Below are 224,357 nucleotides of genomic sequence, written 5' to 3'. Positions count from 1 at the left end.
CACGTCGAGGACGACGACCTGCACGGCACCGACGCGCTGGGCACCTCGCTCGTGCTCGCCAAGGCCATCGAGCACACCGGCTACGACCTGGTCGTCTGCGGTATGGCCTCCACCGACGGCACGATGGGTGTGCTGCCCGCGCTGCTCGCCGAGCGGCTGAACGTCCCGCAGGTGACCCAGCTCTCCGAGGTCGCCGTGGCCGACGGCAAGGTGACCGGCCGCCGTGACGGCGACACGGCCAGCGAGCAGCTGGAGGCTTCGCTGCCGGCCGTCATCTCCGTCACCGACCAGTCGGGCGAGGCGCGTTACCCCTCCTTCAAGGGCATCATGGCGGCCAAGAAGAAGCCGGTGGAGTCCCTGGACCTGGAGGACCTGGAGATCGAGGCGGACGAGGTCGGCCTCGAGGGCGCCTGGACCAAGGTCGACGATGCCACCGAGCGTCCGGCCCGTACGGCGGGCACGGTCGTCAAGGACGAGGGCGAGGGCGGCAAGCAGCTCGCCGAATTCCTCGCGGGCCAGAAGTTCATCTGAGCCGCGCCGGAATCTCCGTCCCCACCCCCGCCCTCATTCTTCCCGCAGGAGATCAATCCCATGGCTGAAGTTCTTGTCTACGTCGACCACGTGGACGGCGCCGTCCGCAAGCCCACCCTCGAACTGCTCACCCTCGCCCGCCGCATCGGCGAGCCGGTAGCCGTCCACCTCGGTGCGAACGCCGAACAGGCCGCGAAGGTCCTCGGCGAGCACGGTGCGGTCAAGGTGCTGGCCGCCGACGCCCCCGAGTTCGCCGAGTACCTCGTCGCCCCCAAGGTCGACGCGCTGCAGGCCGCCTACGACGCCGTCTCCCCGGCCGCCGTGCTGCTGCCGTCCTCCGCGGAGGGCAAGGAGATCGCGGCCCGCCTCGCGGTCCGTATCGGCTCGGGCATCATCACCGACGCGGTCGACCTGGAGGCCGGCGACGAGGGCCCGGTGGCGACGCAGTCCGTCTTCGCGGCGTCCTTCACCACCAAGTCCCGGATCACCAAGGGCACCCCGGTCATCACCGTCAAGCCCAACTCCGCCGCCCCGGAGGCCGCCCCGGCCGCCGGCTCGGTCGAGCAGCTCGCGGTGACCATCGCCGACTCCTCCAAGGGCACCAAGATCGTCTCGCGTACCCCGCGCGAGTCGACGGGCCGCCCGGAGCTGACCGAGGCCGCGATCGTGGTCTCCGGCGGCCGCGGCGTCAACGGCGCCGAGAACTTCCCGGTCATCGAGGCGCTCGCCGACTCGCTCGGCGCGGCCGTCGGCGCCTCCCGCGCCGCGGTGGACGCCGGCTGGTACCCGCACACCAACCAGGTCGGCCAGACCGGTAAGTCGGTCTCGCCGCAGCTGTACATCGCCGCGGGCATCTCCGGCGCGATCCAGCACCGTGCCGGTATGCAGACCTCGAAGACCATCGTCGCGATCAACAAGGACGCCGAGGCGCCCATCTTCGACCTGGTCGACTACGGCGTGGTCGGCGACCTGTTCGACGTCGTCCCGGCGCTCACCGAAGAGGTCAAGACCCGCAAGGGCTGAGGCCCTCGGCCCTGCCGCGCCCGTCCCGCGGCAGGACCACGAGGCCCCGTACGCGCGCTGCGTACGGGGCCTCGGGCGTTTGTGGCGGGGGCGCGGGCCTAGTCGCCCGTCGCGCCGTCGATCCGCTCGCGCAGCAGATCCGCGTGGCCGTTGTGGCGCGCGTACTCCTCGATCATGTGGACGTAGATCCAGCGCAGGTTCAGTTCGTAGCCGGTGCGTTCGTGGCGGAAGGTCTCCTCCAGTCCGCGGCCGGCCACCGCCTTGTCGCAGGCCGCGATCTCGGCGCGGAAGGCCGCGAAGTCCGACTCGGCGCCGGCCGGGTCGGTGTCGTCGAAATCGGCGTCCGGATTTTCCTCGGTGATGTGGTGGTCGGGAAGCTGTTCACCGACGAAGCGCTTGCGGAACCAGGTGCGTTCGACATCGGTCAGATGGCGCACCAGGCCGAGCAGCGTGAGGGTGGAGGGCGGGTTGCTCGCCTCGGCGAGCTGTTCGGGGGTGAGCCCGGCGCATTTGGCGAGCAGGGTGTCGCGGTGGAAGCCGAGCCAGCTCTGGAGCATCTCCCGTTCGCCGACGGCTTTCGGGAGGGCGCTGCGCTCGATGTGGGGTGCGGTCCAGGTCATGACGGCGATTGTGACGGCAGCCGGGGTGGCGCGCCATGAGGTTTCGGGTGCCCGGTCGTGGGCTGTGACCTGCGTTGTCCCGGGCGGGGGGTGTTGACCTCGCTACCCGACACCGTTAACTTCACTATACGGATTGTTGATTCCGTTAAGCGGAAAGCGCTCGAGCATCTGCATCGGGCGTAAGCATCGGGAGGGTGACGAATGGGGCAGCAGGAGACCGTGGCGACGAGCCTTGCGCACACCGTACGCGAGGGAATCGGTGCCTCTCTCGCCGCGGTGGACGCCGAACTGGCACGGCGTTACCCGGGCGATCCCGGCACCCGCCAGCCCGTCCACACGGTCTACGTCCCCGGCGATGTCTTCGCGGCCGACACCCTGCGCTCCTGGGGTGACCAGGCGCTCGCCGCCCTCGACGAGCACGCGCCCGACGCCGGCGCGCTCGCCGCCGTCCTCGGTATCTCCGACGAGCTCGCCGGGCCGGTCTACGAGCGGGTGCGCGCCAAACTGGAGCGCGAGCCCATCGAGGACCTGCGGGTCGACTTCGAGGACGGATACGGCCCCCGCCCGGACGCCGAGGAGGACGCGGACGCCGCCCGCGCGGCCGCGCTCATCGCCGCCGCGTACCGGGACGGCACCGCCGCCCCGTACATGGGCATCCGCATGAAGTGCATGGAAGCGGCCGTCCGCGACCGCGGCATCCGCACCCTCGACATCTTCCTCACCGGCCTCATGGAGGCCGGCGGCCTGCCCGACGGCCTCGTCCTCACGCTCCCCAAGGTGACCTACCCCGAGCAGGTCACCGCCATGGTCCGGCTGCTGGAGGCCTTCGAGAAGGCGCGCGGCCTGGAGAGCGGCCGGATCGGCTTCGAGATCCAGATCGAGACCACCCAGTCGATCCTGGGCGCCGACGGCCGGGCCACCGTCGCCCGGATGATCGAGGCCGCCAAGGGCCGCGCCACCTCCTTGCACTACGGCACCTTCGACTACAGCGCCTCCTGTGGCGTCAGCGCTGCCCACCAGTCGCTCGACCACCCGGTGGCCGACCACGCCAAGGCCGTGATGCAGGTGGCCGCCGCCGGCACCGGCGTCCGCCTCTCGGACGGCTCGACCAATGTGCTCCCGGTCGGCCCGACGGCGCAGGTCCACGATGCCTGGCGGCTCCACCACGGGCTCGTACGGCGCTCGTTGGCGCGTGCGTACTACCAGGGCTGGGACATGCACCCGGGCCACCTTCCGACCCGTTACGCCGCGGTCTACGCCTTCTACCGTGAGGGCCTGGAGCAGGCCGCGGCCCGGCTCGCCGCGTATGTCGCCAAGGCCGGCGGTGACGTGATGGACGAGCCCGCCACCGCCAAGGCGCTCAGCGGCTACCTGCTGCGCGGCCTGGACTGCGGCGCCGTCGACACCGCCGAGGTCGCCCGGCTGACCGGCCTGACCCGCGCCGACCTCGACGCGCTCGCGGGCCGCCCGGCGAAGACGGCCTGAGACGGCGGCCCGGCCGCTACCGACGGTCCGTCGGTAGCGGCCAGGTGCGTAATTCCGTCGATAGCTGCCCCGTGCGTAACGGGCCGTCTGTGATGGCCTGTCCGGGCGCGCACGGCTGAGGCGGCGGGCTCGGGGAGCGAGCGCGGTCGCCGAGCGTTCGGCCGGTCAGCTCTCGTCCGGCCGGATCTCTCCCGAACCGCGGGCGATCAGCCGGGTGGGGATCTCCACCCGGTGCGGCGGCTCGTCGACGCCCTCCAGGCGGCGGAAGAGCAGCCCGGCGGCGGTCCGGCCCAGCCGCGCCGCGTCCTGGGCGACGACCGTGATCGCGGGCCGTATGAGATCGGCCAGTTCGAAGTCGTCGAAGCCCACCAGGGCGACCGGGCGCGGCCGTTCGCCCAGGACGCGTACGGCGGTGACGGTGACCCGGTTGTTGCCCGCGAACAGCGCGGTGACCGGCTCGGGGCCGTCGAGCATGGTGGTCGCCGCGGCCCGAACCCGCTCGGGGGCGGTGGAGCCCAGTGCCACCCAGGACGCGTCGACCGGCAGCCCGGCGGCGGCCATCGCGGTGCGGTAGCCGCGCAGCCGCTCCTTGGCGGTGTGGATCCGCGGCTGGTCGCCGATGAAGCCGATCCGGCGGTGGCCGTGCGCGATGAGATGGGCGACCGCGTCCCGGGAACCGCCGAAGCTGTCGGAGAGCACCGTATCGGCGTCGATCCGGCCGGCCGGGCGGTCCACGAAAACGGTCGCGATGCCCGCCGCGATCTCCGGTTCCAGATAGCGATGGTCGTCACCGGCCGGAATCACGACCAGTCCGTCCACCCGCCGCGCGCACAGCGCGAGCACCAGCTCCTGTTCCCGGGCCGGGTCCTCGGCGCTGGAGCCGTTGATCAGCAGCGCGCCGTGACCGCGCGCCACCTCCTCGACGGCGCGGTTGAGGGGGCCGTAGAAGGGGTCGGCGAGATCCTCCAGGACCAGGCCGATGCTGGCGGTCCGTCCCTTGCGCAGGATCCGGGCCGAGTCGTTACGGCGGAAACCCAGGCCGGTGATGGCTTCCTGGACGCGTCGTTCGGTGTCCGGTGTGACGCCCGGTTCGCCGTTGACCACGCGCGAGACCGTCTTGAGGCCGACCCCGGCGCGCGCCGCGACATCCTTCATCGTGGGCCGGGTGCCGTAGCGACGGGAGGTGCCCCGGGCGGTGTCGGTCACGGTGTGCGGTCCTGATTCTGTAGAGGGCTGCCACAGGCGTCGGCGGGTGCCGCCGAGCATAGCCCCTGGACAACGTTGTCAGCTGCGGTAAGACTGACGTTCTCACGTCGGGCCGACCTACCCCGGCCCCGGGCCCACCAGGAGATTCGACACCGATGCAGACGGACCTCAGCGCAGCGCTCGACATTGGCGGCACCAAGATCGCCGGTGCCCTGGTGGACGCGCGCGGCAGGCTGATCGTACGGGCCGTCCGGCCGACCCCCGCCGACGAGGACGGGGCGAGCGTGATGCGTGCGGTGGCCGAGGTGGTCCAGGAGCTGGCCGCGGGGCCCGACTGGGCGCGGGTGGCGGCCGTGGGGATCGGCAGCGCGGGCCCGGTGGACGCCTCGGCCGGCACCGTCAGCCCCGTCAACATCCCCGGCTGGCGCGACTTCCCGCTGGTCGCCGGGGTACGGGCGCTGGTCGGGGAGCGGCCGGTGGTGCTGGTCGGCGACGGGGTCGCGATGACCGCGGCCGAGCACTGGCAGGGCGCGGCCCGCGGCCATGCCAACGCACTGTGCATGGTGGTCTCCACCGGGGTCGGCGGCGGTCTCGTCCTGGGCGGCCGCCTGCACCCCGGCCCCACCGGCAACGCCGGGCACATCGGCCACATCAGCGTCGACCTCGACGGCGACCGCTGCCCGTGCGGCGCCCGGGGCTGCGTCGAACGGATCGCCAGCGGCCCCAACATCGCCCGCCGGGCGCTGGCGGACGGCTGGCTGCCGGGGCCCGACGGGGACGCCGGAGCGGCCGCCGTCGCCGCCTCGGCGCACGCCGGTGACCCCGTCGCCGTACGTTCCTTCGCGCGCGCCGCCCAGGCGCTGGCCGCCGGCATCGCGGCCACCGCGACGCTGGTCGAGATCGACATCGTGGTCATCGGCGGGGGAGTGGCGGGCGCGGGGGACGTCCTCTTCGTTCCCCTCCGCAAGGCGCTGCGTGACTACGCGACGCTGTCGTTCGTAGCGGACCTGAAGGTCGTACCCGCCCAAATGGGGACGGATGCCGGGCTGGTGGGCGCCGCCGCGGCCGCCGCGCAACAGTCCCGTCTCGATGCCTTCGCCCCCACGCCCTGAGGCCACCACCCGACCCCGCGCGCCCCTTAGTCTGTTGCCGACCGCAACGTACTCCGTGATGTCCGCGGCGTACGACCGCAGACACGGGTGATCGAGGGGATCGGCGACGATGACATCGGGGGAACGTGAGGCACGCGGAGCGGATGAGCCGGGTGAGCCGGGCGGGGGCAGCGGCGACGCGGCCGCCCCGGAGGCAGGCGGCGCTCCCGGAGCCGCCGCCGCGAGCGGACCCGAGCGCGGTACGGACGCCGATCTGACCGGACGGGTGCTCGGCGGCCGCTATCGCGTCACCGGACGGCTCGGCCGCGGCGGCATGGGCGTGGTCTGCCGCGCCGTCGACGAGGTGCTGGGCCGCGAGGTCGCCGTCAAGGTGCTGCGCGCCTACACCGATGCCTCCGCCCCGGAGCTCGCCGATCTGCGCACCCGTATGCAGCGCGAGGCGCGGGCCGCCGCCCGTATCCGGCACTCCGGTGTGGTCACCGTCCATGACGTCATCGACGAGGACGGCCGCCCGGTCATCGTCATGGAGCTGGTGGACGGGCCGTCGCTGGACGACGCCATCCAGCAGCAAGGCGCCCTCGAACCCCGGGAGATCGCCCGTATCGGCGCCCAGGTGATGGACGCGCTGGACGCCGCGCACCAGGTGGGCGTGCTGCACCGCGACGTCAAGCCCGGCAATGTGCTGCTCGACCGCACCGGCCGTGTGGTGCTCACCGACTTCGGCATCGCCAGCATCGAGGCCCCGGGCGACGGCGCCACCACCAACATCACCCGCAGCGGCGAGCTGGTGGGTTCGCTCGACTACCTGCCGCCCGAGCGTGCCCAGGGCCAGGACCCGACGCCGGCCTCGGACATCTGGTCGCTGGGGATGACGCTGTACGCGGCCGTGGAGGGCAGCGGCGCGCCGTTCCGCCGTACGTCGGTGTGGTCCACGCTGACCGCGATCGTCACCGAGCCGCTGCCGGAGCCGCAGCGGGCCGGGCCGCTCGCCCCCGTACTGCACGCCCTGATGGCCAAGAGTCCGGCCGACCGGCCGTCCGCCGCCCAGGCGCGGACCCTGCTGACGGCGGTGGCCGAGGGGCGCGAGCCGGCGGCCGCGCCCGCGCCCGGTTCGCCGTATCTGCCGACCGCGACGGACATCCGGCCGCTCGCGCCGCCGCCTCCGCCGCAGGAGTTTCCGCAGGGGACGCCGCCGCCCGGTCACGCCGGAGCCGCAGCCGCCGGCGCCGCGCCCGGCGGCCCGGCCAACTCCCCTGCCCCGCCCGCCAGTTGGCTGTCCGGCGGGCCGGGGGCGCAGGGCGCTCCGGCGAACCAGGCCGCGGCCGCGACGCCGCCCGAGGCCGCCACGCCCGCCTCGGCCATCAGCCCCGGCTTCGACCCGCCCGGCGTGGTGAGCGGCCCGGCCGTCGGGGCCACGGACACACACCCGCACCTGAGGAACTCTTCCGGGGGCGACACCGAGCGGCTGCCCGCCCGCCGGCGGCGCCGGACGCTGCTCGCGGCGGCGGCGGTGCTCGCCGTTCTCGCCACCGGTGGCGGGGTGACGTATGCGCTGGTCGGCGGGGGGCCGAGCGATACCGCCGCGGATGGTGGACGGCAGTCGGCGGCGCCGGCCGGGAAGCCGACGCCGGTCGCCGACCCGAGCCCTTCCGACGGCAAGGAAGCGGGCAAGGGAGACGGCAAGGGGGGCGGCAAGGGTAAGGAGAACGGCGCCGGTTCGTCGCCGTCCACCTCCCAGGAGCCGTCGGGCGGCGCGACGTCCAAGGCCCCCGAGCCCGGTGGCGCGGGCGGCGCCATGGGCGGGCTGCTCGGCGGCGGGACCGCCGGCGGCGACGGCGGTACGGACGGCGGCTCCTCGGGCGGTTCGCACGGCGGCACGTCCGGTACGTCCGGCGGCGGCAGCGGCAGTGGTGGCAGTGGTGGCAGCGGTGGTGGTGAGCCCACGCCGAAGACCTCGTGTGTGGCCGGCGGCGGAGGCAAGACCAACTGCGACGTGTGGCGTACGGCCACGTCGTATACCGCGTCCTTCCAGCAGGCCGGCATCCTCAACATGGGCACCAACTACTTCTACTGCCAGGCGAAGCTGGGCCGCCGCGAGACGTACGGGAAGTGGACGAACGTCTGGTGGGCGAAGACCGATGACGACAGTGGGAACACCGGTGTCTACATCAGCGTCGTCTACCTCACCGGCGGCGCGAACGATCAGCCCATCCCCGGCCTGCCCACCTGCTGACGCTCGGCGGAGACGCGGTAGACGGTGGTGCCGTGGGCCGGGACGTCTGCGCTGATGGCGCCCGTGGTGTGCGCGTCACGGTGCCGCCACAGGTCGCGCAGGCGGTAGCGGTCCGCCTGCGGGAGGCCGGCGTCCTTGGCGGTGGTGGTGATCTTCTGCGTCCGGCCGGTCTCGTTGAAGAGGGCGACGGCGCGGTCACCGTTCGCCAGCTGCTTGACCAACGTCCACCGTCCGGCCTCCGACGTCAGCACCGTGGCCTGCTTGCCCAGTGCGTCCTGGTCGAGGGCGATGACGTCCTTGTTGTCCAGGATGGCCAGGGTCTGCGGGGTCGCCTTGCGCAGGTCGGAACCGATCAGCAGCGGGGCGGACATCATCGACCAGAGGGAGAAGTGGCTGCGGTATTCGGTGTCCGTCATCCCGCCGTTGCCGACCTCCAGCATGTCCGGATCGTTCCAGTGCCCCGGGCCCGCGTACGGGGCCAGCGGCAGATTCTGCTTCAGGATCCCGAGCATGCTCGGCCAGCTGTCGCTGATGTCACCGGTGGTCCGCCATAGATGTCCCACGTCCGACGCCCACTCCCAGGGCCTGTTCTCGCCCCACTCGCAGATGCTGTAGACGATGGGCCGCCCGGTGGCCTCGATCGCGTCGCGCATCGTGCGGTAGCGCTGCTTGGCGTCCACACCCTGGTTGTTGCAGTTGTCGTACTTGAGGTAGTCCACGCCCCAGCCGGCGAACTGCCGGACGTCGGACGTCTCATGTCCGAGGCCGCCGGGGAATCCGTTCTCGTTGCAGGTCTTGGTGCCCGCGCTCGTATAGATGCCGAATTTGAGGCCCTTGGCGTGGACGTAGTCGGCGACGGCCTTGATGCCGTGCGGGAAGCGCTTCGGGTCGGGCACGAGCCGGCCGTTCGCGTCCCGCTCGGGCAGTGCCCAGCAGTCGTCGAGATTGACGTACCGGTACCCCGCGTCCCTGAGGCCTTTGGTGACGAAGAGGTCGGCGATGCCCTTGACCATCTCCTCGTTGAACTCCGCCCGGCAGTTGGTGGAGTTCCAGTTGTTGAATCCCATCGGGGGCGTTGCGGCGAGCCCGCCGGGGAGCCGGGGAGCCGGTGTGTGGGCGGCGGCGGGCGGGGCGACCGGTCCCGCCGTACAGAGCAGCGCGGCGGACAGCGCTCCGACGATTCTCGCGTGACCTTGCCGGGCGGTGGTGCGGAAATGAACGCGCATGCTTCGCGTCCTCCGTCTTCGGGAGAGGTGTGGGGAGTTGTGGTGAGTCGCGGTGAGCTGCAGTGAGCTGCGGTGGGGCATGTACTCGTCACTGGCGAGTGATTACGGTAGACCTTGTTGGAGTCTGTTGGAAGGGGAGCGGTAACGGTTGGTCTTCAGTCCGCCAACTCCCTTGACCGGGACCGCCATTCGGAGTGAGATCCCCTCACTCGCGTTCGGTTCTGTTGGGTTCCCTCCCGTTCCACCCTTAGGGGGGGCATGGTCCAGCCCACACGCGGATCGCCTTCCGGCTCGGCAGTGAGAGGCGGCGCAAGGAGCGGGAGCAAGGGCCGCAGAACGGGCCGTTGACCGCTCGATGGGCCGCCGTCATATGCGACAGAGGCCGGTATGCAGGTGAGGGTTTCGGTACTGGAGGGGCTGGGGAGCGCTTGTTTGCCGGGGGCTTCGCGGCGGGGGATGCGGTGACCGGCATCCGTTTTCCCGAGCGTTTCCGTGGCAGGGTGTTGCGGGCAGCTCACCTGGGTCTAGGGAAGAGGGGAAACCGTGATCGTCTGGCTGAACGGCACGTTCGGTGCGGGCAAGACCACTGCGGCGCATGAATTGCTCGACCTGCTTCCCGGAAGCACGCTCTACGACCCCGAACTCCTCGGCAGCGGACTGCGGTTGATGCTGCCGGCCAAGCGGTTCGAGGAGATCGACGACTATCAGGACCTGCCGTCCTGGCGGCGTATGGTCGTGGACACCGCCGCGGCGCTGCTCACCGAGGTGCCGGGGCCCCTGGTGACACCGATGACGCTGCTGCGCCAGGAGTACCGCGACGAGATCTTCGGCTCCCTCGCGGCCCGCCGGATTCCCGTACGGCATGTTCTGCTGCACGCGGAGGAAACGATCCTGCGAGAGCGAATAGCCCGGCGTACGGACCCCCAGCAGGACCCCGAGGCCGCTGCGTCCCTACGCCGGTGGTGTCGGGAACACCTGGGCCCGTACGCCGATGCGCTGGACTGGATCCGCGGCGACGCGCATATCGTCGACACCACCCGTCTCACACCCCGGCAGACCGCCGAACAGGTCGCCGAGGCGGTCCGTACCGGCGCCGGCGCCTGCGACATCGTCCAGACGCCCGAGCCGACCGCCGAAACCCTCGCGTCCGGCGTACTGCTCTTCGACGACCAGGACCGGGTGCTGCTCGTCGACCCGACCTACAAGCCCGGCTGGGAATTCCCCGGCGGCATCGTCGAATCCGGCGAGGCACCCGCGCACGCCGGAGTGCGCGAGGTCGCCGAGGAACTGGGCCTCCAGCTCTCCCGCGCGCCCCGGCTGCTGGTGGTGGACTGGGAAGCGCCCAAACCGCCGGGGTTCGGCGGCCTGCGGCTGCTCTTCGACGGCGGCACGCTCACCGACGAACGGATACGGGAGCTGCTGCTGCCCGGCGCCGAGTTGCGCGACTGGCGCTTCGTGACCGAGACCGAGGCGGAGACGATGCTGCCGCCGGTCCGCTGGAACCGCCTGCGGTGGGCGCTGCGCGCCCGGGAGAGGGGCTGTCCGCTCCACCTGGAGGCGGGCGTTCCGGTGGGCTGACGGCGGACAGCGGGGCGCCGCCGGCCTGCGGCGCCCCGTCGCCTCAGACCCGGCTCGCCGCGTACTGCCGCAGGAACAGCGCCTCCGCGAGCGACAGCCGCTCCAGCTCCTGCGGCGAGACGCTCTCGTTCACCGCGTGGATCTGCGCCTCCGGCTCGCTCAGCCCGATCAGCAGGATCTCGGCGTCCGGGTAGAGCCCCGCCAGGGTGTTGCACAGCGGGATCGAGCCGCCCATGCCGGACGTCTGCATCTCCTGGCCGTCGTACGCCTCCCGCATCGCGGCCGCCATCGACGCATACGCCGGACTGCCGGTGTCCGCCCGGAACGGCTGCCCCTGCCCGATCTGCTCGACCGAAACCCGCGCGCCCCACGGAGCGGCGCCCTCCAAATGGGCGGCCAGCAGCTTCGTCGCGTCGGCGGCGTCCGTGCCCGGCGGCACCCGCAGGCTCACCAGCGCCCGTGCACCCGCGTGCACGGACGGGGTGGCGCCGATCACCGGCGGGCAGTCGATGCCGAGGACGGTGACGGCGGGGCGCGCCCAGATCCGGTCCGCGACACTGCCGTTGCCGATCAGCCCGACGCCGTCCAGGACCCTGGCGTCCTTACGGAAGTCCTCCTCCGGGTACTGCAGGCCCTCCCAGCTCCCGTCCGCGGCCAGCCCCCGCACGGTCGTCGAACCGTCCTCGGCCCGCAGCGAGTCCAGAATCCGGATCAGCGCGGCCAGCGCATCCGGGGCCGCGCCGCCGAACTGCCCGGAGTGCAGATTGCCCTCCAGCGCATCGACCTGCACGCGTACCAGCGTCATCCCACGCAGCGTCGCGGTCACCGTCGGCAGCCCGACCCGGAAGTTCCCGGTGTCGCCGATGACGATGGCGTCGGCGGTCAGCAGATCCGGGTGCGCCTCGGCGTACCGCTCCAGCCCGCCGGTGCCCTGCTCCTCCGAACCCTCCACGATCACCTTGACGTTGACCGGTATGCCGCCGTGCTCCTTCAGCGCGCGCAGCGCCGTCAGATGCATGATCAGGCCGCCCTTGCAGTCGGCGGCGCCGCGCCCGTACCAGCGGCCGTCGCGCTCGGTCAGCTCGAACGGCGGCGAGAGCCAGGCGGCCTCGTCCAGCGGCGGCTGCACGTCGTAGTGCGCGTACAGCAGCACCGTCGGGGCACCGGCCGGGCCGGGCAGGAAGCCGTACACGGACCGGGTGCCGTCCGGAGTGTCCAGCAGCGTCACATCCTGGAACCCGTCCGCCCGCAGCGCATCGACGATCCAGTTGGCGGCCGCCTCGCACTCGCTCCTGGGGAACTGCGCCGGATCGGCCACCGACTTGAACGCCACCAGCTCGGCCAGCTCGGTGAGCGCACGGGGCTGCAGCGCTGCGACGGTGTGCGCAAGCGGGCTGCCGGACCTGTCAGACATGGAACGCTCCTTGTGGGCGCGACGTTGCGTACGTAGGACGTCCGACCTCGTGAGCCGGACGGGCCGGACGGGCCGGACGGGCCGGACGTACGGGGATGAGTGCTCCCGATCTTCCCACAGGCGGTTCGCGAAACACCGGCCCGTAGGATGCGGGCGGGACCGCAACCATGCATCGAACGGGAGCGAACGCACAGGTGAGCAGCGAGCACGCAGCCGAGGACAACCAGCAGGTGTGGGACGTCGTGGTGGTGGGCGCGGGGCCCGCGGGAGCCGCGGCCGCGCATGCCGCGGCCTGTACAGGACGCCAAGTGCTGCTCCTGGAGAAGGCGGAACTGCCGCGGTACAAAACCTGTGGCGGCGGCATCATCGGCCCCTCGCGGGACTCCCTGCCGCCCGGCTTCGAGCTGCCGCTGCGCGACCGCGTGCATGCGGTGACGTTCTCGATGAACGGCAAGATGACCCGCACCCGCCGCTCCAAGCACATGCTCTTCGGGCTCATCAACCGCCCGGAGTTCGACGCCGGGCTGGTCGAGTCGGCCAAGGACGCGGGCGCCCGGGTCCGTACGGGCGTCACGGTCGCCCGGGTGGAACAGCACGGCGCCGACGTCCCCGACCGCCGGACCGTCGCGGTGGTGCTGGGCGACGGCGAGGTGGTGCTGGCGCGGGCGGTGGTCGGCGCCGACGGCAGCGCGGGCCGGATAGGAGCGCATGTCGGAGTGAAGATGGAGCAGGTCGACCTGGGGCTGGAGTCGGAGATTCCGGTGCCGGAGACGGTCGCCGAGGACTGGGCGGGCCGGGTGCTCATCGACTGGGGCCCGATGCCCGGCAGCTACGGCTGGGTCTTTCCCAAGGGCGACACCCTCACCGTCGGCGTGATCTCCGCGCGCGGCGAGGGCGCGGCGACCAAGCGCTATCTGGAGGACTTCATCGGCCGCCTGGGGCTGGCGGGCTTCGAGCCGAGCATCTCGTCGGGGCATCTGACGCGCTGCCGTGCCGATGACTCGCCGCTCTCCCGCGGCCGGGTGCTGGTGTGCGGTGACGCGGCGGGCCTGCTCGAGCCGTGGACCCGCGAAGGCATCTCCTTCGCGCTGCGCTCGGGCCGGCTCGCCGGGGAGTGGGCGGTGCGGGTGTCGGAGGCCCACGACGCGGTGGACGCCCGCCGGCAGGCCCTCAATTACGCCTTCGCCATCAAGGCGGGGCTGGGTGTGGAGATGGCCGTGGGGCGGCGGATGCTCGGCCTCTTCGCGCGCCGTCCGGGCGTGCTCCATGCGGTGATCACGGGCTTCCGGCCGGCCTGGAATGCGTTCGCGAAGATCACTCGCGGGACGACGACGCTGGGGGAGCTGGTCCGTACGCATCCGATGGCGCGGCGGGCGCTGGACGCGTTCGATCGCGGGTGAGGGGTGCCGCGGCGGGGCCGGCCCGGGGCCGGGTCTGCCTGGTGGGGTCCGCCGTGGGCGGCCTGCTGTGGGCGGGCCGCTGCGGACGCCCCCGCCGCGTTCGGGCCGTGCTCAGGATTCGGTGATGCGGAAGACGGGGTGGCGCCCGGCCGCCGCCAGCAGCTCGTCGTCGCTGGAGTCCGCGGTGATCTCCCCGAAGTAGGACTTCACCTCCCAGCCCCAGCGCCGGAGATAGGCGCGCAGCAGCGCCGGGGTCTCGGCGGGCGGCAGCTCGACGGCGGTGAACGAGCGGGTACGGCGGCCGACGCGCAGTTCGCCGCCGCCCGCCGCGCGCATATTGCGCACCCACTCGGCATTGCCGCGCGCCGAGACGAGGTAGCGCCCGTCCTCGTACGTCATCGGGTTCACCGGGACGCGCCGCCATTCGCCGCTCTTGCGGCCGCGGACGGCGAGGTCGGCCGAGCCGGCGAGGCTGATGCCGCGACGGGCGAGCCAGCCGATGAGGCCGTTGAGGCGGACGCCGAAGCGGCCGGGCTTGAGGTAGTGGGACATGGGGACGGCCTCCGGTGGTCGCGTGGCGGCGCCGGCTGAGGAGTCTGCCGTGAGCGCCTCTCTGATTCGAGAGCAGTGCTCTCGCTTGTGAGTAGTGTGCACGCGCGCCCAGTGACGCGCAAGAGCACTGCTCTCTTTTGTGAGCGGCGGCCCCTTTTAAGTGCACTGCTCGCATCCCCAACTACTGCTCTTGCTTTGGTGCACTGCTCCAGAAGGTGGCAGACTGCCCTCATGACAGCGATCCGAGGAGCCAGGGAACGGGCCCGCAGTGAAATCACCGCGGCCATCAAGGACGAGGCCCGCAGACAGCTCGCCGCCGAGGGCGCCGCCAAGCTCTCGCTGCGCGCCGTGGCCCGCGAACTCGGCATGGTCTCCTCGGCGCTCTACCGCTACTTCCCCAGCCGCGACGACCTGCTGACCGCGCTGATCGTCGACGCCTACAACGCCGTCGGCGAGGCGGCGGAAAGCGCCCGCGACGCCCTGACCGGCGCCGACGCCAAGCGCCCCGTCGCCCGCTGGAGCGCCGTCTGCGCCGCCGTACGCAGCTGGGCGCTGGCCCACCCGCACGAGTACGCGCTGATCTACGGTTCGCCCGTGCCCGGCTACACCGCCCCCCGCACCACCGCGCAGCCCGCCGCCCGGGTCGGGCTGGCGCTGATCGGCGTGGTCCGCGAGGCGCACGCCGCCGGTGCGCTCAAGGAGCCCGCCGAACCGCTGCCCGACGCGGTGGTGGGCGATGCGCTCACCCTCGGCGCGGAGCTCGGCGTGGAGCTGCCGGGCGCGGTGCTGGCACGACTCGTCGGTGCCTGGGCGCAGCTCTTCGGCCTGGTGAGTTTTGAGGTCTTCGGCCAGTTCAACCGGGTGATCGAGGCTCGTACCGAATTCTTCGAGCAGTCGGTCCTCCAGCTGGCCCGCAGCGTCGGCCTCACCACCCCCCGCTAGGGCCTGTCCTCGTCGCCCGCTACTCCCGCGGGAGTAGTGCCGGTCACTGCCCCTGGCGGACGCCGCCGGGCCGGGCAGCGGTCTAGCGTTACGGGCATGGAGAACGCACGGCCGCCGTGGGCGCGGCGCTGCCTGGGGCCGGTGTGGAAGCGGTGGCTGTCGCCCGTGCGCGCGGAGCCGAGGAGCTGGGCGGGCATGCGGCTGCCCTGGGTCTCGACGGTCGCGGTGACGGTCTTCGTCACGGTCGGCTCCGGCTTCGCGGCGCACAATCAGGCCGGACGCGTGCCGCTGGACACCTTCGCACGGGCGCTGCTGGTCTTCGGCGGCGCTCTGCTGCTCTTCCGGCACCGCTATCCGCGTACGGTCGCCGTCGGCACATCCGCCTCCGCGGCGGTCTACTTCGCGGCCGGATACCCGTACGGGCCGATCTATCTCACCCTCGCGCTGGGCGCCTTCGCGGCGATCCTCGCCGGGCACCGCGCTTTCGCCTGGTGCGCGCTCGGCGGTCTGTGGGTGAGTCAAGTCCTCGTCGGCCACTGGCTCTACCGGTGGCTGCCGCCGCACACGGGGCCCACCGGTTGGGGGGACACGCTGTTCATCGCCGTCTGGGTGGTGGCCGTCGTCGCCGTATCGGAGCTGGTGCGGGTGCGGCGGGAACAGCTCGCCAGGGTCCGCGCCGAGCGGGCCGCCGCCGAGCGGCGCAGGGTGGACGAGGAGCGGCTGCGGATCGCCCGTGAGCTGCACGACGTCCTCGCGCACAGCATCTCCGTCATCAACGTCCAGGCGGGCGTGGGCCTGGCGCTGCTGGACAGCGACCCCGAGCAGGCCCGGACAGCGCTGACCACCATCAAGGCCGCGAGCAAGGAAGCGCTCGGCGAGGTGCGTCAGGTCCTGGACACCCTGCGCACGCGTGGGGACGCCCCGCGCTCCCCGGCCCCGGGACTGGACCGGCTGCCCGAACTCACCGAACAGGCCAGGGGCGCGGGGCTCGCCGTGGACGTCACCGCCGAGGGCGCCCGCGCCGCGCTGCCGCCCGGCACCGACCTCGCCGCCTTCCGCATCGTCCAGGAGGCGCTCACCAACATCGTCCGCCACTCCGGCTCGCGCACCGCCCGCGTCCTGCTCCGGCACACCCCCGGCGCGCTCGACATCCAGGTCGACGACGACGGGCCGGCGACCGCCGCCGCGGGGGAGCCGGCCGGCGGCGGCAACGGCCTGGTCGGGATGCGGGAGCGGGCCGCGGCCCTCGGCGGCACCGTAGCGGCGGGCCCGCACGCGGACGGCGGCTTCCGGGTCCGGGCGCACATCCCGCTGGCCGGGCCGGCGGACCGCGTCCCGGGTACGGATACGGTGACCCCGGCTGCCGCCGAGGAGGAGTCGTGATCCGGGTACTGCTCGCCGACGATCAGCTGCTGGTACGGGCGGGGTTCAAGGCGCTGCTGGATGCCCAGCCCGACATCCGGGTGGCCGCCGAGGCGTCCGATGGGCGCGAAGCGCTGGCCGCGGTGCGCGAACACCGCCCGGACGTGGTGCTGATGGACATCCGGATGCCCGTCCTGGACGGTCTGGTGGCGACCCGCAGGATCACCGAGGACCCGCAGCTGTCCGGCGTCAAGGTGGTCATGCTGACCACCTTCGAGCTGGACGAGTACGTCTTCGAGGCGATCCGCTCCGGCGCCTCCGGCTTCCTCGTCAAGGACACCGAACCGGAGGAGCTGCTCCGGGCCGTGCGCGCGGTCGTCGACGGCGACGCGCTCCTCTCGCCCGGCGTCACCCGCCGCCTCATCGCCGAATTCGCGGCCCGCTCCAAGGAACCGGCCGTGGCCGGCGCGCTGTCCGAACTGACCGAGCGGGAACGCGAGGTGATGGCGCTGGTCGGCATCGGCCTCTCCAACGAGGAGATCGCCCGCCGCCTGGTCGTCAGCCCGCTGACCGCCAAGACCCATGTCAGCCGCACCATGGTCAAACTGGGCGCCCGGGACCGTGCCCAACTGGTCGTGCTGGCCTACGAGTCGGGGCTGGTCCGCCCCGGCTGGCTGGGTTGAGCGCGCCGCAGCACCCGTACCACCCAGACGGCGAAGAGCACCGCCCCGACGGCGCCGCTCACCGTCAGCCACGGGCCCGCCCAGGACCGGGGCAGCGGGGCCCACAGGACCGCGCTGCCCATCGCCAGAAAGCCGATGACGGCGACGAACACGCCGCTGACCAGCGCGAAGGTGATCTCGACGGTGATGGCGTCGCGTTCGGCCCGGGTGCGCGTGGGGGACATGCCGCAAGTCTGCCAGGGGCGGGGGCGCTTCGGGCCGCTCGTGCACGACGGTGCCGCGGATAGCCTGGCCGGATGGGAGTGCGCGGGTGGGGACGATGGGGCGGGCAGCCGGGGTGGGCGCGGTGGGCCGGCGCGGTGTACGTGGTCGGGTTTCTCGAAGGGACCGGCGCGCACCTGCTCGATCTCGTGCGGGGCGGGATCCACACCTATGCGGCGTTCGGGCCGCCGGCACTCCAGGCGTTCTTCGTCGCTTTGGTGGTCCTCGATCCGCTTGCCGCGGTGCTGGTGGTGGCCGCCCGGCCGCTGGGTGTGCGGCTGGCGGCCGGGGTGATGACGCTGGACGTCCTGGCGAACTGGACCGCCAACTGGCCGCAACTGCAACGGGATCCGTCGATGCTGCTGCGGCCGGTCGGCCTGCTGCCCATCACACTCTTCGGGCTCTTCGTCGTCGGCTGCGCCATCCCCCTGCGCACCTCACTCAGGTCCCCACGCGGCGCCCCGGAGCTCAGATGCCGCCCCGCTCCCGCCACAGCTGTATCAGCGCATCGTCGCCGCTGACCTTCAAGCCGTCCCACGGCAGGCGGTTCCACAGCGCGAGATAGAGCGCCTCGGCGGGCCCCTCGAGCGTGCAGTCCGCCGGGGCCTCGGGCTCGCGCCGCGCGGCCTCGGGGGCCGGTCCGGACGTACGGACGGTGCGCGGCGGCGCGTCGGAGAGATGCACGGTCCAGTCCGCGTCGGCCGTGTCCGTCGCGCGCACCCGCAAGGTCCTCGGCACGTCCGTACGCAGCCGGCTGCGGTCCATGGAGTGGATAACGAGGAGTTCGTCGATGCCGTCGGCGGCGAAGGCGGACGGGAGGGGCGTGAGCGCGCTGCGCGCGGCCTGCTGGGCGTCCACGCGGTGCACAGACGTCTCATGGGCCTGCCGCCGCGCCCAGAACGCCAGCGGGGACGGCGCGGGCAGGAACGACCAGGTCTGCACGTCCTTCGGGGCGGTGTGCAGGGCCACCACCAGGCGGTGATGGCCTTCGCGCAGCCAGGGCACCAGCTCGTCGTCGGCAAGCTCCGGAGCCGGGGCGGGACCGCCGCCGCGCTGCTCGACGGGGTGTGTCACATACTCCGCGGCCCAGCGGTGCACCCGCCCGACATGGGTGACCAGATCCCGTATCTGCCACTCGCCACAGGACGGAACCGGGGCGTTCGGCCCGGCCACCTCCGCCGCGTCGGCCAGCAGTCCTCCGTCCAGCCGCAGCGTTTCGACGAACTCAGTGATCTCCATGCCCACGAGTGTGCCAGCCGCCTCTGACAACGGCTCGCCGCGGTCCCCGCCGGCCGCCGCCCAGCGCACGGTGGAAGATCCCCAGGAGCAGCGCGTTGACGAGGGCGGCGACGGCGGTCGCGGCCATCAAGTACCCGTCCGGCGCGCCGAATTCACCCCAGAGCGCGTCCCCCGCGAGCCACAGCGGGAAGACCGTCGGGGCGGTGAGCAGCAGCGCCCAGACGCCGGAGAACGAGGCGTCGGGGTGCGGCACGGCCAGTCCGTCGATCACCGCGAACAGGACGGCGGCGACCACCAGGGTCAGATAGCCGAGCGATACGGGGTTGCCGAAGGCCAGGCGCGCGAGCGTGCGCAGCCGTTGCGGCCGCGGTGACCGGGCCGGTTGATCCGGCCCGCCGTTGCCGTTGCCCGTGCCGTCGGTGCCGTCGGTGCCACCCGTGCGGCCCGTGCCATTCATGTCGTCCGCGTCGTCCATGCCGATCCTGATCCCCCATCCGTCGGCCGGCGGTGCTGCCCGAGCAACGCGTACCCGAGGCCCCGCCCGTGAACCGCGCTCCGTGCCTCACACCCGCCCGGCGTGGTGCGCCCCGCGCGTACCGTACGCGATGACCACCGCGACGGCCGCGAGCAGGGCGACCGTGGTCAGCGCGAGGGGCAGGGTGAACGCCTCGGCCAGGAAGCCGATCGCGGGCGGGCCGAGCAGCATGCCGCCGTAGCCGATGGTGGAGGCCGCGGCGACACCGCCCGGACCGCCGGCCTCGCCGGCACGGGCGATGGCGATCGGGAAGATGTTGGCGAGCCCGAGGCCCGCGACCGCGAAGCCGAGGCAGGCCGCCCACGCGGTGGGTGCCAGCGCGCCGAGCAGCATGCCTGCGGTCGCCGTCGTCCCGCCGGTGACCAGGGCGCGGGCCGGTCCGAAGCGCTGCACCACGGTGGTGCCCGACAGCCGCCCGGCGGTCATTGCCAGCGCGAAGACCGCGTATCCGGCGGCGGCGAGGCCGGGGCCCGCGGCCAGGTCCTGGGAGAGGTGCAGCGCGCCCCAGTCGGCCATCGCGCCCTCGCCGTACGCGGTGCACAGCGCGATGAGGCCGAAGACAAAGACCGAGCGGCCCGAGCGGCCCGAGCGGCCGCGGCGGCGCTGCCCGTCCTGCGGTTCGCGGCGCCCGGAGGCGGGCAGCCGCTCCGGTACGACGGGCTGTGGGTGCGCGAGCAGCGAGCGTCCCGCGGCGGCCGCCACCAGCAGGCCGGTCACGGCGAGCAGCACCAGGTGAACGGTGGGGGACAGGCCGCCGGCGATCAGCCCGCCGAGCCCCGCCCCGACCATCCCGCCGAGGCTGAAGGCGGCGTGGAAGCTCGGCATCACCGGGCGCCGCAGCGCGCCGATCAGGTCGACGGCGGCACTGTTCATGGCGACATTGAGCGAGCCGTACGCCGCGCCGAAGACCAGCAGGACCAGGCCCAGCGCGGTCGCCGAGTGGGTGAGCGGCGGCAGCACGATGCTCAGCGCCATCGCGACTGCGGAGGCGACCGTCACGGGATGACTGCCGAACCGGCGGCACAGCCGTCCGGTGATCATCATGAAGGCCACGGCGCCCGCCGACACGCCGAGCAGGGCCAGCCCGAGGGCGCCCGCACCGGCGCCGGTCTGCGCCTTGATCGCGGGGATGCGGACGACCCAGCCGGCGAAGAGAAAGCCGTCCATGGCGAAGAACGCGGTGATCGCGATGCGGAGCCGGACCAGCCGCGGGTCGGTGGGAGAGTGGGGGGTGGGGCGCGTCTTACGGGTCACGGTCCCCGAGAGGGCCGTCCGTATTTTGTTTAGCGTCGGCACAAAGCCAGAATAGGGGTGTGACCCAGACTCGGACAACCAGGCTGGAGCGGGGCCGTGGCGCCCTCGGACCCGCACTGGAGCTCGTACACACCGGACGCGCACCCACCCGCGCCGTCCTGACCTCGGAACTCGGCGTGACCCGCGCAACCGCGGGCGCGGTGGCCGCCGAGCTCGAAGCGCTCGGCCTGATCACCGTCGACTCCCGGCCGACCGCCTCCGCCGGATCCCAGGGGCGCCCCTCCCACCGGCTGTTCGTCGACGAGCGCGGCCCGGTCGTGCTCGCCGCGCAGATCCACGCCGACGGCTACCGCGTCGCCCTGGTCGGCCTCGGCGGCCGCATCGTGGCGACCACCAGCGGCTGCGGCACCATCCCCGCCGACCCGGCGCATGTCCTCGCGGACGCCGTAGCGGCCGGCTCCGCCCTGCTGCGCGAAACCGGCCGCCGCTGCCTGGGCGCGGGCCTCGCGGTGCCCTCCGCCGTGGCGGAGCCGGACGGCGAGGCCCTCAACCCCCTGCACCTCGCCTGGCCCTCGGGCGCCCCCGTACGCGAACTCTTCCTGCGCGCACTCGCCGACGCCGGCATCCCCGGAGTCACCGAAGCGATCGGCTTCACCGGCAACGACGTCAACCTGGGGGCACTCGCCGAACACCGCCACGGCGCCGGCCGCGGCGCCCGCGACCTGCTCTGTGTGGCCTCCGGCCACCGGGGCGTCGGCGGGGCCCTGGTGCTCGACGGCCGCCTGCACAGCGGAAGTTCGGGCCTGGCACTGGAGGTGGGCCATCTGACCGTCAACCCCGAGGGCGCGCCCTGCCACTGCGGCAGCCGCGGCTGTCTGGACGTCGAGGCGGACCCGCTCGCCTTCCTCGGCGCCGCCGGCCGCGAACCGGGCCCCGAGGTCTCCCTGCTCCAGCAGGCCGCCGACCTGCTACGGAACGACTACGCCGACCCGGGTGTGCGCGCCGCGGCCGACCTTCTCATCGACCGCCTCGGCCTGGGCATCGCCGGACTGGTCAACATCCTCAACCCCGACCGCATCATCCTCGGCGGCCTGCACCGCGCCCTGTTGGAGGCCGACCCGGAGCGGCTGCGCGCGGTGGTCGCCGACCGCAGCCTGTGGGGCCGCAGCGGGGGCGTGCCGATCCTCCCGTGCAGCCTCGACCACAACAGCCTCGTCGGCGCGGCGGAACTGGCCTGGCAGCCGGTGCTGGACGACCCCCTGGTGGTCATCGAGCGCTAGGCGGTATTCCCGTCGCTCACGTGGTGAGCGACGGGAATACCCCCCGGCCCCGCCGCGTTGTGGCCCCGCAGGGGGCGCTCACGACCCCTACGGGATCTGTTCGCCCACCCCCTAGGGCCGACCGGCCGCCGCTCCGGGAACAGCTCTAGGCTGCGGCCATGATTCCCGAACCGCTCGCCCGCAGCCCGTACGTCAGCCTCGTCACGCACCGCAAGAACGGCACCCCGGTGGCCACCCCCGTATGGGCGGTGGCCGAGGGGGACGAACTCCTGGTGTGGACCCGGGACGACAGCTGGAAGGTGAAGCGGCTGCGCAACGACTCGCGGGTGACGCTCACCCCGTGCGATGTGCGCGGCCGCCTCACCGAGGGCGCGGCGACCGTCGAGGGCACCGCCCGGCTCCTGGAGGGTGCCGGGGGACTCCTGCGGGTGCGCAAGGCGATGGCGGGCAAATACGGTCTGCGGTTCCGGTTGATGGACACCGGTGGCGCGCTCCTGCGCCGGGGGAAGCGGCCGCATGTGGGGATCTCCGTCACCCTGTAGGCGGCCGGCCTGCCGTGCCTGCCCAGTCGGCGGCGAAGGCGCGGGCAGGGTTGGCCGTCAGGAACTGCGTCACCAGGGCGCTACCCAGGGCGAGTTCGAGCCGTTCCCGGTGGCGGCGCAGCAGATACGGCATGCCGGGGCCGCCGTTGACCGACCGGGCGCCGGCCGTCGTGGTGTCGCCGCCGAGCAGAATCCGGTCGCCGAAGCCCGCGTCGGCGAGTGCGGCCAGCGCATCGGGCAGCCGCCAGTCCGTCGCGTGATGCGCTCGTGACGGCCCGTCAAAGGCCAGATAGGCTCCCGCGTCGGCGGCCATCCGGTGCGCGGCGAGGTCGGGCGCGCGGTTGAGATGGCCGAGGATCACCCGGTCCGGCGCGACCCCCAACTCGCCGCAGAGCAGATCGAGTACGTCCAGCGCACCGGTGCCCAGCTCCAGGTGGATGCCGATGGCCGCTCCGGTGGCGCGCTGGGCCTCGGCGGCCGCGGCCATGGTGTACCGGGCGTGCCGGTCCAGGCCGTGGAAGCCCCCGGCCACCTTGATCATCCCGGCTCGGACACCGGTGTCGCCGATCCCCTCGGTCAGCTCGGCGACAAACACTCCGGCAAGATCGGCCCGGACCCGCTCCAGCACCTCGGGCGCATAGTTCGCCGCCTGGTGCAGGCCGGTGGCGGCGACGATCCGGACCCCCGACTCCCTTGCCAGCCGCGGCAGTTCGGCGGCGCCCCGGCCCATGCCGTACGGCGTCCACTGGATCACCGCCGCGCCGCCCGCCGCGCGAAAGGCCTGCAGCTCGGCGGCCGCGGCCCCGGCGTCGTCCAGCTCCTGGCCCGGCAGCAGCGGGCTGCGCAGGAAGAGGTGGTCATGGGCGTCGCAGACGCCGAGGTCGGCGGGGGCGATATCGCCGAGGACCGTACGGATGGCGGGACCGGCGGGCCGGCCCACCGCGGAAGTGCTCACCACTGCCGACCCGCCCCCAGCTCGCCGATGCCCGGCGCGGACAGATGCAGCACCTGATAGCGGTCGCCCGCGCCCTTGGGCACGGCGTCCGCCCAGAGGGTGAAGTGGACCAGCTCCCAGTGGCGGGGGTCGAGCGCCAGAGACGTGGCGTACACGCCCTCCGTACCTGCCAACTCCTCGTGGTCGGCCAGCGCGTTCGCGATGACGGTCGCTGGATCGGCACCCTCGGGCACCGCCTCGGTCCGCCGCGAGAAGGCGCCCGGGAGGCGGCCGGCAGCCGGGCCCGCCCGATGGAACAGCCCCTGCCAGTGCTGGATCACCGGCCGCCCGAAGTCGCGGATCACCCCGCGGAATCCGTCGCCGAGAAGGAAGCGGTTCATGGCCTCCGGGTCGGCCCAGAGATAGAACGGCGCGTACTGGTTGACCGGCGATCCGCCGACCCCGCGCTCGCGGATGCCGTACGCCTTGAGGCCGAGCCCCGGGAGGCCGTCCAGGAGATGGCCCTTGGTCTTCACGCGGTTTCGGATGATCTGCATGTCGTAGTCGGCGGGGAGAGTGATCGCGTACTGCATGGCCTGCAGGGCGGGCATGGTGGCTCCAAACGGGGGAGGGGCGGGCCTGGCGTGGGCGGTTACGCGCTCGGGTACTCCTGCGCGCCGACGTGTTCCGCCCATTCGGCGGTGGTGCCGTCGGCGGCGGCCTCGACGGCTGCCAGATGAGTCATGAAGGTGCCCGGCGCCGCGCCGTGCCAGTGCCGTTCGCCCGGCGCGATCCAGACGGTGTCCCCGGCGCGGATCGGCTCGACGGGGCCGCCCGCGCGCTGCACCAGGCCGGCGCCCTCGGTGACATGCAGAACCTGGCCGTGCGGATGGGTGTGCCAGGCGGTGTGGGCGCCGGGCGCGAAGTGGACGCTGAACATCCGCAGGCGAGAGGGCGCCGGCGGGGCGGCGATCTCGTCCAGCCAGACGCTGCCGGTGAAGTGCTCGGCGGGGCCTTGCCGACTGGCGGGGCGCTGTCGGGTGATCTCCATGGGGCGCGAACTCCTAGTGGTCGGTGGTGGCGGCCGTGGCGGACGTGACCTGTGCCGCGAGCAGCGACAGCACGCCGCGTACGGCCGCGTCGAACGGTGCGCTGTCATCGGCGGCCCGCGCGAGGACGTATCCGCCCTGGACAACGGCCGCGACGGTCGACGCCGTTGCCGCCGGATCCAGACCGGCGGCCAGCTCGCCGCGCCGCTGTCCGTCGGCGAGCACCTCGGCGATGCGGTCCTGCAGCCAGCCGAACATCTCGTCCAGCGGCCGCCGCAGCTCCGGGTCCTGCACCACATCGCGGTCCTGCGTCATCCGGCCGATCGGGCAGCCGCGCAGCACCTGCCGCTCGCGCTGCAGATAGGCCGCGACCCGGTCGTAGGCCGTACCCGGCCCGGCCAGGCACTCCTGGGCGGTCTCCCGCATGCCCTCCGCGGTGCGCCGGATCGCCGCCAGCGCCAGCTCGGACTTGCCCGCGAAGTGGTGGTACATGCTGCCCTGGCCGACCTCCGCGCGCTCCAGGATCGCCTTGGGGCTGGTGCCGACGTAGCCGCGCTCCCACAGGAGCTCCTGGGTGCTGCGGACCAGTCGTTCCCGGGTGCCGGGGTGTCGTTCCTGAGTGCTGCTCATGATCGTACTGTACATACTAGTAGTTACAGAAGCAAGAGTGATCGAGGGTGGCCGCCATGGATGGACCGTCGCGGAAGGGTCGTTGCGCACGGGTTGTCACGGATGACCGGAGGAGTGCCGCGCGCCCCGCGTACTTCCCCCGTCGTACACGCAAAGCCGCTGGCCGTACGACGATTCGCGGCGCTCGAGAGGCGAGCCTCGAGGGAGACATCGACAACCCGTCCCACCAAGGAGCTGAGTACCGTGTTCGAGTTGGCGAACCCCTGGTCCGGAGGTGGCCCCGGCCCCTGGATCCTCTTTGTTCCGGTCATCTGGGCGCTGGTCGTCCTCGGCGTGGTGACCCTGCTGCGCCGCACCGTGTGGCGGCACGGCGGACCGGGCCGGCCCTTCCGTGGCCCGCAGTCCACCGCCCGTACCGACGCGCCCTCGCCCCTCGCCGTACTGGGCCGCCGCTTCGCGGCCGGTGAGATCGACGAGGAGGAGTACTGGCGCCGGCAGTCCGTCCTGGAGGAGCACTTCGGTACCGGCCCCAAGGGAGGCGCGGCATGAGCGCCACTCGGCGATGACCGCGGCCGGCCTCGCGCCGCTCAGCCGACCTTCGTGCCCCCAGTCCGGGGGCCGGTGTCGGCCGGGGCTCCGGCCGTGGCGGCGGGAGCCGGCGGTACGGGCTCCCAGCGCGCGGACGGCGTGGCGGCCTCCTCGTGAGCGGCGGCCGGGGCGGGGAGGGTGAACCAGACGACCTTCCCCTTGCCGTCCGTGTCCGGCTGCATCCCCCAGCTCCCGCTGAGCGCCGCGATCAGCGCCAGGCCGCGGCCGCAGGTCTCCCAGGAATCGGCGGCCCGGATCCGCGGCAGCCGCGGATCGAGGTCATGCACCGAGACCGTCAACTGATCGAGCAGTGCGTACAGTTCGACCGTGCACTGCTTGCTCGGTCCGGCGTGCCGGTGGACATTGGCGAGCAGTTCCGTCACCCCCAGCGCCGCCGGATCTATCAAGGCGTCCAGATGCCAGTAGCGCAATTGCGCCGAGACGATCCTGCGCACGTGTCCGATACGGGCCGGAAGGGCTTGGAGCTCCACCGTGCAGTGCCTGCTGGGCTGCCTGATCACGACCACGACTCCCTGATGAGGCCGGGCGCCCCTGAAGACGGCAGGGGCGAAGATCGGATCCAGCGATGCCGGCTGCACCACAGCGTCACCGCTGGTGAACCCTCAGTGATACGAGTCCCAGGGTCGGGCAGCCGGTGCGGTCCCGCAACCGCACCCCCTTGGCCGTCTCGGCCGGTCAGGTGCGTGGTGAACGTGCGGCCTGTACGGCCTTCAGGAAGCGCTCCGGTGCCCCGAGGGTGAGTGAATAGCGGTGTCCGTTGAGGGTGGCGAGCGCCCGGTCCCGCGCCGCGAACAGCGGTTTATGGGCCTGTACGGCCTGCAGCGGGGCGCTGTCGATCTCCGTGCCGTAGCTGGTCAGCAGCGCCAGCCGGCCGTCTCTGATCACGATCTGTCCGGCGCGGGTCAGGGACCGCAGCCACCGCTCGATCCGTACGCCGGTCGCGTTGAATTCCGGCTCCGCCATGGCCACCACCTCCTCGGTACCTCGGGCAGGTGCCCTTCACCGCCCCTTGAGGGAAGTTTGCCCGGACCGTGCCCCGTACACCAGTGCCCCTGGTCGCGGGCGGTCCGCAACGGCCGTCTCCCAGGCCCTCCTTGGGGTCTCTCAAAGGGATGTTTATGCAGGTGAGAAGCGTGCGGCGGGTGGCTATAGTCGGAAGTGGCCCGGCGTTGTGCGCGGGCGTCACAACCCCTGAGGAGTGCGCCGGTGACCACCGCACAGCAACCGCAGAACCAGCCGGACCGCGGCATGGCGGCCGCGGCCCCGATAGCGACCATTGACGTCGACCGCACGGATCCGGACTACCGCGACTGGCTGAAAGAGGCCGTCCGCAAGGTCCAGGCGGACGCCAACCGCACCGCCGACACCCATCTCCTGCGCTTCCCGCTGCCCGAGAAATGGGGCATCGACCTCTATCTCAAGGACGAGTCGACGCACCCCACCGGCAGCCTCAAGCACCGGCTGGCCCGCTCGCTGTTCCTCTACGGGCTGTGCAACGGCTGGATCCGTCCCGGCAAGCCCGTCATCGAGTCCTCCAGCGGCTCCACGGCCGTCTCCGAGGCGTACTTCGCCTCCCTCATCGGCGTGCCGTTCATCGCGGTGATGCCGGCCACCACCAGCCCGGAGAAGACCCGGCTGATCGAGTTCCACGGCGGCAGCTGCCATCTGGTCCAGGACCCGCGGACCGTCTACGAGGTCTCCGCCCGGCTCGCCGAGGAGTCCGGCGGCCACTACATGGACCAGTTCACCTACGCCGAACGGGCCACGGACTGGCGCGGCAACAACAACATCGCCGAGTCGATCTACCAGCAGCTGCGGCTGGAGCGCTACCCCGAGCCCGCCTGGATCGTGGCCACGGCGGGCACCGGCGGCACCTCCGCGACCATCGCCCGCTACGTCCACTACATGCAGTACGACACCCGTATCTGCGTCCCCGACCCGGAGAACTCCTGTTTCTTCGACGGCTGGCGCACCGGCGACGCGAAGACCGACTGCGCCACCGCCTCCCGCATCGAGGGCATCGGCCGCCCGCGCATGGAGCCGAGCTTCGTCCCCGGCGCCATAGACCGGATGATGAAGGTCCCGGATGCGGCCAGCGTCGCCGCCGTACGCGCCCTGGAGACGGCGATCGGCCGCAAGGCGGGCGGTTCGACCGGCACCGGGCTGTGGAGCTCCCTGAAGATCGTCTCGGAGATGGTCGCCGAGGGCCGTACGGGATCCGTCGTCACCCTGCTCTGCGACCCCGGCGACCGCTACCTCGACAAGTACTACTCCGACGACTGGCTGGCCGCTCAGGGCCTGGACATCGCGCCCTACGCGCGCACCATCGAGACCTTCCTGGCCGACGGCTCCTGGCCGGCCTGAGCGGGGGGCGTGGGATCGGCGGGCGGGCCGGGCGCCGGCCTGGCTGCTCGTCTCACGCCGTGGCGAGCCGGCGGTCCAGGGCCCGTACGGACTCCCGGAAGGCGCGCCCGAGGCCCGGCCGGGCCAGCGTCATCGCCAGGCGGAACGGCGCCGGGCCGTCGGCCGCGAACGTCCACCGCAGCCGCGTCCCGCCGCCCGCCGGCGTCAGCCGCCAGTCTTCCAACAGGGCCCGCAAGGCAGGGGTGTTGGTGGTGTCGACCCGGTAGGCGTAATGCTCGTCCGGCTCGGCTGCCAGCACCGTCTCGGTGAACCGCGTGCCGCCCGTCAGCCGCACCTCCCGGCCCCTGCCGCCGTCCGTGGACACCGCCCGTGAAACGCCGGTGAACCAGCACGACCACCCCGCCACATCGTCCGCCAGCGCGGCATAGACCGCCTTCGGTGGCGCGGCCACCTCCGCGGCGAACACCAGCCGCAGCGGAGCGGACTCGACGAAGTCGAGCTCGACGGGGCGGAGTCGGCGTGCCATGGGCGAGCACCCCCTACGGGACGGGCCGGCGGTCGGCGGGCCGGGGGCGTCCGGTCCCCGGCGTCGCACACCATAGCTGGCGCCCCGTCAGATGTCTGCGCCCTTCTGCCGCCTGCGTACTTCTGCGTCCTTCTGCGCCTGGGCCCCTCTGCGCCCTGGGCCCTTCTGGGGCTGTGTCCTTCCGTGCGTGCGTCCTGCTGTCAGAACTTTGCGTCGGCGCTGTCAGAACTCCGCGTCGGCCGGCTGCTCGCCCGCCACCAGCAGTTCCGGCGGCAGCTCCGCGAACTCCGCACGCGCCCCGGCGGACAGCCCGGCATCCGTCACCAGCACATCCACCTGCTCCAGCGACGCGAACGAACTCAGCCCGACCGTGCCCCACTTGGTGTGGTCGGCGACCACCACCACCCGCCGCGCGGACCGTACGAAATGCCGGTTGGTCTCCGCCTCCGCCAGATTCGGCGTGGACAGCCCCGCCTCCACCGATATGCCGTGCACCCCGAGGAACAGCACATCGAAGTGCAGCGACCGGATCGCGGCATCCGCCACCGGCCCCACCAGGGTGTCCGACGGCGTCCGCACCCCGCCCGTCAGCACCACCGTCGCGGTTCCCGCACGCGGTGCCGCGCCGCCGCTCGCCGCCGCCCGCTGGGCGTTGTAGAACACATCGGCCACCCGCACCGAATTCGTCACCACCGTCAGATCCGGCACCTCGAGCAGCTGCTGCGCCAGCGCGAACGCGGTCGTCCCGCCCGCCAGCGCGATCGCACTGCCCGGTGCCGCCATCTCCGCCGCGGCCTTGGCGATGTCCTCCTTGGCGCTCAGCTCCAGCCCGGACTTCGCCTCGAAACCGGGCTCATGCGCACTCGGCTCACTGACCGGCACCGCGCCGCCGTGCACCTTCTCCACCATGCCCTGGCGGGCGAGCGCGTCCAGATCGCGGCGGACCGTCATGTCCGACACGCTCAGCTTGCGGGTGAGCTCATTGACCCGCACCCCGCCCCGCCGTCTGACCTCATCGAGAATCAGGGCACGCCGCTGCTCCGCGAGGAGATTCTGGTTGTCACTCACCCCGGCCCGTCCCTTCCGCCCGACCAGCTCACTCGGGTCGTTCTGCGCCTGCTGCCGCCTGCGATCACTCTTCCCACATCCTCGCACGGGGCACTGACAATGCGGGCCGGGACGGCGGCAGCTGTGACCGCGGTTGCCGGTGGTGACGGCGGTGCTCCCCGTCGCCCTCTCGCCGCCTCGTCCCCACAGCCCCCGACGTGGATGGATGCGCTCCCGCGGAAAAGAGAGAATCCTGAGAGCACGGCACCGCACCGCACGAGACCGCGCGGTGCCAACTGACAACGGGGGAAACAGTGGAGATCGCGGAAACACCACCGCAGGACCACCCGAATGGCAAGAAAATCAAGGAAGTTGGGCCGCCGCTCGGCGCGCCGCCCGCCGCACCGCAACTCGCCCTGGAGCTGTTGGTGCACGGCGTCGGCGGCACCACACCCGAGGAGATGCTCGGCGACCCGCGCGTCCAGCGCATCACCGGCGACGACACCGCCGCCTGCTATCGCCGTACCGAGGACGCGGACGCCGAAGCGCGCCCCGACGCCTATCGCGGCGAGCCGGTCCGTGAGGCGTACTGCTGGTCCAACCTCACCTCGGGCAACAGCGCCCGCGCCCTGTGGCTGATCCTGCTGCCCTTCATGGTGGCCAACCTCGCCCACTGGATGCGCCCCGCCGCGCCACCTGAGCACAGGGCACAGCGGATCTACGACGTCCTCGTCCGCATCCTGGCGCTCACCCTCACCGTCCTCCTGGCCGCCGCCGCCTGCGAGGTCGCCCTCGATCTCACCGCCTGGCAGTGCGCGGGCACCACCGTCTGCGTCGACGGCAAATCCTGGCTGGGCTTCCTCAGCCCGGCCACCTCCGGCTGGTGGAGCGCCCCCGGCCGCCGTCTCGCACTCGCCTCCGTGGTGCCGCTGCTCGTCATCGGCTTCCTGTGGTGGCTCTCGCACCGCACCTGGAGCGCCTACGAATCCGCCTCCCCGCCGCCGCGCGACCCCGGCACCTCCCGCGGCACCCCGCCCCACCAGCGCACCGTGCTCAGCCTGCACGGCTTCTGGTACGGCCGCCGGCTGGTCGCCCGGCTGCGCGCGGCGCACACCACGGCGGGCGTGCTCACCATCGCCGCCGCCCTGCGCATCGCCGCCGCCAAGCTCGACCGGCACGGCGCGGACGGCAGCGCCCTCGCTGTCAGCGGCCAGGTGCTGACGGCGCTGGTCGCACTGCTCGGCGCCACCACCCTGGTGATCGTCTGGCGCACCGCCCGCAGCGAGGCCGCCCCCGACGACCAGTCCGACCGCCTCGTCGTACGGGCGCTGCCGTACGTCGCCCTCGGCGTCCTGGCGCTCATCGCCGTCCACACCGCCTGGTCGCGCCCCGGATCCCGCAGTTTCGGCCCGCTGCCCGGCGCATCCGCCTTCGGGGCGATCGCCGTCTTCCAGAGCCTGGTGGTCCTCGCGCTGGCGGTGACCGCCTGGTTCCTCCAGCGCGCCACCAGGGAGGAGGCGCGCAGCGCCCTGAACGGGATGGGCGGGCCCGCCGTCGCCCTGCTGTCCTGCGCGGTCGGCGGCGTGCTGACCGGGGGAGTGGCCCAGCGGTTCGCCGACTGGATGGACGGCGATGCGACCCCCGGCCAGGCGGGCGCCCCGATAGCGGGCCCGCCGGTCCTGCTGTCCTGGCAGGCCTCCGTCATCCCGGTCCTGCTGGTCGTGGTCGCCGCCGTGGTCGTGCTGGCCGCCGTCCGCGTGGTGATCGTCCGGGGCCAGGTCGCCAAGAACGTCCCGGGCCTGTACGACCCCCGGGAGCGCCCCGACGAGCGCCGCACGAAGCGGATCGCGGGGACCATCGCCCGCGCCGGACTGACCGACGCGGCACCCGTCCTGGTGGCGGCCATCGCCGCCGTCACCCTCGTCCTGGGCGCCGGCGCGGTGGCCGGCGCCTGGCTCACCGGCCTCGCGCCCGGCCGCGCCACCGAAGGCGCGCCGCCCGTCGTGCACGCCGCCGCCGAGACCGCCGAGTCCCTCGGCTCCTGGCTGATGAGCGCCGGCGTCATACTGCTGGTCACCATGGGCCGCCGCGCCTACCGCGACCACTCCGCCCGCCGCACCATCGGCATCCTCTGGGACGTCGGCACCTTCTGGCCGCGCGCCGCGCACCCCTTCGCGCCGCCCTGCTACGCCGAGCGCGCGGTGCCCGACCTCACCTGGCGGATGGCCACCTGGACCGAGCGGTTCGACGGCCGCCTGGTGATCTCCGGCCACTCCCAGGGCAGTGTGCTGGCCGCGGCCGCCGTTTGGCAGCTGGATCTGGTCACCCGCAGCCGGGTCGCCCTGCTGACATACGGCAGTCCGCTGGAGCGGCTCTACGGGCGCTGGTTCCCGGCGTACTTCGGCCCGGCCGTCCTCACCGGACTGCACCGCGAGATGGACGACTGGCGCAACCTGTGGCGCTTCACCGATCCCATCGGCGGCCCGATCCGGCTCACCACCGACGACGGCCGCAATGTCGACCAGGGACCGCTGCGCGACCCGCTCGCCTTCGGCCGTACGCTCCAGAACCCGCTGCCCGCCCAGATCCTGGGCCATGGCGACTATCAGGCCGACCCGGTCTTCGACGCCGTACGCGCCGAGCTGATCGCCCGGCTGGGCCCGGAAGTACCGTCCCCGCGGCCGCGGCCGCGGTCGGCTCAGGGCAGCTCCGGCAGATCCTCCGCGTAGAGCAGGGTGAGGTCGTCGGTACTCGGGTCGGCCAGCTGCGCGACCCGGCCCGCGTGCCGCTCGACCATCGACTCGAACGTCTGCCGCGCGGTCCGGCCGTTGCCGAACGCCGGCCCCTTGGGCAGCGCCGTGAAGTACTTCAGCAGCGCCTCGCCGGCCCCGTCGGCGAGGCGGTACTCATGCTCCTCGCCCTGCTGCTCGACGATCCGCAGCAGTTCCTCCGGCGCGTAGTCGCCAAAGGTGATGGTGCGTGAGAAGCGGGACGCCACACCGGGGTTGACCGCCAAAAAGCGCTGCATCTCGGCGGTGTAGCCCGCCACGATCACCACCACCGCGTCCCGGTGGTCCTCCATCAGCTTCACCAGGGTGTCGATCGCCTCCTTGCCGAAGTCCCGGCCGGAGTCCTCGGGCGAGAGGGCGTACGCCTCGTCGATGAACAGCACCCCGCCGCGCGCCCGGTCGAACGCCTCCTGGGTACGGATCGCCGTCGACCCGATGTGCTCGCCCACCAGGTCCACCCGGGAGACCTCGATCAGATGGCCGCGCTGCAACACCCCCAGGGAGTGCAGGATTTCGCCGTAGAGCCGGGCCACCGTCGTCTTGCCGGTGCCGGGGGAGCCGGTGAACACCAGATGGCGGCGCACGGACGCGGCCTTGAGCCCGGCCTCCTGGCGCCGACGGCCCACCTCGATCATGTTGATCAGGCTGCGCACCTCGCGCTTGACGCTGTCCAGCCCTACGAGGGTGTCCAGCTCGCCCAGCACCTCGTCGGAGGGGCGGCCGGCGACGACCGGCGGCTCGGCGGCCGGCGACGTGCGCTGCGCGGGGAGGACGGGGGCGGCGGGAACATTGCCCAGCAGCCCGGCGGTCTGCGTCGCCGGCTGCACCGCGGGCGCCGGCACCGCTCCGCCGCCCGGAGCCTGGGCGGCCCGGCTCTCGTCGCTGGTGCAGTCCTCGACCCTCGGGCCGCCGCCGCTGCCGTCCCCGGGCGCGTCGGCGAACTCGTAGCCGCCGCGCGCACACCGCTCCGTACGGCAGCGTGTCAGCGTCGTACGGCAGCCGTCGATCACATGGAAGCCGAAGCCCGAACTCCCCGTAACCCGGCAGCTGTTGAAGGTGCCGCGGCCCTCCGCCGAGACATAGAACCCGGCCTCGGCCGGTGAACTGACCGTGCAGCCCTCGATGGTGGGGTCCGCGCCCTTGGTGACGATCACGCCGGTCTGCGCGCCGTCGATGGTGCAGTTGGCGAGCGTGCCGCCGCTGCCGTGGTCGCGGAACCAGGCGCCGGTCGCGGCCTCCCGGATCCGGCAGTCGTCCAGCTGAACGGTGGCCCCGTCGCTCACCGACACCGCGGTGTTGCGGACCTGGGAGATATCGCTGTCCACGACGTCGGCGCGGGAGCCCCGGTCCAGGACGAACAGCGCGTCGGGGACGTCATGCACCCGCGTCGCGTCCAGTACGGCGGTCGCACCGTCGCTCACCCACACCGCGGGGTAGTCGCCGGTACTGTCGTGGATCTCGCACTGGTTGGCGTCCACCCGGGTGCCCGGGTCCCATACGGACAGGCCGTTACGGCCGAAGTGCCGCACCGTGCTGCGGGTCAGCGTCAGCACCGAACGCGAGCGCAGATCGATCGCGTTCTCCGGGATGTCGTGGATGTCGCAGTCGGCGAGCGTGAGGACCGCGTCGGTGTCCAGCGTGACGCCGTCGGCCGAGGTGCGGTGCACCGTGCAGTCGGTGAGGTGGCCGGTGGCCCGCGCGGCGACCTGGATGCCGGCGCCCTTGATCTCGTAGATCTCGCAGCCGACCGCCTCGACCGCGCTGCCCTCGCCGTTCACCGCCAGACCGGCGCCGGAGGCATGGTGGATCCGGCAGTTCTCCAGCCGCGGATGGGCCCCGCCGCGCACCGTGACACCGGCCTGCCCGGCGGCCACCACCTCGCACTCCTCGAAGATGCCGCCGGCGCCGTCCAGCACGCTGATGCCCACGCCGCCCGCGTTGTCGACCGTGCACCGGCGGACCGTCGGGCGGGCGCTGCCGCGTACCTCGATGCCCGCCGCGGACCGGGTCACCACCCGCAGACCGGACAGCTCCGGGGCGCCGTCCTCCACCAGAAGCGCGGGGGAGGCGGAATCGGTCGCCTCCAGATGCAGATCGTGGACCGTGGCCGAGGCACGTATGGTGAGCGCCACGCCGTCGGACGGGGCGATCCGCACCGAACCGCGCGCACCGTCCGGGCCGCGCAGCGTGATCGCGCGGGCCAGCACCAGATTCTCCCGGTACGTACCGGCCGGGACGGTGAGCACATCACCGTCCCCAGCAGCCTCCAGGGCGGCGGCGAGCGTGCTGTACTCCCCTGTGCGGCGCCGCCAACGCGACGTTCCGGAGTGCGTCACCTGGACCGAGCCCTGTGCCATGGCGCTGTCGTGCCCCCACTTCGTGTGGCCGTTGTCGGCAAGGCAGCATCCGTCCGCGGATGTCCGCATTCGGGTCTGCGAGGCCCCAGCCGAGAGGCTGGCTGCACCACCGTAGCGCGCCCGGCGAGCGGCAGTTGACATGGTCAGCCACCTCACCGGAGGCCGGTGTCAGCCGCCCGCGCCGGCCCGTCCCCAGTCCTGCCCCGCGCGTTCCCACGCCTGGTCCCAGCGCCGGAACCGATGGACCATCAGCCGCCATACGATCAGCCGGCGGCCGCCCTCGATCAGCCCGCCGACGGCGGCCGCGGTGCCCAGACCGGCCAGTACCGCATGTGTACGTGCCGTGCTCGTGTCCATCGGCCGCGGTACCACCCGGCCGCGGTCGTCGGTCCAGATCCGGAAGCGGTCGCCGGGGTCCACGGGGCGCGGCGTGGAGATCTGCCCGAGGTGCTCGCTGCGGTCCCAGGCCGTCCACCAGGCGATGACCCGGCGGTGGGCGTCGCGCTGCGAGGAGGTCTCCGGATCGGGGTCGAGCGGGGCCCGGGAGACCAGCCGGTCGACCGTGGCCCACACCAGATGCCGCTGCTCGTGCTGTATTCGTACGGTCCCCAGGAGCGCGCCGCCGGCGGCCTGACCGGCGGTCCAGCCCACTGTCGTCGCGCCGAGGGCGATCAGGAGAGCGGCGGTCAGTGCCACCCAGGCCTCGAGCCGGTCGGTCCGGCGCCGCAGCGGATTGTGCCGCCAGCGCCATACGCCTCTGATCGCCCGCATCGTCGCTCCCCCTCTCCGTCTCCGTGAATACCTCATAGGGCGCCGCTCACGCCAGAGTTCCGCGAAGAGAGAGCAACATCACGCCAGGTGCGAGGGCGGTGCCCCGACGGGTCAGCGAAGCCGTACGGCGACTGTCACGACGGCGCCCGCACGGTCCGCATCAGGCGCCCCGGCCACGGCAGTTCCGGAGGCGACCGCGAACCGGTCCGTCACCAGCCGCGCCAGCCACAGCCCGCGCCCTCTCGGGGCCCCGTCGAGCCCCGGCAGCAGCTCGGGAATCACCGTCTCGCTGAACCCGGGCCCGGCGTCGCTGATCCGGCACTCCAGCTCGTCGCCGACCCGCAGCAGCACCAGCCGCCCGCCGCCGCCCGCATGTTCCACGGCGTTTCCGGCTATTTCGTCCACGGCCAGCACGAACTCGCCGCGTCGCGGCTCGCACAGCCCCTCGCGGGCCGCGCACTCCTCCACCAGGAGCCGAAGTTGGGGCAGCAGCCGGGCGGTGAAGCGGCGCTGCAGCAGCCGGCGGCCGGTCTCCGGCGCCGGTGCCGGAACCTCTGGTTTTGGCCTCACCACGGCCGTATCACGTCACTCGCCGGCGGCTGCGGCATCTCGTCGGCGCCGAGCCGGTGGTGCGGGCGGGCCGGGTCGACACCGCGCACCGCGCGCAAGCGGCCCCGCCGCCCCTCCGCGTCCGGCCGGAGCGCCGCCCTCGCAGGCATGGACACGCAGTTCTCGGTCTCCCCCCATGGCCTCGGCCGCCCCTCGCGCCACCCCGGGCGGGGCGGCGTCCGCCCGTCAGTCGAGTATCTCGAACGGGTCGCCTATCCGGATCGTGCCGGCCCCGCGCGGTATCAGATTCTGGCCGAACACCAGACGGTCACCGAAGCGGCGATGCCGGGCGAACGTGCGCAGCGGCTCCTTTCCCCGCTCGGCGGTGTGCTGGTCGGTGGTGGTGACCACGCAGCGTGCGCTGGGTTTGGCCACCTGGAAGACCACCTCGCCGATGCGCACCGTGCGCCAGTCGTCCTCCGCCCAGGGCGCGGTGCCGTCCACGACCACATTGGGCCGGAAACGGTTCATGGGCAGCGGGCCCTCATCGGCGTGGTCGCCCTGTGCGATGAGGGAGTTGAGGGCATCCAGCGATGAGGTGGTCGTCAGCAGCAGGGGGTAGCCGTCGGCGAAGGTCACCGTGTCACCGGGCTCGGAGTACTCCGGCTCGATGGGCCGGCGTATCTCCGGGGCGTCGAGATGCACCAATTCGGCCTCGACGCCAAGAAATTCGCGGAACCAGGCAGCCGCCGCGGGACCCGCGGGTACCGCTTCGATCTTGTCCTGGAAATGCTCGACCGCAATCGTCTCACCGGGCTCGGGCACCTCCACCGTCAGCGGCGGCATCCCGGGAGCGGTCAGCCTGATGACGCCCGCCGCGAGCTCCTCGGCACGGGCCGTCGCCAACTTCGGCTGGGGCCGTTGGGTCAGCAGCTTGCGCCCGGCGTCCACCAGCATCCAGCGACGGTCCCCGGCGAGCCCCCACGGCTCCACAACCGCCTCGCCGGGACCGGACCCCGCAATGGACTTGACCGGATAGAGATGAATCGCTTGGAGTGCTGGCTTGGGCATGGATCCATCTTGCCAGCTGCCTCTGACAGCGGGCCGAATGGCCAGGTCAGCTCCCGTTCAGCGGCCGTTCGGCGGCCGCTTCGGAGCCCGGTCAGTACCCCCGCGGGTACTGACGGCCGCCGTACGGGTCGTCGTACGGCGAGGGCTGGCGCGGCGGCACCGGGCGAGGTGCGACCGGGGCCGCCGGACGCATCGCCTCGTACCCCGTGCCGGTGCCCTGGGCCGGGCGCTGGGGCTGCTGAGGCTGCTGGGAGGGATAGCCACGGGCGCCCGCCTGCTGCGGGATGTACGGAGCCGGAGCCTGCTGGAGAGGGGCGACCGGCTGCGCTGCGGGACCGGGGTATCCGTAGCCCGGTGAGGGGGCTGAGGGTCCTGCCGGAAGTGCCGGCAGCCGGGAGGAGAGCGCCGGCAAATAGGACGAACCCGTGTCGTAAGGGGAGGGGTTCACCTGAATCGGGGCGATCTGCGGCGTGCCGCGCTCGGCCACGAGGCTGTCGTAGATCGGGGTGTCCGGAAAGGAAGGCGAAGCGTAGTAGCCGCCGCCGTAGGTAGAGCGGGGGGAGGTCATGCCTCATAAGTTAAGCCCACGATGTGCCGATTGGGGAGCCTGAAAAGAGGGTTGTTTTACGTGTTGTGAGAGGTCCGCGATCCTCAATGCGAGCGAACTTGCGGAAATCGGTCGCGATCGACCGTAGGAATCGTGTAAAGACCTCGCTTCTCGCAGGTGAACGAGGGGCGTTCGGGACGGCTCGGGCGAAGTAGGTTGGGTCGTGCCACCACTGATGGGGCGCGCAGGACGAGAGGAAGGCGCGGCGATGCCGATGCTCAAGGGCAGCAATGTTGCGGTCCCGGCCCCGGCGGTCCGGGTGGAACTGGGCTGGCAGGCCCCTCCGGGCACTCCGGACGTGGATGCCTCCGCCCTGTTGCTGGCGTCCGGAAAGGTCCGCAGCGACGCGGACTTCGTCTTCTACAACCAGGCCGCGCACGCCTCGGGCGCCGTACGCCACGAGGGCAAACGGCCGGCCGGCGGTGGAATGTCCGACGTCCTGTGTGTCGACCTCGCCGCCGTCGAAGGCGTCGTCGACAAGGTGGTGCTCGCCGCCTCCGCGGACGGCGGGACCTTCGGGAGCGTCCCCGGCCTGCACATCCGGGTGCTGGACGCGGCGACCGGCGCCGAGCTGGCCCGCTTCGACAGCCAGGACGCCACCACCGAGAGCGCCTTCGTGCTCGGCGAGCTCTACCGCCGCCAGGGCGCGTGGAAGTTCCGTGCGGTGGGGCAGGGTTACGACACCGGGCTGGCGGGTCTGGCCACGGACTTCGGCATCAGCGTGGACGAGGAGCCGCAGCCGGCACCGGCCCCGCCGGCCCCCCAGGCTCCGCCGCCCGCGCCTCCCACGGCCCCGCCCGCCCCGGCGATGGCCCCGCCGCCCGCCCCCGTGCCCCCCGCGCCGCCGTTGCCGACCGGTCAACCCAACGCGTCAATCCCGCCGCCGCCGGGTCAGCCCGTACCGCCCCCCGCACCCACTGCCGTTCGTCTGACAAAAGTCACCCTCACGAAGGACACGCCGGCCGTCTCCTTGACGAAACAGGGAGGTACCTCGGGCGCGATGCGGGTGAACCTCAACTGGACCGGCGGCGGCGCCGGCAAGCGGCTGACGAAGAAATTCGGCCGCAAAGCCATGGAGGCCATGGGCGCCCGCGGCGCGCTGCTGCCCCAGTCCGGCGAGCTCGACCTCGATCTGTGCGCGCTGTACGAACTCACCGACGGCGCGGCCGGCGTGGTGCACCCCCTCGGCGGCAATTTCGGTGCCCTGCACGCCCCGCCGTACATCCAGCTCGACGGTGACGACCGCACCGGCGCCGTCGCGGCCGGCGAGAACATGACCATCAACCTCGACCATCAGGCCCGCATCAGGCGCATCCTGATCTTCGTCACCGTCTACGCCGGCGCCCGCAGCTTCGAGGGACTGAACGCCACGGTCACCCTCCAGCCGCAGCACGGCGCCCCCGTCGACTTCTCGCTCGACGAGTGCCGGGTGCCCTCCAACGTCTGCGCGCTGGCCCTGATCACCAACACCGGCAGCGAACTCGTCGTCCAGCGCGAGTCCCGCTACCTCGTCCCCGAGCCCGGCGTCAGCCCCCAGCGCACCATCGACTACGCCTACGGGTGGGGCCTGGACTGGTCCCCGGCCAGGAAATAGCCGGCTGGGGCACAGCCGTACGGGGCGTAGCCGTAAGGGACACAGGCGTACGGGGCGGGTGGCTCACGGCGCCCCGTACGTCCGGCCCTTCCACGCCGCCCCCCGCCCCCGGTGGTGCTGCACCGCCGAGTCGACGGTCATCAGCAGATACAGCAGCGCGGTGAACGGCAGCAGCGGCGCGGTCCACAGCGGCTGCCGGTAGTAGCGCAGCATCGGCAGATACGTCCCGCACATCACCGCCCAGGCCGCGCCGCCCAGCGCCGCCACCGCCGCGCCGCCGCCGGCCAGCCCCGCGGCCAGCGCGACGGGCGGCGCGAGATAGACCAGGGCGAGACCGGCCACCGTGCCCAGTACCAGCAGCGGCTGGTGCCGCAGCTGGGCGTAGGCGCTGCGCGAGACCATCCGCCACAGCTCCGCCAGCCGCGGATACGGCCGCACGCTGTCCACCCGGTCCGCCAGCCCCAGCCAGATCGTGCCCCCGGACCGCTGCACCGCCCGCGCCAGCGCCACGTCGTCGATCACCGCATGCCGGATCGCCTCCGGGACGCCCGCCCGCTCCGCCGCCTCGGCCCGCAGCAGCACACAGCCGCCGGCCGCCGCCGCGGTCCGCGCCCCGGGCCGGTTGATCCGGCGGAACGGATACAGCTGCCCGAAGAAGTACACGAACGCCGGCACGATCAGCCGCTCCCAGAACGTCACCACCCGCAGCCGCGCCATCTGCGACACCAGATCCAGCCCCGCCGACCGGGCCGCCGCCACCAACTCCCGCAGACTGTCCGCATCGTGCGCGATATCGGCATCGGTCAGCAGCAGATACTCCGGCGCCACCCGCTCCCGCGCCAGCGCGATCCCGTGCCGTACGGCCCACAGCTTGCCCGTCCACCCCGGGTCGGGCTCACCGGGCGAGGACACGGTCAGCGGCAGCCCGCCCCGTTCGGCCGCCAGCTGCCGGGCCAGCGTGCCGGTCCCGTCCGTACTGCCGTCGTCGACCAGAAACACCTCGGCGCGCCCCGGATACTTCTGCGCGAGCAGCGAGGGCAGGCTGTCGGGCAGCACCCCGGCCTCGTCCCGCGCCGGGACCACCACCGCCACCGACGGCCAGCGTTCCGGGTCACGGCGGGCCGGCAGCCGTACGTCCGTCCGCCAGAAGAAGCCCTGCCCCAGCAACAGCCACACCCAGGCCAGCAGCGACCCGGCGCCGATCCACTCCATCGCTTCCACGGCCGCAGTCTGCCGCACCGGCCGTGCCGTGAGCGCTCACACCGGCCGGTATGACAAGTCGGGCGCGCGGACCGATAAAGTGTCCGGGTGAAGATCGCGCTCATGGACTCCGGGACCGGGCTGCTTCCCGCGGCCGCCGCCGTGCGTCGACTGCGGCCGGACGCCGACCTCATCCTCTCCTCCGACCCCGACGGCATGCCCTGGGGCCCGCGCACCCCCGACGACGTCACCGCGCACGCGCTCGAGGTCGCCCGCGCCGCCGCCGCGCACGCCCCCGAGGCCCTGATCGTCGCCTGCAACACGGCATCGGTGCACGCCCTGCCGGCCCTGCGAGCCGAGCTCGAACCCGCCGTCCCGGTCATCGGCACCGTCCCCGCCATCAAGCCGGCCGCGGCCGGCGGCGGCCCGGTCGCCATCTGGGCCACGCCCGCCACCACCGGCAGCCCCTACCAGCGCGAGCTGATCGAACGCTTCGCCCGCGGCGTGGACGTCACCGGGGTGCCCTGTCCCGGCCTCGCCGACGCGGTCCAGGAGGCGGACGACGCCGCCATCGACGCCGCCATCGCCACCGCCGCCCGCCTGACCCCCCGCGACATCCGTACCGTCGTCCTGGGCTGCACCCACTACGAGCTGGTCGCCGAACGCATCCGCGCCGCCCTGCAGCGGCCCGGCGCCCCCGCCCTCGCCCTGCACGGCTCCGCCGAGGCCGTCGCCGCCCAGGCGCTGCGCCGCATCGGCGCCGAGCCCGCACCCGCGGCCGCCCCGACCGGCAGCCTGCGGGTGATCCTCAGCGGCCGTCCGGCGGGCCTGCCGGCCGCGGCACTGGCGTACGCGGAGGGCCGGCTGCTCGCGGAGAGCGGTACGGCCACGGCTGCGGACGCCTCTCTGGTGGGCGACGGGGCCCTGCGCCGCTGACGTGGGCCTGGCGCCGGCCGGGCCGCAACCCCGGCCGGGAAAGACGCGCCCGACGCACTGCCGTAGCGTGCGAAGGCGCGTACGCTGCGTCCCATGAGGGACCACCCCCACGAGGGGGCAGCAGCCCCCGAGGACCACGCCCGTACCGACGGCTCCGGCAGCGGCGCGCGCCCCACAGGCGGTGCCCATGCGGACATTCCCGAGGTCTGGCACGGCAGCGCCACCAACCGCATCCAGTGGCTCCTGGCCGCCGTCGGCGCCGGGTGTCTGGCACTGGGTATCGAGCTGGCCGTCGACAGCTCCTGGACCTCGAGCCTCACGCCCCTGGTGATGTCGGTGGTCGGCTGCGTCGCGGCCGGCCTGCTGGTGCTGTTCGGCACGCTCGCCTTCGTCCATGTCGCGGTGCGCGTCGAGAAGGACTACCTGGAGGTCCGGTGCGGCCATATAGGAGTGCCGCGCCGCCGGATCCCCCTCGACCTGGTGGTCGGCGCCGATTTCGCGCCGCGGGTCACGCCCCGCCACTGGGGCGGCTGGGGCTACCGCTGGCGCCCCGAACAGGGCACCGCCGTCGTCGTACGCCGCGGTGAGGCGCTGGTCCTCCGGCTCGGCGACGGCCGTACCTTCACCGTCACGGTCGACGACGCCGAGGCCGCCGTCCGCTGTATCCGCGGCCGCCTGGGCCTGCGCAAGGGCACCCCGGCCGGCGCCTGAGCCGCCGGACGCGGGCGTACTGCCGGCGCACCGCCCACGTCCCGTAGGGTCGAGGCATGCCAATCCCCGACTTCATCCGTGACCTGCGCACCGCCATCGGCCGGCAGCTCCTGTGGCTGCCGGGCGTGAGCGCGGTGGTCTTCGACGACGAGGGCCGCGTCCTGCTGGGCAAGCGGGCGGACACCGGCGGCTGGTCGGTGATCGGCGGCATCCCCGAGCCCGGCGAGCAGCCGGCCGAGACCGCGGTCCGCGAGGTCTACGAGGAGACGGCGGTCCGGGTGGTGGCCGAGAGCGTCGTCCTGGTGGAGACCATGCCGCCGACGCGGTATCCCAACGGCGATGTATGCCAGTTCATGGACGTCACGCTGCGGTGCCGCGCGGTCGGCGGCGAGGCGAAGGTCAATGACGAGGAGTCGCTGGAGGTGGGCTGGTTCGCCCTGGATGCCCTGCCGGCGATCGACGACTACTCCCTGACCCGTATCAAGCGTGCGGTGGAGTCCGGGCCGACGTGGTTCCAGGGGATGGGGGAGGAGCTCTAGAGCTCCTCGTTCGACGGCTCGCCCATCGGGTCGCCCGGCTCGTCGGGAGGGCTCGGGAGCTGGGACTCGTCCGGCGCACCCGGCTCATCCGTACCGTCGGACCCGGCGGACGAACCGGGCCCGGTGTCCGCACCGGACGGCTCCTCCGTGTGCATCTCCAGCTGCTCCTTGCCGCAGGTGCTGATCCAGGTCCCGGTCGGTCCGCTCTCGTACTGGCACAACCAGCCGCGCACGGCCACAGACCCCGGTGTCCGGCCGTCCTGCTGCGGCGCCTGCAGGAAGAACTCAGCCATCACGTCGTGGGCCTCCTCGCAGCCGACCGTGCCGTCGGCGCCCGGGTCCGCGAACAGCGCGACGCTCCTGGCCTTGCCCAGCGCATCGGGAATCTCACCGCAGCTCACCGGCTGGCCCGGGACACCGGCGGACGGTCCGGACGAAGGAGGACTGGCCTGGGGGCTGCTGCCGTCACCGTGGCTGCCGGTGGGCCCGGCCTCGCCGGCCGGCCTCTCCCGGCCTTCGTCACCGCTTCCACATCCCGCGGCGGCGAGAGCGAGCAGCACGGTCGGCACGGCGATGAGCCTGCGCATGATCGGCCTCCCTTGATCGGACTCCCTGGCCGGACTCCCTTGGTGGCGGCGGCCGCAGGCGATGCGCTGCGTCGTTTGACGCTAGGAGCCCGAGGGGGGAGCGGCGATCCGGGGCGACTGTTCGGGTGACGGGTTCCTGCGGGGTACGGCCCCGCCTAGGGTGCGGCCATGACCATGCCCGGCACCCCCTCAGACCCGGTGTCCCTTGACCTCGCCGGCCGCACCGCCCTCGTCACCGGCGCCGCCGGAGGCATCGGCCGTGCCTGCGCCCTGCGCCTGGCGGCGGCGGGCGCCACCGTACGAGCCGTCGACCGGGACGAGCCCGGCCTGGCGGCCCTGACCGCCGCCCTCCCCGACGACAGCCCCGGCACCCTCGAGCCCCGCCTCCTGGACCTCACCGACCTGCCCGCCGCGGAGCGCGCCGCGGCGGGCACCGACGTACTGGTCAACAACGCCGGTATCCAACTCGTCCGCCCCATCGAGGAGTTTCCGCCCGAGGTGTTCCACCGGGTGCTGACCGTCATGCTGGAGGCACCCTTCCGGCTGCTGCGCGGCGCGCTGCCGCATATGTACGAAAGCGGCTGGGGCCGGATCGTCAACATCTCCTCCGTGCACGGCCTGCGCGCATCGCCCTTCAAGTCCGCGTATGTCGCCGCCAAGCACGGTCTGGAGGGTCTGTCGAAGACCGCCGCCCTGGAGGGCGCACCCCACGGCGTGACCTCCAACTGCATCAACCCCGGCTACGTCCGCACGCCCCTGGTCGAACGCCAGCTGGCCGACCAGGCCGCCGCACACCACATCCCCGAGGAACGCGTCCTGAGCGACATCCTCCTGGCCGACTCCGCCGTCAAGCGCCTCCTGGAACCGGAGGAGGTGGCGGAGGCCGTCGCGTACCTGTGCACGCCGCAGGCGTCGTTCGTCACGGGGGCGTCGTTGGTGCTCGATGGGGGGTGGACGGCGCACTGAGGGGGCCGCGGGGCTTACGGTCCGGCCGAAGTGATGGGCCGTCAGGGAATGCGTGCCGGGTATCGGTCCGCGGGCCGAGGGCCAGGGATGACCGGGGCTCACCTGTCCGGTCGGCGGCCGGGCGGGTGAAAACGAGCCTCAGGCTGTGATCCGCGGGGGCCGGGCGCCTTTAACACACCGACGGCATCTGCGACCCGCCTCGCCGTCAGAGCGGCAGGGGCGGGGCAGCCGATGTCCGCTCATGCGCCGCACTTCAACAGGAGTCTCCCGTATGCCCCACGCCCCGCACGGCGTTCCCCGCACCCTTCGGCGCCCGCGCCCGCGCAGGACGCTCCGGCGCCGGGCCGCCGGCGCCGCGGCCGCACCCCGGCCGGCGGCCGCGGCGCGGTGAGCTGACCGGCCGGGCCGCAGCCCCGCTTCCCCCCAGACCCGCACCGCGCCCTCCCCTCCAGAACAGAGCAGTATGACCTCCTCCTCCACCCCCTCGGCCCCTACCCCCGCGCAGCTCTGCGCGGACCTCCCCGACCCCACGGCGCTCGGCCTGATCACGTCGGGAGACGATGCCTGCGTCCAAGTGGCCGGCGCCTTCACCGGGCGGTATCTCGCCACCATCCCGGCGTCCGTCCCCGCCGACGTACACCGTGCCGCAGCACGGGCCCGAGCCGCCCAACAGCAGTGGGACACCGTCCCGTTGTCGAGGAGGATCGGCGTTCTGCGGGAGCTGCGTTCCCGGTTCCGGGCGGAGCGGGCCCTCCTGTTCCCCGCTCTGGTGCACGGTTGCGGACTCGGCGTCGTGGACACGGTGGCCGAACTGCACGCGGCCGACCGCTACTTCCCGGCCTGCGAGGCGGCCGCCCGCGCGCATGTGCGCCGCTACCGCTTGCCCCGGCCGCAGCCGAGCGGCCGCGACACCGCACCGCGGGCGGCGACGGGACACCCGGTGGTGATGTCCTGCACCGATGACGCCCGCCCCCTGACGTCCCTGCTGGAGGGGGCCCTGCCCGCCCTGCTGTGCAAGAGCGCCGTCATCACCCGGCTGAGCGCCCGCACCGCCGTCGCCGCGCTACGGCTGGCACAGCACGCCCGCGCCGCCGGTCTCCCGGACGGGCTCTGGCAATTCGCCCTGCCGCGGAGTCCGGCCGCCACCTGGGCCCTGCACGCCGTTCTCGCCGAGCACACCGATGCCCGCGCCCCGCAGTGCTGCCCGGCGCCGCCCCGCCCACAGGACGAAGTCCTCGCCCCTCCGGGTCTGTTGGTGGTACGGCATGACGCCTCCGTCCCCGCGGCCGTCCGGGCGGCCGTACCGTCCTGCTTCGGGCGTGCCGGCCGGCCGTGCGCGTCCACCTCGCTCATCGCCGTACACCAGAGCATCTGGGCGCACTTCGAGAGCACCTTCACCCGGGCCGCACTCCACTACGCGGCCCACCCCGCCAGCCGCACCGCCCTCCCCGCCGTCAACGCCGAACGCGGCGCCGCATGGGCGCGGGCCGCTCACGCCTGCGGGGCGCGCCCGGTGCTCGGCACGCCCCAGCGGTTCGCGCCGCGCCCGGACGCGCTCTGGCACCCCGTGGTCCTGGCCGCCTCCTCGTGGGACGGCGCCCCGATCCCCGCCGTACCGCGTGCCCCGCTCGCGCTGCTGGTGCGCTACTCGGACTGGTCCGAGGTTCTGGACCTGACCCGCCACACCAGCCATCACCTGGGGATCTTCACCCGTACCCGGTTCTCCCCTCTCCCGCCGCAGTTCGGTGGGCTCCCCGCCGAGCACATCGCCCTCAATGCCGCCCCCCGCGCGGGACTGCCACCCCGGCGTGCGCTGCACGCCCTGCACCGGCCGCCCGGTATGGACGACTGAGGCCCCAGCGCCTCGGGCGTACCCGCGACCGCGCCTCCCTCTTCCGCGTCCGGTCGGCGCAACGTCGGCAGCGGGTACCGGGCGTCATCGTCTACAGTTCCGTAGACGGTCTACATTGCTGTAGACGGTCCGGTTGTGAGCGGAGGACGACACACCAGTGACGACCGCAGCATCACCCGCCCGCGGGGGACCGCGCCTCCTTGCCCGGGCCCAGCGGCATCTCACCTGGGCCATGCCCGCCGCCTACGGCGCCGCGGCGTTCCTGCCGCAAGCCGGGCTGTGGGCGCGTCAGATGCCGTGCGCGGTGGTGTGGCTGCCGGGCGGCCGGGCGGTGGTGACGGCGCAGATGCTGCTGCTGGCCTATGTGCTGTTCACCGCGGCGGTCCAGGTACGCGTCCGGGAACTGGCGGTGCTGCTGCGCCGGCCGGCGTTATTGGCGGCCGGAACCGCGGCCAACACCGCCCTTCCCCTGCTGATCCTGCTGCTTCTCGCCGGGACCTTCCTGCTCCTGCCGGACGCCGACGGCGGGAGCGGGCTGCTCACCGGGCTCGCGCTGATCGCGGCCATGCCGGTCGCCGGCGGCGCCACCGTCTGGGGGAGCCGGGCCGGCGGCAATCAGACGCTGGTCGTGGGACTGGTGATGTCCTCCACCCTGCTCAGCCCGCTCACCATCCCGCTCACCCTGGCCGGCGCCTCCGTCGTGACCAGCGGCGACTACTCGCTGTCCCTCGCCCGCATGGCGCATCCAGCCGGCGGGGCGTGCGCGGCGGCCGGTGTGGTGGCGCCGTGCGTGGCGGGACTGGCCGTACGCGGCGTCCTCCCCGAACGCCTCATCGCGCCCGCCCTGCCCTGGCTCAAGCTGCTCGCCCTCGCGGCCGCCCTCACCCTCACCTACCTCAACGCCTCCGGCGCCTTCACCGACCTCATCGCCCGCCCCCGCCCGGCGCTGCTCGCCCTGGCCACCCTGGCAGCGGCCGCGATGTGCGCGGCATCCTTCGTGCTCGGCTGGTGCCTGGCCCGTGCGCTCAAGGCCGCCCCCGCGGACACCGTCGCCCTCACCTTCACCTCGGGCATGAACAACAGCAGCGCCGGCGCGGTCCTGGCCACCACCGGATTCCCCGGCCACCCCCATGTCCTGCTGCCGATCCTCGCCTACAGCGTGCTGCAGAAACTGCTCGCCGGGCTGGCCGACAGCACCCTGGCCGCGCGCCGCCGCACCCCCTCGGAACCTGGTCAGGATGCGTTCAGGTAGTCCCTGACAACGTCCTGCGCCATGACCACCGAAACCGAATCCCACGTCCCCGGGGCGTCCACCCGGCACCGGCAGCAGATGCTGAACAAGGTCCCCGAGGTCACCGTCTTCTTCTGGGTGATCAAGGTCTTGTGCACCACCGTGGGGGAGACCGCAGCCGATCTGCTCAACGACAACCTCGGCATGGGTCTGACCAACGTCTCGTACCTGATGAGCGGCCTGCTGGCCGTCACGCTGGTCTTCCAGTTCCGGGCCCGGCGCTATGTGCCGGGGCTGTACTGGCTGTCCGTGGTCCTGATCAGCGTGGTCGGCACGCTGGTCAGCGACAACCTCACCGACAACCTCGGCGTTCCGCTGGAGACGACGACGGCGGTCTTCGCCGTGCTCCTCGCCCTGACCTTCGGCACCTGGTACGCGAGCGAGCGGACCCTGTCGATCCACACCATCCGCACCCCGCGCAGGGAAGCCTTCTACTGGCTCGCGATCCTGTTCACCTTCGCCCTGGGCACCTCGGCGGGCGATCTGACCGCCGAACGCCTCGACCTGGGGTACTGGTTCTCCGCCGTCGCCTTCGCCGTACTCATCGGCGCCGTGGCCCTCGCGCGCTTCACCCTGGACTTCAACGCCATCTGGTCGTTCTGGATCGCCTACGTCCTGACCCGGCCGCTCGGCGCCTCGATGGGCGACTACCTCTCCCAGCCGGTTCCGGACGGCGGGCTGGGGCTGGGCACCGTCGGCACCAGTGTCCTGTTCCTGACGGTCATCCTCGCGCTGGTCGTTTACCTCACCCGTACCAAGCGGGACGTGGCGCAGGCCGGGGCGGCGGGACCGCAGGAAGCCGAGGTCAGCCCGCGGGAAGCGTGACGGCGAAGCGTGCCCCGGGGCCGGCGCCGGCCAGTGTGATGTCGCCGCCGGCCGCGCGGGCCAGCCGCCGGGCCAGCGCCAGACCCAGGCCCGCACCGTCGTGCCCGTCCTCGGGACGGGCACGACGGCCGGGCTCGAAGAGCGAGGCGACGAACTCCTCGGGCACCCCGGGCCCGTCGTCGCTGACGTACACCGTGACCGCCCCGGCCTCCGCCGTCCAGGCGAGGCCGATCGTGTGCACGGCATACCGGCGGGCGTTGTCCAGCAGCGGCATCAAGATCCGCTCCGCGACCGCCGGTGCGACACCCACACTCACCTCCCCGCCCTCGACCGTCACCGCGGGGACGCCGGGGTGCTCGGCCGCGCTGCGCCGCGCCAGGATGTCCGCGAGGTCGGGCAGCCGGCAGCTCCCAGGGGCCTGTGAGCTGCGGGTACGAGCCTCGGAGAGCAGCGAGTCACAGATCTGCTGCATCGTCGCGGCGGCGCCGGCGATGGCCTCGTGGGAGGCGGCCTGCTCCGCCGCGGCACGCGGGCGGCGCGTCAGCCAGTCCGTCTCCGCGGTGATCCGGGCCAGCGGGGTGCGCAGTTCATGGGACAGTTCCGCGGCCTGCTGCTGTTCGTGGCGCAGCACCGCGGCCAGCCGGTCCAGCAGCGCATCGAGACTGGCGGCGAACGTGGCGAGCTCGGCGGGCCGGCCGGCCGCGCCGAACCGCTCCGGGGCGCCGGCCGCGCTCCACCGGGCGGCCTGCTCGCTCATTGCCGCGACCGGCCGCAGGGCCCGGCGTACCACCAGGCGGGTCAGGAGGTAGACGGTGCCCAGCAGGAGCACGGCCAGCGTGAGGGAGCCGGCCAGCGCGATGTCGGCCGTGCTGCGGTAGGGATCGAGGCTTACGGACGTGACCACGGTGCCCGCCTGACCGTGCCCGGAGGCGGCGGCGACGGGCGAGGCGTAGAGCCGGGTCGCGCCGGGCCCCGCGACATCGGCGAACTCGTGGCGGTGCCCGGCGAGCTGCTGGGCCTGCCGCTGCAGGGCCGGCGGCGCGCTGGGCGGCTTGTCGACCACATGACGGCCCTGGAAGATCCATACGCCGGTGTCCAGAGCCTGGTCCTCCGGGGGTTCGTGGACGGTCAGCCGCCCGTCCGGCCGGGCCTCCACGGTGGCCGCCACGGCCTCCGCCCGGGTCCGCAGCACATCGTTCGCCTCCTCATGGAGCCGCTTGTCCAGCGCCAGATTGAAGCCCGTGGTGAGGACGGCGACCCACAGTGCACCGGTGGCGAGCGCCAACAGGGCGAGCCGGCCGCGCAGCGTGCGCGGGACGAGGAAGCGTTTCCCACGAAGCCCCGTGCGCCGTCCCGTGCGCCGTGCCATGTCCCGTGCCAGGTGCCGTGTCATGCGAAGCGGTAGCCGATCCCGCGGACCGTACCGATGACGTGCGGGCTGTCCGCCTCCCGCAGCTTGCGGCGCAGGCGCGCCAGGTACTGGTCCAGGGTGTTGTCACTGACCTGCGCACCCTCCGGCCAGCCGGCCCGCAGCAAGGCCCGGCGGCGGATCACCGCCCCCGGCTCCGCCATCAGGCACGCCAGGAGCCGGAACTCGGTGGGCGTCAGCGGAACCGCCTGATCGCGCACGGTCAGCTCATGGCGCACCGGATCCAGCCGCAACGCACCCGCGCTGTCGACGATCGCGCCGTCATTGCCCCCGCGCCGCAGTACGGCCCGGATACGCGCCGCCAGCTCGCTCAGATGGAAGGGCTTGGCCAGGTAGTCATCACCTCCGGAAGCGAAACCTGCGAGCCGGTCGGTGAGATTGCCGCGGGCGGTCAGAAAGATCACCGGGACATCGATCCCCGCACCGCGCATCGCCTGGCACACATCCCGCCCGTCGGAATCCGGCAGCCCGACATCGAGCACCACCGCGTCCACGGCCTTGTCGACGGTCCGCAGCGCCGCGGCCCCGTCGGCGGCCGTGACGACGTCGAATTCCTCCTCGCGCAGCCCCCGTGCGAGAACGTCGCGCAGGCCGTGGTCGTCCTCGACAACAAGAATCCGGGCGGTACTCACCTCGCCAGTATTACCTGGCCTGCGGTGATCTCTTCGGGAATGTGATGAGGGGGAAGGCCGGTGTTCAGGTTCCGTTCAGGCTGCGCCCGCCGGGCGGGCCAGGATGGGCACTCGGTACCCGGTCCCGCGGCACTGTCGTCTACAGTGATGTAGACCGTCGAGGCGCTGGACGTGCTGGGGGCCGCCGTCACTTCACAGCGATACGATCCTGCGGCCATCGCCGCACCCACGGCCACCGCCCACACCCTCCCCAGAAGTGGACCCCATGAGCGCGATCACCATCGGCCAAGCCCTCGTTCTCGGAGCCGTCGAGGGGGTGACGGAATTCCTGCCCGTGTCCTCCACCGGGCATCTCAAGATCGCCGAGGGCCTGATGGGTATCCCCGTCGATGACAAGACCGTCGTGGGTTTCTCCGCCGTCATCCAGGTCGGCGCGATCGCCGCGGCGCTCGTCTACTTCTTCAAGGACATCGTGCGCATCGTGGGCGCGTGGTTCCGCGGCCTGCGCAATCGCGAGGAGCGCTACCACCACGACTACAAGTTCGCCTGGTGGGTCATCTATGCCACCATCCCGATCGTCGTCGTCGGCCTGGCCGCCAAGCCCCTGATCGAAGGGCCGCTCGCCTCCCTGTGGGTGGTGGCCGGCTCACTGATCGTCGGCAGCGGCGTGATGTGGGCGGCGGACCAGATGGGCCGTCACAAGCGCGGTGAGGACGACACCTCCCTCAAGGACGCCATGTGGGTGGGCTGTTCACAGATCCTCGCCCTCCTCTTCCCCGGCTTCTCCCGCTCCGGCGCGACCATGTCCACCGCCCTCATCCTCGACCTGGAACGCGTCGCGGCCACCCGCCTGTCCTTCTTCCTCGGCATCCCCGCCCTCACCGGGGCGGGCATCTACGAGCTGAAGGATGCCGTCGGGTCCGGCGCCGCCATCGCACCGCTGGCCATCGGCACCGTCGTCTCCTTCGGCGTCGCCTATGCCTCGATCTCCTGGCTGCTGAAGTTCGTGGCCAAGCACTCCTTCAACTCGTTCGTCATCTACCGGATCGTCATCGGCGTGTTCCTGTTCGGGCTGCTGAGCATGGGGATCGTGGGCTGACGCCGCCCCCGCTCCTCGCGGCGGCGGGTGCTGCCCTCCGGGCCGGACGGGCACGGGTGGCAGCACCGTCGTTCCCGTGCGTTACGCAGGAACCGCCGCCGTCGCCGCCCACGCGGCCGGCAGCCCGCTGAGGCTCTGGGTGCGCAGCCGGGCGTAGCCGGGGCGGATGCTCTGGTGGATCAGGGCGAGGCGTTCGTCGAAGGGGATGAAGGCGGACTTCATCGCGTTCACGGTGAACCACTCCATCTCGTCCAGGCCGTAACCGAAGGTGTCGGCGAGGTGCTGGAACTCCTGCGTCATCGTGGTGCCGCTGACCAGGCGGTTGTCGGTGTTGACGCAGACGCGGAACTTCAGCCGGCGCAGCAGGTCGACGGGGTGCTCGGCATACGAAGCGGCCGCGCCGGTCTGGAGGTTGGACGTCGGACATACCTCCAGCGCGATGCGGTTGTCGCGTACGTAGGAGGCGAGCCGGCCGAGCGTGACCGAGCCGTCGGCGGCGACGGTGATGTCATCGGTGATCCGGACGCCATGGCCCAGCCGGTGGGCCCCGCAGCGGTGCACCGCCTCCTGGATGGAGGGCAGGCCGACGACCTCGCCGGCGTGGATGGTGACGTGGCCGCCGGCGTCCCGGAGGTGGTCGAAGGCGTCGACGTGGCGCTCGGGCGGGTTGCCCGCCTCGGCTCCGGCGATGTCGAAGCCGACGACACCGCGGTCGCGGTAGGCGAGGGCCAGTTCGGCGATCTCGCGGGACCGGCCGGCGTGCCGCATGGCGGTCAGCAGGGTGCCGACGCGGATCGTCCGCCCGTCGGCCGCCGCCCGCCGCTCGCCGTCGCGGAAGCCGTCGTTGACTGCCTCGATGACCGCTTCCAGGCCGAGGCCACGCTCCAGGTGCTGCTCGGGGGCGTAGCGGATCTCGGCATAGACGACCCCGTCCGCGGCCAGGTCCTCGGTGGCCTCGGCGGCGACCCGGTGCAGTGCCTCACGGGTCTGCATCACGGCGCAGGTGTGCGCGAAGGTCTCCAGGTAGCGCTCCAGGGACCCGGAGTCCGCGGCATCGCGGAACCAGCCGCCGAGCTGTGCGGGGTCGGTGGTGGGCAGGCCGTCGTATCCCGCGTCGTGGGCGAGTTCGACGATGGTGGCGGGGCGCAGGCCGCCGTCGAGATGGTCGTGCAGCAGGACCTTCGGCGCCCGCCGGATCTGCTCCTGGTCGAGGGTGCCGGCGCTGACGGTGCTGGGGGAGACCTTGTCTGACAAGTGCATGGGGTGGGAGTGTAGCGGCGGGTTTCCGAAACGGGAACGGGGCCCTCCTGGCCCCCGCGCCGCCCCGTTTCCCGCCCGGCGCGGTCAGCGTGACTGCCAGACCGGGAGGGCCGGCGCCCCGGTGGGCAGCATGTACTTGGCCGCCAGTACGGGGGTCCGCCCGGCGTGGACGACCTGGGTCACCAGGACGGCCGGGGTGTCCGCGGGCCGGTCGAACTGTGCGCCGCGGCGGCGGCCGAGCATGGTGGCGACCATGGTGGAAGACCCCTTCAGCGGCATCCCGCGGCCCGCTTCCAGCAGCAGCCCGAGCATGGTCGAGGGCGCGCCCCGCGGGGCGTCGAGCGCCTGCGCGGGCGCGAGACCGAGCCCGGCGAGCGTCTCGTCGGTGGCCGACCACTCGTGCGCCAGACAGGACGGCAGGGCGTTGACCTCGATCATGCTCTCCCAGAACCGGACCTCGCCGTGGGCGGGAAGCAGCAGGTGCTGCGCGGAGAAGTCGGTCGGCTCCTCCGTGGTCCGCGCCAGCCGGACCGTACGGACCGCCTGTCCCGCGCCGAGCAGTTCCTCCATCGGCTTCAGGGTCTCGAAGCCGCGCTGCGGCGGGTGGTGGTTCACGGTGCGGCCCACCCCGCGCCGTACCGTGATGACCCCGTCCTCCTGGAGCAGGATCAGCGCCTCGCGCAGCGCGGGCCGGCTGACGCCCAGGTCGGCGGCGAGGCGGGGTTCGGTCGGAAGCTGAGACCCGGGCGGGTAGACGCCTTGATGGATCGCTTCCGCGATCCGCTCGTACAGCACGACGACCGGGCGCCGCTGCTGCTGTCTGTCAGCCATTGCCATCTCCTGCGAGTCCCGTCGGACCGCCTCCGACCGGCCGCCCAGCCTACGCATTCGGGGTCGCGTGCGGGGTCCGGGCCGGGGCATCGCCGCCGGTATGAGGGAGCCGGTGCGGCACGCCGGGTGGGGTACGCCGGGTGGGGTACGGGACCTCTTGGCGGCCCTTTCGACTCAGGGGTGGACCAGTTCCCTCTCAAGCCTTGTCAGACAAGTAGTCGTCTCGGGGCTGTCCCGCCGCCCATGGGCGGCGGGACGGTCGGTGGGGACACGACGGCCGCGGGGAACGCGACGGCCGGCCAGGAGCCGGTGCGGACGGCTGCCGAGCGCGCAGCCGTCCGCACCGCTCCTCGGGCATTACAGCCGCAGCGGAAGGGAGTTCAGCCGCCAGCTGCCCGGCAGGGCCGCGCGCTCGAGGCGGTCGGGCTGGACGGCCAGCGATACGTGCGGATAGTGCGCGAGCAGCTTGCCGAAGGCGACCTCGCCCTCCTGGCGGGCCAGGCCGGCACCGAGGCAGTAGTGCATGCCATGGCCGAACCCGACGTGGTTCTCGGCACGCCCGGCCGGCCGGCGGGTCAGGTCCAGGCGGTCGGGGTCGTCGTAGTGGCGAGGGTCGTAGTTGGCCGACACCAGGATGAGCTGGACGGCGTCGCCCTTGCCGATGGTGGTGCCGGCGAAGTCGATGTCCTCGGAGGCGAAGCGCAGCTGGGTCATCTGGACCGGGCCGCACCAGCGCATCAGCTCGTGGACGGCGCGCGGGAGCAGGGCCGGGTCCGATTGCAGCAGCTGCCGTTGGTCGGGGTGGGTGAGCAGGGCGGCCGTGCCGTTGCCGATGAGGTGGGCGGTGGTTTCGTGCCCGGCGACGACCAGGGTGAGGACCATGGTGACCATCTCGACGTCGCTGAGCCGGCTGCCGTCGTCATCGTGCGTACGGATCAGCTCGCTGAGCAGGTCGTCGGTCAGCGCGCCGCGGCGTATCCGGATCAGCTCATGGATGTGGGCGATCAGTGCCGGGAGTGCCCTGCTCAGGCGCTCCGGATCGAACGAGACGAGGTCGGCGCCCCACGCCCGCCACTGCGGGCGGTCCTCCTCCGGGATGCCGACCAGTTCGCAGATGACGGTGATCGGGAGGGGATAGGCGAAGTGCTTGATGAGGTCGACGACGCCGTCCTCGGCGTGCTCGGGGAGCCGGGCCAGCAAATCGTCGGCTATCTGTTCCACGCGCGGGCGCAGATCGGTGATCTTGCGTGCGGTGAAGGCGCGCGACACCAGGCGGCGGAGGCGGGTGTGGTCGGGGGCGTCGTGGTTGAGGATCGATCCGAGCAGGTAGGGACGGAATTCCTCGGGGAGCCCCATGGTGTCCATCAGGCGGGACAGCGGGTTGTCGTCCGTATCGCCGGCGGAGGCGGACAGGTTGTTCACGAAGCGCTGATCGCGTAACACCTCGCGGACGTCGTCGAAGCGGGTGATGAACCACACCGGTGAGTCGTCCAGAAAGCGGCCGCGGACCACTCGGCCCTGCTCGCGGAGGGCGCCGTAGCCCTTGACCGGGTCGGTGAGCAGGGCCGGGTCCATCACATTGGGCTCGCCCGGGTGCTTGCCGACGTGTTCGGTGAAGGCGAGTGGGGCGGTGGGTGAGGGTGATGCGGACATCGGGTGTTCTCCTCCGGGTTGGGGGTCGGTCTCAGTCACGCAGCTGCCGACGCATCTCCTGTGCGCTGAGCTCTTCGACATGCTCGTAGAGGGCGATGACCTCGGGGGCGGCTGCGGTTGCCGCCGTGAGCGTGTGGCGGGCGGCGGGGCCGGGCTCCGGGGCGGCCGGGGTCTCCAGTGCGCCGCGGAGCGTGTGGGCCAGGATGCCAAGGCGTACCTCCGGGGCGACGGGGGCGCCGGCGCCGAGTGCTTCGGTCATGAAGAAGCCGGCGGTCACCGCCAGCACGGCGTAGTGCTGGTGGGCGACCTCGGCGTCGTCTCTTACCAGGCCGTGCTCACGCAGCACTTCGAGATGGCGGCACAGGGCGCGGTTGCTGTGTGCCATCAGGTCGGCGAGCTCCTGCTTGGCGGTGTCATTGAGGCGGCCGAGGACATCGGAGTCGTCGGTCTGGACGGCGCGCAGTACCGGGTCGCTCAGGTAGTCCTGGTAGAGCCCGCACATCATCCGGCTCGGCAGGACCTCCAGCGGATCGGCACGCATGCGTGCCAACTGGCGGCGCAGGCTCTGCGACTTGGCGTGCAGCACGACGGCCAGGAAGAGCGCGTCCTTGGTCTTCCAGTGGAGGTAGACCGTGCCCTTGCCGACCTTGGCCCGGCGGGCGATCTCGTCGATCGTCACGCGCCGGTAGCCCCAGGCGAGCAGCAGCTCACCGGCCACTTCGAGGATGCGTTCACCGCGCTGTGTCTGTTCCACGACCTGCGTCTTTCTGGTATCGGCCTCGATTTCGTGACCAGATTTCATATCTGGTCACGGAGTCAAAGCTAGGCAGCTCCGGCCCGGCCGGTAAGGCGGATTCCGGCCAGGTACGGGCGCGGGGGAGGCGGGAGCTCCCTGCGCCCGGCAGCCGCTTCGGGCGCTACCCGGCCCAGCCGGTGGTCCGGTGGGCCGATGTGTCGCAGAGGGCGTCAACTGGTGCCTGTAGCAAGGGAATTCGGGTGAGTTCAGGCGCCAGGGCCCTCTGGACCGCCGCGGCGGGCTGCCCTAGCGTCGAACGGCACCGCAACGCACGTAAGGTGCCGCAAGGCAGGTATGGCACCGCAAGGCAGGTATGGCACCGCAACGCACGTAAGGCACCGAAAGGTAGGCAAGGCCAAGGCGCCGCAAGGCACCGTCGCCCGAGTCCGATCTCGCCAGTGAAGCCGAGGACGCGCCGTGACCACCATCCCGCAGCCGCCCGACATCCTCTCCCCGGAATTCGAAGCGGACCCCTACGCCGCATACCGCGTCCTGCGGGAGCACTACCCGCTGTTTCACGACCCAGGCACCGGCAGTTATCTGATCTCGCGGTACGAGGACGTCCAACGGGCCTTCCGTGAACCGGTGTTCACCAGCGACAACTACGACTGGCAGCTGGAACCGGTGCACGGCGGCCGGACCCTGCCCCAGATGAGCGGCCGTGAACACGCCGTGCGCCGTGCCCTGGTGGCGCCCGCCTTCCGGGGCCGCGAGCTGCGCGAGAGGTTCCTGCCGGTGATCGAACGCAACGCCCGGGAGCTGATCGACGCATTCCGTGCGGCCGACACAGCCGATCTCGTGTCGCAGTTCGCCACCCGCTTCCCGATCAATGTCATCGTCGACATGCTCGGTCTGGACCGGGCCGACCACGACCGCTTCCACGCCTGGTACGGGGCGGTCGTCGCGTTCCTGGCCAACCTCGCCCAGGACCCGGACGTCACGGCCACCGGCCTGCGGACCAGCGAGGAGCTGGCCGCGTACCTGCGCCCCATCATTCGGGAACGGCGCGCCGCCCCCGGTGACGACCTGCTCTCCGGCCTGTGCACCGCCGAGATCGACGGCACGCGGATGACCGACCAGGACATCACCGCGTTCGTCAGCCTGCTGCTCGCGGCAGGCGGCGAGACCACCGACAAGGCCATCGCGGGCGTGTTCCGCAACCTGTTGGCGCACCCCGACCAGCTCGCCGCCGTACGGGCCGACCGCAGCCTCGTCCCGATGGCCTTCGCCGAGACCCTGCGCTACAGCCCACCGGTCCAGATGATCATGCGGCAGCCCGCCGCGGACGTCACCCTCAGCGGCGGCACCGTGCCAGCGGGCTCCACCGTCACCTGTCTGATCGGCGCCGCCAACCGCGACGACCGGCGCTACGCCCACCCCGAGACGTTCGACCTCTTCCGTACGGAGATCGCGGCGGCCGGCGCCTTCACCGCCGCCGCCGACCATGTGGCCTTCGGGCTCGGGCGGCACTTCTGTGTCGGCGCACTGCTGGCCAGGGCCGAGCTGGAGGTCGGCGTGAACCAGCTGCTGGACGCCTTCCCCGCCATGGCCTTCGCGGGCGGCGCCGCGCCCGCCGAGGCGGGGGTGTTCACCCGCGGGCCGAGGGAACTGGCCGTACGGCTGACGCCCGGTGACGGCCGCGGATAACGGTGCGTAGCCGTGAGTGCGGCGCGCCGCAGCGGACCGCTCCGTTCCGGGCCACCCGGCCGATGCGCTGCGCCGATGCCCGTCCGATGTCAGACTTGAAGGATCGCACCGGCTGCCGGCGGCCGGTGCCCCCTGCCACCAAGGGGGAGAGTCATGACCTGGGCATCTTGGACCACGATCGGGATCTACGCGCGGCCCGGTGCGGTGCGCACCGTGGAGGCCGGAGTGATCGACGGCGACCTGAGCGTCCATACGACGTGGTCGGAGGGGGAGGCTCATGTGGCGGTGCAATACACCGGCGCCACGGATTGGTTCACCATGGCCGGCAGTCCCGTCCCCTGTGGCTCGGAAGAGGAGAGCCGCAGCTTCCATCAGGCCGTGGTCGAAGCGATGCGCGACGGCGAGGAGGCCCAGCCCTCGCTGAAGGAGCTCTTCCAGCAGCAGGAGCGTTAGCGCTGCAGCCGTGGCCTGCAGGGCAACGGCCGTGACATCGCCCCTACTTCACCTCGGCTGCTTCACCCCGCCTTCGCCCTGACACCGGGGTCCGTACACCCGGGGTCGGTACACCGGGGTCGGTCGCTCCGCTACTCCGCCTGCGGAATCAGGTGTCTGGCGAACCAGTCCCGGGCCAGATCGGCGACCGTGTCCAGCGCCCCCGGTTCCTCGAAGAGATGGGTCGCGTTCGGGACGACTTCGAGCTGGTTCTCGCAGCGCAGCTCCTCCAGGGCCTGCCGGTTGAGATCGAGGACGAGGGTGTCGCTGCCGCCCACGATCAGCAGCGTGGGCGCCCGTACGTCGGCGAGATGCGGCCCGGCGAGGTCGGGGCGGCCGCCGCGGGAGACGACGGCCCCGATGTCGATTTCGGAGGCCGCGGCGGCTCGTAGCGCGGCCGCGGCTCCGGTGCTCGCACCGAAATAGCCGATCGGGAACGGGGCCCGGCCGTGCAGCCACCGGGTGGCGTCGGCCAGTCTTCCGGCCAGGGTCTCGATGTCGAAGACATTCGCCCGGTCGGCCTCCTCGGCGGGTGTGAGCAGGTCGAAGAGGAGGGTGCCCAGGCCGGCCCGGTTCAGCTCCGCGGCCACTTTCCGGTTACGGGGACTGTGGCGGCTGCTCCCCGAGCCGTGGGCGAACATCACCACCGCTTCGGCGCCCTCCGGGAGGGTGAGGTCCCCGGCCAGCCGTACCCCGCCCGCGTCCACCTCCACCGGCTCCTCGACCCTCGCCCCCGGGGTGGGCCGGCCGGCCGCCGGGCGGGCCGCCGCCTCGGCCAGCAGGGCGATGACCTCCTCATCGGGGGTCTGGGAGAAGTCCTCGTACCACTCGCCGACGGCGGAGAACGACGCCGGCGTGGACAGACACACCACGTCGTCCGCCTTGGTACGCAGCCAGGCGGCCGCATCCGGCGGCGCCACCGGGACGGCCAGCACCACCCGGGCCGCGCCCTGCGCCCGTACGACTTCGCAGGCGGCCGCGGCCGTGGCCCCGGTCGCGATCCCGTCGTCCACCAGGATCGCCGTCCGGCCCTCGAGGGACAGCCGTGGCCGGTCGGCGCGGAAGCGGCGCGCCTGCCGCAGGAGCTCCGCCTCTTCGGTGCGCTCGACGGCCTGCAGGTCCGCCTGCCGGATCCGGCCGCGGCGGACGATGTCCTCGCTGATCACCCGTACCCCGCCCTCGCCGATCGCGCCGAAGCCCAGCTCACGGTGGTACGGGACGCCCAGCTTGCGGACGACGATCACATCGAGGGGGGCGCCGAGGGCCTGTGCCACCTGGAAGCCCACCGGGACTCCGCCGCGGGGCAGCCCCAGGACGATGGGATCCTCCCCGGCAAACCGGCCCAGCGCCTCCGCAAGACGGTGCCCGGCATCCGTGCGATCGGTGAACAGCACAGTTGTGCACCCCCTACCCAGGGGAGACAGAAGCCACGTCCACACCTAATTCGAAACAACCCCATGCGGGGGTGTTTCGCAAGTCGGGGGGCGGGCCCGTTCCCCGACCTCGATGAGTGTGGTTACGGTCGGTGTATGGCAGGCAGCGGTACGGAACGCAACGGTGCGGAACGCAGCGGCAGGGAACCGAGCGGGCGCATCAGGGCGGCGCTGATCGATATCGACGGTGTGCTCACGGTGTCCTGGGAACCGCTGCCCGGTGCCGTCGAGGCCATGGCGCGGCTGCGTGCCGCCGGGCTCCCGCTGGCGCTGGTCACCAACAACACCTCGCGGACCCGCGCCGTGATCGCCGGAAGGCTGGCCGAGGCGGGGTTCCCGGTCGACGCCGGCGACATCCTCACCGCGCCCGCCGTCACCGCCGGGTATCTGCGCGAGCATCACCCGGGCGCCCGCTGTCTGCTGATCAACTCCGGTGAGGTGCGCGACGACCTCGAGGGCGTGACGCTTCTCGACGAGGAGGCGGAGGCCACCCCGGACGTGGTCGTCTTCGGCGGGGCGGGAAGCGAGTTCGACTACGCGGCCCTCAACGCCGCCTTCCACCATCTGCAGGACGGGGCCCGGCTGGTGGCCATGCACCGCAATCTGTACTGGCGTACCGCGGACGGGCTCGACCTCGACACCGGGGCCTTCCTGCTGGGGCTGGAGCGGGCCGCCCGGATCGAGGCGGTGGTCACCGGCAAGCCGGCCGAAGCGTTCTTCGCCACGGCCCTGGCGCACCTCGGTGCCGCGCCGGGCGAGACGCTGATGGTCGGCGATGACATCGACTCCGATGTGCTGGCCGCCCAGCGCAGCGGGATCACCGGGGTCCTCGTCAAGACCGGGAAGTACCTGCCCGAGACGCACCGGGCGGCCGACGGCACCCCCGATCACGTCATCGATTCCTTCGCCGATCTGCCGGATCTTCTGGAGCTTCCCGACCTGCCGACGGCACCGGACGGCCACTCCCGGTGACCAATGCCTCGATTTCCGCGACCGGCCACCGCCCCGCCGCCCCCGGACACCCCGCCAGATACTCGGCCGCCTGCCACGCGCTCCAGCCGTGGGCGGCGACGATGCCCGCCGCGATGTGGCGGAGATAGGCGGCGGAGGGGGCGCGGAGCGGAACATCGGCGCTGCGCCACGGGGCCGTGAACGTCAGTACGGGCAATCCGTCCAGCCCACCTGTGTGCACCAGCGTCTCGTAGCGGCCGGGGCCCAACTGCGCCCGCCCCAGGCGCAGAACCTCCGTCAGGTCGAGGTCTTCGCCCGGCTCGCGGTACATCTCCTGGGCCGCGATGTCGGAGAACTGGCCGATCGTCAGAAGGTGGGCACTGGCCGGTAGTTGGCCGTCGCCGTCCGGGTCGTAGAAGGCCCGGCCGCCGGTCCATACCTGGGATTCGGTGGCGAAGTAGAGCAGGCCCGGCAGCATGACCGGCTCGGAACGCGCGGGTGCGCGCGGGTCCCGGCAGCCGGGGTAGCCGCGCCGCCCACCGGGTGGCCGGCCGCCCTCCAGATAGGCGGTCAGCCGGTCGAGGTGCATGTTGGAGCCGTAGGCGGCGTACCAGACGCGGTCGGCGGGCTCGTGGTGCCCGCCGGGGGGTTCGAGGTGACGGGGGTTGGTCAACGGACTCACCGCTTCACACTCAGGCCGCTTCGGTGGCGGAAATACGGTACTTCGACACTTCGGCGGCGAGGATTTTCGCCGTCTGTTCCGCATCCGGCCCCGCGCCGCGGAATGTCATCAAGTGGTCGTCCGACTCCCATCGCTCATACACATTGATACGGCCCGGCTCGATCAGATCCGCCGAGAGGGCGAAATCCAGACAGCCGTCCGCGGCCCGCGCCTCCTCGACGACCCCGCGGCATCCGGCCAGATACTGTTCGCGCCCATTCGGTTCGACCTGCAGCCATCCGGAAACGATGATCACGTAGCCAATCCCCGCATTCTCTGCATTCTCAGTGCCTTCTTGGTTGTTCGGGCCATTGTGAGCGAACTTGACGGGCGGACGCATGAATTGACGGGCATTCGGTGATGTTGCGGGGAGGTTTTGCGGGGTGCGGTCTGGAGAGGCGCGTTGTGCGGGGGTGGTGCGACAGCGGACGGAGGCGGCGTGGCGACGACACCGGGCGGGGCGGACGGGCCGGACAGGGCGGGCAGCGCGAGCGGGGCGAGCGGGGCGAGCGGGGCGAGCGGGGCGAGCGAGATGAACGGGGCGAACAGCGCGAGCGGGGCGAGCGGGGCGAGCCGCCGTGGGGTGCTCGCCGCTGCCGCGGCGGCGGGCCTCGGTCTCCTCACGGCATGCGGCAAACCCGCTGCTCAGGACGATTCCGCGAACGGTGCGCCGCCGCCCGAGCGGCAGCCGGAGCGGCCGCCTCGCTCCCCGTCCCGCCGTCCGGCCCGGCATCACCCTCGGCCTCGGCCCGAACTCCCGCGTGGCGGGCGGCAGCTGTTTCCCCGGCACCGGCTGGTGGGGTTCTGCGGGCTGCCCGGTGCCGCGGCGCTCGGGCGGCTCGGCACGGGTGATCCCCGCACCCGGGCCGTCGAGATCGAGAAAGTGGCGCATGCGTACGCCGACGGGCGCGAGCCCTTGCCCGTTCTGGAACTGCTGGCGGTGGTCGCCAATGCCACGGCGGGGCCCGACGGAAAATACCGTTCGCGCACGCCGGACGCCACGATCCGCCGTTTTCACGAACTGGCGCGGGCGCGCCAGGCACTGCTGCTGCTGAATATCCAGCCGGGCCGCGCGGCCGTGCTCGACGAGGTGAAGGCGCTGCGCGAGTGGCTGGTCCGTCCCGATGTCGGCATCGCGCTCGATCCGGAATGGGAGATGGGGCCGGGGGAGGTGCCGGGCCACACCTTCGGTCACACGAGCGGGCGGGAATTGACCGGTGTCGCCCGTTATCTTTCCGGCCTGGTGGAGCACCACGACCTGCCGGAGAAGCCGCTTGTCTTCCATCAGGTCGCCCCGTCCGTACTGCACGAGGAAGCGGCGCTGCGGCCGCAGCCCGGCGTGGCGCTGGTCAAGAGCGCCGACGGGATCGGCTCGCCGGACCTGAAGCGGGGCACCTGGAAGAAGCTCGTTTCCCGGATACCGGAGGGGGTGCACACCGGCTTCAAGCTGTTCTACGAGGAGGACGCGGAGGGCGGCCGGCTGATGACCCCGAAGGAGGTCCTGGCGCTCACTCCGCGGCCGGAGTACGTGATGTACGAGTGAGCCGTTACGAGCCTGCCCTGGCGATCAGCCGTTCCGTCGCCGAACGGGCGACGGCCAGCGCCTGCCCGCGATCGGTGCCGCGCTGGCCGAGGACCACCCGGGTACTCAACCCGTCCAGCAGCGCCAGGAGTTCGCAGGCGCGGGCCGCTACGTCCATCGGTGCGAACCGGCCGCGTTCCACGCCCCTGTTGAGCAGCGTTATCAGGTCGTCCTGCCAGACCTGATCCATCTCCTCCTGGGCCTCGTGCAGTGACGCGTTCGAGGGCGTACGGGCCCAGAGCTCGATCCACAGCATCCAGCGCGCGTCCCGGGGGCCGCGCGGCAGATACAGCTCCAGGAACAGGTCGAGTTTGCGCTCCGCGCTCAGCCGGCGGCCCAGCAGCGCGCGCCGGTCCTCGGCGAGGGCGGCCTCGCTCCAGCGCAGGGCCTCCAGGAGCAGCAGGTCCTTGCTGCCGAAGTAGTACAGGATGTGGCCGCCGCTGGTGCCCAGCCGCTCGGCGAGGGCGGACATGGTGAGCGCGGCCAGGCCTTCCTCGGCGATCGCCGTCATGGCCTCCTCGAGCATCCGTTCCTGGGCGAGGTGCCCATCGCGCCGTCGTGCCGCCCGTACCACCCGTATCGCCTCTGCTCTTCGCTCGTGTCGCTCGTGCGCTGCGTCGTCACCGTCCTCGCCGACCCTATCCGCGAATGTGCGCCGGGGGCTTGACGGGCGGGGGAGCGGTCGCACATCTTGAATGCCGTTCTAAGAGTTAGAACGACATTCAAGGTATGGGCGTGGAAGGGCGGTGCGCGGATGGCGCGGCAACAGCCGGACACCCGGATCCCGGAGGCACGGATCCCGGAGGCACGGATCCGGGATGCGGAGACCGCCGGCCGGGGCAATCCGGACAGTGACGAGGTGTTCCGGGTCGAGACCCATGGCATCGACCCGATCCCCGATGACGAGCGGCACGGCGGCGCCAGGGACCTGTTCTGGCTCTGGTTCGGCTCCAACCTCACCTTCACCTATGTGATCAACGGCGCCCTCGCGGTCGGCTTCGGGCTGTCCTTCTGGCAGGCGACCGCGGTCGTCGTCCTCGGCGGGCTGTCGTTCTTCGCGATCAGTGCGGCCGGCCTGAGCGGTATCCGTACCGGAACCGCCACCCTCGTGATCTCCCGCGCCGCCTTCGGCGTCCGCGGCAACTGGCCCGCCGGACTGCTCAACTGGGTGGTCAGCATCGGCTACACCATCGTGAACACGGTGGTCGGCACTCTCGCCCTCGAGGCGTTCTTCACCGACCTCGGCTGGCACGGCGGCAACCTCGCCCGCGCCCTCGCGCTGCTGGTCACCCTCGCGCTCACCTTCGCGGTGGCGATGTGGGGCCATGCCACGGTGCAGTTCGCCGAGCGCTGGATGGCGTACATCCTGGCCGTCGGCTTCGCCGCGCTGCTGGTCTTCGTCCTGCCCGGTGCGCACACCACCGGGCACGCCGCCGCCCCCGGCGCCGCGGGCTGGAGCCTGGCGTTCGTCGTGATGCTGGCCGGACCGTTCTCGTACGTGCCGATGCCCGCCGATTACACCCGCTATCTGCCGAAGTCGACCTCCCTGCGTGCCATCACCTGGAGCGGCGCGCTCGGCGGGTTCCTCTCGTCCGTCGCGCTCGGCGTCATCGGTGTGGCCGCCGCGAGCCGTACGGACATGACCGACGCGGTGGCCGGGACGGAGAAGCTGCTGCCGGGCTGGTTCCAGCCGGTCTTCCTGGCACTGGTCCTCGGCGGTTCGGTCACCAACTCGATCATCACGCTCTACTCGTCCTCGCTGAATCTCCAGGTTCTCGGCATCCCCTGGAGCCGCTCCAAGGCCATCATCATCAGCGCCGCGGTCACCGCCCTCGGCTCGCTCGGCGCGCTCTTCTTCACCGACTTCACCGAGTCGCTGCTGTCCTTCCTGTCCCTGCTGATCATCGTTTTCGCCCCCTGGGGCGGCGTCTTCCTCGCCGACATGCTGCTGCGGCGCTGCCGGTACGACACCGAGGCCCTGCATTCCGGGCGCTCGGGCGCGTACTGGTACCGCTCCGGCTACCACCCGGCGGGCATGACCGCACTGGTGGCCGGCATGCTCTTCGCCGCCCTGACCTGCGAATCCGAGCTATGGACCGGCCCCCTGGTCGCGCCGCTCGGCGGCGCCGATCTCACGCTGCTCGGCTCGGTCGTCTCCGGCCTCGTCTACTGGGCGCTCGCGCGGCGCGGGGTGGCTGCCGCGACGCCGCGGGCCTGACGTCCGCCCCTCCCCGTACGGGACATCCGACGTCCCACGTCCTACCTCCACCCCCGTACCGCCGGCATCCCCTTCCCCATCCCACGTCCTGCCTCCGTACACCCAGGAGCTGCCCCTCATGACCCGCACCACCTCGCCCGCCCCCGCTGACCTGGTCCTCACCGGCGCCCGTATCCACACCGTCGACCCCGGCCTGCCCGAGGCGCAGGCGCTCGCCGTCCGTGACGGCCGGATCGCCTGGCTCGGCGCGGACGCCGACGCCGGGCGGTGGACCGGGCCGGAAACCAAGGTGCTCGACGCCGGCGGCCGGCTGGTGCTGCCCGGATTCATCGACGCCCACAACCACGTCCGGCTCGGCTCCGACGACGCCTGCGTCCAGCTCGCGGGCGTCCGCAGCCTCGAGGCGATTCACGAGCGCATCCGTACCTGGCACGACGCCCACCCGGACGCCGAATGGATCGAGGCCGAGGCCTTCGACTACTCCGCGATCCCCGGCGGCCGGATGCCCCGGGCGAGCGACCTCGACCCGGTCACCGGCGACACCCCGGCCTTCGTCCTCAGCTACGACGTCCACACCGCCTGGCTGAACACCGCAGCCCTGCGCCGCCTGGGCATCGACCGGGACCGTACGAGCCTGCCCTTCGGTGAGGCGGAGACCGACCCGGAGACCGGCGAACCCACCGGATTCATCAAGGACTTCGCGGTCAAGGGCCTCTCCCGCGACGGGCACCGCGCCCTGCAGCGGCTGGGCGTGCCCTGGGCCTCGGCCGACCGCCAGTACGGGCGGCTCGCCAAGAGCCTGGACGATGCGATCCGCTTCGGCATCACCACGGTCGTCGAACCGCAGAACTCCCTCGACGACCTGGCTCTCTTCGAGCGCGCGCGCTCCGAGGGCCGGCTGCGCTCGCGTATCGTCGCGGCGCTCTTCCACCCGCGCGGCACCACCGACGCCGACCTCGACGACTTCGCGGCGGCCGCGCGGCGCTACGCCGACGACCGGCTGCGGGTGGGCCCGCTCAAGCTGTACATCGACGATGTCGTCGAGCCGCGGACGGCCGCGCTGCTGGAGCCGTACGCGGGCTGTGGCCACCACCGGGGCGAGACCTTCTACCCCGCGGCGGACTTCGGTGATCTGCTCGCCAAGCTGGACGCCCGCGGCTTCCAGTGCTTTGTGCACGCCACCGGTGACCGCGGCATCCGTACCGTCCTCGACGCGGTGGAGCAGGCCCGTACGGTCAACGGCCCGCGCGACGCCCGCCACCAGGTCGTCCATGTCGAATGCCTCGACCCGCGCGACACTTCGCGCTTCGCCGAACTCGGGGTGGTGGCCTGCATGCAGCCGCGGCACTGCGCCCCGGAGATCGCCGGACCCGGCCAGGACTGGGCGGAGAACGTCGGCCCCGACCGCTGGCACAAGGCCTGGCCGATGCGCAGCCTGCACGCCGCGGGCGCCGTACTGGCCTTCTCCAGCGACTGGAACGTCGCCGAGATGGACCCGATGATCGGCATCTACACCGCCCTCACCCGCCGCCCGCTCGGCGGCGGCGAGGCCTGGCAGCCGGCGGAGACGGTGAGCGTGCAGACCGCCGTGCACGCGTACACGATGGGCTCCGCGTACGCCAACTTCCTTGAGGAGGAACGCGGTTCACTGACCGTCGGCAAGCTCGCCGACTTCGTGGTGCTCTCCCGGGACATCCTGCGGGCCGCGCCCGAGGACATCCCCGGCACCGTCGCCGAGACGGTCGTCGTGGGCGGCCGGATCGTGCACGAGAGCTGACAGCCCGTTCGCGGCCCCGTCGGGACGGCGGCTGCTCGGCGGAACCGGACGCCGAGCGGCTGTCAGTACGGATGCTGGTCCGCCCGGTTCGTCCATGCGTCGTATGCATGGACGCCCAGTTCGGGGTGGATCTGCTCGACCGTGATCCGGCGCTGCTCGAGCGGCCGCTTGAAGTCCTCGTACTGGAACGAGTCGTCGAACCCGATCCGCGCGGTGTCGTCCAGGTCGCAGCTGTAGTACACCGCGTCGATGCGCGCCCAGTAGATGGCGCTCATGCACATCGGGCAGGGGGCACCGCTGATGTAGATCGAACAGCCCTGGAGCATACGGGCGCGTTCGGGGAGCGGGTCCGGTGACCCGTCGGCTCGGGGCACGTATTCCAGAGTGCTGTCGTTCTGGTGCTCCACGGAGATTGTCGGAGCCTCAGGGTTGAGGATCTGCACGGCTTTGCGGATCGTCTCCACCTCGGCGTGGGCGGTGGGGTCGCCGGTCAGCAGAACGCGGTTCTGCCCGCGGGCGATGATGTCGCCGTTGCGGGTGAGCACTGCGCCGAAGGGGCCGCCCCAGCCGTTCTCCACGGACTCCGTGGCGAGCCGTACGGCCTCTGCGAGAAGTTCTTTCTGTTCCATGGCGAGGTCTCCTGCTGAGTCTCCGATCGGGATGGATCGGTGGGGAACGGTCGCGCGAGCACCATTTGCCCTATAAATCCCTTATGTATTACGCTACTCCAGGTGAGTGCCCGTGCAAGCCGCGGCTCCGCGGCTGACAACGCCACCGTGGTGACGTCGCAGAAGGTGCGCGAAGGCCGGACCGACGAGTACCAGCGCTGGCAGGACAGGACGAACCAGGCAGCTCGCGAATTCGAAGGATTCGTGGGCGCCGAGGTATACCCGCCCAGTGCCGGTGAGGCGAATGAATGGGTGGCCGTCTTCCGCTTTTCCGGGATGGACCACCTGACCGCTTGGCTGGACTCGGGCCGGCGGCAGGAACTGCTCGACGAGGGGCGGGCACTCTTCGACGGGGCTCCCACGCAGGAGGTGCTCCAGGGTGGCAGCCCCGCTCAGATGGCCCCGGATGTGGTCACGGCCGTCATCTCCCATGCGGTGAAGCCGGGTTGCGAAGGGGCATTTGTGAACTGGCAGCAGAAGACGCTCAAAGCGCAGGAGAAGGCGCCGGGCTCCATGGGGTCCGAGCTGTTCAAGCCGGTCAAGGACGTCCAGGAGCGCTGGGTCGTCGTCTTCCGGTTCGACTCCCGCGAACATCTCGAGGACTGGCTCGCATCCGACGTGCGCAGGGCGCTGTTGGAGGAGGGGCGCAACTACTTCAGCACCTATGACGTACGCAAGGTCGACTCGGCGTTCAGCGGCTGGTTCCAGTTCGACCACGGCAAGGGTGGTGGCGCTCCGCCCAACTGGAAACAGGCGATGTCCGTGCTCCTGGCGCTCTATCCGACCGTCATGGTGCTCAACCTGACCGTGGGGTACGAGCTGGACAAGCTCAAGGTTCACGAGTACCTCGGCCTGTTCCTTTCCAATGTGCTGAGCGTCAGCGCGCTGACCTGGCTGCTGATGCCGCTGGTGAACAGGGCGCTCGCCTTCTGGCTGGTGCCCGCTCGGCCCGTCGGCCGCCGGGTGCAGGTGGCGGGTGCCGCGGTGGTGGCGCTCTGCTACCTCGTGAGCATCGGTGTCTTCGGCCTGATCACCCACCAGATCTGGTGAGGAGGCCACGATGCGCCAACGGACACCGGCACCCGCGGCGGACATCGAGGGAACGCTGATCCGGCGGGGCGACCTTGGCTACGAGAACACCTGGTCGGACGCGGTGTGGAACGCGCGCATGCCCCAGCGGTTCCCGGATGCCGTCGTGCGGGCCGCCTCGGAAGCGGACGTCGCACAGGCCGTCGGGTACGCCCGCGCCCAGGGGCTGCGCGTCGCGCTGCGTTCCGGCGGCCACAACTGGTCCGGCTCACCCCTCCGCGACGGCGGTCTGCTGCTCGATCTCTCCGGGCTCCGGCAGTGCGTCATCACGCCCGCCACCGGCATGGCCCCGGCGACGGCCACGGTGGGCCCCGCCGTCACCGGCGAGGACCTGGTCGCCGCCCTCACCCCGCACCAACTGGCCTTCCCCGTCGGCCACTGCCCCTCCGTCGCGGTGGGCGGCTTTCTGCTCAGCGGCGGCCTCGGCTGGAACTCCCGCGCGTGGGGGGCCTCCTGCGCGGATGTCGCGGAGATCCGGGCCGTCACCGCCGAGGGGAAAACGGTCATCTGCAGCGACACACAGCACCCCGACCTCTTCTGGGCCGCGCGGGGCGCCGGGCCGGGGTTCTGCGCCGTCGCCACCGGCTTCCGCCTCACCCTGCACCCCCACCCCGCGTCGATCATGACAGCCGGCCTCACCTTCCCGCTGGCGGAGGTGGCCCGGGTGACGGGCTGGGCGGAGCCGATCGCCCGCCGGCTCCCGCCGTACGTCGAAACGGCCTTCGTCCTCACCCCCGCCGGCCCACCCGCGGACACCGCTCCGCCGGGCCCCCGGATCACCCTCGCCGCCACCGCATTCGCCGCGACACCGGCCGACGCCCGGAAGGCCCTCCAGCCGTATGCCGACTGCCCCTTCGCCGACCTCGCCGTCGCCCGGAAGCCGCCCGGGCCGACGTCCTACGCCGCCCTGCACGAGGGCGCGGCGTCGCTCTGGCCACCGGCACACCGGTACGCGGCGGACACCCTGTGGTCGCCGGAGAGCTACGCAACCCAGCTGACCCGTATGGCCGATGCGGTGGCCCGTGCCCCCTCCGGCAGGTCCCTGGTGCTCGCCCCCGTACAGCCGGTCTCCGAAAACCCCGCCCTGCTGCGGAACATGGCCTTCGCCCCGCTCGGAGCGTCCTATCTCGTCTGCTACGCGATCTGGGACGACCCGGCCGCGGACGCCACCCACGCACACTGGCTGCGGGAGGCGATGGCCGCCGGGAACCCGCAGGGCGACGGCTGCCACTACATCGGCGAGGTGGACCTGGAGGCCGGCCCCGCACGGGCCCGGCGCTCGTATCCGCCCGCCACCTGGGACCGCCTGCAGGAGATCAAGGCACAGTGGGACCCGGAGAACCTCTTCCACTCCTACCTCGCCCCCTGAGGGATACCTCGCCCCGCGACCGACCCTCCGCGGCTGCCCGAGCGGCGACGCCGCCGCGGGGGCACGATGAGCGTATGTTGCTGGCCGATCTGGCCCAGGTCTCCGCGGACGTCTCGGCGGCCTCGGCCCGTACGCGGAAGGTCGCGCTGCTGGCCGGGCTGTTCCGGGCCGCCGAGCCGCCGGACGTACCGGTCGTCATCCCGTACCTGGCCGGGCGGCTGCCGCAGGGGCGGATCGGGGTCGGCTGGAGCGTGCTGCGCGAGCCGGTGCCGCCCGCGGAGCGCGCCACGCTCACCGTGCGCGAGGTGGACGCGGCGCTTACCGGCCTGTCCCGGGTCGGCGGCCCCGGGGCGCAGGGCGAGCGCCGGCGGCTGGTGCGGGAGCTGATGGCCGCGGCGACCGGGCAGGAGCAGCGGTTCCTGTTCGGCCTGCTGACCGGGGAGGTACGCCAGGGCGCGCTGGACGCCGTCGCCGTCGAGGGGCTCGCCGCGGCGACGCAGGTGCCCGCGGCGGACGTACGGCGGGCCGTGATGCTGGCCGGATCGCTGCCGGACGTCGCGCGGGCGCTGCTCGCCGAGGGGCCGCCGGCGCTCGCGGACTTCCACCTCACGGTCGGCCGGCCCGTCGGCCCGATGCTCGCGCAGAGCGCCCGGACGGTGTCCGAGGCCATCGACAGGCTCGGCCCCTGCGCCGTGGAGCAGAAGCTGGACGGCATCCGGGTCCAGGTGCACCGGGACGGCGACGACGTACGGATCTACACCCGCACCCTGGACGAGGTCACCGACCGTCTGCCGGAGGTCGGCGCCCTCGCGCGGGACCTGCCCTCCGCGCGGTTCATCCTGGACGGTGAAGTGATCGCGCTGGGCCGGGACGGGCGGCCGGTGCCGTTCCAGCGGGTCGCGGGACGGTTCGGCTCGCGGGTCGACGTCGCCGCCGCGCAGGCCGCGCTGCCGCTGTCACCGGTGTTCTTCGACGTGCTCTCGCGCGACGGTCGTGACCTGCTGGAACTGTCCGCCGCCGACCGGCACGCGGAGCTGGCCGGGCTGGTTCCGCAGGAGCTGCGGGTACGGCGGCGGGCAGTGCCCGACCCGGGCGATGCGCAGGCCCGGACCGCAGCCGAGGACTTCTGGTCCCAGACCCTGCGCGACGGCCACGAGGGCGTCGTCGTCAAGGCCCTGAACGCCCCGTACAGCGCCGGCCGCCGGGGCGCCTCGTGGCTGAAGGTGAAGCCGGTGCACACCCTCGACCTGGTGGTGCTGGCGGCGGAATGGGGGCACGGCCGGCGCACCGGAAAGCTCTCCAACCTCCACCTCGGGGCGCGCGGTCCGGACGGCGGGTTCGTCATGCTCGGCAAGACGTTCAAGGGCCTCACCGATGCCACCTTGACCTGGCAGACCGAACGGCTGCGGGAGCTGGCCGTGGAGGAACGCGGCCAGGTCGTCACCGTACGGCCCGAGCTGGTGGTCGAGGTCGCCTACGACGGCCTGCAGACGTCCACGCGCTACCCGGCGGGCGTGACGCTGCGCTTCGCCCGCGTGGTGCGCTACCGGGACGACAAGACGGCGGCGGAGGCGGACACGGTGGAGACCGTCCTGGCCGCGCACGACGGCGGGGAGACCCGGGCCCCATGACGGGAAAGCGAAGCGCCGGACTGCTCCTGTACCGGCGGCGCGCGAACGGCATCGAGGTGCTGCTGGCGCATATGGGCGGCCCGCTGTGGGCGCGGCGGGATGCGGGCGCCTGGTCGGTGCCCAAGGGGGAGTACGTACCGCCGGAGGAAGCCCGGGACGCGGCCCGGCGGGAATTCGAGGAGGAGCTGGGAATGCCGCCGCCGGACGGGCCGTACCTGCCGCTCGGGGAGGCCCGCCAGTCGAGCGGCAAGGTCGTGACCGTCTGGGCCGTCGCGAGCGACCTCGACCCGGAGCGCATCGTGCCCGGCACCTTCGAGATGGAGTGGCCGAGAGGGTCGGGCGTGATGCGCGGCTTTCCGGAGATCGACCGGGTGGCGTGGTGCACCCCGCAGGCGGCGGCGGAGCGGATGGTGAAGGGGCAGCAGGTGTTCCTGGAGCGGCTGGCCGAGCGGCTTGCGGAAGCCGGCTGAGGGTCCACCGCCGCTGGTCGCCGGCCGCCGGCCGCTCGCCGACGAGGTGCCGCGTACGAGGACACCCGCCGTACAACGGATTCCCTCCCCGCGTGCGTACAACCTGTTCCGCCCCTCGACGGTCCAGAAGATCACTGACCTCAGTTGTGTGAATAAGCGGGGAAAATGTCAATGTTGTGCACGGACTGCCGGATGGCCGGGCCGGCCGTCGGAGCCCTCGTACTGCTCGGCGTCACCCTGGCGGTGGACATCTTCGCCTGATGCAGGGCGCCAAGGCCCGGCAGGGACGGCCGCCGGTGCTGGTCCACGGCCCGGTGTGATCTCCGTGGGGCGCGCCCGGTGAGGCCGCTCCGGTGAGTGGGCGGGGCGAGGGGAAGGCGGGCAGCACCGCCGGCCGGGGAGCGCACCCACCCCGACCTCTGGGCACAGCTCGCCCTGGACACCCCCGCCCCCACCGGGCAATCTGTGGGCGGGGAACGACGGGGGGCTCTGGGGACGGGGTCATGAGCATGCCGCGGGGGCCGCATGTTGCGTATCCATTTCGATGAGCGGGACATCGCGCGCGTACAGATCGCGGCCGAACCGGATCCGCTGTGGGAAACGGTGCTGGCGATGCATCAGCTGACGGCGCCGGGGAACGGCGTGCCCCTCTACGCCGCCTGGCGGGCCCGCGCCCGGACCGAACTGGCCGAGCGCGGGCTGACCCGGGCCGCCCGGCTGATCACCGCGCTGGCGCCGGGCAACGCCCGCTACTTCCCGGACTTCCTGACGCCCGATGCGGGACGCGACGGCCTGGCGGCGGGGCTGGCGGCGCTGCGGGAGACGCCCGGGGACCGGCTGACCGCGGAGGTGCGCAGGGCCGCGCTCCCGGCCCGGCTGCCGCACTGGGCGGGCGCGGTGGCCAAGGGCAGCCGGCAGCCGCTGGACGAACTGGCCGACGCAATCCGGGAGGTGCACCGCGCGGTGGTCGCCCCCGACTGGACGGAGGCGGCCGCCACGGCCGGCCGGGACCGGGCCGCCCGCGCCCGCACGCTGTGCCACGACGGGGTCGACGGCATGCTCAACTCCTTCCGCCCGCTGCTGCGCTGGGCCCCTCCGGTGCTGTACGTCGACTACCCGCGCGAGGGCGATCTGCGCCTGCGGGGGCGGGGACTGCGGCTGATCCCCTCCCACTTCTGCCGGCGCCGGCCCATCGCGCTCGCCGACCCGGACCTCCCGCCGGTCCTGGTCTACCCCGTCGAGCACACCACCGCCTGGGCTCCCGCCGCGACCCGCGCCTGCCACCCGCAGGCGCTGTCCGCGCTGCTCGGCCGCACCCGCGCCCGGATCCTCACCGCCCTCGACGCGCCCGCCACCACCGGCGAACTGGCCCGCAGGCTACGGGTCTCCGCGCCCTCGGCCAGCGAGCATGTGAGCGCGCTGCGCGAGGCCAACCTGGCCCACAGCCGCCGCGACGGCGGGTGCGTCGTCCATGCCCTCACCCCGCTCGGCGCGGCCCTGCTGCACGGTGAGCTGGCGCCCGTACGGCTGCCGAACTGACCGTGACCGCTCACGGCCGGACCTGGATCTTCCTGCCCTGCCCCGCCTTGAAGCGCTCCAGCGCCGCCGCGTACCCCTCCAGCGGCAGCCGGTCGCTGATGAACACCTCCGGGTCCAGGGCGCCCGCCGCGAACAGCTCGGCGGCGCGTTCATAGCTGTGCAGTACGGCCATCGAGCCGGTGATGGTGATCTCCTGGTTGTAGATGCGGTACGGCTCGATGGTGGCGCGGGCGGCGTAGTCGGCGACCCCGAACTGGAGGAAGGTGCCGCCCTTGCCGACCCGGCCCAGCGCGTCCTGGATCGCGCGTTCGTTGCCGGTGGCGTCGATGACCACGTCCCAGCCGCGCGGGCGGTCCAGCTCGTCGGCGGACCCGGCCGCGTTGCTGCAGCCCAGGGTGCGGGCGGTGGCCAGCCGGTCCGGGTTGATGTCGATGACGTCCACGCCCGCCGCGCCGGTCCGCTTGGCGAGTTCGAGCATCATCAGGCCCATGGTGCCGGAGCCGTAGATCAGCACCTGGGTGCCCAGCTGCTGCGAGCGCAGGATGTCGTAGCCACGTACGGCGCAGGAGAGCGGTTCGATCAGGGCCGCGTCCTCGGTACGGACGTGATCGGGCAGCCGGACGCAGTTGCCGACGGGCGCGACGGCGAACTCGGCGGCGCCGCCGGCCGTGGTCACCCCGATCGCCGCCCAGCGCTCACAGAGGTTGTTGCGGCCGATGCGGCAGTAGTGGCACTCGTGGCAGTAGAGGGACGGGTCGACGGCGACCCGGTCGCCCTCGGCGAGTTCGGTGACCGCGCTGCCGGTGGCGACGACCGTACCGGCGAATTCATGCCCGGGAACGACGGGCAAAGTGGGCGCGAACTCGCCCTGGAGGATGTGCAGATCGGTGCCGCACAGCCCGCAGGCGGCGACGGAGACCACGACGTCGCGGGGGCCGGGCGTGGGGTCCTCGACGGTGGTGACCTCGACCTTGCCGGGGGCGCTGATCACTGCGGCTTTCATTTCACTGCTCCTAGGGAGAGGCCCTGGACGAGCTTGTCCTGGGCGGCGAATCCGGCGATGAGGACCGGGAGGGAGATGACGGTGGCGGCGGCGCACACCTTGGCCAGGAACAGGCCCTGGCTGGTGACCAGCCCGGTCAGGAACACCGGCGCGGTACCGGCCACGATCCCGGTCAGGACCCGGGCGAACAGCAGCTCGTTCCAGCTGAAGATGAAGGAGATGAGGGCGGTTGCGGCGATGCCGGGCATGGCGACCGGCGCGACGATCCGCGTCAGGGTGGTGGTCAGACCCGCGCCGTCGATGGACGCCGCCTCCAGCATCTCCACCGGGACCTCGTTGAGAAAGGAGCGCATCATCCACACCGCGATCGGCAGGTTCATCGAGGTGTAGAGGATGACCAGCAGCCAGATGCTGTCGAGCAGATGCGTGTTCTGGGCGACGAGATAGATCGGCAGCAGCCCGGCCACCAGCGGCAGCATCTTCGTGGAGAGGAAGAAGAACATCACATCGCTCCACTTGCGCACCGGCTTGATCGACAGCGCGTACGCCGCCGGCACGGCCAGCAGCAGGACGAGGAGAGTGGAGACGAGGGATGCGGTGAGGGAGTTGATCAGGGGCGGCCAGGGGGAGACACCGCTGTCCGCGCCGAAGAACTCGCGGTAGCCGTGCAGGCTGAGCGGGGCGGCGACGCTCGGCGGGTTGGCCGCCGCGTCCGTCTCGCTGTGGAAGGACGTCAGCACCATCCACGCGACGGGCAGGAAGAAGGCGGTCCCGCACAGCCAGGCCACCAGGGCCAGCAGGCCGTTGGTGCGCCGCCGGCGCCGCAGGATCAGGGGTGCGCTGCTCATCGGACGCTCTCCTCGCGCAGCAGGGACGAGACGGCGCGCAGCGCGAAGGTCGCCACCAGCAGCGAGCACAGCACGACGACGACGCCCTGCGCGGACGCCCGTCCGTAGTCATGGGCCTGGTAGAAGGTCTGGTAGATGGTGTACGGGAGGTTGGCGGTGCCCAGCCCTCCGGAGGTGATGGTGAACACCGCGTCGAAGTTCTGGACGACGTAGACGGTGCCCAGCAGCGCGGCCAGTTCGAGGTAGCGGCGCAGGTGGGGGAGGGTGAGATAGCGGAAGATGTCGAAGGCCGACGCGCCGTCCATCCGGGCGGCCTCGATGGCGTCGGTCGCCCGGCTCTGCAGCCCGGCCAGCAGGATCAGCATCATGAACGGCGTCCACTGCCAGATCAGCGACACCTCCACGGCGGCCAGCGGTGAGGTGGTCATCCAGTCCGGCTGCGGGGGGTCGTCGCTGCCGAACAGCCGCCAGATCCAGGTCAGCGAGCCGTTGATCAGCCCGTACGAGGCGTTGTACAGCGCGTGCTTCCACAGCAGCGCGGAGGCGACGGGCACGACGAGGAACGGCGTGATCAGCAGGGTCCGGACGATTCCGCGGCCGCGGAAGCTGCGGTCCAGCAACAGCGCGAGGCCCAGCCCCAGCAGCAGGCTGACCAGCACCACGGTCACGGTCAGCAGCACCGTCGTGCCCACCGACGCCCGCATCGCCGGGTCGGTGAAGACGGCCCGGTAGTTGTCGAACGCGGCGAAGCCGCGGTTGTCGGGGGCCAGCGCGTTCCAGCGGGTGAAGGAAATCAACACCGTTGCAAGGAACGGGAGTTGAGTGACGATGATCAGGAAGACAAGGGCGGGAAGGAGGGGGGCGCGGCGGGCCCAGTCCGTCGCGCGCCGGGCGCGGCGGACGGGGGCGGGGGCCGCCGGGCCGCTTCCGGGTGCGGCGGCTTCGGCCGGCCCGGCCGGGTCAGTGGTCTGCGTACGCATCGGACACCTCCTGCGCGAGCCGCTGGCTCTTCCTGAGTGCCTCGGTCACGCTCTGCTTGCCGGCGATCGCCGAGCTGACCTCGTTGGAGACCTTGGTGCCCAGATCGGAGAACTCGGGGATGTCCACGAACTGGATGCCCGGTGCCGGGCGCGGCTGTACGCCGGGGGCGTCGGGCCGGGCCGAGGCGATCGCCTGCTCGGTCGCCCTGGCGAAGGCCCCCGACTCCTTGAGGTACGCCGGGTCCCGGTAGATCGACGCCCGCTTGCCCGCGGGCACCTTCGACCAGCCCAGTTCGCGGCCCACCAGCCGCTCGTACCCCTTGCCCGAGGCCCAGCGGATGAACTGCCAGGCCGCGTCCTGATGGGTACTGGCCTTCTGTACGCCCCACGCCCAGGTGTACAGCCAGCCCGCGCTGCGGGTCCGCTCCACCGGCGCGGGCACATAGCCGATCCTGCCCTTGACCTTGGAGTCGGCGCTCTCCAGCGATCCGGCGCCGGCCGTGGCGTCGTACCACATGGCGACCTTGCCCTGCTGCATGTCGTTGAGGCACTCGGTGTACCCGGCTTGCGGGGCGCCCGCCTGGCCGTGCTTGCGCAGCAGATCGACGTAGAACTGCGTGGCCCGGGTGAATTCCGGGCTGTCGAGCCTCGCCTGCCAGTCCTTGGTGAACCAGGTGCCGCCGAAGGTGTTGACGACGGTGGTCAGCGGGGCGGCCAGCTGACCCCAGCCGGGCTGGCCGCGGAGGCAGATGCCCTTCGTGCCGTGCCGGGACCCGTTGCCGGAACCGTCCAACTTGGCTGCCATCGCTGCGACTTGGTGCCAGGTCGGATGGGCGGGCATGGTCAGGCCGGCGGCCTTGAGGAGGTCCTTGCGGTACATCAGGAAGGACGATTCGCCGTAGAAGGGCTCCGCGTAGATCTTGCCGTCGGCGGCGGTGAGGGAGGAGCGGACCGGCGCGAGGATGTCGCCCTGGTCGAACTCCCGGTCCTTGGCGGCGCGTTCGCCCAGCGGCGAGAGCCAGCCGTTGCGGGCGTAGATCGGCGTCTCGTAATTGCTGAGGCTGGCCACGTCGTACTGCCCGGCCTGGCTGGAGAAGTCCTGGCTCATCTTGTCGCGCAGATCGTCCTCCGGCAGCACGGTGAAATTGACCTTGATGCCGGTCTCCTTGGTGAAGTGCTCGGCGGTGAGCCGCTGCAGATCCACCATCTGCGGGTTGTTCACCATCAGGACGTTGATGGTGTGCGTGGCGCCGTTGCCCGCGTCACCGGCGCCGCGATAGCAGCCGGTGGTGGACAGCGACAGGGCCAGGGCGACCGAGGTCAGCCATACGGCGCGCCCTGCGCGGCGCTGTTGGGGGGATCCTGCTCTCACGGCTCGTACCTTTCCGGGGACGTGTGGCGGGTGCCGCACCGGGCGTGGGGAGCCGCGCTGCGGGCATGCTGGGCGGACCGTCCGGCGGCCAGGGGGAAGCGGGCCTTCGGCGGTGTGCTGTGGGGGATGTCCGTATGGGGCCGGTCGTCCGGGCGGCCCCCGCCCGGGTCAGACCCGGAGCACCTGTGGCCCCAGGAGGGAATAGCGATGGGCCTCCGGCGCGGAGAGCCCGGTGTCGGTGACGATCGTGTCGAAGTCGCGCACCTCGGCGAACCGGCAGAAGCTGCCGGCCCCGAACTTGCTGTGCACCCCGACCAGCACCCGGCGCCGCGACGACCGGACGGCCTGCGCCTTCACCTCGGCGACCGCCGGATCGGGGGTGGTCAGGCCGTACTCCCGGGAGATCCCGTTCGCGCCCATGAACGCCAGGTCGATCACGAACCGGGCGAGCATGTCCCGGGCCCAGGAACCCACCGTCGCCTGCGTCCCGGCGCGGACCCGGCCGCCGGCCAGCAGGACGGTGGTGGAGTCGGACGCGGAGACCAGGGACGCGGTGCGCAGCGAGGCGGTCAGCACGGTCAGCGGGCGGTCGGTGGGCAGCAGCGTGGCGACCAGCTCGGGCGTGTACCCCTCGTCCACGAACACCGTCTCCGCCTCGCCCACCAGCTGTGCCGCGGCCGCCGCGATCCGGCGTTTCTCCGCCACCTGCAGGGTCTCCCGCCGTGCCAGCGTGGTCTCGAAACCGGCGCTCTCGACGGGATACGCCGCGCCGTGGGTGCGCCGGATCAGGCCACGCCGCTCCAGTTCGCTCAAATCGCGCCGTACGGTCTCCCGCGCGACCCCGAACTCCGTCGCGGCATCGGCGACCTCGACCCGGCCCGACTGCCGGGCGAGTACGAGGAGGCGGTGCTGACGTTCCTCGGCCCTCATGGCGGTCTCCTGCCGGTAGCGGCGGTGCGGTTCGATGACGGGCCCGGATGGTGATCCGTTCGGTCACGGACCTGCCCGTTTCTGCCCGCCTGAGGTTTATAGCAACGGTAGGGCGGGGGACATCGGCCCGTCACGAGGGGAAACCTGCCCGTTTCTGCCCGCACCGCAGCGCCCCCGGCCTGGCCGAATGCCTGGTCGAGGTGCCCGCGGGCGCCCGCGGAACGCTCCGTGCGGCTGCCCGCCGTCCGGCAGGCGAACCGCGCACGGCCCGACCACTCGGGCGGGCCGTGCCGGTGATGCGGTCGAAAAGGGCGCTTAGTCTGGACGGCATGAGTGCGGAGATGCGGTCCTTGGCGGTCACGGCGATCGTCGAGGCGGAGGAGTGCGCGGTGCTGCGGGTCAGCGGGGAACTGGATCTCCGTACCGAGCAGGCCTTTCTCGCGGAGGCACGGTCGATCGTCTCGGCCGGCCACCGCTTCCTCGTGCTCGATCTGACCGCCCTGCGTTTCTGTGACTCCCGGGGGCTGAGCTGTCTGCTCGCCCTGGAGTGGCTGTGCCGGCGGCTGGAGGGACGGCTGTTCCTGGCCTCGCTGGGCGTACGGATGCTGCGGCTGCTGGTCGGCACCCAGTCGCTGAGCGTCTTCTCCTGTTTCCCGACCGTCGGACATGCGCTGGCGGCCGTCCCCGACGCCAGCCGTCCGGCGTGGCCGCCCGCGGTGGAAGAGCCGCCGCTGCCGACCGATGACCCGTTCGTGTGAGGTGACGCGGCATCGGGGTGACGGCCGTGGCGAGGGTCAGGCGGCCGGACAGGCCGCCCCCAGCCAGGCGCCGTCGAACCGCGCGAAAGTGATCTTCTGGTACGGGCCCGACTCGTAGAGCAGTCCGAACGTGCCGTCCTCGAGCCGGGTCAGGGTGGAATACGCCGCCGGGCCGGGCGTGACGACCCGGGAGAACGGCCAGCTCCGGCCGTCGTCGCAGGACACCCGCACGGTGAGGTTCTGCCGGGCGGTGGCACTGGCCGTATTGCTGAACAGCAGCCAGTGCGCGCGGGCCTGGTCCGGCCGCGCGGCGGGGTCGTAGCGCAGGATCGAGGCGTTGTTGACCGGGTCGACCAGCGTGTCGTCCGCGACCGGGGAGCTGTAGGTCAGCCCGCCGTCGCGGGAGTAGGCGACCAGCCGACGCGTGGTGCTGCCGGTGCGGCTGTTGAGCATGATCCGGCCATCGGCCAGTTCGACGGTCTTGTTCTCGTCCATCAGCGGCCCGACCGGCGTCCCCAGACGCCAGGTCGCCCCGTCGTCGTCGCTGTACGCGCTCGCCGCCCACATGCTGCCATCGGCCTTACGGAACGCGTACTGCTGCAGCAGCCGCCCGGTGGAGAGCTGGATGCCGGTGCCGGACGAGGCGAAGATGCCGAGCCAGGACGAGTCCTTGAGGTCATGGGTCAGACGCCGGGCCCGCCAGCTGCGGCCGCCGTCGTCGGAGTAGTGGTAGTCGGTGTGCAGGGTCGTGGTGCTGTCGTGGTCGTTGCCCGCGCCCGCGTTGCGGAAGCCGATGCCCTTGGGGCCGTAGGCGTGGAAGAGGAAGAGCCGGCCGGTCCGCCGGTCGGCGAGCAGGCTGGGGTCGCCGGCGCCCGCCCCGCCGTCGTAGTCGGCGACCGGCTGCGGGGGGCTCCAGGTCCGCCCGTTGTCGGTGCTGCGCCGCACCACCACGTCGACGTTGCCGGGCAGGTCGGCGGCGCTGTCGTTGCGCCGGTCGTAGGCGGCGACGAGGGTGCCGTCGGACAGCGTCTCCAGGGCCGGGATGCGGTAGGTGTGCGCCCCCTGGCCGGAGACCGCCAGATCGGTGGACTCGTACAGCGGGGTGGGCCCGTGCCGGGGCGGCGGTTCGGCGGCGGGCGCAGTGGGGGCGGCCTGCAGACCGGCGGCGGCGAGCAGGGCGGCCAGCGAGAAGGAGCGGGCGGACTTGACCGGACGTGCGGCCTTCACCGGTACCTCCAGGGCGGGACATGACGCGACGGGGCCAGGCGGCGAACGGGAGGTACCGGACATGGGACGTCCGACGTCCCCTGTCCAAGGGGCCTCGACGTCAAGGTAATCCGAGCCGGTCCGGTCCACGCGCCGGCTGCGGCGCCGCTGTCTCGAGCTACGGCGCGGTCTCCCGGGCCACGGCGGCGGCGCCCTCGCGCAGCGCGGCGATCAGCGCCTCGACCGACGGCCGCCGCCGCGCGGCAGCCGCGACCGCGACCACGATGTGCCGCTCGACCACATCCTCCAGCGGCACCGGCACAATGCCCTCGGACCGCAGCCGCAGCATCAGCTCGGTCAGCGGCGCGACCCCCAGCCCCGCCCCCACCATCGCCAGCGACGTGGCGGTATCGGTCACCTCATGCACCACCCGCGGCTCGAACCCGGCCCGGCGGCAGGCCGCCCGCATCGCCCGTCCGTAGTACGAGCCCGGCGGGGGCAGGATCCAGTCGAAGGCGGCGGCGTCCGCCAGCCGCAGCGGCCGCCGCACCGGTGCCCGCCCCTCGGCCACGGCCAGCCCGAACCGCTCGGACCGCAGCCGCACCAACTCCACCGCACCGTCCAGCGCGAGCGGCGCATCCGGATGGTCCAGCCCGAGCGCCAGATCCACCCGACCGGCGCAGACCTCCGTATACGCCTGGTCCACGTCCACCTCGCGGCTCGCCACGCACACCCCCGGATGCCGCGCCCGCAGCCGTTCCAGGGCCGGCGGCAGCAGCACGGCCGCCGCGGTGCCGAAGACGCCCAGCCGCAGCCGCGCCGAGACCTCGCCGCGGCCGCGCTCCAGGGCCGCCACGGCCTCGGCCTCCGCGGCCAGGATCCGTTCGGCGTGCGCGGCGAGGAGGTGACCGGCGTCGGTCAGCTCCACCCGCCGCCCCAGCCGCCGGACCAGCTCCGTCCCGGTGGCCCGCTCCAGCGCCGCGATCTGCTGGGACACCGCGCCCGGCGTATAGCCCAGGGCGGCGGCCGCCGCGGTCATCGTGCCGCTACGGGTCAGTTCCAGCAGCGCCCTGAGCTGGACCCCCGGCAATTCCATGCCAAAACCCTACCCAGAGCTTCTGATAGATCGCGTCCAGCAACGGTGCATGGACGTGGGACGTCCCGCCCGTCACCATCAAAAGTGACCCGCCCGACGACGCGCGGGCCCCGCTCGAAGCAGACGGGAAGGCGGCCTCGATGGCTCCTGCTGCAGCTTCTGTCCCCCTCCCCGAACAGGCCGACGGCCCCGGACCTGCGGACGGCCCCGGACCCGCGGACGGTCCCGAACCCGCGGACGTCGCCGACCGGGCCGGCCTCCCCGAACAGGCCGATGTCGTGATCATCGGCGGCGGCGTCATCGGTGCGAGCATCGCCTTCCACCTGGCCGAGGCGGGCGTCCGCCGCGTGCTGCTGCTGGAGCGCGACCGGCCCGCCTCCGGATCGTCCGGCAAGCCCATCGGCGGCGTCCGCGCCCAGTTCTCCGACCCGCTCAACATCCAGCTCGGCCGGCGCAGCCTGGACGCCTGGCGCGCCTTCGCCCGCCGCCCCGGTGCCGACATCGGGCTGGCATCCGTCGGCTACCTCTTCCTCCTCGGCGACGACCGCGAACTGGCCGCCTTCACAAGGGGAGTGGAGACCCAGAACGCCCTCGGCCTGCCCAGCCGGATCCTCACCCCGCAGGCGGCCGCCGAACTCTGCCCGTACCTCGACCCACGCGGCATCGTCGCGGCCGCCTACTCACCCACCGACGGCCACGCCCTCCCCAAGGCCGCCGTCACCGGCTATCTCCGCGCCGCCCGCCGGCTCGGCGTCACCCTCCGCACCCGCTGCCCGGTCACCGCGATCGACACCGCGGACGGCACCCTCCAGGCCGTCCGAACCCCGTACGGCACCGTGCGCACGCCGGCCGTGATCTGCTGCGCGGGGGCCTGGTCCGGCGCCGTCGGCGCGCTGGCCGGTGTCGACCTCCCCGTCACTCCGCTGCGCCGCCAGATCGCCTTCACCGGCCCGCTGTGCCCCGCCCCGCCGCGCATCCCCTTCACCATCGATTTCGACTCCACCCTCTACTTCCACAACGACTCCGCGGACGGCCTCCTCCTGGGACTGTCCGACCCGGACCAACAGCCGGGATTCGGGCGGCGGTTCACCCGTGAGTGGCTGCGCCCGTTCCGTACCGCGGCGGCCCGCCGGGCACCGGAACTCGCCCGGCTGCCGGTCACCGGCGGCTGGGCCGGCCTGTACGAAATGACCCCGGACCGCAACGCACTGATCGGCGAGGCCGCTCACCTCGGCCGCTTCCTCTACGCCACCGGCTTCTCCGGCCACGGCTTCCTCCAGGCCCCGGCCGTCGGCGAGATCATCCGCGACCTCTACCTCGGCCGCGAACCGTTCCTCGACATCTCCCCGCTCACCGCCGCCCGCTTCGACGGCCGCGCCGACCACACCGTCCGCCCCGAGGCCCACATCATCTGAGATCCCATGTCCCACGTCCTACGTCCCGGAGCCCCGCATGGTCCCCACCTGGCGGCTACGCGCCGCATTCGCCCGCCGGCTATCCGATATGTACGGCGCCGAAGTGCCCGCCTACACCACGCTCCTGGAGGTCGCCGGGCAGGTCAACGACGAGGTCGCGGGCCGGGATCCGGACGCGGAACGGCTGGGCAGCATCTCCCGGGTCACCGCAGAACGCCACGGCGCCATCCGCGTCGGCACCGAGGAGGAACTGCGCCAGGCCGCCCAGATCTTCGCCGCCCTCGGGATGAGCCCGGTGGGCTTCTACGACCTGCGCGACGGCGAGGCCGGCGCCGTACCGGTCGTCTCCACCGCCTTCCGGCCCACCGACACCGAAGAACTCGACCGCAACCCGTTCCGCGTCTTCACCTCGCTCCTGACCACCTCCGACCGCCGTTTCTTCGACGCCGACCTGGAATCCCGCCTCGACGCCTTCCTCGCCCGCCGCACCCTCTTCCCGCCGGAGCTCCTCCAACTGGCCGAACAGGCCGAGGAGTTGGCCGGGCTCGCGGAGCCCGACGCGGAGCGCTTCCTCACCCTCGCCGTAGCCGCCTTCGCACTCTCCCCCGAGCCCGTCGACCGCGCCTGGTACGCCGAACTCGAGCGGGTCTCCGCCGTCGCCGCCGACATCGGCGGGGTGGCCGCCACCCATATCAACCACCTCACGCCCCGCGTCCTGGACATCGACGCCCTCTACCGCCGCATGGAGGAGCGCGGCATCACCATGATCGACCGGATCCAGGGGCCACCGCGCTGGGGCGGCCCGGACGTCCTCCTGCGTCAGACGTCCTTCCGGGCCCTGGCCGAACCGCGGCGGTTCCGCGAGCCCGACGGCAGCGTCACCGGCGGTTCGCTGCGGGTCCGGTTCGGCGAGGTCGAGGCCCGCGGCATCGCCCTGACCCGCGCGGGCCGGGCCCGCTACGACGAGCTGATGGCTGAAACCGACCGCCGGATGACCCTCCGGCCGGACGCCGACCGACAGGAGACCGCCCGCGCGCTCTGGCAGCGCACCTTCCCCGCCACCGAACGCCAACTCGCCCTGCGACACGAGGCGTTCTTCACCTACCACCCGGTGACCGGACGGCCGCGCGACGGACAGCACCCGCCCGCCGACCTGGCGGGCCTCCTCGACGGCGGCTGGCTCACCGCCCGCCCCCTCGTCTACGAGGACTTCCTGCCCCGCTCCGCCGCCGGCATCTTCCGCTCCAACCTCACCGGCGAAGGCACCCGGGACGCGGCCCTGGCCGGCACCCCCTTCGACGCCCACCGCCTCTCCGAAGCCCTCGGCCGCCCGGTGCTCGACCCGTTCACCCGCTATGCGGCACAGCAGGACCACTCACTGCGCCAGGCGCTGTTCACCCTGCGGGCCGGCGCGGCCCTCCGCGCCCTGGACGCGGGCGAGGAGGCCCCGGCCTCCGGCCTCTGACGCTCCGCCACCCGACCCCGGCCCCCGACTCCTCAAGGAGCCCGCCATGACCGCCACCCCGCCCACCGCCCCCCGCTTCCCCTCCGCCGACGCCCTGCGCGCCCGCGCGGCAACGGCCCTGCGCCACTGCGGCGTGGACCTCGACGCAGCCGAGCGGCCCGGCGCGGCCTCGGCCGTCATCCCCGCCCGTACCCCCTTGACCGGCGCCACCCTCGCCCGGCTTCCCGCCACCACCGCCGAACGGACCGCTGCCGCCATCGACGAGTCCCACCGCACCTTCCAGCAGTGGCGGACCGTCCCGGCGCCCCGCCGCGGTGCCCTGGTCAAGCGACTCGGCGAACTCCTCACCACCCACAAGGACGACCTCGCCGACCTGGTCACCCTCGAAGCGGGGAAGATCCGCTCCGAGGCGCTCGGCGAAGTGCAGGAAATGATCGACATCTGCGACTTCGCGGTAGGCCTGTCCCGCCAGCTCTACGGACGCACCATCGCGAGCGAACGCCCCGGCCACCGCCTGGCCGAGACCTGGCACCCGCTCGGCGTCGTAGGCGTCATCTCCGCCTTCAACTTCCCCGTCGCGGTCTGGTCCTGGAACACCGCCGTCGCCCTGGTCTGCGGCGACACCGTCGTATGGAAACCGTCCGAACTGACCCCGCTCACCGCGCTCGCCTGCGACGGCCTGCTCGCCAGGGCCGCCGCCGATGCCGGAGCGCCGCCCGGCGTGCACCGGCTGCTGCTGGGGGCCCGCGAATGCGGTGAGCGGCTGGTCGACGACCCGCGGGTGGCGCTGGTCAGCGCGACCGGATCGGTGCGGATGGGACGGCAGGTCGGCCCGCGGGTCGCCGCCCGCTTCGGCCGCTGCCTCCTGGAACTCGGCGGCAACAACGCCGCCGTCGTCACCCCCTCCGCCGACCTCGACCTCACCGTCCGCGGCATCGTCTTCTCCGCCGCCGGCACCGCGGGCCAGCGCTGTACGACGCTGCGCCGGCTGATCGTCCACGAAGACCTCGCCGACCCGCTCACCGAGCGCATGGTGCATGCCTACGGCCAACTGCCGCTCGGCGACCCCTTCGACCCCGCGACGCTCGTCGGCCCCCTCATCACCACGGCCGCCCATACGGCGATGGCCGAGGCCCTGGCCACCGCGCAACGCGACGGCGGCAAGCTGCTGACCGGCGGAGACCGCTGCTTCACCGCCGAGGCCCCGGACGCCGCCTACGTCCGTCCCGCCCTCGTCCGGATGCCGGAACAGACCGAGATCGTCCGCACCGAGACCTTCGCCCCGATCCTCTACGTCCTGACCTACCGCACCCTCGACGAGGCCATCGCCCTGCACAACGGCGTCCCCCAGGGCCTGTCGTCGAGCATCTTCACCCGGGACCAGCGGGAGGCCGAGCGCTTCCTCGCCGCCGACGGTTCCGACTGCGGCATCGCCAACGTCAACATCGGCACGTCGGGGGCGGAGATCGGCGGCGCGTTCGGCGGCGAGAAGGAGACCGGCGGCGGCCGCGAATCCGGCTCCGACGCCTGGCGGGCCTATATGCGCCGGGCCACCAACACGGTGAACCACTCCGCGGACCTCCCCCTCGCCCAAGGCGTCAACTTCCTGTGAACCAGGGCGGGTTGAGGGCCGCGGTCAACCGGCCCCGCCGAGGTCCCGGACCAGGGTGGGGGACGGCCGCGGAATCTCACCGAAATCCTCGTCATCGCCGTCCACGACGAGGCGGTTGATCACGTTCTCCAGGGCGGTCGGCAGGGTCGGCGCGAGCCCGCTGTGCCACTGGACGAGGAGATTGTGCCGGGCCGAGTCCGGCAGCAGCTGCTTCTCGTCGAATGCGGCCGCCGGCGGGCGCTCCTCGTCCGGCGTATGCGCGGCCTGCCCGCGCCAGTAGTCGGCATCGCGGTATTCCCCGTGGCGCCGGTGGGAGAGGTAGAGGCAGTACGCGGCGGTCCGGCTGCCCGCGCCCGCGCCGAAGTGCCACCAGAAATGCGCCGCGTCGAAGCGCCCGGTGATGTGCAGCAGACAGGCGAAGACCAGCGCGCCCTCGGGATCGATGCGGTGGTCGTCGACCAGCCGCTCCAGGCTGGCCGCGGCGGCCGCCGCATTGACCACCAGCGCGCAGGCCAGCTCCAGTTCATGGGTGGCCTCGTCGCGGGCGCTGGGGTAGGCGCTGGGCGCGCCGCGGTCGCCGCGGGCCGGCCGCGGGCCGTCGCCGCAACCCGCCGCCGCGGCCCCCGTACAGCACTCCGCCTCCGTGAACGCCTCGAAGCAGCCAAGCCCGTCGAGAGCACCCGCGTCATCGAGACCGCAGAAGCCGGCGAGGCCGTCGATTCCGGCCACCGCCGCGGCGGCGCTCAGCAGCGTTTCGACGGTGTCCCGGCGACCGGCGTGATCGGTGGGACGGGCGTGATCCGTGGACGACATGGTCAGTTCCCCCCTGCTGATTCATTGTGGTGGGTCCTTGCCGCGGTGCCCTGGCCGATGCCGAGCGCGGCGGCGAGCTTGCGTTTGCCGCGGCTCGCGTAGGAGCGGACGGTGACTTCGTCGATGCCCAGCAGCGCGGCGATCTGCGCGTCGTTGTACCCGATGACATGCCGCAGCACGATCACGTCGCACTGCCGCTCCGGCAGCCGCGAGATCGCCGCATACAGCCCCAACTGGCTCTCCAGCAGGGCGAACCGTTGCTGGCACTCGCGCAACAGGGCATGGGTGACCACGGCGAAGGCGGCGGTCTCGGTGAGCGCGGTGGGCTGGTGGTGGTCGTAGAGCCACTCCACCACGCACTCCTTGAGGACCGACCACGCGAACGCCTCCACCGACGCCTGCCGCAGCGCATGCGGCCACAGCCGGCCCAGCCGCCGGAACGGGTCACCTCGCGGGCCGCGGCCTCGCTGCCGGTGTGCAGATAGGCGTACGTCAGCCACTTGCGGGCGTGCGTGGCATGGAACGCCTCCAGGGCTATGGACAGCCGGCGAGCCGAGTGGTCCCACGGTCCGGAGCGACCGGACGGATCAGCCGCAGCGGTCGGACCGGTTGGATCGGAGGGACTGCCTGGACCGGCCGGGAGACGGCGGGGGAGCGCGGCTAAGTCCGCGTGATCCCCGTGCGCCTCCGCGCACGCCGGCAGAAGTCGGTCCCGGTTTGCGCCCACGAGCCGTCCTCGTTCCGTTCGCCGTGCACCGCTGCCGCCGCACCGAGGATGCCGGCGGTTGCGGAAGGACTGTCTGCCCTCACCTCTAATGAACAGGAAAGTGCGCCCGTTTGTGGCACCGGGGCGCAAGAAATCTTCCGCTGCGTATTCATATGACTACGCGTGCCACGGGCATGTTCATCCGGCACGCCGCCGCGCCGGGCGTACGCCGGGGCGCACGGCCCGCCCTTCCGCATGATCCGGACCGTACGGGGCAGTGCTCCAACAGCTGGACCGGCGGCGGCAATTCGGGGCGCGCCGTGGGGGCGCGGCGACCGTACCGGGGAGGCAGCGCACAATGAACGACCGCAAGGAGTCCGTGGTGGATCTCCAGCTCGACCGCGCCCACTCCTCCCGTATCTACGACTACTTCCTCGGCGGCAAGACCAACTTCCTCGCCGACCGGATGGCGGCCGGCAGCGTACTGGGCGTCTTCCCCGCAGCGCTGGTCGCCGCCCGCATCAACCGCGAGTTCATGCACCGCGCCACGCGCTTCCTCGCGGAGTCGGGCCTGCGCCAGTTCCTCGACATCGGCACCGGCATCCCCACCCCGCCGAACCTGCACGACATCGCCCAGGGCGTCGCCCCCGATGCCCGCGTGGTCTACACGGACAACGACCCCATCGTCCTCGCGCACGCCGCGGCCCTCCTCCTCAGCACCCCCGAGGGACGCACGGCGTACGTACAGGCCGATGTGAACGACCCCGAGGGCATCCTCACCGCGCCGCAACTCCTCGACGCCCTCGATCTGCGCGAACCGGTCGCCCTCAGCCTGAACGCCCTGATGCACTTCGTCACCGACGACGGCCGGCACCGCGCCCACACCATCGTCGAGACCCTCAAGTCCGCCCTGCCCAGCGGCAGCACCCTCGCGATGACCCATGCGACACCGGACTTCAACCCCGAGGCGATGCACAAGATCATCGATATCTACCGTGGCGCGGGCACCACTCTCCAGTTCCGCTCCCGCGCCGAATTCCTGCGGTTCTTCGACGGCTGGGAGCTGCTCGAGCCGGGCGTCACCCTCTCCCACCAGTGGCGCCCCGACCATCCCGAGGACGCCACCCACGTCACCGACGCCGAGGCGGCGTGCTACGCGGCCATCGCCCGCAAGCCCTGAGCAAGCCCCCGGCCCCTACTCCTTGCGATAGCCGTACGCCTCCCTGGCGGCTGCCGCCACCGCGTCCAGATCCGCGCCGGCCGAGGCGGTGACCACGGCGGCCACCGCACCCTCCACGAACGGGGCGTCGACCAGCCGTGCCCCCTCGGGGAGTTCGTCCCCCTCGGCGACCATGGCCTTGACGGTCAGTACGGCGCTGCCCAGGTCGACCAGGACCGCCACTCCCGCGCCCCGGTCCACCTCCCGCGCCGCCTCGCCGATCAGCTCCGCACTCGTACCGAGCCCCCCGTCCGGCGTACCACCCGCCGCGGCGACCGGCGCCGTGGCCCCGCCCCCGGCCAGCCCGGCCGCCATCGCCGCGACCGACTCGGCGACGGGCCCGCTGTGCGACACCAGCACAATCCCCACCAGCGCGGCGTCCTCGGTCACTTCGCCACCTCCGCGAGGGCCGCGAACAGCAGCGCCGACGAGGTCGCCCCCGGATCCTGATGCCCGATGCTGCGTTCCCCCAGATAGCTCGCCCGCCCCTTCTTGGCCAGCATCGGTACGGTCGCCAGCGCACCCTCCGCCGCCGCGGCGGCCGCCGCCTCGAACGACGTCCCCAGCGCCGCCACCGCCGGCACCAGCGCATCCAGCATCGTCTTGTCGCCGGGCGCCGCACCGCCCAGCTGCGCCACCGCGGTCACCCCCGCCTGCAGTCCCGCCTGCAGCTCCGCCATCGTCACCTGCGGCGCGTCCCCCAGCGCCTTGCCGCTACGGCGCAGCAGCGAGCCGTACAGCGGCCCGGACGCACCCCCCACGGTCGAGATCAACTGCCGTCCCGCGGTCACCAGCACGGCCCCGGGCGCGGCAGGCTTGTCGGTCTCGAGCACCTTCGCCACGGCAACGAACCCCCGCTGCATATTGCTCCCGTGATCGGCATCCCCGATGGCCGAATCCAATTCGGTCAGCCGGTCGGCCTCCCGCTCCACGGAGGCGGCCGCCGCCGTCATCCACCGGACGAAGAACGCGGCATCCAAGACGGTGTCGGACACGAACTACTCCTCTGTTAGGCACTGGCTGATGCGTGGGGACCGGGTGTGCTTGCGGGCGGGGGCTCACCGGCCCCAGCGCAGCCCCGCCGTCTCGACCGGGGCGTCCCACAGCCGCAGCAGCTCGCCGTCCACCTGACACAGCGATACCGAGCAGCCCGCCATGTCCAGCGACGTCACGTAGTTGCCGACGAGCGTACGAGCCACCGGCACCTTGCGCTCGTCCAGCACCCGCCGCACCTCCGCGTTGAATCCGTACAGCTCCAGCAACGGCGTCGCGCCCATCCCATTGACCAACACCAGCACCGGCAGTCTCGGTTGCAGGTCTTCCAGAATCGCGTCCACCGTGAAGTCCGCGATCTCGCGCGAGGTCATCATCGGGCGCCGCTCCCGTCCCGGCTCGCCGTGAATGCCGACGCCCAACTCCAGCTCCCCGGCCGGAAGGTCGAACGTCGGGCTGCCCTTGGCCGGCGTCGTACAGGCGCTCAGTGCCACGCCGAAACTCCGCGAGGACTCCACCACCTGCCGGGCCAGCGCCTCGACCCGCTCCAGCGGCGCCCCCTCCTCGGCCGCCGCCCCCGCGATCTTCTCCACGAAGAGCGTCGCCCCGGTCCCGCGCCGCCCGGCCGTGAAGGTCGAGTCGGTCACCGCCACATCGTCATTGACGAGCACGCTGGCGACCTGCACCCCCTCGTCCTCGGCCAGCTCCGCCGCCATCTGGAAATTGAGCACGTCGCCGGTGTAGTTCTTCACCACGAACAGGACGCCGTTCCCGCTGTCCACGGCCGCGGCGGCGCGCACCATCTGATCGGGCACCGGCGAGGTGAACACCTCTCCGGGACACGCGGCATCCAGCATCCCGGGTCCGACAAACCCCCCGTGCAGCGGCTCATGCCCGCTCCCGCCCCCGGACAGCAACGCCACCTTCCCCGCCACCGGGGCGTCCCGCCGCACGATCACCCGATTCTCCGCATCCACCACCAGTTCGGGGTGCGCCGCCGCCATCCCGTGCAGCGCGTCCGCCACGACGTTCTCGGCGACGTTGATCAGCATCTTCATGGGTACCTCCTGGTGAGCTGGGCGGGCGGGTCCGTGGTCCCGACGGGGTGAGGCTCCGGCGCGTCGGGGTGCGGCGGGTCAAGTATCTGACCGCGACCGCGCCGGCGGGGCGCTACGCGGGGAGTGTCGTTGCTTCGGTGTGGCGTCCGCGTTCCTCTCGTCGCAAGGGCCGCTCTCCCGATGTCAGCGGCCCCTTCGGGGGCGCCGCTGCTGCGGATCCCCTCCCGCTTTCTTCGCTACCCAAAGCAAGACCGTGCTGCTCATGTGTCTCCCGTTTATCGGGATCTCACGCCGTGCACATGACAGCCACATGTGCCGGGCTGGACGGTGTTCAGCGGCGCGATTCCCGGGCCGTTCACCGTTCGCGGGGTTCACCCGCGGGGCGGCGCCCGGCCGCGTCAGGCAGGGCCGACTCCGACGATCACGATCCGAGGGCGGCGTCGCGGGTGATTCATGCTGACGGGGGCGGTTCCCCGGCGGCACGCTGCCGTTGGGGGATGACGGTGTTGGCGGGATCCTGCGCGGAGGTGCCTGCTACTTCCGGGGCTGATGCCCGTTGTGCAGGAGCTCGTCGAACAGAGCGCGGTAGTGGACCATCGCGCCCCGCAGTTCCTCCGTGCTCGCCTCATGACGGCTGCTCCGGTCGGTGACCGCGTGGGCGGCGCGGTAGTGGTCCAGGGTGCGCCCGTGTTCGACCGACAGGTCCTTGACCTGCTGCTCGTACCCCTTCGTCGGGTAGCCGCGGTCGCTCATGAGCGAGGTCACCAGCCGGTCCGCTTCATGGACCGCGTCGTCGGGCTGGTCGACGAAATGCTCCTGCGCCCGGCTCCAGCCCGCGGCGTACCGTTCGCGGGCCTCCGCCGGCAGGGGTGTGATCTCCAGCATGTCGTGGCGCTCTTCGCGCTCGCGCAGCTCGCGCTCGGCCGCCATACGGCTGTCCTTGGTCTCCACCGTCCGCTCGTACTCCGGCCCGAACCGCGCTTTGAGATGGCGGCGGCGCCACGTCATCCATGCCCCCGGCGCACACGCCAGCAGCACCACAGCCGCCACAACGATGATCGCTACAAGGGTCCCCGTCGACATCGGACCTCCGCCTGCACTCTCCACCGTGCGGAGACGGCTGTGCCCGCTGCCGTTCCCGCTCCGGGCAATACCAAGGGCCGTTGGAGCCCGGAATCGGTGACGCTACGAATAGCGCCTTCGCCCGAAAACGGCGTGCCCCAACGAGCGACTCCGAGAACGACACCATGCGCCCCGTTCTCGTATGTATGTTCCCTTCTTACTGTGATCCCTGCCTGCCGCGACAGCAACTGCAGGCCCGGCCGGGCGGCGGGCGGGCGCGGCCCGACTTCCGTGGCGGCAACGTCGCGGAGTGCCTACCGTGAGCACACGATCCCGGGCTCTGCGTGGCCTGCCCGAATCCAGCCGGCCACGGGCGTGCGCGGCGAAGTCCCTCCTCGTGCTTACGGGTGAAGCCTGCGGCGTGGTGGGCGTGCTGGAGGTTAGGCGCCGACGCTCCAACACACCTATAGAGCTGTGACAGACCCTTTTGACGTGGCGATGCTGATGCCCGCCCGCTCAGAGCCTGTGTCTGACCCGGAGCGCGACGGTGCGGGAGCCGGCCGCCCGGCCGGGCACCTGTGCCTCGAGGTCTGTCTTCTCTCTCCGGAGATGACCCGGCGTCAGGGCGCGGACTTTCAACACGTTCACGCATCTCGCCCCTGACGGGCGTTCCCACTGGACACGATTCATGGTTCCGTTAATGGGTGGACAATGGCCATGCCTCAGTGGCCGGAGGGCGGTTTTCCGGCCACCGGCCGGATTGTGTGCGGGGGAATTCCACCGGTCTCGTTCGCGCAGGGATTCACCACGCACAACAACAGCATCAGGCGCGGCACATGGCACTTCAAGAACCTCTCTTGGCGCGGAACGAGTGGACCGTCGCGATGGCACGGCTCGGGCAGCCGGATGCCGGCCGGTCGGCAGACTCTCCTGCCCGTGGCAGTCCGCGATGCGGCGGAGCGCCGCGGGCGGCCCCCGGTGAGCCGGAGCCGGACGTCACAGATTCCCGCCGGGAGCGGTAAGTGCCGCCGTCACGCCGTCGCAACGAAAAGCTCCGGGCCCTGCTGGCGGAGGCCCGATGGACGCAAGCCGCGCTCGCCCGGTCGGTGAATGCTCTGGCCGCGGAAATCGACCTGGATCTGAATTATGACCGTACGGCCGTCGCCCATTGGCTGAGCGGTACGCAACCGGCGCCGCCGGTGCCCGAACTGATAGCGGAAGCGCTGACCCGTCGTCTTGGCAGGTCCGTTTCCCCGAGTGCCGCGGGACTCGAGGACAAAGCACCCGCGCAGCCGGGCGGGCGGTTACCCGAAAACGGTTCTCCGGCCCAAAAGGCTCTCAGTCATGTGTGCGGTATGGAAAGCGACCCCGCGCGCCGGGTGTCCGCACGGCTCCAGCCCTATCGGGAATCGGACCTCGCGGAAGTGCGCGCCGACCCGCGGGCCTGGGTCCCGAATCCCGTGATGCGGCATTCTCAGGGCGAGGGCGAGCTCGCCGTCGTCCGGCTCGCGGTGCGTTTTTATTCGGCCTCCTTCAATGCATATGGTGGCCGGAGAGCCTGCACGGCCCTGGCCGCATATCTCGGGGACGACATCGCTCCACGGCTGCGGGAAGTGGGGGACAAGGACGTGCGCCGCGGCCTCTTGGTCGAGGCCTCACGGCTTTCCTTTCTGCTCGCGCGCATGCACCAGGACGCCTGTGTCCACGGACTGGCCCAGCGCCACTTCTCCACCGCCCTGCAGCTCGCCGCCGAGTCCGGCGACGCCACCGCCTGGTCGGTCGTCCTGCGGGGACTGAGCGCCCAAGGGCTCGAGCTGGGGCACCGGCAGACCGCCCTGCACGCCGCCGAGGCCGCCGAGGCGTCCGCCCGCATGCCGGACCGGGCCACCCAGGCCTTTCTCCTGTCCCAACTCGCGGTCTCCCAGGCCGCCTGCGGTCTGCGCCGGGAAGCCGTCGCCACCCTCGGCCGTGCCGAGCGCGCCGTCGAGACGGGCGAACAGGGCGCCCGCATGCCGGGGCCTTTCCACGCCTACTCACGTGCCGCCTTCGAGTTCCAGAGTGCCGAGGTGCTCAGACATCTGGGAAATCTCCCGGCGGCGCGCACGGCATTGAACCGTTCTTTGGTACGACGGCCGGGCGACGACCACCGGGGGCTGGCGCTGAGTTATGCGCAGTACGCCGAAATCCTCGTCGGCCTGGGGCATGTGGAGGAGTCCTGCGCCGCCTGGAGTTCCTTTCTTGATCACTACGGCAACTTGAGATCGGGTGCGGCCGATCTCGCGGTGAGCCGGCTACGGCAGCTCCTCGCACCTTTTCGTCAACTTCCCGTGGTGACCGCAGTTCTGCGCCGTGCCTTCGCGATGACATCCACCGTTCCGCGCCGCTGAACCGGTGCGGCCGCCGGCGGCATTTCACCGGCGGCTGTCTTTCACGCCTTTCAACAGCCTCGCGCACTCTGCGCAGGCCCACCGGCACGGCAGCCGTTGTTCAATCGGTGAAGACGCCCACAGGAAAGGAGCAGCGGTGGAAACGAGTAACGCTTCGGCGGTTTCCCATGGCGACCGTGAATTGTCGCCGCGCCTGATTGTCCATCTCTTTCCGGGCCAGGGGGATTTCGCCGTCAGCCCCCTCGTCCGGGCGGCCCGCGCGCATGCCTGCGTACGCCAGGCGGTCACCGAGGTATTCGGGCAGGCGGAAGAGACCGGCCGCGAGTTCGGCATCGCGCCCATGGCGAAGGCCCTGCTGGGCGACTCGCCCCCCAGCGGCCGAGACCTCGCCGCCGCACCCATCGGTACGCCCCAACTCGCCCTGTTCTGCTCCTCGGTGGCCGTACACCGCGCGCTGTGTGCGATCGGCCTGGCGCCCGACCGGGTGCTCGGGGTCAGTTTCGGCGAGATCGCGGCGCTCACCGCGGCCGGCGTCTTCGAGGTCGCCGAGGGAGCCCGGATCGCCTGCCTGCTGGCGCGGCAGCTGGCCCACTGCGCGGGCGGTATGACGCTGATCGGGGCGGCGGAGTGCCGGACGCGCGCCCTGCTGCGCGAGGTCAACTCGCCGGATCTGGCGCTGGCCTGTGTGAACGACCCCGGAGAGACGGTCCTCAGCGGCCCCTGCGCCGACCTGCGCGAGGTGGAGGAACTGGCCCGGCGGCAGGGCCTGCCGGCCTCCCGGCTGAGGCTGCCGTTCTCCTCCCACCATCCCTCGCTGACCGGCCCGGCGGAGGCGTTCGCGGCCTCGATCCGTCCTGTCGCCGCACGCCCCGCCCGGATCCCGGTGATCTCCGCCGTTCACGGCGGCCCCTACCTGCCGGGCGACGATGTGCACCGGGGACTGGCGAACTGCCTGGTCAGGCCCGCGCGTCTGCCCAAGGTGCTGCACCGGTTGACCCACCGGCGCGGCGCGCTGCTGCTCGAGGCGGGTACCGGCCGCGCGCTGACCCGCAACGTGCAGCACACCCTCCCGCCCGCCGCGGCCGGTGCCTACGCGCCCCTCGCCGATCCCGGATTCCCCTGGCCGCACGCCGGTGCCCCGGCCACCTCGCGCACCGCCGGTCCGCCTTCCGCCCCCTGGAGCCGTCCCGATGACCACGCACCTGCCGTCCACCGGTGAACTGAACGAGATCGTCAACGGAACCTGCCCGGACGCCCTGCGCAGCCGTCTCATGAGCCTCCTGACGGCCGAGGACGACCCCGCGGCGGACGACCCTGCGGCGGACGACCCCGCGGCGCGCGGGGCCGCGGACGACGCCCACCGCATTCACCGACGGCTGCGCCAACTCGCCGAAACCCTGCCACCGCCCCGCGAGCTGTTCCGCGACCCGCAACGGCTCACCCTGCTCAGCGAGTGCGTCGCGGTCGCCGACCCGCCGCTGTACATGGCCGTCCTCTCCCATTACACGCTCTGCCTGGGATCGGTCATCGAGCTGACGGCCGACCCGGCCCGCCTCGGCCGCCAATGGGACGCGCTGGCGAGCGCCCGGTCCAAGGGCGTCTTCATGGTGACGGAGATCGGGGACGCCGGCAGCCACCTGGGGATCCGTACCACCGCGGAATTCGACCCGCACACCAGGGAGTTCGTGCTCCGCACCCCCGATGCCGGGGCGGCCAAATTCTCCGCCGTCGGCTCCCGCCGGATGCCGCAGACGGCCGTGGTCTGCGCACGCGTGCTGGCCGACGGGGCGGACCGGGGCGTGTTCTCCTTCGCCGTGGACCTCACCGACGAGCGCGGCCCGCTGCCCGGGGTGGAGATCTCCAGTCGCATCGAGGTCCCGGCGCTTCCGCTGGACTATGCGCTGGTGCGCTTCAAGGGCGTACGGCTGCACTACGAGCAGTGGCTCCGTGACCGTGCGCGTATCGACGACGGGGGTGCGTTCCACGATCCGCTCGGCACCCCGGACGCACGGTTGCCGCGGACCCTGTGCGTGGGGCAGGCCCTGTGGGCGACGCTGCCCTCGGCGATGGCCGCCATGGCGCGGGAGTGCTCGGTACGGGCACTGCGCTTCTCCGCACGCCGACGGGCCCACGGCCGGCTGGCCCCGGGGAAACCGGTGCTGGCCTACCGCAGCCAGCAGCACGCGCTGCTCGGATGCCTGGCCGAGTCCTTCGCCCTCACCTGCGCCGGCCGGACGGCACGGGAGATCTGGACCAGATCACGCGCTGCGGCCGGCCACCCACCGACGGCGCGCCGCGCGGACGGGATGACGTTCGCCCCGTGGACCGCCGTCGACCGTCCCCTCGCGGTGCTCAAGGCGCACGCGGTACGCGGCACCGCACGGGTGGCTGCCGAGTGCCAGCACCGGTGCGGCGTCGCGGGCTTCCTGCACCCCAACCTGCTGGCGGGGTACCACGGATTCGCCCACGCCTTCGACAGCGCCGGCGGCGACAGCCAGCTGATCCTGCTGGACGCCGGCCGGGCCCTCGCGGAGGAAACCGGCCGCGGCCGGGGCGCCGACGAGCCGCCGCCCGGCGTACCCGTGGACCATCCCGCTTGGTGGCCCGCCCTCGCCAGGGCCCAGGAGAGCCGGCTGACGGCGCAGCTGCGGCGAGCCCTGGCACACCGCACCCAGGCCGGCTCGGCAGGCCTGGAGCGCTGGAATCCGCTGCTGGACGCGGCACGCGAACTCGGCGAGGCGTATGGCAGCCGACTCGTGGCGGAGAGCCTGGCCGGCGCCCTCGCGACGGTCGGCGATCCCGGGCTCCAGGCGGTTTTGCGTCCCCTGGCGGCGCTGTACGGGGCGGTCGAGGCGCGCCGTCTCTCCGGCCGCCTCCTGGCCACCGGGGTGCTGAGCGCCTCCACCGTACGCGCGCTCCCCGCGGTGATGGACGGCCTGTGCGACCGCCTACTGCCGCATCTCCCCCTGCTGGACGAGGTCATGAGCGCGCCGGGCGGTGCGGCGGCCGCCCCGCTGGGCGCCCGCGACTACGCCACGGCGTTGACCGAATCCCTCAACTGGCTACCGGAAAGGCCGTCATGAGCCACCCTCCCCCCGCGATGCCCCGTATCGGCGTACTGGGCATGGGCACCTACCTCCCCCGTGCCACCCGCACCAACCAGGACGTCGCGGGTGCGGCGGGCGTCACGCCGGAGTGGATCACCGAGCGCACCGGCGTGCACACCCGGCATATGGCCGAGGCGGAAGAGGCCGCCTCCGATCTCGCGGCGGCCGCCGTACGGGCCGCGGTGGCCGCCGCGGGCATCGACATCGACCAGCTCGACGTTCTGATCGCCGCCACCTCCACCCCCGACGAGCTGGGCCCCTCCACCGCCTGCCGGGTCCAGGCGCTGACCGGCGCGCGTCACGCGGTGGCGCTGGACGTCAGCGCGGCCTGCGCCGGCTGGCTGTTCGCTGCCAAAGTCGCCCACGACTGGCTGCGTTCGGGATCCGGCACACGGTATGCGGCGGTCGTCGGCGTCGAGGCGTACTCCAAGTTCGTCGACCCCACCGACCGGGGCACCGCCGTCCTCTTCGCCGACGGCGCGGCCGCCGCGATCCTGGGCCCGGTGCCGGACGGCCGCGGATTCGCCGACTTCCGCCTCGGCTCCGATGGCACCGGCGCCCACCACGTCCTCATCCCGGCCGGCGGCAGCCGCGCGCCGGCGAGCCCCGCCACGCTGGGGGAACACCGCCACCACATCCACATGGACGGCCGAGCGGTCCGCGACTTCATCGCCCGGATCTTTCCGCAGCTCGTCAGCGAGAGCCTGACCCGCAACCGGCTCCGCCTCGAGGACATCGACGCGTTCATCACCCACCAGCCCAACCCCGTGCTGCTGCGCGGCCTCGGCGAGCGCATCGGCATTCCGGCGGAGCGTCTGGTCATCGTCGGGGACGAGGTCGGCAACATCGGCGCGGCCAGCGCCCCGTACGCGCTGGCCACCGCCGCCGCACGCGGCCTGCTGCCCCGCGACGGCCGGATTCTCCTCGCCGTCTTCGGAGCGGGCGTGACCTGGGGCAGCGCGCTGCTGACCTGGACCGGGGCACCCGCCATCCGGATCGCTCCGGCCCGCAGACCGCACACCGCCCCGCCGCCCGCCAATGCCCCCGCTGTGCAAAGGAGTTCCTCATGACCGCTCTCGCCTCGTTCCGGCTGGACGGAGCGCGCGTCCTGGTGACGGGCGCCTCCCGCGGCATCGGCAAGGCGGTGGCCGTGGCGGTCGCCCAGGCCGGCGCCGATCTGGCACTGTCCGCGCGGACCTCGGACGCCCTCAAGGCAACCGCCGCACTCGTGGCGGAAGAAGGGCGCACCGCGGTCCTCGTACCGGGCGACCTCGCGCAGCCGGGGGCCGCGGAGACCGTGGTGGACGACGCCGCGGCGAGTCTCGGCGGCCTCGACACCGTGATCCACATCGCCGGCACGCTCCCCGCCCGGCCCGACGGCAGCCCCACCCTGGACCCCCTGCAGGACTCCACCCAGGAGGACTGGAACCAGGTCCTGTCGGTCAACCTCAACGCCACCGCGGCCCTGTGCCGACGGGCGCACCGTCACCTCGCCGCCTCGTCCCGGGCCGCCGTGGTGCTGATGTCCTCCCTCGCCGGCGTGGCCGGCACACCCAGGATGGAGGCCTACGCGGCATCCAAGGCGGCGCAGATCTCCCTCGCCCGCAGCCTCGCGGTCGGCTGGGCACGCGACGGCATCCGGGTCAATGCGCTGTGCCCGGGGTGGACCCGTACGGACATGACCGCCTTCGCCCACTCCACGGGGCCGCTGTCCGACTGGCTGATGGCCCATGTCCCCCTGGGCCGTTGGGCCGAGCCGGACGAGGTCGCCTGCGCCGCGCTCTACCTCGCGTCCCCTGCCGCGGCCTACCTCACCGGACAGGCACTGGTTCTCGACGGCGGCGCTTCGGTACCCGACGGCGGGCTCGCCGGAATCCCCAAACCGCCCTCCCCGTTCGCCGCCTGACCCACCCCCGAGAGGCGAGGACCGCCGACCATGACAAACCGGACTCCTACCGCCGTGCTCTGCGGCATCGGCACCTGTCTGCCCCCACGCGTGCTGTCCAACGAGGACGTGAAACGCCGCGGTGTGCTGGACACCACCGACGAGTGGATCCGCTCCCGCACCGGCATCGCCCACCGCCGCGCTGCCGAGGACGGTACGAGCACGAGCGACCTCGCGGTGGCCGCGGGGCGCGCCGCCCAGGCCTCCGCACGCATCCGCGCGGACCTGGTCCTGGTCGCGACCACCACCCCGGACCGCCGCTGCCCGGGAACCGCCCCCGAGGTCGCCCACCGGCTGGGCCTGGGGACCGTCCCCGCCTTCGACCTGGCGGCGGTGTGTTCCGGCTTCCTCTACGGCCTCACGGTCGCCACCGCGCTGCTGAGGACCGGAATCTGTGACCGGCCGCTGGTGATCGGCGCCGAGAAGTACTCCAGCATCATCGATCCGCTGGACCGCGACACCGCGGTGATCTTCGGCGACGGAGCCGGGGCGGTCCTGCTGCGCCCCGGGGATCCCTCCGAGCCGGGGGCGATCGCCGCCGTCGACTGGGGATCCGACGGCGCGGGCAGCGACCTCATCGCCATCTCCGCCGGCGGCTCCCGCCGGCCCGACACCTCCCGCCATCTGTGCCGCGAGGACCGCTACTTCCGGATGAGCGGCCGCGAGGTGTACGGGCACGCCGTACGCCGGATGACGGAATCCTCGCTGGCCGTGCTGGACCGGGTCGGCTGGCAGCCCGAGACCGTCGGCGCCTTCATCGGCCACCAGGCCAACCAGCGCATCCTCGACTCGGTCGCCGACCGGGTGGGCATCACACCGCGGTGCCGCTACGGCAACATCCGCGACGTCGGCAACACCGCCGCCGCCTCCATCCCGCTGGCCCTGGCCGATACGGCGCACCGCAAACTCGTCCGCCCCGGAACCCGCACGCTGCTCACCGCCTTCGGCGGCGGACTGACCTGGGGCTCGGCGGCGCTGAACTGGCCCGCCGCCCTGCCCTGGGCCCACGACCCCGAACCCCGCACCACCGGCAACACCCGCCCCACGAACAGGAAGAAGCAACCATGGAAACTGTCTACGACCACCTGGTGACCGTGCTGACCGACAAATTCGAGGTCGACGCCGAGGAGATCCACCCCGAAGCGTCACTGGCCGGACTGGAACTCGACTCGCTCGCCGTCGTCGAGCTCTACGTCACCCTTCAGGAACACTTCGACGTCCCGCTCCAAGAGGACGACTCCGCCGCCGAACTGACGCTGAAACAACTCGCCCAGGGCGTGGCGGCACAGCTGTCCGCGGAACGCACCCCGTCCGATCGCGGAGCCCCCCGGTGAACGGTCCCCTGCGGAACGAGGACATCGCCGTCACCGGCATCGGACTGGTCACGCCGGCCGGCACCGGGACCGCGCAGACCTGGGCGCGGGTCTGCGCGGGGCAGGGCACCGCGGCGGCGGACCCCGCGCTCACCGGTCTTCCGGTCTCCCTCTCCTGCCGCGTGCCGGACTTCGATCCGCGTACGCAGGTGCCCGGACCCAGGCCCTGGCGGCACGACCGGTTCACCCAGTTCGCGCTGGCTGCCGCTCATGAAGCCGTCGCCGATGCCGGACTGGACCCGGCCGGATGGGACGGCTCCCGGGTCGCGGTCGTCCTCGGATCGGCGGCCGGGGGAGTGGACACCTACGAGGACCAGTTCCGCAAGCTCCTGCACACCGGCCCCCGGGCGGTCTCCCCGCTCACCCTCCCCGCCTTCCTGCCCAACATGGCCTCGGGACAACTGGCCATCGCGCTGCGGGCCAACGGCCCGGTGCTGCACACCGCCACGGCCTGCGCGTCGGGCGCCACCGCCCTCGCCCTCGCGGCGCTGATGCTGGACACCGACGTGTGTGACATCGCCGTCGCCGGCGGGGCCGACGCCATGATCACGCCCCTGTGCGCGGCCGCCTTCGCGCGTATGGGGGCGCTCTCCCGCCGCCACGGCTCCCCGGCCGCCGCCTCCCGGCCGTTCGACGCCGCCCGCGACGGGTTCGTGCTGGCCGAGGGGGCGGGCGTCCTCGTGCTGGAGCGGGGCGCCGACGCGGCCGCCCGCCACGCACCGGTCCACGCCCGGCTCGTCGGATACGGCATGTCCGCCGACGCCCACCATCCAGTGGCCCCCGACCCCGCCGGACGCGGCCTCCACCGCGCCATGGCACAGGCGCTGCGCACGGCCGGCGCGGCCCCGCGCGACGTCGGGCACATCAACGCGCACGGGACCAGCACCCCGCTCAACGACCGCACCGAAGCCGCCGCTGTGCACCGCATGTTCGGCGCCGATCCCCCCTCGGTGACCGCCACCAAGGGCGTCATCGGCCACACCATGGGGGCGGCCGGCGCCATCGAGGCCGCCCTCACCGCTCTGACGGTCGAGCACCGGCTCGTCCCGCCCACCGCCAACTTCCACCGCCCCGACCCGGAAGCCGACCCACTGAACCTGGTGACCGGCACCCCCCGCCGCCAGGAAATCGACCTGGCACTCAGCAATTCCGCGGGCTTCGGCGGCCACAACACCGTCCTTGCCTTCCGGCCTGCCGCGGCCCCTTGCAGGTGATGACGGGGACCGGGGCCGGCCTCGGTGACGCATTGAGCCCCGTGCGTGAATACCGCGAAGTGGTGTCCGACGAAACGGACATGCCCACCGCATTCCGAGTCCGGGCGGCAGAACTCTCCACATGACGCCCGGAGTTTCTCTCTCATGGCGGAGATCTCGCCGCCGCAAATGCCCAGGCCTACGGGACAGCCCTTGGATGCGGCCCGGCCAGGAATCGGTGCGGGAGTTGAGCACCTCGCTGTCCGGCATAACCGGCATGACCGGCGGGGCGGTGGGAGCCGACGGGAACGGAATAACCCGGACAGTTACGAACCACCCCACGACACCACCGCAATACCACCATGTGACGTATATGAGTCAGCGTCAGCCCTGGGCAGGCCTGCGATTACCGCACTTGTAAAGTACGCGTCAGCAGTAACGGGGAAGCGGTCTCGACTTGTCGTCATGAGTCGTGGCCGGCGGAGTGCGCGGCATTGGGACGTGGCACTCATCGAAAGGGCCGGCGTCTGCCGGTCATCACCTCCCGCGCGGCGCCCGGCCCGGCCGGGAGGTGTGCGGGAGGCGTCTCCAGGACTGCCCGCGAGCGCAGCAGTTCGGCGCCGTGCCACCAATCCGTGTCCGAAAGGAAGTCTATGTCGTACCCTCCGCAGCCCGGAGGGCCAGGCGGCAACAACGCGTACGGACAGGCGCCTCCGCCTTCCCAGCCCGCCGGCTACCCTCCGGCAGCCCCAGGCCCCGCCCCCTCGTCGCCCTACCCGCCGATGGGCCAGGGCCCGGCGCCTCAGGGCGGCCCCTACGCCGCACAGCCCTGGCCGCCGCAGGCCGGCGGCCCGCTGTCGCCGCCGCCCTCGCCCCCGCCGTCCGGTGATGACAACAAGGGGCTGAAGCGGGCGGTCATCGGCGTGCTCGTCCTTGCCGTGCTGGCCGTCCTCGGGATCGGCGGGGTGGCGCTGGTCAAGGGCATGGGCGGCAACGACCTGCCCCAGGCCGCCGGCGGAGACGGGTCGGGAGAGCAGTTGCTCAGCGCGTCCGACATCACCAGCCTGCTGGACGGGCGGACCAAGGCGCTCAAGAGCGGCGACGAGGACACCTTCCTCTCCCCGTTCTCGGGCGAGGCGCGGACGCGCCAGAAGAAGATCTACGAGAATCTGCGCAAGGTGCCGTTCGCGCAGGCCAATTACCGCGTCCTGAAGCAGACCGGCACGGGCGACAACGACTACGGCGACGGCGCGACCGTCGCGCTCGACGTGGCGTTCGTCCACAAGATAGAGAACGTGGATGTCCAGCCGGTCGCCGAGTGGTACCGGTGGGTCATCAAGCGGGCCTCGAAAGCCGACAAGCCCTCCATCACGAAGGTGGGCGGGTCACCGTCCGCCTACGGCGCGAAGGGGTACGTCTATTACCCCGCGCCGTGGGACGTCTATGACGACATGTTCGTCAAAAAGCAGCCGCACAGCCTCGTCATCGCCGACAAGAAGAACGCGGCGCAGGCCGGCCGCTTCGCGCCGGCCATCGAAAAGGGCGCCGCGGACGACGTCTCCTTCTGGGCCGCGAACGCACCGACCGATACACCGACGCCCAAGTCGTTCGTGGTGAACCTCGAGCCCAACCGGAAGACCTACGCGACGCTGTACACGAGCTCGGAGAAGGACGTCGGCTGGGACGCGGGGATGAGCGTGGGAATGCCAGCGTTCACCGAGACGTACGAGGATGTCGAGGGCAAGCCGCAGTTCGGTGGCTCCCGGATCAAGATGGACCTCGGCGCGGGCTATTTCACCGGTAGTTCCTGGCAGCGCGGGGTATCGGAGATCACCCACCATGAGGTCGCGCACGCCCTCACACAGCCGCTGGACAAGGGCAATTACAGCATGCTGGTGATGGACGGCGGCCCGCGTTCGTGGGTGGTGGAGGGATTCGCCGACTACGTGGCCTTCCACTTCGACCCCCAGCGGGCCCAGAGCAAAATTCGTTCGGGCTTCTCCGACGGCGAGTTCGACGGCAAGCTGCCGGAGAGCGAACTCGGCTCCTATCCGCACAGCGTCGGCATGGACTACTCCCTCGGCTATCTCGCCATCAAGTACATCGAGAAGAAGAGCGGCCAGGCCGCGGCCCTGAAATTCGTCGTGGACCATTACCAGAACCCGAAGAAGCTGGACCAGCAGCTGCAGCAGGCCGTGGGCCAGAACACCGCCGCTTTCCAGGCCGGCTGGGCCCACTACGTCAGGAGCGTGGCCCGATGACCAACGCCAGTCCTCCCGGTCCGGCGGGCCCCACCGGCGGCCCGCCCCAGAATCCGCCCCCCGCGCCCGGGGGAGTGTCATGGCAGAAGGCCGCCCCGCAGCAGCAACAGCAGCCGCCTCAGCAGCCGTACCCGCAGCAACAGCAGCCTCAGCAACAGCACCCCCAGCAGCCGCAGCAGGGATACGGCTTCCCGCAGCAGACGCCGCATCCTCAGGCGCCCCCTCTGCCGCCCCAGGGTCACGGTGCCGTGCCGCCCGGCCGGCAGCCGTACGGCGGCGGCCAGCAGCCGCCGCCCCCGCCCGTCATGAACGGCGCGCCGCCCTATGGCGGCCCGCCCGCACCCCCCGCCGCGCAGACCCCGTACGCGTCCCATACGCCCTACGGCGCTCCCACCCCGCCCCCGGCGAAGAAGAGCAAGGCCGGCTTGATCATTCTGCTGGTCGTGGCTCTGGTGGTGCTGGGCGGAGCCGGCGTCGGAGGCTGGTTCCTGCTGTCCGGGTCCGACGAGGGCACCACCGTGATGTGGTCGCAGCCCGCCTACAAGGGCAAGCTGCCGCCTGGCGAGATGGCCCAGGAGGTACAGGGCACCTGGATCACCGGTAAGAACGTCATCCAGACCCTTCCGGACGGTGTGAAGGCCTACAACCTCACCAGCGGCAAACGCGTCTGGGCGACGCCGCTGCCCGGCGACAGCAACACCGCCTGCTCGGCCTCGCCCGAGTCGGACGGCGGCATCGGCCTGGTCGCGTTCGGCGACAACAAGGCCTGTGACCATCTCGCCGCATTCGATCTCAGCAGCGGCAAGCAGCTGTGGACGAAGAAGTTCACCAAACCCAAGCCCGTGAAGAAGAAAAACGGCGACAAGAGATTCACCCCGGGCGATGCCACCCCCGACGAAAAGGTCGGTAGTTACCGCCGCTCCGGCGACATCGTGGTCGCGAGCATGTACGGAGTCACGCAGGCGTTGAAGGTCTCCGACGGTTCTCCGGCATGGACGGCGGACCGCCCCGAAAAGTGCGACGGCGCCGGTACGTACACCGGAGGCAAGGCCCTGATCCGCGTACGCACCTGCAAGACCAAGCTGGTGGGCGGGGTGGATTACGACGAGGTCTCCAAGATCGACACCGCGACCGGCAAGCCCAAGTGGACTTACACCTTCCACCCTGAGAAGGGGGAGTTCGAGGCGGGCATGACCGTGGGCGGCAAGGTCATCAGCACCGACCCGGTCGTGCTGTACACGGGCCGGACAGACATGGGTCTGGTCTCCCTGGACGACGAGACGGGCAAGATCCGCAGTACCTTCTCCCCCCACACGCCGTCCAAATACCTGCAGACGCAAGACCCCGACGGCACCTCCTGGACGGTAGCCGGCGCTTTCGGGAACACCTTCGTCATCCGCGCCGCGGAAGGCGACAGTGACATGCTGTTGGCCGCCTACAACCTCGACAGCGGAAAGCTGCTGTGGAAGACCAAGGCGCAAAAGTTCTGGGACTACTTCCCGTTGCCGGGCGCGATCGGCAACAAGATCGTGGCCTTTGTGCGCACCGACGACAAGGAAAAGGGCCCGGAAATCGTCGAATACGACCCGAAGACCGGTACGCCGCACACCCTCGTCCAATACCCGAAGGAAGTCGACACGGGACTGGACAGCTCCGCCCGTCCCTATTGGAGCGACGGCCGGCTCTACATGACGGCAATCGGCAAAGCATGGACGCTGGACGTTAAGCCGTACTCCATAGTGGCCCTCAAGCTGCATCAGTAGCCCCGCGCCGCATCAGCAGCCACGGCTCCCGCTCCGGGGGCACCACGCGCCGCCCCGCTCGCCGCATTCATTCGGTGGGCGGGGCGGCGTTGCCGTTCCGGGCCCGCCGAAGGGGGTGCGGGGCGGTCAAACGCCGCGCCCGTGAGAGTTGTCCGGATCTTCGGGCACGCCTCATCCGCAGCCCGCGCACATTACGTAAGTACCAAGCAGGTGCTGCCCTGATGGGGCGCCCAAGAAGTGAGCTGATCCGCGGTGGGGCAGGCATGGCCGTGCTGGACGGTGGCCGGCACTGTCCGGCCGGTACACAAAACCGGGGGAGGAAAAGCGCTCATGCGCCACGACGGTCGCTCCTGCGGCCCTGGCCCGCTGCATCGGAAGAAGACGTCAACCGGGCGCGCGGCAGCGATAATTGGCGCCTTCCTCCTTGCGCTCTCCCTTGCCCTCGCCGACGGCGCCACCACGGCGGGTGCCACCGCTGCATCGCGTACGGAATCCGCCAAGGGGCGCCACGCCGCGACGAGAAGTGCTCGCGTCGTGACGATGCTTCGCGAAGGACATCACGCAGTCCAGGACACCAACCGCGCCCGGAGCACAGCCCATTGCCCGGCCGTCAGCGAGAACGCACAACTCGACCGGGCCGCGCGACAGCACGCCGTCTACATGGCCCGCACCGGCCGGCTCACCCACCGCGGCGCCGGGGGCACCTCCACGGGGCAGCGGGCACGCCGTCACGGATACCGCTGGTCGGCCGTGGGGGAGGCCATCGCCCAGGGCTACCGCGACGCCGACGCCGTGGTCGACGCCTGGATGGACAGCCCACCCCATCGGCGACTCCTCGTCACCTGCCGCTACCGCGACACAGGAGTGGGCGTCGCCCAACGCGACGGCAGGAACTGGTGGGTCCAGGTCCTGGCCGGCCCATAGACGCACCCGTCAGCGACCGAGCGACGCCGGGTCGGTTGCCAGGTCATCACCGGCCCTCTCATGGCCTGGCGAACGTCTGGACCTCGCGCGACGCAGCGTGATCAAATAGGGGATGGCATCGTTCTGGACCGGCAAACGGGTACGCCTGCGCGGCATCGAGCCTGACGACTGGAGCGCGTTCATGCGCTTCGCCGCGGACGAGGAGCGGTTCGGAGACCTGCTGCACCCACCTCGTTCCGCCGAGGGCCACCGCGCATGGGCGAAGGAACAAGCCGTTGCCACGCCCGATGGCGACTGCTTCCAGTTGGCAATCGAAGCCGCCGACACGGGGGAAACAGTCGGTGCTGTCGGCTCACATCACGCTGACCCCCGCGCGGGCTGGTTCGAATACGGCGTCACGATCGGCGCCGACCACCGGCGCAAGGGCTACGCGGCGGAGGCCGTAGTGCTGCTGCTGCGCTTCATGTTCGCCGAGCGGCGTTATCACAAGTGCCAAGCGCGGATCTTCGCGCACAACGAGATATCGCTGGCACTTCACCGTCGGCTCGGATTCATCGAGGAGGGACGCCTCCGCGATCAGGTGTTCTTCGCCGGCCGACACCACGATCTCGTCATGATGGGCATACTCGCCGACGAGTTCGCCCAACTGCACGGCGGACGAGCCGAGAGGCCAGGCCAGACGCCCTGAGGCCGCGAGGCGACCGCATCGATCCCCGCCGCCCGCACCCCACAGCCTCACCCCCTCACCAGAGACGAGGCTGAACGGCAAGCCGAGTGCCCGTTACCGCCTCCGTTCTCCTGTGGACCCGGAGGGCTCCACGGAGGGTGAGGCTAGATCTTGCGGTGGGCGAATGCCGAGCGTATCTGCTTGCTGTTCGCGATCAGGACGACGCCGAGCAGAAGGACTCCGCACACGGCCTGCTCGATCTTCAGCCATGCCGGAAAGGCACCGGGCACCGCAATGATGACGGCAATCGCCACCACCATGATCCCTGAGGCCAGCCGAAGCCGCAGATACGACCGGCTGTGGCCGCGGGCCGTCCGGGCAGCGAAAGAAGCCATGAGCAGGGACGTGGCGACGACGATGCTCGCCCGGACCCAGACGGCGTCGGTCACCATGTCGTGGTGGTCGCGCAGCAGGATGATGGCGAGGAGTGTGCACACGCTGAGGCCGACATAGCAGCCGACAAGCAGCTTGGTGCTGCGTAACGCCCGCCGGGTACGCGGGTGGCTCAGCCGTTCCCCGGAAGCTGTGGCGGGCTGCGGCGTACGCGTTGCCATGATGATCCTGATCCTCTCTCTTCCTTGCACCGCCGCCGGCGGCGAGGCTATTACCAGGATCCGGTGCGCTCGTCGCCTGGTCATCGTTCACTCGGACGAGCCGCGGGCCCCCGGCCTCAGGGACCCGCTCGGGGTTGCCCCGTAAGGGATTTGCGCGCGTGCTGCCAGGCCCGCCGGGCCCGCAAGCCGGTGCGGCTCGGACAGCGACAGCCGCTCGCCCCTCGCGCTATAGGCGCTCTTCCGGAGCCGGCACTCGTGAATCGTGCCGGTGGTGTGAGGCAGGGCCTCAACGACGGTTGTCCTCGACGTCGACCACCCGGGCGCCAGGGGAAGGAGGTTGGGTGCGCCGCCGCTTGAGGATGTTCACGTACGCGGCCAGGCCGATGACGCCGACGACCATCAAGATGACGCCGACCAGGTCGAGATTGACTCCGGCCATGTGCCAGTCCACCGCGAAGGTGAGGATCGCCCCCACCGCGAGCAGAGCAATACACCCGCCGATACCCATGATTTCCGCCTCCATAACTGTCGGGAGAGGGAGGAAGGCGTGCTGAAAGGCGGGTACCCGGGGGCGGGGCGTTCATGTCCGCGCGAGTGGGCGGGGGGCGGGAGTTCCGGGGTCAGCCGGCCCGGCGGGGAGCCTTGCCTGCCGTCTTCTTGGCCGTGGTCGTCTTCGCGGCGGCGGACTTGCCTTTGCTGCCGGCGGACTTCTGCGCGGTGCCGGCGGACTTCCTGGCGCGGCTCGCCTTGGGCGTACCGGCGGCCGTCTTCTTGGCCGCGGAGCCGGTGGATTTCTTCGTGTCCGCCGACCGGGTGCCCGTCCGCTCGGCGGCCGTCTTCTTCGTGGCGCTCTTCGTCGCCGGGCGGCCGGCCAGCGACATGACGGTGGCCGACTCGGTGTCCTCGTCCTCGCCGCGTGACCTCTTCGCGGCGCGCACGCTGTCCTGCAGGGCCGCCATCAGGTCCATCACCTGCGCGGCGGGCTGCTCCTCGGCGGTCTCGAAAGCCGGCTCGCGATGCGCCAGCTTCGCCGCCACGATCTCTTCGAGTGCCTCGCGGTAATGATCGTGTACGTCGCCCTCCGACAGCTCGCCATAGGAGTCCATCAGGCTCTCGGCGGCCGCCACCTCCTTGGTGGCCGCCTCCACCTCGCTGTCGGGCAGCACTCCGTCCATCGGGCGGATCTGGTCCGGCCACAGCAGGACCTGCATCACGAGGGTGTCCTCCACCGGACGGATCATGGCCAGTGTCTCCCGGCCGTGCAGCGCGACCTTCCCGAGCCCGACCCGTTGATGGCGTTCCATGGCGTCGCGCAGCAGGACGTACGGCTTGGTCGCGGCGGCGCCGTCGGCGCTGAGGTAGTAGCCCTTGTCCATCTGGAGGGGATCGATGTCGTCACCGGCGACGAAGGCGAGGATCGTCAGCGTCTTGGCGGTCGGCAGCGGCAGCGCCTCCAGATCCTGATCGGTCAGCGGTACGACCGTGCCGTCGTCCGTCCTGTAGCCCCGGCCGATCTCGTCCTGCATGACCTCGGCGCCCTCGAGCGAGCACACCGGCTGGTTGCGTACCCGGCCGCCGTCCGCCGTGTGGATGCGTACGAAACTGACCGACGCGGTCGTGTCCGTGGCGGAGTAGGCGGCCACCGGAATGGTGACCAGGCCGAAGCTGATGGAGAACTTCGCCGTGGGGCGCATGAGGCCCGCTTTCCTCGGTGCCTGCCGACGGGCCGGCGGATGGGTGTGTCGGCGCTGAAAGCCATGGTAGGTGGGTTGGCTGGGGTGTACATCTCAGGCGGTGGGAGGTGGAGAGGGACGGGTGGCTGCGCGCGACAGGCGTACGGCTCGTCATCGGACGTAACGGGACCGCGCACCACCTGGCGCATGGCGCCTGCCCAGGTCTCTCGATGCGGCACTGACAAGATGACGCAATGTTCGATTTTGGCATCGAAGGCTATCGGCCGCAGTGGTTGAACGGCCGTCGTGGAGTGGTGCGGGAGCATCAGCATCGGCTGCGTGCTCTCGCCGGTCGAACTCTGACGAGGGTCTGGATGGTCTGGGACCTACGGGATGACGAGTGGTTCTGTGACTGTCCCGTGCTGTTCGACTTCGATGGCGAGCAGATCGAAGTCAACCATCACAAGTTCGACGATCTCTCCCTCACGTGGAACACGATCGACCCCAGCCGTCCCGTCCAGTGGCCCGGCTTCGACCTGGAGTGGCGTCCTGAGCCGCTTGCCGCATTGCGCGCTCTGCGAGGGCTTTCCCTCCAGGGCGTCGAACTGCTCGAATGGACGGGCAACGATGCGGCTCGCGGGAACGTGGACGTCAGCTTTGTCTTCGAGACGAACCGGGCGATCGTCTTCAACGCCCTCGACGAGAACGGGCTGGAATTCGGACCGCCTGGTCGTCATCGGCGTTCGTACGCCCTCTACTGAGAAACGGGAGCGTGATGGAGCAGATGCGGTCCCGGCCGTGGTCCCAGGTGCCGGGGCGTGGACGCGCGGTGCGCGCGCTGCCCGCAAGCGGCTGACTGATCTTCGCTGAGAGCGGTGAGTTGATCCTGGCGTCTTCGCTCTCACCCTTCTCATCCGTGCGGGACAAGCGTCGCCTCCCTGGGGAGCAGTAACCGTTTCCGTATCCCCGGCTCGGGGGTAAACGGAAACGGAAGCTGATACGGAAGCTGAAGCGGAAGCACATACCGGTGCCGATACCAGTGCCGATACCGATACCGACACTGGCACAGTCGATCGACGGGGGATATCGCGTGGCCGCCACGGAATTCAGGGATGCGGGTCAGCGGGCCATCGTCCGGGAGCTGTTGGACCGGTATGGCGAGACCTACGCCGAACAATGTGGCATCAAGGTGCGCGACACTCCGCAGCCGCTGTACCAGGTCCTGGTGCTGGCCGATCTGCTCAGCACGCGGATCCGGGCCTCGGTGGCGGTCGCGGCGGCGCGGGCCCTGTTCGACGCGGGAATGAGCACCCCGCGCCGCATGCTGGACGCCGCATGGCAGCAACGCGTCGACGCGCTCGTCGCAGGGGGCTACCGGCGCTATGACGAGAGCACCGCCACCAGGCTCGGCGAGGGGGCCACGCTGCTGCTGGACGAGTACGGCGGTGATCTGCGGCGGATGCGGGAGGCGGCCGACGGCGATGCCGGCAAGCTCCGCCGGGCGCTTCAGGAGCTGCCGGGTGTCGGGCCTACGGGTTCCGCCATCTTTCTGCGTGAGGTGCAAGGGGTCTGGACGGAGTTCGCCCCGTTTCTCGACCCGAAGGCCGTACAGGGCGCGGAGCGGCTGGGGTTGCCGGGTGACGCGACGAAGCTGGCGCGGCTGGTCGAGGCGGAGGAGTTGGCCGCATTCGCCTCGGCGCTGGTGCGGGCGGCGCTGGACCGGGGGATCGCCGAACAGGTGCGGGAGGCCGCGGCGGGCTGACGGAACGCCGACATCAGCGGACCTCGCAAGGCCTCGCCAGGCCTCGTAGGCTCACCCCGCCCATGTCCAGTCCGCCACCTCCGGCAGATCCGTGCCGTGCTCGCGGATCCAGGCGTGATGGCGGGTGCGGACATCCGCCATCGCCTGGCGCAGCCCGACGGCGCGGACGCCGAGCCCGGGGACGCGGTCCACGACGTCCATGACCAGCCGATAGCGGTCGAGGTCGTTGCGTACGACCATGTCGAAGGGCGTGGTGGTGGTGCCCTCCTCCCGGTAGCCGCGGACGTGCAGATTGGCGTGGCCGGTGCGGCGGTAGCTGAGGCGGTGGATCAGCCAGGGGTAGCCGTGGTAGGCGAAGATGACCGGTTTGTCGGAGGTGAACAGGGCGTCGTACTCGGAGTCCGGCATCCCGTGCGGGTGTACTTCCGGGGGCAGGAGCCGGGCCATGTCGACGACGTTGACGACCCGTACGGCAAGTTCCGGCAGATGGCGGCGGAGCAGGCCGGCGGCGGCCAGGGTCTCCAGGGTGGGGACGTCGCCGGCGCAGGCCAGGACGACGTCCGGGGCGCAGCTGCCGTCCTCGGTGCCCGCCCAGGCCCAGGCGCCGGCGCCCCGGGCGCAGTGGGCACGGGCCTCGTCGAGGGTCAGCCAGTCGAAGCTCGGCTGCTTCCCGGCCACGATGACGTTGACGTAGTCGCGGCTGCGCAGCGCATGATCGGCCACCGAGAGCAGGGTGTTGGCGTCCGGCGGCAGATAGACGCGGACGACCTCGGGGCTCTTGTTGAGGATGTGATCGACGAAGCCGGGGTCCTGGTGGGAGAAGCCGTTGTGGTCCTGGCGCCAGACGTGTGAGGTCAGCAGGTAGTTGAGGGAGGCGATGGGACGGCGCCAGGGAATGCGGCGGGCGGTCCGCAGCCATTTGATGTGCTGGTTGACCATCGAGTCGACGATATGGGCGAACGCCTCGTAGCTGGCGAAGAGGCCGTGCCGCCCGGTGAGGAGATAGCCCTCCAGCCAGCCCTGGCACAGATGCTCCGAGAGGACCTCCATGACCCGGCCGTCGCGCGCCAGATGCTCGTCGGTGCCCAGCGTTTCGGCCTGCCAGTCCTTGCCGGTGGCCTCGTACAGGGCCTCCAGGCGGTTGGAAGCGGTCTCGTCGGGGCCGACGACGCGGAAGTCACGGCGCTCCGCGGTGGCCGCCATGACGTCACGCAGCAGGCCGCCGAGCACCCGGGTCGGCTCGTGCAGTGCGCTGCCGGGCTTGCCGACGTCCACCGCGTGGCGTTCCAGGGGCGGGATCGGCAGGTCGCGCAGGAGGAGCCCGCCGTTGGCGCGCGGATTGGCGCCCAGCCGCCGGGAGCCCTCGGGCACGCAGGCGAGTACGTCCGGCCGGGGCGCGCCCGAGGCGTCGAAGAGCTCCTCCGGGCGGTACGAACGCAGCCAGGCCTCCAGCTGATGGCGGTGGTCGGCATGGTCGCGTACGCCGGACAGCGGGACCTGGTGCGCGCGCCAGGTGCCCTCGACGAGCCGGCCGTCGACCTCGTGCGGGCCGGTCCAGCCCTTGGGGGTGCGCAGCACGATCACCGGCCAGTGCGGCCGCTCCGTCTCGCCTCCGGTACGGGCCCGGCGCTGGATGTCGCCGATCCGGTCCAGCGCCCGGTCCATGGCGGCGGCCAGCGCGTCGTGGACCCTCGCGGGGTCGTTGCCGACGACGTACAGCGGGTCGTGGCCGTAGCCGCGCAGCAGGGCGTCCAGCTCGTCGTGCGGGATCCGGGCGAGCACCGCCGGATTGGCGATCTTGTAGCCGTTGAGGTGGAGGATCGGCAGGACGGCGCCGTCCTGCACCGGATTGAGGAATTTGGTGGCGTGCCAGGACGCGGCGAGCGGCCCCGTCTCCGCCTCGCCGTCCCCGATCACGCAGGCGACCAGCAGTCCCGGGTTGTCGAACGCCGCTCCGTAGGCATGCGTGAGGGAGTAGCCGAGTTCGCCGCCCTCGTGGAGGGAGCCGGGCGTCTCCGGGGCGACATGGCTGGGCACGCCGCCGGGGAAGGAGAACTGCCGGAACAGCCGCGCCATGCCCGCGCGGTCCCGGCTCACATCGGGATAGGTCTCGCTGTACGTACCGTCGAGCCAGGAATTGGCCAGTACGGCGGGACCTCCGTGGCCCGGACCCCATACGCACAGCGCGTCCAGATCGCGGGCCTTGATGACGCGGTTGAGGTGGGTGTGCACCAGGTTCAGGCCCGGTGAGGTGCCCCAGTGGCCGAGCAGCCGCGGTTTGATGTGCTCGGGGCGCAGGGGCTCGGTCAGCAGGGGATTGGCCATCAGGTAGATCTGCCCGGCGGCCAGATAGTTGGCCGCTCGCCAGTGGGCGTCCAGGGTCCGCGCTTCGGCGGCGTCGAGGTGGCTCGGCGCGGGCGGCGGCGGTGCGTCGCGCATGCTCATCTCCTCGCGAGATAGCTCTCCGCCGCGATGATCGCCTCGCGGGCGGTGCGGCGGCCCGTCAGTACGCACAGGGTGTAGGCGACGTCCTCCAGCCGGCGGCGCCGGGCCCGATCGTGCGGCTCGGCCTGCACCAGGCGCTCCCACATGCGGTAGCGCCGCAGATGCGAAGCGAGCACAGTCTTGTCCGGCAGCAGCATGCTGTCTTCTCCCGCGTGGCGCTCGCATCCCGAATCGCTTCCCGAAACAGGAGGTGGGATGTCCCACCCTGCGTCCGTCACCGTGTGCGCGCAAGCGGAGGCAGCCCGTACGCAGGCCCGTGCGGGCCGTGCGGGCGGGCCGGCCGGAGGCGGTCGCGGGTATCGGCTAGTCGGGCGGTTCCGGGGCCGGGTGTTCGCCCGGTCCGGTGCCCGGCGGCTCCTTCGGGTGCGGGCCCGGTTCGTCCGGTTCCGGTTCGGCCGGACGGGGGTCGCGCGGCACGGGATCCGGTTCGCTCGGTACCGGGCCCGGTCCGTCGGGAAGCGGCTCAGTGGTCATGGCGACCCTCCTTCTTCTCCATGGTGCGCGCACGGCTCCCGGTGCGCGCGGTCCCCGGTGCCTAACCGACGGCCCGGGGCGTAAACGTGCGGCCGACCCGCGGTCGGTTCGCCGGGAAAACCCAGAAGTCCGATCGGCGCGCTGCTACGTTCGGGGCATGGGCGAACGTACGATCGACGGCAGCGCCGGGGACGTGGACTACGGCGCGGTGGGCGGCGGCTACATCGACTACCGCCGGCCCGATGAGCGCATCGCGGCCCGCATAGGGGACGCGCTCGGCAGCGCCCGTACGGTGGTCAACGTGGGCGCCGGCGCCGGTTCGTACGAGTCGGCCACGCTCGGGGTGACCCCCGTCGAGCCCTCGGCGGCGATGCGCGCCCAGCGGCCCGCCCATCTGGCCCCGGCAGTTGACGCCGTGGCCGAACAACTCCCCTTCTCCGACGGCTCGTTCGACGCGGCGATGGCGACGTTCAGCGTGCACCAGTGGAGCGACACCGCCGCCGGGCTGCGCGAGATGCGACGGGTGGCCCGCGGGCCGGTCGTGGTGCTGACCTGTGACCCGGATCTGGTGCGGGACTTCTGGCTGTACGAGTACGCGCCCGAGGTGCTGGACACCGAGGCGCGGCGCTACCCGCCGGTCGCCGAACTGGCCGACGCGCTGGGCGGACGCACCACCGTGCGGCCGGTCCCCGTCCCACTCGACTGCTCGGACGGCTTCAACGAGGCGTACTACGGCCGCCCGGAACGCCTCCTCGAGCCCGGTGCGCGGCAGGCGTGTTCGGCGTGGAGCTTCGTGGACGAGGGGGTGCGGGCACGGTTCGCCGCGGACCTGCGGCGCGACCTGGACAGCGGCGCATGGGACCGGCGCTTCGGCACACTGCGCCAACAGCCCTTCTTCGAAGGCTCGTTGGTGATCGTACGGTCGGTACCGGACTGACCGCCACCGGACGGACCGCACGCCCCGCGGCGCGCCTACCGCCGCAACGGCCGGACCGGCCGGACCGGCCGCTTCGGTACACGTCCCGCCCGTAGCGTTCGTCGGCCGCGAGCTGCGTGACGACCACAGCTGCGCCCCGTGTTCGCGCATCAGGTCCTGGACGTGGACCGTGGCGCGCCGGTCACGGGAGAAGGCGCCGTCACCTCCCCGCCCGGCACGTCATACGAGGTCCGCCAACGGCACCCCGGGGTCCGCGAGCCGCGCCGGATCGACCGTCCGCCCACTGGACACCAGCGCCCGGATCGGCTCCACCACATCCCAGACATTGACGTTCATCCCGGCCAGCACCCGGCCACCGGAGAGCCAGAAAGCGATGAACTCACGGCGCGCCGTATCACCACGGAAGACCACGCGGTCGTAGCCACCGGGCGCCACATACCCCGTGTACTCCATCCCCAGGTCGTACTGATCGGTGAAGAAGTACGGCAGGCGGTCGAAAGCCACGTCCTGGCCGAGCATCGCCTTGGCCGCGGCCTGCGGCTGGTGGAGCGCGTTGGCCCAGTGCTCGACCCGCAGGTGCGTGCCCAGTACGGGATGGAAGGCGTTCGCGACATCACCGGCGGCGTGGATGTCCGGATGGGAGGAGCGCAGCTGCGCGTCCACCAGGACGCCGTTGTCCACCTCGAGCCCGGCGTCCTGGGCCAGCCGGCTGTTGGGCGTGACGCCGATGCCGATGATCACCGCGTCCGCCGGGACCGCGGTGCCGTCCGCCAGCAGTACTCCGTCCGTGTGGCCGAGCGTGCCGGTGATCTCCGCGACCTCCACGCCGCAGCGGAGGTCGACCCCGTGATCGGTGTGCAGATCCGCGAAGACCCGCGCGACCTCGGGGCCCAGCACCTGGAGCAGCGGCAGCTCCGCCGCCTCCAGCACGGTCACCTCGACGCCCGCGGCACGGGCGGCGGCCGTGGTCTCCAGCCCGATCCAGCCGGCGCCGATCACCGCGATACGGGTGGCGTGCCGGAACTCCTCCCGGAGCCGGTCACTGTCCCCCAGCCGCCGCAGAGAGTGCACCCCGTCGAGCTCCGCACCCGGCACCACCAGCGGACGCGGCTCCGCCCCGGTGGCCAGCAGCAGCTTCGCGTAGCCCTGCCGGCTGCCGTCGGCGAGGGTCAGCTCGTGGGCCGCCGGATCGATCGCGCCGACCGCCGTCCCCAGCCGCAGGTCGACGTCGTGGTCGTCGTACCACCGGGACGGATGCACATACACCTTCTCCAGCCCCGACGTGCCCATGAGATACCCCTTGGACAGCGGCGGCCGCTCATACGGACGCTCACTCTCGTCCCCCAGCAGCACAAGAGGCCCGTCGAACCCCTCCTCGCGCAGCGTCTCCGCCGCCTTCGCCCCGGCCAGCCCCGCTCCGGCGATCACCAACGCATTGCTCGTGGACATTCCCGCTCAGCTCCCTGTGTCCGGCGCTCCAGGGCCACAGGTACCCGCTGAGCGGGCGTACGGATCCCGCCGATGGTGTTGCCGGACCGGCGGGGAAGCCCGCGCCGGTCCGGCACCGCTCACCCGCTCCGGTGCTCCCGCAGCGCCCGCGCCGCCAGATCGCGGTCCTCGCCGAGGACGAAGGCGGTGACGCCGTCGGCGCGCCACTGCGCGCGGCGCTCCGGGGTGCTGGACATGGCGCAGAACGGGATGGAGTAGCGGGTGCAGGATGCGTGGAGGGTGCGGACGGCCTCCTGGACGCGGGGGTGGCGGACCTGCCAGGGGACCCCGTAGGACTGGGAGAGGTCGCCGGGGCCGGGCAGGACGAGGTCGACGCCGCCGGGGGCGAGGATCTCGTCGATGGCGGCGACGCCCTCGGCGTCCTCGATCAGGGCGATGAGCATGATCTCGGCGTTGGCCCGCCGGATGTACTCGCTGAGGTCGATCCGCCCGAAGCCGGGTCCGCGGCCGCCGTTGAGGGAGCGCATGCCCTCGGGGGCGTAGCGGGCGGCGCGGATCGTGGCATCCACGTCCGCGCGGGTGCGCACATGCGGGACGACGATGCCCATGGCGCCGGCGTCCAGGGCGCGCAGTACGCCACCGGGGTCGGCCTCGGGGACGCGGACGAACGGGGTGAGGCCGGTGGCTTCGGCGGCCCGGATCAGGTTTTCCAGCTGCTGCGGGTCCACCAGGGTGTGTTCGGTGTCCAGGATCACGAAGTCGTAGCCCGCGCAGCCGATCATTTCGATCATGGTGGGCTCGGGGAGCGTGCTGAACAGGCCGTGGACCTCCTCACCCGCGGCGAGTCTGCGCCGGACCTGGTTGGGGCGGAGCACCTCAGGCCTCGTCTTCCGTGGTGCCGTCGGCCGCCGTGCCGCCCAGGAAGTGGAATCCGGGACGCGGGTGCATCAGGAAGTCATGGTGCGAGATGTTCCAGGCGTACGCCCCGGCCACGCCGAACACCACCCGGTCCCCGGCCCGCAGCCCCGGCGCCGGGACATTGCGCGAGAGGACGTCCTTGGGCGTGCAGAGCTGGCCGGTCAGCGTGACACGGTCACCCGTCGCGGCCGAGCGGGGCCAGGCGTGCGGCCACGGCGCCTCGGACGGCAGGACCGTGCAGGGCTGGTCGTGTCCCTTGGTCGCCGGGGTGCGCAGATGGTGGGTGCCGCCGCGGACCACGGCGAACTCCTCGCCGTGACTGTGCTTCACATCCAGCACCTCGGTGGCGTACCAGCCGCAGTACGCGGTGAGCGCGCGGCCCGGCTCGATGCGCAGCGTGAGGCCGGGGTGGGCGGCGGCGAGGCGGGCGAGCCCCGCGCCGTAGGCCGGCCAGTCGAAGCGGGCATCGGGGTCGGCGTAGTCGACGGCCATACCGCCGCCGATGGTCACCTCGCGGAGGTCGATGCCGTGGCGTCCGGCGAGACGCGCGGCCCACGTCACGATGGCCTCCGCGACGGCGAGCTGCTCCGGAGCCTCCAGGCCGCTCGCCAAGTGGGCGTGGACACCGCGGAGTTCGAGGTGCGGGTAGGTGCCGTCGGTGAGCAGCGCGACGGCCTCGTCGGCCCGGCCGGGGTCCATGCCGAAGGGTGTGGGGCGGCCGCCCATGGCCAGCGAACTGCCGTCCAGGGCGCCGTCGCCCACGGGGAGGTTGAAGCGCGGCAGTACGGCGATGCGGCGGTCCGAGGGGTGCCGGGCGGCGAGCTCGGCCAGCATATGGAGCTCGTACACGCTCTCCACGTGGAAGCGCTCGACGCCCAGGTCCAGCGCCTGGGTGACCTCGGCGGGCGTCTTGCCGGGGCCGCCGAACGCCAGCGGGGAGCCGGGGACGGCCTTGGAGACGTGAGCCAGCTCGCCGCCCGAGGAGACCTCGTAGCCGTCGACGTACGGGCGCAGCGCGGTCAGGATCTCCGGTTCCGGGTTGGCCTTGGCGGCGTAGTACAGCTCGACGGGGGCGGGAAGGGCGGCCCGGATCCCGGCAAGGTGTTCCCCAAGAGCCGTCAAGTCATAGACATAGGCCGGGAGTTCCGCGGACGGCAGGGTGCGGGCGCGGGCGCGGACGCGGTGGGTGGGGGCGGTCATCGGGCGCTCCAGGGGGCGGTGTCGTCGGTGCGTGCGGCGCCGGTCAGGACGGACTCGGCGAGCGGCGAGGGCAGCAGGACGTAACCGGCCTCGCGGTCGGCCTTGCGTTCCCAGCGGGTCAGCAGATTGGCCTTGGCGGGCAGCGGCACACCGGCGAGCAGCGCGGCCAGCCGGGGCGGGCAGCCGTACCGGTCGGCGTGCGCCTGGAGCGTGCGCCGGACCTCGGCCCACAGCTCCGCCTCGGTGCCCGGGTGCAGATCGGCGAGCGCGGCGAGCATCTCGGCGACATGGTTGACCAGCAGGCAGTAGACCACCCGGTCCCAGCCGCGCTGGGCGTCGTAGGTCATCGGCGCCGCGACCGCGTCGGGCAGCGCGGCGAGCAGCTCGGTGTGCTGCTCGGGGACGAGCTTGGTGCCCTCCAGGTCACGGAAGAGGACCTGGGCGGGCATGCCGTCGCCGTCGACGCAGACCACGACGTTCTGCAGGTGCGGCTCCAGTACCACGCCGTGGTCGAAGTAGGCGGCGAGCACCGGCGGGAGCAGCAGCTTGAGGTAGGCCGCCCACCAGTCGAGCGCGGCCCGCGGGCCCGCGCCGTCCAGGAGGCGGGAGATGTGGGCTGCGCTGTTGGGGTACTCGTCGGCGACCGCGGCGGCCAGCAGCGGGGTGGTGCCGGGGAGCAGCCGCTGGGCGAGGCCCTCGCGGATGATGACGCCGAACCCTTCGAGCAGCTCGGTGTCCGGGCGGCCGTCCGGGCCCGGCAGCGCGAGGCTGCGGTAGGCGGGCTCACGGAGCACCGCACTGCCCGGGAAGCGGGCGGCCAGGTCGGCGAGGACCGGCTCCAGCAGCCGGGTCAGGGCGACCGCCCCCGACAGCTCATAACTGGCGTTCTTCCGGAGGCAGTTGGTGATCCGGACGTTCAGGCTGAACTTGAGGAAGGACGCGCCGTCGTAGAGCGTACGGACGGACGCCGTGGCCGCGAACGGGGTACGGCCGGCACCCAGGACGAGGATGTCCTCGCGGTCCAGGGCCTCCTTCAGCACGGGGTGGTCGCGCAGCATCTCGTACTGCCAGGGGTGGACGGGCAGCAGCCGGTAGCCGTCCGGGACGTCATGGTGCAGCGCGTCCAGGGGTGCGGTGTCGCCGGGTGCGGCGGACTCCTCGGCGATCAGCTCGTCGCGTACGGCGAGCAGCAGCAGCGGGAAGGACGCCCCGCTCTCCGGCGCGTACGACCGCCAGGAGGCGGCGTCCCCGGTGCGGGCCTTGGGGGTGGGGTGGAAGCGGTGGCCGAGGATCAGGGACTGTTCCGAGGCGAGGTAGGCGGCCGGCCCGTCGTCGGTGCCGGCGGCCGGGCGCGGCACCGTACGGCTTTCGAGCGCGGCGGAGACGGCCTCGTGGCTGGAGGCGATCTGCGTCAGGAACTCGTCGTTGTGCACACCGGTCCGCAGCGACAGCTCGGCGTGCACGTACTCGGCCAGCCGGCGCCAGCCGACCTCGGCCCAGCCGCCGTCGCGCTCCTCGGACACCGGGCCGGTGAACCGGTGCGCGCCGAGCAGCGAGGTGCGGCGCAGCGCGACGCGCAGCAGCACACCGCGGCGCGGCAGCCGGAGCAGCAGATGGCCGGTGTCGACGGCGGTCTGGTGCTCGGGCCCGGAGACCTCGCGCAGCAGACAGTTCAGCAGGGTGTGCGCGACAGCCTGGTCGGCGGTGGGCGGACCGGCGGGCGCGCCGACGGGGGCGGCGGGGGCCGGGGCGGTACCGGGGGAATTGGTCAGCGGGGGCATCGAGGGCTCCTGCGGGTGCGGGGGAGACGGGGCAGCAGAGCGGGGATGGCGGTCACGAGCACTGTGACCAGGGCTATCGCGGTACCGATCAAGAGGGGCGCGGCGGGGCCGAACACGTCGTTACCGGCCGCCGCGGCCAGGCCGGCGGCGACGGCGCCGGCCTTGGAGAAGAATTCGATGGAGCCGAACAGCCCGCCGGGGGACCGGCCCTTGGCGCAGTCGGCGGCCAGCACGGACAGACAGACCAGGCCCATGGTGAGCCCGGCGCCGAGCACCAGGCGGACCGCGATGAACGAGGTGAGCGAGTCGGCGAAGCCGTGACCTGCCAGCCCGAGCGCTATACAGCCGAAGCCGAGCGCGATGCCGAGCCGGGGGCGGGTGCGCAGCAGCGAATGCGCCGCCATCGCCGCGACCAGGTAACACATATGCGGCAGGGCGAACAGCACACCGGACAGCATCGGTCCGGTACCCGGTATGCGCTCCTTGATGAGCGAGATCAGGTACGGGAAGGAGATCACGGTCGAGAAGACGAAGGCGAACTCCAGCGCGTAGAGGGTACGCAGGGAAGCGGCCGAGGCGCGTCCGGACGGCTCGGCGGCGGCCTCCACGGCCGTGGTGCCCTCCGCCTCGGTCCCGGTCCCGGTCCCGGTCCCGGTGGCGGCCTGCGGCCGCGCGGCCGAGGACGCCCGCGGCGGTTCCGGCAGGGCCGCCAGCATCAGGGCGGCGGCCAGCGGCAGCACGGCCAGCAGGGCGTACTGCCGGTGCGGCGAGAGCCAGGGCGTCAGCGCGCCCACGACAATCGGTGCGAAGACCAGCGCCGCGCGGGCGCTGCCCTGCATCACCGTCAGCGCCCGGGACAGCGCATGGCCCTCGAGTGACGCCCCCAGATAGCCATTTGACGCGGCGAAGGTACCGCCCAGCACACCCTGGACGACCAGCGCCGCGGCGAACGTGCCGAGGGAGTCCGCCCAGCCGGCCAGCAGGAACGCGGCGGCGAGCCCCAACTGCGCACGCAGCAGCAGCCGTTTACGTCCGTAGCGGTCGGCGAGGCGGCCCCACAGCGGGGCCCCGATGGCGCCGAAGATGGTCGGGACGATATAGAGCAGTCCGGCCCAGCGGGCGGCGCCGTCGCCCAGCTCGGGCAGGATCTCGGTGAGGTACGGCGGCAGGCCCAGGGCGGCGAACGACGCCACGAAGTAGCAGCCGGCCACCGCATGCACCTGACGGCGCGCGAGCCCCGGCCGGACCTTGGTCTCGACGGCGTCCGCCGCGGTCCGGTGTGACGTGCCTGCCGTACGTGCGGTGTCTGACGTGGATGATGTGTCCGACGTCCGTGACATGTCCGACGCACGTGACGCGTTCGATGTGTGTGACGTTGCGGAATTCATCGGGAACTCCTCGTCGGCAGCAGATAGTTGGGGCCGCTGGTGTAGTGCTTGTTGATATCGGCGGCGCCCGAGCGCTCCTTGGACAGCAGACTCCCGGCGCTGACCATGGCCTTTATCGGAAGTTCGGGCGCCTCCAGGACGGCGGCGCGCAGCGCGGCGCCCGGCTCGCCCGGAGCGGTGCCCAGCCGCTCGACGGCCTCGGTGAGCCGGCCGCGGACCAGCTCCAGCAGCCGCCCGAGCGGTGCCCGCCCGTGCCGGGCCAGCCCGAAGGCGTACGAGCCCGCGCACAGATGGAGGGTGATGGTCGTGAACAGGTCCAGCACCGGCCGGTCGTCATCGGCGAATATCCGCGGGTCGGCGAAGTCCGCGAGGTCCGGGGCGTCCGCGCCCAGGGTGTCCCGCAGCCGGAGCGTGTTGATGCGCGGCGCGTCATTGTCCTTGAACAGCAGCCGCAGCCGGGTACCGCCGGCCGCCCGGTCCAGCACCAGCGAAATGTTCTGCTGGTGGGATTCGAGCGCGATGCCGTAACCGAAGAGCGTGGTCTGCCAGTCGAACAGCAGAGTGAGGCAGGCGTCCAGCAGGGCCAGCGGGTCGCCGCCGTAGAAGCGGTCGGCGAGGTGGTCGATCACCAGCCGCCCGCCCGGCGCCCGGCTCAGCAGCGCGGCCATCGGCACCACGGCGCTGCCTTCGAGACCGGCCGGATAGCGGCGGCACAGCACGGCCAGCAGTTCGTGGCCGGCGTGCGCGTAGACGGTCTCGTCGGCCTGCAGGACCGAAGCCGCGAACCGCGGCTCGCGGGCGATCACCTTCTCCAGCAGCCGCTGGCCCTCGGCACCGTCGATGAGCGTACGGGGCTTGATGGTGCGCCGGTTGCGCAGGCCCAGCGTCGCGGTGGCCAGCGGCAGCTTGAGGTGCAGCCGCGGGTCGGCGGGCAGGGCCACGGTGCGCATCGACAGCGTGGGGACGGCGGCGAGCGGGGCGTGCGCGGACAGCACCGCCTCGCCTTCCAGCCCCCTCTCGCGCAGCGCTTCGCGCAGCGGGTCGCCGAGCGTCAACGGGTGAACGGGGAAGGGGAGATGACTGCCGTCGAGGTGCGGCAGACCCAGTTCCGCAGGCGTCGGCCAGCAGGCGGGCAGGGCCGCCTCGCCGCCGGCCACGGTGACCGCGGCGCGCGGCAGGGCGAGCCAGCGCAGCGCGAAGTCCGGCCGGAACTCCGGTGCGTACGCGCGCAGCTGTGCCTCGTCCAGGCCGGACCGGCCCCGGGAGGCCGGATAGACGGGATGGTCGAGGCGGGCGGCCAGCGCGTCGTACGCCAGTCCGCCGTCCAGCCCCGACCAGGCCGCCGGATCGTCCCCATGACGCTTCGTCAGCTCGACCTCGGCCTCGTTCCGCGTACGGGCGTGCAGCCGCATCGTCGCCAGGGTCTGCCGGCACTCCTCGGCGAAGGCGTCGAAGCCCTCGTGATCCTCGGGGTCGGCGAGGGCCCGCAGCGCGCCCAGCACACCGTCGACCGTGGTCAGCCGGATGCCGTCGGACTCGCGGACCAGCAGCGGCAGCCGGGCGGCGTACGCGCTCTGGTAGCCGTCCGCGCCGAGCGGCAGCAGCAGGGCGCCGGCCGCTTCGTCCGCGGGCAGCCGCAGCCAGGGGCCGTCCGGCCGCTCCAGTACGGTGCCGCGGGTGCGCAGCCCGACGACGTCCTCGCGCAGTAGCGCGCCCAGGACCCGTATCAGCAGTTCGGACTCCTCGGCTTCCCCCGAGGCGTCCCCGGCCCGGCTGCCGGTGGTCTCCAGTGCCACGCTCACGACGAGATCTCCCAGCGCTCGGCGGCGAAGAAGGCGGCCACGGCCCGGTCCACGGCGCCCTGGTCGGTGCCGATGGCCCGCACCACGCCGAGGTAGTCGCGGTTGGTGCGGTAGTGCGGGTGCCCGGTGCCGACCGCACGCAGGGGCCGGTAGGTCAGCCGTATGCCGTCCACCGTCCGGTCCGCGGCTTCCGGGGCCGCGGTGAGCGTCCCGGCCCGGTCGGCGAGGGCGTACTCCACCCGGGCGGCGCCGTCCCCGCGGGCGCCGAGGTCCGCGGGCAGCGGCTCGCCCAGATGCGTCCGCAGGACGTGCTCGAACAGCGGGATGTCCAGGACCTGCGCGAGCAGCAGATCGCACTGGTCGCCGATGACCCGGTAGTTCACCTCGATGAGCCGCGCCCGGCCCTCGTGCACCACGAACTCCGTGTGGCAGGCGCCGAACCCGACACCCAGCGCGTCGAGCTGGGCCAGCACCTGGGCGGTCACGGACTCCGGATGGGCGGCGATGAAGGCGTGCCGCTCCTCGATGAAGGTCGGCGGCGCGGAGATGACGGAGTGGAATCCGCCCAGGGCGTGGCGCACCATGCCGTCGCCGAGCGTTTCCAGCGTGTACAGCTCGCCGGCCAGGAACTCCTCGGCGACCAGCGCCGCTTCCGGCCGCCGCGCCCGGATCTCCTTGGCCCGCAGCACCAGTTCCTCGGGCCCCTCCGCCAGCACGACGTCCTCGCTGGCCACGCCCTCGCGGGGCTTGATGACACAGGGGTAGGGCAGGCCGGCGGCGGCCAGTGCGGCCGGGTCCTGGCCGGGGGCGAGCTCCACGGACCGTACGGTGTCGGCTCCGACGGCGGCGAGATGACGCCGCATCTCGGCCTTGTTCTTGGCGCGCAGCGTGGCCCGCCAGTCCTTGCCGGGCAGGCCGAAGTACGCGGCGGCCAGCGCCGCCTGGGTCTGCAGATGGTCGCTGTTGGTGAAGATCGCGTCGGCCGGGCGGTGGCCGGCTACGCGGGTGATGACGGCGCGGAAGTCATGGACGTCGCACTCCAGGACCTCGGTCTGGGGGGAGCGGCGCCGGTGCGCTTCGGGCTGGTCGGTCAGGACCGTGACGTCGAGACCGAGGCGGGCGGCGGCGGGCAGAAAACCCTCGGTGACCGAGTCGGTGGGGTTGAGGGCGAGCAGATACATCCGCATGAGCGGGACCCCTTCGGGATCATGGGGGGTGCGGGGGACGGGCGGGCGCGGGCCGGAAGAGGTCAGGTACCCTACGAAAGGAACTGATTACTCTCCGTAATCGTTGCCGGGTTGGGAAGGGAGGCGCCGCGGAGCAGCGGGTGCAGGGCGTACAGGGCATACAGGGCGTACGGGGCGTACGTCCAAGGCCCGCGGGCACCTCGTCTTCCTGACGGCCGCTTCTCGCCGCCGATCAGGCCTTCGGTGACGGCTGATCAGGCCGACGACGGCAGCCGGTCAGGCCGGCGGTGAGGCCGGCGGTGAGGCCGGTCGTTCGGCGATGACGGCCGATTGTTCGGCGATGACGGCCGGTCAGGCCTTCGGCAGCGGCACGCCGGTGGCCTTCGCCACGTCGGCGAGCATGTGCTCGGCGGCCTGGATGCCGATGCCGGACATCCACGTCTCGTCCGGCACGTCGAAGACCTTGTGGTTCTTGACGGCGGGCAGCGCCTTCCAGACCGGGTTGGACGTGACGTCCTTCTGCTGGGTCTTGTCCGGCAGATCCGCGACGGTGACGAAGACCAGGTCGGCCTCGGCCTTGTCGATCTCCTCCGGACTGACGTCGAGCATGGTCTTGGCCGGGTCCGTGGAGCTCTGGGACTTCGGGCGGGCCAGCCCGATGTCGTTCAGGACGACGCCGCTGTAGGAGGACTTCTGGTAGAGGCGGGTCGGCCCGGCGACAAAGCGCACCACGGAGGCCGATGGCATCTTGCCGTGGTACTTCTTCTTGATCTCCGCGCCCAGTGCCTTGGCCCGCTCCTCGTACTCCTTGAGCTTCTGGCCGGCCTCCTTCTCCAGGCCCAGGGCCTGGGCGTGGACCTTCAGATTGGCCTTCCAGGGACCGCCGGTGGTCTCGGTGAAGACGGTCGGCGCGATGTCCTTGAGCTTGTCGTAGATCTTCCCGTGCCGGACCTTGGAGGACAGGATCAGATCGGGCTTCAGCGCGATGATCTTCTCGAGGTTCGGCTCCAGCAGCGGGCCGACGTCCTTGACGCCGTTGATCTCGCCCTTGAGGTACGTGGGGAAGCCGCCCTCGGTCTTCATGTGCGGGGAGACCGCGCCGACCGGCTTGATGCCGAGCGTGGTGACGTCGTCGAGCTCACCGGTGTCCAGCACGACGACGCGCTTCGGCTTCGCGGGGATCGGCACGTCGCCCATCGCGGTCTTGACGGTGCGCGGGAAGGCGCCGCCGCCCTTCTTGGCCGCGTCGTCGCCGGCGGGGGAACCGGCGCCACAGGCGGTGAGGGCGGCGGTGCCCATGACGACGGCGAGCAGCGCGGCGGGCAGCCGGCGGATGCCGCGGAAGGTGGTTCTGGTGACCATCAGGGTTCGACTTCCTTCGGGGGAGGGGAGAGAGGGAGGGGAGAGAGGGAGGGGAGAGCGCGCTCGTGGGGGAGAGCGGCAGGGTCAGACGGTCGCGGCGGTGTGCCGTTTCGCGCTGCCCTTGGGGACGACCAGCGGGGTGCCGGTCTCGGGGTCGGGGATCACCCGGCAGTCCACGTCGAACACGGACTTGACCAGCTCCGCGTCGAGGACGTCCGCCGGGGCACCGGCCGCCGCCAGCTGCCCGTCCTTGAGGACCACGAGATGGTCCGCGTAACGGGCCGCCTGCCCGAGGTCGTGCAGCACCATCACCACGGTGCGGCCCGCCTCGGAGTGCAACTCGGCGACCAGGTCGAGGACATCGATCTGGTGCCGCAGGTCGAGGAAGGTGGTGGGCTCGTCGAGCAGCAGCAGATCGGTGTCCTGTGCCAGTGCCAGGGCGATCCAGGCCCGCTGCCGCTGTCCGCCGGAGAGCTGGTCGACGGGCTGGTCGCGCAGTACTGCGGTCCCGGTGCGCTCCAGGGCCTCGTCCACGGCCCGCTGATCGGTCGCCGACCAGGGGCTGAGCAGCTTCTGGTGGGGGTAGCGGCCGAGCCGTACCAGCGCCTCGACGGTGATCGCGTCGGGGGTGACGGGCTGCTGGGGGAGCAGGCCCATCCGCAGCGCGAGCGCCTTCGCGGGCATCCGGTGGATATCGGCGCCGTCCAGGGCGACGGTGCCCGCGGCGGGCGGCAGCAGCCGGGTCAGACCGCGCAGCAGGGTCGACTTGCCGCAGGCGTTGGGGCCGACGACGGCGGTGACGGCGCCGCCGGGCAGCACCAGATCGAGGCCGCCGACGATCAGCCGGTCGCCGTAGCGCAGATCGAGTCCGTGCGTGGAGAGCTGGTTGGCGGTCATCAAACACTCCTGTTCACGGAACTGCTCTGACGGATCATCAGCACCAGCAGCCAGGGCGCGCCCAGGGTGGCGGTGACCACCCCGACCGGCAGCCCGCTGACCGGTAGCAGATGCTGCGCCACCAGGTCGGAGGCGAGCAGCAGTACGGCACCGGCGAGGCCGGTCAGCGCCAGCGTTCCGGCGGTCGGCGGTCCGGCGAGGAACCGCACCATGTGCGGGACGGCCAGCGCGACGAAGGCGACCGGGCCGGTGAGCGCGGCGGCCAGGGAGGCCAGCACGATGGCGGTCACCAGGATCTGGAGGCGGGCGGCATCGGTGTTCAGCCCGAGCGCGCCGGCCGAATCGTCGCCCAGGTCGAGTACGGCCAGCCGGCGGTGCAGCGCGAAGGCGACGGCGAGTGCCACGGCCACCGCGCCGCCCGCGGCCCACACTTCGGTCCAGGTCCGTCCGTAGACCGAACCGGTCGTCCACTGGAGGGCGGAGCCCGCCAGCTCGGTGGGGAAGCGGACCACCATGAAGTTCACCGCGGCGGTGAGCCCGGCCTGTACGGCGAGGCCCACCAGCACCAGCCGGGTCACGCCGGCGCCGGAGCGCCGGCCCAGCACGCCCAGCAGCACCGCGGCGAGCAGCCCGCCGCCGAGCGCGGCCACCGGCATCAGCGCCTGCGAGGCACCGGCGGCCAGCATCACCACCGCACCGAACGAGGCGCCGCCGGTCACCCCCATCACATCGGGAGACGCGAGCGGATTACGGAACAGCCGCTGCAGCAGCGCACCGGCCACCGCCAGCCCGGCCCCCGCAACGATCGCGGCGGCCATCCGCGGCGCCCGGAACTCCTGGACGATCAGCACCGTGGCCGTATCGCCCAGCCCGAACAGCCCCTTGAGGGCATCGAGAGGCGGCAGCGGCATATCGCCGGTGGACACCGACACAGTGACGAGCGCGACCAGCACCACGAGCGTGCCGAGGGCGACCAGCGGGATGCGGCGAACCGGCCGGCGGCGGGCGGCGGTTGGCGCGGCGGGAGAGGTAGGACGTAGAACGTCGGTCATCGGGCCACCTTCCGGGCGAGCAGCGCCAGCAGCGGGGCGCCGAGGAACGCGCTGATGATGCCGACCTGCAGCTCCGACGGCCGGATGACGATCCGTCCGAGAACATCGGCGGCGAGCAACAGCAGCGGTCCGGCGATCAGGCAGCCGGGGATCAGGACCCGGTGGTCGGAGGTGCGCAGCAGCTGCCGTACGAGATGCGGCGCGGCCAGCCCGATGAAGGCGAGCGGACCGCACACCGCGACGGCCGAGGCGGCGAGCAGCACCACCGCGAGGCCGCCGGCCAGCCGGATCCGGGTCACCGGCACACCGAGTGCCTGTGCCGAATCGTCGCCCAGGGCCAGCGCGTTGAGCGCCGGAGTGAGGGCCAGCGCGATGACCAGGCCGGCCACCAGGGTCGGCAGTACCGGCCAGAGCACCGCCAGCGGGCGCTCCGCCAGCGAGCCGGCCAGCCAGAACCGGGCCTCGTCCAGCGACCGCTTGCTGGCCAGCATCACCGTCGACGTCCAGGACAGCAGGACGAGTTGGAGGACCGTACCGCCCAGCGCGAGCCGCGCCGGGTCGAGATCGCCGGCCCGCCGGGCCAGCGCCTGGGCGAAGACCGCGGCGGCCGCGGCGCCCGCGAAGGCGAACCAGAGGTATTCGGCGGGGCGGGTCAGATGCAGCGCGTAGATCGCGGTGACCACGGCGAAGCCGGCGCCCGCGTTGATGCCGAGCGTGGTCGGGGAGGCGAGCGGGTTACGGGTGATGCCCTGGACGACCGCCCCGGCGACGCCGAGCGCGGCGCCGACCGCGAGGCCGATGATGGTCCGCGGCAGCCGAAGTCCCGTCACCACAAGGGCGTTGCGCCCGTGCGCGGTGCCGGTCAGGGCGTCGAGAACGGTGGAGAGCGGTACGGAGCGGGCACCCAGCGCGAGGCTCAGCGCCACGCAGACCGCCAGCGCGCAGAGCCCGGCCAGGAACAGCGGGATGCGCCGCCGGGTCTGCGCGGCGGGGCGCGGACCCGGCACGGGGGGCGCGGTGGCAGGTGGTTTGGTCGTCGGCACGCGTCGTTACATTAGGTTAGGCATACCTAAATGCGCAAGTGGGGGGAGCGGAAGCGGTCAACTGTCTTTTTCGTCGGCGGAATCGGGATGGAACCCCACCTTTCGAAGGCTCCGTCGAAAGGTGGGGTGATGCGACCCCACGCGGTTGACTCGCTTAAAAAGTGTATCGATTGCACTTTCTTAGTCACTGTGCTTTTCTTGGGTCATGACCACCATCCCCCGTATCGCGATCATCGGCGGCGGCCCCGGCGGGCTGATCTGTGCCCGGGTTCTCCAGCGGCAGGGCATCCCCGTCACCGTCTTCGACCGCGATGCGTACGCCGAAGACCGCCCGCAAGGCGGCACGCTCGACATGCAGGAAGGCACCGGACAGGAGGCCCTGCGCGCGGCGGGCCTGGACAAGGAATTCTTCGCCGTCGCCCGCCCCGAGGGCCAGGAGATGCGGCTGCTGGACCACACCGGCACCGTCCTCTTCCGGCACGCGCCCGCCGCCGGCGAGCAGCGCAAACCCGAGATCGACCGCGGCGAACTGCGCCGCCTGCTGCTGGATTCCCTCGCCCCCGGCACCGTTCACTGGGGCCGCTATCTGCACACCCTCCACCCGCGCGGCGACGGCACCCACACGGCGGAATTCGACGGCGGCCATACCGAGACCTTCGACCTGGTCATCGGCGCCGACGGGGCCTGGTCCCGGGTGCGGCCGCTGCTCTCGGACGACGCACCCCACTACTCGGGCGTCACCTTCGTCGAGACCCTTTTCGACGACGTCGACACCCGGCACCCGGCCGTCGCCCAACTCGTCGGCGACGGCGGCATGATGGCCGCGCACGACAACAAAGGCCTGATCGCCCAGCGCAACAGCCGCGCCCGTGTCCGCGTGTACGCCGCCTTCCGGGACTCCCGGGACTGGGCACTGGAAGGCGGCGTGAACGTGGCCGACCCGGAGGCCGTACGGGCCGCCCTGCTGGAGCGCTTCGCCGGCTGGGACGACCGGCTGCTGGCACTGCTGCGGGACAGCGACGGCGGGTTCGTCAACCGGCCGCTGTACGCGCTGCCGGTGCCCCACACCTGGACGCACACCCCGGGGCTGACGCTGCTCGGCGACGCCGCGCATCTGATGACGCCGTTCTCCGGTATGGGCGCCAACCTGGCCATGCTCGACGGCTGTGAACTCGCCCAGTCCCTCGCCCGGCACGCCGAGTTGGACGAGGCGGTGCGCGCGTACGAGGCCACCATGCTGCCCCGCGCCGCACAAGCGGCCGAGGGCGCCGCCCGCGGCCTGGCCAACGCCATCGCCCCGGACGCCCCGCAGGGCTCCCTGCGCCATCTGCGCCGCTACTCCTGACCGGCCGCCCCGGGCCGGCCGCTTCCGGGTCCGGCCACGGCGCAATGGCCTCCACTGTCCGTAGCGACTCCACTTTCCGAGCCGCTCAACCCTGAGAGTTGGTCTGACGTGATGACTGAGCCGACAGCCGGCCGCCGGGAACGCAAGAAGGCCCAGACCCGCAAGGCGCTGGCGGACGCCGCCCTTCGGCTGTTCCTGGAGCGGGGATACGACCAGGTGAGCGTCAAGGACGTGGCCGAGGCCGCCGATGTGTCGGTGACCACCCTGTTCAAGCACTTCAGCGGCAAAGAGGCGTTGGTGTTCGACCAGGACACCGAGCGGGGTGCGGCGCTGGTCGCGGCGGTACGCGACCGCGAGCCCGGCCGGACGGTCCTGGACGGACTGCACGGGCATCTGCGGGACATGGTGCTCAAGGTTCATCAGGTGCCGGAGTTCCGGACGTTCCGGGAGCTGATCGAGGGCACGCCGGCGCTCAGTGAGTACGCGCACCGCATGTGGATGCGGCACGAGACGGCCCTGGCCGCGGCGATCGCCGCGGAGGTGGGCGCCGACGAGGACGATGTGGCGGTCCGTGCGCTGGCCCACTACGCGCTGGCCGCGCCCCGGCTGGCCGGCGGCCGCGCGGACCCCGGGGCGGCGGTGGACCGGATCTTCGCGCTGCTGCGGCACGGCTGGGGGGATCCGGGGGGCCGACAGGGCTAATTGTGAGTTCGTCACACGAATAGCTCCTCGGCCGTCGTTGCGTCGCTGGATTCTTCTGATTTACGCGTAATGTCCGCTTCGCGCCAATGGTGGCATTGCGCGTCAAGAACAGGAGATCCATATGTCCACGACCGACTTCTTCGGGGGCCGAGGTAAGCAGCTGGCGGCCGGTGCAGGTGCCCTGACCGCGGCCCTCACCCTCGGTGCGACGCTGCTCGCCGCGGCGCCCGCTCAGGCCGCACCCCCCTCGCCGCCCCAGGGTGCGGCCGCGAAGCCGTACGGCACCATCACCGCCAGCCACGGCCTGGCCCTGCGTCAGGACCCGAGCACGGACGCCATGGTGCGCGGCTACGTCCGCCACCAGGCCCGGATCGGACTGCAGTGCAAGGTTCGCGCGCAGAACATCGACGGGAACAACATCTGGTACCTGATCCGTGAATCCCGTGACAGCTGGATCTCGGCGAAGCATGTGAACAACAGCGGATCCGTCAAGTTCTGCAAGGATCTGTCGCGCAAGGTCATGCCGAGCGTACCGAGCAGGTCGAACAAGCCGAACAAGCCGAACAAGCCGAACATGCCGAGCAAGCCCGGCAAGTCGTCGAAGCACGCCGTGGGCTGACCGGTCCCGGCGAGGCCCGGCCCGGTACCTCTGGGTGCCGGACCGGGCCTTCCGTATGTCCGGCGGACCCTTCCGTATTACTGGAACAAGTTCTACTGTGCCCCTCGATCCGGTATCCGACGGACCGTCAGCACCGCGGCACCCGTCGGGCCGGCGACCGGACCGGACGAACTGGAGGGGCCGTGCACCTCGAATACTCCCCCGAGCAGCAGCAGTTGCGCGCCGAGCTGCGGACGTACTTCGCCGAACGGGTGCCGGACAACGCCTACGCCCGGTATGCCGACCCCGCCGCGCAGAAGCGGTTCTACCGGGAGACGGTGCGTCGTCTGGGCGCCGACGGCTGGCTCGGCGTCGGCTGGCCCAAGGAATTCGGCGGCCGCGGGATGACCCCGCTGGAACAGTTCATCTTTTTCGACGAGGCCGCGCAGGCGGGGGTGCCGCTGCCGCTGATGGCGCTGAACACCGTAGGCCCGACGATCATGCAGTTCGGCACCGACGAGCAGAAGGCGTACTTCCTGCCCCGGATCCTCTCCGGCGAGATCGACTTCGCCATCGGCTACAGCGAACCGGACGCTGGCACCGACCTGGCGGCCCTCAAGACCCGGGCCGTACGCGAAGGCGACGAGGAGAGCGGCCACTACACCGTCAACGGGCAGAAGATCTGGACGACCAACGGCGACACCGCGGACTGGGTCTGGCTCGCCGTCCGCACCGATCCCGATGCGCCGCCCCACAAGGGCATCACCATGCTCCTGGTCCCCACCAGCGACCCTGGCTACTCCTGCACCCTGATCAACACCCTCGCCTCGCACGACACCACCGCCAGCTACTACGAGAACATCACCGTCCCCGCCTCCCGCCGCGTCGGCCAGGAGAACAAGGGATGGCGGATCATCACCAACCAGCTCAACCACGAGCGGGTCACCCTCGCCGCGCACGGCACCATGGCCATCCGCGCGATGTCGGACGTCCAACGTTGGGCCTCCGCGACCAAACTTGCCGACGGCCGCCGGGTCATCGACCTCGGCTGGGTCCGTGGACGGCTGGCCCGTACCCACACCAAACTGGAGGCGATGAAGCTGCTGAACTGGCAGATGGTCGACGCGCTCCAGCACGGCACGCTCACCCCGCAGGACGCCTCCGCGGTCAAGGTCTACGGCTCCGAGGCCCGGCGGGACGCGTACGCCTGGCTGATGGAGATCGTCGGCTCCGCGGGGCCGCTCAAGGAGGGCTCGGCGGGCGCGGTGCTGCACGGCGAACTCGAACGCGGCTACCGCTCCGCCGTCATCTTCACCTTCGGCGGCGGCAACAATGAGATCCAGCGCGAGATCATCTCGTGGATAGGCCTCGGGATGCCCCGCGTACGGCGCTGATCCGGCAGCGGAAGACGCGGAAGACGCGGGAGGTGCGGTGATGGCAGGCGATCCCGGGCTCTTCGGGCCCCGCTCGGTGACCTGGCAGATGCACGCTGACCCCATGATGTGGATCGCGGGCGTCCGCGCCCTCTATCTCCAGGCGCTGCACCCGCGCGCGGTGGCCGGCGTCATGCAGAATTCCGCTGCTTTCCAAAAGAACAAGAGGGGCCGGCGCGACGCCTGGGGCCGGCTGATGCGTACGGCGAACTTCGTCGGCACCCTCACCTACGGCACGACCGAGGCCGCCGAGCGGGCCGGCGCCACGGTCCGCGGCATCCACCGCCGGCTGTCCGCTCTCGACCCGGACACCGGTGAGCGTTACGGCATCGACGAGCCAGACCTGCTGCTGTGGGTGCACTGCGCCGAGGTGGACTCCTACCTCCACGTACTGCGCCGCTCCGGCTTCCCGCTCACCGATGCCCAGGCCGACGCCTATCTGGCGGAGCACCGGGTCAGCGCCCGGCTCGTCGGCCTCGACCCGGCCGGGGTCCCCGGCGACCGTGCCGCGCTCGCCGCCTACTTCGCGGCCGTACGGCCCCGGCTCGCGCTCACCCCCGGGGCCCGGCAGGTCGACGACTTCCTCCGCCGGCCGCCGACCCCCGCCCCGCTCGTCCCCGCCCGCGCACTGCTGTGGCACCGGGTGGCAGGCCTCGCCTACGGCGCACTGCCCCCCTACGCCCACGAGCTGTACGGGCGCCCGGCGCCCTCCCCCGCCACCGTCACCCGCCGACTGCGCGCCACCGGCCGCATCCTGCGCGCCATTCCCCCCACGCTGCGCTGGCAACTCCCGCCCCGGCACATCCTGCGCGCCGTCGAGCGACTCGGCCCCGGCACCCGCCCAGCGCCCTACAAGCTGCGCCGGTCGGCCGCCATACTGGACGCCCAGGAGGACCCGCAGGGGGAGCTGCACGACTGAACGCGGGGACGTGGACGGGGGCGGCGATACAAGATGGCGGAAAACAGGCTGATCCAGGGGCGGTACCGGCTGCTCGGCACCATCGGGCGCGGCGGTATGGGCGAGGTCTGGCGGGCCCGGGACGAATCGCTGGGCCGCCAGGTCGCCGTCAAGTGCCTCAAGCCCACGGGGCCGCGGCACGAACCGGGGTTTTTGACGGTGCTGCGCGAGCGCTTCCGGCGCGAGGCGCGGGCCGCGGCCGGCCTCCAGCACCGCGGGATCACCGTCGTCCATGACTTCGGCGAGGACGACGGCACCCTCTTCCTCGTCATGGAGCTGCTCAACGGACGCAATCTCAGCCAGCTGCTGGACGACAACCGGCGCCGGCCGCTGCCCGTCCCGGACGTCATCGACATCGCCGAGCAGGTCGGCGCCGCGCTCGCGTACACCCACGCCCAGGCCATCGTGCACCGCGACCTGAAGCCGGCGAACATCGTGCGCACGGTCGACGGCACGGTCAAGATCTGCGACTTCGGCATCGCCCGGCTCGGTCACGACATCGGATTCACCGCCCGGCTGACCGGCACCGGCGTCGCCATGGGCAGCCCGCACTACATGTCGCCCGAGCAGATCGGCGCGGACGCCGTCGACCACCGCAGCGATCTGTACTCGCTGGGCTGTGTGCTGTACGAGATCGCCACCGGCGCCCCGCCGTTCGGCACCGGCGACGCCTGGGCGGTACTGGTCGGCCACCGCGATACCGCCCCGCGGCCCCCGCGGCAGCACCGCCCCGACCTCCCCGAGGCGTATGAACGGATCGTCCTCGACCTGCTGGCCAAAGATCCGGACGACCGCCCCCAGGACGCCGATGAGCTGGTCAAACGCCTTGCCGACGCGCGCCATGGACGGACCGGGCGCCCCTTCCCGGCGGGGCACGACGACACCGAGCCCACCCGGCGCCAACCGTCGTGGACCCGCGGTATGACCACCGGCTCCCCGGCGGGTACGGCCCACCGGCGGCACCCGCACCCGGCCGACCAGGCCACCGCCGTCCTCACCGACACCTGGACCAGCGGCAGCGGCGACCGGCGCCGCGAGGCGTCCCCGGCCGCCGTCACCGCCCGGCCGTCACCGCCCGAGGATGCCCCCGAGGCCCTCACCGCGCGCCTGGAGGCCGGCTTCGCGCTGGGCAGGCTCGGCCGCCACTTCGAGGCGCACCAGATCTGTGCCGAAGTGCTGGCCGGGCGCGAGCGCGTCCTGGGCCCCGATCACCCCGACACCCTCAGCTGCCGCCATCACCTGGCGTTCGGCCTGGCCCGCCTGGGCCGGCTGGAGGACTGCTACGCGGTGGCCCGCGAGGTGGCCGACGCACGCGCCAGGGTGCTCGGCGCACGGCACCCCGACACCCTCGTCACCCGCTACGAAACCGCCTATGTCATGGGGCAGTTGGGGAAATGGGAGGAGGCGCTGCGGACGTACCAGGAGGTGGCGGCGGCGCGTGCCGCCACACTCGGCCCCACCCACCCCGACACCCTCGCCGCCCGCTACGAGACCGGCATCAGCTTCGGCCGGCTGGGCCGCAGCGCCGAGGCCCTGGCGCTCTACCGCGACCTGGTGGCGGCCCGTAACCGCGGACAGGGCGCCGACGACCCGGAGACCCTGCGTGCCCGGCACGGCCTGAGCGTTAACCTCGGGCGGCTGGGCCGCTGGGAGGAGGCGCTCGCCGAGGCCCGCGACGTGGCGGCGGCGCGCGGACGGGTGCTCGGCGCAGACCACCCCGACACCCTGGTCAGCAGCCGGGAGATCGCGGTGGCGCTCGGCTGGCTCGGCCGCTGGTCCGAAGCGCTCAGCGGCTACCGCCAGGTGGCCGACGCCCGCGAACGGGTCCTGGGCGCCGGCCATCTCGACGCGCTGGCCAGCCGTACGGACCAGGCCCAGTGCCTGGAACAGCTCGGCCGCACGGACGAGGCGGCCGCCCTCCACCGCCGCGTCGCGGCACTGCGCCGGCAGCGCGCCGCGCGGCGGTAGCGGTGCGGATCCCGGGTCAGCGCGCGGCGACCCGGTAGAGCACGGTGCCGTGCGCCGGCACCTCCTTCGCGACGATGTCCCCGTCGCTGTCCGTGACACGCCCGGTGACCAGATCACGCATCCCGTACGAGGACGCCTTCGGCAGCCCCGCCGCCCTGGCCGAGGTGGACACCGTCCGCGGCGTATCGCCCGAGTTGAACAGCGCCACGGCCCGGTCGCCGTTCTTCAGCGGTTTGGACATCACCGTGAAGGCGTCGTTCTGCTCGATGACCCTGCCCTGTACGCCGAGCGGGTCCTGGTCGACGGCGACGATGTGCCGGTTGCCCAGCACCCGGCGCGCCTCTGGGGACAGCTTGGCCAGATCCGTACTGGAGATCAGGGGCGCGGCCATCATCGCCCACAGCGACATCTGACTCTGCACCTCGTGCCGGTTCAGCCCCGAGTCGCCCGCGAGCAGGAAGTCCGGATCGTTCCAGCGTCCGGGCCGCTGGAGCGGCGCCAGCGCCGCGTTGTAGCGGAAGTTGTAGACGATGGACGACCACTTCGTGGCCGGGGACTGCTGCTCCAGCGCGATGTCCCGGCCGCCCCGCCACAGGTTGCCGACCTCACCGGACCAGCCGATGACCCGATGCCAGACGCTGTCGCCGTCGTACTGGAAATAGGCCGGCGCGGACACCGAGAAGGTGATGGGCCGCCCGGTGGCCTCCAGCGCCCGGCTCTGCTGCTCGTACACGTCGCGGTAGATCTGCTCCTTGGTGCGGCCGGCCGGGCGCGGCACGTTGCAGCCGTCCGCCTTGAGGTAGTCGACCCCCCAACGGGCGAACTGCCGCGCGTCGTCCGCGAAATGCCCATAGCTCCCCGGATATTTCCCGCAGGTCAGGGTGCCGACGTCCTCGTAGATGCCGAATTTCAGGCCCAGCCGGTGCAGTTGCTGTCCGACGTACGCCATGCCGTGCGGGAACTTCGCCGTGTCCGGCACCAGCTCGCCCTGGGGGCCGCGTTGCTTGGCCATCCAGCAGTCGTCGACGGTGACGGTGTCATAGCCCTTGTCGGCCAGCCCGGTCCGCACCAGCGCTCGCGCGTTGTCCAGGACGACCTTCTCGTTGATGTCGCACATGTAGTACGACCAGTTGTTCCAGCCCATCGGCGGTGTCGGGGCCAGATTCGGATACGGCGCGGCGGCGCGCGGGCGGGCGGCGGTACGGCTCGGGTCGGGGGCGGCGGAGGCGGGCGCGGTGGCCGCGAGCAGCCCGGCCGAGCAGGCGGCGACGGCGGTCAGTGCGGCGAAGGTGCGGCCGGTGCGGGGTACCTGACGGTGGGACACGGGTCACCTCACGGGGTGGGCGGGACGGCCGGAGCGCACACCGTTGGCGGAAGCGGTGCGGCGCACGGCCGGACGCTAAAAGTCGCCCACCGCCCGGTCAAGAAGCCGCACCGACCCGCCCGAAGGTTTCAGCCGCCTGCGCCTGGCGACCGAGATCGCCGCGTGCTATTCCAAGGACATGCCGGAACGGACTTCGTATGACGCGGTCATCGTCGGCGGCGGGCACAACGGACTGGTGGCCGCCGCCTATCTCGCACGCGCCGGGCGCAGCGTGCTGGTGCTGGAGCGGCTGGACCACACCGGTGGTGCGGCCGTGTCGACCCGGGCCTTCGCCGGGGTCGACGCCCGGCTGTCCCGTTACTCCTATCTCGTCAGCCTGCTGCCGCCGAAGATCGTGCGGGACCTCGGCCTGCGCTTCGCGGTCCGCAAACGCACCGTCTCCTCCTACACCCCCACGGTCCGCGACGGCCGCCCCACCGGCCTCCTGGTGGGCGGCGGCGAGGCCCGTAGCCGTGACTCCTTCTCCCAACTCACCGGCTCCGACCGGGAGTTCGCCGCCTGGCAGCGCTTCTACGGCACCACCCACCGCCTCGCCGGCCGCGTCTTCCCCACCCTCACCGAGCCGCTGCCCACCCGCGCCGCGCTCCGCGCCAGGATCGACGACGACGCCACCTGGCAGGCCCTCTTCGAACGCCCCCTGGGCGAGCTGGTCGAGCGGACCTTCACCGACGACCTGGTCCGCGGCGTCGTCCTGACCGACGCCCTGATCGGCACCTTCGCCACCGCCCACGACCCCTCTCTGCGCCAGAACCGCTGCTTCCTCTACCACGTCATCGGCGGCGGCACCGGCGACTGGGACGTCCCCATTGGCGGCATGGGCGCGCTCACCGACGCGCTGGCCGACGCCGCCCGGCGCGCCGGCGCGGAGATCCTCACCGACTGCCCGGTCACCGCCATCGCGACGGACGGCCACAGCGCGGAGGTGACCTCCCCGCTGGGCACCGTCGGTGCCCGCCGGGTCCTGGTCAACGCCTCCCCGCGCGAACTGGCCCACCTCCTGGGCGAGACCCCGCCGCCGCCCGCCGAAGGCGCCCAGCTCAAGGTGAACATGCTGCTCACCCGGCTGCCGCGGCTACGGGACACCGGCGTGGATCCACGGGAGGCCTTCTCCGGCACGTTCCATATCGCCGAGGGCTACGGCCAACTGGAGCGCTCCTATCAGCAGGCCGCATCCGGCGAACTCCCCTCCTCGCCGCCCTCCGAGATCTACTGCCATTCCCTGACCGACCCCTCCATCCTCGGCGCCGACCTGGTCCGCCGGGGCTACCAGACGCTCACCCTCTTCGGCCTGCACGCCCCGGCGAGGCTGTTCACCGCCGACAACGACACCACCCGCGAACGGCTGCTGGCCGCCACCCTCGCGGAACTCGACACCCACCTGGCGGAGCCTCTCGCCGACTGCCTGGCCCGCGACGCCGACGGCCGCCCGTGTATCGAGGCCCGCAGCCCGCTCGATCTCGACCGCGAGCTGGGCCTGCCGGGCGGCAACATCTTCCACCGCGATCTGGCATTTCCGTACGCGGATCCCAAGGACGGGCACACCGCGGGAGCGCCGGCCCGCTGGGGCGTGGCCACCGGCCACCCCAATGTCCTGCTGTGCGGCGCGGGCGCGGTGCGCGGCGGGGGAGTGAGCGGCATCCCGGGGCACAACGCGGCGATGGCCGTGCTGGAGGAGGAGTGAGCCGCCCGTGTCCGCCGGGGAGGGAGTCCGGGCTTTCGGTGCCGGCCGCCGAGGGCCCGTCCTCCGTCCGCCGCGCACCAGGTTTCTGACGCAGCATCAGAAAATCTCTTCCCTCGGACGCCCCGCTGCGGCATCCTGCGCCCATGCAGACGGAGCTGAGCAACACGCTGGGCGTCGAGCACGCCGTCTTCGGATTCACGCCCTTCCCGGCGGTCGCCGCGGCGATCACGAGGGCGGGCGGCTTCGGGGTGCTCGGCGCGGTCCGCTACACCGCGCCGGACGAGCTGGCCCGCGATCTCGACTGGATGCAGGAACACACCGACGGGCTGCCCTACGGCCTCGATGTGGTGATGCCCGCCAAGAAGGTGGAGGGCGTCACCGAGGCCGAGGTCGAGGCGATGATCCCCGAGGGGCACCGCCAGTTCGTCGACGCCCTCCTCGACAAACACCAGGTGCCGCGGCTCGCCGAGGGGGAGTCGTCCGGCTGGCGGATCACCGGCTGGATGGAGCAGGTCGCGCGCACCCAGCTCGATGTGGCCTTCGACTACCCGATCAAGCTGCTCGCCAACGCCCTCGGCTCACCGCCCCCCGACGTCGTGCGGCGCGCCCACGACCACGGCGTACTCGTCGCCGCACTGGCCGGCAGCCCCCGCCACGCCCGGCACCACAAGGCGGCCGGCATCGACATCGTCGTCGCCCAGGGGTACGAGGCCGGCGGGCACACCGGCGAGATCGCCACCATGGTCCTGACCCCCGAAGTGGTCGCCGCCGTCGACCCGTTGCCCGTACTCGCCGCCGGCGGCATCGGCACCGGTGAGCAGATAGCCGCCGGCCTCGCCCTCGGCGCACAGGGCGTCTGGCTCGGCTCGCTGTGGCTGACCACCGAGGAGGCCGAGCTGCACTCCCGCCGGCTGACCGCGAAACTGCTCGCCGCGGGCCCCGGCGACACCGTCCGCTCCCGCGCCCTGACCGGAAAGCCCGCCCGCCAGCTGCGCACCGACTGGACCGACGCCTGGGATGACCCCAGCGGTCCCGGCCCGCTCCCCATGCCGCTGCAAGGACTGCTGGTCGCCGAGGCCAACTCCCGTATCCAGCGGCACGAGGTGGAGCCGCTGCTGGGCACGCCGGTCGGGCAGATCGTCGGCCGGATGAACAGCGAACGCAGCGTGCAGGCGGTCTTCGACGACCTCACCCGCGGCTTCGAGCGGGCCATCGACCGCATCAACCGCATCGCCGGAAGGAGCCAGCAGTGAGCCCGGCAGTGAGCCCGGCGGAGAGCCGGCCCCCCAACGGCTTCTGGGCGCAGGCCACCGCCGACCCGGACCGCACCGTCCTGATCGCCCCGGACGGCGAGGAGTGGTCCGCGGGCCGCCTGCACGCCGCCACCAACCAACTCGTCCACGGCCTGCGCGCGGCGGGCCTGCGGCGCGGCGACGCCTTCGCCGTCGTCCTCCCCAACGGCGTCGAATTCCTCACCGCCTACCTCGCCGCGTCCCAGGCCGGGTTCTACCTCGTCCCCGTCAACCACCACCTGGTCGGCCCCGAGGTCGCCTGGATCGTCGCCGACTCCGGGGCGAAGGTGCTTCTCGCCCACGAGCGCTTCGGCGACGCGGCCCGCCAGGCCGCCGACGAGGCGAACCTGCCGCCCGGACAGCGGTACGCCGTCGGCACGATCGGAGGTTTCCGGCCCTACGCCCGGCTCCTGGCCGGCCAACCGGAGTCCGAGCCCGCCGACCGCACCCTGGGCTGGGTCATGAACTACACCTCGGGCACCACCGGACGCCCCCGCGGCATCCGCCGCCCGCTGCCCGGCAAGCCCCCCGAGGAGACCTACCTCGGCGGCTTCCTCGGCATCTTCGGCATCAAGCCGTTCGACGACAACGTCCACCTCGTCTGCTCGCCGCTCTACCACACCGCCGTGCTGCAATTCGCCGGCGCGTCCTTGCACATCGGGCACCGTCTCGTCCTGATGGACAAATGGACGCCCCAGGACATGCTGGCCCTGATCGACGCGCACCGCTGCACCCACACCCACATGGTCCCCACCCAGTTCCACCGCCTCCTCGCCCTCCCCGAAGACGTACGGGCGTCCTACGACGTGACGTCCATGCGGCACGCCATCCACGGCGCAGCGCCCTGCCCCGACCACGTCAAACGCGCGATGATCGACTGGTGGGGCGGCTGCGTCGAGGAGTACTACGCGGCGAGCGAGGGCGGCGGCGCCTTCGCCACCGCCGAGGACTGGCTCAAGAAGCCCGGTACGGTCGGAAAGCCCTGGCCGATCAGCGAACTCGCGGTCTTCGACGACGACGGCAAACGCCTGCCGCCCGGCGAACTGGGCACCGTCTACATGAAGATGAGCACCGGCGGGTTCAGCTATCACAAGGACGAGGGCAAGACGAAGAAGAACCGGATCGGCGACTTCTTCACCGTCGGCGATCTCGGCTATCTGGACGAGGACGGCTATCTCTTCCTCCGTGACCGCAAGATCGACATGATCATCTCGGGCGGGGTCAACATCTACCCCGCCGAGATCGAGTCCGCCCTGCTCGGCCACCCCGCCGTCGCCGACGCCGCCGCCTTCGGCATCCCGCACGACGACTGGGGCGAGCAGGTCAAGGCCGTCGTCGAGCCCGCCGAGGGGTACGAGGCGGGGCCCGCGCTCGCCGACGAGATCCTCGCGCACTGCGCACGCCGGCTGGCGGGCTACAAGCGCCCCCGCTCCGTCGACTTCGTCAAGGCCCTGCCCCGCGACCCCAATGGCAAGCTCTACAAGCGGCGGCTCCGCGACCCGTACTGGGCGGGCCGGGAGCGCGCCGTGTAGCCGCCGCCCCGGACGGTGCCGCGGTCAGTGTCCGCGGATGTGGACGATCCGCAGCGCCGGCGACGCCAGGATGTCCCTCTCACAGAACCGCGCCCGCACCATCCGGCCGGCCGAGTACCGCTCGGTCTGGTCGCTGTAGTGCGGCGACCGGGGGTTGGCGGACTGGGAATAGGTCAGCAGAAGGCGCGCGTCGGGACAGCGGCCGCCGCCGTTGAACCCGACCGCCTGGATATAGCTGGACCCCGTGCTCACCTCGTCATATCCACCGTGCGCCGGATCCCATATCCCCTCGGTCTTGTTCCAGATGCCGAGCCCTTCCGTGCCACCGGCGATCGGGATCCGTTTGCCGTTCCGTGCGACGAACTGGTGCTGCCCCAGCGGCGCGTCCAGCGCGATCCCGGCCGCGCGCAGCTCGGCGACGGCGTCGGCGAGCGCGGTGGCGAAGCCGGTGGCGGCGGTGTTGAGGGTGCGCGGGGTGCGCACCGGATCGGCCGGGTCGAAGGGCGTTTGCCACAGCTCGGCGGCCGGGACCTTCGCGGTCAGCCCCCGCCAGAAGCGCTCGAAGAGCAGCGCGCCCCTGCTGTCGGTCCGGACGGTGCGATCCCAGCCACGGATCACCCGGCACGCCCGCGACACATCAACGGGCGTGCCCTTGCTGCTGGTTGCGGTGCCCCTGGGCAGGGCCGAGCAGGCGCGTGCGGTGTCGGCGGCGGCCAGATCACCGGCCGGCGCCCGGTTGGTGAACTGCTGCCGCTGGAGAGCGTCGAGGGTCAGCCCGCCCCGGGACGCCATGGCGGAGACGTCCTGGAGGGCGCCGCGGGTACGGAGCGTGCGGGGCGTCGCGGTCGGTCCGAAGACCCGCGGATAGCCGGTGACCGGCCGGTCCGCGTTGGCGAGCCAGGCGCTGTCGTTGGAGTTCTCGACGTACGGGGCGTCCTTGAGGGTGGGCATCGCGGACGGCCCGAAGATGCCCGGCTGCACCGCGTCGGCGTCCCGCCCCGGCACGCAGTCCGAGCGGGAACCGTCCAGTACGGCCAGGCCGGTGGCCGGGTAGGTGGTGCGGCCGAGCGCGGTGGAGCAGCGCCGGTCGAGGCCGTCGGTGATCCGGGGGAGCACCTGCGACTGGCTGAAGAGGGTGTGCCCGGCGGCGTCCGCGGCGACGGTGTTCGTCCAGGGCAGCCCCTGGGTGCGCCGCAGCGACCGCGCGATGCCGTCCACCCCGGTGGCCTTGCTGAAGCTGAGGGCGGTGTCCGAGGCCCGCAGATTGACCGCGTTGGGGTCGTTCAGCGCGTACGCCGTCGAGCGGTTCCACGAGAGCGGCAGCTGCCCGAGCGAGGTGATGACGGGGCCGTAGCCCCCGGGCGCGTGGCTTGACCCGGCATCGGGCGCCCCCGAGGATCGCGCCATGACGCAAGCGCGGAGCAACACCGTCGACTCAGTCCTGCGGCGCAGCGCCCGCCGGGTGCCCGAGCGGACGGCCGTCCGGTATGCGGACCGGTCGTGGACCTACCGCGAGCTGGACGACGCGGTGAGCGCCGCGGCCCGGGTACTGCTGGCGGAGGGGCTGCGCCCCGGCGACCGGGTTGCCTCCTACGGGCACAACTCCGACGCGTATCTGATCGGGTTTCTGGCCTGCGCCCGCGCCGGGCTGGTGCATGTGCCGGTCAACCACGGCCTGACCGGCGACGATCTGCGCTACATCCTGGAGCAGTCGGGCAGCACGCTGGCGCTCACCGACCCCGCCCTCGCGCACCGGCTGCCGGAATCCGTACGCGCCATGCCGTTGCACGACGCGCCCGACGGACTGCTGGAGCGGCTCGCCGCAGCGCCGGAGACGGGGGCCGCCCCGCCCGTGGACGGCGTGGAGCCGGCGGGCGGGCCGCCCGGCGACGACACCCTCGTTCAGCTCCTCTACACCTCGGGAACCACCGCGCTGCCCAAGGGCGCGATGATGACCCACCGTGCGCTGGTGCACGAATACACCAGCGCCGTAGTCGCCCTGGACCTCAAGGAGAGCGACCGGCCGCTGCACTCCCTGCCGCTGTACCACTCCGCGCAGATGCACGTCTTCCTGCTGCCCTACCTGGCGGTGGGCGCGGAGAACATCATCCTGGACGGTCCGGACCCGGGGCGGATCTTCGATCTGGTCGAAGCGGGCCTGGCCGACAGCCTGTTCGCGCCGCCGACCGTATGGATCGCGCTGTCCAACCACCCGGACTTCACCGTCCGCGAGCTGAGCGGGCTGCGCAAGGCCTACTACGGCGCCTCGATCATGCCGGTGCCCGTCCTGGAACGGCTGCGCGCCCGGCTGCCCTCGCTCGCGTTCTACAACTGCTTCGGGCAGAGCGAGATCGGACCGCTGGCCACCGTCCTCGGCCCGGACGAACACGAAGGCCGGATGGAGTCCTGCGGCCGCCCGGTGCTGTTCGTGGAGGCGCGGGTGGTCGACGAAGCGGGCCAGGAGGCGCCGGACGGCAGCCGCGGCGAGATCGTCTACCGCTCCCCGCAGCTGTGCACCGGCTACTGGGACAAGCCCGAGGAGACCGCCGAGGCCTTCCGGGACGGCTGGTTCCACTCCGGGGACCTCGCCGTACGGGACGCGGAGGGCTATTTCACGGTGGTCGACCGGGTCAAGGACGTCATCAACTCCGGCGGCGTACTGGTCGCTTCCCGCCAGGTCGAGGATGTGCTCTACGCCCATCCGCAGGTGGCCGAGGTCGCGGTCATCGGGCTGCCGGACGAGCGGTGGATCGAGGCGGTGACCGCCGTGGTCGTACGGCGCGCGGAGGGTGCCGGCGGTGCGGGGGGTGAGGACGCTGAGGTCGGCGAGCAGGAGCTGATCGACGCCGCCCGCGACCGCCTCGCGCCGTTCAAGGCGCCCAAGCGGGTGATGTTCGTGGACGCCCTGCCGCGCAACGCCAGCGGCAAGGTCCTCAAGCGGGAGCTGCGGGACCGGTTCGGCGCGCCCTGACCCTCGCGCGCAGGGGCGCTGTCAGTGGTGCCTGCCATGCTGAGAGTGACCGGAAAACAGGTCGTGAACGCCACGGCCGCGAGCCAACTCGACAAGCGCCGCACTCAGCAGTCACACGCTCGGCAACCACCACGCTCGGCAATCACCGCATCGAAGGAGCACCCATGCTGACGACCCGTTACGTCCCCGGCACACCGAACTGGCTCGACCTCGGGGCCCCCGACATCGACGCCGCCGTCGACTTCTACTCCGCCGTCTTCGGCTGGACCTTCCAGTCCGCGGGCCCCGAGGCCGGCGGCTACGGCTTCTTCCAGCTCGACGGCAAGACCGTCGGCGCCGTCGGCCCCCTGATGGAGGAGGGCGCGAGCTCCGCCTGGACGCTGTACTTCCAGACTTCCGACGCGGACGCCACGCTCAAGGGCGTGCAGCAGGCGGGCGGCTCGGTCCGGGTCCCGCCGATGGATGTCTTCACCGCCGGCCGGCTGGCAGCCTTCACCGATCCCAAGGGCGCCGATTTCGCTGTGTGGCAGCCCGGCGACACCAAGGGGCTGGAGAAGGTCATGGAGGCGAACACCCTCTGTTGGACCGAGCTGTACACCACCGACGCGGCCGCCGCGAAGGACTTCTACGCCTCGGTCTTCTCCTGGGACTACCAGGACATGCCGATGGGCGGCGACATGGTGTACTCCGTCGTCTCCTCGCCCGGGGGCGGCAAGGAGGGCGACACCGGGCAGGGCGGCATTATGCAGTTGCCGAAGGAGAACCTGCAGGCCGGTTCCACCCCGGAGTGGCACCCGTACTTCGGCGTGACCGACTGCGACGCCACCTTCGGCGCGGCCACCTCCCGCGGTGCCACGGTATTGATCCCGCCGAGCGACGCACCCGGCGTCGGCCGGCTGGCCATGCTCAAGGACCCGGCGGGCGCCCCCTTCGCCCTGATCAAGGGCGACCCGACCACGTCGTGAGCCTCCGTGACGTCCGCCTCCGTGACGTCCGCCGCTCTGACGCCCCGGCGTCCCCTGGGAGAGACCCCCGGCCTCTGCTAGGGGTTGCCCCGCGGCCGCGTGTCCACGATGCGCTTGATCTTGCCGACCGAGCGCTCCAGCGTCTCCGGATCGACGATCTCGACCGCGACCGAGACCCCGATGCCCTCCTTGACGCCCCGCGCGATCCGTTCGACGGCCGCCGTGCGCGCCTCGGGCGTCGCCTCCGGCCGGGCCTCGGCGCGTACGGTCAGATGGTCCATCCGGCCCTCGCGCGTCAGCCGCAGCTGGAAGTGCGGGGCGACGCCCGGCGTGCGCAGCACGATCTCCTCGACCTGCGCGGGGAAGAGGTTGACCCCGCGCAGAATGATCATGTCGTCGCTGCGCCCGGTGATCTTCTCCATCCGGCGGAAGGCGGGACGCGCGGTGCCGGGCAGCAGCCGGGTCAGATCGCGCGTGCGGTAGCGGATGACGGGCATCGCTTCCTTGGTGAGCGAGGTGAAGACCAGCTCGCCGTGCTCGCCGTCCGGCAGCACCTCGCCGGTGATCGGGTCGACCACCTCCGGATAGAAGTGGTCCTCCCAGATGTGCAGCCCGTCCTTGGTCTCCCGGCACTCCTGCGCGACACCGGGGCCCATGACCTCCGACAGGCCGTAGATGTCCACGGCGTCGATCGCGAACCGTTCCTCGATCTCGCGGCGCATTTCCTGCGTCCATGGCTCGGCACCGAAGATGCCCACCTTGAGCGAGGTGGCACGGGGATCGATGCCCTGCCGCTCGAACTCGTCCAGGAGGGTGAGCATGTACGACGGCGTCACCATGATGATCTCGGGGCGGAAGTCCTGGATGATCTGCACCTGCCGGCTGGTCATCCCGCCGGAGGCCGGCACGACCGTACAGCCGAGCCGCTCCGCGCCGTAATGCGCGCCGAGGCCGCCCGTGAACAGCCCGTATCCGTAGGCGATATGGACGGTGTGGCCGGGGCGCCCGCCCGCGGCGTGGATCGACCGGGCGACGATATCGGCCCACTGCGAGAGGTCCCGTTCGGTGTACCCGACGACGGTCGGGCGACCGGTGGTGCCGCTGGAGGCGTGCAGGCGGCGCACCCGCTCCTTCGGGACGGCGAACATCCCGAAGGGATACTGGGCCCGCAGATCGTCCTTGACGGTGAACGGAAAGCGGTCCAGATCGCCGAGCGAGCGGCAGTCCTGCGGGCGCACCCCCGCCCGGTCGAACGACTCACGGTAGAACGGCACGTGGTCGTACACATGCTGCAACGAGGCGCGCAGCCGGGACAGCTGCAGCTCGCGCAGCGCGTCCCTGGAGAGCCGCTCCGCAGCGTCGAACGTCTCGCTCGCCTCGCCCGACTCGCTGCCCGTCGCGCCCGTAGCCGTTTCCGGCATGGAGAGTCACCGCCTCATTTCTCCCTACCGATCATTCGGTAGCTGGATGCGGATCCAAGTAATCAGCGCGCGGCGAACACGTCAAGAGGCGTGCCGGGAACTGCTCCCGGGTAGCGTCCAGCGCAGGAGTGACGTCCAGAAAGTGCAGGTCGGTGAGGTCCAGCCGGCATAGCGGGTGTGGGGGGAGGAGGATGCGCCCCCGGCCGTGCTGCTTCCTGGCGCCGTGGCCCCAAGGGCTGTCGGCGTGCCGGCCCAGGCCGCTGCAGCCGTACGCCGGCTGCCGGGAGGTGACCGGACCGTAGCGCGCGGGGCCGTGCGGGCGCCGTCCATGAGGAGGGCCGCCAAGTGCCCCCTGCCAGGTGCAGTACGGTGACGTGCTCAGTCAACTCCCCTCATCCCTCGTCCGAATCTCTCCTCCGAGAAAGGCCGAATGTGCAGCTGACCAGCCGGATGCGCCGGGCGCTGACCGCCGGTGCCACCGCGACCCTCCTGTTCACCGGAGCCGGCGGGGCCGCAGCGGCGCCGGCCGCCCCGGCCGAGGTCGTCATCCCGGCCGCGCACGCCGCCCCCTCCCCGTACGCCCAGCTCCGTCCCCTGGCCGCGCTGTCCGCCGAGCGGCTGGCCACCGGCGACCTGGTGGCCGCGGCGAAATGGGGCACCGGGAGCCCGATCGACGATCCCGCCCGTGAGCGCGTGGTGCTGGACTCGGTGGCGGAGCAGGCGCGGAAGCTGGGCGCCGATCCCGAGGTGACGGTGCGGATCTTCCGGGATCAGATCGAGGCGAGCAAGGTCGTTCAGCGTGGGCTGCACCGTCGGTGGGACGCGGATCCCGCGCAGGCGCCGGCCGAGCGCCCGGACCTGAACACGGTGCGGGAGGAGATCAATCGCCTCAACGGTGAGCTGGTGCGGGCCATCGCCGATACGCCGCGCGCCCGCTCCGCGCCGTACTGCGGGCCGCTGGTGGCGGGGGCCGCCGTCCAGGTGCGGTACGAGCGGCACCTGGACGCGCTGCACACGGTGGCGCTGGCCCGCTCACTGCGGTCGGTCTGCGGCGGCAGCTGACCCGACCTACGGGCAGGTGCCCCGGCCGGCGGGCAGCCCCTCACCCCTGCCGCTCGCCCGCCACCACAGCCTTCGCCCAGCGGTAGTCCGCCTTTCCGCTGGGCGAGCGCTGGATGCGGTCGGTGAAGACGACGGCCCGCGGGATCTTGTACCCGGCAAGCCGGGTACGGCAGTGGTCCTGCACACCCGCGAGGTCCAACGGCCCCGATCCGTCCCGGAGTTGGACGACCGCCGCGACGCGGTTGCCCCATCGCTCGTCCGGTACGCCCGCCACCAGCGCGTCATACACATCCGGATGGGCCTTGAGTGCCTGCTCGACCTCCTCCGGATAGATCTTCTCGCCGCCGGAGTTGATGCACTGCGACCCCCGGCCGAGAACGGTGACAATGCCCTCCGCGTCGACGGTCGCCATATCGCCCAGCAGCACCCACCGGTCCCCGCCCGCCTCGAAGAATGTCTCGGCGGTCTTCTTCGGGTCGTTGTAGTAGCCCAGCGGTACGTGCCCGCGCAGCGCGAGCCGGCCCTCCTCGCCGACCGTGACCGGCTCATGCGTGCCCGGATCCACCACTGCGATACGGGAGTTGACCCGCAGCCGGAACCCGGACTCGGGCCCGGAGTCGTCCGTCGCGGTGCCGTTGAAGCCGGACTCCGAGGAGCCGAAGTTGTTGAGCAGCATGGCGTTCGGGACCAGCGCGCTGAACTGGGCCCGTACGGTCTCGGAGAGGATCGCGCCGGAGCTGCTGACGCTGAACAGGGATGAGCAGTCGGTGCCCTGGAGCGGACCGCTGAGCGCGTCGACGAGCGGGCGCAGCATCGCATCCCCGACCAGGGAAACGCTGGTGACCTTCTCCCGCTCGATGGTCCGCAGCACCTCCTCCGGCACGTACTTGCGGTGGATGACCACCTTCTGGCCGAAGTGGAAGGCGATGAACGCGGTGAGGGTGGAGGTGCCGTGCATCAGCGGGGGCGTGGGGAAGAAGACGAGACCTTCGCCGCCGGCCGCGACCCGTTCGGCCAGTTCCTGGGGCCGTTTGACCGGCTCGCCGGTCGGTGCCCCGCCGCCCATTCCGGAGAAGAAGATGTCTTCGTGGCGCCACATCACGCCCTTGGGCATCCCAGTGGTGCCGCCGGTGTAGATGACGATCTGGTCGTCGGCGGAGCGCGGTCCGAAGCCGCGCGCGGGCGATCCGGCGGCCTCCGCGTCCGCGAGCTCCGCGGGCGCGATCGCGGGCTCGGGGGCACCGGCGGGCGGCGTGCCGACCCGTACGAGATGCCGAAGCCCGGGTGCCTGGGGGAGGGCGGCGGCCACCCGCTCGGTGAACTCCGCGTCGAAGACCAGGCCCGTCAGGTCCGCATCGCGGTAGAGATAGACCAACTCCTCTTCCACGTAGCGGTAGTTGACGTTGACCGGTACGGCGCGGATCTTCAGGCACGCGTACACGGCCTGGAGATAGGCGATGCCGTTGTACAGATGCAGCCCGACATGCTGCCCGGGGCCGATGCCGTGGTCGCTCAGATGGTGGGCGAGGCGGTTGGCGGCGCTGTCGAGTTCCGCGTAGGTCAGCCGGCGCTCGGCGCCGGTTCCCGGATGGTCGACGTACACCAGCGCCTCGCGGTCGGGAACCGTGTCGACGATCGACTCGAAGAGGTCGGCAAGGTTGTACTCCACGTCTCCTCCAGACCGGGCGGGCATCGGCCGGTGCCGGTCTGCGGACCGGACCTTGGCGGTCATTAGAGCGCCGGAGGGAGGAGCAGGGAAGGGCCACGGCCAAGAAATCTGACTACCTGTCAGAAAAGCCTTGAAGTCGCCGTGCGCCTACTGCAACCTGTTCTACGTCTTGAGACGGGAGGACGGAATGGGTGGAACCGAGGGAACAGCCGGTACGGACGGAAAGGGCGGTACGGAGCACCTGACCGTGACGCGCGTCGGCGCGACACTGGTGCTCACCCTCAACCGGCCGGAGGCGAAGAACGCCCTCTCGCTGCCGATGCTGGTGGGCCTGTACGACGGCTGGATGGCGGCCGACGCGGACGACGACATCCGCTCCATCGTCCTCACCGGTGCCGGCGGCGCCTTCTGCGCCGGTATGGACCTCAAGGCGCTGGCCGGCGGCGGGATGGCCGGCGAGCGGTACCGCGACCGGCTGAGCGCCGACCCGGACCTGCACTGGAAGGCGATGCTGCGGCACCACCGCCCCCGCAAACCGGTGATCGCCGCCGTCGAGGGGTACTGCGTCGCCGGCGGTACGGAGATCCTCCAGGGCACCGACATCCGCGTCGCCGGGGAGAGCGCCACCTTCGGCCTGTTCGAGGTCAGGCGCGGGCTGTTCCCCATCGGCGGCTCCACCGTCCGCCTCGCCCGCCAGATCCCCCGCACCCATGCCCTCGAAATGCTGCTCACCGGCCGCCCGTACCCGGCGCACGAGGCCGAACGCATCGGCCTGATCGGCCATGTCGTGCCCGACGGCACCGCACTGGAGAAGGCCCTGGAGATCGCCGAGCAGATCAACGCCTGCGGCCCGCTCGCCGTCGAGGCCGTCAAGGCATCCGTCTACGAGACCGCCGAGCTGGCCGAGACCGACGGGCTCAAGGCCGAACTCGCCCGTGGCTGGCCCATTTTCGACACCGCCGACGCCAAAGAGGGCTCCCGGGCCTTCGCGGAGAAGCGCCCGCCCGTCTACCGGCGCGCCTGACACCCTACGGAGCCCCGCATGCCAGAAGTCCTCACGGCACCCCTCGTCGTCGAATTCCCCTTCACCCGCTCGCTCGGCCCCGTGCAGAGCGCCTTCCTCACCGGCCTGCGCGAACGCGTCGTGCTGGGGGTCAGGGCGAGCGACGGGCGGATCGTCGTCCCGCCCACCGAATACGACCCGGTCACCGCCGAGGAGATCCGCGATCTGGTCGAGGTCGGCACCGGCGGCACTGTCACCACCTGGGCCTGGAACCCGGCCCCACGCCGCGGCCAGCCCCTGGACACCCCCTTCGCCTGGGTCCTGGTCCGCCTCGACGGAGCCGACACCGCCCTGCTGCACGCCCTGGACGCACCCGGCCCCGACGCCGTACGCACCGGCATGCGGGTCACGGTCCGCTGGGCCGCCGAACGCACCGGCGCGATCACCGACATCGCCTGCTTCGAGCCGGAACGGACCGCGGGCGACGGTGCGCAACGCCCTCAACCGGCGGCCCATGACGGGCAGTTCGCCGACCCCGTCACCGGCATCACCACCCCCGCCCGCCTCGACTACACCTACTCACCCGGCGGCGCCCAGTCCCGCTACATCGAGGCGCTCGCCGGCCGCAGGACCGTCGGCGAACGCTGCCCCTCCTGCCGCAAGGTGTACGTCCCGCCCCGCGGCGCCTGCCCCACCTGCGGCGTCGCCACCGACACCCGGGTCGAGGTCGGCCCCCGCGGCACCGTCACCACCTTCTGCATCGTCAACATCAAGGCCAGGAACCTGGACATCGAGGTCCCCTACGTCTACGCCCATATCGCCCTCGACGGCGCCGACCTGGCCCTGCACGCCCGCATCGGCGGCATCCCCTACGACCAGGTCCGCATGGGGCTGCGCGTGGAGCCCGTATGGACCGAGGGCGGCCGGTTCCCCGACCACTACCGCCCCACCGGCGAGCCCGACGCCGACTACGACAGCTACAAGGAGCTGATCTGATGCCCGAGCCAGTGCGCGACCTGGTGCGCGAGGTCGCCATCGTCGCCTTCGGGCAGAGCGATCACGTCCGCGACAGCGCGGAGACCTCCGAGGTCGAAATGCTGATGCCGGTGCTGCACGACGTCCTGGCACAGACCGGCCTCAAGGCAAGCGACATCGGCTTCACCTGCTCCGGCTCCAGCGACTACCTCGCCGGCCGCGCCTTCTCCTTCACCATGGCGCTGGACGGCGTCGGTGCCTGGCCGCCGATCTCCGAGTCCCATGTCGAGATGGACGGCGCCTGGGCGCTGTACGAGGCCTGGGTCAAGCTCCTCACCGGCGAGGCCGAGACCGCACTGGTCTACGCGTACGGCAAGTCCTCGCCCGGCGACGTCCGCGAGGTCCTCACCCGCCAGCTCGACCCGTATTACGTGGCCCCCCTGTGGCCCGACTCCGTGGCGCTCGCCGCCCTCCAGGCGCAGGCCCTGATCGACGCGGGCCTGACCGACGAACACGCACTGGCCGGCATCGCGGCCCGCAGCCGCACCGCCGCGGAGTCCAACCCACACGCCCAGCTGCGCGGCGCCACCGCTCCCGGGAACCACCTTGTGGCCCCCCTGCGCACCGGCGACTGCCCGCCCATCGGCGACGGCGCGGCCGCCGTCATCCTCGCCGCCGGCGACACCGCCCGCAGGCTCTGCGACCGGCCCGCCTGGATCCGCGGCCTCGACCACCGCATCGAGGCGCACAGCCTGGGCGTCCGCGACCTCACCGACTCCCCCTCCACACGCCTGGCCGCCGAACGCGCCGGAGCCTTCGCACGGCCCGTCGACACGGCCGAGCTGCACGCCCCCTTCACCTCCCAGGAGGTCGTCCTCCGCCGCGCCCTGAAACTCGATTCCCCGGACAGTGCGGGCGTCCGGATCAACCCGTCCGGCGGTGCCCTGGCCGCCAACCCCGTCATGGCCGCCGGGCTGATCCGCCTCGGCGAGGCCGCCGCCCGCATCCAGCGCGGCGCATCCGACCGCGCCCTCGCGCACGCCACCTCGGGGCCGTGCCTGCAGCAGAACCTGGTCGCCGTCCTGGAGGGTGAGTGATGAGCGTCATGAGCAAGGCCGCTACATCGAAAGAGCCCGTGGCCGTCGTCGGCATCGGCCAGACCGCACACGTCGCCGCCCGCCGCGATGTCTCCCTCGCCGGACTCGTCCGCGAGGCCGCCCGACGCGCCCTGGAAGACGCCCAGTTGACCTGGGCCGACATCGACGCCGTGGTCATCGGCAAGGCCCCCGACTTCTTCGAGGGCGTGATGATGCCGGAGCTCTACCTCGCCGATGCGCTCGGCGCCGTGGGCAAACCCATGCTGCGCGTGCACACCGCCGGCTCCGTCGGCGGCTCCACCGCCCTGGTCGCCGCCAACCTCGTCGCCGCCCGCGTCCACCGTACGGTCCTCACCCTCGCCTTCGAGAAGCAGTCCGAGTCCAACGCCATGTGGGGGCTGTCCCTGCCGATCCCCTTCCAGCAGCCGCTGCTGGCCGGCGCCGGCGGCTTCTTCGCCCCGCATGTGCGCGCGTACATGCGCCGCACCGGCGCGCCCGACACCGTCGGCTCCCTCGTCGCCTACAAGGACCGGCGCAACGCCCTCAAGAACCCCTACGCCCACCTCCACGAAACCGACATCACCCTGGAAAAGGTCCAGGCCTCCCCGATGCTCTGGGACCCGATCCGCTACTCCGAGACCTGCCCGTCCTCCGACGGCGCCTGCGCGATGGTCCTCACCGACCGGGCCGGGGCAGCGCGCTCGCCGCACCGCCCCGCCTGGGTGCACGGCGGGGCGATGCGCAGCGAGCCGACCCTCTTCGCCGGCAAGGACTTCGTCTCCCCGCAGGCGGGCAAGGACTGCGCCGCCGACGTCTACCGGCAGGCCGGCATCACCGACCCGCGCCGCGAGATCGACGCGGTCGAGATGTACGTCCCGTTCTCCTGGTACGAGCCGATGTGGCTGGAGAACCTGGGCTTCGCCGACGAGGGCGAGGGCTGGAAACTCACCGAATCCGGCGTCACCGAACTGGACGGCGACCTCCCGGTCAACCCCTCCGGCGGTGTTCTGTCCACCAACCCCATCGGCGCCTCCGGAATGATCCGCTTCGCCGAGGCCGCCCTCCAGGTACGCGGCCAGGCCGGCGAGCATCAAGTCGACGGCGCCCGGCGGGCGTTGGGGCATGCGTACGGCGGTGGCGCGCAGTTCTTCTCCATGTGGCTGGTCGGCGCCGAACCCCCGGCCGGCTAGCCCGGCCCGGCCGCCGGTCGCACCCTGTCCGTCCCTGCGCCCGGTGACTACGCTGGCGGTCGGACGACCAACCGGGAGGAGCGGCAACGTGGCCAACAGCATCACCGAGCAGCGGCTGAGGGGCGAGACCACGCCCGAACTCGACCTGACCCATGCCGAGTGGCAGTCGAGCAGCCAGGGCGTGGGCGACGTCCAGATCGCCTTCGTCGAGGGCTATATCGCGATGCGCAACGGCCGTAGCCCGGAGATCCCGGCGCTGATCTTCACGCCTGCGGAGTGGCGGGCGTTCGTGCTCGGGGCCCGGGAGGGGGAGTTCGACCTGACGTAGGCCGCCGCCCGGGAGCGGCGGCCGGGCCGGGTGCCCTGACGGCAACGGCGTCCCGGGCAGGGGCGGGGTATTCATGGCGTCCTGGTGTCCCGGGTGTCCCTCACGGCCAGTCGCGTAGTTCCGGCAGCGGACGGGCCTGGGCCTCCGCCCCGCGGCAGTCCAGCGGCGTGTGGGGTGCCCGGCCCGCCAGCCAGGCCGTGAGAGCGGTGAGCGGCCCCCGTACGGTCACCGTCGGTGCCGCCTCGGGCCCGTAGCGCGGCGACAGCTCCTCGTCCGTGGCCTCCAGGACGAGGTGTACGTCCTGCGGTGCGCGCGGCGCCAGATGGTCCAGGAGGTGGAGGCACAGTTCTCGGGGCCAGTCGCCCGGACCGTGGCCGATCCGGGCGTCCCCCGTGTGCAGCTCCAACTCCCGCCACCAGCACAGCAATACGGTACGGAGCGTGCCGTCGCGGTAGCGCACCGGCCGGGACCAGTCGGCCGGGCCGGGTGCCGCCCAGGCCGCGGAGGCCTCGGCCAGCGCGGCCCGTACGGCGTCCCGTAGCGCCGCCGCACCGCGCACCGCACCCGCCTCGATCGCGGCGGCGCGGGCCGGGCGGCCGCCGTCGTACATCTCGATCAGCTCGCCCCGCAGCGCATGGCGCGCCTGGCGCGCCGTCGCCAGGGCGATCCCCTCGAGGTGCGAGAGGACATGAGCGCGGGACCAGCCCGGCAGCTCGCTGGACGCACGGACGTCGGCGTCGGTCAGACCTGGCAGCAGCGCGGCCAGCCTCGCCTGCCCCGCCTCGATCCCGGCCAGGACCGCCTCGGCCGGGAGCGCGTCCTGGGTGGTCACGGCCACAGCAGCCCCTTCGTCCAGGTGCCGCCCGTGCGGCGGTATTCCAGGCGGGTGTGCTTGCGCTCCCGGTCGCCCTGCCAGAACTCCACGGACTCGGCGTGGACGGTGTGCAGCTGCCACCGGGGAGTGACCAGACCGGGATCGCCGGCCAGGCGGGCCGCCGACTCCGCCACCGCGGCATCCCGTTCGGCCAGGCCGCCCAGCGGCCGGCTCTGCCGGCCGAGCAGCGCCTCGGCGCGTGCGCCCGCGCCCCGCGCCAGGAAGTCCTGCGCCGCCCGCCCGGCGCTCTCCCGCACCACCGGTCCGCGGACCCGCACCTGGCGGGCGAGCGGCTGCCAGTAGAACGTCAGCGCGGCATACGGGCGGTCCGCCAGGTCCCGCCCCTTGACGCTGTCGGCGTGCGCCGCGAACCGCCAGCCGTCCGCGTCGACGTCCTTGAGGATCAGTGTGCGGGCGGACGGATTGCCGTCGGCGCCGGCGGTCGAGACGGTCATCGCATGCGGCTCGGGCACCTGTGCGCGCACCGCGCCGAGAAGCCAGGCGGTGAACAGGGCCACCGGTTCGCCGGGTGTGCAGACGGGGTCGAATCCCGGCAGTTCACCCGCGAAGACCGGAAGATCGCGCAGCAGTTGACGTATATCGGTCATCGTGCCCCCTCCATGATTAATGGCTGCTGGCGACGCTACCATTAGCTCCATGACCGCCACACGGCTCGCCCTCGATCTCGCCGTCACGCTCCACCACGACGGCCACGGCGGCGTCGCCGACGACCTCGCCGACCCGGCCGGACTCGCTGCCTGGCTACGGGACCGGGCCGACCTCCTGGACGGCTCCCCGCCGCCCACCGTGGACGAGCCCCTCCGCACCGCCGTCCAGGAGCTGCGGACCGCCGCCCGCTCCCTGTTCGCCCGCGCCGTAAGGCCCGGACCGCCCAGCCGCGCCGACGCCCACCGGCTCCTCCCGGAGGGCGAGGCGATCCGCCGGCTGAACGCCGCCGCGGCCCTGGTCCCGACCGTGCCGCGACTGGCCTGGGCGCCGGACGCGCCGCCGGAGGCACACAGTCATCCGGCCGGTGCGCCGCCCGCCGCCGACCTCCTCACCGCCGCCCTCGCCCGCGCCGTCATCGCCTTCCTCGCCGGCCCCGACCGCGCCCTGCTGCGGGCCTGCCCCGCCCCGCGCTGTGTGCGGTACTTCGTCAAGGACCACGCCCGCCAGGAGTGGTGCACCCCCTCCTGCGGCAACCGCGCCCGGGTGGCCCGCCACCACGAGCGACGCCGGGAGGGGAGGGGCGGCGCGTGACCGAGCCGGTGGCCGGAACCGGCCGCCACACGCCCCCGCGCACCCGCCGCCACTTGCCCCGATGTCCGCGCGGCGAGTTCGGCGCGGCCACGTACGATGGCGGCATGTCCTTCCTCCGCCGCCGTAGCGCAGCCACGCCCGCTGGTCCTGACTTCGACGTTCTCGCGATGGACCCCGGGGACTGGCCGGGCAATCTCGGTGCCGGGCTGCTGCCCGCGCCCGACGGCACCTGTCAGGGTGTCTTTCTGCGCTACGACCTGTTCGGCGGCCGCGGCCCCGCGATGATCATCGGCAATCTGCCGGAGGGCTCCCCGGCCCGCGAGCTCACGGACGACGAGGTGCCCTTCGAGGTGGCCCAGCTGCTGGCGGCGCTGGGCAACGACGAGCCGGTGACGGTCGTCGAGAGCGAGGACACCCCGGTGATGCACGAGGACAACCTGCTGATCGTCAAGCGGATCAAGTGCTCCGAGGGCCGGATCTCCTGCGCCCAGTTCGACCGCAACGACGGCGTCCTGGTCACCATCGCCAGCTGGGACCGGCCGATCACCGATGACCTGTACGCCCTGCTCAAGCCGCTGCCGGCGGAGCTCTTCCAGCAGGGCTGACCGCGGAGCGGACATCCGTCGCGCCCGGTGGACGGCAGGACCGTCCACCGGGCGCGACGCGTGCCCTCACACGATCGGCGTCATGACATCCGCCGCTGCGGGTTACGAGTCCGAGGGCCGGATGTCGACATCGGCCGCCCGGACATAGCCGACCCGGTGGCCGAGCTGGATCTCGTAGTAGACGTCATTGCCGCGCACGACCGCGTGCTTGCTGACGTCGAAGGTCGGCGCGTAGAAGTAGTCGCCGCGCACCCGGTCGCCGACGGCGTACTTCTGACCCGCGGTGATCTTGTACGGGAGCGGCGTGACGGCCTGGACCGGGACACCGGCCGGGTAGGCCTCCTTCTCCGGGTACGCCCGGCCGTACACCGGGATCTCCGTCTGGCCGGCCTTCGGCGTCGCGACCAGCCCACGGGAGTTCAGCGCCGTCCGCGCATCGCCCGGGTTGCGGAACCACGCCTTCTGCCCCAGATACCAGATCGCCGTCCAGTCGCCGGAACGGTCCGCCACCGCGAAGCGCTGGCCGGTGGTGGCGCGGGCACCGGTGTCATTGACATCGATGGTCGAGTCGCTGCCGTCCGGGTACAGCCCGATGTCCTTGATCAGCGGCGCATCCTCGTGCGGTGCGGTGTACAGACGGACCGCCGCCGAACCGTGCGGCGCGCACGGCCGGCCGGGCTTCTCGCACCCGGTGTACTCGGGCCGGTTCCGGCCGTAGCCGGGACGGATGGTCACCAGCCCGCCCCGCGGCCCCGCATTGGGCGTGAACGGCGCGCCCAGCAGGGTGAAGTAGTGGTCCCAGTCCCAGTACGGACCGGGGTCGGTGTGCATGCCCTTGATCGTCGCCGGGGTCGTGCCGGGCACATTGTCGTGGCCCACGATGTGCTGCCGGTCCAGCGGCACGTCGTACTTACGGCTCAGATAGCGCACCAGACGGGCCGACGTACGGTACATGGCCTCCGTGTACCAGGCGTCCGGTGACGCGAGGAAACCCTCGTGCTCGATGCCGACGGAGTGCGAGTTGATGTACCAGTTCCCCGCATGCCAGGCGACGTCCTTGGTCGGCACATGCTGCGCGATCAGCCCGTCCGAGGAACGGATCGTGTAGTGCCACGACACATACGCCGGGTCCTTGATCAGCCTCAGTGTCGTCTCCCACGACCCCTCGGTGTCATGGATGACGATCGTGCTGATGCGCTGGTCACGGGGGCGGTCCGCCAGGTCGTGATTGCCGTAGTCGTGGTCGCCGAACTCCTCGTACGGCGCCGGGACCGACTCGCAGGCCACGCTCCAGGGGCACTCCAGCTCGGCCGCGGCGCTGCGGTCCGCCCGCACGCCGGCGGGCTTCACCTGGCCGGAGTCGACGTGCAGGCCGGGCGTGGCGGCCAGCGTCACCCGCTGCCCCGCGTCGGTCGTCCGGGTCAGGCCCTGCCGGATCACCGCGTACACATCGTTGGCGAACGTCGAGCCGGCTTCGGGGTTGTCCTCGCCCGCGTAACGCGCCACCGCCCCGTACCACTGGGCGGGGTCGGAGCTGCCCGCCGACCGCAGCTTGCGCTGTTCCGCGGCGAGCAGCGCGGCGCCGCCGAACACATTCGCCGCCGGGTCCGTACGCAATTTCTCCGGCGACAGCCCGGTCAGTCCCGCGGCCGTCCGCAAGGTCCGTAGCCGCGCGGGAAGTTCGGCGGGCAGCTTTGCACGCTCCGCCTGATAGGCAGGCACGGTCTTACGGGCGCGCGAGCCGTCCCCGCGGGCGTCCTCGCCCGGCTCGCTGAACTCCGGCGCCCGCGCCAGTGCCGTCCGGGCGTCGGTCAGATGCATCGGGCCGTAGCCGCCGGAGACGCTGGGCGCGCCGTCGTGATCGTCCCAGCGGGACTCCAGATACGAGACGCCGAGCAGCACACTGCGCGGTACGTGATAGCGCGCGGCGGCTTCGGTGAAGGCACGCTGCAGGTCGTCCGGGCCGGGCTTGCCGGCACCCGCCGACGGCGCGGCCGAGACCAGCGGCAGCAACAGCACCACGGCGGCGGCGACGGCGGTGGCGGACCTGCGCAGGGCGGGGCGCGGGGTTCTCTTCTCGTCTTCCGGGGCGGATCCTCGCAAAACAGCCTCCTCAAGCCGGCCCGAGCCGACGCGATGTGACGGTTGATGCGTAAACGGCCGTACGGAGCGGGAGACCCGAGACTAGAGCCATTGCAGGCCCGGAGCCAGAGGTTTGCCGACGATCCGTCAATCGCCACGCCCGTCGGGATTTCGCATGTCAGGGCATCTCCAGAGGATCCTTCCCGGACCGGGCGCGGGCCTGCGGGACGTCAGTGGAATGGACCAATGGGCCACCGCACCCCACACACACAGGTGAGCGGCGCGCCCCTACCGGGCGCGCCGCTCACATTCCCCCACGCCTGAACGGCGCGGGGGGACCCCCACCCGCGGTCAGCGCGTGCCGACCGCCGCCCGTACCGCACGGCGCGCCATCTGGCAGTCGTCGTGCAGCCGACGCAGGAGCAGCCGCTGCTCCTCGCCCGCCGCGGGAACGCCGGGCTGTCCCGGTCCCGGTGTCCCCGTAGGCGCGGGTTCGCGCATGGTCCGCTGCACCGCGGTTTCGTAGCGCCGGATCTCGCGGGTCAGCACCAGCATCAGATTCACCAGGAAGGCATCCCGCGAGGCCGGCCCGGCGGACTGTGCGAGCTGGCTGATCTGACGGCGCGCCACCGGCGCGTCACCGAGCACCGACCACAGCGTCGCCAGGTCGTAGCCCGGCAGATACCAGCCCGCGTTGTCCCAGTCCAGCAGCACCGGCCCCGCGGGCGAGAGCAGCACGTTGTTCAGCAGCGCGTCGCCGTGGCAGAACTGCCCCTGGGTGTGCGCGAGGCCGTGCAGCAGCTTCTGCAGATCGCCCAGGTCCCGGTCGGTGAGCAGCCCCAGGTCGTGATACCGCCCGATCCGGCCCGCGTAGTCCAGCGGGGCGTCGAACAGCCCAGCCGGCGGACGCCAGAGGTTGATCCGGCAGATCGCGCCGAGCGCGGCCCGTACGTCCGCGCGGGGAGGCGCCTCGGACGGATGCCGCGCCGCGGCCGCGACCCGGCCCGGCATGCGCTCGACGACCAGCGTGCAGTTGTCGGGATCGGCCGCCACCAGCCGCGGCACCCGTACCGGCGGACGATGCCGGACGAACGCGCGGTAAGCAGTTATTTCCTGCCGGAACCGCTCGGACCATGCGGGGGAGTGGTCCAGTAAACACTTCGCGACCGCGCTCGTACGGCCCGTCGTGCCCACCAGGAGGACCGACTTGCCGCTGCGGCGCAGCACCTGGACCGGATTGAACTCCGGACAGATGCGATGCACCGAGGCGACGGCGGCGCGCAGCTGAGCGCCCTGGGGGCCGGACAAATCGAGTCTCCCGCTGAGCGGTTGGGTGCCCATCCCCTGCGGCCGCCGGGTACGTCCGCCGGGGAGGCCGGTGACACCTCCCGCGGAAGGGGAGGGGTCGAGATACGGCCCGCTGCCGGAGGGGTGCGGGCGGTACGGCCGGGCGGTGGCGGTCACGGCGGACGATGCTCCATACATGGGTGAGACAGATCCCTTCGTGCGCCGACGAGTTGCGTGCGCTCCCGGCCCGGTGGTGGGAACCCGGTGAACGGGCCCGTACTGCGGAGGCCGATCCAGGGTCCCTGTGAAGGGCACGCACCCTGGGGAATGCGGTCCCGCCACCGGGCCGGGGGCTGCACACCTACCGAACACGGGGCTATGGGTGGCAGACCATCTGGCGCACCCTGGCGAACCCTGGCGAATGGTCGCAGCGCACGTCACCGGCCGTTACTGTCAACTCAGTCGAGGAACCTGGGGGCTTGACGTGGACAGGGAGCCGAACACCCGTCTCGCGGACCTTTTCGGCCTGGCGGGCTGGTCCAAGGGAGAGCTGGCGAGACTGGTCAACCGGCAGGCGGCGGCCATGGGCCATCCGCAGCTGGCGACCGACACCTCGCGAGTGCGGCGCTGGATCGACATGGGGGAGACCCCCCGCGATCCGGTGCCCAAGGTCCTGGCTTCTTTGTTCACCGAGCGCCTCGGCCGTGTCGTAACCATCGAGGACCTCGGGTTCGCCAGAACCGGTCGCTCGGGGAAGCGGCAGGCCATGGACGGTCTGCCGTGGGCTCCCGAACGGACCGCTGCGGTCCTCACGGAATTCACGGGAATGGACCTCATGCTCAACCGACGCGGCTTGGTGGGTGCGGGCGCGGCGCTCGCCGCGGGATCCGCACTCACCGGCGCCATGCACGACTGGCTGCACACCGACCCCGCCCTGACCGCCGACGCCCCACGCCACGACGATCCGTTCGCCTCCGACTCCTTCGACCAACTCGACCAGATCGGCCTCGACCGCTACGAGGCGGCCCCGGTGGGATCCCAGGAGATCGACGCACTGGAGCGCTCGGTCGAAGTGTTCCGCGCCTGGGACGCGAACCGCGGCGGCGGACTGCAGCGCAAGGCGGTGGTGGGGCAGCTCAACGAGGTCGGCGGCATGCTCGCCTACCGCCATCCCGACCATCTGCAGCGCAGGCTGTGGGGAGTGGCCGCCAACCTCGCGGTGCTGGCCGGCTGGATGTCCCACGACGTGGGCCTGGAGCCCACGGCCCAGAAGTACTTCGTCATCGCCGCCCATGCCGCGCGCGAGGGCGGCGACCGCCCGCGGGCCGGCGAGGCACTCTCCCGCGCCGCCCGCCAGATGGTCCACCTGGGCCGTCCGGACGACGCCCTGGACCTGATGAAGCTGGCCCGGTCCGGTTCCGGCGAGGAGAATCTGCCGCGGACCCGCGCCATGCTGCACACCATCGAGGCCTGGGCACAGGCCTCCAAGGGCAACGGCCAGGCGATGCGCCGCACGCTGGGCGAGGCGGAGGAGCTGTTCGTCTCGGACAAGGGCGATGTGCCGCCGCCCAGCTGGATGCAGATGTTCGACGAGGCGGACCTGCACGGCATGGAGGCGCTGGCCTTCCGTACGCTCGCCGATCACGACCCCTCGGTCGCCAAGATCGCCCAGAACCACGCCATGCAGGCGCTACGGCTGCGGGCGGACGGCCATCAGCGATCCCAGATCTTCGACTACATCTCGATGGCCTCGGCCTGCTTCATCGGCAACGACCCCGAACAGGCCGACCGCTACGCCAGGCTGGCGCTGGTGTCGATCGGCGAGAACTCCTCCCATCGCACCTGGGACCGGCTGCGCGAGATGTTCCGGCTCACCGGCCAGTACGCCAACTACGCCAAGATCCAGGACCTGCGGGAGGAGATCCAGCTTGTCCTGCCGAAGCCGAAACCGATGCCGAAGACCAAGCCGAAGAGCAGCGGTTCGGGACTCGGCCCAGGGCTGGGATCAGCGGGCCTGGGCGGTAACTACTCCGTCTGAACGGTCATATGACGGTGCGTCATGTTCCATGGCGTTACGGGTCATCGGCTCGAAAACCGGCGACCCGATAACTGAGGCATCGACAACCGACCGGTCCCTGAACGACGGTCCGGCCGTGCGGTGTGTCAGTCGCCGATCCTGGCGATCAGCACACACGCGTCGCCCTCGCGTTCCGTGCTGCCGAACTCCTCGACGACGATACGGACGCTGTCCTGCGCGCTCCGGGCCGCGGCGAACCGCGGCGCCAGTGCGAGCAGCCGCTCGGCACCCTCGCGGGAGTCGGCGGTGGGGTTGCGGCGGGGTACCAGGCCGTCGGTGTGCAGGACGAGCAGATCGCCCGGCTCGAGTTGTTCGGTGCGCTGGGCGTAGGCCGCGCCCGCGGTCGCGCCGAGCAGTACGCCCTCGGGCGGGTCCAGCGCGCGCCCCGTGCCGCCGCGGAACAGCAGCGGCGCGGGGTGCCCGGCCTGGGCCCACTCCAGCCGGCGGGTGTCGGGGTCGAAGCGGCAGCACACCGCGCTGCCCAAGGCGGGCTGGGCGGTGGTGTCCAGCAGCTGGTTGAGGAAGCCCATCAGCGGCCCCGGCTGCTGTCCGGCAACGGCCATGCCGCGCAGTGCACCGAGCACCATCGCCATCCCGGAGGTGGCGGTGACGCCGTGCCCGGTGAGGTCGCCGACGCTCAACAGCGTTTTGCCGTCCGGGAGTTGCAGTGCGTCGTACCAGTCGCCGCCGATCAGCGCGCTGGTGCCGGAGGGGAAGTAGCGCCCCGCGAAGTCGAGCGCGACCGGGCCGCCCTGCGGGAAGCGCAGGGAGTCGTGCCACTGCGGAAGCACGGACTCCTGGAGCTCGACCGCCAGGCGGTGCTCGGTCTGCGCGATATGCCGCTCGCGTTGCAGCGAGTCACCGCTCTCGCGCACCGCGGCCTGGCTGCGCCGCAGCTCACTGACGTCACGCAGCACGGCCCACATGCATGCGGTACCGCCGTCGGCGTCGAGCACCGGCTCGCCCACCATGTGGACGGTGCGCAGGCTCGCGTCCGGGCGCACGATACGGAATTCGCCGTCGATCGGCCGGCCGTCCACCAGGCAGTCGGTGACCATGGTGGCCAGCCCCTCCTGGTCCTCGGCGAGGACCAGGGACGGCAGCTCGTCGAGGGTCAGCGGGCCGTCGGACGGCTGCCGGCCGAACATCGCGAACAGCTCGTCGGACCAGGTGACCTCGTCGGTGAGCAGATTCCACTCGGCGCTGCCCACCCGGCGCAGCAGCGAGCCGCGCTCGTGCGGCGCGGGCTTGGGCGGTGCCACCGGCAACTCGGCATACGGCGCCTCGTCCTCCTCGTCCTCCGCCGGCAGCCCCTCTCTCAGCTGGTCGAGATGACCGCCGAGGTCGTCGAGGTGGTGGACGGCGAGGTCGCACAGCGCCCGCTGCCAGCGCAGCTGGGGGTCGGTGGCGAGGCCGGTGTCCACCGAGGACTCCCGGCGCACCGCGTCCAGGCCACCGCGCAGGCGGCGGGCCTGCGTGATGAGTGCCTCGACGGTGTCGCGCTCGGGGGACCGGTCGGCTGGGTGATCCGCGAAGAGAGGGGACGGCATGACGTACTCCGTGATCAGGCGGCGCCGGGGCCAGGTCTGACAGAAGGGGCCGGTAACGACTGTTGCACAGGCTGCGACCGTCCGTAAGAGATTTGGCATTACCCGATACGGTGGTGCATCTGGCATATGCCACAGGCCTTCCGTGGCAACCCCGGGTCGAATCGGCGGAATGACAGCTTCCAGGCTAGGCTGCGGCCGCCGTAGAGCTGTTCTGCCCACCGATCCATGGTGGGAACGACGCATACGGCCCGCAGTCACCGGCAAGAATGCCGGTCAGCGGAAATCCCGTTGCCAGCCTGCCCCTCGCCCCGGATGCTGACCTCATGTTCGATCCAGACATAGCGCCCAGCGGCACCCTGCTCGGCCTCCTTCAGCGAGGCCGCGGCGACGGGACCCTGCATGCCCTCGCGGCGCCCCGAGCCGAGGCGCTCGCGGCGCTCAACGACAGCGTGCTGCGTGACCCCAGGCGCGACTGGCAGGTCGAGAACCGCTCGCTCTACTACGCGCGCCTCTACATGCAGCTCGACGGCGGACTCGAAGAGATCGAACGGCACCTCTTCCACCCCGACGACCTCGTCGACACCGGCGAGGAGCGCACCGGCCTCGCCCTCGCCGTGCTCGGCCACCTCGCCGCGTACGGCCGGGACGCCGCCCGCTTGCTGCTGCGCAGCTACGCCGCGGCCGGCACCAACTGGCGCTGGGCCCTCGACGAGCTCGCGCTGCGCGACGACGACGCCGGGCTGATGACGCTCGCCCCCGCCGTGCTCGCCCGCTTCGCCGAGACCGAGGAGGGCGCGGCCGAGCTGGCCGCCGCCGTCCGCGATGCCTTCGAGCCCCGGCCCTGGCGGCTGTGGGCCGAGGACCCCCGGTACGCCGCGCGCCTGACCGCCGCCGGGGAGCAGGGCTCCTTCGACCGCTGGCAGCGGCAGCTGCGCCCGCGGGGACCGCGCCCCGGCTGGAGCGTGACCGAGGTCCTTCAGTGGGCCCAGCAGGGACTGGAGCTGGAGCCCGAGGAACACCGGCACCTCGCCGCCGCCCGCTGCCTGGGCGCGGTAGCGGGCCCGGAGGACCGCCCCGAGCTGCTGCGCGCCGCGCGTACGGGCCCGGACGCGGCGCGCGCCGCCGCGCTCCACCACCTCGCCGAACGCGGCGATCCCGACGTCCTCGACCTGATCGAGGCCGCCGCCGTCGATCCCTTCTCCGCCGAGCCGCCGGCCGCGGCCGCGCTCTGCGCCTTCGAGCGGATGCGCAGCGTCGCCGCCGTCGAGCGGGCCCGCCTGTGGGCCCGGCGTACGGACCGGCTCGGCGCGTCCGCCGCCGCGGTGCTCGCCCGCCGCGGGGCGCAGCGCGACGCCGACCTGGTGCTGGCCGCACTGCGCCGGACCGTCCGTGAGGAGGGCCCGGACGCGGACGGCCTGTGGGAGCTGGTCGACGGCGTCGGCCGCCTCGGCGTCGCCTGCGCCGCCCCCGTACTGCGTCACCTCTACCGCGAGACCTCCTCCTCCCAGCTGCGCGGCCGGGCGGCCGGCGCGCTGGCCGCCACCGACCCCGGCTTCGCGGCCGGCTTCGCCGTCGAGTGCTTGTGGGACTGCGAGGAGACCACCCGCGAACTCGCCGCCCGGCACGCCGCCACCGGCGACGACCGGGTCGTCGAACAGCTCCGGCGTCTTGCCGCCGACCCGGCCGAGGAGGCCGAGGTCCAGACGGCGGTGCGCAGCAGATTCGGGCCGGAAGCGAAGGGCGTGTAGCGCCCCGCGCCGTGGTGGGCCGGGGCGGGAGCCGTTGCCGGTTGCGGTGGGTTGCGGGGTATTCCGTGGTGGAGGATTTCCGGGCTACTCCTCGGCGAAGGACAGGCCCCGTGCCGCCAGTGCGTCCCGCAGGATGCCCAGTGCCTTGGGGCCCATCCCGTGCAGCCGGCGCAGTTCGGCCTCGCTCACCCCGGCCAGCTGGGACAGTCGCAGATAGCCCGCCCGTTCCAGAGCCCGGCGCGCCGGGGCGCCGATCCGCGGGGGAAGGCCGTCGGAGGGTTCGGTCAGCTCCGTGTCGTCGGCCGTCACAGCTCTCCTCGTCGTTTCGTCGGGGGACACGCGCCAGGGGCGCACCGTCCAGCCTGACATCCGGGTGTGCGGCCCGCTCGGTGGCACCGTGCGCCGCGGAACGCTCATGGGACGTTCCCCGGCTGGAAAGATCCCCTTGGCCCCCTCCACGCACGGCGCGCCGACAACATCGGTATGCGTGTCGTCATCGTCACCGAATCCTTCCCGCCCGATGTCAACGGCGTCGCACACTGCGCCCTGGAAACCGCCCGGCACCTCGTCCGGCGCGGCCACGATCCCCTGGTCATCGCCCCGCTCGCCGGCCATGAGCCGGCGGTTGCGACCTATGAGAGCCCCTGCCCCGTCGTGCGGGTGCCCTCCGTGCCGCTGCCCGGCTATCCCCAGGTACGGATCGCGCTGCCGGGGCGAAGACTGTCCGCCGCGCTCGCCGCGCACCGGCCGGACGTGGTGCACCTCGCCAGCCCCTTCGTCCTCGGCGCCCGGGGGATGGCGGCCGCGGCCCGGCGGCGGGTGCCCGCGATCGCCGTCTACCAGACCGATCTGGGCCGCTACGCCCGTACCTATCTGGGCGGCGGCGGGGCGACGGCCTGGCGGCGCATCCGGGCGGTGCACGCGGCTGCCGACCGGACGCTGGCGCCTTCCAGCGCGGCGCTGCTGGATCTGACCGAGCACGGTGTACCGCGGGTCCATCTGTGGCCCCGCGGCGTCGACTCCGCGCGCTTTCACCCCGGGCGGCGCGACGCGGTGCTGCGCAGTTCGCTGGCCGCGGGCCGGGAGCTGCTGGTGGGGTACGTGGGGCGGCTGGCCCCGGAGAAGGACGTCCGGCTGCTGGCCGAGACGTCCCACCTGCCCGGCGTACGCACCGTCGTCATCGGCGACGGCCCCAGCGCCTCCGGCCTGCGCACCGCCCTTCCCCGAGCGCGCTTCCTGGGCCGCCGCACCGGCGATGAACTCGCCCGGCTCTACGCCTCGTTGGATATTTTCGTGCACACCGGACCGTATGAGACCTTCTGCCAGACCGTGCAGGAGGCGATGGCGTCCGGGGTGCCCGTGGTCGCGCCGCGCGCGGGCGGACCGCTCGACCTGGTGGACCACGGCCGTACCGGGCTGCTGGTGACACCGGGCGACGGCGGGGCGGTACGGGACGCGGTGCGCCTGCTCGGGCGCAGTGCCGAGCTGCGCATACGGTACGGCGCGGCGGCCCGCGCGGCCGTCGAGGACCGGACCTGGGAGGCGGTGGGCGATCAGCTCCTGGGCCACTACGAGGACGTGCTCGCCCGCCGGACGGCGGTGGCGGCATGAGCGTGCGCCGGGCGAGCGGGCCGGGTCTGCGGATCGTACGGATAGCCAACTTCGTCACCCCCGCCTCCGGCGGGCTGCGTACCGCGCTGCGCGAGCTGGGCGCGGGGTACGCGGCCGCCGGGCACGAACCGGTGCTCATCGTGCCGGGACCGGGAGGTGGGACGTCCGACGTCCGCACCGAGCAGGGGCGGGTGATCACCCTGCCGGGTCCCGCACTGCCCGGCACCGGGGGCTACCGCGTACTGGCCGACCGCCGGCAGCTGCAGCGTGTGCTGCGGGTGCTGGACCCCGACCGGCTGGAGGTCTCCGACCGTACGACGCTGCGCTGGACGGGGCAGTGGGCGCGCCGGGCCCGGGTCCCCGCGGTGATGGTCTCGCACGAGAGCGTCGACGGGGTGCTGCGGACCTGGGGTGTGCCCGACCCGGTCGCCCGCGCCGCCGCGGACCGGCTCAACTCCCGCACGGCTCACGCCTACAGCCGCATCGTGTGCACCACGGAATGGGCGGCGGCGGAGTTCACCCGGGTCGGTGCGCGCAATGTGGTGCGGGCGCCGCTGGGGGTCGATCTCGCCGCCTGGCACCCGGACTGCCGCAGCGCCGAGCTGCGGCGGCGCTGTGCGGGCCGGGCCGCCGTCCTGATGCTGATGTGTTCCCGGCTGTCGCCGGAGAAGCGGCCGGGGCGGGCGCTGGACGCGCTGGCGGAACTGCGCCGGCGCGGTGTCGACGCGGCGCTGGTGGTGGCCGGCGACGGGCCGCTGCGGGCGCGGCTGGAGGCTCGGGTACGGGCGGAGCGGCTGCCCGCGGCGTTCCTCGGGCACCTCGCCGACCGCGCCCACCTCGCCGCGCTCCAGGCGAGCGCCGACCTCGCGCTGGCCCCGGGACCGGCCGAGACCTTCGGCCTCGCCGCTCTGGAGGCGCTCGCCTGCGGCACGCCCGTGGTCGCCAGCGCCGCCTCCGCGCTGGCGGGGCTCGTCGGCCGCGGTGGTGATACCGCCCTCGACGACGGCCCGTCCTTCGCCGACGCCGTCCAGCGGGTGCTGGGCCGCCCCGAGCCGGCCCGCCGCGGCGCCGCCCGGCAGCGCGCCGAGGGGTACGGCTGGCAGCCCGCCGTCGAAGCCTTCCTGGCCGCGCACGACGCGCCCGCGCCGCGGGGCCGGGCGGTCGTCGGTACCAAGCCGCCGGTGCACCCCCGGGGCGGGTGGTGACGATGCGGCGGCGCGGTTTTGTCGCGCTGGGCGACTCGCTCACCGAGGGGCTGGGCGACCCCGTACCCGGTGGCGGCTGGCGCGGGTGGGCCGTGCTGCTCGCCGAGGCGGTGGGGGAGCGGCCGGGGAGCGTACCGCTGGTGAATCTGGCGCGCAGCGGGGCGCTGGCGGCCGAGGTGGCCGAACGGCAGCTGCCCGCGGCGCGACGCCTCGCGCCCCGCTACGCGTCGCTCGTCGTCGGGGCGAACGACACCTTGCGGGCCGCGTTCGCCATAGAGCGGGTCGCCGCCGCACTCGATCACACGCACCGCACGCTCAGCGCCGACGGGGCCGTGGTCCTGACTGCGTGCCTGCCCGACCCGGGGCGGATGCTGGGGCTGCCCGCGCCGCTGGCCCGCCCGCTGGCCCGGCGGATGCGCGCGGTGAACACCGTCGTCCACGCGGTGTCCGGCCGCTACGGCGGTGTCCATCTGCATCTCGCCGACGAGGCGTGGGTCGCCGACCGCGCCGGCTGGAGCGTGGACCGGCTGCATCCCAGCGAGCGCGGCCACCGGCTGCTGGCCCGCGGCTTCCACACGGCGCTGGCGGCCGCCGGTCATCGCCTGGGGCCGCCGCCCGAGCTCACCCTCGACGGGCCGCCGCCGACCCGTGCCGGATCCGTCTGGTGGATGGCCACCCGCGGCACCCGCTGGGTCGCCGACCGGTGCACGGATCTGCTGCCCGGTCTGCTGGCCCTGGCCGCCCAGGAATGCCGGCACGGCCTGGCCGGTTCCGGGCGGCTCCTGGACGCCACCGCCGAACGCGCCACGCGTGCCGCGCTCGCCGCCCTGACGGACCCCAAGGGCACTGCGACAATGGCCGGGTGACCGGACGCTGGGAGTTCTGGATCGATCGCGGTGGCACCTTCACGGATGTCATCGGCAGACGCCCGGACGGCCGCCTCGTCACCGGCAAGCTGCTCTCGCACCACCCCGAGCGCTACCGGGACGCCGCGGTGGCCGGAATCCGGATGATGCTGGAGCTGGGCCCCGACGAGCCGGTGCCCGCCGAGCGGGTCTCCGTCGTCAAGATGGGCACGACCGTCGCCACCAACGCGCTGCTGGAGCGCACCGGCGAGCCGACGGTACTGCTGACCACCGAGGGGTTCCGGGACGCCCTGCGGATCGCCTATCAGAACCGGCCGCGGATCTTCGACCGGCACATCGTGCTGCCCGAGGCGCTCTACGAGCGGGTGATCGAGGTGCCCGAGCGGATCGGCGCGCACGGCGAGACCGTCCGGCCGCTGGATGCCGACGGGGTCCGCGAGGCGCTGATCCGGGCCCGCGCGGACGGGCTGCGCAGCGCGGCCGTCGTCCTGCTGCACGGCTACCGCCACGCCGACCACGAGAAGGCCGTCGCCGAACTGGCCCGGCGGGCGGGGTTCGCGCAGGTGAGCTGTTCGCACGAGGTCAGCCCCCTGATGAAGCTCGTGCCGCGCGGGGACACCACGGTCGTCGACGCCTATCTCTCGCCGATCCTGGGCCGGTACGTCGAGGAGATCGCGGCCCAGCTCCCGGGCATCCGGCTGATGTTCATGCAGTCCAACGGCGGGCTGCGGGAGGCCGAGCACTTCCGGGGCAAGGACGCGGTGCTGTCCGGGCCCGCGGGCGGCGTCGTCGGCATGGTCCGCGCCGCGAAGGAGGCGGGGCCCGGCCACGACCGGGTGATCGGCTTCGACATGGGCGGCACCTCCACCGATGTGTCGCACTACGCCGGGGAGTTCGAGCGGGTCTTCGGCAGTGAGGTCGCGGGGGTGCGGATGCGCGCCCCGATGATGAACATCCACACCGTCGCGGCCGGCGGCGGCTCCGTGCTGCACTTCGACGGGCGCCGCTACCGCGTAGGCCCCGACTCGGCGGGCGCCGTACCGGGCCCGGCCTGCTACCGCCGCGGCGGCCCGCTGACCGTCACCGACGCCAATGTGATGCTCGGCCGCATCCAGCCGGACCACTTTCCCGCGGTGTTCGGACCGGACGGCGACCAGCCGCTGGACGCCGACGTCGTCCGCACCCGGTTCGCCGAGCTGGCCGAGCGCGCCGCGGCCGCCACCGGCGACGACCGCGGCCCCGAGGACGTCGCCGCCGGATTCCTGGACATCGCCGTCCTCAACATGGCCAACGCGGTCAAGAAGATCTCCGTACAGCGCGGCCATGACATCACCCGCTACGCCCTCACCAGCTTCGGCGGCGCCGGCGGCCAGCACGCCTGCGCGGTCGCCGACGCACTGGGCATCGGCACGGTGCTCGTACCGCCGCTGGCCGGAGTGCTCTCCGCCTACGGCATCGGGGTCGCCGACGCCACCGCGATGCGGGAAGCGGCCGTCGAGGCGGAACTCGGGCAGCCCGGGGCCGTCGACCGGGTGCACGAGGTGTGCGACACGCTGGCCGGAGCGACCCGGCGCGAACTCCTGGACGACGGCGTGCCGGACGCCTCCATCACCACGCGGGCCAAGGTGCTGCTCCGCTACGCCGGGACGGACTCCACCATCGGCGTCCCGCCGGCCGACGCCGGCACCATGGCCGAGGACTTCCTCCGGGCCCACCGCGCCCGCTACGCCTTCACCATGGACAAGCCGCTGGTGGCCGAGGCGGTGTCGGTCGAGGCGCTCGGAGCGGCCGGCGGCGCCGCGGGACATGAGGTGCAATTCACCGACCGGGACGGGGAGTTGACGCATGCCGCGACCGTACGGATGTATGCGCAGGGCCGCCGCCAGGACACCCGGCTCTACCGGCGCACCGATCTGCGCCCCGGCGACCGCCTCACCGGTCCGGCGATCATCGCCGAGGAGGACGCCACCACGGTCCTGGACCCCGGCTGGCGGGCGGCCGTGGGCGAGCGAGGACACCTGCTGCTGACGCGGGAACGGGAGCGCGGCGGGCAGGCCGCCGTGGGCACGGAGGCCGATCCGGTGATGCTGGAGGTCTTCAACAGCCTCTTCATGGCCATCGCCGAGCAGATGGGCGTCCGCCTGGAGAACACCGCGCACTCCGTCAACATCAAGGAGCGCCTCGACTTCTCCTGCGCGCTCTTCGACGCCGACGGCAATCTGATCGCCAACGCCCCGCACATTCCCGTCCATCTGGGCTCGATGGGGGAGTCCATCAAGGAGGTGCTCCGGCGGCGCGGCGACGACATGCGGCCCGGCGATGTGTACGCGATCAACGACCCCTACCACGGCGGCACCCACCTCCCGGACGTCACGGTCGTCACCCCCGTCTTCGCCACGACCCCTGCTTCTTCCGTAACGCACGGTGACGAGCTGCAGTTCCTGGTCGCCTCCCGCGGCCATCACGCCGAGATCGGCGGCATCACCCCGGGCTCGATGCCCGCCTTCAGCAGCACCATCCAGGAAGAGGGCGTCCTCTTCGACAACTGGCTGCTGGTGCGCGACGGCACGCTGCGCGAGCGCGAGACCCGTGAACTGCTGGCCGGCGGCCCGTACCCCTCCCGCGCCCCGGACGCCAATATCGCCGATCTGCGCGCCCAGATCGCCGCCAACGAGAAAGGCGTCGAGGAACTGCGCCGGATGACAGAGCAGTTCGGGCCGGCCGTCGTACGGGCCTACATGGGGCACGTCCAGGACAACGCCGAGGAATCGGTGCGCCGGATCATCGCCGGCCTGTCGGACGGCTCCTGCCGCTACGAGACCGACAACGGGGCCCGGATCCACGTCGCGCTGACCGTCGACCGCGCGGCCCGCAGCGCCGTGCTGGACTTCGCCGGCACCTCACCCCAGCGGCCCGGCAACGACAACGCGCCCAGCTCCGTGGTGATGGCCGCGGTCCTGTACGTCTTCCGCACCCTGGTCGCCGAGGACATCCCGCTCAACAGCGGCTGCCTCAAACCGCTCCAGGTCCGTATCCCGCCGGGCTCGATGCTGGCCCCGGTCTTCCCGGCGGCCACCGTGGCGGGCAACGTGGAGACCTCCCAGGCGGTCACCGGCGCCCTCTACGCCGCGCTCGGCATCCAGGCCGAGGGCTCGGGCACCATGAACAACCTCACCTTCGGCAACGACCGGGTGCAGTACTACGAGACCGTGGCCAGTGGTTCCGGCGCCGGCGACGGCTTCGACGGCGCGGACGCCGTGCAGACCCATATGACCAACTCCCGGCTGACCGACCCCGAGGTCCTGGAGTGGCGCTATCCCGTCCGCGTCGACAGCTTCGCCATCCGCTCCGGCAGCGGCGGCAGCGGGCACTGGCACGGCGGCTGCGGCGTCGAACGCCGGCTGCGCTTCCTGGAGCCGATGACGGTGGCCTTGCTGACCAACCACCGCAGGGTCGCGCCGTACGGGATGGCGGGCGGGGCGCCGGGCTCGCTGGGCGTCAACTCCGTTGAACGGGCCGATGGTTCGCGTGCGGAGCTGCGGGGCTGCGATACGGCGGAGGTCGGGGTGGACGATGTGCTGGTGATCCGTACGCCGGGCGGGGGCGGGTACGGTCCGGCCGTCGGTTAACGCAGGCGGGTGAACCGTACCGGCGTCCCCGGTACGGCCTGGGCGGCGGGCGCCAGAGCGCGCTCGGGGACCACTCCGATGACCGGATAGCCGCCGGTGGTCGGGTGGTCGTGGAGGAAGAGCACCGGCAGGCCGTTGGGCGGGACCTGGAGAGCGCCCAGCGGCATGCCCTCGCTGGGGAGTTCGCCGGAGCGGGCGCGTTCCAGGGGCGGGCCCTCGGTGCGCAGGCCGATGCGGTTGCTCGCCGGGGAGACGCGGAAGCGGCCGGTGAGGAGGGTGCGCAGGCCGCCGTCCGTGAACCAGGCGTCGCGCGGGCCGGGGAGGAAGGGCAGGACGAGCTCCGTCACCGGGCCGGGGTGCGGTACGGCGTCCACGGGGGCGGGCGGCGCGTACGGGCGTCCCAGGGGGAGCACCGCGGCATCGGTGAGCGGCACAGGGCCGAGGCCGGAGAGGAGGTCCGCGGCGCGGCTGCCCAGGACCGGTTCGGCGTCGATGCCGCCGCCGAAGGCGAGATACGAGCGCAGGCCGTGGGTGGCGGGACCGGCATCCAGGACGGCGCCCGCCGGGACACCTACCGGCGCGCCCCAGGGGGCGGGGCGGCCGTCGACCGTCACCGGGCAGGGCGCGCCGGTGACCGCGACGGTGGTGGCCGTGCGGACCCGTACGGCGCACCCCGTCAGGGTCGTCTCCAGGGTGGCGGCCGATTCGGGGTTGCCCACCAGGCGGTTGGCGAGGCGGTGTGCGGGCTCGTCGAGGGCGCCGGCCCGGGGCACGCCCAGGTGCGCATGGCCGGGTCGGCCGAGGTCCTGGACGGTGGTGAGCGCTCCGGCCCGTACGACCGACAGGGCGCGGTCGGTCATCGGGCGGTCTCCTGGGGGACGAAACGGACGCGGGTGCCGGGGGCGAGCAGCGCCGCCGGTTCGCGGGCGGGGTCCCACAGGACGGTGTCGGTGGTGCCGATCAGCTGCCAGCCACCGGGGGAGGAGCGGGGGTAGACGCCGGTGTACGGGCCCGCGAGTGCTACCGAGCCGACCGGGACCTTGGTGCGGGGGGTGGTCCGACGTGGGACGTCCAACGTCCGGGGCAGGCCGGTCAGATAGCCGAAGCCGGGGGCGAAGCCGCAGAAGGCGACACGGAAGGTGGTGCCGGCGTGCAGGCGGACGACCTCGTCGGGGGCGACGTCCCACAGGGCGGCCACTTCGGCAAGGTCGGGGCCGTCGTAGCGGACCGGTATCTCGATGGCGGGGCGGTCGCCGGCGGTGAGCGGTGGGATGTCCCATGTGGCCAGTTCCGCGGTGAATGCGCGGGGATCGGCGAGGCCGTCGAGGAACACCGTACGCGCGGCGGGCACGATCTCTCCCCCGGACTCCGTCCGGGCGGGGGTCGCCCCGGCGGTCGCCGGGGGAGTGCCCCCGGCCCAGGGCAGCGTGCCGGCGGCCGCGCGGCGCAGCAGTTCGGCATGGAGCGCCTCGACCGCCTCGGCGCTGTCCAGCTCGATGAGCAGCCCGTGCTCGCCGACGGGCAGCGGCCTCATGCGGCGCTCCCGGCGAAGCTCCGTACGTGCACACCGGCCGCGGTCAGTTCGGACCGTACGCGGCGGGCGAGGTCCGCGGCGCCGGGGGTGTCCCCGTGCAGGCACAGGGAGCGGGCGGTGATCGCGATGCCCCGCCCGCCGATCGAGGTGACGGTGCGGTCGCGGGCCATGCCCAGGGCGCGCTTGACCACCTCGTCGGGGGCGTGGATCACGGCGCCCGGCTCGCGGCGCGGGACGAGGGTGCCCTCGTCGGTGTAGGCACGGTCCGCGAACGCCTCGCCGATGACCGGGAGCCGGGCCTGCCGGGCGGCCTGGTGCAGGCGGGAGCCGGGGAGGCCGAGGACGGGGAGGGCGCCGGCCGCGGCGCGGATGCCGGAGATGACGGCGGCGGCCTGTTCCTCGTCGTGGACGCAGCGGTTGTAGAGCGCGCCGTGCGGTTTGACATAGCCGACGCGGGCGCCGGCGGCCCGCGCGAAGACCTCCAGCGCACCGATCTGGTACGTGATTTCGTCGGCCAGCTCGTCCGGCGGTACCTCCATCGCGCGGCGGCCGAAGCCGGCCAGATCCCGGTAGGAGACCTGGGCGCCGATGACCACGCCGCGCGCGGCGGCCAGCTCGCACACCCGGCGCATGGTGGACGGGTCGCCGGCGTGGAAGCCGCAGGCGACATTGGCGCTGGTGACGACGGACAGCAGCGCGTCGTCGTCGGTGAGCTGCCAGCGGCCGAAGCCCTCCCCGAGGTCGGCGTTGAGGTCGATGACGGGAGGTGCCGCCGGGTCACTCATGTCTGTCCGTTCCGGGTAGGCACGTGCAGGGGCGGGGGTCAACGTACTGGATTGTTGAACGATCCGACAAGAGGTGTGTTGTTTCGTTCTCCCTTCTGGGATTGACTTCCGCCGACACGACAGCGAGAGCGGAGAGCGCAATGGCCGGCGGAGTGACGAAGAACGATCAGCGGCGGCTGGCCGAGGTCTCGGGCCTGGAGTCGGACCGGGCGCTGCTCGGGCGCTCCAGCACCGCCGAGCGGGTCGCCGAGATCCTGCGGGACCGGATCACCGAGGGCTTTTTCCCGCCCGGCGCCCGGCTGTCGGAGGAGAGCATCGGCGGCGCGCTCGGCGTCTCGCGCAACACGCTGCGGGAGGCGTTCCGGCTGCTCACGCACGAGCGGCTGCTGGAGCACCGGCTCAACCGCGGGGTGTTCGTACGGGTCGCGACGGTCGAGGACCTGGACGACATCTTCCGGGTGCGCATGATCGTGGAGTCGGCGGCGGTACGGGGGCTGGGGCAGGGGCCGTACGACGACGCGGCGAGCGAGGCGGTCGAGGCCATCGACGCGGCGGTGCGGGCCGGTGAGGCGGCCGCCGCGGACCGCGCCTGGGACGACCTTTCGACCGCCAACCTGCGCTTTCATCAGGCCGTCGTCGCCCTGGCGGGGAGCCCCCGGACGGACGAGCTGATGCGCGGGGTGCTGGCCGAACTCCGGCTGGTCTTTCACGTCATGGACGATCCCCAGCGCTTCTACGCGCCGTATCTGATCCGCAACCGGCAGATCGCGGACGCGCTGCTGGCGGGTGACGCCGTCGAGGCCGAGCGGCTGCTGCTCGGCTATCTGGAGGACTCGCGCGGCCAGTTGTCAGGGGCGTACGCCCAGCGCATCGCGGAGGGATGAGGCGCGCCGGGAGTTCGCCCCCGCCAACCCCTTGTCGGATCGTTGAACAATCGCCTAGCCTCCTCGGCATTCTCCTCACAGTCCGTGGGGTTCCCGTACGCGGAAGGCGGGCCCATGTTGGTGCTCCTCGGCGTGCTCGTGGTGGTGGTCGGCTTCGCCACGAAACGCAATCCCCTGCTGGTCGTGGGGGTGGCCGGCATCCTCACCGGCCTGCTCGGCGGGCTGTCGCCCGGCAAGGTCCTGGCCGCCTTCGGCGACGGCTTCGCCAACAGCCGGGCGGTGACGATCTTCGCCATCACCCTCCCGGTCATCGGCCTCCTGGAGCGCTACGGCCTCCAGGAGCAGGCCCGTAACGTCATCGCCCGGTTCGCGCGCCTCACCACCGGACGCTTCCTCGCGCTCTATCTGGGCCTGCGGCAGCTCGGCGCGGCGGTCGGCCTGAACAACGTCTTCGGCCCCGCCCAGACCGTCCGCCCGCTCGCCGTACCGATGGCCGAGGGCGCCGCCGAGCGCAAGTACGGCCGGCTCCCGGACCGGACACGGGAGAAGGTCAGGTCGTTCGCCGCCAGCGCGGACAACGTCGGCCTGTTCTTCGGCGAGGACGTCTTCCTGGCCGTCGGCTCGATCCTGCTGATCACCGGCTTCGTCAACACCACCTACGGCGCCCACCTCGAGCCGCTGCAGCTCGCGCTGTGGGCGATCCCGACGGCGGTGTGCGCCTTCGTCTTCCACGGCTGGCGACTGCTGCGACTGGACCGCCGGCTGGAGCGTGAACTGCGCGCCGCCAACGCCGAAACCCTCGTGGCGGAGGCCGCCCAGTGATCAAGGCAGAGTGGTTCTACTGGCTGGTCGGCCTGAGCTTCCTGGTGATGGCCGCCCAGATGTTCACCGACCGGACCAACCCCAAGCGCCTGGGCACCGGCGCCTTCTGGGGCCTGATCGGCGCCGGATTCATCTACAGCAGCTGGGTGGTCACCAAGCAGGCACCGGCCGAGCCGCTGGGTGGCGCGGTGCTCGCCATGGCCGCTCTGGCGGGCTTCGGCTGCACCGGGCGCGGCACCCCGCGCACCACCACCTCCGAACAGCGTGTCGCCTTCGCCGCCAGGCTCGGCAACAAACTCTTCGTCCCCGCACTCACCATCCCGGTCGTCGCGATGGTCTGCGCCATCGGCGTCAAGCACCTCTCCTTCGGGGGCCAACCGGTCCTCCAGGAGGGCAGCGAGACCATCCTGGGCCTCGGACTCGGGGCCGTCGTCGCCCTGGTCATCGGCATGATCATGCTGCGCGAGAAGCGGATCTCGGTGCCCGTGCAGTCCGGCCGCTCCATGCTGGAGGCGATGGGCTGGGCGATGCTGCTGCCACAGATGCTGGCCACCCTCGGCGCCATCTTCCAGGTCTCCGGCGTCGGCACCCAGGTCGGCAAGCTCGCCACCGCCGCGCTCCCCAAGGACTCGCTGTCCATCGCGATCGTCGTCTACTGCGTGGGCATGTTCCTGTTCACGATCGTCATGGGCAACGCCTTCGCCGCCTTCCCCGTGATGACCGCAGCCGTCGGCTGGCCGGTGCTGATCGGCCACTTCGACGGCAACCCCGCCGCCGTCCTGGCCATCGGGATGCTCGCCGGATTCTGCGGCACCCTCGTGACCCCGATGGCCGCCAACTTCAACATCGTCCCGGCCGCCCTGCTGGAACTGAAGGACCAGTACGGGCCCATCAAGGCCCAGCTGCCCACCGCGGGCGTGCTGCTCGGTTGCAACATCGTGTTCATGTTCCTGTTCGCCTTCTGAGCACTGGTGAGGACCACCGGATGACCCGGGTACTGCTGACCGGATTCGAGCCCTTCGACGGTGAGTCGACCAATCCCTCCTGGCAGGCGGTGCGGGCCGCCGCGGCCGAACCGCCCGCCGGCCTCGAGGTGTTCGCCGTGGAACTGCCCTGCGTCTACGGGAGATCGCTGTCCGCCCTGCGTGCCGCGATCGCGGACACCCGCCCCGAGATCGTGGTGTGCGTCGGCCAGGCGGGCGGCCGCCCCGACGTCACCGTCGAACGCGTCGCCATCAACGTCGACGACGCCCGCATCCCGGATGGGGCGGGCGCGGAACCGATCGACGAGGTGATCGTGCCCGGGGGCCCGGCCGGGTACTTCTCCACCCTGCCGATCAAGGCCTGCGTGGCGGCGGTCCGCGCCGCGGGGGTGCCCGCCTCCGTCTCCAACACCGCGGGCACCTTCGTCTGCAACCACGTCTTCTACGGCCTCGCCCACCTCATCGCCACCGAACTGCCCGGCGTACGGGGCGGCTTCGTGCACGTCCCGTACGCGCCCGAGCAGGTCGTCGGCCGGGCCCAGCCGTCACTGTCCGTCGCCGCGGTCGCGCGGGCGCTGCGGGAGATCGCCGCGACGGCCGCCCGCACCCGTACGGATCTGCGCGTCGCGGAGGGAGCCACGCACTGACGGGCGGGGCGCGCGTGGGGCCCGCCCGCTCTGCCGTAGCGCGCCGCCGTAGACTGACCCGTCGGCCGGTGAGCCGGGCCGTGGGCGGGCCGCGCGGCCGGGACCGCCGGCGGGTTCGCCGCCGGCCACCTCCGCGCCGTTTCGTCCGTTGTCAGTGCGAGCGCTTACTCTGTGCGACGTGACTTTTCCCGCCCCGGGGCCCGCTGCGCCCCAGCTCAACGGGCCCCACCGCCCCGCGCCGGGCCCGGCCGCCGACGAAGGCCTGGCCCGTCGGCTGCGCGCGCTGGCGTGCACCGCGCCGCTGCACGACCTCGATGCGCGCAAGGCCAATCTCGCGGGCGAGTACGGCGTCTATGCGATGGCGGAGGTGGCGCTGGCCGTCATCGATCTCGTCACACTCAACATGGACTTCGACACCGGCGCCGATCATGAAGAGATAGTCGCGAAGGTGCTCCCGCGGGTCGCCGCCCAGGCTCCCCGCCGCCCCCAGGGCGAGCACGAGCGGGTGGCCCGCTGGGTGCTGGAGAATCTGATCAACGTCGGCAGCGTGGACCGCGGCTTCCGGGCCGTCTACGGCACCTTCACCACCGACGGCGAGTACGTCCGCCGCGACTACGACTTCAAGCTCATCGAGGAGGTCCCGGGCCCCGGCGGCACGGTCTACCTCCGGGCCACCGACGAGGCGGTCAATGTCCTGGTCGGCGCCCTCGACACGGACGTCACCAGCGCCCAGATCGCCGCCGAGGTCAAGCTGGAGGTGCTGATCAACCGCGGCAGGCTGGCCGACGCGCAGCTCGCCGCGGAGCAGGCCCGCTACCGGACCGTGCAGTACGCCGAGACCCTGCGCAAAACCCTGGACGCCACGCGGCGCAATGTCCGCGCGGTCGACTGGCTGCAGACCGTGCCGGACATGATCGCCGAGGCGCTGGACCACGTCGCGGACCGCTACCGCCACGAGAACGCCATCCTCACCAACATCCGCAAGACCCGCGACGAGGCCGAGGCCGTCGACCACAAGACCGGGGAGCACAAGCGGCGCGCCGCCGAGCTCGTCGACATCGTCAAGGACTGCATCCGGCGGCACACCCAGCTCCAGTCCCGGCTGCTGGAGGCCGGCCCGCTCTTCCGCGCCGAACAGGACCGGCAGGCCTTCGCCACCCCCACCGCCCGCTCCGGCCTCGACCTCTACGGTCAGCTGGTCGCCCCGCTGCTGCCGCTGCCCGCCGAGCGCGCCATCCGCGTCACCGACGCCTTCTTCGCCCACGGCACGGGCCTGCGCACCCCGTCGGCGGTCCGCGTCGGCGACCTCGTCGAGGTGCTGCTCACCCCGCCCCTGGAGCGCGAGCACCTCGGCGCCGAGATGCCCGAGCCCGACCTGGTGGCCACGCCCGACGACAGCCGCTTCAGCGAGGAGCAGCTGGACGCCGCCAGGGAACTGCTCGACCTGCCCGCCGACGCGCCCCGCCGGCTCTCCGGCCTGCTGGCCGACGCCCGCCGCAAGGATCCCGAACTCCCCTACCTCGTCGCCCTGCTGGCGGTGCACGCCGCCAGCCCCCCGGTCGGTACGGCCTACCGCCAGGGCGAGTCCCAGCTGCTCTTCGCCGTCGACGACGGCACGGAGCTGACCGACCCCGAGTTCGGCGGCGCCGACCTCATCGTCGGCACGGCCCTGCTGGACGCGGCCGGTATGGCCGCCGACCGTTCGGAGGCGGCCTGATGCCCCCGCACCACCGGATACGGCAGCCACACACCCCGATACGGCAGCCACACACCCCGATACGGCAGCCACACACCCCGATACGGCAGCCGGGCACCCGGCCACGGCAGCCGCGCACCCGGATACGGCAGCCACTGATCCGCCCGGCCGTCCGGACCCCGCACAAGGAGCTTGCACCGTGACCGAGTACGCCGCCGACGAGGTGCCGCAGCCGGACCTGGCGTCCGGCGCCGGTGATGCCGGCTGGAGCGCGCGCACCCCCGATGCCGAGCCGGCACCGGCCGTCACCGCGCCGCTGAGCCCCGCCGACGCCGCGGACGCCGCACGCCTGGTCTCTTTCGGGCTCCAGCCCAAGCTGCTGCCCGCCCGCGACGCCGAGTACGCCGAGCTGCTGCGCCGCTACCGCGACGAGCCCGCCTTCGCCCGGCTCGCCGACGCGGTCGCCACGGGGCTGGGCCTGATCGTCCTGGAGGTCTCCACCCGCGCCGGCATGGCCGTTACCGCCGCCGAGGACTCCGTCTTCGCCGTACGGATGGGCGACTACGCCCGCCGCGCCTCCGCCGACTCCGCCGACCGCTTCCTGCACGGCCTGGCCCACCTTGCCGTCGCCGCGCTGGCCTTCCCGCGCCCCGAGGACCTCGCCGACGACGGCTACATCGGCCGGATCACCGTCAACGGCGTCGACGCCTTCGTCCGGCAGGCATGCCGCCGCCTGGAGGAGCGCGCCGAGCAGGAGGGCGAGAACACCGACCCGGTCAGCGACGCGCCCGGACTGGAGTCCGCCTGGCGGGTCTACGCCCGGCGCAGCGCGACCGGCGCCACCAAGGACGCCCGGCGGCTCGCCGGTTCGACCACCGGCATCATCGCCAAGGCCGTCACCTTCCTCGTCGACTCCGGCTTCCTGCAGCGCACCGGCGACGACGCCGGCGGCGCGTACCGCACCACCGCCCGCTATCAGCTCCAGGTCCGCGACATGGCCGGCAGCGCCGCCATGGCCGAGCTCCTGGAACTGGGCGTGGTCCCCGTCGCCGACGGCAGCGGCTCGCTGCTGCCCGGTGAGGACACCGACGACCTCGACCTGGTCGCAGGCGAGGGACTGCCCTTCCACGCAGGCTGACCCCGCCCGGCCCTCCACCTCCGCCAGACCACCGTCCGACACCACAACGAGAGTCCGCCATGTACGAGCTGTCCCGGGTCCGCCTCTACTCCATCGGGCCCGCCGGTGCGCGCTACGCCGACACCGTGCTGGACCTGCGCGGAGTCGGCGCGCCCGTGCCCCAACCGGCCCCGGCCCAGGCGGACTTCTTCGAGGACGAACCGGTCGGCCCGCCGCGCCGCCCGGCGCCTGCCGGCGTCCTCTTCCTGGAGAACGGCGGCGGCAAGTCCGTCCTGCTCAAGCTGATCTTCTCGGTGATGCTGCCCGGCCACCGCAACACCCTGGGCGGCGCCAGCTCCGGCGTGCTGCGCAAGTTCCTGCTCGCCGACGACTGCGGCCATGTCGCGCTGGAGTGGCAGCACGTTCTCACCGGCGAGAGCATCGTCGTCGGCAAGGCCAGCGAATGGCGCGGCCGCCAGGTCTCCAACGACCCCCGCAAGTTCGCCGAGGCCTGGTACAGCTTCCGGCCGGGCCCCGGGATGAGCCTGGACTCCCTCCCGGTGGCCGAGGCCACCGTCGTCCGGCCCCGCCAGGAGAACGGCGAGGGCGCCTCCGGGGCGCAGGGCCGCCGCCGCACGATGAAGGGCTTCCGCGACGTCCTCACCGAGGCCGGGAAGAACTACCCGAACCTGGACGTCGTGTGGGAGGAGATCCACGAACGCTGGAACGAACACCTCGGCGTCCTCGGCCTGGACCCGGAGCTGTTCCGCTACCAGCGCGAGATGAACGCCGACGAGGGCGAGGCCGCCGGCCTGTTCGCCGTCAAGAACGACTCCGACTTCACCGACCTGCTGCTGCGCGCCGTCACCGACACCCGCGACACCGACGGCCTCGCCGACCTCGTGCACGGCTTCGCCCACAAGCTCGGCCGGCGCGCCGAACTGACCGCCGAACGGGATTTCACCGCCGGCTCCCTCGATCTGCTGTCACGGATCGCCGAGACCGCCGAGCAGCGCGAGCGCGCCCGCGAGGTGCACGCGGGCGCCGAGCGCCGCACCCGGGGCCTGGCCCAGCGGCTGCACGCGCGCGGCACCGAGGAGCGCGGCCGGGCCGCCGAGCTGGCCGAACAGCTCGCCGCCGCCGCACACCGCGTCACCGACGCCGAACGCACCCGCGAGCGCCGCTCCCTGGTCTCCGCCGAACTCGCCTATCGCCACGCCTCGTTGGCACTGGCCGCCGCCGAGAAGGGCGCCGCCGCCCAGCGCCGCGAGCTGAACGACGCCCGTACGCTGCACAGCGCCTGGCAGGCCGCCGAGATCGCGCTGCGGCACCGCGCCGCCGCCGACCGCTGCGCGCGGGTCGCCGCCGCCATCCGCGAGGCCGAGCGGGACGCCGCCCCGGCGCTCGCCGCCCGCGCCACCGCCGCCACCGACCTCGTCCGCGCCCTGCACTCCGCCGCCGAGGCCGGCGAGCGGATCGCCAACGAGGAGGAGGAGCGTTCCGCCGCCCTCCAGGAGGCCGGCGAATCGGCGCACCGCGACGCCACCGCCGCCGCCACCCACGCCCAGCGCGCCCGCAGCGAGGCCGATCACCTCAAGCAGCGGCTCGCCGAAGTCGCCGAGGAGACCGCCGAGGCCGTCCGGGCCGGCTGGCTGGACGACTCCGCCCCGGACGCCGATCCGGCCCGCGCCGCGCTCGCCGCCTCCGACGCCGAGAAGACCGCGGTGCAGGCCTGGGATGCGGCCCGCGAGGCCGCCCGGCAGGCCACCGACCGGGCCAGGGAAGCCGCCGCCCGGCACTCCGCGGCGGAGCTGGCGGCGGCCCGCGCCGAGGACGCCGCGCAGGCCGCGGAACGCGCGTATGACGCCGAGCGCCGCGCCGCCCGGTCCCTGGGCGCCGAGCAGCGGCTCGCCGACCTCCTCGGACTCCCCGAGACCGGATCCCTCGCGCTGCCCGGCCCCCGTACCGCCGGCTCCGGTACGGACGCCACCCCTCCCGCCGCCGGGTCGCTGACCGCCGAGGAGCTGGACCGCAGTGCCGAGGCGCTGCGCGAGCTGCTCGAGGACGGCGTGGCCGCGGCCGAGCGGCAGCTGTTCGACCTGCGGACGGCCGCCGCCGACGACTCCCGGATTCTCGGCGCGCTGGGCGACGGCGGGCTGCTGCCGCCGGGGCCCGATGTGCTGGCGGCCGTGGAGTACCTGGGCGAGCACGGCGTGCCCGCGCTGCCCGGCTGGCGCTACCTCGCCCAGTCCGTCGACCCGGCCGACCACGCCCGGGTGCTGGCCGCCCGCCCCGAGCTGGTCGACGGCGTGATCATCACCGACCCCGACACCCACGCACGGGCCCGCGAGGTGCTCGCCCAGGCCGCGCTGCTGCCCCGCTCCGCGGTCGCCGTCGGCACCGCCGCCGCCCTGCTCGCCCCCACCCCGGCCCCCGACGGCCGCGACTCCGGCGTATTCCTCGTCCCGCCGAACCCGGCGATGCACGACGAATCCGCCGCCGACGAGGAACGCCAGGCACTGCGCGCCCGCGCCATCGAGCGCGACGAGGAGATCCGTGCCCTCGCCGCCCGCCTCGCCGGGGACCGCGCGCTGGCCGCCCGGCTCGGCTCATGGCGTACGGGATGCCCGGCCGGCCGCCTCGCCGAGCTGGCCGCCGCCGCGGAGCAGACCCGTACGGCCGCCGAGGAGGCCGCGGCCGAGCTGGCCGAGGCCCGTACGGTCCGCGCCGAGGCCGACGAGGTCGCCGCGGAGGCCACCGGGGTGCGCGACGAGCGGCAGGAGGCCGCGCAGCGCGCCCGCCGCGCCGCCGATCTGCTGGCCGGGCTCGCCCACCGGCTGCGCGAGCGCGCCGCCTGGCAGTCGCGGCTACGGGAACTGGCCGACGAGGCGGTCGAGTTCGAGGCCAGGGCCGAGGAGTGCGTGGACCGCGCGCGGGCCGCCGACGAGGACCGCCGGGCCGTACAGCGCGCCGCCGACGACGCCCGCCGTACCACCCGCGCGCTGCGCGCCGAGCGGTCCGAGATCGCCGGCGTACCGGACGACATCGGCGACGCCCCCGAAGGCGCGAACGCCTCCCTCCCCGCCCTGCGCGAGGCCTACCGCGCCGCCTCCCAGCTCTACGAAAAGGTCGGCGTCGGCGCCGATCTGCGCGCCGAACAGGCCCGCGCCGAGGGCGACGAGTCCGCCGCCCTGGCCGAGCTCAACCGCCTCACCAACAAGGTCCGCACCCGCGCCGAAGCGCTCCTGCAGAGCCCGGACGCCGCCGACGGTCCGTCCCGCCAGGCCGCCGCGGCGCGCGCCGAATCGCTCGTCCAGATGCTGGAGACCCGCGCCTCGGCCGCCAGCGAGCAGCTCGGCCGGCTGCGCGGCGAGGCCGAACGGCTGGCACCCACCGACGGCGAGGCGCACACCGAGCTCCCCGACGAACTGGTCCCCAAGGACGCCGACGGCGCCAAGGAACTGCTGCGCACCGCAAACGCCGAACTGGCCACCGCCACCGAGGCGTTGGAGTCCGCCCGCGCCCGGCACGAGGACCTGCTGCGCGGCCACCGCGCCGCCGAGGACGCGGCCGGCGGCTTCGACGAGACCGCCGCCCTGCTGCGCGATCTGCTCCGCGACCACCAGGACACCGAGGACACGGCGGACGGCGGGACCGAACCGTACGCCGGCCATCTCGCCGAGGCCCGGCAGGCCGCGGCCGAGTCCCGCCGCTCGCTGCGCGGCTGCGCCGCCGACCTCTCCGCCGCCGACGCCGCGGTGCGCGAGGCCTGCGACATCCTCGTACGGCACGCCAACTCCACCCGCTACGAGCAGGTCCGCACCCCCGCCCGCCAGCAGATCCGCGAACTGCCCGCGGCCGCCCTCCCCGACCACGCCGCCAAGTGGGCCGAGGCCTTCGCGCCCCGCCTGCGCGTCCTGACCGACGAACTCGAGCAGCTCGAGCGCAACCGCGACTCCATCGTCGACCGCCTCCGCGGCCTGGTCGAGTCGTCCCTCACCACCCTGCGCTCCGCCCAGCGGCTGTCCCGGCTCCCCGAGGGCCTGGGGGAGTGGTCGGGCCAGGAGTTCCTGCGCATCCGCTTCGAGGACCCGGACCAGGCCACCCTCACCGAGCGCCTCGGCGAGGTCATCGACGAGGCGACCCGCTCGGCCGTCAAGAAGAACAGCGACCTGCGCCGCGACGGCATGTCCCTTCTCCTGCGCGGAGTCGGCGCCGCACTCCAGCCGCGCGGCGTGGCCGTGGAAATCCTCAAGCCGGACGCGGTGCTGCGCGCCGAGCGGGTGTCCGTCGGCCAGATGGGCGATGTCTTCTCCGGTGGCCAGCTGCTGACCGCCGCCATCGCCCTGTACTGCACGATGGCGGCTCTGCGCAGCAACGACCGGGGCCGCGACAAGCAGCGGCACGCCGGCACGCTGTTCCTCGACAACCCCATCGGCCGCGCCAACGCCACGTATCTCCTGGAACTCCAGCGCGCCGTGGCCGACGCGCTGGGCGTCCAGCTCCTCTACACCACCGGCCTGTTCGACACCACCGCGCTCGCCGAGTTCCCGCTGGTCATCCGGCTGCGCAATGACGCCGACCTGCGCGCGGGGCTGAAGTACATCAGCGTCGAGGAGCATCTGCGGCCGGGACTGCCGCAGCAGGACCCGTCCGGGGAGGTGGTGCACGGTCAGATCACCGCGACACGGATGTACCGCCGCCCCGGCGAGCCGCCGCAGCTGCCCGCTCAGCAGGAGACCGGACCGGACGACGCCCCGGACGGATCCGGCCGCTGACGGACCCCTCCACCGCCCGACGGGGACGTCACAGCGCCACCACGGAGCGCAGCACTTCACCCCGCTGCATCTTGTCGAAGGCGGACTCCACCTCGTCCAGGGCGATGGTCTCGGTGATGAACCGGTCCAGGTGGAACTTGCCGCTGAGATAGAGGTCGATGAGGACGGGGAAGTCGCGGCTGGGCAGGCAGTCGCCGTACCAGGAGGACTTCAGGGCGCCGCCGCGGGAGAAGAGGTCGATGAGCGGAAGCTCGACCGTCATCTCCGGTTCGGGGACGCCGACCTGGACGAGGGTCCCGGCGAGGTCGCGCATGTGGAAGCCCTGAAGGTAGGTCTCCGGCCGCCCCACGGCGTCGATGACGACGTCGGCGCCGTGGCCGCCGGTGAGCCCGCGCACCGCCTCGACGGGGTCCGTACCACGGGAGTTGACGGTATCGGTGGCACCGAACCGTTCGGCGGCGTCGAGCTTGCCGTCGTCGAGGTCGATGGCGATGATCCGGCGGGCACCGGCGCGCGAGGCGCCGGCGATGGCGGCGTTGCCGACGCCTCCGCAGCCGATGACGGCGACGGTGTCGCCGCTGCCGACGCCGCCGGTGTGCACGGCGGCGCCGTACCCCGCCATCACCCCGCACCCGATGAGCCCCGCCGCTTCCGGCCGCGCGGCGGGATCCACCTTCACCGCCTGCCCGGCCGCCACCAGCGTCTTCTCGGCGAACGCACCGATACCCAGCGCCGCGGTCAGCTCGGTACCGTCCAGGAGGGTCATCCGCTGGGCGGCGTTACGCGAGTCGAAGCAGTACCAGGGACGGCCACGGCGACACGACCGGCACTGCCCGCACGGCGCCCGCCAGGCAAGCACCACATAGTCACCGGGCACCAGCTCCGTCACACCCGGACCGACCGCCTCCACCACACCCGCCGCCTCATGCCCCAGCAGATACGGGAAATCGTCCCCGATCGCACCCTCGCGATAGTGCAGATCCGTATGGCAGACACCGCACGCCTGCACCCCGACCAGCACCTCCCCCGGCCCCGGATCCGGCACCAGGATCGTGCGCACCTCAACGGGCGCACCCTTCTTCACGGCGACGACAGCGCGGACTTCGTACGGCATGTCTCACTCCTCAACAACGCCCGGACGGCGATCCGTCAGCGCGGCGGCGTCGCCCCAAAGTTGCCTATGGCGCGCTGCGTTGCGCCATGGGAGACATGCTGGAAGTCCGTCAGGGATCCGTCAAGAGGGGACTTTTACGCCGCCCACCCACCACACCACCCACCCCACCCGGCACAACGGCACCAGCCCCCACCAGCCCTCCCCACCCACCCACGGGAGGTGGTGGGCCGCAGCGGCGAAGCCGTGGAGGCCCGGCACCGCAGCCGAACAGCCCCGCGCAGCGGAACCCGCCCGCCGCAGGCGCAACGGCGGGGAAAGCCAACCGCGTACGGCCGGGGCCAAGCGCAGCGAACCGGCAACGGCGGGAAAGCCAACCACGTACGGCCAGGCCCAGCGCAGCGCCCCGGCAGCGAGCCGGTTACCCCGAATACCCCATCCGCCGCGAGAGTTCGGCCGCGGCCTTGGCGGACCGCTCGGCGAGTTCCGGGAGCAGGGCGCGTTCCATGCGGTACGCCGGACCCGAGACGCCGATCGCGCCGATCACCGCGCCGTCGTGCGCCCGTACCGGCGCCGCCACCGCGTTCAGGCCGATCTCCAACTCCTCCGTGGAGCGCGCGAATCCGTCGTGGAACGCGGCCGTCAGCTGCTCGCGCAGCTCACCCGCCGCGGTCAGGGTGTTCTCGGTGAACCGGGCCAGCTTGCGGGTCGCCAGGGTCTCCCGGCGTTCCCGGGGCAGATGCGCCAGCAGCACCTTGCCGCTGGCGGTGGCGTGCAGCGGGGTGCGGCGGCCCAGCCAGTTGTAGGCGGTCACCGCGGCGGCGCCTCTGGCCTGCATGATGTTGACCGCCGCATCGCCGTCCAGCACCGCGATGTTGGCGGTCTCCCCGGTGTCGTCGGCGAGCGCCCGGCACACCGGCTGGCCCTCCTGTGAGATGTCCAGCCGGATCGCGGCGGCCCCGGCCAGCCGCAGCACCCCGGCGCCCAGGAAGTACTTCCCGCGTTCCTTCTCCTGGCCCACCAGCCCGCGGTTCTCCAGCACCCCGAGGATCCGGAAGGCGGTCGACTTGTGGACGCCCAGCTCCTCGGAAATCTCCGTCACCCCGGCCTCTCCCAGCCGGGCCAGGATCTCCAGCACGCTTACCGCGCGGTCCACGGACTGGACGGATCCCGCCCCGCCGCGCCGCTCCTCCGCCGTCCCGCTCGACGTATTCGACGTGTTTGACATGGGTCTTTGCGTCACCGCCCGTTGGCCGGCGCCAAGCGCATCACAGGGCAGCTGTCCGGATCTCCGGAAAGCCCTTGACGGCCCGCTCCCCGACTTGGATTCTGTTGCGCATCGCGCTCTGCGATGCGTTATTCAAAACGCCATGATACCGATCAGCGCGAGGGGGGCCAGATGATTCCCGTCTGCCGCATCGAAGACCTGCCCGAGGGCGAGTCCGTACGGATCGAGATCGACGACGCCACACCGGCGATCGCCGTCTTCCATGCCGAAGGCGGTTTCTACGCCGTCGATGACACCTGCAGCCACCAGGACGCCTCGCTCTCCGAGGGCTGGGTCGAGGGCTGCTTCGTCGAATGCCCGCTGCATGCGGCACTGTTCGACCTGCGCACCGGAGCACCGACCTGCCTGCCCGCCCGCCGGCCCGTGCGGACCCACGAGGTCAGCGTCGTGGACGGGATGATCCATGTCCGGCCCGCCGTCAGGGAAGAGGCGGTGGCGTAACGATCGGCGCGTTCAGGCGGCCGCGCGGTCGGCCTGGGACCGGCCGTCCCGGTTCTCCCGTGCCGCCGCCCGGCGCGCCTGCCGCCGCTCACGGCGCAACTGCCGCGCCGTACTGCTCGGCTGGGACTGCACGCCGTGGCGCTGCACCCAGACCTGCCGGGTCACCCACACATCCAGCACCGCCCAGGTCGCTACCACAGTGCCCGCGACCGTGCCGAGCACCGCGGGGAACGCAAGCCAGGAACCCGCCAGCGTGCTCAGGAATGCCACCATGGCCTGAATCAGCGTGATCGCGACGATGATGACGGCACGCACGGCGGCCGTCCGCACCGGCTCCGCCATCCGGCGCCGGGGTGCCGGCTCTTCCTGCCACAAGGGACGCCTGCCGGTGTCCATGAAAGCGTCACACTCCCCGCACTCGCCCCGCCTGTCCGGCTCCTGGGTGGCTGCCCGGGTTTCACCGGGTACCTGCCCCTGGCGCCGCTCACCGTCCTCCCTTATCGTCACGCACCGTTCCGGCGAGGTGTTCCCCGGGGTAGGGGAAATCCGGCCAATCGGCCGGACCGCTCGCCGGGTGCCACCACCGCGGCCAAGACCCCTGATCACGGGCCGGTTGTGCGTGTATCCACGGGTAACTCATGACGGTCCCGCCGCGCCCTCGGTTCCCCAACGCCCAGGCAGGCCTTCGGGTTGGTCACCCGGCAGTAGTAGGCTCACGCCGTTTGTTGACGGAACACCACCCCCGTGCGCCGGGGTTGACGTAGGGGAGGCCATGCGCTTTCGCGGGAAGTCGATCCGCCGGAAGATCGTGGCGTTGCTGCTCGTACCGCTGGTGTCCCTGACAGCCATGTGGACGTTCGCGACGTACATCACCGGGCGCGAGGCCAACCAACTGCTCGACGTCGCCAATGTCATGCGGAAGGTCGGCTATCCGGCCGAGGACGTCGTCCAGGCCCTCCAGCGCGAGCGCCGCCAGAGCCTGCTGTATCTCGCGGACCGGCGCGGCGCCGACGCGCTCACCCAGCTGCGGCAGCAGACCCGGGCCACCGACTCCGCCATCTCCCGGCTGCGCGGCAGCGCCCGGGATCCCGATGTGCTGAGCGAACTGCGCGGCGACGTCGCAAGCCAGGCGGAAGGCGTCGTCAAGACCCTCGCCGGGCTCCCGGAACTGCGCAAACAGGTCGAGGACAACACCGTCAGCCGCGACGAGACCCTGGAGGCGTACAACTCCATGGTCGACCCCAACTACGACTTCCTCGCCTCACTCAACGCCCTGCAGAGCGTGGAGATGGACAAGCAGGCCCGCGCGCTGGTGCAGGTCACCCGCGCCCGGGAGTCCTTCTCCCGCGAGGACGCGCTGATGTCTGCGGCGCTCGCCTCCGGCAGCATGACCAGGCGGGATCTGCGGATGCTCGCCGACCGGGTCGCCGAGCGCCGGATCCTGTACGGCACCAGCCTCCCTCTCCTGCCCGCCAAGGACCGCGGCATCTACGCGGACTACTGGCGCTCCGCCAGGGCGCGCGAGGTGACCTCCTACGAGGACGCGGCGATCGCGGCGGGCGCGCGGTCCGCCCCGCACGTCGTCAACGCCGAGCGCTGGAACACCGCCGCGGACAAGGTGCTCGAGGACCTCACCCGGATGGGCAAGGACTCCGGCGACCGCTATGAGCAGCGGGTCGAGCCGTACGCGACGAGGGTCATCCTCAAGGCCGCCATCGCCGGGGTGCTCGGCTTCGTCGCGCTGCTGGTCTCGGTCATCGTCTCCTTCCGGATCGGCCGCAAGCACGTCAAGGACCTGACCCGGCTGCGCAAGGCCGCGCACGAGGTCTCCGGCGTACGGCTGCCGAGCGTGATGCGGCGGCTGGCGGCCGGGGAACAGGTCGATGTGGAGACCGAGGCACCCCGGCTCGAATTCGGCCAGGACGAGACCGGCCAGGTCGGCCAGGCGCTCAACACCCTCCAGCGGGCCGCCGTCGAGGCCGCCGTCAAACAGGCCGATATGCGCCGCGGCGTCTCCGAGGTGTTCGTCAACCTCGCCCGCCGCAGCCAGGTGCTGCTGCACCGGCAGCTGACCCTCCTGGACGCCATGGAGCGGCGCACCGAGGACACCGACGAACTCGCCGACCTCTTCCGGCTCGACCACCTCACCACCCGTATGCGGCGGCACGCCGAGGGCCTGGTCATTCTCTCCGGCGCGGCCCCCTCCCGGCAGTGGCGCAAGCCGATCCAGCTGATGGACGTGGTGCGCGCCGCGGTCGCCGAGGTCGAGGACTACGAGCGGATCGAGGTCCGCCGGCTGCCCCGTCTCGCGGTGGACGGCCCCGCCGTCTCCGACCTCACCCACCTGATCGCCGAACTCCTGGAGAACGCCACCGTCTTCTCGCCGCCGCACACCGCCGTCCAGGTGCTCGGCGAGCGGGTCTCCAACGGCTTCACCCTCGAGATCCACGACCGGGGCCTGGGCATGGCCCCCGACCTCCTGCTGGACGCCAACCTCCGGCTCGCCGAGACCCCCGAGTTCGAGCTGTCCGACACCGACCGGCTCGGCCTGTTCGTGGTCAGCCGGCTCGCCCAGCGGCAGGGCGTACGGGTCTCCCTGCAGACCTCGCCGTACGGCGGCACCACCGCCGTGGTCTTCATCCCCGGCGCGATCCTCACCGAGACCTCCGACGGCGGCCGGGAGGACACCGGACCGCAGGCCCTGCGGCCGGCGGACGCCCGTATCGGCAACGAACTGGAGCACGCCGCGGGCAAGTTGGCCGCGCTGTCCCAGGGGCCGGCGGCGCTCCCGGAAGGCCGCACGCCGCGGGTCCTCGACGGCCCGGTCGAACTCGAGGCGCCGTTCGGCCTGGACGACCTGGGCGCCCTGGACGACGAGGACAGCGTCTTCCGGGGCCGGGAGCGCGACCAAGAGCGCGGCCGGGACCGCCGGGGACCGTCGGCCCGGCAGACCGGCCCCACCGCCTCGCCGGCCTCGCCGTCCGGCATCGCGCCGGTCCCCACCGCCTCGCCGGCCTCGCCGTCCGGCATCGCGCCGGTCCCGGCCGCCGAGCAGCATCAGCAGACCCGCGACCAGGCGCCGGGCGGCGGCCCCGCGCCGCTGCCGCGCCGCCGCAAGCCGCCGGTCCTGGTCTCCGACCACGGCAGGACGGTCGACGGCGGGGAGGGGCACGGCGACGACGCGCGGGGGAAGGCGTCCGCCGAGCCGCCGGAACCGGAGGAACGCAGCGGTCCGCGGAGCCCCGAGCCCGCCGAGGAGACGGCACCAGGTAGGACGTCGGATGTCCTACCTCCGCAGACGCCGGGCGGGCTGCCGCGCCGGGTACGTCAGGCCAGCCTGGCGCCGCAGCTCAAGAAGGATTCCGGCCGGCAGGCCGAGGAGCGCCCGGCCGATCAGCCCGAGGACGACCGTGACGCCGAGGCCGTACGGGCCCGGATGGCCTCGCTCCAGCGCGGCTGGCAGCGCGGCCGCCGCGACAACGACGACACCACGGCCGGGGACCGGCCCGCCGGCGATGATCCGGCGCGCGACGGCGACGACCCGGCGCGTGACGAGGAAGCCCACCGCAACCGGGCCGGCCGCGACGCACCGGCGCGCGACGGCGAAGACGGTGGCAGCACAGCACCAGGAACCACAACGGGAGGGGACGGTCCATGACCGCATCGAAGGCAGCAACGTCCATCGCATCGGCCATCGCATCGGCTTCGGGGAAGGGATCCGGAGAGCTGAACTGGCTCCTGGACGAGCTGGTGGAGCGGGTCGGCAGCATCCGTAAGGCGCTGATCCTTTCCAGCGACGGGCTGGCCACCGGCGCCTCCAAGGATCTGACCCGCGAGGACGGCGAGCATCTGGCCGCGGTCGCCTCCGGCTTCCACAGCCTGGCCAAGGGCGTCGGCCGGCACTTCGACGCGGGCCGGGTCCGGCAGACCCTGGTCGAGCTGGACGATGCGTTCCTGTTCGTCAGCGCGGCGGGCGACGGCAGCTGCCTGGCGGTCCTGGCCGACGCCGACTCCGACGTGGGGCTGATCGCGTACGAGATGACGCTGCTGGTCAAGCGTGTGGGAACGCACCTGGGCACATCGCCCAGGTCCGGGCCGGCCACCTGAGCGACGACCGATCGACGACGGTGACGCCATGAGCGGGCGCGGCGAGCTCATCAAAGGCAGGTGCGCGCCGCGCGAATGCGAGGCCGGCGCAGCGTGGGGGTACCCCCGGTCGGAGACTGGGGGAGTGTCGGCATGAGCGATCAGGACGGCCGCGCCGTACCGGAACGGGGCGCGGCCCGTTGGTTCGACGACGACGCGGGCCCGGTGGTGCGGCCGTACGCGATGACCCGGGGGCGCACCCGTACGACCGCGGAGGGGCGGCTGGACCTGATCGCGCAGGTGATCGCCGAGAGCCGCGCCGAGCAGGCGGTGGCCGACCAGCTGCTGTCGCCCGAGCATGTCGAGATTGTCGAGATGTGCCGTCGGGCGCCGCTCTCGGTCGCCGAGCTGGCGGCCGGGCTCGACCTGCCGGTGGGTGTGGTGCGGGTGTTCATCGGCGATCTGCTGGAGGCAGAGCTGGTACGCGTCAGCCGTCCCGTACCGCCTGCCGAACTCCCGGACGCGCGGGTGCTGCGTGAGGTGATCGAGGGGCTGCGGGCGCTGTGAGGCGGCCCGTCACCCACCGCCGTCGTCCGGCTTGTGCTGCTCCGGCGGCGGCCACTGCCGCAGCGCGGCGTCCGGCTCCAGGTCGGCGAGGACCTCACTGAGCTGGGCGACGACCCGCTGGATCTCGCGGTGGGTGTCGCGCCGTTCGGTGACCACCGCCGCGAGCAGCAGCGCGGTCAGCGCGGTGATCCCGTTGAAGGCCTGCAGGGTGACCATGTTGGTGAACAGATCGTGGTGGGCGAACGGCCCGTGCCGCTGGGCGGCGGCGATGATCGCGATCGTGGAGACCAGCAGGGCGCACGGTGCGGCGCCCGCGCGCTGGAAGCGGAAAGCGGCCCAGATCAGGCAGGGGGAGACGAGGAAGAGCAGGTTCATCGAGCTGCTCACGGTCAGTTGGGTGACGACGAGGGTGCCGGCCCCCAGGGCCGCCGCCTCCGCCCACCGCAGGGGACGGATACGGGCTCGAAGGGGTGCGCGGACGGTGCCGAGGAGCAGCAGTACGGGCGTGATCACCAGCACGCCCATAGCGTCTCCGGTCCACCACACCGCCCAGGTCGGCCAGAAATCGGCGGCCTTCAGCGCCCCGGAGAGCACCAGGACTCCGCTGCCCATGGTCGAACTCACCAGCATCCCGCACAGCGCGCCGAGGAACACCAGCGCCACGGCGTCCCGTAGCCGGTCCATCCTCACCCGGAACCCCGCCCGTTGCAGCAGCCGGTAGGAGATCACCGGACCGAGGGTGTTGCCCACGACGATCGCCAGGACCACCAGGGGCGAGGGGCCCAGCGTCACATTGACCAGGAAGGCGCCCAGGGCGATTCCCGGCCAGATACGGAGGCCGAACAGGAGCAGGGCGGTCAGCGCGATTCCGGTGGGCGGCCACAGCGGGGTGACCTGCCCGCGCACCAGCTCCTGGAGCAGCCCCAGCTTGGCGCCGCCGTAGTAGACGGCCGCGACGCCGAGGATCCGCACGGCCGTGGGACCGTGCCGGCTCAGCCACTCGTTGCGCAGCACATCGGCCTGCTAGGTGTAGGGACCGCCGTTGTGGCGGAGGACGAGTACGGCGGCGTCGTCGCTGTGTCCGGTCAGGTCGGCCACCGCGATCACCGTGGCGGCCAGCTGGTCGGCGTCCGCGTCGTAGGCCGCGCCGACCAGCTCGACCACGCGCGCCAGGCCCCGCTCGATGGGGAAGGCGGGTCCTTCCACCACCCCGTCGGTGATCAGGACGAACGCGCCCGCCTGCGTCAGCCGCCGGTGGGTGACCGGGTACGGCCCGCTGGGCTGGATGCCCAGCGGCAGCCCGCCGGGGTCCTGGAGGACCTGAGCGCCGTCGGCGGTGCCCCAGATGGCCGGTACGTGTCCGGCGCGGGAGTCGGCCAGCTCGCCGCTGGCCGGGTCGAAGCGCGCGAAGGTGCAGGTGGCCATCAGCTCCGAGCGCATCGACAGCAGCAGGTTGTTGGCCCGGCCCAGCACCTCGCCGGGGTCGGTGGTGGCGCCCGCGAGCGCCCGCAGGCTGGTGCGAACCTGACCCATGAACGCGGCGGCCTCCACGTCATGGCCCTGGACGTCGCCGATGACAAAGCCGAACGCCCCGTCCGGCAGCGCGAACGCGTCGTACCAGTCGCCGCCGATGTCCAGGCCCGTCTGCGCCGGCACGTACCGGGCCGCGGTCTGCAGCCCGGGCAGCGCCGGGAGCTCGGGCGGGAGCATATGGCGCTGCAGTTCCACGGCCAGCGCCACCCGGGCCTGCTGGAGCTTGATCCGTTCCATGACCCGGCCGGTGAGCTGCCCGAGGAGGCACAGCAGCTCCTCGGGCGGTGCGACAGGGTCGGTGCGGCGCCGGTGCATTCCACACTCCGCTCAGAAGCTTCGAGACGGCCGGTTCCGGTCGGCCACTCGCTGCTGAATTCTCACGTTACCGCCGAACGGGGAGGGGCGCCGTGCTCGCCCCGCGCCCTTGTTGAGCAATACTCAACACGGCGGTACGGTGTCTGTTAAGCAGCTGTCAATATGAGGAGAGCGCCGCCATGGCACCCACACCGGCTCCCTTCGAGCGCCTGGAAATACAGGTCGGCCCGCACACCTACGACGCCCTGGCAGCCGGTCCGGCCGACGGCGAGTTCGTGCTGCTGCTGCACGGCTGGCCCGAGTTCGCCGACTCCTGGAGCGCCGTACTGCCCGCCCTGGGCGAGGCCGGGTACCGTGCCGTCGCCGTCGACCAGCGCGGCTACTCCCCGGGCGCCCGGCCGCCGCGGATCGCCGACTACGCCGTACCCGAGCTCGTCGCCGACGCCCTGGCCTTCGCCGACTCCCAGGGCGCCGGCCGCTTCCACCTCGTCTCGCACGACTGGGGCGGCATGGTCGCCTGGGCGCTGGCCGGCGCCCACCCCGAGCGGCTGAAGTCGCTGACCGTCCTGGCCACCCCGCATCCGGAGGCACTCAACCGCGCCGCCGCCGGGGACCCCGAACAGCACCACCGCCTGGACTACGTCCGCTTCTTCCGCACCGAAGGCCACGCCGCGGAGGCATCCCTGCTCGCCGACGACGCCGGCCGGCTGCGTGCCGCGTACGGCGGCAAGGTCCCGGCCGAGCTGGTCGAGGCCAATGTGCGCAGGCTCGCCGAGCCGGGCGCGCTCACCGCCACCCTCAACTGGTACCGGGCGCCGGCATCGGTCATCTCCGTGCCCGCGGGCCGGATTTCCGTCCCCACGCTCTTCCTGTGGGGCAGTGAGGACGTCGCCCTGGGCCGTGCCGCGGCCGAATCGACGGGGGAGTGGATGGACGGCCCGTACATCTTCGAGGAGCTCGAAGGCGCCAGCCACTGGCTGCCCGAAGAGGTTCCCGGCGTGGTCACGCCCAAGATCCTCGATCACCTGGGCAAGCACGCCTGACGGGCCGCCGGGCCGGTACGCACCGTGCGCGTCCCGGCCCGGCCGTCACCGTAAACTGCGGCCATGTCCGGCAAGCGGGTCACCCGCCTCACCCCCGATCAGCGCAGGGAACAGCTGGTCGGCATCGGTCTGGAGATGCTCGCCGACCGCTCCCTGGACGAACTCTCGACCGACGAGGTCGCCCGCCGGGCCGGTATCTCCCGCGGACTGCTCTTCCATTACTTCGACTCCAAACGCGACTTCTTCCGCGCCGTGGTCCGCGCGGCATGCGACCGCTTCACCGCCGCCACCGACCCGGATCCCGAGCTGGACCCCGTCCCCTGGATGCGGGCCTTCATCGCCGGCTTCGTCGCCTACGTCATGGAGCACCGCCAGGTCTATCTCGCGCTGGTCCGGGGCGCCGCGGGCAGCCATCCCGCGGTGACCGACATCCTCGACGAGACCCGCGAGACCCTCGCCCGCCGGGTCCGCGACGGCCAGCGGCGGCTGGGCATGCCGGACGCCCCGCGGCTGGACATCGCCTCCCGCGCCTGGATGGCCTTCGCCGAGGAAGCGGTCATCAACTGGCCGGTCGCCGATGCCGATGCCGATGCCGGCGCCGGCGACCGCGACGAGCTGTGCGCCTTCGTGGAATCCAGCTTTGTGTGCTTCCTGGGGCTGCTCGACCGGCCCGCGGCACTCGCCCAGAGCTGACCCGCGCCGCCGGCGGGCCCGCTCCGCCCCACCGGCAGACCTGTTCCGCCGCGCCCATTTGCGCGGGTTGACGGCCTCTGGGCGGCACCCGTTCCGGATGCTGCCGGGATGAGCCCGCACCTCAAGTGGGCGCCGCGCAGCGCACGTTGTACCGTGCCCTTGCAGCTGCCGACGATGCGCTGCACCGGTTCCCGGCAGGCCGGAAAAGCATTGATTTCCCCCTGCATACACGGCAATTCAGGAGAAGAGTCCCATGGCCTTCGGGCGTTCTGAGCGCCGCCGCCCCGCCGCGGCCGCCGACCCGATGACGCTCAAGATCCTGGTCGCGGGCGGCTTCGGCGTGGGCAAGACCACCCTGGTGGGCGCCGTCAGCGAGATCAAACCGCTGCGCACCGAGGAGCGGCTGACCGAGGCCGGCCGGCCGGTCGACGACCTCGACGGGGTGGAGGGCAAGACCACCACCACCGTCGCCATGGACTTCGGCCGCATCACCCTCAACGACGAACTCGTCCTCTACCTCTTCGGCACCCCGGGCCAGGACCGCTTCTGGTTCCTGTGGGACGAGCTGGCGCGCGGCGCCCTCGGCGCGGTGGTCCTCGCCGACACCCGCCGCCTCGCGGACTGCTTCGCCGCGATCGACTACTTCGAGCGGCGCGGCCTGCCCTTCACGGTCGCCGTCAACTGCTTCGACGGCGCCGAACACCACCCCGCGGCCGCCATCCGCGAAGCCCTGGACCTGGACCCCGAAGTGCCGGTGATGCTGTGCGACGCACGGCGCATGGACTCCGCACGGGATGTGCTGATCGCCGTCGTCCAGCATGCGATGCACGTCAGCGACCGGCGGCAGGCGCCCGCGCTTCCCTGACCGGGCGCGGAAGTACGGCCCGTACCCCGCCGTCCGGGGTACGGGCCATACGCCAACCGGAGACGCCGGCGCCGCGAGCCGGGCGGTCGTACGCCGGACCCGCCCTACGCAGGCTGCGGTGCCCTACGAAGGCTGCGCGGTGTCCTCGGACAGCCAGCCGAAGCTGCGCTCCACGGCCCTGCGCCAATTGCCGTACTCGCGTTCCCTGGCCTGCCCGTCCATGTGCGGCGTCCACTCGGTGTCGCGCTTCCAGTGGGCCTTCAGCTCGTCCAGGTCCTGCCAGACACCGGTCGCCAGACCCGCCGCGTACGCCGCGCCCAGACACGTCGTCTCCGGGATCACCGGACGGATCACCGGCACGCCCAGCACATCCGCCTGATGCTGCATCAGCAGATTGTTGGCCGTCATCCCGCCGTCCACCTTGAGCTGGGTGATCCGCACCCCCGAGTCCTGGTACATGGCGTCCACGACTTCGCGGGTCTGCCAGCTCGTCGCCTCCAGTACGGCGCGCGCCAGATGCGCCTTGGTGACGAAGCCGGTGAGCCCGGTGATCACCCCGCGCGCGTCCGAGCGCCAGTACGGCGCGAACAGGCCGGAGAACGCCGGGACGATGTACGCGCCTCCGTTGTCCGGAACGCTCGCCGCCAGTGGCTCGATCTCGGCCGCCGACGCGATGATGCCCAGCTGGTCGCGCAGCCACTGCACCAGGGCGCCCGTGATGGCGATGGAGCCCTCCAGGCAGTAGACCGGCGCCTCGCCGCCGAGCTGATAGCCCATGGTCGTCAGCAGCCCGCTCTTGGACGCCACCGGACGGTTGCCGGTGTTCAGCAGCAGGAACGAGCCGGTGCCGTAGGTGTTCTTGGCCTCGCCGACGCCGTAGCAGGTCTGCCCGAAGACCGCGGCCTGCTGATCGCCGAGCGCGGCGGCCACCGGCACCCCCTGCAGCTGTCCCACGGCCGTTCCGTACACCTCGGCCGACGACCGGATCTCCGGCAGGATCGCCTCCGGCACCCGCATCGCCGAGAGGATCGAGGGATCCCACTGGAGGGTCGAGAGGTTCATCAGCATGGTGCGGCCCGCGTTGGTCACGTCCGTGACATGCACCCCGCCGTCGGTGCCGCCGGTCAGATTCCAGATCAGCCAGGAGTCGATGGTGCCGAACGCGATCTCGCCGCGCTCGGCACGGGCCCGCAGCCCCGGCACCGTATCCAGCAGCCAGGCCGCCTTGGGCCCGGAGAAGTAGCTGGCCAGCGGCAGCCCGGTGGCGTCCCGGAAGCGGTCCTGGCCGTCCGCGCCGCCCAGTTCGGTGCACAGCTGGGCGGTACGGGTGTCCTGCCAGACGATGGCGTGGTGTACCGGTTTGCCGGTGGCCCGGTCCCACAGGACCGTGGTCTCCCGCTGGTTGGTGATGCCCAGCGCGCTCAGCTGGTCCGCCCGCAGCCCCGCCTTGGCCAGCGCGCCCGCCACGACGGCCTGCACCTTCGACCAGATCTCGGTGGCGTCGTGCTCCACCCAGCCCGGCTGCGGGAAGATCTGGCGGTGCTCGCGCTGGTCGGCGGCGACGATCGCGCCGTCGTGGTTGAAGATGATGCAGCGGCTCGACGTGGTGCCCTGGTCGATCGCGGCGACGTACTTGTCGGTGTGCTCGGTCATCCCGTCACGTCTCCTGAAGTCCTGGTCCGGTAGTGGGTGCAGCGGGCCCGCCGGTTTCGCGGCGCCGCGCGGTCGGCACCGGTGCCCGGCGCCGCCGCCCGGTCAGAACGCCGCGTGGTAGACCAGGCCGGAGAGCACCGCCCCGATCAGCGGCCCGGCCACCGGGATCCAGGCGTAACTCCAGTCGGAGGAACCCTTGTTGGGGATCGGCAGCAGGGCGTGCGCGATCCGCGGGCCCAGGTCGCGGGCGGGGTTGATGGCGTAGCCGGTGGGCCCGCCAAGCGAGAGGCCGATACCGACGACGAGCAGCGCGACCAGCAGCACATTGATCCCGGAGCCGTAGACCCCGGCCTGTGCGCCGGGGACCTGGCCGACGCCGATGCCCTTGTTCTCGCCGAAGAACAGCAGCGGCAGCACCAGGCCGATGGTGGCGATGATCTCGGTGACGAGGTTGGCGGCCGGATTGCGGATCTCCGGACCGGTGGCGAAGATCCCCACCGTCGGCTGGGCCTTGTCCTGCTCCGCGTTGGCGGCGAACTGCGCGTAGTACAGCGCCCAGGCCGCCGCGGCGCCGATCAGCGCGCCGACCATCTGGGCCAGGATGTACAGCGGCACCTTCGACCACTCGGTGCCGCCCGCGACCGCCGAGCCGACCGTCACCGCGGGGTTCAGGTGCCCGCCGGACAGTGGCGCCGCGGTATAGGCCCCGGCGAGTACGCCCAGACCCCAGCCGAAGGCGATCACCACCCAGCCCGCCGATCTCGCCTTCGAGTAATGCAGTGTGACGGCGGCGCACACACCGGCGCCGAAGAGAATGAGTATCGCGGTGCCTATCACTTCACCGACGAAGATGTCTCCATTGGAATGCATGGCGGCTCCTTGGCCCTCGCCCGGGGGAGTTTCCCCGGTCCTCCGTGCAGGCACCGGGAAGTGTTCACCCGGGGTGAGGGGTCGTCAAGGTCGCGCACACCAGAGGATGTTGGGGATCCGGGCCGGTCCGAGGGGAGCGCTGTGACGCCGTTACAGGCGAGTCCGTATGCCCTCGGGGCCGGCCGTGGCCGAAGGGGTCGGGCCGGCCGTTCCCACGGTGGTCGGCCCGGCCGGCGGCGGTACCCGCACCGCGGCTCCCCGGCGCACCTCCGTACGCTCCGAGCCCGGCCGGCCGACCACCCAGCTCGCCCCCGGCAGCGCCTTCGCGGCCTGCTTCAGCGGCGCGAGGGCGGCCGCCGCCTCACCGTGGCCGCTGACGCTGCCCGGCGGGCAGTCCACCGTCGCCAGCGACAGCGTGACCGGCCGCCCGCCCGCCGACCACGCCACATCCAGCACCGCCTCCGCGAACGGCGCCGGCCCCTCGGCCCCGGCCAGCACCAGGAAGTCGTCCCCGCCGATATGCCCCACCCGGGCGTTCGGCTCACGCGCCGCGACCTCGGCCAGCACCCGTCCCACCGACCGGATCAGCTCATCGCCCGCCGCGAACCCCGCACCGTCGTTGACCTGCTTGAAGCCGTCCACATCCAGCCAGCTCAGCGCGAACGCCCGCCCCTCGGCTATCCGCCGGTCCACCTCGCCGTTGACCGCGTCCGAACCGGGCAGCCGGGTCAGCGGATTGAGCCGCGCCGCCTCCTCCACCCGGCTCTCGGCGAGCGCCCGCACGATGTCGGCGAGATGCACCACGCCCATGCACCGGCCCCGCTCATCGACCACCGCCACATCGTCGCCGGTCCGCGACCGGTCCCCGTCGGCGATCACATCGAGCACCTGCCAGGCGGTGGCGTCCGCGCCGACGGTGCGCGGCCGGTCCGCGAGCCGTAGCGCCGGCCGGTCGGCGTACAGCGCATGCCCGTACCGCCCGGAGAGCGACAACAGGAACCGGTCGCGGTCGATCGCCCGCACCGGCACCCCGTCGGTGTCCACCAGCAGCACCCCCGACACCGCGGGAAACCCGGTCAGATGGCTGCGCACCGCACCCGCCGACGCGGACATCGGCAGCAGCGCGGCGGGCTGCAGGAACTGTGCGACCGGCGGCCCGGACGGCGGGCTGTACGGTACGGGGCCACGCACCGCGGGCGGGCTCTCGGGCGGCAGGTACACCTCGACGGTGGCCCGGCGCGCGGGCGGCGCGAACAGATTCCCCTGCGCCAGCTGCACCCCCACCGCCCGCACCGCCGCATACTGCCGCTCGGTCTCCACGCCCTCGATCGCCAGCAGTCCGCCCACCTCTTCGCACAGCTGCCGCATCGCGGCCACCGCGGCCCGCCGCCCCCGGTCGGTGGCCATGCCCGCGCACAGCGACCGGTCCAGCTTGACGAGGTCCGGTGTCAGCTCGCCGAGCAGCCGCAACGGCAGATCACCGTCGCCGACGCCGTCCGCGCAGATCCGGTAGCCCTCGTCGCGCAGTCCCGCCACCGCCTCCAGCAGCGACCGGTGCGGGACATGGGTGAACGGTCCGCCGATGTCCAGCGTGATCTCCCACGGCCGGCGACCCACATCGCGGACGGCTTTGCCCAGCGACGTCAGCGACGGCAGCTCGGCGACCGTCGCGGCGAAGACATTGACATGCAGCGGCAGCATCGTCTCCTGGCGTGCCGCGGCCCGTACTCCGACCGCCGCCAGCTCGGCGTCCAGATCGGGGCAGCGGTGCGCGGAGCCCAGGACATCCATCCCGCCGTCCTCGGGACGGGCGAGTATCTCCAGCGCGGCGACCGAGCCGGTCGCGAGGTTCACGACGGGTTGAAAGGCGAATCGGAGCTGGTCCATCCAGGCAGGCACCGCGCCAGCATGCCGCCCCGGGCCACCCAACGACGCCCGGTTCACGCACTGTTCACGCATCCTTCCGGAGCGTATGGGCGGCCGGCTCGCGATGCGCACACGGTCTTCGAGGGGGACGACGTCCGGGCCGATGTCCGGTCCGACGTAGGACGTCCCACGTCCTGCCTCTCACCGTACGGCGACGACCGCCGACCCGTGTCCGAACAACCCCTGATTGACCGTCATACCCACTCGGGCGCACGCCACTTGACGCTCACCGGCCTGGCCTCGCAGCTGCCACGTCAGCTCGCAGACCTGCGCGATCGCCTGGGCCGGCACCGCCTCACCGAAGGAGGCCAGCCCGCCGCTGGGATTCACCGGCAGCCGCCCGCCGAGCGCCGTCACGCCGTCCCGCAGCAGCTTGGCCGCCTCGCCGGCCCCGCACAGCCCCAGATCCTCGTACCACTCCAGCTCCAGCGCGGTGGACAGGTCGTAGACCTCGGCCAGCGAGAGGTCCTGCGGGCCCAGGCCCGCTTCCTCGTAGGCGTGGCGCGCGACGGACGCCCGGAAGCCGGTCGCCGGCTCCGGCACGGCGGCCGCGGAGTCGGTGGCGATATCGGGCAGATCCAGCACCGTCCGCGGATACTGCGGGGTGGCCGTGGAGACCGCCCGGATCCGGACCGGGTCCGCGACGCCGTGCCGCCGGGCGAAGTCCATGCTGGTCAGGACCAGCGCCGCGGCGCCGTCGGAGGTGGCGCAGATGTCCAGCAGCCGCAGCGGATCGCAGACCACCGCCGAAGCGGCGACCTCCCGCGCGCTGACGCGCTTGCGGTAGCGGGCATACGGATTGAGCGCGCCCGCCGCCGAGTTCTTCACCTTGACCTGGGCGAAGTCCTCCACCGTATCGCCGTACAGCGCCATCCTGCGGCGCGCGTACAGCCCGAAATATGCCGGGTTGGTGGCGCCCAGCACCCGGAACCGCAGCCAGTCCGGATCATCCGGGCGCGCGCCGCCGGCCGGGGCGAAGAACCCCTTGGGTGCGGCGTCCGCGCCCACGACCAGCGCCACGTCCGCCATGCCCGCCAGGATCTGGGCCCGCGCGGTGTTGATGGCCTGCGCACCGGACGCACAGGCCGCGTAGACGCTGGTCACCCGCGCGCCCTGCCAGCCCAGCGCCTGGGCGAAGGTCGCCCCCGCCACATAGCCGGGGTAGCCGCCGCGTACGGTGTCCGCCCCGACCACGCTCTGCACCGCGCGCCATTCGAGCCCCGCGTCCGCGAGAGCCTCCCGCGCCGCCTTCGTCCCGTACTCGACGAAACCGCGCCCCCACTTGCCCCAGGGGTGCATGCCGGCGCCGAGCACCGCCACGTCGGACGTCATACGCCCTCCCCGTGGCCGACGGCGACCGGCTTCCAGTGCCAGGTCGTCCAGATGTGCTCCGCGTCCTCGTCGAGGACGCCCGGAACCAGCTCCACCTCCGCGCCGACCTCGAGGTCCGCGACGCCCACGCCGGGCGCCGCCTGCCCGAGCACCACCATCCGCTCCGCCGCCAGCTCCACGGCGACCAGCGTGTACGGCCGCCACTCGGCGTCCGGGGCGGAGACGTACGGGGCGGGCGGGCGATAGCGCGCGTCGGTGTAGGACCAGACCGTGCCGCGGCGGGACAGCGGCACCTCCTCCAGCTCGCCGCCCGCGCAGCCGGGGTTACGGCAGAAGGAGTCCTCGCGGGGGAAGAACACCGCGCCACAGGCCCGGCACCGCGTGCCCAACAGCCGGAACTCCGCGGCGTCCGGATCGAACCAGCCCGGCACCACGGGCTTGTGTGTGCGTGGCACGGCGCCTCCAGAAACCAGAACTGACGGAACGTCAGGAGTGTGGCACGCTGCCGCTCGGCGCGGAACCCCGGTACAGTCACCGGCGCGATCAAGCCGTTCACGAGGGGGAGCACCCGTGACCGAAGCCGCCCGCGCCAAAGCCGAAGTCGTCGCCGAAGCCGAAGCCGACGCTGAAGCCGACGCCAAAGCCGATGCCGTGCCCGCCGCACCCCACGCCGTACACCTGACCGCCGTCACCAAGGAATTCGGCCCGGTCCGCGCCGTCGACCACGCCGAACTCGTCATCCACCAGGGCGAGTTCTTCTCCCTCCTCGGCCCCTCCGGCTCCGGGAAGACCACCCTCCTGCGCCTCATCGCCGGCTTCGAACGTCCCACCACCGGCCGCATCGAACTCGCCGGCCGGGACGTCACCGCCCTCCCGCCCAGCCGCCGCGACGTCCACACCGTCTTCCAGGACTACGCCCTCTTCCCGCACATGACCGTCGAGCAGAACGTCGCCTACGCGCTGACCGTGCGCGGCGTACGCAAACCCGAACGGCTCGCCCGCGCCCGCGAAGCCCTGGCGACCGTCCGGCTCGACGGCTACGGACCGCGCCGCCCCGACCGGCTCTCCGGCGGCCAGCGCCAGCGCGTCGCCCTGGCCCGCGCCCTGATAGACAACCCCGGACTGCTGCTCCTCGACGAGCCCCTCGGCGCCCTCGACCTCAAACTGCGCCACGAGATGCAGACCGAACTCAAACGCATCCAGAGGGCCACCGGCGTCACCTTCCTCCTCGTCACCCACGACCAGGAGGAGGCGCTGACGCTCAGCGACCGCCTCGCCGTCCTCGACGGCGGCCGCATCGAGCAGACCGGCCCGCCCCTGGAGGTCTACGACCGGCCGGCCACCGCCTTCGTCGCGGGGTTCGTCGGTACCACCAACCTGCTGCGTGACGAGGCGGCGGTCCGTGTCGTCGGCAACCCGGGCACGTACAGCATCCGCCCCGAACGGATCCGGATCGCGGCGCCCGACAGCGTCCCGGAACCGGGGGAGCGGTGCCTGCCCGGCCGGATCACGGATATCGCCCACGCCGGCGCCCACACCCGCTTCACGGTCCGCCTCGATGCCGGTGACGACCGGCTCACCGTGCTCCGGCAGAACACCGCGGGGCTGCCGGACGCGGCCCGTCCGGGTGCCGCCGTACACCTCCTGTGGGACATCGGCGACGCCTTCCCTGTGCCGGGCTGATGGGACGTCGGACGTCGGACGTGGGGCATCGGTCGTCGGACGTCGGACGTGGGGCATCGGCCGTCGGCCGTCGGACGTGGGATGTGGGATGTCCGACGCGCTCTGGTGGCGGACGGACCGTTTCCGGATACTGACGGGGCTCGACAGCCGTGTGCGACAGGGGAGTTCACCATGCGCAACGCGAAACCGTGGAAGGCCGCCGCGGCGGCCGGTGTCCTGCTGCTGGCCGTCGCCTGCGGTGCCGGCAGCGGGGGGAGCGGCGGCGACGGGCCCGCCGAACAGAAAACCGTCGGCAAGGGCGAGGGTCAGGTCGACATCATCGCCTGGGCCGGCTACGCCGAGGACGGCTCCAACGACCCCAAGACCGACTGGGTGCACCCCTTCGAGAAACAGACCGGCTGCAAGGTGAACACCAAGATCGCCGGGACGTCCGACGAGATGGTCGCGCTGATGAAGACCGGCCAGTACGACACCGTCTCCGCCTCCGGCGACGCCACCCTGCGGCTGATCGCCGCCAAGGATGTCGCGCCCGTCAACACCAAGCTGGTCCCGAACTACCGCGACATCTTCTCCGGCCTCAAGATGCGCCCGTTCAACTCCAAGGACGGGCAGATGTACGGCATTCCGCACGGCCGCGGCGCCAATCTGCTGATGTACCGGACCGACAAGGTCTCCCCGGCCCCCGACTCCTGGAAGGCCGTCTTCGACGGCGCGTCGAAGTACTCGGGCAAGGTGACCGCGTACGACTCGCCCATCTACATCGCCGATGCCGCGCTCTACCTGATGAAGACCGAGCCCGCGCTCGGCATCAAGGACCCCTACGCGCTGGACAGCAAACAACTCGCCTCAGCCGTCGCCCTGCTGAAGAAGCAGCGACAGCACATCGGCGAGTACTGGAGCGACTACCAGAAGGAAGTCACCGCCTTCAAGGGCGGCGACAGCGTTCTGGGCACCAGCTGGCAGGTCATCGCCAACACCGCCAAGGCGGAGAAGGCCCCGGTCAAGGCCATCCTCCCCAAGGAAGGCGCGACGGGCTGGTCCGACACCTGGATGGTCGCCGCCAAGGCCGCACACCCCAACTGCGCCTACAAATGGCTCAACTGGATCGTCTCACCGAAGGTCAACGCCCAGGTCGCCGAGTACTTCGGCGAGGCGCCGGCGAACGCCAGGGCCTGCAAGGAAACCGCCGATCCCCGGCACTGCGCGGTCTACCACGCCGACGACGAGGCCTACTACCGCCGCGTCCACTTCTGGACCACGCCGGTCCCGCAGTGCCTCGACGGCCGGACGAACGTCAAGTGCACCGACTACGCGGCATGGACCCGCGCCTGGACGGAGATCAAGGGATAGGGGCGGGGCACAGGACGTAGGACGTAGGACGTCGGATGTCCCGCAAAGTCCGCGAGCCGGGCAGGCGAACCCGGCTCGCCGCCCTCCTGGCCCCACCCCTCCTCTGGCTGACCCTCGCCTACCTGGGCTCCCTCGCCGTCCTCCTCCTCTCCGCCTTCTGGACCACCGACCCCTTCACCTCCGATGTCGTCCGCACCTGGACCACCGACAACTTCCGCGACCTCCTCACCACCCCCGTCTACCGCACCGTCGCCCTGCGCACCCTGGGCATCGCCGTCACCGTCACCCTCCTCGACGCCGTCCTCGCGCTGCCCCTCGCCTTCTTCATGGCGCGGGTGGCCACCGGCCGGCTCCGCCGCGCCCTGCTGGTGGCCGTGCTCACGCCGCTGTGGGCCGGCTATCTGGTCAAGGCGTACGCCTGGCGGGTCATGCTCGGCGAGCGCGGCATCGTCAACGCGGCGCTCGCCCCGCTCGGCCTGCGCGGCCCCGGATACGGCGCCACCGCCGTGGTGATCGTGCTCGCCTACCTCTGGCTGCCGTACATGATCCTGCCGGTCTACGCCGCCCTGGAACGGCTGCCCGCTCACCAGTTGGAGGCCTCCGCCGACCTCGGCGCGGGCGTCTGGCGCACCCTGCGTTCCGTCGTCGCACCCGCCGTCCGCCCGGCGATCCTGGCGGGCTCCGTCTTCACCTTCTCGCTCAGTCTCGGCGACTACCTCACCGTGCAGATCGTCGGCGGCCGCACCCAGCTCCTGGGCAACGTCATCGCCTCCCAGGTCACCCTCGACCTGCCGCTCGCCGCGGCGCTGTCCGCCGTGCCCGTGGCCCTCGTCGTCTGCTACCTCGCCGCCGTCCGCCGCGCCGGCGCCCTCGACTCGCTCTAGCCCGGCTCTCAGGAGGTGCCTTCGGTGCATCTGTCGCGCACCGCCCGTATCGTGCTCGGCTGCGTCACGGCCGCCGGACTCGCGCTGATCTACCTCCCCCTCCTCCTGGTCGTCCTCAACTCCGTCAACGCCGACCGCTCGTTCGCCTGGCCGCCCACCGCGCTCACCGGCGAGTGGTGGCGCCGTGCCCTGCACAGCGCGGGCGCCCGCGACGCCCTGTGGACCTCGCTGCAGGCCGGCCTCGGCGCCACCGCCATCGCCCTGATCCTCGGCTCGCTCGCCGCCTTCGCCGTCCACCGGCACCGGTTCTTCGGCCGCCGGATCGTCTCGTTCCTGATCGTGCTGCCGATCGCCCTGCCCGGCATCGTCACCGGCATCGCCCTCAACGCCGCGTTCCGCACCGTCCTGGAACCCCTCGGCATAGGCTTCGGCCTGTTCACCGTCGTCGTCGGCCATGCGACCTTCTGCGTCGTCATCGTCTTCAACAACGTCGCCGCCCGGCTCCGCCGGATCGCCCCCTCACTCGCCGAAGCCTCCGCCGACCTGGGCGCCCGCCCCTGGCAGACCCTGCGCCACGTCACCTTCCCGGCGCTTCGCCCGGCCCTGTTCGCCGGCGCCCTGCTGGCCTTCGCCCTCTCCTTCGACGAGGTCGTGGTGACCACCTTCACCGCGGGCGCGGGGACCAGGACACTGCCGATCTGGATCTACGAGAACCTCGCCCGCCCCAACCAGGCACCGGTCGTCGACGTCGTCGCCACACTGCTGATCGCCCTGTCGGTGATCCCCGTATACGCGGCCCAGCGGCTCTCGTCGGACCCTGCGGGCGGCCGGCTCTAGGCAGTGTCTTGCCGCGCGTGTGGTGAGCCGGCCGATCATGTGCTGAGCCCCGGAATACCGTCCCGACCCGTCACGTTGTGGCCCCGCAGGGGGCGCATGCATCCCCTACGGCATGCGTTCGACGTTCCCCTACGGGTGTCGGCCCACGGCTGGCTCCAGTGTCCATCTACCGATACCAGGTCCAACCGGCCTCAGGACCCACCGGCCTCAGGACCTACTCGCCCCGCCCCTCAACTCCCGTGCTCCGCAAGCCACTTCGCGGCGATCTCGGACAGCTCCGCATCCCGCCCCGCCAGCATCATCCGGATCATCTGCGCATCTCCGCGCAGCGACCACGCCGGGTGGCCGAAGGTCGCGGGGTTGTTGCCCTCGATGAGGAAGTGCGCGGGCCAGGCAGTGCCGTAGCCGATGACCGGCAGGGCGAGCAGCAGCCTGGGCCGCCGGCGCAGCAGTCCGTACGCGGACACCGCCAGACCGGTCAGCGTGCCGGTCAGGTGCACCCAGCGGGTGGCCGCCTTGGAGTGCATCGCGACGTAGTAGGGCCAGAACTCCTCGTACGAGCCGAACTCTCGTCCGCTGCCTTCATCAGTCATGCCCGAACGGTAGTGCCGCCCCTGGACGCTGTCAGCACCCGGTGCTATGTTGTTCTCGATTCGAGAAAGACTCAAAGTGAGAATGACGAGTGGGGGCGACCATGGGGACGCATCGGGGGAGCGGTGCCGCAGACCGCGGCGACGACGGCGAGTTCCTCGCGGCATACGACCCGCGTGACTTCCCGGCCATCGCCGTGACCGTCGACATCGTCGTACTGACGCTGCGTCAGGGTGCGTTGCACATCCTGCTCGTGGAGCGCGGTGGCCGTCCCTTCAAGGGCGCCTGGGCGCTGCCCGGCGGCTTCGTCCGGGCCGGCCGGGAATCGCTGGACGAGGCCGCGGCCCGCGAACTGGCCGAGGAAACCGGGCTGGACGCCACACACCTGGAGCGCGTCCACCTCGAACAGCTCGGCTCGTACGGCGACCCCGGGCGCGATCCGCGGATGCCCGTCGTCACCGTCGCCTACCTGGCCTTCGCCCCCGACCTCCCCGAGGCGCGAGGCGGCAGTGACGCCTCGGCCGCGGCCTGGCTCCCGGTCACCGAACTGCGGCTGGACGCACAGGAGTTCGCTACGAGCGATAGTCCCGTAGGCGCCGAACCGGACGCGAGCCGCCCGCGTCCCCCAGAGCAGGGCCCGGGGCACGGGATCGACGGGGGTGGTGCCGTGCCCCGGCCCGACGACTCCCCGGAGGCACCCGGGAGTACGGCCCTCCCGCTCGCCTTCGACCATGCGCGGATCGTCACCGACGGCCTCGACCGCGCCCGCGCCAAGCTCGAATACACCCCGCTGGCCACGGCCTTCCTCGCCGAGGAGTTCACCATCGTCGAACTCCGCGGCGTCTACGAAGCCATCTGGGGCAGCCCGCTGCACGCCGGGAACTTCCACCGCAAGGTGCTCTCCGTCCCCGGGTTCGTCGAATCCACCGGCGCGACCGCCGCCCGCGGAGGCGCCCGCGGCGGCCCGCGCGCCCGCCTCTACCGCGCCGGCGACGCCCGGCTCCTGCACCCGGCGCTGCTGCGGCCGGACCGCGAGGAGAGCGTCCGATGACGGAGGCCGACGCGCCGGGCAGCCGGGCCGCCGCCCGCGCCGCGCTTGCCGCCGCCCGTGCGCCCGGTGACCTCTTCCCCGCCGACGACGCCGCGGCCGTACGGGTCCACCGCAGGCTCGCCCGCCTGCTGCACCCCGACACCGCCCCGCCGGCGGAACGCCAGGATGCGGCCGCCGCGTTCGCCCGCCTGGAAACCCTCTGGCAGCGCCGTACCGCGGTCGCCCGCCCGACGCTCGTCACCCGCCGTCGCACGTACAGCCTCGGACCGGCCGTGGCCGCCGGCGACCTCGCCGTGCTCCGCGAGGCGGCCTACGAACAGGACGGCACCCGGCACCGCGCTCTGCTCAAGATCCCGCGCGCGGTCACCGACAACGACCTGATGGAGCGCGAGGCGCAGGCCCTGAACCGGCTGGCGCGGCGCGGCGACCCACGCCACCGCGCCTACGCACCCCGTCTCCTGGAAACGTTCCGGCACCGAGACCCGGAATCCGGCGCCGAACGCCGCGTCAACGCCCTGGCCCCGCTGGACGGCTGGCACACCCTGACCGACGTCCGGGCCGCCCACCCCGACGGCCTCGACCCGCGCGACGCCGCCTGGATGTGGCGCCGGCTCCTGGTCGCCCTCGGCTGGGCGCACCGCACCGGCCTGGTGCACGGCGCCGTCCTGCCCGACCACCTCCTCATCCACCCCGAACAGCACGGACTCGTCCTCGTCGACTGGTGCTACAGCACCGCCATCGGTTCCTGCGTGCCCGCGCTCGTCGAACGCCACCGCGCCGCCTACCCGCCCGAGGTCCCCGGCCGCCGCCCGGCGACCGAGGCCACCGACATCCACCTCGCGTCCCGCACCATGGACGCCCTCATGGGCGAGCGCACCCCGAAGCCGATGCGGGCCTTCCTGCGCGGCTGCACCCTCCCCGCCGAGGCCCGCCGCCCGCACGACGCCTGGCGGCTGCTGGCCGAGCTGGACGACCTCCTCGACCGCCTCTACGGGCCGCGCACCTTCCGCCCGTTCACCCTGCCGGCGACGTCCCGGACGCCGTAGCGGACCCGGCACCCACACGACACCTCACACCCACACCACACCTCATTCACCTCACCCCTCATTCACCTCGCGCCTCACTCGCCTCACACCCACGCTCAAGATCACTCAGGGGGAATCACCATGGGCAGCGGAACCTGGTCCACCAACGTCTACGGCGCCGCGGCAAGCTACCGCGCCGCCTCCGGCGCCAGCGCCTTCGACTACAGCGACCGCCTCACCAGCTCGGCCCCGCGCCACACCTGGGCGGCGCACCCCTCGCTCGACCCCAAGGGCCTCACCACCCGCGAGAGCCGCGACTCCGACGAACACCCCGCCTCGCTGGCCGTCTCCGTCCTCTTCGACGTGACCGGATCCATGCGGTCCGTACCGCGCGTCCTGCAGACCAAGCTTCCCGAGCTGTTCGGCCTGCTGCTACGCAAGGGATACGTCGAACACCCGCAGATCCTCTTCGGTGCCGTAGGCGACGCCACCTGCGACCAAGTGCCGCTCCAGATAGGTCAGTTCGAGTCCGACAACCGCATGGACGACGACCTCGGCAACATCCTCCTGGAGGGCGGCGGAGGCGGCCAGCTCACCGAGTCGTACGAGCTCGCCCTCTACGCCATGGCCCGCCACACCAGCATCGACTGCCACGAGAAGCGCGGCCGCCGCGGCTATCTCTTCCTCATCGGCGACGAGATGCCGTACGGCAAGGTCAAGGCCCGCGAGGTCCGTACCGTCTTCGGCGACCCGCTCACCGAGGACATCCCGATCACCACCATCCTGGACGAGGTACGGCGGAAGTTCGACGTCTACTTCATCGTCCCGGCCGGCGCCGCCCACGTCGGCAACTCCGCGGTCCTGGGCACCTGGCGCAAGCTGCTCGGCCAGAACGTCATCGAACTCGACGACCTCGGTGCCGTCTGCGAGACCATCGCGCTGACCATCGGCCTCGGCGAGGAGGCCATCGACCTCGCCTCCGGCCTCGACGACCTCGCCGACATCGGCTCCGACGCGGGCGAGAGTGTCGGCAAGGCGCTGGCCACCTTGAGCCGGGGACGCGGCACCGTAGCCCACTCCTCGGCGCCGCTGATCGACGGTGACCCGGGAACGACCGGTACCACCCGCCTCTCCTAGGGAATGTCCGTGCACACCATCGTGGTCGACCTCGGCTACGGCGACGCCGGCAAGGGCACCGTCGTCGACCGGCTCTGCGCTCACCGGCCGGGCGCGGCACCGGTCACGGCGGTGATCCGCTTCAACGGCGGCGCCCAGGCCGCCCACAACGTCGTCACCACCGACGGCCGCCACCACACCTTCGCCCAGTTCGGCTCCGGCACCTTCAGCGGCGTCCCCACCCATCTCTCGCGCCTGATGCTGGTCGACCCCTTGGCGCTCGCCACCGAGGCCCGCCATCTGGCCGGCCTCGGCGTCCCCGACCCGCTCGCGCTGCTCACCATCGACCGGCGCGCCCCGCTCACCACTCCGTACCACGCGGCCGCCAACCAGGCCCGCGAGCGCGCCCGCGGCACCGCCCGGCACGGCTCCTGCGGCATGGGCATCGGCGAAACCGCCGCCTACGCCCTGGCCCACCCCACCGACGCCCCGACGGCGGGCGACTGCACCTCACGTACGACGCTGCGCCGCAAACTCCGCCTGCTCCGCGACCGCCTCACCTGCGACCTCGGCCCACTCGACGCACCACCCGTCGACGCCTGCCTGGACGCGTTCGCCGCCTTCGCCGACCACCTCACCCTTGTCGACGAGACCCATCTGCCCCGGCTGCTGCGCCGCGGCCCGGCCGTCTTCGAGGGCGCACAGGGCGTTCTGCTCGACGAATGGCACGGCTTCCACCCGTACACCACCTGGTCGACGACCACCTTCGACGGCGCGGAAACCCTCCTCGCCGAGGCGGGCCGGCCCCGGGGACCGGCGTTCCGCCTGGGCGTCGTACGGACCTACACCACCCGGCACGGCCCCGGCCCCCTGGTCACCGAGGACCCGGCGCTCGCCGATGCCCTCCCCGAGCCGCACAACGGCCACGGCCACTGGCAAGGGGCCTTCCGCGCCGGACACTTCGACGCACCCGCGCACGCCTACGCCGTTGCGGCCTGCGGGGGAGTGGACGGCCTGGCCGTCACCCACCTCGACGCCCCCGCCCGCCACCCCGGCCTGCGCATCGCCCGCGGCTACCGCACCGCCGACGGCGGCCTGATGGACCGCATCCCGGCCGCCGTGCCCGGTGACCTCGACCGCCAACAGCGCCTCACGGAAGGGCTGCTGACCGCCCGCCCGACCCGCTGGCAGTCACCGGGCAGCGACCCGCACGCCTGGACCGACGCCCTCGCCGAAGCGCTGTCCGCCCCGGTCGTCCTGGAGTCGTACGGGCCCACGGCAGCCGACAAGGTCACGCGGCGGGCCATCGAGCGGACCGCCGGGCGCACCACCGAGCGGGTCACCGAACCGGCTACCGAACCGGCTACCGAACGGGCTACCGAACCGGGAAGTCGAAATAGGTGTCCGGAAAGGTCTCCGGCTTGAAGGTGTAATGCCACCACTCTTCCGGGAGGTTCACGAACCCGGCCCGCTCCAGACCGTCCTTGAGCAGCAGCCGGTTCTTCAACTGCCGCCCGTGAATGCGGGGATCGAGGGTGTGCGCGAGGGTGTCGAAGCAGTCGAAGCCGGTCCCCATGTCGAGGGAGTTGTCCGGAAAGCGCTCGGCCCTCGGCCCGTAACAGGGCGTCAGTGGCTCACCCGGCACATACGGGCGGGTGGGCACGGCCGGCAGCCGCACCAGCGTCACATCGAGGGTGCTGCCCCTGCTGTGGCCGGATTTGGCGGCGATATAGCCGTCGTCGAACAGCTTCGACTTGTCCACCCGCGGATAGAACTCGGGCTTCATCCGCCGGTCGTCGAGGTCCTTGGCCCACCGGACGAACTGGTCCACGGCGCGCTGCGGCCGATAGCAGTCGTACACCTTCAGGGAGAGGCCCCGCTTCAGGAAGGAGCGCTGGGCGCGGTGCAGGGCCCGGGCGGCGTCCCGCGTCAGAAGGCACTTCGGCCTGCGATACCCGTCCACCGGTACGCCCATGAAGTTGTGCGGCGTGAAATAGCGCATCTCCTGGATGATCGTGGGATCCACATCCCGCAGCGCGACGAATTCCTTGGGCACGGGGGACGGACGCGCCCCTGCCACCGCCGTGCTCGACGGCACGGCGGCGACAGCCATCAGGGCGGCGACGGCGACGGCGAGGCCGCGCAGCGCGGCAGCAAGTCTCGGCATGCCCCTCATCTACCAGCCCCGGCGGGCCGAACGGAAGACCGCGGCGTCCGCCCTAACCATCCAGCCCCCGCACCCGCACCGGATACCCCACCGCTCCTCCTTCCTGCCGCTCCACGACCACCTCGCCCCCCTCCAGGTGCGAGGTGAACCGCTCCACCTCCGGCCGCCGCCAGCCGTCCCCGGCATCCGGCACCACCACACCACCGCCCCGGCGCCCGGCCGCCGGAGCCCACACCTCCAGCTCCGTCCCGCCGTCCACGCCCGCCACCGGGAGCACCGCACCCGCCCGCGCCAGCACCGGAATCCGCGACAGCGGCGCGTCCACCACCACCTGGCCGGGGCCGTCGTACGCGCGCCCGGTGGCGGTGTCGTACCAGCGCCCGCGCGGCAGCCGCACCGACCGCCGCGTCCCGCCCGCCTCCAGCACCGGGGCCACCAGCAGCGCATCCCCCAGCAGGAACGCGTCCTCGCAGTTCCGCAACTGCCGGTCCCGCGGCGTGTTCCACCACACCGGCCGGACATACGGCGCGCCGGTCAGCCGCGCCATCTGCCCCAGCGTGTGGAAATACGGCAGCAGCCGCACCCGTTCCCGCAGCGCCGTACGGGCATGCTCCAGAACCTCGCTCCCGTACTCCCACGGCTCCCGCCGGCCCGCCCGGATCGCCGAGTGGGTACGGAACAGCGGCAGATACGCGCCCAGCTGGAACCACCGCAGGTACAGCTCCCGGGACGGCTCCGCCGAGAAGCCGCCGATATCGGGGCCGCTGTACGGAATCCCGCACAGCCCGAGCCCCAGCACCAGCGACAACGAGGCGCGCAGCCCCGGCCAGCCCGTCGCCACATCGCCCGACCAGGTGCCCCCGTAGCGCTGCAGCCCCGCCCAGCCCGAGCGCGAGAACAGGAACGGCCGCTCCTCGGGCCGCAGTTCACACAGTCCCTCATAGCCGGCCCGCGCCATCGCCAGCGCGTAGACGTTGTGCGCCTCCCGGTGGTCACCGCCCCGCCCCTCCAGGGTGTGCCGGGCCGAGCGGGGCAGCGTCGGCTCCCCGAACGCGGTGAAGGACACCGGCTCGTTCATGTCGTGCCAGACACCCGCGAAGCCCTGGGCGAGCCGCTCCCCGTACAGCGCGCCCCACCACTTGCGCACCCGCGCATCGGTGAAGTCCGGATACACCGACTCGCCCGGCCACACCACCCCGCGCACCTCCCGCCCGCGCGCATCCCGTATGAAGGCACCGGCCGCTGCCCCGTCGTCGTACACCGCGTCGCCCGGCGCCGCTTTCACCGCCGGATCCACGATCGACACCAGCCGCACGCCGTCCGCGCGCAGCTCCGCGGCCAGCCCCGGCAGATCCGGGTACCGCTCCCGGTCGACGGTGAAGACCCGGTGGCCGTCGTAATGGTCGATGTCCAAGTGGACGGCGGACAGCGGTAGTTCGCGCTCCCGATAGCCGGCCGCCACCCGGCGCACCTCGTCCTGGCCGCCGAAGCCCCAGCGGGAGTGCTGGTAGCCGAGCGCCCAACGGGGTGGCAGGGCGGGCGCACCGGTCAGCGCCGTCCACCCCATCAGAACCCGGGCGGGCGCGCCCAGCAGCACCCAATAACGCAGCGGCCCCCCGTCCATCCGCAGCTCACAGGTGCCCGGCCGGTCGTGCCCGGAGCCCGCGCCCTCCTGGCCCTCGCGCAGCGTCACCCGGCCGTCCCAGGAGTTGTCATGGAAGACCAGATGGGTCCCGGCATCCGCCACCACCAGCTGCACCGGCATCGTCAGCGACAGCGGATCGTCCCCGGGCTCGAACGCGCCGCCCGGATCGGTGTTCCACAGCCGGTACGTACCGTCCCGCAGCCGCGGCCCGTGCGCCCGGCCGCCCAGCCCGAAGAACCGTGCGTCGGCCGCGACCTCCGCCCGCTGCACCCACCGCGACGCATCGCCCCCCTCGGGCCGCTCGCCCGCCGCCGGTGTGCCCCCGTCCTCCGTACGATCCCACCAGCGCGGCGGCAGCTCCCGGCGCAGCCGCACACCACCCGGCGTCCGCACCTCGACCGCACCGTGCCGCGACACCGTCACCAGCACCCGCTCCGAGACAACCCGCCAGCCGCCCTCCGTGTCCGGCTCCAGCACCGCCCGCGGGTCGACCTCCGGGCACGCCCCGGCCAGCGCGTACGAGGGCTCCGGCTCGGCACCGTCCCAGCCGCAGAACACCGCCCCGCCCGATGCCACCCGCACCCGCAGCGAGGACCGCGCGAAGTGGATCAGCCCGCCACCGGGCTGCGGCTCCGCGCCGCTCGCCGCCCCCGGCACCCGCGCCCGCTCCGCACCCCGCCCCGCGAACGCCTGCGCATCCGCTCTCCGTCGCCGCCACGCCGCCCGCACGGACCGCAGTCCCTGCGCCGGCCCGACCGCCCTGACCACCCGTACTGATCGCACCAGATCCCGCCCGTCCATGCAGGCCAGCCTGCCATCGCCGCCGCAGTGTGCGGGCATCGTTCAACTGCCGTTCACCTGCGCGGGATCACCCTCGGCCACGTTCACGCCCGCGGATTGCCACCCGATGGCCGGAAACGACCGGGAATCCCGGCGATCACCCGCGCCCGGCGACCGCCCACCCCCGAATGTGAGCAGCCCGCCCTGGTGCACAAGTCGATCACGTGGCATCGTCCAGGCAAGCCGTGTCACGCGCGCCCCACCCACCTGACTGCCGGGGCCGCGCGCGACCGACGCACACGACGCGTATCGCCCGGGAGCTGCATCATGACCACCGCACCGCAGTCCGACGCCCAGCCGGAACCGCAGCCGGAACCCCTCTGGCAGCCCGGCCCGGACCGCATCGCCGGCGCCCAGGTCACCCGCTTCCACACCTGGGCGGCCGCACACCACGGCGCGCCCGCCCCCACTCCCGGCGACCCCGCCACAAGCTATGCCGACCTGCACCGATGGTCGGTCGCTGACCTCCCCGCCTTCTGGCAGGCCACCGCCGAATGGTTCGACGTCCGCTTCACCACCCCCTACGAAACCGTCCTCGCCGACCGAACGATGCCCGGTGCCCGCTGGTTCCCCGGCGCCACCCTCAACTACGCCGAGCACGCCCTGCGCGCCGCCGAGGACCCGGACCGCGCCGACACCCCGGCGCTGCTGTACGTCGACGAGACCCACGAGCCCACCACCGTCACCTGGGCCGAGCTGCGCGCCCAGGTCGGCGCGCTGGCCGCCGCACTCCGCCGCCTGGGCGTCCGCCCCGGCGACCGCGTCAGCGGCTATGTCCCCAACATCCCGCAGGCCGTCGTGGCACTCCTCGCCACCGCCGCGGTCGGCGCCGTATGGACCTCCTGCGCCCCCGACTTCGGCGCCCGCAGCGTGCTGGACCGCTTCCAGCAGATCGAACCGGTCGTCCTGTTCACCGTCGACGGCTACCGCTACGGCGGCAAGGAACACGACCGCCGCGACACCGTCGCCGAACTCCGCGCGGAACTGCCCACCCTCCGCGCCGTCATCCACATCCCCCTGCTCGGCACCCCCGCCCCCGAAGGCGCCCTGAACTGGTCGGACCTGACCACCGGAAGCACCGAACCGCCCGTCTACGAACAGGTCCCCTTCGACCACCCCCTGTGGGTCCTGTACTCCTCCGGCACCACGGGCCTGCCCAAGGCCATCGTCCAGTCCCAGGGCGGCATCCTCCTCGAACACCTCAAGCAGACCGGCCTGCACTGCGACCTCGGCCCCGACGACCGCTTCTTCTGGTACACCTCCACCGGCTGGATGATGTGGAACTTCCTCGTCGGCGGCCTCCTGGTGGGCGCCACGATCGTGCTCTACGACGGCAGCCCCGGCCACCCCGACATCGCCGCCCAGTGGCGGGTCGCCGAAACCACCCGCGCCACCGTCTTCGGCACCTCCGCCGCCTACGTGATGGCCTGCCGCAAAGCCGGCATCCACCCGGCCCGCGACCTCGACCTCTCCGCCATCACCTGCGTCGCCACCACCGGCTCACCGCTCCCGCCCGACGGTTTCCGCTGGCTGCACGACTCCTTCGCGGAGAGCGGCGCCGACCTGTGGACCGCCTCCGTCAGCGGCGGCACGGACGTCTGCAGCTGCTTCGCCGGCGCCGTCCCCACCCTCCCCGTCCACATCGGCGAACTCCAGGCCCCCTGCCTGGGCACCGACCTCCAGGCCTGGGACCCCCAGGGCAAGCCCGTCATCGACGAGGTCGGCGAACTCGTCGTCACCAACCCGATGCCGTCCATGCCCATCCGCTTCTGGAACGACCCCGACGGCAGCCGCTACCACGACAGCTACTTCGACATGTACCCCGGAGTCTGGCGGCACGGCGACTGGATCACCCTCACCTCCCGCGGCAGCGTCGTCATCCACGGCCGCTCCGACTCCACCCTCAACCGAGGGGGCGTCCGGATGGGCTCCGCCGACATCTACGAGGCGGTCGAACGCCTCCCCGAGATCCGCGAATCCCTCGTCATCGGCCTCGAACTTCCCGACGGCGGCTACTGGATGCCCCTCTTCGTCCACCTCGCCCCGGGCGCCATCCTCGACGACGCCCTGCGCAACCGCATCAAGCAGACCATCCGCACAGAACTCTCTCCCCGCCACGTCCCCGACGACATCATCGAGGCCCCCGGCGTCCCGCACACCCTCACCGGCAAGCGCATCGAGGTCCCCGTCAAACGCCTCCTGCAGGGCACGCCCCTCGACAAGGCCGTCAACCCCGGCTCCGTCGACAACCTCGAGCTTCTCCGCTTCTACGAGCGGGTGGCCCGCGACCGCGAAAAGTAGGCCCGCCCGGCGCCGGGAGCAGCCACCAGCCGCCGTCAGCCGCGATTGTCAGACCCCCCGATTACTCTCAGTGACAAGTGACGTTCGACCAACGCACCTCACCGAGGGGGAGACATGACCACCACCCGGCACACCGACCAGGCCGCCGCCCGACGCAAGCTGCGCCGCGAAGTCCCCAGCACCGCCGCCGTTCTGGCCGACGAACGGGACTTCGCGGCCATGCGCCGCTACCGCACCTTCCCGTTCGACGACCACCGCAGCTACCTCCAGCAGATGGAAACCCTGCTGCGCACCCTCGCCGCCCAAGGTGTGCTCACCACCCTGAGCCTCTTCGACCCGGTCGCCTACGAGGAATACTGCACCGACCTCGCCCTGGACCCGGACCGCCCCGACAGCCGTACGCGCTACACCGCCGAAGTCGCCTGCACCGGAGCGACCTTGCCCTACGCAGGCGAGCCACTGACCCAGCTCCTGCCCCTGCTCACGCAGGAAGCCGACCGCCGGGCGACCTGGGACCAGGCGTCCGGCCTTCTGGCCCGCGCCGGCAGCTGCGAGGACTGCGGCGCCGACCTCGGCCATGTCGCCTTCGCCCGCGCCACCGGCGCCGTCCAACAGCTCCTCGAAGCCCTCGGCGCCGGCACCCACCACCTCGTCTGCAGCATCCCCGCCGGCGAGCCACCCTTCCTGGCAGCGCTGCACACCACCACCGGCGACAGCGGCCGCCCCCAGCTCTCCGAGTCCGAGACCCTCATCTTCTGCACGGTCCTCGCCGCCGGCCTCGCCCTGCGCACGCCGGGCGGCATCGTCGCCCGCACGACCGCCGACACCGCCGACACCGCCGAGGGGTCCACCGTCCGCGGCTGGTCGCTGCGCGACGCCTGGCCCTACCCGCTCACCGAGGCCGAGGTCTTCAGCGCCTACTGCACCGACGCCGACACCGGCGAGCCCATCGCACCCGAGCACGGCGTCGACTACGCCCCCGGCTTCACCCTCACACCCCCACCGGACACACACCGCCACCACTGAGGCCGGGACCACCACGGCCCCGCCCCTACGGCAGATGGCCGCCCCGCCACGGAGGCGGGACGGCCATCAAAGGCTCCAACGGCGCATGTGCCGGGCGGTGTTACTCCCCGGAGAGCACCGCCTGCGCCGCGGCCCGCGCGTCATCGGCGGTGTCCGTGGCTCGCGCCGCGGCCGCCGCACGCTCACACTGCGCCAGCGTGTGCTTCGCCAGCGTCGCCCGCACATACGGAATCGACGCCGCACCCATCGACAGGCTGGTGACACCGAGCCCGGTCAGCACACACGCCAACAACGGATCGGAGGCAGCCTCACCGCACACACCACAGCTCTTGCCCTCGGCCTTCGCGGCCTCGGTCGAAGCCGCCACGAGGTCCAGCAGCGCCGGCTGCCAGGGATCCTGCAGCCGCGACACCGCACCCACCTGACGGTCGGCGGCAAAGGTGTACTGCGCCAGGTCATTGGTCCCCAGCGAAAGGAACTCGACCTCCTGCAGAATCGACCGCGCCCGCAGGGCCGCCGACGGAATCTCCACCATCGCGCCGAACTTCGCCTGCAGCCCGGCCTCCCGGCACGCATCCGCGAACGCCTTGGCGTCGATCCGGTCCGCCACCATCGGGGCCATGACCTCGAGATAGACCGGCAGCCCCTCGGCCGCCTTGGCCAGCGCCGTCAGCTGGGTACGCAGCACATCCGGGTGGTCCAGCAGCGTCCGCAGACCCCGCACACCCAGCGCCGGGTTCGGCTCATCGCCCGGCGTCAGGAAGTCCAGCGGCTTGTCGGCACCGGCATCCAGCACCCGCACCACGACCCGGCCCTCGGGAAAGGCCTCCAGCACCTTGCGGTACGCCTCGACCTGCTTGTCCTCCGAGGGCGCCTTCTTACTGTCGTCCAGGAACAGGAACTCGGTACGGAAGAGACCGACCCCCTCCGCCCCGGCTTCGACCGCGGCGGCCACGTCACCGGGCCCACCGACATTCGCCAGCAGCGGCACCTTGTGCCCATCGGAGGTCGCCCCGGGCCCGGAGGACGCCGCGAGCGCGGCCTTCCGCTCCGCCGCCGCCTGCTCCAGAGCCGCCCGCTTGTCGGCATCCGGCTCGACGAACACCTCACCGGTGCTGCCGTCCACCGCGATCACGGTGCCCTCGACGATCTCCCCGGCACCCGGCAGCGCCACCACGGCAGGCACTCCCAGCGCCCGCGCGAGAATCGCACTGTGGCTGGTCGGCCCGCCCTCCTCGGTCACAAAGCCGAGCACCAGCGCCGGGTCCAGCAGCGCCGTGTCGGCCGGCGCCAGATCCCGCGCGATCAGCACATACGGCTCATCGCTGTCCGGCACCCCCGGCATCGGCACACCGAGCAGCCGCGCGACGATACGGTTGCGCACGTCATCGAGGTCGGCGACCCGCCCGGCCAGGTACTCACCGGCACCCGCCAGCAGCGCCCGGTACGCCGCGAACGCGTCGTACACCCCCCGCTCGGCGGTGCTGCCCACGGCGATCCGCCGCTCCACATCCGCCATCAACTCGGGGTCCTGCGCCATCATGGCCTGCGCCTCGAGCACGGCCTGCGCCTCGCCGCCCGCCAGGTTCCCCCGCGCGATCAGGTCGGCGGCGACAGCTTCCACGGCCTGGCGGGCACGCCCCTGTTCGCGCTCCGCCTCATCCGCCGGAATCTGCTTGGCCGGCGGCTCGAGAACCGCCGTGCCCATGTGCCGTACCTCGCCTATGGCCACGCCGTGGCTCACGCCGACGCCTCGCAGCGTTGTCTCCATTGCACCCGTCTCCCTTGATGCGGCGATCCCTGCCGCCGCGATGGATGTCGTACCTGCCGTCAGGGACGGCGTCCAGCTGCTACTGCCAGGAGAAGAGCGTGTCGCCCGCCTTGACGTCGCCGTCCTCGCGCACATCGCCGAGCGAGTCCGCGGCGGCCTCCAGCGCGACAACCGGGCACACCGCCGACTTGCCGGCCTCCTCGACCGCGGCCGGGTTCCAGCGCACGACCCCCTGGCCGCGGGAAACGGTGTCGCCCTTGTTGACGAGGAGCTCAAAGCCCTCGCCATTGAGCTGAACGGTGTCGATACCGAGGTGCGTGAGCACCCCGTGCCCGGCGGCGTCGACAACGACGAACGCGTGCGGGTGCAGCGAAACAATCACGCCGTCCACAGGCGAAACAGCCTCGGACGGTTCACGAACGGGGTCGATGGCGGTACCCGGACCCACCATCGCTCCGGAGAACACCGGATCGGGCACTGCCGCGAGTCCGATGGCGCGTCCTGCAAGAGGGGACGTCACGGTGGTCATGGGAAGCCTCCCAGGGGTGGAGATTCATCAGGCCGCCGTCACTACCTGTCCTGGACGGCGCACCGTTCAGAAGCGTAAGTCATAAGAACTGACGGTTCCGCATGAGCGACACCGGCCGAACGGGCCTTGGGTCCCGCTGAATCGATTTGCCTCGCCCACAGCAGGCCTGTACTGTCTGAGACCTGCCCCAGACAACCAGGCCGCAATCAACTGCGGCCCGGACGGCCGTGGGCGGCACTCCCTCAGAGTCTTGATCGAGATTCTCGAATTGCGTGATTCTGCATGTCTGCAGAAAAGCAGCGGTTCGAAAGCCCCGAAAAGGCCTGATAGAGTGTGAAACACCGAAGGGAAGCGCCCGGAGAGCCTGGTGAAACAGGCACAAAGGAAGCGTCCGTTCCTTGAGAACTCAACAGCGTGCCAAAAGTCAACGCCAGA

General features: G+C 72.3%; 197 protein-coding genes and 2 pseudogenes (1 of these 199 running past the window's edge). 105 read left to right on the top strand and 94 right to left on the bottom strand.

Features of this window, described 5'->3' with window-relative positions:
• A protein-coding gene (locus ACZ4S3_RS29465) for an electron transfer flavoprotein subunit beta/FixA family protein (RefSeq protein ID WP_467939426.1) crosses the window boundary here: on the top strand, window positions 1–531 show its 3' portion. The gene continues 255 nt to the left of window position 1, outside the view; only the last 531 of its 786 coding nucleotides appear in the window; its start codon lies off the left edge, out of view; its stop codon occupies window positions 529–531.
• Window positions 532–591: 60 nt separating this feature from the next.
• A complete protein-coding gene (locus ACZ4S3_RS29460) occupies window positions 592–1,554 on the top strand; it encodes an electron transfer flavoprotein subunit alpha/FixB family protein (protein WP_467939424.1) in 963 nt (320 codons plus the stop codon).
• Window positions 1,555–1,652: 98 nt separating this feature from the next.
• Here the strand turns inward: ACZ4S3_RS29460 and ACZ4S3_RS29455 are convergent, their stop codons facing one another.
• Complete coding sequence (locus ACZ4S3_RS29455) at window positions 1,653–2,174, bottom strand: DinB family protein (protein ID WP_467939423.1); 522 nt, start codon at window positions 2,172–2,174, stop codon at window positions 1,653–1,655.
• Between the two features lie 201 nt (window positions 2,175–2,375).
• Between ACZ4S3_RS29455 and ACZ4S3_RS29450 the strand changes: the two genes are divergently transcribed.
• Window positions 2,376–3,659, top strand: coding sequence for a DUF6986 family protein (locus ACZ4S3_RS29450; protein ID WP_467939421.1), 1,284 nt, complete (start codon window positions 2,376–2,378; stop codon window positions 3,657–3,659).
• Window positions 3,660–3,824: 165 nt separating this feature from the next.
• Here the strand turns inward: ACZ4S3_RS29450 and ACZ4S3_RS29445 are convergent, their stop codons facing one another.
• Window positions 3,825–4,865 carry a LacI family DNA-binding transcriptional regulator gene (locus tag ACZ4S3_RS29445; protein WP_467939419.1) on the bottom strand — a complete coding sequence of 347 codons (1,041 nt, stop codon included), beginning with the start codon at window positions 4,863–4,865 and terminating at the stop codon, window positions 3,825–3,827.
• Window positions 4,866–5,020: 155 nt separating this feature from the next.
• On the opposite strand from ACZ4S3_RS29445, the gene ACZ4S3_RS29440 reads away from it, so the two are divergent.
• Window positions 5,021–5,977 carry an ROK family protein gene (locus tag ACZ4S3_RS29440; protein WP_467939417.1) on the top strand — a complete coding sequence of 319 codons (957 nt, stop codon included), beginning with the start codon at window positions 5,021–5,023 and terminating at the stop codon, window positions 5,975–5,977.
• A gap of 109 nt (window positions 5,978–6,086) precedes the next feature.
• Window positions 6,087–8,210 carry a serine/threonine-protein kinase gene (locus ACZ4S3_RS29435; RefSeq protein WP_467939415.1) on the top strand — a complete coding sequence of 708 codons (2,124 nt, stop codon included), beginning with the start codon at window positions 6,087–6,089 and terminating at the stop codon, window positions 8,208–8,210.
• Here the strand turns inward: ACZ4S3_RS29435 and ACZ4S3_RS29430 are convergent.
• Window positions 8,192–9,436: pseudogene (locus ACZ4S3_RS29430) on the bottom strand (glycoside hydrolase family 27 protein); the annotation flags it as partial. The gene ACZ4S3_RS29435 and the pseudogene ACZ4S3_RS29430 overlap by 19 nt on opposite strands.
• A gap of 543 nt (window positions 9,437–9,979) precedes the next feature.
• On the opposite strand from ACZ4S3_RS29430, the gene ACZ4S3_RS29425 reads away from it, so the two are divergent.
• Window positions 9,980–11,014: an NUDIX hydrolase gene (locus tag ACZ4S3_RS29425; protein ID WP_467939413.1), complete on the top strand. Its 1,035-nt coding sequence runs from the start codon at window positions 9,980–9,982 to the stop codon at window positions 11,012–11,014.
• A gap of 43 nt (window positions 11,015–11,057) precedes the next feature.
• On the opposite strand, the gene ACZ4S3_RS29420 is transcribed toward ACZ4S3_RS29425, so the two are convergent.
• On the bottom strand, window positions 11,058–12,428 hold the full coding sequence (locus ACZ4S3_RS29420) for a M20/M25/M40 family metallo-hydrolase (protein ID WP_467939411.1): 1,371 nt from the start codon (window positions 12,426–12,428) through the stop codon (window positions 11,058–11,060).
• A 194-nt stretch (window positions 12,429–12,622) separates the two neighbouring features.
• Here ACZ4S3_RS29420 and ACZ4S3_RS29415 point away from each other — a divergent pair, with 194 nt between their 5' ends.
• Window positions 12,623–13,828: a geranylgeranyl reductase family protein gene (locus tag ACZ4S3_RS29415; protein ID WP_467939409.1), complete on the top strand. Its 1,206-nt coding sequence runs from the start codon at window positions 12,623–12,625 to the stop codon at window positions 13,826–13,828.
• Window positions 13,829–13,939: 111 nt separating this feature from the next.
• Here the strand turns inward: ACZ4S3_RS29415 and ACZ4S3_RS29410 are convergent, their stop codons facing one another.
• The gene (locus ACZ4S3_RS29410; protein ID WP_467939407.1) at window positions 13,940–14,380 is read right to left on the bottom strand and encodes a nitroreductase family deazaflavin-dependent oxidoreductase; all 441 of its coding nucleotides are present in this window, start codon (window positions 14,378–14,380) and stop codon (window positions 13,940–13,942) included.
• A gap of 231 nt (window positions 14,381–14,611) precedes the next feature.
• On the opposite strand from ACZ4S3_RS29410, the gene ACZ4S3_RS29405 reads away from it, so the two are divergent.
• The 3 genes from ACZ4S3_RS29405 to ACZ4S3_RS29395 all read left to right on the top strand — a co-directional run bounded on the left by ACZ4S3_RS29405 (window position 14,612) and on the right by ACZ4S3_RS29395 (window position 17,367).
• Window positions 14,612–15,322, top strand: a complete 711-nt coding sequence (locus ACZ4S3_RS29405) for a TetR/AcrR family transcriptional regulator (RefSeq protein ID WP_467939405.1) — start codon at window positions 14,612–14,614, stop codon at window positions 15,320–15,322.
• 96 nt (window positions 15,323–15,418) lie between these two features.
• Window positions 15,419–16,705 (top strand): sensor histidine kinase, encoded by a 1,287-nt coding sequence (locus tag ACZ4S3_RS29400; RefSeq protein WP_467939403.1) that lies wholly within the window; start codon window positions 15,419–15,421, stop codon window positions 16,703–16,705.
• Complete coding sequence (locus ACZ4S3_RS29395; protein WP_467939401.1) at window positions 16,702–17,367, top strand: response regulator; 666 nt, start codon at window positions 16,702–16,704, stop codon at window positions 17,365–17,367. Before ACZ4S3_RS29400 ends, ACZ4S3_RS29395 begins: the two co-directional genes overlap by 4 nt.
• Here the strand turns inward: ACZ4S3_RS29395 and ACZ4S3_RS29390 are convergent.
• Window positions 17,328–17,591 (bottom strand): DUF6332 family protein, encoded by a 264-nt coding sequence (locus ACZ4S3_RS29390; protein WP_467939399.1) that lies wholly within the window; start codon window positions 17,589–17,591, stop codon window positions 17,328–17,330. The two genes, ACZ4S3_RS29395 and ACZ4S3_RS29390, sit on opposite strands and share 40 nt — an antisense overlap.
• A 72-nt stretch (window positions 17,592–17,663) precedes the next feature.
• On the opposite strand from ACZ4S3_RS29390, the gene ACZ4S3_RS29385 reads away from it, so the two are divergent.
• Window positions 17,664–18,149, top strand: coding sequence for a hypothetical protein (locus tag ACZ4S3_RS29385; RefSeq protein WP_467939397.1), 486 nt, complete (start codon window positions 17,664–17,666; stop codon window positions 18,147–18,149).
• On the opposite strand, the gene ACZ4S3_RS29380 is transcribed toward ACZ4S3_RS29385, so the two are convergent.
• The 3 genes from ACZ4S3_RS29380 to ACZ4S3_RS29370 form a co-directional block, all read right to left on the bottom strand.
• A complete protein-coding gene (locus ACZ4S3_RS29380) occupies window positions 18,097–18,867 on the bottom strand; it encodes a maleylpyruvate isomerase family mycothiol-dependent enzyme (RefSeq protein ID WP_467939395.1) in 771 nt (256 codons plus the stop codon). The two genes, ACZ4S3_RS29385 and ACZ4S3_RS29380, sit on opposite strands and share 53 nt — an antisense overlap.
• Window positions 18,854–19,342 (bottom strand): SCO4225 family membrane protein, encoded by a 489-nt coding sequence (locus ACZ4S3_RS29375; RefSeq protein WP_467939393.1) that lies wholly within the window; start codon window positions 19,340–19,342, stop codon window positions 18,854–18,856. The genes ACZ4S3_RS29380 and ACZ4S3_RS29375 overlap by 14 nt, the downstream gene beginning before the upstream one ends.
• 87 nt (window positions 19,343–19,429) lie before the next feature.
• The gene (locus ACZ4S3_RS29370; RefSeq protein WP_467939391.1) at window positions 19,430–20,698 is read right to left on the bottom strand and encodes an MFS transporter; all 1,269 of its coding nucleotides are present in this window, start codon (window positions 20,696–20,698) and stop codon (window positions 19,430–19,432) included.
• 17 nt (window positions 20,699–20,715) lie between these two features.
• Between ACZ4S3_RS29370 and ACZ4S3_RS29365 the strand changes: the two genes are divergently transcribed.
• Together ACZ4S3_RS29365 and ACZ4S3_RS29360 are read left to right on the top strand one after the other, a co-directional pair.
• The gene (locus ACZ4S3_RS29365; RefSeq protein ID WP_467939389.1) at window positions 20,716–21,936 is read left to right on the top strand and encodes an ROK family protein; all 1,221 of its coding nucleotides are present in this window, start codon (window positions 20,716–20,718) and stop codon (window positions 21,934–21,936) included.
• A gap of 158 nt (window positions 21,937–22,094) precedes the next feature.
• Entirely contained in the window at window positions 22,095–22,478 is a 384-nt protein-coding gene (locus tag ACZ4S3_RS29360; RefSeq protein WP_467939387.1) for a PPOX class F420-dependent oxidoreductase, read from the top strand.
• On the opposite strand, the gene ACZ4S3_RS29355 is transcribed toward ACZ4S3_RS29360, so the two are convergent.
• The 4 genes from ACZ4S3_RS29355 to ACZ4S3_RS29340 are packed head-to-tail and all read right to left on the bottom strand — an operon-like array spanning window position 22,468 to window position 25,091.
• Window positions 22,468–23,436 (bottom strand): phosphotriesterase family protein, encoded by a 969-nt coding sequence (locus tag ACZ4S3_RS29355; protein WP_467939385.1) that lies wholly within the window; start codon window positions 23,434–23,436, stop codon window positions 22,468–22,470. The genes ACZ4S3_RS29360 and ACZ4S3_RS29355 overlap by 11 nt on opposite strands.
• On the bottom strand, window positions 23,430–24,014 hold the full coding sequence (locus ACZ4S3_RS29350; RefSeq protein ID WP_467939470.1) for a DUF4865 family protein: 585 nt from the start codon (window positions 24,012–24,014) through the stop codon (window positions 23,430–23,432). The genes ACZ4S3_RS29355 and ACZ4S3_RS29350 overlap by 7 nt, the downstream gene beginning before the upstream one ends.
• A gap of 50 nt (window positions 24,015–24,064) precedes the next feature.
• Window positions 24,065–24,463 (bottom strand): (R)-mandelonitrile lyase, encoded by a 399-nt coding sequence (locus ACZ4S3_RS29345; RefSeq protein ID WP_467939383.1) that lies wholly within the window; start codon window positions 24,461–24,463, stop codon window positions 24,065–24,067.
• A 13-nt stretch (window positions 24,464–24,476) separates the two neighbouring features.
• Window positions 24,477–25,091, bottom strand: coding sequence for a TetR/AcrR family transcriptional regulator (locus ACZ4S3_RS29340; protein WP_467939381.1), 615 nt, complete (start codon window positions 25,089–25,091; stop codon window positions 24,477–24,479).
• Window positions 25,092–25,334: 243 nt separating this feature from the next.
• On the opposite strand from ACZ4S3_RS29340, the gene ACZ4S3_RS29335 reads away from it, so the two are divergent.
• Window positions 25,335–25,640 carry an SHOCT domain-containing protein gene (locus tag ACZ4S3_RS29335; RefSeq protein ID WP_467939379.1) on the top strand — a complete coding sequence of 102 codons (306 nt, stop codon included), beginning with the start codon at window positions 25,335–25,337 and terminating at the stop codon, window positions 25,638–25,640.
• 38 nt (window positions 25,641–25,678) lie between these two features.
• Here ACZ4S3_RS29335 and ACZ4S3_RS29330 read toward each other — a convergent pair whose 3' ends face one another.
• Complete coding sequence (locus tag ACZ4S3_RS29330; protein WP_467939377.1) at window positions 25,679–26,200, bottom strand: ATP-binding protein; 522 nt, start codon at window positions 26,198–26,200, stop codon at window positions 25,679–25,681.
• A 175-nt stretch (window positions 26,201–26,375) separates the two neighbouring features.
• Window positions 26,376–26,663 carry a hypothetical protein gene (locus ACZ4S3_RS29325; protein WP_467939375.1) on the bottom strand — a complete coding sequence of 96 codons (288 nt, stop codon included), beginning with the start codon at window positions 26,661–26,663 and terminating at the stop codon, window positions 26,376–26,378.
• A gap of 285 nt (window positions 26,664–26,948) precedes the next feature.
• Between ACZ4S3_RS29325 and ACZ4S3_RS29320 the strand changes: the two genes are divergently transcribed.
• Window positions 26,949–28,064 carry a PLP-dependent cysteine synthase family protein gene (locus ACZ4S3_RS29320; RefSeq protein WP_467939468.1) on the top strand — a complete coding sequence of 372 codons (1,116 nt, stop codon included), beginning with the start codon at window positions 26,949–26,951 and terminating at the stop codon, window positions 28,062–28,064.
• A 52-nt stretch (window positions 28,065–28,116) separates the two neighbouring features.
• Here the strand turns inward: ACZ4S3_RS29320 and ACZ4S3_RS29315 are convergent, their stop codons facing one another.
• On the bottom strand, window positions 28,117–28,590 hold the full coding sequence (locus tag ACZ4S3_RS29315) for an SRPBCC family protein (RefSeq protein WP_467939373.1): 474 nt from the start codon (window positions 28,588–28,590) through the stop codon (window positions 28,117–28,119).
• Between the two features lie 222 nt (window positions 28,591–28,812).
• The gene (locus tag ACZ4S3_RS29310; protein ID WP_467939371.1) at window positions 28,813–29,658 is read right to left on the bottom strand and encodes a DeoR/GlpR family DNA-binding transcription regulator; all 846 of its coding nucleotides are present in this window, start codon (window positions 29,656–29,658) and stop codon (window positions 28,813–28,815) included.
• A gap of 293 nt (window positions 29,659–29,951) precedes the next feature.
• Here ACZ4S3_RS29310 and ACZ4S3_RS29305 point away from each other — a divergent pair, with 293 nt between their 5' ends.
• On the top strand, window positions 29,952–32,366 hold the full coding sequence (locus tag ACZ4S3_RS29305) for a hypothetical protein (protein WP_467939369.1): 2,415 nt from the start codon (window positions 29,952–29,954) through the stop codon (window positions 32,364–32,366).
• Here the strand turns inward: ACZ4S3_RS29305 and ACZ4S3_RS29300 are convergent.
• The 5 genes from ACZ4S3_RS29300 to ACZ4S3_RS29280 form a co-directional block, all read right to left on the bottom strand.
• Window positions 32,336–34,783, bottom strand: coding sequence for a right-handed parallel beta-helix repeat-containing protein (locus tag ACZ4S3_RS29300; RefSeq protein ID WP_467939367.1), 2,448 nt, complete (start codon window positions 34,781–34,783; stop codon window positions 32,336–32,338). The genes ACZ4S3_RS29305 and ACZ4S3_RS29300 overlap by 31 nt on opposite strands.
• 168 nt (window positions 34,784–34,951) lie before the next feature.
• On the bottom strand, window positions 34,952–35,554 hold the full coding sequence (locus ACZ4S3_RS29295) for an Rv1733c family protein (protein ID WP_467939365.1): 603 nt from the start codon (window positions 35,552–35,554) through the stop codon (window positions 34,952–34,954).
• A gap of 111 nt (window positions 35,555–35,665) precedes the next feature.
• Entirely contained in the window at window positions 35,666–36,124 is a 459-nt protein-coding gene (locus ACZ4S3_RS29290) for an ATP-binding protein (protein ID WP_467939363.1), read from the bottom strand.
• A 225-nt stretch (window positions 36,125–36,349) separates the two neighbouring features.
• A complete protein-coding gene (locus ACZ4S3_RS29285; RefSeq protein ID WP_467939361.1) occupies window positions 36,350–37,174 on the bottom strand; it encodes an MOSC domain-containing protein in 825 nt (274 codons plus the stop codon).
• A 91-nt stretch (window positions 37,175–37,265) separates the two neighbouring features.
• A complete protein-coding gene (locus ACZ4S3_RS29280) occupies window positions 37,266–37,742 on the bottom strand; it encodes a DUF6643 family protein (RefSeq protein WP_467939359.1) in 477 nt (158 codons plus the stop codon).
• 247 nt (window positions 37,743–37,989) lie between these two features.
• Between ACZ4S3_RS29280 and ACZ4S3_RS29275 the strand changes: the two genes are divergently transcribed.
• Window positions 37,990–39,375, top strand: a complete 1,386-nt coding sequence (locus ACZ4S3_RS29275; protein WP_467939357.1) for a TerD family protein — start codon at window positions 37,990–37,992, stop codon at window positions 39,373–39,375.
• A gap of 63 nt (window positions 39,376–39,438) precedes the next feature.
• Here ACZ4S3_RS29275 and ACZ4S3_RS29270 read toward each other — a convergent pair whose 3' ends face one another.
• Window positions 39,439–40,587, bottom strand: coding sequence for a glycosyltransferase (locus ACZ4S3_RS29270; RefSeq protein ID WP_467939466.1), 1,149 nt, complete (start codon window positions 40,585–40,587; stop codon window positions 39,439–39,441).
• 96 nt (window positions 40,588–40,683) lie between these two features.
• Here ACZ4S3_RS29270 and ACZ4S3_RS29265 point away from each other — a divergent pair, with 96 nt between their 5' ends.
• The 3 genes from ACZ4S3_RS29265 to ACZ4S3_RS29255 all read left to right on the top strand — a co-directional run bounded on the left by ACZ4S3_RS29265 (window position 40,684) and on the right by ACZ4S3_RS29255 (window position 42,761).
• Window positions 40,684–41,511, top strand: coding sequence for a glutamate racemase (locus ACZ4S3_RS29265; RefSeq protein ID WP_467939355.1), 828 nt, complete (start codon window positions 40,684–40,686; stop codon window positions 41,509–41,511).
• A 93-nt stretch (window positions 41,512–41,604) separates the two neighbouring features.
• Window positions 41,605–42,222, top strand: a complete 618-nt coding sequence (locus ACZ4S3_RS29260) for a hypothetical protein (RefSeq protein ID WP_467939353.1) — start codon at window positions 41,605–41,607, stop codon at window positions 42,220–42,222.
• A gap of 56 nt (window positions 42,223–42,278) precedes the next feature.
• Window positions 42,279–42,761, top strand: coding sequence for an NUDIX hydrolase (locus ACZ4S3_RS29255; RefSeq protein WP_467939351.1), 483 nt, complete (start codon window positions 42,279–42,281; stop codon window positions 42,759–42,761).
• Here the strand turns inward: ACZ4S3_RS29255 and ACZ4S3_RS29250 are convergent.
• Complete coding sequence (locus ACZ4S3_RS29250; RefSeq protein WP_467939349.1) at window positions 42,758–43,348, bottom strand: hypothetical protein; 591 nt, start codon at window positions 43,346–43,348, stop codon at window positions 42,758–42,760. The two genes, ACZ4S3_RS29255 and ACZ4S3_RS29250, sit on opposite strands and share 4 nt — an antisense overlap.
• Window positions 43,349–43,516: 168 nt before the next feature.
• On the opposite strand from ACZ4S3_RS29250, the gene ACZ4S3_RS29245 reads away from it, so the two are divergent.
• The 4 genes from ACZ4S3_RS29245 (at window position 43,517) to ACZ4S3_RS29230 (ending at window position 48,282) form a co-directional block, all read left to right on the top strand.
• Entirely contained in the window at window positions 43,517–44,314 is a 798-nt protein-coding gene (locus ACZ4S3_RS29245; protein ID WP_467939347.1) for a 3-hydroxybutyrate dehydrogenase, read from the top strand.
• Window positions 44,315–44,777: 463 nt separating this feature from the next.
• Window positions 44,778–46,166, top strand: a complete 1,389-nt coding sequence (locus tag ACZ4S3_RS29240; protein WP_467939345.1) for an aldehyde dehydrogenase family protein — start codon at window positions 44,778–44,780, stop codon at window positions 46,164–46,166.
• Between the two features lie 157 nt (window positions 46,167–46,323).
• Entirely contained in the window at window positions 46,324–47,418 is a 1,095-nt protein-coding gene (locus ACZ4S3_RS29235) for a bile acid:sodium symporter (RefSeq protein ID WP_467939343.1), read from the top strand.
• Window positions 47,419–47,439: 21 nt separating this feature from the next.
• Window positions 47,440–48,282, top strand: a complete 843-nt coding sequence (locus ACZ4S3_RS29230; protein WP_467939341.1) for a COG4705 family protein — start codon at window positions 47,440–47,442, stop codon at window positions 48,280–48,282.
• Here the strand turns inward: ACZ4S3_RS29230 and ACZ4S3_RS29225 are convergent.
• Complete coding sequence (locus tag ACZ4S3_RS29225; protein WP_467939339.1) at window positions 48,263–49,651, bottom strand: sensor histidine kinase; 1,389 nt, start codon at window positions 49,649–49,651, stop codon at window positions 48,263–48,265. The two genes, ACZ4S3_RS29230 and ACZ4S3_RS29225, sit on opposite strands and share 20 nt — an antisense overlap.
• Window positions 49,652–49,671: 20 nt before the next feature.
• Window positions 49,672–50,343, bottom strand: coding sequence for a response regulator transcription factor (locus ACZ4S3_RS29220; RefSeq protein WP_467939337.1), 672 nt, complete (start codon window positions 50,341–50,343; stop codon window positions 49,672–49,674).
• A gap of 265 nt (window positions 50,344–50,608) precedes the next feature.
• On the opposite strand from ACZ4S3_RS29220, the gene ACZ4S3_RS29215 reads away from it, so the two are divergent.
• Window positions 50,609–51,442, top strand: a complete 834-nt coding sequence (locus tag ACZ4S3_RS29215) for an undecaprenyl-diphosphate phosphatase (protein ID WP_467939335.1) — start codon at window positions 50,609–50,611, stop codon at window positions 51,440–51,442.
• An 81-nt stretch (window positions 51,443–51,523) separates the two neighbouring features.
• Here ACZ4S3_RS29215 and ACZ4S3_RS29210 read toward each other — a convergent pair whose 3' ends face one another.
• The 4 genes from ACZ4S3_RS29210 to ACZ4S3_RS29195 all read right to left on the bottom strand — a co-directional run bounded on the left by ACZ4S3_RS29210 (window position 51,524) and on the right by ACZ4S3_RS29195 (window position 55,940).
• Complete coding sequence (locus ACZ4S3_RS29210) at window positions 51,524–52,702, bottom strand: adenosine deaminase (RefSeq protein ID WP_467939333.1); 1,179 nt, start codon at window positions 52,700–52,702, stop codon at window positions 51,524–51,526.
• Between the two features lie 84 nt (window positions 52,703–52,786).
• The gene (locus tag ACZ4S3_RS29205) at window positions 52,787–53,533 is read right to left on the bottom strand and encodes a GntR family transcriptional regulator (RefSeq protein ID WP_467939331.1); all 747 of its coding nucleotides are present in this window, start codon (window positions 53,531–53,533) and stop codon (window positions 52,787–52,789) included.
• A gap of 357 nt (window positions 53,534–53,890) precedes the next feature.
• On the bottom strand, window positions 53,891–55,186 hold the full coding sequence (locus ACZ4S3_RS29200; protein ID WP_467939329.1) for a cytochrome P450 family protein: 1,296 nt from the start codon (window positions 55,184–55,186) through the stop codon (window positions 53,891–53,893).
• Between the two features lie 31 nt (window positions 55,187–55,217).
• Window positions 55,218–55,940 (bottom strand): TetR/AcrR family transcriptional regulator, encoded by a 723-nt coding sequence (locus ACZ4S3_RS29195; RefSeq protein ID WP_467939327.1) that lies wholly within the window; start codon window positions 55,938–55,940, stop codon window positions 55,218–55,220.
• 459 nt (window positions 55,941–56,399) lie between these two features.
• Here ACZ4S3_RS29195 and ACZ4S3_RS29190 point away from each other — a divergent pair, with 459 nt between their 5' ends.
• Window positions 56,400–57,629 (top strand): cytochrome P450, encoded by a 1,230-nt coding sequence (locus tag ACZ4S3_RS29190; protein ID WP_467939325.1) that lies wholly within the window; start codon window positions 56,400–56,402, stop codon window positions 57,627–57,629.
• Between the two features lie 153 nt (window positions 57,630–57,782).
• Window positions 57,783–58,082, top strand: coding sequence for a hypothetical protein (locus ACZ4S3_RS29185; RefSeq protein WP_467939323.1), 300 nt, complete (start codon window positions 57,783–57,785; stop codon window positions 58,080–58,082).
• 131 nt (window positions 58,083–58,213) lie between these two features.
• On the opposite strand, the gene ACZ4S3_RS29180 is transcribed toward ACZ4S3_RS29185, so the two are convergent.
• Window positions 58,214–59,515 carry a phosphoribosyltransferase family protein gene (locus tag ACZ4S3_RS29180; RefSeq protein WP_467939321.1) on the bottom strand — a complete coding sequence of 434 codons (1,302 nt, stop codon included), beginning with the start codon at window positions 59,513–59,515 and terminating at the stop codon, window positions 58,214–58,216.
• Between the two features lie 135 nt (window positions 59,516–59,650).
• Between ACZ4S3_RS29180 and ACZ4S3_RS29175 the strand changes: the two genes are divergently transcribed.
• A complete protein-coding gene (locus tag ACZ4S3_RS29175) occupies window positions 59,651–60,526 on the top strand; it encodes an HAD-IIA family hydrolase (RefSeq protein ID WP_467939319.1) in 876 nt (291 codons plus the stop codon).
• Here ACZ4S3_RS29175 and ACZ4S3_RS29170 read toward each other — a convergent pair.
• Window positions 60,447–61,178: a histone deacetylase gene (locus ACZ4S3_RS29170; RefSeq protein ID WP_467939317.1), complete on the bottom strand. Its 732-nt coding sequence runs from the start codon at window positions 61,176–61,178 to the stop codon at window positions 60,447–60,449. The two genes, ACZ4S3_RS29175 and ACZ4S3_RS29170, sit on opposite strands and share 80 nt — an antisense overlap.
• A gap of 19 nt (window positions 61,179–61,197) precedes the next feature.
• Entirely contained in the window at window positions 61,198–61,566 is a 369-nt protein-coding gene (locus ACZ4S3_RS29165; RefSeq protein WP_467939315.1) for a putative quinol monooxygenase, read from the bottom strand.
• Window positions 61,567–61,665: 99 nt separating this feature from the next.
• On the opposite strand from ACZ4S3_RS29165, the gene ACZ4S3_RS29160 reads away from it, so the two are divergent.
• On the top strand, window positions 61,666–62,769 hold the full coding sequence (locus ACZ4S3_RS29160; protein WP_467939313.1) for a hypothetical protein: 1,104 nt from the start codon (window positions 61,666–61,668) through the stop codon (window positions 62,767–62,769).
• 4 nt (window positions 62,770–62,773) lie between these two features.
• Here ACZ4S3_RS29160 and ACZ4S3_RS29155 read toward each other — a convergent pair whose 3' ends face one another.
• On the bottom strand, window positions 62,774–63,382 hold the full coding sequence (locus ACZ4S3_RS29155) for a TetR/AcrR family transcriptional regulator (RefSeq protein ID WP_467939311.1): 609 nt from the start codon (window positions 63,380–63,382) through the stop codon (window positions 62,774–62,776).
• Window positions 63,383–63,562: 180 nt separating this feature from the next.
• Here ACZ4S3_RS29155 and ACZ4S3_RS29150 point away from each other — a divergent pair, with 180 nt between their 5' ends.
• Window positions 63,563–65,026 carry a purine-cytosine permease family protein gene (locus tag ACZ4S3_RS29150; protein WP_467939309.1) on the top strand — a complete coding sequence of 488 codons (1,464 nt, stop codon included), beginning with the start codon at window positions 63,563–63,565 and terminating at the stop codon, window positions 65,024–65,026.
• A gap of 118 nt (window positions 65,027–65,144) precedes the next feature.
• Window positions 65,145–66,803 carry an amidohydrolase gene (locus tag ACZ4S3_RS29145; RefSeq protein ID WP_467939307.1) on the top strand — a complete coding sequence of 553 codons (1,659 nt, stop codon included), beginning with the start codon at window positions 65,145–65,147 and terminating at the stop codon, window positions 66,801–66,803.
• Window positions 66,804–66,865: 62 nt separating this feature from the next.
• Here ACZ4S3_RS29145 and ACZ4S3_RS29140 read toward each other — a convergent pair whose 3' ends face one another.
• Window positions 66,866–67,432: a nucleoside deaminase gene (locus tag ACZ4S3_RS29140; RefSeq protein ID WP_467939305.1), complete on the bottom strand. Its 567-nt coding sequence runs from the start codon at window positions 67,430–67,432 to the stop codon at window positions 66,866–66,868.
• Between the two features lie 102 nt (window positions 67,433–67,534).
• Here ACZ4S3_RS29140 and ACZ4S3_RS29135 point away from each other — a divergent pair, with 102 nt between their 5' ends.
• The 5 genes from ACZ4S3_RS29135 to ACZ4S3_RS29115 all read left to right on the top strand — a co-directional run bounded on the left by ACZ4S3_RS29135 (window position 67,535) and on the right by ACZ4S3_RS29115 (window position 73,569).
• A complete protein-coding gene (locus ACZ4S3_RS29135; RefSeq protein WP_467939303.1) occupies window positions 67,535–68,521 on the top strand; it encodes an antibiotic biosynthesis monooxygenase in 987 nt (328 codons plus the stop codon).
• A gap of 10 nt (window positions 68,522–68,531) precedes the next feature.
• The gene (locus ACZ4S3_RS29130) at window positions 68,532–69,929 is read left to right on the top strand and encodes an FAD-binding oxidoreductase (protein WP_467939301.1); all 1,398 of its coding nucleotides are present in this window, start codon (window positions 68,532–68,534) and stop codon (window positions 69,927–69,929) included.
• Between the two features lie 74 nt (window positions 69,930–70,003).
• Window positions 70,004–71,560 carry an ATP-dependent DNA ligase gene (locus ACZ4S3_RS29125; protein WP_467939299.1) on the top strand — a complete coding sequence of 519 codons (1,557 nt, stop codon included), beginning with the start codon at window positions 70,004–70,006 and terminating at the stop codon, window positions 71,558–71,560.
• Entirely contained in the window at window positions 71,557–72,030 is a 474-nt protein-coding gene (locus ACZ4S3_RS29120; protein ID WP_467939297.1) for an NUDIX hydrolase, read from the top strand. Before ACZ4S3_RS29125 ends, ACZ4S3_RS29120 begins: the two co-directional genes overlap by 4 nt.
• A gap of 525 nt (window positions 72,031–72,555) precedes the next feature.
• Window positions 72,556–73,569, top strand: a complete 1,014-nt coding sequence (locus ACZ4S3_RS29115; protein ID WP_467939295.1) for a winged helix-turn-helix domain-containing protein — start codon at window positions 72,556–72,558, stop codon at window positions 73,567–73,569.
• Window positions 73,570–73,579: 10 nt separating this feature from the next.
• Here the strand turns inward: ACZ4S3_RS29115 and ACZ4S3_RS29110 are convergent, their stop codons facing one another.
• From ACZ4S3_RS29110 to ACZ4S3_RS29090, 5 genes are all read right to left on the bottom strand, one after another.
• The gene (locus ACZ4S3_RS29110; protein ID WP_467939293.1) at window positions 73,580–74,572 is read right to left on the bottom strand and encodes a zinc-dependent alcohol dehydrogenase family protein; all 993 of its coding nucleotides are present in this window, start codon (window positions 74,570–74,572) and stop codon (window positions 73,580–73,582) included.
• On the bottom strand, window positions 74,569–75,420 hold the full coding sequence (locus ACZ4S3_RS29105) for a carbohydrate ABC transporter permease (RefSeq protein ID WP_467939291.1): 852 nt from the start codon (window positions 75,418–75,420) through the stop codon (window positions 74,569–74,571). The genes ACZ4S3_RS29110 and ACZ4S3_RS29105 overlap by 4 nt, the downstream gene beginning before the upstream one ends.
• A complete protein-coding gene (locus tag ACZ4S3_RS29100; RefSeq protein WP_467939289.1) occupies window positions 75,417–76,400 on the bottom strand; it encodes a carbohydrate ABC transporter permease in 984 nt (327 codons plus the stop codon). Before ACZ4S3_RS29100 ends, ACZ4S3_RS29105 begins: the two co-directional genes overlap by 4 nt.
• Window positions 76,381–77,772: an ABC transporter substrate-binding protein gene (locus tag ACZ4S3_RS29095; protein WP_467939287.1), complete on the bottom strand. Its 1,392-nt coding sequence runs from the start codon at window positions 77,770–77,772 to the stop codon at window positions 76,381–76,383. Before ACZ4S3_RS29095 ends, ACZ4S3_RS29100 begins: the two co-directional genes overlap by 20 nt.
• A gap of 168 nt (window positions 77,773–77,940) precedes the next feature.
• Window positions 77,941–78,702 carry a DeoR/GlpR family DNA-binding transcription regulator gene (locus ACZ4S3_RS29090; RefSeq protein ID WP_467939285.1) on the bottom strand — a complete coding sequence of 254 codons (762 nt, stop codon included), beginning with the start codon at window positions 78,700–78,702 and terminating at the stop codon, window positions 77,941–77,943.
• A 329-nt stretch (window positions 78,703–79,031) separates the two neighbouring features.
• Here ACZ4S3_RS29090 and ACZ4S3_RS29085 point away from each other — a divergent pair, with 329 nt between their 5' ends.
• A complete protein-coding gene (locus ACZ4S3_RS29085) occupies window positions 79,032–79,460 on the top strand; it encodes an STAS domain-containing protein (protein WP_467939283.1) in 429 nt (142 codons plus the stop codon).
• A 36-nt stretch (window positions 79,461–79,496) separates the two neighbouring features.
• On the opposite strand, the gene ACZ4S3_RS29080 is transcribed toward ACZ4S3_RS29085, so the two are convergent.
• A complete protein-coding gene (locus tag ACZ4S3_RS29080; RefSeq protein WP_467939281.1) occupies window positions 79,497–80,687 on the bottom strand; it encodes a sialidase family protein in 1,191 nt (396 codons plus the stop codon).
• Between the two features lie 157 nt (window positions 80,688–80,844).
• The gene (locus ACZ4S3_RS29075) at window positions 80,845–81,762 is read right to left on the bottom strand and encodes a LysR family transcriptional regulator (protein ID WP_467939279.1); all 918 of its coding nucleotides are present in this window, start codon (window positions 81,760–81,762) and stop codon (window positions 80,845–80,847) included.
• A 140-nt stretch (window positions 81,763–81,902) separates the two neighbouring features.
• Between ACZ4S3_RS29075 and ACZ4S3_RS29070 the strand changes: the two genes are divergently transcribed.
• From ACZ4S3_RS29070 to amaB, 3 genes are read left to right on the top strand one after another with little or no spacing between them, the layout of a single operon-like run.
• Window positions 81,903–83,177, top strand: coding sequence for an NAD(P)/FAD-dependent oxidoreductase (locus tag ACZ4S3_RS29070; protein WP_467939277.1), 1,275 nt, complete (start codon window positions 81,903–81,905; stop codon window positions 83,175–83,177).
• A 37-nt stretch (window positions 83,178–83,214) separates the two neighbouring features.
• Window positions 83,215–84,642, top strand: coding sequence for a 2-oxoadipate dioxygenase/decarboxylase (gene hglS / locus ACZ4S3_RS29065; RefSeq protein ID WP_467939275.1), 1,428 nt, complete (start codon window positions 83,215–83,217; stop codon window positions 84,640–84,642).
• Between the two features lie 46 nt (window positions 84,643–84,688).
• Entirely contained in the window at window positions 84,689–86,254 is a 1,566-nt protein-coding gene (gene amaB, locus ACZ4S3_RS29060; protein WP_467939273.1) for an L-piperidine-6-carboxylate dehydrogenase, read from the top strand.
• A 24-nt stretch (window positions 86,255–86,278) separates the two neighbouring features.
• Here the strand turns inward: amaB and ACZ4S3_RS29055 are convergent, their stop codons facing one another.
• Together ACZ4S3_RS29055 and ACZ4S3_RS29050 are read right to left on the bottom strand one after the other, a co-directional pair.
• Window positions 86,279–87,067, bottom strand: a complete 789-nt coding sequence (locus ACZ4S3_RS29055; RefSeq protein WP_467939271.1) for a hypothetical protein — start codon at window positions 87,065–87,067, stop codon at window positions 86,279–86,281.
• Between the two features lie 2 nt (window positions 87,068–87,069).
• The gene (locus ACZ4S3_RS29050; protein ID WP_467939269.1) at window positions 87,070–87,567 is read right to left on the bottom strand and encodes an RNA polymerase sigma factor; all 498 of its coding nucleotides are present in this window, start codon (window positions 87,565–87,567) and stop codon (window positions 87,070–87,072) included.
• Window positions 87,568–88,131: 564 nt separating this feature from the next.
• On the opposite strand from ACZ4S3_RS29050, the gene ACZ4S3_RS29045 reads away from it, so the two are divergent.
• Entirely contained in the window at window positions 88,132–88,953 is an 822-nt protein-coding gene (locus tag ACZ4S3_RS29045; protein ID WP_467939267.1) for an SAM-dependent methyltransferase, read from the top strand.
• 15 nt (window positions 88,954–88,968) lie between these two features.
• Here ACZ4S3_RS29045 and ACZ4S3_RS29040 read toward each other — a convergent pair whose 3' ends face one another.
• The 4 genes from ACZ4S3_RS29040 to ACZ4S3_RS29025 form a co-directional block, all read right to left on the bottom strand.
• On the bottom strand, window positions 88,969–89,382 hold the full coding sequence (locus ACZ4S3_RS29040) for a PTS-dependent dihydroxyacetone kinase phosphotransferase subunit DhaM (RefSeq protein ID WP_467939265.1): 414 nt from the start codon (window positions 89,380–89,382) through the stop codon (window positions 88,969–88,971).
• Complete coding sequence (gene dhaL, locus ACZ4S3_RS29035; RefSeq protein ID WP_467939263.1) at window positions 89,379–89,987, bottom strand: dihydroxyacetone kinase subunit DhaL; 609 nt, start codon at window positions 89,985–89,987, stop codon at window positions 89,379–89,381. The genes ACZ4S3_RS29040 and dhaL overlap by 4 nt, the downstream gene beginning before the upstream one ends.
• Before the next feature lie 63 nt (window positions 89,988–90,050).
• The gene (dhaK, locus tag ACZ4S3_RS29030) at window positions 90,051–91,043 is read right to left on the bottom strand and encodes a dihydroxyacetone kinase subunit DhaK (protein ID WP_467939261.1); all 993 of its coding nucleotides are present in this window, start codon (window positions 91,041–91,043) and stop codon (window positions 90,051–90,053) included.
• 534 nt (window positions 91,044–91,577) lie between these two features.
• Entirely contained in the window at window positions 91,578–92,126 is a 549-nt protein-coding gene (locus tag ACZ4S3_RS29025) for a hypothetical protein (protein WP_467939259.1), read from the bottom strand.
• Window positions 92,127–93,568: 1,442 nt separating this feature from the next.
• On the opposite strand from ACZ4S3_RS29025, the gene ACZ4S3_RS29020 reads away from it, so the two are divergent.
• From ACZ4S3_RS29020 to ACZ4S3_RS28980, 9 genes are all read left to right on the top strand, one after another.
• The gene (locus ACZ4S3_RS29020; protein WP_467939257.1) at window positions 93,569–94,492 is read left to right on the top strand and encodes a hypothetical protein; all 924 of its coding nucleotides are present in this window, start codon (window positions 93,569–93,571) and stop codon (window positions 94,490–94,492) included.
• 136 nt (window positions 94,493–94,628) lie between these two features.
• Entirely contained in the window at window positions 94,629–95,711 is a 1,083-nt protein-coding gene (locus ACZ4S3_RS29015; RefSeq protein WP_467939255.1) for an ACP S-malonyltransferase, read from the top strand.
• Window positions 95,683–97,575, top strand: coding sequence for an acyl-CoA dehydrogenase family protein (locus ACZ4S3_RS29010; RefSeq protein WP_467939253.1), 1,893 nt, complete (start codon window positions 95,683–95,685; stop codon window positions 97,573–97,575). The genes ACZ4S3_RS29015 and ACZ4S3_RS29010 overlap by 29 nt, the downstream gene beginning before the upstream one ends.
• Entirely contained in the window at window positions 97,572–98,669 is a 1,098-nt protein-coding gene (locus ACZ4S3_RS29005; RefSeq protein WP_467939251.1) for a 3-oxoacyl-ACP synthase III family protein, read from the top strand. Before ACZ4S3_RS29010 ends, ACZ4S3_RS29005 begins: the two co-directional genes overlap by 4 nt.
• Complete coding sequence (locus ACZ4S3_RS29000; RefSeq protein ID WP_467939249.1) at window positions 98,666–99,505, top strand: SDR family NAD(P)-dependent oxidoreductase; 840 nt, start codon at window positions 98,666–98,668, stop codon at window positions 99,503–99,505. Before ACZ4S3_RS29005 ends, ACZ4S3_RS29000 begins: the two co-directional genes overlap by 4 nt.
• Window positions 99,506–99,535: 30 nt before the next feature.
• A complete protein-coding gene (locus tag ACZ4S3_RS28995) occupies window positions 99,536–100,636 on the top strand; it encodes a beta-ketoacyl-ACP synthase III (RefSeq protein ID WP_467939247.1) in 1,101 nt (366 codons plus the stop codon).
• Complete coding sequence (locus ACZ4S3_RS28990; RefSeq protein WP_467939245.1) at window positions 100,609–100,878, top strand: acyl carrier protein; 270 nt, start codon at window positions 100,609–100,611, stop codon at window positions 100,876–100,878. Before ACZ4S3_RS28995 ends, ACZ4S3_RS28990 begins: the two co-directional genes overlap by 28 nt.
• Window positions 100,875–102,131 carry a beta-ketoacyl-[acyl-carrier-protein] synthase family protein gene (locus ACZ4S3_RS28985; protein WP_467939243.1) on the top strand — a complete coding sequence of 419 codons (1,257 nt, stop codon included), beginning with the start codon at window positions 100,875–100,877 and terminating at the stop codon, window positions 102,129–102,131. Before ACZ4S3_RS28990 ends, ACZ4S3_RS28985 begins: the two co-directional genes overlap by 4 nt.
• Before the next feature lie 761 nt (window positions 102,132–102,892).
• Entirely contained in the window at window positions 102,893–104,371 is a 1,479-nt protein-coding gene (locus tag ACZ4S3_RS28980; protein WP_467939241.1) for a hypothetical protein, read from the top strand.
• 77 nt (window positions 104,372–104,448) lie between these two features.
• On the opposite strand, the gene ACZ4S3_RS28975 is transcribed toward ACZ4S3_RS28980, so the two are convergent.
• Window positions 104,449–104,580 (bottom strand): hypothetical protein, encoded by a 132-nt coding sequence (locus ACZ4S3_RS28975; protein WP_467939239.1) that lies wholly within the window; start codon window positions 104,578–104,580, stop codon window positions 104,449–104,451.
• A gap of 39 nt (window positions 104,581–104,619) precedes the next feature.
• Here ACZ4S3_RS28975 and ACZ4S3_RS28970 point away from each other — a divergent pair, with 39 nt between their 5' ends.
• The 3 genes from ACZ4S3_RS28970 to ACZ4S3_RS28960 all read left to right on the top strand — a co-directional run bounded on the left by ACZ4S3_RS28970 (window position 104,620) and on the right by ACZ4S3_RS28960 (window position 107,746).
• Window positions 104,620–106,134 (top strand): outer membrane protein assembly factor BamB family protein, encoded by a 1,515-nt coding sequence (locus tag ACZ4S3_RS28970; RefSeq protein WP_467939237.1) that lies wholly within the window; start codon window positions 104,620–104,622, stop codon window positions 106,132–106,134.
• A 540-nt stretch (window positions 106,135–106,674) separates the two neighbouring features.
• Complete coding sequence (locus ACZ4S3_RS28965) at window positions 106,675–107,058, top strand: CAP domain-containing protein (RefSeq protein ID WP_467939464.1); 384 nt, start codon at window positions 106,675–106,677, stop codon at window positions 107,056–107,058.
• Window positions 107,059–107,170: 112 nt separating this feature from the next.
• Window positions 107,171–107,746, top strand: a complete 576-nt coding sequence (locus tag ACZ4S3_RS28960; protein WP_467939235.1) for a GNAT family N-acetyltransferase — start codon at window positions 107,171–107,173, stop codon at window positions 107,744–107,746.
• A 143-nt stretch (window positions 107,747–107,889) separates the two neighbouring features.
• Here the strand turns inward: ACZ4S3_RS28960 and ACZ4S3_RS28955 are convergent, their stop codons facing one another.
• The 3 genes from ACZ4S3_RS28955 to ku form a co-directional block, all read right to left on the bottom strand.
• On the bottom strand, window positions 107,890–108,339 hold the full coding sequence (locus ACZ4S3_RS28955) for a hypothetical protein (RefSeq protein ID WP_467939233.1): 450 nt from the start codon (window positions 108,337–108,339) through the stop codon (window positions 107,890–107,892).
• Between the two features lie 286 nt (window positions 108,340–108,625).
• On the bottom strand, window positions 108,626–108,847 hold the full coding sequence (locus tag ACZ4S3_RS28950) for a DUF6458 family protein (RefSeq protein ID WP_467939231.1): 222 nt from the start codon (window positions 108,845–108,847) through the stop codon (window positions 108,626–108,628).
• A 112-nt stretch (window positions 108,848–108,959) separates the two neighbouring features.
• The gene (ku, locus tag ACZ4S3_RS28945; RefSeq protein ID WP_467939229.1) at window positions 108,960–110,033 is read right to left on the bottom strand and encodes a non-homologous end joining protein Ku; all 1,074 of its coding nucleotides are present in this window, start codon (window positions 110,031–110,033) and stop codon (window positions 108,960–108,962) included.
• A 233-nt stretch (window positions 110,034–110,266) separates the two neighbouring features.
• Here ku and ACZ4S3_RS28940 point away from each other — a divergent pair, with 233 nt between their 5' ends.
• Together ACZ4S3_RS28940 and ACZ4S3_RS28935 are read left to right on the top strand one after the other, a co-directional pair.
• Window positions 110,267–110,773, top strand: coding sequence for a hypothetical protein (locus ACZ4S3_RS28940; RefSeq protein WP_467939227.1), 507 nt, complete (start codon window positions 110,267–110,269; stop codon window positions 110,771–110,773).
• A gap of 329 nt (window positions 110,774–111,102) precedes the next feature.
• Complete coding sequence (locus tag ACZ4S3_RS28935; protein WP_467939225.1) at window positions 111,103–111,774, top strand: endonuclease; 672 nt, start codon at window positions 111,103–111,105, stop codon at window positions 111,772–111,774.
• Between the two features lie 51 nt (window positions 111,775–111,825).
• Here ACZ4S3_RS28935 and ACZ4S3_RS28930 read toward each other — a convergent pair whose 3' ends face one another.
• The 3 genes from ACZ4S3_RS28930 to ACZ4S3_RS28920 all read right to left on the bottom strand — a co-directional run bounded on the left by ACZ4S3_RS28930 (window position 111,826) and on the right by ACZ4S3_RS28920 (window position 114,753).
• Complete coding sequence (locus ACZ4S3_RS28930; RefSeq protein ID WP_467939223.1) at window positions 111,826–114,213, bottom strand: phosphoketolase family protein; 2,388 nt, start codon at window positions 114,211–114,213, stop codon at window positions 111,826–111,828.
• Window positions 114,214–114,215: 2 nt separating this feature from the next.
• Window positions 114,216–114,416, bottom strand: coding sequence for a DUF5133 domain-containing protein (locus tag ACZ4S3_RS28925; protein WP_467939221.1), 201 nt, complete (start codon window positions 114,414–114,416; stop codon window positions 114,216–114,218).
• 166 nt (window positions 114,417–114,582) lie between these two features.
• Window positions 114,583–114,753, bottom strand: coding sequence for a hypothetical protein (locus ACZ4S3_RS28920; RefSeq protein ID WP_467939219.1), 171 nt, complete (start codon window positions 114,751–114,753; stop codon window positions 114,583–114,585).
• Window positions 114,754–114,910: 157 nt separating this feature from the next.
• Here ACZ4S3_RS28920 and ACZ4S3_RS28915 point away from each other — a divergent pair, with 157 nt between their 5' ends.
• A complete protein-coding gene (locus ACZ4S3_RS28915) occupies window positions 114,911–115,690 on the top strand; it encodes a class I SAM-dependent methyltransferase (protein WP_467939218.1) in 780 nt (259 codons plus the stop codon).
• 219 nt (window positions 115,691–115,909) lie between these two features.
• Here ACZ4S3_RS28915 and ACZ4S3_RS28910 read toward each other — a convergent pair whose 3' ends face one another.
• The 11 genes from ACZ4S3_RS28910 to ACZ4S3_RS28860 all read right to left on the bottom strand — a co-directional run bounded on the left by ACZ4S3_RS28910 (window position 115,910) and on the right by ACZ4S3_RS28860 (window position 129,733).
• Window positions 115,910–117,139 (bottom strand): NAD(P)/FAD-dependent oxidoreductase, encoded by a 1,230-nt coding sequence (locus ACZ4S3_RS28910; protein ID WP_467939217.1) that lies wholly within the window; start codon window positions 117,137–117,139, stop codon window positions 115,910–115,912.
• A gap of 119 nt (window positions 117,140–117,258) precedes the next feature.
• Entirely contained in the window at window positions 117,259–118,014 is a 756-nt protein-coding gene (locus ACZ4S3_RS28905) for an HpcH/HpaI aldolase family protein (protein WP_467939215.1), read from the bottom strand.
• Between the two features lies 1 nt (window position 118,015).
• Window positions 118,016–119,257 (bottom strand): type III PLP-dependent enzyme, encoded by a 1,242-nt coding sequence (locus ACZ4S3_RS28900; protein WP_467939213.1) that lies wholly within the window; start codon window positions 119,255–119,257, stop codon window positions 118,016–118,018.
• On the bottom strand, window positions 119,254–121,038 hold the full coding sequence (locus tag ACZ4S3_RS28895; protein ID WP_467939211.1) for an IucA/IucC family protein: 1,785 nt from the start codon (window positions 121,036–121,038) through the stop codon (window positions 119,254–119,256). The genes ACZ4S3_RS28900 and ACZ4S3_RS28895 overlap by 4 nt, the downstream gene beginning before the upstream one ends.
• Window positions 121,026–122,378, bottom strand: a complete 1,353-nt coding sequence (locus tag ACZ4S3_RS28890; protein WP_467939209.1) for an MFS transporter — start codon at window positions 122,376–122,378, stop codon at window positions 121,026–121,028. Before ACZ4S3_RS28890 ends, ACZ4S3_RS28895 begins: the two co-directional genes overlap by 13 nt.
• 44 nt (window positions 122,379–122,422) lie before the next feature.
• Window positions 122,423–124,228: an IucA/IucC family protein gene (locus ACZ4S3_RS28885; RefSeq protein WP_467939207.1), complete on the bottom strand. Its 1,806-nt coding sequence runs from the start codon at window positions 124,226–124,228 to the stop codon at window positions 122,423–122,425.
• Complete coding sequence (locus tag ACZ4S3_RS28880; RefSeq protein WP_467939205.1) at window positions 124,225–125,415, bottom strand: ATP-grasp domain-containing protein; 1,191 nt, start codon at window positions 125,413–125,415, stop codon at window positions 124,225–124,227. Before ACZ4S3_RS28880 ends, ACZ4S3_RS28885 begins: the two co-directional genes overlap by 4 nt.
• A gap of 351 nt (window positions 125,416–125,766) precedes the next feature.
• A complete protein-coding gene (locus ACZ4S3_RS28875; RefSeq protein WP_467939203.1) occupies window positions 125,767–126,777 on the bottom strand; it encodes an ABC transporter substrate-binding protein in 1,011 nt (336 codons plus the stop codon).
• Window positions 126,778–126,861: 84 nt separating this feature from the next.
• Complete coding sequence (locus ACZ4S3_RS28870) at window positions 126,862–127,674, bottom strand: ABC transporter ATP-binding protein (protein WP_467939201.1); 813 nt, start codon at window positions 127,672–127,674, stop codon at window positions 126,862–126,864.
• Window positions 127,674–128,726: a FecCD family ABC transporter permease gene (locus tag ACZ4S3_RS28865; RefSeq protein WP_467939199.1), complete on the bottom strand. Its 1,053-nt coding sequence runs from the start codon at window positions 128,724–128,726 to the stop codon at window positions 127,674–127,676. The genes ACZ4S3_RS28870 and ACZ4S3_RS28865 overlap by 1 nt, the downstream gene beginning before the upstream one ends.
• Window positions 128,723–129,733, bottom strand: coding sequence for a FecCD family ABC transporter permease (locus ACZ4S3_RS28860; RefSeq protein ID WP_467939197.1), 1,011 nt, complete (start codon window positions 129,731–129,733; stop codon window positions 128,723–128,725). The genes ACZ4S3_RS28865 and ACZ4S3_RS28860 overlap by 4 nt, the downstream gene beginning before the upstream one ends.
• Before the next feature lie 241 nt (window positions 129,734–129,974).
• On the opposite strand from ACZ4S3_RS28860, the gene ACZ4S3_RS28855 reads away from it, so the two are divergent.
• From ACZ4S3_RS28855 to ACZ4S3_RS28830, 6 genes are all read left to right on the top strand, one after another.
• A complete protein-coding gene (locus ACZ4S3_RS28855; protein ID WP_467939195.1) occupies window positions 129,975–131,114 on the top strand; it encodes an FAD-dependent oxidoreductase in 1,140 nt (379 codons plus the stop codon).
• 111 nt (window positions 131,115–131,225) lie between these two features.
• Window positions 131,226–131,816: a TetR/AcrR family transcriptional regulator gene (locus tag ACZ4S3_RS28850; RefSeq protein ID WP_467939193.1), complete on the top strand. Its 591-nt coding sequence runs from the start codon at window positions 131,226–131,228 to the stop codon at window positions 131,814–131,816.
• A gap of 121 nt (window positions 131,817–131,937) precedes the next feature.
• Window positions 131,938–132,435: an SH3 domain-containing protein gene (locus tag ACZ4S3_RS28845; protein WP_467939191.1), complete on the top strand. Its 498-nt coding sequence runs from the start codon at window positions 131,938–131,940 to the stop codon at window positions 132,433–132,435.
• 182 nt (window positions 132,436–132,617) lie between these two features.
• Window positions 132,618–133,808, top strand: coding sequence for an acyl-CoA dehydrogenase family protein (locus ACZ4S3_RS28840; RefSeq protein ID WP_467939189.1), 1,191 nt, complete (start codon window positions 132,618–132,620; stop codon window positions 133,806–133,808).
• Window positions 133,809–133,848: 40 nt separating this feature from the next.
• Window positions 133,849–134,766 (top strand): oxygenase MpaB family protein, encoded by a 918-nt coding sequence (locus tag ACZ4S3_RS28835; RefSeq protein ID WP_467939187.1) that lies wholly within the window; start codon window positions 133,849–133,851, stop codon window positions 134,764–134,766.
• Window positions 134,767–134,799: 33 nt separating this feature from the next.
• Complete coding sequence (locus ACZ4S3_RS28830) at window positions 134,800–136,773, top strand: serine/threonine-protein kinase (RefSeq protein WP_467939185.1); 1,974 nt, start codon at window positions 134,800–134,802, stop codon at window positions 136,771–136,773.
• A 16-nt stretch (window positions 136,774–136,789) separates the two neighbouring features.
• On the opposite strand, the gene ACZ4S3_RS28825 is transcribed toward ACZ4S3_RS28830, so the two are convergent.
• The gene (locus ACZ4S3_RS28825) at window positions 136,790–138,097 is read right to left on the bottom strand and encodes a glycoside hydrolase family 27 protein (RefSeq protein ID WP_467939183.1); all 1,308 of its coding nucleotides are present in this window, start codon (window positions 138,095–138,097) and stop codon (window positions 136,790–136,792) included.
• Between the two features lie 178 nt (window positions 138,098–138,275).
• On the opposite strand from ACZ4S3_RS28825, the gene ACZ4S3_RS28820 reads away from it, so the two are divergent.
• From ACZ4S3_RS28820 to ACZ4S3_RS28810, 3 genes are all read left to right on the top strand, one after another.
• Window positions 138,276–139,838, top strand: a complete 1,563-nt coding sequence (locus ACZ4S3_RS28820) for a phytoene desaturase family protein (protein WP_467939181.1) — start codon at window positions 138,276–138,278, stop codon at window positions 139,836–139,838.
• A gap of 143 nt (window positions 139,839–139,981) precedes the next feature.
• Window positions 139,982–141,091 carry an NAD(P)H-dependent flavin oxidoreductase gene (locus ACZ4S3_RS28815; RefSeq protein ID WP_467939179.1) on the top strand — a complete coding sequence of 370 codons (1,110 nt, stop codon included), beginning with the start codon at window positions 139,982–139,984 and terminating at the stop codon, window positions 141,089–141,091.
• Window positions 141,088–142,662, top strand: coding sequence for an acyl-CoA synthetase (locus tag ACZ4S3_RS28810; protein ID WP_467939177.1), 1,575 nt, complete (start codon window positions 141,088–141,090; stop codon window positions 142,660–142,662). Before ACZ4S3_RS28815 ends, ACZ4S3_RS28810 begins: the two co-directional genes overlap by 4 nt.
• A gap of 24 nt (window positions 142,663–142,686) precedes the next feature.
• Here ACZ4S3_RS28810 and ACZ4S3_RS28805 read toward each other — a convergent pair.
• A pseudogene (locus ACZ4S3_RS28805) lies at window positions 142,687–144,015 on the bottom strand (penicillin acylase family protein); the annotation flags it as partial.
• 52 nt (window positions 144,016–144,067) lie between these two features.
• On the opposite strand from ACZ4S3_RS28805, the gene ACZ4S3_RS28800 reads away from it, so the two are divergent.
• Complete coding sequence (locus ACZ4S3_RS28800; protein ID WP_467939175.1) at window positions 144,068–145,633, top strand: acyl-CoA synthetase; 1,566 nt, start codon at window positions 144,068–144,070, stop codon at window positions 145,631–145,633.
• A 164-nt stretch (window positions 145,634–145,797) separates the two neighbouring features.
• A complete protein-coding gene (locus ACZ4S3_RS28795) occupies window positions 145,798–146,598 on the top strand; it encodes a VOC family protein (RefSeq protein WP_467939173.1) in 801 nt (266 codons plus the stop codon).
• 77 nt (window positions 146,599–146,675) lie between these two features.
• On the opposite strand, the gene paaK is transcribed toward ACZ4S3_RS28795, so the two are convergent.
• Window positions 146,676–148,019, bottom strand: coding sequence for a phenylacetate--CoA ligase PaaK (gene paaK, locus ACZ4S3_RS28790; RefSeq protein WP_467939172.1), 1,344 nt, complete (start codon window positions 148,017–148,019; stop codon window positions 146,676–146,678).
• Between the two features lie 432 nt (window positions 148,020–148,451).
• On the opposite strand from paaK, the gene ACZ4S3_RS28785 reads away from it, so the two are divergent.
• Window positions 148,452–149,081, top strand: a complete 630-nt coding sequence (locus tag ACZ4S3_RS28785) for a chorismate mutase (protein WP_467939170.1) — start codon at window positions 148,452–148,454, stop codon at window positions 149,079–149,081.
• Between the two features lie 40 nt (window positions 149,082–149,121).
• Here the strand turns inward: ACZ4S3_RS28785 and ACZ4S3_RS28780 are convergent, their stop codons facing one another.
• Entirely contained in the window at window positions 149,122–150,750 is a 1,629-nt protein-coding gene (locus ACZ4S3_RS28780; RefSeq protein ID WP_467939168.1) for an acyl-CoA synthetase, read from the bottom strand.
• A gap of 187 nt (window positions 150,751–150,937) precedes the next feature.
• Between ACZ4S3_RS28780 and ACZ4S3_RS28775 the strand changes: the two genes are divergently transcribed.
• The 5 genes from ACZ4S3_RS28775 to ACZ4S3_RS28755 all read left to right on the top strand — a co-directional run bounded on the left by ACZ4S3_RS28775 (window position 150,938) and on the right by ACZ4S3_RS28755 (window position 155,343).
• The gene (locus ACZ4S3_RS28775) at window positions 150,938–151,774 is read left to right on the top strand and encodes a crotonase/enoyl-CoA hydratase family protein (RefSeq protein WP_467939166.1); all 837 of its coding nucleotides are present in this window, start codon (window positions 150,938–150,940) and stop codon (window positions 151,772–151,774) included.
• Window positions 151,775–151,792: 18 nt separating this feature from the next.
• A complete protein-coding gene (locus tag ACZ4S3_RS28770) occupies window positions 151,793–152,749 on the top strand; it encodes a Zn-ribbon domain-containing OB-fold protein (RefSeq protein ID WP_467939164.1) in 957 nt (318 codons plus the stop codon).
• Window positions 152,749–153,825, top strand: a complete 1,077-nt coding sequence (locus ACZ4S3_RS28765) for a thiolase domain-containing protein (RefSeq protein ID WP_467939162.1) — start codon at window positions 152,749–152,751, stop codon at window positions 153,823–153,825. The genes ACZ4S3_RS28770 and ACZ4S3_RS28765 overlap by 1 nt, the downstream gene beginning before the upstream one ends.
• Before the next feature lie 8 nt (window positions 153,826–153,833).
• The gene (locus ACZ4S3_RS28760; protein WP_467939462.1) at window positions 153,834–155,015 is read left to right on the top strand and encodes a thiolase domain-containing protein; all 1,182 of its coding nucleotides are present in this window, start codon (window positions 153,834–153,836) and stop codon (window positions 155,013–155,015) included.
• 88 nt (window positions 155,016–155,103) lie between these two features.
• Window positions 155,104–155,343, top strand: a complete 240-nt coding sequence (locus ACZ4S3_RS28755) for a DUF397 domain-containing protein (RefSeq protein ID WP_467939160.1) — start codon at window positions 155,104–155,106, stop codon at window positions 155,341–155,343.
• 100 nt (window positions 155,344–155,443) lie between these two features.
• On the opposite strand, the gene ACZ4S3_RS28750 is transcribed toward ACZ4S3_RS28755, so the two are convergent.
• Both ACZ4S3_RS28750 and ACZ4S3_RS28745 read right to left on the bottom strand, forming a co-directional pair.
• Complete coding sequence (locus tag ACZ4S3_RS28750) at window positions 155,444–156,175, bottom strand: maleylpyruvate isomerase family mycothiol-dependent enzyme (protein ID WP_467939158.1); 732 nt, start codon at window positions 156,173–156,175, stop codon at window positions 155,444–155,446.
• Window positions 156,172–156,825, bottom strand: coding sequence for a pyridoxine/pyridoxamine 5'-phosphate oxidase (locus ACZ4S3_RS28745; protein ID WP_467939156.1), 654 nt, complete (start codon window positions 156,823–156,825; stop codon window positions 156,172–156,174). Before ACZ4S3_RS28745 ends, ACZ4S3_RS28750 begins: the two co-directional genes overlap by 4 nt.
• 49 nt (window positions 156,826–156,874) lie before the next feature.
• On the opposite strand from ACZ4S3_RS28745, the gene ACZ4S3_RS28740 reads away from it, so the two are divergent.
• Together ACZ4S3_RS28740 and ACZ4S3_RS28735 are read left to right on the top strand one after the other, a co-directional pair.
• Entirely contained in the window at window positions 156,875–157,477 is a 603-nt protein-coding gene (locus ACZ4S3_RS28740) for a CGNR zinc finger domain-containing protein (protein WP_467939154.1), read from the top strand.
• Window positions 157,478–157,581: 104 nt separating this feature from the next.
• The gene (locus ACZ4S3_RS28735; RefSeq protein WP_467939152.1) at window positions 157,582–158,082 is read left to right on the top strand and encodes a hypothetical protein; all 501 of its coding nucleotides are present in this window, start codon (window positions 157,582–157,584) and stop codon (window positions 158,080–158,082) included.
• A 102-nt stretch (window positions 158,083–158,184) separates the two neighbouring features.
• On the opposite strand, the gene ACZ4S3_RS28730 is transcribed toward ACZ4S3_RS28735, so the two are convergent.
• Window positions 158,185–160,185 carry an N-acetylmuramoyl-L-alanine amidase gene (locus tag ACZ4S3_RS28730; protein WP_467939150.1) on the bottom strand — a complete coding sequence of 667 codons (2,001 nt, stop codon included), beginning with the start codon at window positions 160,183–160,185 and terminating at the stop codon, window positions 158,185–158,187.
• 330 nt (window positions 160,186–160,515) lie between these two features.
• Window positions 160,516–161,649 (bottom strand): aminoglycoside phosphotransferase family protein, encoded by a 1,134-nt coding sequence (locus tag ACZ4S3_RS28725; RefSeq protein ID WP_467939148.1) that lies wholly within the window; start codon window positions 161,647–161,649, stop codon window positions 160,516–160,518.
• 286 nt (window positions 161,650–161,935) lie between these two features.
• Here ACZ4S3_RS28725 and ACZ4S3_RS28720 point away from each other — a divergent pair, with 286 nt between their 5' ends.
• Window positions 161,936–163,489, top strand: coding sequence for a DNA-binding protein NsdB (locus ACZ4S3_RS28720; RefSeq protein WP_467939146.1), 1,554 nt, complete (start codon window positions 161,936–161,938; stop codon window positions 163,487–163,489).
• A gap of 125 nt (window positions 163,490–163,614) precedes the next feature.
• On the opposite strand, the gene ACZ4S3_RS28715 is transcribed toward ACZ4S3_RS28720, so the two are convergent.
• On the bottom strand, window positions 163,615–165,078 hold the full coding sequence (locus ACZ4S3_RS28715; protein WP_467939144.1) for a PP2C family protein-serine/threonine phosphatase: 1,464 nt from the start codon (window positions 165,076–165,078) through the stop codon (window positions 163,615–163,617).
• A 323-nt stretch (window positions 165,079–165,401) separates the two neighbouring features.
• Here ACZ4S3_RS28715 and ACZ4S3_RS28710 point away from each other — a divergent pair, with 323 nt between their 5' ends.
• Window positions 165,402–166,826 carry a HEAT repeat domain-containing protein gene (locus tag ACZ4S3_RS28710; RefSeq protein ID WP_467939142.1) on the top strand — a complete coding sequence of 475 codons (1,425 nt, stop codon included), beginning with the start codon at window positions 165,402–165,404 and terminating at the stop codon, window positions 166,824–166,826.
• Between the two features lie 84 nt (window positions 166,827–166,910).
• On the opposite strand, the gene ACZ4S3_RS28705 is transcribed toward ACZ4S3_RS28710, so the two are convergent.
• On the bottom strand, window positions 166,911–167,135 hold the full coding sequence (locus ACZ4S3_RS28705; RefSeq protein WP_467939140.1) for a helix-hairpin-helix domain-containing protein: 225 nt from the start codon (window positions 167,133–167,135) through the stop codon (window positions 166,911–166,913).
• A gap of 174 nt (window positions 167,136–167,309) precedes the next feature.
• On the opposite strand from ACZ4S3_RS28705, the gene ACZ4S3_RS28700 reads away from it, so the two are divergent.
• Genes ACZ4S3_RS28700 through ACZ4S3_RS28685 form a run of 4 tightly spaced genes read left to right on the top strand, consistent with a single transcriptional unit; the run spans window position 167,310 to window position 174,137 of the window.
• Window positions 167,310–168,437 (top strand): glycosyltransferase family 4 protein, encoded by a 1,128-nt coding sequence (locus ACZ4S3_RS28700; RefSeq protein ID WP_467939138.1) that lies wholly within the window; start codon window positions 167,310–167,312, stop codon window positions 168,435–168,437.
• On the top strand, window positions 168,434–169,642 hold the full coding sequence (locus ACZ4S3_RS28695; protein WP_467939136.1) for a glycosyltransferase: 1,209 nt from the start codon (window positions 168,434–168,436) through the stop codon (window positions 169,640–169,642). The genes ACZ4S3_RS28700 and ACZ4S3_RS28695 overlap by 4 nt, the downstream gene beginning before the upstream one ends.
• A gap of 2 nt (window positions 169,643–169,644) precedes the next feature.
• Complete coding sequence (locus ACZ4S3_RS28690) at window positions 169,645–170,508, top strand: SGNH/GDSL hydrolase family protein (RefSeq protein ID WP_467939460.1); 864 nt, start codon at window positions 169,645–169,647, stop codon at window positions 170,506–170,508.
• Window positions 170,505–174,137: a hydantoinase B/oxoprolinase family protein gene (locus ACZ4S3_RS28685; RefSeq protein WP_467939134.1), complete on the top strand. Its 3,633-nt coding sequence runs from the start codon at window positions 170,505–170,507 to the stop codon at window positions 174,135–174,137. Before ACZ4S3_RS28690 ends, ACZ4S3_RS28685 begins: the two co-directional genes overlap by 4 nt.
• On the opposite strand, the gene ACZ4S3_RS28680 is transcribed toward ACZ4S3_RS28685, so the two are convergent.
• From ACZ4S3_RS28680 to ACZ4S3_RS28670, 3 genes are read right to left on the bottom strand one after another with little or no spacing between them, the layout of a single operon-like run.
• On the bottom strand, window positions 174,134–174,997 hold the full coding sequence (locus ACZ4S3_RS28680) for a 5-oxoprolinase subunit C family protein (RefSeq protein WP_467939132.1): 864 nt from the start codon (window positions 174,995–174,997) through the stop codon (window positions 174,134–174,136). The two genes, ACZ4S3_RS28685 and ACZ4S3_RS28680, sit on opposite strands and share 4 nt — an antisense overlap.
• Entirely contained in the window at window positions 174,994–175,671 is a 678-nt protein-coding gene (gene pxpB / locus ACZ4S3_RS28675; protein ID WP_467939130.1) for a 5-oxoprolinase subunit PxpB, read from the bottom strand. The genes ACZ4S3_RS28680 and pxpB overlap by 4 nt, the downstream gene beginning before the upstream one ends.
• A complete protein-coding gene (locus tag ACZ4S3_RS28670; RefSeq protein WP_467939128.1) occupies window positions 175,668–176,456 on the bottom strand; it encodes a LamB/YcsF family protein in 789 nt (262 codons plus the stop codon). Before ACZ4S3_RS28670 ends, pxpB begins: the two co-directional genes overlap by 4 nt.
• Window positions 176,457–176,596: 140 nt before the next feature.
• Between ACZ4S3_RS28670 and ACZ4S3_RS28665 the strand changes: the two genes are divergently transcribed.
• The 7 genes from ACZ4S3_RS28665 (at window position 176,597) to ACZ4S3_RS28635 (ending at window position 187,383) form a co-directional block, all read left to right on the top strand.
• Window positions 176,597–177,340 carry a GntR family transcriptional regulator gene (locus ACZ4S3_RS28665; protein ID WP_467939126.1) on the top strand — a complete coding sequence of 248 codons (744 nt, stop codon included), beginning with the start codon at window positions 176,597–176,599 and terminating at the stop codon, window positions 177,338–177,340.
• A 114-nt stretch (window positions 177,341–177,454) separates the two neighbouring features.
• Window positions 177,455–178,162 carry a DUF969 domain-containing protein gene (locus ACZ4S3_RS28660; protein ID WP_467939124.1) on the top strand — a complete coding sequence of 236 codons (708 nt, stop codon included), beginning with the start codon at window positions 177,455–177,457 and terminating at the stop codon, window positions 178,160–178,162.
• Complete coding sequence (locus tag ACZ4S3_RS28655; protein ID WP_467939122.1) at window positions 178,159–179,127, top strand: DUF979 domain-containing protein; 969 nt, start codon at window positions 178,159–178,161, stop codon at window positions 179,125–179,127. The genes ACZ4S3_RS28660 and ACZ4S3_RS28655 overlap by 4 nt, the downstream gene beginning before the upstream one ends.
• Before the next feature lie 20 nt (window positions 179,128–179,147).
• On the top strand, window positions 179,148–179,792 hold the full coding sequence (pcp, locus tag ACZ4S3_RS28650) for a pyroglutamyl-peptidase I (RefSeq protein WP_467939120.1): 645 nt from the start codon (window positions 179,148–179,150) through the stop codon (window positions 179,790–179,792).
• 178 nt (window positions 179,793–179,970) lie between these two features.
• Entirely contained in the window at window positions 179,971–181,509 is a 1,539-nt protein-coding gene (locus ACZ4S3_RS28645) for a hypothetical protein (RefSeq protein ID WP_467939118.1), read from the top strand.
• A 178-nt stretch (window positions 181,510–181,687) separates the two neighbouring features.
• Complete coding sequence (locus tag ACZ4S3_RS28640) at window positions 181,688–182,626, top strand: hypothetical protein (protein WP_467939116.1); 939 nt, start codon at window positions 181,688–181,690, stop codon at window positions 182,624–182,626.
• 59 nt (window positions 182,627–182,685) lie between these two features.
• The gene (locus ACZ4S3_RS28635; protein WP_467939114.1) at window positions 182,686–187,383 is read left to right on the top strand and encodes a hypothetical protein; all 4,698 of its coding nucleotides are present in this window, start codon (window positions 182,686–182,688) and stop codon (window positions 187,381–187,383) included.
• Between the two features lie 28 nt (window positions 187,384–187,411).
• Here ACZ4S3_RS28635 and ACZ4S3_RS28630 read toward each other — a convergent pair whose 3' ends face one another.
• Together ACZ4S3_RS28630 and ACZ4S3_RS28625 are read right to left on the bottom strand one after the other, a co-directional pair.
• Window positions 187,412–188,497, bottom strand: coding sequence for an S-(hydroxymethyl)mycothiol dehydrogenase (locus tag ACZ4S3_RS28630; protein ID WP_467939112.1), 1,086 nt, complete (start codon window positions 188,495–188,497; stop codon window positions 187,412–187,414).
• Between the two features lie 418 nt (window positions 188,498–188,915).
• Window positions 188,916–189,722: an IclR family transcriptional regulator gene (locus ACZ4S3_RS28625; protein WP_467939110.1), complete on the bottom strand. Its 807-nt coding sequence runs from the start codon at window positions 189,720–189,722 to the stop codon at window positions 188,916–188,918.
• 171 nt (window positions 189,723–189,893) lie between these two features.
• Here ACZ4S3_RS28625 and ACZ4S3_RS28620 point away from each other — a divergent pair, with 171 nt between their 5' ends.
• Window positions 189,894–190,223, top strand: a complete 330-nt coding sequence (locus tag ACZ4S3_RS28620; protein WP_467939108.1) for a bifunctional 3-phenylpropionate/cinnamic acid dioxygenase ferredoxin subunit — start codon at window positions 189,894–189,896, stop codon at window positions 190,221–190,223.
• Between the two features lie 12 nt (window positions 190,224–190,235).
• Here the strand turns inward: ACZ4S3_RS28620 and ACZ4S3_RS28615 are convergent, their stop codons facing one another.
• On the bottom strand, window positions 190,236–190,619 hold the full coding sequence (locus tag ACZ4S3_RS28615; RefSeq protein ID WP_467939106.1) for a hypothetical protein: 384 nt from the start codon (window positions 190,617–190,619) through the stop codon (window positions 190,236–190,238).
• A 376-nt stretch (window positions 190,620–190,995) separates the two neighbouring features.
• Here ACZ4S3_RS28615 and ACZ4S3_RS28610 point away from each other — a divergent pair, with 376 nt between their 5' ends.
• The 3 genes from ACZ4S3_RS28610 to ACZ4S3_RS28600 all read left to right on the top strand — a co-directional run bounded on the left by ACZ4S3_RS28610 (window position 190,996) and on the right by ACZ4S3_RS28600 (window position 194,876).
• Window positions 190,996–193,881 carry a sensor histidine kinase gene (locus ACZ4S3_RS28610; protein ID WP_467939104.1) on the top strand — a complete coding sequence of 962 codons (2,886 nt, stop codon included), beginning with the start codon at window positions 190,996–190,998 and terminating at the stop codon, window positions 193,879–193,881.
• Complete coding sequence (locus ACZ4S3_RS28605; protein ID WP_467939102.1) at window positions 193,878–194,330, top strand: roadblock/LC7 domain-containing protein; 453 nt, start codon at window positions 193,878–193,880, stop codon at window positions 194,328–194,330. The genes ACZ4S3_RS28610 and ACZ4S3_RS28605 overlap by 4 nt, the downstream gene beginning before the upstream one ends.
• Before the next feature lie 132 nt (window positions 194,331–194,462).
• Window positions 194,463–194,876 (top strand): DUF742 domain-containing protein, encoded by a 414-nt coding sequence (locus ACZ4S3_RS28600; protein ID WP_467939100.1) that lies wholly within the window; start codon window positions 194,463–194,465, stop codon window positions 194,874–194,876.
• A gap of 9 nt (window positions 194,877–194,885) precedes the next feature.
• Here the strand turns inward: ACZ4S3_RS28600 and ACZ4S3_RS28595 are convergent, their stop codons facing one another.
• Window positions 194,886–195,890, bottom strand: coding sequence for an MASE1 domain-containing protein (locus ACZ4S3_RS28595; RefSeq protein WP_467939099.1), 1,005 nt, complete (start codon window positions 195,888–195,890; stop codon window positions 194,886–194,888).
• A 9-nt stretch (window positions 195,891–195,899) separates the two neighbouring features.
• Entirely contained in the window at window positions 195,900–196,724 is an 825-nt protein-coding gene (locus tag ACZ4S3_RS28590; RefSeq protein WP_467939097.1) for a PP2C family protein-serine/threonine phosphatase, read from the bottom strand.
• A gap of 179 nt (window positions 196,725–196,903) precedes the next feature.
• On the opposite strand from ACZ4S3_RS28590, the gene ACZ4S3_RS28585 reads away from it, so the two are divergent.
• The 3 genes from ACZ4S3_RS28585 to ACZ4S3_RS28575 all read left to right on the top strand — a co-directional run bounded on the left by ACZ4S3_RS28585 (window position 196,904) and on the right by ACZ4S3_RS28575 (window position 199,325).
• A complete protein-coding gene (locus tag ACZ4S3_RS28585) occupies window positions 196,904–197,767 on the top strand; it encodes an alpha/beta fold hydrolase (RefSeq protein WP_467939095.1) in 864 nt (287 codons plus the stop codon).
• A 63-nt stretch (window positions 197,768–197,830) separates the two neighbouring features.
• Complete coding sequence (locus ACZ4S3_RS28580; protein WP_467939093.1) at window positions 197,831–198,460, top strand: TetR/AcrR family transcriptional regulator; 630 nt, start codon at window positions 197,831–197,833, stop codon at window positions 198,458–198,460.
• 253 nt (window positions 198,461–198,713) lie between these two features.
• A complete protein-coding gene (locus ACZ4S3_RS28575; protein WP_467939091.1) occupies window positions 198,714–199,325 on the top strand; it encodes a GTP-binding protein in 612 nt (203 codons plus the stop codon).
• 123 nt (window positions 199,326–199,448) lie between these two features.
• Here ACZ4S3_RS28575 and glpK read toward each other — a convergent pair whose 3' ends face one another.
• From glpK to ACZ4S3_RS28550, 5 genes are all read right to left on the bottom strand, one after another.
• Window positions 199,449–200,978: a glycerol kinase GlpK gene (glpK, locus tag ACZ4S3_RS28570; RefSeq protein ID WP_467939088.1), complete on the bottom strand. Its 1,530-nt coding sequence runs from the start codon at window positions 200,976–200,978 to the stop codon at window positions 199,449–199,451.
• A 102-nt stretch (window positions 200,979–201,080) separates the two neighbouring features.
• Window positions 201,081–201,848, bottom strand: a complete 768-nt coding sequence (locus tag ACZ4S3_RS28565; protein ID WP_467939086.1) for an MIP/aquaporin family protein — start codon at window positions 201,846–201,848, stop codon at window positions 201,081–201,083.
• 150 nt (window positions 201,849–201,998) lie between these two features.
• Window positions 201,999–203,747 (bottom strand): bifunctional diguanylate cyclase/phosphodiesterase, encoded by a 1,749-nt coding sequence (locus ACZ4S3_RS28560; RefSeq protein ID WP_467939084.1) that lies wholly within the window; start codon window positions 203,745–203,747, stop codon window positions 201,999–202,001.
• A 168-nt stretch (window positions 203,748–203,915) separates the two neighbouring features.
• Entirely contained in the window at window positions 203,916–205,106 is a 1,191-nt protein-coding gene (locus ACZ4S3_RS28555) for a lipid-transfer protein (RefSeq protein WP_467939082.1), read from the bottom strand.
• Complete coding sequence (locus ACZ4S3_RS28550) at window positions 205,103–205,561, bottom strand: Zn-ribbon domain-containing OB-fold protein (protein ID WP_467939080.1); 459 nt, start codon at window positions 205,559–205,561, stop codon at window positions 205,103–205,105. The genes ACZ4S3_RS28555 and ACZ4S3_RS28550 overlap by 4 nt, the downstream gene beginning before the upstream one ends.
• Before the next feature lie 196 nt (window positions 205,562–205,757).
• On the opposite strand from ACZ4S3_RS28550, the gene ACZ4S3_RS28545 reads away from it, so the two are divergent.
• The 4 genes from ACZ4S3_RS28545 to ACZ4S3_RS28530 all read left to right on the top strand — a co-directional run bounded on the left by ACZ4S3_RS28545 (window position 205,758) and on the right by ACZ4S3_RS28530 (window position 209,860).
• A complete protein-coding gene (locus ACZ4S3_RS28545; protein WP_467939458.1) occupies window positions 205,758–206,789 on the top strand; it encodes an ABC transporter ATP-binding protein in 1,032 nt (343 codons plus the stop codon).
• Window positions 206,790–206,960: 171 nt separating this feature from the next.
• Entirely contained in the window at window positions 206,961–208,139 is a 1,179-nt protein-coding gene (locus ACZ4S3_RS28540) for an ABC transporter substrate-binding protein (RefSeq protein ID WP_467939078.1), read from the top strand.
• A 35-nt stretch (window positions 208,140–208,174) separates the two neighbouring features.
• Window positions 208,175–209,023, top strand: a complete 849-nt coding sequence (locus ACZ4S3_RS28535; RefSeq protein WP_467939076.1) for an ABC transporter permease — start codon at window positions 208,175–208,177, stop codon at window positions 209,021–209,023.
• 24 nt (window positions 209,024–209,047) lie between these two features.
• A complete protein-coding gene (locus tag ACZ4S3_RS28530; protein ID WP_467939074.1) occupies window positions 209,048–209,860 on the top strand; it encodes an ABC transporter permease in 813 nt (270 codons plus the stop codon).
• Between the two features lie 230 nt (window positions 209,861–210,090).
• Here the strand turns inward: ACZ4S3_RS28530 and ACZ4S3_RS28525 are convergent, their stop codons facing one another.
• A complete protein-coding gene (locus ACZ4S3_RS28525; protein ID WP_467939072.1) occupies window positions 210,091–210,453 on the bottom strand; it encodes an Mpo1-like protein in 363 nt (120 codons plus the stop codon).
• A gap of 101 nt (window positions 210,454–210,554) precedes the next feature.
• Between ACZ4S3_RS28525 and ACZ4S3_RS28520 the strand changes: the two genes are divergently transcribed.
• The 4 genes from ACZ4S3_RS28520 to ACZ4S3_RS28505 all read left to right on the top strand — a co-directional run bounded on the left by ACZ4S3_RS28520 (window position 210,555) and on the right by ACZ4S3_RS28505 (window position 215,068).
• Window positions 210,555–211,502 (top strand): NUDIX hydrolase, encoded by a 948-nt coding sequence (locus ACZ4S3_RS28520; protein WP_467939070.1) that lies wholly within the window; start codon window positions 210,555–210,557, stop codon window positions 211,500–211,502.
• The gene (locus ACZ4S3_RS28515; RefSeq protein ID WP_467939068.1) at window positions 211,499–212,548 is read left to right on the top strand and encodes a molecular chaperone DnaJ; all 1,050 of its coding nucleotides are present in this window, start codon (window positions 211,499–211,501) and stop codon (window positions 212,546–212,548) included. The genes ACZ4S3_RS28520 and ACZ4S3_RS28515 overlap by 4 nt, the downstream gene beginning before the upstream one ends.
• Before the next feature lie 120 nt (window positions 212,549–212,668).
• Window positions 212,669–213,664, top strand: a complete 996-nt coding sequence (locus ACZ4S3_RS28510; RefSeq protein WP_467939066.1) for a hypothetical protein — start codon at window positions 212,669–212,671, stop codon at window positions 213,662–213,664.
• Between the two features lie 9 nt (window positions 213,665–213,673).
• Window positions 213,674–215,068 (top strand): adenylosuccinate synthetase, encoded by a 1,395-nt coding sequence (locus tag ACZ4S3_RS28505; protein WP_467939064.1) that lies wholly within the window; start codon window positions 213,674–213,676, stop codon window positions 215,066–215,068.
• Here the strand turns inward: ACZ4S3_RS28505 and ACZ4S3_RS28500 are convergent.
• The gene (locus ACZ4S3_RS28500) at window positions 215,019–215,810 is read right to left on the bottom strand and encodes a M15 family metallopeptidase (protein WP_467939062.1); all 792 of its coding nucleotides are present in this window, start codon (window positions 215,808–215,810) and stop codon (window positions 215,019–215,021) included. The two genes, ACZ4S3_RS28505 and ACZ4S3_RS28500, sit on opposite strands and share 50 nt — an antisense overlap.
• 52 nt (window positions 215,811–215,862) lie before the next feature.
• Window positions 215,863–218,256, bottom strand: a complete 2,394-nt coding sequence (locus tag ACZ4S3_RS28495; protein ID WP_467939060.1) for a glycoside hydrolase family 31 protein — start codon at window positions 218,254–218,256, stop codon at window positions 215,863–215,865.
• A gap of 306 nt (window positions 218,257–218,562) precedes the next feature.
• Here ACZ4S3_RS28495 and ACZ4S3_RS28490 point away from each other — a divergent pair, with 306 nt between their 5' ends.
• Window positions 218,563–220,596, top strand: a complete 2,034-nt coding sequence (locus ACZ4S3_RS28490; protein ID WP_467939058.1) for an acetoacetate--CoA ligase — start codon at window positions 218,563–218,565, stop codon at window positions 220,594–220,596.
• A 114-nt stretch (window positions 220,597–220,710) separates the two neighbouring features.
• Complete coding sequence (locus tag ACZ4S3_RS28485; RefSeq protein ID WP_467939056.1) at window positions 220,711–221,622, top strand: hypothetical protein; 912 nt, start codon at window positions 220,711–220,713, stop codon at window positions 221,620–221,622.
• Window positions 221,623–221,722: 100 nt separating this feature from the next.
• On the opposite strand, the gene ptsP is transcribed toward ACZ4S3_RS28485, so the two are convergent.
• A complete protein-coding gene (ptsP, locus tag ACZ4S3_RS28480) occupies window positions 221,723–223,393 on the bottom strand; it encodes a phosphoenolpyruvate--protein phosphotransferase (RefSeq protein WP_467939054.1) in 1,671 nt (556 codons plus the stop codon).
• A gap of 79 nt (window positions 223,394–223,472) precedes the next feature.
• Window positions 223,473–223,922, bottom strand: coding sequence for a PTS sugar transporter subunit IIA (locus tag ACZ4S3_RS28475; protein ID WP_467939052.1), 450 nt, complete (start codon window positions 223,920–223,922; stop codon window positions 223,473–223,475).
• Between the last annotated feature and the right edge of the window lie 435 nt (window positions 223,923–224,357).

It is taken from the genome of Streptomyces sp. NPDC028368, assembly GCF_055565615.1.
Note: the sequence above shows the minus strand (reverse complement) of the source record. Positions and strands in the feature narration are given on the sequence as shown.

Excerpts from the sequence above, each read along its gene's own strand:
- ACZ4S3_RS28670 (WP_467939128.1), bottom strand. The coding sequence starts at position 176,456 with ATGAGTGACCCGGCGGCACCTCCCGTCATCGACCTCAACGCCGACCTC.
- ACZ4S3_RS28880 (WP_467939205.1), bottom strand. The coding sequence starts at position 125,415 with ATGCGGATGTATCTGCTCGCCCTCAACCCCACCGACTCGGTCACCGAG.
- ACZ4S3_RS28710 (WP_467939142.1), top strand. The coding sequence starts at position 165,402 with ATGTTCGATCCAGACATAGCGCCCAGCGGCACCCTGCTCGGCCTCCTT.
- ACZ4S3_RS28965 (WP_467939464.1), top strand. The coding sequence starts at position 106,675 with ATGCTTCGCGAAGGACATCACGCAGTCCAGGACACCAACCGCGCCCGG.
- ACZ4S3_RS29255 (WP_467939351.1), top strand. The coding sequence starts at position 42,279 with ATGCCAATCCCCGACTTCATCCGTGACCTGCGCACCGCCATCGGCCGG.
- ACZ4S3_RS28585 (WP_467939095.1), top strand. The coding sequence starts at position 196,904 with ATGGCACCCACACCGGCTCCCTTCGAGCGCCTGGAAATACAGGTCGGC.
- ACZ4S3_RS28615 (WP_467939106.1), bottom strand. The coding sequence starts at position 190,619 with ATGGACACCGGCAGGCGTCCCTTGTGGCAGGAAGAGCCGGCACCCCGG.
- ACZ4S3_RS28575 (WP_467939091.1), top strand. The coding sequence starts at position 198,714 with ATGGCCTTCGGGCGTTCTGAGCGCCGCCGCCCCGCCGCGGCCGCCGAC.
- ACZ4S3_RS28475 (WP_467939052.1), bottom strand. The coding sequence starts at position 223,922 with ATGACCACCGTGACGTCCCCTCTTGCAGGACGCGCCATCGGACTCGCG.
- ACZ4S3_RS29250 (WP_467939349.1), bottom strand. The coding sequence starts at position 43,348 with ATGCGCAGGCTCATCGCCGTGCCGACCGTGCTGCTCGCTCTCGCCGCC.
- ACZ4S3_RS28540 (WP_467939078.1), top strand. The coding sequence starts at position 206,961 with ATGCGCAACGCGAAACCGTGGAAGGCCGCCGCGGCGGCCGGTGTCCTG.
- ACZ4S3_RS29385 (WP_467939397.1), top strand. The coding sequence starts at position 17,664 with ATGGGAGTGCGCGGGTGGGGACGATGGGGCGGGCAGCCGGGGTGGGCG.
- ACZ4S3_RS29020 (WP_467939257.1), top strand. The coding sequence starts at position 93,569 with ATGCGGCATTCTCAGGGCGAGGGCGAGCTCGCCGTCGTCCGGCTCGCG.
- ACZ4S3_RS28535 (WP_467939076.1), top strand. The coding sequence starts at position 208,175 with ATGTCCCGCAAAGTCCGCGAGCCGGGCAGGCGAACCCGGCTCGCCGCC.
- ACZ4S3_RS29070 (WP_467939277.1), top strand. The coding sequence starts at position 81,903 with ATGGCTCCTGCTGCAGCTTCTGTCCCCCTCCCCGAACAGGCCGACGGC.
- ACZ4S3_RS29260 (WP_467939353.1), top strand. The coding sequence starts at position 41,605 with ATGAGGGACCACCCCCACGAGGGGGCAGCAGCCCCCGAGGACCACGCC.
- ACZ4S3_RS28590 (WP_467939097.1), bottom strand. The coding sequence starts at position 196,724 with ATGCACCGGCGCCGCACCGACCCTGTCGCACCGCCCGAGGAGCTGCTG.
- ACZ4S3_RS29100 (WP_467939289.1), bottom strand. The coding sequence starts at position 76,400 with ATGCGTACGCAGACCACTGACCCGGCCGGGCCGGCCGAAGCCGCCGCA.
- ACZ4S3_RS29360 (WP_467939387.1), top strand. The coding sequence starts at position 22,095 with ATGATTCCCGAACCGCTCGCCCGCAGCCCGTACGTCAGCCTCGTCACG.
- ACZ4S3_RS28955 (WP_467939233.1), bottom strand. The coding sequence starts at position 108,339 with ATGGCAACGCGTACGCCGCAGCCCGCCACAGCTTCCGGGGAACGGCTG.
- ACZ4S3_RS28915 (WP_467939218.1), top strand. The coding sequence starts at position 114,911 with ATGGGCGAACGTACGATCGACGGCAGCGCCGGGGACGTGGACTACGGC.
- ku (WP_467939229.1), bottom strand. The coding sequence starts at position 110,033 with ATGCGCCCCACGGCGAAGTTCTCCATCAGCTTCGGCCTGGTCACCATT.
- ACZ4S3_RS28565 (WP_467939086.1), bottom strand. The coding sequence starts at position 201,848 with ATGCATTCCAATGGAGACATCTTCGTCGGTGAAGTGATAGGCACCGCG.
- ACZ4S3_RS29075 (WP_467939279.1), bottom strand. The coding sequence starts at position 81,762 with ATGGAATTGCCGGGGGTCCAGCTCAGGGCGCTGCTGGAACTGACCCGT.
- ACZ4S3_RS29010 (WP_467939253.1), top strand. The coding sequence starts at position 95,683 with ATGACCACGCACCTGCCGTCCACCGGTGAACTGAACGAGATCGTCAAC.
- ACZ4S3_RS28695 (WP_467939136.1), top strand. The coding sequence starts at position 168,434 with ATGAGCGTGCGCCGGGCGAGCGGGCCGGGTCTGCGGATCGTACGGATA.
- ACZ4S3_RS29455 (WP_467939423.1), bottom strand. The coding sequence starts at position 2,174 with ATGACCTGGACCGCACCCCACATCGAGCGCAGCGCCCTCCCGAAAGCC.
- ACZ4S3_RS28760 (WP_467939462.1), top strand. The coding sequence starts at position 153,834 with ATGAGCAAGGCCGCTACATCGAAAGAGCCCGTGGCCGTCGTCGGCATC.
- ACZ4S3_RS28940 (WP_467939227.1), top strand. The coding sequence starts at position 110,267 with ATGTTCGATTTTGGCATCGAAGGCTATCGGCCGCAGTGGTTGAACGGC.
- ACZ4S3_RS29000 (WP_467939249.1), top strand. The coding sequence starts at position 98,666 with ATGACCGCTCTCGCCTCGTTCCGGCTGGACGGAGCGCGCGTCCTGGTG.
- ACZ4S3_RS29225 (WP_467939339.1), bottom strand. The coding sequence starts at position 49,651 with ATGGCACGGCGCACGGGACGGCGCACGGGGCTTCGTGGGAAACGCTTC.
- ACZ4S3_RS28740 (WP_467939154.1), top strand. The coding sequence starts at position 156,875 with ATGACCGCCACACGGCTCGCCCTCGATCTCGCCGTCACGCTCCACCAC.
- ACZ4S3_RS29125 (WP_467939299.1), top strand. The coding sequence starts at position 70,004 with ATGTTGCTGGCCGATCTGGCCCAGGTCTCCGCGGACGTCTCGGCGGCC.
- ACZ4S3_RS29210 (WP_467939333.1), bottom strand. The coding sequence starts at position 52,702 with ATGCACTTGTCAGACAAGGTCTCCCCCAGCACCGTCAGCGCCGGCACC.
- ACZ4S3_RS28495 (WP_467939060.1), bottom strand. The coding sequence starts at position 218,256 with ATGGACGGGCGGGATCTGGTGCGATCAGTACGGGTGGTCAGGGCGGTC.
- ACZ4S3_RS29105 (WP_467939291.1), bottom strand. The coding sequence starts at position 75,420 with ATGAGCAGCGCACCCCTGATCCTGCGGCGCCGGCGGCGCACCAACGGC.
- ACZ4S3_RS28925 (WP_467939221.1), bottom strand. The coding sequence starts at position 114,416 with ATGCTGCTGCCGGACAAGACTGTGCTCGCTTCGCATCTGCGGCGCTAC.
- ACZ4S3_RS28865 (WP_467939199.1), bottom strand. The coding sequence starts at position 128,726 with ATGACCGACGTTCTACGTCCTACCTCTCCCGCCGCGCCAACCGCCGCC.
- ACZ4S3_RS29110 (WP_467939293.1), bottom strand. The coding sequence starts at position 74,572 with ATGAAAGCCGCAGTGATCAGCGCCCCCGGCAAGGTCGAGGTCACCACC.
- ACZ4S3_RS29025 (WP_467939259.1), bottom strand. The coding sequence starts at position 92,126 with ATGTCGACGGGGACCCTTGTAGCGATCATCGTTGTGGCGGCTGTGGTG.
- hglS (WP_467939275.1), top strand. The coding sequence starts at position 83,215 with ATGGTCCCCACCTGGCGGCTACGCGCCGCATTCGCCCGCCGGCTATCC.
- ACZ4S3_RS29200 (WP_467939329.1), bottom strand. The coding sequence starts at position 55,186 with ATGTCCGCATCACCCTCACCCACCGCCCCACTCGCCTTCACCGAACAC.
- ACZ4S3_RS28870 (WP_467939201.1), bottom strand. The coding sequence starts at position 127,674 with ATGACCGCCAACCAGCTCTCCACGCACGGACTCGATCTGCGCTACGGC.
- ACZ4S3_RS29295 (WP_467939365.1), bottom strand. The coding sequence starts at position 35,554 with ATGCGGGCGATCAGAGGCGTATGGCGCTGGCGGCACAATCCGCTGCGG.
- ACZ4S3_RS28745 (WP_467939156.1), bottom strand. The coding sequence starts at position 156,825 with ATGACCGATATACGTCAACTGCTGCGCGATCTTCCGGTCTTCGCGGGT.
- ACZ4S3_RS29460 (WP_467939424.1), top strand. The coding sequence starts at position 592 with ATGGCTGAAGTTCTTGTCTACGTCGACCACGTGGACGGCGCCGTCCGC.
- ACZ4S3_RS29085 (WP_467939283.1), top strand. The coding sequence starts at position 79,032 with ATGAGTGCGGAGATGCGGTCCTTGGCGGTCACGGCGATCGTCGAGGCG.
- ACZ4S3_RS29435 (WP_467939415.1), top strand. The coding sequence starts at position 6,087 with ATGACATCGGGGGAACGTGAGGCACGCGGAGCGGATGAGCCGGGTGAG.
- ACZ4S3_RS28630 (WP_467939112.1), bottom strand. The coding sequence starts at position 188,497 with ATGCCGTACGAAGTCCGCGCTGTCGTCGCCGTGAAGAAGGGTGCGCCC.
- ACZ4S3_RS28525 (WP_467939072.1), bottom strand. The coding sequence starts at position 210,453 with ATGACTGATGAAGGCAGCGGACGAGAGTTCGGCTCGTACGAGGAGTTC.
- ACZ4S3_RS29405 (WP_467939405.1), top strand. The coding sequence starts at position 14,612 with ATGACAGCGATCCGAGGAGCCAGGGAACGGGCCCGCAGTGAAATCACC.
- ACZ4S3_RS29145 (WP_467939307.1), top strand. The coding sequence starts at position 65,145 with ATGACCCGCACCACCTCGCCCGCCCCCGCTGACCTGGTCCTCACCGGC.
- dhaK (WP_467939261.1), bottom strand. The coding sequence starts at position 91,043 with ATGAAGATGCTGATCAACGTCGCCGAGAACGTCGTGGCGGACGCGCTG.
- ACZ4S3_RS29375 (WP_467939393.1), bottom strand. The coding sequence starts at position 19,342 with ATGGACGACGCGGACGACATGAATGGCACGGGCCGCACGGGTGGCACC.
- ACZ4S3_RS28845 (WP_467939191.1), top strand. The coding sequence starts at position 131,938 with ATGTCCACGACCGACTTCTTCGGGGGCCGAGGTAAGCAGCTGGCGGCC.
- ACZ4S3_RS29185 (WP_467939323.1), top strand. The coding sequence starts at position 57,783 with ATGACCTGGGCATCTTGGACCACGATCGGGATCTACGCGCGGCCCGGT.
- ACZ4S3_RS28990 (WP_467939245.1), top strand. The coding sequence starts at position 100,609 with ATGGAAACTGTCTACGACCACCTGGTGACCGTGCTGACCGACAAATTC.
- ACZ4S3_RS29130 (WP_467939301.1), top strand. The coding sequence starts at position 68,532 with ATGCGCCAACGGACACCGGCACCCGCGGCGGACATCGAGGGAACGCTG.
- ACZ4S3_RS29120 (WP_467939297.1), top strand. The coding sequence starts at position 71,557 with ATGACGGGAAAGCGAAGCGCCGGACTGCTCCTGTACCGGCGGCGCGCG.
- ACZ4S3_RS28930 (WP_467939223.1), bottom strand. The coding sequence starts at position 114,213 with ATGCGCGACGCACCGCCGCCGCCCGCGCCGAGCCACCTCGACGCCGCC.
- ACZ4S3_RS28500 (WP_467939062.1), bottom strand. The coding sequence starts at position 215,810 with ATGCCGAGACTTGCTGCCGCGCTGCGCGGCCTCGCCGTCGCCGTCGCC.
- ACZ4S3_RS28510 (WP_467939066.1), top strand. The coding sequence starts at position 212,669 with ATGGGCAGCGGAACCTGGTCCACCAACGTCTACGGCGCCGCGGCAAGC.
- ACZ4S3_RS28910 (WP_467939217.1), bottom strand. The coding sequence starts at position 117,139 with ATGTCCACGAGCAATGCGTTGGTGATCGCCGGAGCGGGGCTGGCCGGG.
- ACZ4S3_RS29205 (WP_467939331.1), bottom strand. The coding sequence starts at position 53,533 with ATGGCTGACAGACAGCAGCAGCGGCGCCCGGTCGTCGTGCTGTACGAG.
- ACZ4S3_RS29280 (WP_467939359.1), bottom strand. The coding sequence starts at position 37,742 with ATGACCTCCCCCCGCTCTACCTACGGCGGCGGCTACTACGCTTCGCCT.
- ACZ4S3_RS28890 (WP_467939209.1), bottom strand. The coding sequence starts at position 122,378 with ATGTCACGGACGTCGGACACATCATCCACGTCAGACACCGCACGTACG.
- ACZ4S3_RS28795 (WP_467939173.1), top strand. The coding sequence starts at position 145,798 with ATGCTGACGACCCGTTACGTCCCCGGCACACCGAACTGGCTCGACCTC.
- ACZ4S3_RS29380 (WP_467939395.1), bottom strand. The coding sequence starts at position 18,867 with ATGGAGATCACTGAGTTCGTCGAAACGCTGCGGCTGGACGGAGGACTG.
- glpK (WP_467939088.1), bottom strand. The coding sequence starts at position 200,978 with ATGACCGAGCACACCGACAAGTACGTCGCCGCGATCGACCAGGGCACC.
- ACZ4S3_RS29240 (WP_467939345.1), top strand. The coding sequence starts at position 44,778 with ATGACCTCCTCCTCCACCCCCTCGGCCCCTACCCCCGCGCAGCTCTGC.
- ACZ4S3_RS28855 (WP_467939195.1), top strand. The coding sequence starts at position 129,975 with ATGACCACCATCCCCCGTATCGCGATCATCGGCGGCGGCCCCGGCGGG.
- ACZ4S3_RS29165 (WP_467939315.1), bottom strand. The coding sequence starts at position 61,566 with ATGCGTCCGCCCGTCAAGTTCGCTCACAATGGCCCGAACAACCAAGAA.
- ACZ4S3_RS28895 (WP_467939211.1), bottom strand. The coding sequence starts at position 121,038 with ATGCCCCCGCTGACCAATTCCCCCGGTACCGCCCCGGCCCCCGCCGCC.
- ACZ4S3_RS28830 (WP_467939185.1), top strand. The coding sequence starts at position 134,800 with ATGGCGGAAAACAGGCTGATCCAGGGGCGGTACCGGCTGCTCGGCACC.
- ACZ4S3_RS29450 (WP_467939421.1), top strand. The coding sequence starts at position 2,376 with ATGGGGCAGCAGGAGACCGTGGCGACGAGCCTTGCGCACACCGTACGC.
- ACZ4S3_RS28960 (WP_467939235.1), top strand. The coding sequence starts at position 107,171 with ATGGCATCGTTCTGGACCGGCAAACGGGTACGCCTGCGCGGCATCGAG.
- ACZ4S3_RS29055 (WP_467939271.1), bottom strand. The coding sequence starts at position 87,067 with ATGTCGTCCACGGATCACGCCCGTCCCACCGATCACGCCGGTCGCCGG.
- ACZ4S3_RS28620 (WP_467939108.1), top strand. The coding sequence starts at position 189,894 with ATGATTCCCGTCTGCCGCATCGAAGACCTGCCCGAGGGCGAGTCCGTA.
- ACZ4S3_RS29285 (WP_467939361.1), bottom strand. The coding sequence starts at position 37,174 with ATGCCCAAGCCAGCACTCCAAGCGATTCATCTCTATCCGGTCAAGTCC.
- ACZ4S3_RS29325 (WP_467939375.1), bottom strand. The coding sequence starts at position 26,663 with ATGGCGGAGCCGGAATTCAACGCGACCGGCGTACGGATCGAGCGGTGG.
- ACZ4S3_RS28950 (WP_467939231.1), bottom strand. The coding sequence starts at position 108,847 with ATGGGTATCGGCGGGTGTATTGCTCTGCTCGCGGTGGGGGCGATCCTC.
- ACZ4S3_RS29150 (WP_467939309.1), top strand. The coding sequence starts at position 63,563 with ATGGCGCGGCAACAGCCGGACACCCGGATCCCGGAGGCACGGATCCCG.
- ACZ4S3_RS28515 (WP_467939068.1), top strand. The coding sequence starts at position 211,499 with ATGACGGAGGCCGACGCGCCGGGCAGCCGGGCCGCCGCCCGCGCCGCG.
- ACZ4S3_RS28600 (WP_467939100.1), top strand. The coding sequence starts at position 194,463 with ATGAGCGATCAGGACGGCCGCGCCGTACCGGAACGGGGCGCGGCCCGT.
- ACZ4S3_RS28690 (WP_467939460.1), top strand. The coding sequence starts at position 169,645 with ATGCGGCGGCGCGGTTTTGTCGCGCTGGGCGACTCGCTCACCGAGGGG.
- ACZ4S3_RS29345 (WP_467939383.1), bottom strand. The coding sequence starts at position 24,463 with ATGGAGATCACCCGACAGCGCCCCGCCAGTCGGCAAGGCCCCGCCGAG.
- ACZ4S3_RS28835 (WP_467939187.1), top strand. The coding sequence starts at position 133,849 with ATGGCAGGCGATCCCGGGCTCTTCGGGCCCCGCTCGGTGACCTGGCAG.
- amaB (WP_467939273.1), top strand. The coding sequence starts at position 84,689 with ATGACCGCCACCCCGCCCACCGCCCCCCGCTTCCCCTCCGCCGACGCC.
- ACZ4S3_RS28715 (WP_467939144.1), bottom strand. The coding sequence starts at position 165,078 with ATGCCGTCCCCTCTCTTCGCGGATCACCCAGCCGACCGGTCCCCCGAG.
- ACZ4S3_RS29215 (WP_467939335.1), top strand. The coding sequence starts at position 50,609 with ATGAGCGCGATCACCATCGGCCAAGCCCTCGTTCTCGGAGCCGTCGAG.
- ACZ4S3_RS28725 (WP_467939148.1), bottom strand. The coding sequence starts at position 161,649 with ATGTATGGAGCATCGTCCGCCGTGACCGCCACCGCCCGGCCGTACCGC.
- ACZ4S3_RS29320 (WP_467939468.1), top strand. The coding sequence starts at position 26,949 with ATGGCGGCCGCGGCCCCGATAGCGACCATTGACGTCGACCGCACGGAT.
- ACZ4S3_RS28820 (WP_467939181.1), top strand. The coding sequence starts at position 138,276 with ATGCCGGAACGGACTTCGTATGACGCGGTCATCGTCGGCGGCGGGCAC.
- ACZ4S3_RS28555 (WP_467939082.1), bottom strand. The coding sequence starts at position 205,106 with ATGACGTCCGACGTGGCGGTGCTCGGCGCCGGCATGCACCCCTGGGGC.
- ACZ4S3_RS28815 (WP_467939179.1), top strand. The coding sequence starts at position 139,982 with ATGCAGACGGAGCTGAGCAACACGCTGGGCGTCGAGCACGCCGTCTTC.
- ACZ4S3_RS28765 (WP_467939162.1), top strand. The coding sequence starts at position 152,749 with ATGCCCGAGCCAGTGCGCGACCTGGTGCGCGAGGTCGCCATCGTCGCC.
- pcp (WP_467939120.1), top strand. The coding sequence starts at position 179,148 with ATGACCCGGGTACTGCTGACCGGATTCGAGCCCTTCGACGGTGAGTCG.
- ACZ4S3_RS29245 (WP_467939347.1), top strand. The coding sequence starts at position 43,517 with ATGACCATGCCCGGCACCCCCTCAGACCCGGTGTCCCTTGACCTCGCC.
- ACZ4S3_RS29090 (WP_467939285.1), bottom strand. The coding sequence starts at position 78,702 with ATGAGGGCCGAGGAACGTCAGCACCGCCTCCTCGTACTCGCCCGGCAG.
- ACZ4S3_RS29390 (WP_467939399.1), bottom strand. The coding sequence starts at position 17,591 with ATGTCCCCCACGCGCACCCGGGCCGAACGCGACGCCATCACCGTCGAG.
- ACZ4S3_RS28980 (WP_467939241.1), top strand. The coding sequence starts at position 102,893 with ATGGGCCAGGGCCCGGCGCCTCAGGGCGGCCCCTACGCCGCACAGCCC.
- ACZ4S3_RS29400 (WP_467939403.1), top strand. The coding sequence starts at position 15,419 with ATGGAGAACGCACGGCCGCCGTGGGCGCGGCGCTGCCTGGGGCCGGTG.
- ACZ4S3_RS29230 (WP_467939341.1), top strand. The coding sequence starts at position 47,440 with ATGACCACCGAAACCGAATCCCACGTCCCCGGGGCGTCCACCCGGCAC.
- ACZ4S3_RS28485 (WP_467939056.1), top strand. The coding sequence starts at position 220,711 with ATGACCACCACCCGGCACACCGACCAGGCCGCCGCCCGACGCAAGCTG.
- ACZ4S3_RS29115 (WP_467939295.1), top strand. The coding sequence starts at position 72,556 with ATGTTGCGTATCCATTTCGATGAGCGGGACATCGCGCGCGTACAGATC.
- ptsP (WP_467939054.1), bottom strand. The coding sequence starts at position 223,393 with ATGGAGACAACGCTGCGAGGCGTCGGCGTGAGCCACGGCGTGGCCATA.
- ACZ4S3_RS29005 (WP_467939251.1), top strand. The coding sequence starts at position 97,572 with ATGAGCCACCCTCCCCCCGCGATGCCCCGTATCGGCGTACTGGGCATG.
- ACZ4S3_RS29275 (WP_467939357.1), top strand. The coding sequence starts at position 37,990 with ATGCCGATGCTCAAGGGCAGCAATGTTGCGGTCCCGGCCCCGGCGGTC.
- ACZ4S3_RS29340 (WP_467939381.1), bottom strand. The coding sequence starts at position 25,091 with ATGAGCAGCACTCAGGAACGACACCCCGGCACCCGGGAACGACTGGTC.
- ACZ4S3_RS28635 (WP_467939114.1), top strand. The coding sequence starts at position 182,686 with ATGTACGAGCTGTCCCGGGTCCGCCTCTACTCCATCGGGCCCGCCGGT.
- ACZ4S3_RS29175 (WP_467939319.1), top strand. The coding sequence starts at position 59,651 with ATGGCAGGCAGCGGTACGGAACGCAACGGTGCGGAACGCAGCGGCAGG.
- ACZ4S3_RS28850 (WP_467939193.1), top strand. The coding sequence starts at position 131,226 with ATGACTGAGCCGACAGCCGGCCGCCGGGAACGCAAGAAGGCCCAGACC.
- paaK (WP_467939172.1), bottom strand. The coding sequence starts at position 148,019 with ATGCCGGAAACGGCTACGGGCGCGACGGGCAGCGAGTCGGGCGAGGCG.
- ACZ4S3_RS28625 (WP_467939110.1), bottom strand. The coding sequence starts at position 189,722 with ATGTCAAACACGTCGAATACGTCGAGCGGGACGGCGGAGGAGCGGCGC.
- ACZ4S3_RS28800 (WP_467939175.1), top strand. The coding sequence starts at position 144,068 with ATGACGCAAGCGCGGAGCAACACCGTCGACTCAGTCCTGCGGCGCAGC.
- ACZ4S3_RS28995 (WP_467939247.1), top strand. The coding sequence starts at position 99,536 with ATGACAAACCGGACTCCTACCGCCGTGCTCTGCGGCATCGGCACCTGT.
- ACZ4S3_RS29045 (WP_467939267.1), top strand. The coding sequence starts at position 88,132 with ATGAACGACCGCAAGGAGTCCGTGGTGGATCTCCAGCTCGACCGCGCC.
- ACZ4S3_RS28680 (WP_467939132.1), bottom strand. The coding sequence starts at position 174,997 with ATGACCGACCGCGCCCTGTCGGTCGTACGGGCCGGAGCGCTCACCACC.
- ACZ4S3_RS29270 (WP_467939466.1), bottom strand. The coding sequence starts at position 40,587 with ATGGAGTGGATCGGCGCCGGGTCGCTGCTGGCCTGGGTGTGGCTGTTG.
- ACZ4S3_RS29410 (WP_467939407.1), bottom strand. The coding sequence starts at position 14,380 with ATGTCCCACTACCTCAAGCCCGGCCGCTTCGGCGTCCGCCTCAACGGC.
- ACZ4S3_RS29300 (WP_467939367.1), bottom strand. The coding sequence starts at position 34,783 with ATGGCACAGGGCTCGGTCCAGGTGACGCACTCCGGAACGTCGCGTTGG.
- ACZ4S3_RS28660 (WP_467939124.1), top strand. The coding sequence starts at position 177,455 with ATGTTGGTGCTCCTCGGCGTGCTCGTGGTGGTGGTCGGCTTCGCCACG.
- ACZ4S3_RS28770 (WP_467939164.1), top strand. The coding sequence starts at position 151,793 with ATGCCAGAAGTCCTCACGGCACCCCTCGTCGTCGAATTCCCCTTCACC.
- ACZ4S3_RS28665 (WP_467939126.1), top strand. The coding sequence starts at position 176,597 with ATGGCCGGCGGAGTGACGAAGAACGATCAGCGGCGGCTGGCCGAGGTC.
- ACZ4S3_RS28520 (WP_467939070.1), top strand. The coding sequence starts at position 210,555 with ATGGGGACGCATCGGGGGAGCGGTGCCGCAGACCGCGGCGACGACGGC.
- ACZ4S3_RS28605 (WP_467939102.1), top strand. The coding sequence starts at position 193,878 with ATGACCGCATCGAAGGCAGCAACGTCCATCGCATCGGCCATCGCATCG.
- ACZ4S3_RS28735 (WP_467939152.1), top strand. The coding sequence starts at position 157,582 with ATGTCCTTCCTCCGCCGCCGTAGCGCAGCCACGCCCGCTGGTCCTGAC.
- ACZ4S3_RS28580 (WP_467939093.1), top strand. The coding sequence starts at position 197,831 with ATGTCCGGCAAGCGGGTCACCCGCCTCACCCCCGATCAGCGCAGGGAA.
- ACZ4S3_RS28490 (WP_467939058.1), top strand. The coding sequence starts at position 218,563 with ATGACCACCGCACCGCAGTCCGACGCCCAGCCGGAACCGCAGCCGGAA.
- ACZ4S3_RS28900 (WP_467939213.1), bottom strand. The coding sequence starts at position 119,257 with ATGACCGCCCCCACCCACCGCGTCCGCGCCCGCGCCCGCACCCTGCCG.
- ACZ4S3_RS28975 (WP_467939239.1), bottom strand. The coding sequence starts at position 104,580 with ATGCGGCGTCTGCTGCGGGAAGCCGTATCCCTGCTGCGGCTGCTGGGG.
- ACZ4S3_RS28920 (WP_467939219.1), bottom strand. The coding sequence starts at position 114,753 with ATGACCACTGAGCCGCTTCCCGACGGACCGGGCCCGGTACCGAGCGAA.
- ACZ4S3_RS29440 (WP_467939417.1), top strand. The coding sequence starts at position 5,021 with ATGCAGACGGACCTCAGCGCAGCGCTCGACATTGGCGGCACCAAGATC.
- ACZ4S3_RS28775 (WP_467939166.1), top strand. The coding sequence starts at position 150,938 with ATGGGTGGAACCGAGGGAACAGCCGGTACGGACGGAAAGGGCGGTACG.
- ACZ4S3_RS29420 (WP_467939411.1), bottom strand. The coding sequence starts at position 12,428 with ATGTCTGACAGGTCCGGCAGCCCGCTTGCGCACACCGTCGCAGCGCTG.
- ACZ4S3_RS28875 (WP_467939203.1), bottom strand. The coding sequence starts at position 126,777 with ATGGTCACCAGAACCACCTTCCGCGGCATCCGCCGGCTGCCCGCCGCG.
- pxpB (WP_467939130.1), bottom strand. The coding sequence starts at position 175,671 with ATGAGGCCGCTGCCCGTCGGCGAGCACGGGCTGCTCATCGAGCTGGAC.
- ACZ4S3_RS29140 (WP_467939305.1), bottom strand. The coding sequence starts at position 67,432 with ATGGAACAGAAAGAACTTCTCGCAGAGGCCGTACGGCTCGCCACGGAG.
- ACZ4S3_RS28610 (WP_467939104.1), top strand. The coding sequence starts at position 190,996 with ATGCGCTTTCGCGGGAAGTCGATCCGCCGGAAGATCGTGGCGTTGCTG.
- ACZ4S3_RS29315 (WP_467939373.1), bottom strand. The coding sequence starts at position 28,590 with ATGGCACGCCGACTCCGCCCCGTCGAGCTCGACTTCGTCGAGTCCGCT.
- ACZ4S3_RS28700 (WP_467939138.1), top strand. The coding sequence starts at position 167,310 with ATGCGTGTCGTCATCGTCACCGAATCCTTCCCGCCCGATGTCAACGGC.